The organism is Rhizobium sp. WSM1328 (genome assembly GCF_057653715.1).
The window spans coordinates 2,018,716-2,244,109 of sequence record NZ_CM172788.1 but is presented as its reverse complement, the minus strand read 5'-3'; the positions used below and the strand labels follow the sequence as shown (position 1 = coordinate 2,244,109).

Below are 225,394 nucleotides of genomic sequence, written 5' to 3'. Positions count from 1 at the left end.
CCCCTCCCGTTGGCACCTACAGCGAGCTTGAGAGCGCACTTCGCGAGAAATATGATTTGCCGGAGGCGATCGTCGTTGAGTGTACGGAAGATCGGGACGGAGCCATCATGGCCCGTATCGGAGAGGCAGCGGCTCATCTCTTGGAGGTAACGCTAGCGCCAGGGGAGATCATCGGCGTTTCGAGTTGGAGCCAGACCATCTCCAAGATGGTCGAGAACATTCATCCCCTGAAGAGCGCTCAGGCGAAATACGTCGTCCAAACCCTTGGAGGCATGGGCGATCCTTCAGTGCAGACGCATGCGACGCAGCTTACCACGCGGCTTGCTCGGCTGACCGGCGCTGAGCCAAAACTGCTCGCTGTGCAGGGTGTTACGACGTCCAGAGAGGCAAAATTTCTTATGCAGGCCGATCCATACGTTCGGGAGACGATGGACTTGTTCGGCAGCATAACGCTTGCGATCGTCGGAATCGGGGCAGTCGAGCCGTCCGAACTTCTCGCACGGTCCGGCAACATCTTTTCGTCTCGCGAACTCTCTGATCTCGCGGAAGCGGGAGCCGTCGGCGATATCTCGCTTCGCTTCTTCAATAAAAACGGCAAGCCGGTCAAGACACCCCTGGACGACCGGGTCATAGGACTTCCCCTCGAGGATCTCGAACGGGTGGACCGGGTCATTGCTCTTGCCGGCGGGTCCAAAAAGACTGACGCTATTGCAGGCGCGCTCCGCGTGGGGGTCATCGACATGCTTGTTACGGACAAGTTTACCGCGCAGCGATTGATCAACTGATGAGGCAGGCAGTTGCCATCCTCAATGCGCCGTCCCATCCACGATCACGTGGTGGTACTCCATAGAGCATTTCTCCACCCGGGCCTCGACCCTGTAGATTTCCCGTAGCATCTCAGCGGTGACGACATCCCTTGGGGTGCCGCAGGCGTGCATGCGGCCGTTGGCGATGACGAGGACCTTGTCGGCGAAGCGCAGCGCCTGATTAAGGTCGTGGATGGCGATCAACACGATCATGCCCTTGATGCGGGCCTGGCGGCGCATGAAATCGAGAACCTCGACCTGACGGTGGAGGTCGAGCGCGCTTGTTGGTTCGTCCATCAGCATGATCTCGGGTTCGCGGACCAGCGCCTGGGCGATCGAGACGAGCTGGCGCTGGCCGCCGGAGAGCGCGCCGAGATCGCGGAAGGCAATGGCTGATATATCGAGCGCCTTCATGATCTCGTCGATGAAGCGCAGGTCGCTGTCGCTGACGGCCCAGGACTGGCCCTGCTTGCGGGCAAGCAGGATGGATTCGTAGACCGTCAGCACCGCGTTGGCCGAGGTATCCTGCGGCATGTAGCCGATGGCGTTTGTCGCCTTTGAGCCTTCGACGACAACCTGGCCCGGCCCTTTGAGGAGGCCGGTGATGCGCTTGAAGAGGGTCGACTTGCCGGCAGCGTTCGGGCCGATCACTGCCACGACCTCGCCTGATGTCATCACTGGCGTCGTCACGTCTTCGACGAAGAGCTTGCGGCCGTGATAGGCGCCGACCGATTGCAACTGAAGCGCTACCACGACCGGCTCCTGTTTGAGAGGATAAGCGAGAAGAAGAAGGGCACCCCGACCAGCGCGGTGATGATACCGATCGGGAAGACGACACCCGGGATGATGGACTTCGAGACGATCGAGGTCAGCGACAAGAGCAGCGCGCCCGACAGGATCGAGCCCGGCAGGAAGAAGCGCTGATCCTCGCCGAGGATCATGCGTGATATATGCGGCCCGACGAGGCCGACGAAACCGATCGTGCCGACGAAGCTGACGGGTATTGCGGCAAGCAACGAGACCACAAGCATAGTTTCCAGCCGGATGCGGCGGACATTGACGCCAAAGCTTGCGGCCTTGTCTTCGCCGAGGCGGATGGCAGTCAGCGCCCAGGCATTGCGGGCAAAGAGCGGTAGGGCGATCAGCAGAACGGCAAGCGTTACCCAGATCTTCGGCCAGGTCGCCTTGGTGAGGCTGCCCATCGTCCAGAAGACGACAGCCGACAGCGCCTGTTCTGAGGCGAGATATTGCAGGAAGGCGAGCAACGCATTGAAGGTGAAGACCAGCCCGATGCCGAGCAACACCACCGTCTGCACCGAGACGCCGCGGGCCTGCGAGACGAAATGGATGAAGAGCGTGGCGATCAACGCCATGATGAAGGCATTGACCGGCACCAGCAGGCCGGCTGCTACAGGCAGAAGCGGAACGCTGGTGACGATCGCCAGGGCGGCGCCGAAGCTTGCCGCCGCTGAAATGCCGAGCGTGAAGGGGCTGGCGAGCGGATTGGCGAGGATCGTCTGCATTTGCGCGCCGGCGACGGAAAGCGACGCGCCGACGACGATCGCCATCACGGCAACCGGCATGCGGATGTCCCAGACGACGGCCCGCACTTGATCCGAAACGGAGGAGGGGTCGAGAAGGGCGGCGACGACCTCACTGAGGTTGTAGCGGGCCGGGCCCCAGGCGAGATCGACCGCAAAGGACAGGCAAAGCGCAGCCGTCATGGCGGCAAGGATCAGCAGCTTGCGCCGGGCGAGGGCGCGGTAGCGCTCCCTCCCGGCTTCGGCTTCGATCGATATGGCGGCGATCTCGGCCATGTCGGATTACTGACCCGCCTTGGCGTCGACCCAGTAACCCGGCTGGTAGGCGACCGGCAGGAATTTTTCGTGGAATTCCTTGAAGGTGGCATCGGGATCGAGATCGGCAAAGAGGTTCGGATGGAACCACTTGGCCAGCTGCTGCACGGCGACGAACTGGTAGGGGCTGGTATAGAACTGGTGCCAGATCGCGTGGACATTGCCGCCGGCAACCGCCCGGGAGCCGGTGAAGGCAGGGTTTTCCATCAGCGTGTTCAGCGCCTTGCGGCCGTCGTCGAAGGTGGCTGCTGCATTCGGGCCGACATTCACAAAGTCCTTGGCATTCTTGGTCTGGCTCCAGTTGGAGCCGGTGACGACGATGACGTCAGGATTGGAGGCGACAACCTGTTCGGCATTAATCGAGCCGGTATAGCCAGGCAGGAAATCGGAGCCGAGATTGTGGCCGCCGGCCCAATCGACCATCAGGCCGAAATTGTCAGGACCGAAGGTGCCGCAGCACTCCACCAAGCCGGCGGCGCGGTACATGAAGACATTCGGCTTCGGCGGATTGGCGGCCTTGAGCTTGTCGGTCACGCGGGCCAGCTGCTCTTTCCAGAAGCTGGCGACGGCTTCGGCGCGATCTTCATGGCCGAAGATCTGGCCGAGGATCTTCAGGCTCGGCTCGGTGTTGGCGAGGATATGCTCGCGGAAATCGATATAGACGATCTTTACGCCGATGCCGTTCAGCATGTCCTCGAGCTTCACCTCGTCGGCAGCCGCCTTGTTGCCGATCGGCAGCAGCAGCACATCGGGATGAAGATTGACGACCGTTTCGGTCTGCAGCGTGCCGTCTGTGAGGTTGCCGAGGAAGGGCAGGTCCTTGCCCTTCGGAAATTTCTCGACATAGGCGTTGAAGCCATCCTTGTCGGTGGTCCAGAGATCGTTGCGCCAGCCGACGATCTTGGCGAAGGGATCTTCCTTCTCGATCGGCGCGACCGCGTAGAGCATGCGGCCTTCCCCAAGGATCACACGCTCGACCGGCTTGTCGAAGGTCACTTCGCGGCCAGCGACATCCTTGACGGTGAAGGATTGCGCCCACGCTGAAAGCGGCATCAGGCCGGCAATCGCAGCCGCGGAGACTGCGAGCATTTTCACGAAATTCATCTGGAAATTCCCCCGAGGTCTGAATAATGTCCGCAGGCATAAGAAATATGACTTTATGAATCAAGTTATATGTTTTAGAGCCTTTCCAAACTGATCCGATGCCGGGGTGCCTCAGATGAATTCCATGAACACGAACTACTCGATCCGCGACGAAATCCGCGACTTCTGGTCGGAACGGGCGGCGACCTTCGACCAGAGCGTCGGCCATGAAATCTTTTCGGAAGCGGAGCGGAAAGGCTGGCAGCGGCTGATCAGAAAACATCTGGGCGAAGGGCAGGGGCGCGCGGCACTTGATCTCGCCTGCGGCACCGCCGTTATCTCGCATCTGATGCATGGTGCCGGCTTTGCGGTCACCGGCCTCGACTGGTCGGATGCGATGCTGGCGCAGGCACGCGCCAAGGCGAAGAAGCGCGGCACCGATATCCGCTTCGTCTCCGGCGACGCCGAAAACACCATGGAGCCACGGGAAAGCTACGACGTCATTACCAACCGGCATCTCGTCTGGACGCTGGTGGATCCGGCTTCTGCCTTCAAGGAATGGTTCGCGGTGCTGAAGCCGGGCGGCAAAGTGCTGATCCTCGACGGCAATATGGGCAAGGAAACCTGGGTCAAAGGCCTGCAGAAGCTCTGGACAAAAGTGACCGGCAAGCCGGCGGCAAGCCACATGACGCCGGAGATGATGGCGCGGCACCAGAAGATCCGCTCACGCGTGCATTTCTCCAGCCAGATGCCTGCTGAAGCAGTTGTCGATCTTCTGCGCCAAGCCGGCTTTACGGATATTGTCGTCGACCGCAAACTCGCCGATATCCATTGGGCGCAGGCGCGCAAGATGCCGTTTCTGCGCGGGCTCGAGCGCATGGTGCAGGACCGGTTTGCGATTTGTGCGCGTAAGCCTGAGTGATGGGTTGGCGCTTGGGGACGGTCGGCCCTGCAGCAGGCAACGTTCCATCTACCTACGGCAGAAAATCTAGCGCGAGGATCAACCCAGCCTCCCTCATTCCTGTGACGTGCACAGGAATGAGGGTGGTGCGGGTAGGCGTACGGCCCTATTTTTCACCCACCAGTAACACTCATATGCCGCGCTACCGCTGGACGGTTATGCGTGCGGTCGATGATGAAGTCGTGGCCTTTGGGTTTGCGGGTGATGGCCTCGTCGATGGCGGCGTGGAGGAGGGCGTCGTCTTCGGTGGCGCGGAGTGCGGCGCGTAGATCGGCGGCGTCGTTCTGGCCGAGGCACATGTAGAGCGTGCCGGTGCAGGTGAGGCGGACGCGGTTGCAGCTCTCGCAGAAATTATGCGTCATCGGCGTGATGAAGCCGAGGCGGCCGCCGGTTTCTTCGACCCTGACGTAACGCGCCGGGCCGCCGGTCTGGTAATCGATGTCAGCAAGGGTGAACTGGTCTTCGAGATCGGCGCGCAGTTTCGAAAGCGGCAGGTACTGATCGGTGCGGTCTTCTTCGATCTCGCCCATCGGCATGGTTTCGATGACGGTCAAATCCATGCCGCGGCCGTGGGCGAAGCGCAGCAGCTCCGGCATCTCGGCATCGTTGAAATCCTTCAGCGCCACGGCGTTGAGCTTGATCTTCAACCCTGCCTTTTGAGCAGCGTCGATGCCTTCCATGACCTTGGCGATATCGCCCCAGCGGGTGATCTTGCGGAACTTGTCGGGGTCGAGCGTATCCAGCGAAACGTTGATCCGGCGCACGCCGCAATCATAAAGCTCCTCGGCGTGGCGAGAAAGCTGTGAGCCGTTGGTGGTCAGCGTCAATTCGTCGAGGCCGGCGCCGATCTTCTGGCCGAGTTGGCGAACCAGATACATGATGTTCTTGCGCACCAAAGGCTCGCCGCCGGTCAGCCTGATCTTGCTGACACCCCTGGCGATGAAGGCGGAACAGAGCCGGTCGAGCTCTTCCAGCGTCAGCAGATCCTTCTTCGGCAGAAAGGTCATATTCTCCGCCATGCAATAGGTGCAGCGGAAATCGCAGCGGTCGGTGACGGAGACGCGGAGATAGGTGACCGCCCGCCCGAAGGGGTCGATCATCGGGTCCGCACCTGCCACCAGCGGCGATGCATTGCCTATCGTTCCAACTCTAGTGTTCACCTGTATCTCCGTACTCTCGTCAATGTGGGCATATGCTATTGTCGCGTCAAGGGAAACCGCCCGCGCGAGCATGCCAATTTCAGCTTGCGCCGAAAAAGATCAACGCCTACTTCTCGCATGAGAAGAGGACAAAATGATGAGCGATATCTGGCCGAGCGAACTTCGCGTCTCCAAAGACAGGCAGCGGCTGGTGGTGACCTTCAACGACGGCCAGAGCTTCGACCTGTCGGCCGAGCTCTTGCGCGTGCTGTCGCCCTCGGCCGAGGTGCAGGGCCATGGGCCGGGGCAGAAGGTGACGGTGCCCGGTAAGCGCAACGTCGCGATCATCTCGATGATGCCGACCGGCAATTACGCGGTCCGCATCGGTTTCGACGACATGCACGATACCGGCATCTACACCTGGACCTATCTGCGCGAGCTCGGCGAACAGGGACCTGAGCTGTTTTCGGCCTACGAAGCCGAGCTGAGCGAAAAGGGCATGAACCGCGACACGGCGGAGAAGCCGCGCTGACACTCACCTGAGCCGCTATCACTTTCAATCCATGCATAATCCAGCCATCGGGGGGCCATATGGCGAAAACGAACGGAAAGAACTGGCTGCGCGCCAAGGGCAGCGCCAGCAGCAACAAGGTGACCTTCCTCGAACTGTTCTTCGACCTGGTCTTCGTCTTTTCGATCTCGCAGCTCTCGCATGCGCTCGCCGCCCACTACACGCCGCTCGGTGCAGCCGAAGCAGCGCTGATGACCTTCGCCGTCTGGTGGGTGTGGATCTTCACCGCCTGGGTGACGAACTGGCTCGATCCGGACAAGATGCCGGTGCGCGGGATGCTGGTGGCGCTGATGATGCTCGGGCTGCTGCTGTCTGCCTCCATCCCCGAGGCTTTCGGCGACAAGGGCCTGCTGTTTGCCGGCGCCTATGTGGCGATGCAGGTCGGGCGCTCGCTGTTTACGACCTATGCGATGACGCGCGTCGACCGCGCCAATACGCTGAATTTCGTCCGCATCACCGCCTGGCTCGTGGCAGCAGGCGTCTTCTGGATCGCCGGCGGGCTGCTCGAGCATGAAGCCCGGCTGATCGCCTGGGTGATAGCGCTTGCGATCGAATATGCCGGGCCCGCCGCGGGCTTTGCCGTGCCGGGGCTCGGCCGCTCGACGGCGCGGGACTGGGATGTTTCTGGCGCGCACATGGCGGAGCGCTGCGCACTCTTCGTGATCATCTGCCTCGGCGAAGCGATCCTTGTTTCCGGCCGCACCTTTGCGGAGCTGCCGTTTTCAGGACTGACCAGCGTCGTCTTCGTCACCGCCTTCATCGGCACGGTCGCCATGTGGTGGCTCTACTTTCGCTTCGGCCACGGGCGCGCTGCCCACCGCATCGAGCATGAAGAGACGCCGGGAAGCTTGGCGCGGCAGGCCTTCACCTATGGACATATCCCAATTCTTGCCGGCATCATCGTCCATGCGGTCGCGGTCGAGTTCATGTTCTCGCATCCGCACGAAACCGGTGATCTCGGCATCGCCGCAGCCGTGCTCGGCGGCTCCGGCCTATTCCTGATCGGCAATCTCTGGTTCAAGGGCGCGACCAGCGGGCGGATGCCGCTCTCGCATCTTGCCGGCCTGGTGTTTTTGATCCTGCTTGCCTTTGTCGCGCCCTTCATCGAAGTCTATCTGATGGGTATTCTGGCGACGCTGGTGCTGATCGTCGTCGCCGCCTGGGAATATCGCTCCCTGACGGGTACGGAGGCAGCACCGACGCTGCATTGAACATCAGTCTTCGTCGCGCAGGTCTTTCAGCAGCACAGTGATGATCCGCTCCATCGAATCGGCGGTCGCCATGCATTGCTCTATCGGCTCATCCGACAGCACGCGGTCGATGAGGCCGGTCTGGATGGCCATGGCTTCCTCACTCAGTTTCCGACCCTCTGGCGTCAAATAGAGGCGTAGCACTCGCTTGTCGCGCTCGTCATCGCGGCGAAGAAGCAGACCGCGCTTCTCCATCTGCGGCAAGAGCATGCTCATGTTGGAGCGGCCGACCAGCAGCTTGCGCGCCAGCTCCTGCTGCGAGATGCCCTCGAAACGATAGAGATTGACCAGGATATCGAGGTGCGGCGGCTTGATGTCGAGATCGGCAAGCGAGCGGGCCAGGGATTGTTGCATCAGCTGGCAGGCACGAGCCACCGCGATCCAGCTGCGAAAACGCGGATGATCCCAGGGAAGGGATTGATTTTTGTTCATCGTTGTACTTTATTGTTCAGTGTTGAACAGTCTTTTGGAATCTCACTATGGCAAACTTTGCGCTTGACGTCACCCGCCTCGGGTTTTCGCTGCTGCAGGCGGTTTCGCCTGATCTAGCAGGCAGAGCGGCGTTCCGGCTGTTCTGCCGGACGCCATCGGCAAAGCCGAAGGGAGCAAAGGCGAGGGCGGCACATGCAGCGGGCGCGGCCCGGCTTGCCGGCGCCGAACGCTTCACCCTCCGGCTTGCTGGCGGGCGCCAAGCGCATGCCTATCGGCTGAACGGCGGGGCGAGGGGCAAACGCAAGCGCTGTCTGGTGACCCATGGCTGGGGATCGAGCGCGGCATATATGGCCGAACTTGTCTCGATGCTTGCGGCAACGGGCGCAGAGGTCGTGGCGCTCGATTTTCCTGGCCACGGCCGTTCCGGCGGGCGCTTCCTGCATATGGGGCTTGCGGTCGAGACGATCGCGGCGGCCGAGGCGCGCTTCGGCGCATTCGATGCGGCGATCGGCCATTCCTTTGGCGGCGCGGCGCTGATGGTCTCGGCGGCGGGCCTGCTGCCCGGCGTGGCGCCTGTTGGCGGCGACCGCCTAGTACTGATCGGCGCGCCGAGCGAGATGGGCTGGCTGTTTACCGATTTCGGCCGGATGGTCGGTCTTCGCCCTGCGGCGCAAGCGGCACTGGAGAATGAGGTACATCGCATCACCGGCCGGAGACTTGAGGATTTCGACGCCGGCGCGGCGGCGGGCGTCATCGGCCGGCCGGTGCTCGTCATCCATGCCGAAGATGACAAGGAGGTGTCATCTCTCCATGCCAGGCGCTATGGCGCGGCGGGAAAGGGCGTTCGACTTCTCTGGGCGAACGGCTTCGGCCACCGACGGATCATCGGCGCCGCACCGGTTCTTGCCGCGATCGCGACGTTTCTCGACGGCGATCGGGGCCCGGGTGAAGTGCCCGATGAAAGCATCAAAAAAGATGCGGAGATCATTCCGTTTTTTGAGCTTCCGGCCAGGCGCGCGGCATTGTAGCGTCCGTCGCGAAGATCAAGCCGCGGCGGGACGCCTCATGAAAATCATCAGCAGCATCGAAGAGCTCAATACGATCTATGGCGCCGGCCTGTCGCCCGCCTCCGTCACCAAGGTGACGAAGCAATTGACCCCCCTCTATCGTGAGATGATCGAGATCTCACCGTTTGCAGCGCTTGCGACCGTCGGGCCGGAAGGGCTCGATTGTTCACCGCGAGGCGATCTCGGCGGTGTGGTGCGCGTTGCCAACGACGAGACGCTGCATCTGCCGGATTGGCGCGGCAACAACCGGGTCGATTCGCTGTCCAACATCGTGCGCGATCCGCGCCTGGCGCTGATGTTCCTGATCCCCGGCTCGAACACGACGATGCGCATCAACGGCCGCGGCGTCGTCTCAGACGATGAGGCGCTGCTTTCGAGCTTCGAGATGGACGGCAAACATCCGCGCACCGTCGTCGTCATTTCGATCGACGAGGTCTATTTCCAATGCGCGCGCGCCGTGATGCGGGCCGAGCTCTGGAATGAAGAACACTTTTCCGATCCGGCGAAGCTGCCGACGCCAGGGCAGATGTTGAAGGCCGCAACCGGCGATTTCGACCAGGAAACCTACGATCGAGAATGGCCGGGGCGGGCGGCGAAGACGATGTGGTAGGGTGTGGTGCCGAGAAGCGGACACCCACCTCTCTTCCCTCATTCCTGTGCTTGTCACAGGAATCCAGTGCGCCCAAGTCCTTGGGCGCGGAAGGCATTTTCGCGGTCGCAAAGAGTTATTCACCGCGCAGACGCGCGGTGGCTGGATTCCTGTGACAGGCACAGGAATGAGGGAGCCATCGGCGCGAACCGGACAACAGTCTAAGCCGTCACCTGTCGGTGACAGCGTGCGTGTGGCGTGGGAGGCCGTCAGGCCTTGTAGATCAGCCAGCTCTTGGTGAAATCCTTCTGCATGCCGTCCTGATAGAGGATGGTGCAGTTGCGGCCGGCATTCTTGGCGCCGTAGAGCGCGATGTCGGTCTTGCTGTAGAGTTCGCCGGCATCCTCGGCATTGGAGGCCATGCAGATGCCGATCGAGACCGTGACCGGACCGTAATTTACCCGCGTGCGGGAATTCTTGAAGGGCGTCGTCTCCAGCGTGCGGCGGATGCGCTCGGCGATGCCGGTGACTTCCTCGGGCGTGTTGCCATCGATGATGAGGGCGAACTCTTCGCCGCCGGTGCGGGCGACGAAGATGTCGCGGCGGACATTGCTGCGGATGACGGAGGCGACGGTGGCGAGCACCTTGTCGCCGACCGGATGGCCGTAGGTGTCGTTGATCTTCTTGAAATTGTCGATGTCGCAGAGCAGCAGAGCCGTCACCGGCCGCATGCTCGAATTGTCGAAGATGGCGGCGAGGCGGTCGTCGAAGGCGCGGCGGTTGGAAAGGCGGGTCAGCGAGTCGGTGTTGGCGATGCGCTTGTATTCGTCGAGTTCCTTGCGGACCTGATCCATCTCCTGCGAGCGCTGGACGACGTCCTCGACGGTGCGTTCGCCATGCGCCATTGTGTCTCCGGTTGCCTGGCTCAGCAGATCGATGGCGTTTTCGATCAGTTCGACGCTGGCATTGCTCTTGGAAGTAATGCGCTTGTGGGTTTCGCCGAGCAGCCTGGTATAACTTTCGAGCGAGCTCTGCTCCTGCTTGAGAATGCGCAGCAGGCCATCGAGTTCGCCCGATATGCGCGTATGGGCATCGTCGAAGACACGGGCCGGGCTGTGGGTGAAGTGCTGCGCGCCGAGCGCATCGAGTTCGGCCTGGGTCACCTGGCCGCCGAGGGCCGCGAGCTCACGGGTCAGGGCTGGATTGGAGCCGATATAGGCCTCGTAGAAGAGTTCGTAATTGCGCGGTATCGGCGCAACGCCCATGGAGCGCATGGCATAGGTGATCTGACCCGCAACGTCGGGAACCTGCACCTTGGGCGCGACAGCCGTATTCATCCGGCGAACTCCTCATATATTCAAAGGCAATATTCCATTTGTTAGCTTAAATTTCTTGGGAAAAGATTAAAGCGATATATACCAAAGATTACATACGACAAATGCCCCATCGGTCAATACTTCGATCAGGCCTATGATTCTCCACGGAAAAACGTATCTTTACCGGGACAGTGCGTACTCGCTGAGCGGGAGCGTTGTCTGAAAAACTTACAGTTCTTCTCTGCCGGAGACCGTATTCATCTTGTCGACAGCTGGTTTTGGCCGTTTCGTATTGCAGTGCAAGTATTTCGGGTTGATATTTCTTGGTGGCAGACCCGGTCGTAGCCGGCAAGCAGGGCGTGAGATCGTGGAAACCTCCCGTCATATTTCTTTCGCCATCCTCGCCTTCACGGCCCTCGCCGCCGGCGCCTTGCTGCTGGAGCACACCGGCTTCTTCGCCGGCGCGTTCCGCACGGAAATCCTGGCAAGGGTCGATGCCTGGGATGTGGTGAGTGCGAGCGAGGCGGTGACGGCGCGGAACATCGGCGCGTCGGATAAGGCGTCGGCACGGTAGAGCAGGCGCAGCCTGCCCGTCACCCCAAATTCAGCTCCTGGAAGAAATCATTGCCCTTGTCGTCGATGACGATGAAGGCGGGGAAGTCTTCGACTTCGATCTTCCAGACCGCTTCCATGCCGAGTTCGGGATATTCGAAGACTTCGACCTTGCGAATGCAGTCCTGGGCAAGACGGGCGGCGGGGCCGCCGATCGAGCCTAGATAGAAACCGCCGTGCTTCTTGCAGGCTTCGCGCACGGCGCGCGAGCGGTTGCCCTTGGCGAGCATCACCATCGAGCCACCGAAGGACTGGAACTGGTCGACATAGCTGTCCATGCGGCCGGCCGTCGTCGGTCCGAAGGAGCCGGAGGCGTAGCCGACCGGTGTCTTGGCGGGGCCGGCATAATAGACCGGGTGGTTCTTCAGGTAGTCGGGCATGCCTTCGCCCTTTTCCAGCCGCTCGCGGATCTTGGCGTGCGCCAGATCGCGGGCGACAATGATGGTGCCCGACAGCGACAGGCGCGTCTTGACCGGATGCCTGGAGAGTTCGGCAAGCACGTCTGCCATCGGCCGGTTGAGATCAATGCGCACCGTCGATTCCGACAGTTTCGCCTCGTCGATCTCGGGCAGGTATTTCGACGGATCGGTTTCGAGCTGTTCGACGAAGATGCCGTCGCGGGTGATGCGGCCCTTGGCCTGACGGTCTGCGGAACAGGAGACGCCGAGGCCGATCGGCAGCGAGGCGCCGTGGCGGGGCAGACGGATGACACGCACGTCATGACAGAAATACTTGCCGCCGAACTGGGCGCCGACGCCCATCTGCTGGGTCAGCTTGTGGATTTCCGTCTCCATCTCGATGTCGCGGAAGGCGTGGCCGCTCTCGGACCCTTCGGTCGGCAGCTCGTCGAGATAGCGGGTGGAGGCGAGCTTGACGGTTTTTAGGTTCATCTCCGCCGAGGTGCCGCCGATGACGATCGCCAGATGGTAGGGGGGACAGGCTGCCGTCCCTAACGTCAGGATTTTCTCCTTAAGGAAGTCGATCATCCGATCATGGGTCAAGAGCGAGGGCGTGCCTTGGTAGAGGAAGGTCTTGTTGGCCGAGCCGCCGCCCTTGGCGACGAAGAGGAATTCGTAGGCATCGGTGCCTTCCTCGTAGATGTCGATCTGGGCCGGCAGATTGTTTCTGGTGTTCTTTTCCTCGAACATTTTGACCGGCGCGAGCTGCGAATAGCGCAGGTTCTTCTTCTCATAGGCATCCATGACGCCACGGGCCAGCGCCGCCGTATCCTCTCCCTCGGTCCAGACCCTGCGGCCTTTCTTGCCCATGATGATCGCCGTGCCGGTATCCTGGCACATGGGCAGCACGCCGCCGGCGGCGATATTGGCGTTCTTCAGCAGGTCATAAGCGACGAAACGGTCATTGTCGGTCGCTTCGGGATCGTCGAGGATCGAGGCGAGCTGCTTCAGATGGCCGGGACGCAGCAGGTGGTTGATGTCGGCAAAGGCGGTTTCGGCCAGCAGGCGGATCCCCTCCGGCTCGACGGTCAGGATCTCCTGGCCCTTGAACGTGTCGACCGAGACATGGTCGCCGCTGAGCTTGCGATAGGGGGTGGCATCCTTGCCGAGGGGAAAGAGATCGTCAGCCATCGAAGTGACCTTTCTGGTAGGGCGTCGCTAGATTGGAAGCGGTCTAAATCCGCCACGGGGCAAATGCAATCGGGATGCGGCGGACTCTGGAGTGGGGGGCATGTCGTGCCGCGTTTTGCAGTCGGCAGGTCACACGCGGTAAGCGAGTGAAAGAACAGGCGAAATCGACATTTGTCGCGAAACAGACGACTTCAAGTTGCCTTCGGTCCGCGGCCAGTTCATATTCCCGGCAGCGTTAACCTGCCGGGGCTTCCAATGACAAATGCAAAGCCAACTGCTGTCGACGACCTTCTCGTTTTTTTCGAAGACAATTGGATCCGCGGGAATCTGCTGCGCCTCTCCAGCGATCCCGAGGGAGCGGACATGTATGTTCGCTTCGTCAATGGCGTGCGTATCGACGCCAAACATGGACCTGACCACGAAACGATCATAAGGGGCGAATACGGAACCTTCAGACTTAAACCTGACGGTCACTTCGAGTACGAGCTGGACTACACGCTCGACGTCGTGAAAAATTTAACGAAATACGATCAGCTCATCGAGAAGCTGAGCTTCAAGATGTCCGATGGCTCAGGAGGCACGGACCTCGGCGTGTTGACGCTCGCGATCGACGGCGTCAACGAAGGCGATAAATACCACGAAATCCTCGATTTCGACGATTTGGGTGTCACGTCGAGGGCCGATAATTTCTCTCTGCCTGATTATCGCAACTTTGCGCTCTCGGTGAATGGAAGCCACGAGGTGACGCTTCTGAACGGGTATGTCTACGATACCATCCCGGGTGTCGACGCCATCACCGAGGACGGTTTCAGCGATACCGTTCTATCGCCGGGTTCTGCGCCCGTAAGCTTGAAAATGCTCGATGGTGGGGAATTCACCTTTCAGAGCGTTTCGATTGCCGAATTGTCGGCAGCGCCCTTTCACCTGACGCTCACCGCGCTGAACGACGGCCAGATCGTCTATCAGCAGGAGCTCGAGGTCACCGGCCCCACTCTCGAGGTCAATCTCGAAGACATCGAAGAAATCCGTTTCGACTTCATGGGTAATTCCGTCGTGATGGACAATTTTTCGCTGTTTGCCTTGCTATAGGCTGGAGGGTGTCGAGGCGTTGCGGCATATCTCCTTCTCCCCGCGAGCGGGGGTCCGAAGGACGGGTCGAGACCTGTGGCTCGACCCCGGTTGGTGGCGGCAGCCGGATGAGCGGTTGTGGCCTATGCGACCTTGCTACTTCGGCCCGATCATCGATTCCGGGCGCACGATCTCGTCGTACTCTTCCGATGTCACCAGGCCGCTGGCGAGGGCCTCTTCCTTCAGCGTCGTGCCGTTCTTGTGCGCCGTCTTGGCGATCTTCGCGGCTGCGTCGTAGCCGATCTTCGGGGCGAGGGCGGTCACCAGCATCAGCGAGCGTTCGAGGCCTGCCTTGATATTGTCCTCGCGCGCCTCGATGCCGACGACGCAGTTGTCGGTGAAGGAGACGGCGGCGTCGGCGAGCAGTTGCACCGACTGCAGGAAATTATAGGCCATCATCGGATTGTAGACGTTGAGTTCGAAATGGCCCTGGCTGTCGGCGAAGGTCAAAGCCGCGTTGTTGCCGAAGATATGGATGCAGACCTGGGTCAGCGCCTCGCACTGAGTCGGGTTGACCTTGCCGGGCATGATCGAGGAGCCGGGCTCGTTTTCCGGCAGCGCCAGCTCGCCGAGGCCGGCGCGCGGACCGGAACCGAGCAAGCGGATATCGTTGGCGATCTTGAAGAGGGCGGCGGCTGCCGCATTGATGGCGCCATGGGAAAAGACCATGCTGTCATGCGAGGCGAGCGCCTCGAACTTGTTCGGCGCGGTGACGAAAGGCATGTCTGTGATGGCGGCGATCTCCTCGGCGACCTTTTCGGCAAAGCCCACCGGCGCGTTGAGGCCGGTGCCGACGGCAGTACCGCCCTGGGCGAGCTCGCAAAGGCCGGGCAGGGTCATTTCGATGCGCTTGATGGCGGAGCCGACCTGGGCGGCATAACCCGAAAATTCCTGGCCGAGCGTCAGCGGCGTCGCATCCTGGGTGTGGGTGCGGCCGATCTTGATGATGTGACTGAATTCGGTGACCTTCATGTCGAGGGCGGCATGCAGGTGCTTCAGGGCCGGCAGCAAGTGATGGGCGATCTGCTCGGCGCAGGCGATGTGCATGGCCGTCGGATAGGTGTCATTCGACGACTGGCTCATATTGACGTGATCGTTCGGATGCACCGGTTTTTTGGAACCCATGACGCCGCCGAGCATTTCTATCGCACGATTGGAGATCACTTCGTTGGCATTCATATTGGACTGCGTGCCTGAGCCGGTCTGCCAGACGACCAGCGGAAAATGGTCGTTCAGCTTGCCCTCGATCACCTCCTGGGCGGCGTCGACGATCGCTTTGCCGAGGCCAGGATCGAGCTGGTCGAGCGACATGTTGGCGCGGGCGGCCGCCTGCTTGACGATGCCGAGTGCGCGTACGATCGACAGCGGCTGCTTTTCCCAGCCGATCTTGAAATTGCCGAGCGAACGTTCGGCCTGGGCGCCCCAATATCGGTCGGCGGCGACGTCGATCGGGCCAAAAGTATCGGTTTCGGTGCGGGTTGCGGTCATCAGCCTTGCCTTCCCTTTACATGCTGTTTTCGGGCATCTTCGAAAGATGACGTCTTATAGGTTGGAAAGTCCGACAAGAAAACTGGATGCCGTGCGAAATATTGAAACCGGAAGTCATGTTTGCGCAGGCTTTTCGGCGTGCCTTTTAAGCCACTTTGGAAATTTTATGCATCCTGGCGTTTTCGCCGCACTGGTCTGGCGGCGAAAATTCGGTAAAAAATTAACCAATAATTTCATAATTTTGTGTGAACTGCTGGGCGGCGCCGTGCAGGATCTCCGTCACACAAAATTGAGTCCGCCGGCGCTGGCGGCGCAGGCCGGTTTCTGATCAATGGGGCCCTACGCTGCTTGAGTTTCGCGGGATTTGAGCTTGAGCCTTGCGCTCGTGACAAGAACAGCATGACACCGGGACTGGAAGATATATGACGTTCGTTTTGAAAAGCGCGGCATCCGCATTGGCAATTTCCTGCGGCGTGGCAATGATGAGTGCCGCACCCGCGCATGCTTATACATTGATGGACATGTTGCGCGGCGACAGGCAGCGGACCCAGAGCACTATCTTCATGGACCAGATGCCGCCCGGCCGTGTAGGCCCGCGCGGCGGCGTCGGCGGATCGCTCGGCGGGCTCGATCCGGAAGCGCCGCTGCCGAAGGTGAGCGGTCCGCGTTATTATACTTATAAAACCGAGACGCTGCAGTTCGTCGACACCGGCAGGTTCGCCGATCCCGTCGTCACCGGCGCGGTCGCCGATGTTTCGGGCAGCGGCGATGCCAGCGCCGAGCCGGCCGTGCAGCGCCGTTTCCTGGCGCAGGCTAAGGTGCGCGCCAATGCCGACGTCGCAAAGGCGCTCGAAGCCTATTACGGCGACAGCCGCAATCCGCTCGTCTGGGTCGAGGGCAATCAGGTCAACGACCGCGCCAAGTCGGCGATGCTGGTACTTGCCGATGCGGCCTCCGTCGGCCTCGACCCGGCGGACTACGCCGTCCAGACGCCTGATATCGACCCGGCCAATCCCGATCCCGCCTTCCGCGACCGGGCTTTGACACAGTTCGAGCTCGATCTCTCCGCCAAGGTGCTCGCCTTCGTCCAGGACACGGTGCGTGGCCGCATCGATCCGAACAAGATCTCCGGCTATCACGACTTCCAGCGCAAGGTGGTTAACCTGGCCCCGGTGCTGAAGCTTGCCCGCCTGAGCCCCGATGTCGGCGCCTATATCGCCAGCCGCTCGCCTGATAGTTCGCAATTCCAGGCGCTGAAGGCGGAGCTTGCCAAGCTTCGCGCCGCCGACGGCGGCAATGAGGAGCGAATCGTCGTTTCGCTCGACAGGCTGCTGAGGCCTGGCGACAGCTCGCCGGAGATCGCCAATATTGTCAAGGCGATCGGCAAGCACGGTTCCGAAACGCTGAGGACAGATCATGCGGCAACGCTTGCTGCTTACGCCGGCAGCATCGACTATTCGCCTGACATCGTTTCGCTGGTCGAGGAATTCCAGAAGGAGCGTGGGCTGAAGGCCGATGGCGTCATCGGCCAGGCGACCGTGCGCGCCATGACCGGCGGCGACACCAATGCCTCGAAGATCGACAAGCTCATCGTCGCCATGGAGCAGGCGCGCTGGCTGCCGGAAGATCTCGGTTCCCGTTATGTCATGATCAACCAGCCGGCCTACATGGTCTACTACCACAATGACGGCAAGGAACAGCTGTCGATGCGCGTGGTCGTCGGCGGCAAGAACAACCAGACCTATTTCTTCGACGACGAAATCGAGACGGTCGAGTTCAACCCTTTCTGGGGCGTGCCGCAGTCGATCATCATCAACGAGATGCTGCCGAAGCTGCGCTCGGATCCGAACTATCTCGACCAGCTCGGTTATGAGGTCGAGGTGAACGGCCACGCTGTCGCCTCCTCGAGCGTCGACTGGTACGGCTCGACCAACAATGTTTCGGTGCGCCAGCCGCCAAGCAGCGACAATGCGCTCGGCGAACTGAAGATCCTGTTCCCGAACAGCCACGCGATCTACATGCATGACACGCCGTCGAAGAGCTTCTTCAAGCGCGACATGCGGGCGCTGAGCCACGGTTGCGTACGCCTTGCCGATCCGCGCGCAATGGCGGCCGCCGTGCTCGGCACGACGGTCGACGACGTCGCCAAGCAGATCGCCAGCGGCCAGAACCATGCGGTGCGCGTGCCGCAGAAGATCCCGGTCTATGTGTCCTACTTCACCGCCTGGCCGAATAAGGACGGCGTGGTGGAATATTTTGACGACGTCTATGGTCGCGACGCCTATGTCGACAAGGCCTTCGACGCGACGACTAAGGCGCGTGGGGCGCAGATCTGATAATTGGATTTGATTAGTGATGCCGGCGGGCAGTCTTTGGGCTGCCCGTTTTGTTTTTTCCAGCGCGCACGGAATGGGAATAAAGTGGAGAGGACTTGCCGCGTGGTACCCCCCTCTGCCCTGCCGGCCATCTCCCCCACAGGTGGGGAGATCACAAGTGGCTAAACCTTACCGCCCGTCTAGCGTTTCGTCGTGCTGTGACGCCTGTTGTCGGGCGAGCAAGCGCGGCCAGCCAATCTACCCACCTGTGGGGGAGATGGCCGGCAGGTGTCCGACCCGGATAGATAGGTAACAGAACGGACCGTTTACATAGGTGACAGTTCTCTAGCAGCCGGGAGGGCCCGGCGATGGTTTGGAGAGAGACTGGCATCATGGACGAGCGGCTGCGCTTTGTTGGGGAATGTCTTGCGGGCGAGGAGACGATGACGGCGCTGTGTGCGGCCTACGGGATATCGCGCAAGACGGGCTACAAATGGTTGGAGCGGTATCGGGCGCTCGGCCCTGCGGGGCTTATCGACCTGCCGCGGGCGCCGCTTGAGCACGGGCGGGCAACGGCGGCGGAGCTGGTGGCGCGGATCGTGGCGGAGAAGGAGGCGAATCCGCAGTGGGGGCCGAAGAAGGTGCTGGCGCGGCTGAAGCGGTCGGCGCCGCAGCTTTGCTGGCCGGCGGCCTCGACGATAGGCGAGATCCTGAAGCGACACGGGCTGGTCGGGCGCCGGCGGCATCGCTGGCGGGCGGCTGGTTGCGGCCCGTTCGCGCCGGCCAACGGGCCCAATGCGGTGTGGAGCGCCGATTACAAGGGCTGGTTCAGGACCCGCGATGGGCGGCGCTGCGAGCCACTGACGGTGATGGATACGGCGAGCCGCTTTCTGCTGGCGCTGGAAGCCTGCGCGACGCCGGCCGAGGTAGAGGCCTGGCCGGTGTTCGAGCGGCTGTTTGCCGAGCACGGACTGCCGGAGCGCTTTCGCAGCGACAACGGTTCGCCCTTCGTGGCGATCGGCGTCACCGGGCTGACGACGCTTGCTGTACGGTTCATCAAGCTCGGCATCGGCCTGGAGCGCATCCAGCCGGGCAAACCGCAGCAGAACGGCCGCCACGAACGCTTCCATCTGACGATGCTGCCGCTGGCCATGGCGCCGGAGGTCGACCATGCCGCGCAGCAGGCGGTCTTTGACGCATTTCGCCAGAATTACAACGCCGAGCGTCCACACGAGGCGCTCGCTATGGACGTGCCTGCTGATCATTACCGACCATCACTGCGGCGCCTGCCCGACCGCCTGCCTGAACCGGACTATCCGGCCGAGGCGGCGGTGCGCCGGGTGCGCTCCAGTGGCGAGATCAAATGGAACGGTGACCTCGTCTATGTCGCAGCAGCGCTGGCCGGCGAGGTCGTGGCGATCGAGGAGAGTGAAGCGGGCATCTGGACGCTACGCTTCCATGCCCATCCGCTCGGCATCATCGACAAGAAGACCAAGCGGCTTGTCCGCCCCAGCGCCCTGCAACCCCCACCAGCCGGCGCAGGGGCGGACACTGGTTTACAAGGGGGAGAACTGTAACCCATCTATCCGGTTCAATCTGTTACCCATCTATCGGCTGGACACAGGGCAGAGGGGGGTGCCCACGGTACGCCAGCAGAAAGTAAGGAACGGCTCCGCCTCAGACGGCAACCTTCTCCGCATATTCCCGCAACAGCGTTTCCACCAGATCCGGCGTCAACTCATCGAAATGGGTGATGATAAGATCCGGATCGAGGCTCGAAACCGGCACGTCGGAATAACCGAAAGGCACGGCGATCGACGGTATGCCGGCGTTTCTTGCTACGGCAATATCGTTGACGCTGTCACCGATCATCACGGTGCGGGCGATGTCGCCGCCGGCGCGTTCGATGGTGCCGGTGAGGTGGCGGGCGTCGGGCTTGCGGTATTCGAAGCTGTCGCCGCCGGTGATGGTGTCGAAATATCTGACGAGGTCGAGCTTGTCGAGCAGGCGGACTGCCAGGCTTTCCATCTTGTTGGTGCAGACGGCGAGGCGGTAACCCTGAGATTTCAGCCGGTCCATGGCGGCGACCAGGCCGGGATAGGGTTCGGTCCGGCCGGGCATGTTGCCGGCATAATGAGCGACGAAGCGCTCGACCAGCGGCGGCAGGGCGTCGCTTTCGAGCGGATGGCCGCGCAGCCGGCAGGCGCGCTCGATCATGACGCGCGCGCCCTGGCCGACGAGATGGGTGAGGTCGTCGTAGCTGACCGGCTCGAGGTCAAGGGCCGCGATCGTGTGGTTCAGGCTCTCGACCAGGTCCACATGCGTATCGAGAAGGGTGCCGTCGAGATCGAAGACGACGAGCGCCGGGCGAGTGGGGGCAGGGGTCAAGGGCATGTCTCTTTGAGCGATGGTCGTTTTGAGGAGCGATGTATCGTTCTGAGGAACGGTGGATCGTCCCTGAGGTAGGCGATCGTGCGGCGGAAAGCAACGTCCGGCGATGGCCGGGAAGGCCGCAGGCCTCTGTTTCGGCTTTTCATTTTCCGTGATGATTTTGACTTTCGTTTGCCAGGCGAGCCGTGTAAACAGCACATCCAACGCAATATCAGGAGCTGGCGGCGCATGGATGCCCGCGAAATGAAGATCAAGGCCGCCGAGGCCGCACTCGCGCATGTCGAAAGCGGGATGCGTCTCGGGATCGGCACCGGCAGCACGGCGGAAGAATTCGTTCGCCTGCTGGCGGAGAAGGTTGCTGGCGGCTTCAGGGTCGAAGGCGTCCCGACGTCCGAACGAACCGCGCGGCTCTGCGTCGAACTCGGTGTGCCGCTGAAGTCGCTCGACGAACTGCCGGCACTCGATCTGACGATCGATGGCGCCGACGAGGTCGATCAGGCGCTCAGGCTGATCAAGGGTGGCGGCGGTGCGCTGCTGCGCGAAAAGATCGTCGCGGCCGCGTCAGAGCGAATGATCGTCATTGCCGACGAGAGCAAGCTGGTCGATACGCTCGGTGCCTTCGCGCTGCCGATCGAGGTCAATCCGTTCGGGCTCGTCTCGACGCGGATCGCGATCGAAAAGGTCGCGGCCCGGCTCGGCCTCTCGGGTGAACTCGCTCTGCGCCAGTCGGGTGACGGAGAGTTTACCACGGATGGCGGCCATCACATCATCGATGCATCTTTTGGCCGCATTCCTGATGCAGAGGCGCTTTCGAGCGAGCTGAATTCCATACCCGGCGTCGTTGAACACGGGCTCTTTATCAATATGGCGGCACTTGCGATCATTGCCGGTCCTGCGGGTGCGCGCACGCTGCAGGCAAACAGATAACAGGAGCATATACTCATGATGAACATTGCAGGTCTTGGCCGTCTCGCCGCTGCCACCGTCGTTCTTTCCGGGCTTGCCTTCGGCTCCGCCGTCAAGGCGCAGGAAGTCTCCGAGGATCAGCTGAAGGCGTCTCGCGCGGCGATCGACGCCATTGGCGCCACCGCCCAGTTCGACAACATCCTGCCTGGTCTCGCCGAGCGCCTGAAGGCCGGACTGATCCAGGATTCGCCGAACTACCAGGACATCATTTCGTCCACGGTCGACGCGCAGGCGCTGGCGCTGGCGCCGCGCCGCGGCGATCTGGAGAAGGAGGCGGCACTCACCTATGCCAAGACCTTCACCGTCGACGAGCTGAAGGCGATCGCCGACTTCTATAATTCCGACGTCGGCAAGAAGCTGCTGCGCGACGGCCCGGTCGCCTCGCGCGAGACGGCGAAGGCTGCCGACATCTGGGCGCAGGGCATTTCCCGCGACCTGGAAAAGCAGAGCAACGTCGAGCTTTCCAAGGTCATCAAGGCACCGCCGCCGGCAACCGACAGCCCGACCGCTCCGGCTCCGGCACCGGCTGCCCAGCAGTAAGGCTGCCCCATCTAATTTGCGAAAGCCCGGCATCGTCCGGGCTTTTTTGCTATGATACGGCAAATGCCGCCGGCGAGGCTTCAGGTGACCGCAGACATGTTTGATCATGACAAGGCCGTCCGAGTGCGGATATCCGGCAAGGTCCAGGGTGTCGGTTTTCGCTATTGGACGCGCGATGAGGCCGTACGGCTCGGTTTGACGGGTTGGGTTCGCAATGAAGAGGACGGGGCCGTGGTCGCTGTGATCGCAGGACCCGACAGCGCCATCTCGACGATGATCGAGCGTTTCAGGCGCGGGCCTTTGGGGGCGTCGGTTTCGGGCGTCGAGACGGAAGCAGCCCAGCTTGAGAAGAACCCGACGGATTTCCGCATTACCCGCTGACAGCGCTAATCGCTAAGCAGATGCAATTGGCATCGCATATGCGCCGCACCTCAGCCCCTATGGGTTCGGGTTCTTTGCAAGTTGCCACACACCCTCTTCATCCGGCTCCACGCGCTTGTTGCCGCGGTAGAAGATCGGCAGTCGCGTCTTCTTGTCGATCGAGAAACGGCTCGGCGTGTATTTTTCGTCCTCGTGGCCCTGAATGGCGAGGCCGAGCGCTTCCTTGAACTTGCCAGCCTTGCACAGGTTGCTGAAGAGAGTTTGATCCATCTTTTGCTCCGCCATTCTTTTCCATCCCATGGATTGCCTGCCAGCCTCGGCCGACCGGGTCAACCGTAAACGGTGACTGGTCAACCGAAGTCGGTGTCTGGGCCAACCTAGACGGTGACCGGGTCAACCGTAGACGGTGACTGGGTCAACCGTAGACGGTGACTGGGGTCAGCCCTTTACAATGAAGATTCGGCGATGGGAACCGGATGATGCAGGAGCGGGCTTTTGTTTTCATGATGATCGCCCCTATATCAGGAACATCCTTCCTGCGATTCCCTTCCGGAGCTCCTCATGTCTTCCTACGACTACGACCTCTTCGTCATCGGTGGCGGTTCAGGAGGTGTGCGCGGCGCCCGTGTCGCCGCCTCGCTCGGCAAGAAAGTGGCGATCGCCGAGGAGTATCGCTACGGCGGCACCTGCGTCATCCGCGGCTGCGTGCCAAAAAAGCTCTTCGTCTACGCCTCGCAGTTCCATGAGCATTTCGAGGATGCGGCGGGCTTCGGCTGGACGGTCGGCGAAACCAGCTTCGACTGGAAGAAGCTGGTGGCGGCCAAGGATGTTGAAATCGCCCGGCTCGAAGGCCTCTACAAGAAAGGTCTCGCCGGCGCCAATGCCGAGATCCTGGAAACGCGCGCGGAACTCGTCGATGCTCATACGGTCCGGCTGCTGAAAACCGGACAGACGGTGACGGCAAAGACGATCGTGATCGCCACCGGCGGACGGCCGAACCCGCATGCGGCCCTTCCCGGTCACGAACTCTGCATCTCCTCCAACGAGGCCTTTCATCTTGAAGAACTGCCGAAATCGATCGTCATCGCCGGCGGCGGCTATATTGCCGTCGAATTCGCCAATATCTTCCATGGCCTCGGCGTCGAGACGACGCTGATCTATCGCGGTGCCGAGATCCTGTCGCGCTTCGACGAAGATTTGAGGCGCGGGCTGCACGAGGCGATGGTCGCCAAGGGTATCCGCATCCTCTGCCACGATACGCTGCAGAAGGTTTCGAAGGGTGCGGACGGGCTCGTTCTGGAGACGCTGAACAACGGCACGCTGCAAGCCGGCGTCGTCATGCTGGCGCTCGGGCGCGATCCGAACACCGAAGGCCTCGGTCTTGAGGCGGCCGGCGTCGCCGTCGACGAGCGTGGCGCCGTTATCGTCGATGAATATTCCCGTACCAATGTCGAAAACATCTATGCGCTCGGCGATGTCACCAACCGGGTACAGCTGACGCCGGTGGCGATCCACGAGGCGATGTGTTTCATCGAGACCGAGTACAAGAACAATCCGACCCGGCCGGATTACGAGCTGATCCCGACCGCCGTGTTCTCGCAGCCGGAGATCGGCACCGTCGGCCTTTCGGAAGAGGAGGCGGGCAGGCGTTATCCCGAACTCGAGGTCTACCGCGCCCAGTTCCGGCCGTTGAAGGCCACGCTTTCCGGGCGGGCCGAGCGGATGATCATGAAGCTGATCGTCGATGCGGCGAGCCGCAAGGTGGTGGGTGCCCATATCCTCGGCCACGATGCCGGCGAGATGGCGCAGCTGCTCGGCGTCACGCTGAAGGCCGGCTGCACCAAGGACGATTTCGACCGAACGATGGCGCTGCATCCGACGGCGGCCGAAGAGCTCGTCACCATGTATGCGCCGAGCTATCGGATCCGCGACGGTAAGCGCATTTGAGCCGCAACGTGCTTTTGCCTTGCATGTCGTTGACCCGGAACCGCTGCGCACTTCCGGGCGACATGCATTAGAGCGCCCTGCGTCCTTTCGGACGCACAAAGGACGCTCTAACTCTTTGAGCCTACGCATCGTGCTTTCCGAAAACCGATTTCGATTTTCCGGCCGATGCGCTAGCTGGTGATGCGCGGTGCCCGGATGACCTTGAGGAAAAGCGCCTTCATCGCATCGGCGATGCCTTCGGTCGGCGTCACTTCGAAATAGAGGCCGGGCGAGGCGCATGCCTGCATCTTCGTCGGGATCTCGCCCTGGAAAGGCTTGATCCACGTATTGTACCAGCTGTTTTTCGGCAGCGGCAGATAGGTGGTGTAGAGCACCGCGATCCTGATACTCTTGTCCTTCAGTGGCTGACAGAAGGACGTGTCGATCGGCTCCTGGCAACGGTTGCCGGTGAGTTTCTTGGTGCAGCCTTTCGGTTTTTCGCTGTCGCCGACGCCGTCCGAGACGAAGAAAAGAATCTTCTGCGGTGTCGTGGCGGTGCTGCCGTCGCCGGGGGTGGTGATAATGGTTTTCATCTGCGTCAGCGCGCTGTCGAAGCTCGTCTGCTGGTCGTTGTTATAGCCCTGAAACGGAATGGTCATGAGATCGACGGCGTCGGTATAGCTGCGCACCTTGTCGAGATCGTCCGTCGGGTCGGATATGGTGGTCAGCTTTGCATCCTCGGCCTTGGTGCCGAACGTATAGACGCCCATGCGGAACTGATTGCTGGAAACACGCGTGGACTTGGCGGTCACCGTCAGTTCCTTGGTCGCCTGGCGCACGACGTCGATGCGCATGCTGACGCCGAGCTTCTTGGCGAGATTGTAATAATTGTTGTTGTTCTGCGTTTCATGGCACGCGAAAGCGCAGGTATCGCTGGTGTTTTTTTCCATCGTCGAGACGTCTGTCGCGGTGGCGCCAACGCCCATCGAAGGGGTGTTGTCGAGGAGAATGTAGAAATCCATAAAAGACGCGGTCTGGTATTCGGCCGTCGCTGTACCAGAGATCGTGATCGAATCCCGGCCAAGAACGCGCATGAAGGTGGTAGGCACAGTCGCACTGAAGGAAACCTGCGAATTCAGCTTGTTGGCGGTCTTGGTGACATCGATTCCGAGATCGACCTGAACGTCGGTCAGCTCCCCGGATATTTGAGACATGAAGATGCTGCGGGCGTCGTCCTTGCCGAGCGAGATCGTGCCGTTGCCGCTCATGGTCATGGCGGCTGCGACGGCGCCGGATTTTTCGGCGATCGAACCGACGGCGGCAGCATCGGCAGCGGCGTAGAGCTGCGTCCTCAGGCTGAGCGCGTGGGCGAAATCCACCGCCATGCCGGCCGCACCGAAGAGCGGCACCACCAGCAGTGCCGTCATGATGCCGAAATTGCCCGAGCGGTCTGATATGAAACCGGGCGGAAGGATCGCCATGCCATGTCCCCGAAGTTGAAACTCTCTCCGGTTCTACATTGAAAGTCTAAAGTATGGGAAAATCGACATGGTATACGCTGGTTTAACTAGAGCAGGGCGGGCGGCGGCGATGAGGCGACAACTGTCGGCGAATGGTCTTTGCAAGCCTGACCTAAAGGTCTATAAGCCGCCGCATATTGAGGGCATCCTGAGGTATGGATGTGAGAACAGGTGAGTGAGATGGCAGACAATTGGACCCCGAGCAGCTGGCGGCAAAAACCGATCCTGCAGGTTCCCGAATATCCCGACGCAGCCGCTTTGGCGGCAACGGAAGCCACGCTCGCCAGCTATCCGCCGCTTGTCTTTGCAGGTGAGGCGCGCCGCCTGAAGAAACATCTCGCCAATGTCGCCGAAGGCAACGGCTTCCTGCTGCAGGGCGGCGACTGCGCCGAGAGCTTCGCCGAACACGGTGCCGACAATATCCGCGACTTCTTCCGCGCCTTCCTGCAGATGGCCGTGGTGCTGACCTTCGGGGCTCAGCTGCCGGTCGTCAAGGTCGGCCGCATCGCCGGCCAGTTCGCCAAGCCGCGGTCGTCGAATGTCGAGAAGCAGGGCGATGTGACGCTGCCGGCCTATCGCGGCGACATCATCAACGGTATCGAGTTCACCGAGGAATCGCGCATTCCGAACCCGGAACGCCAGGCCATGGCCTATCGCCAGTCGGCTGCGACGCTGAACCTATTGCGTGCCTTTGCGATGGGCGGTTATGCCAATCTCGAAAACGTGCATCAGTGGATGCTCGGCTTCGTCAAGGACAGCCCGCAGGGCGAGCGCTACCGCAAGCTTGCCGACCGCATCAGCGAAACCATGGATTTCATGAAGGCGATCGGTATCACCTCGGAAAACCAGCCGGCGCTGCGCGAGACCGATTTCTTCACCAGTCACGAGGCGCTGCTGCTCGGCTACGAGGAAGCGCTGACCCGCGTCGATTCCACCTCGGGCGACTGGTATGCAACCTCTGGCCACATGATCTGGATCGGCGACCGCACGCGCCAGGCCGACCATGCGCATGTCGAATATTGCCGCGGCATCAAGAACCCGATCGGCCTGAAATGCGGCCCTTCGCTGCAGGCCGACGACCTGCTGCAACTGATTGACATCCTGAATCCTGCCAACGAGGCCGGGCGCCTGACGCTGATCTGCCGCTTCGGCCATGAGAAGGTCGCCGACAGCCTGCCGAAACTCATTCGCGCCGTTGAGCGCGAGGGCCGCAAGGTCGTCTGGTCCTGCGATCCGATGCACGGCAACACGATCACGCTCAATAACTACAAGACCCGTCCCTTCGAGCGGATCTTGTCGGAAGTCGAAAGCTTCTTCCAGATCCACCGCGCCGAAGGCTCGCATCCGGGTGGCATCCATATCGAGATGACTGGCAAGGACGTGACCGAGTGCACCGGCGGCGCCCGCGCGGTCTCCGCCGAAGACCTGCAGGACCGCTATCACACCCATTGCGATCCGCGCCTCAACGCCGACCAGGCGCTCGAGCTGGCCTTCCTGCTTGCCGAGCGCATGAAGGGTGGTCGCGACGAAAAGCGCATGGTCGCCAACGGCTGATCGCAGCCCCAAATGGATGAAGAAAAGCCCGGCGATGCCGGGCTTTTTTATGCTGCGAAGGTGGAACAGGCAGTCAGATGCTGGCCTGGACGCTGTGCAGATTGGCGTAGACGCCCTCTTGCGCCATGAGCTCATCATGGGTGCCTTGTTCGACGATGCCATCAGCTGTCAGGACCAGGATGCGGTCGGCATGGCGGACGGTCGACAGGCGGTGGGCGATCACCAGGGTGGTTCGGCCGTTTGCCAGGCTCAGCAGCGCCTGCTGCACCGCCCGTTCGCTCTCGTTGTCGAGCGCGCTGGTTGCTTCGTCGAAGATCAGGATTTCCGGATTCTTGAGGAAGGCGCGAGCGATGGTGATGCGCTGGCGCTGGCCGCCCGAGAGCTTGACGCCCCGTTGGCCGATATCGGTGTCATAGCCATGCGGCAGGGCGATGATGAAGTCGTGTGCATTGGCCGCGCGCGCGGCCGCTTCCAGCTCGGCATCGCTGGCGTCGGGCCGGCCGTAGCGCAGGTTTTCCGCCACCGTACCGGCAAACAGGTAGACATCCTGCTGCACCACCCCGACATGGCGCCGGAGCGAGGCCAGCGTCACATCGCGGATATCGATGCCATCGATCCGGATTGCCCCAGCCGCGACATCGTAGAAACGCGGTATCAGCGCGCAAAGCGTGCTCTTGCCGACCCCAGACGGGCCGACCAGGGCGACGAACTCACCGGGCGCGATGGTGAGCGACAGCTGCTCGAGCACCCGCGGGCCATCGGCCTCGTAACCGAAGGCGACGTTGGAAAAACAGATCTCGCCCCTTGGTGCCAGCATCGGACGCGCGGCCGGTCGATCGGTGATATCGGGGGCTATCTCCAGGATCTCCATGGCCCTGCTGAAGCCGGTGTAGCCCTCCTGCCAAAGGCGCACGAAATTGGCGAGCCGCTGCACCGGATCGACCAGCACGGCGACGCAGAGCAGGAAGGTCAGCATGTCGGGCACAGTCAGTTCCGCCGCCAGGATGCGCAGGCCGCCGATGATGATCACCAATATGGTGACGAGTTGGGCGAAAGTTTCGGTGCCGACCGAAAACCAGGCTTCGCTGCGGTAGCCCTCGGCACGGCTTTGCAGGAAACGCCGGTTCTGCTCGGCGAAGCGTTCCTTTTCCAGCGCTTCATTGGCGAAGGACTGGACCACGCGGATGCCCGCAAGAGCATCCTCCACCCGCTCGTTGACGGCGGCGATCTGCCGTTTGCTGGCTTCGAGCGCGCGGTTCATGCGCCGGTTGAAATAGAGCGCATAAGCCACCGCTACCGGGGTGAGCAGCAGGATGAGCCCGGCCAATGGCGGATCGATGAAGAACAATACCAACATGGCGCCGCCATATTTCAGCACGGCGATGGAAAGATCCTCGGGGCCGTGATGGAAGAGCTCGCCCAGCCACAGGCTGTCATTGGTGATGCGGCTCATCAGCTGGCCGGTGCGCTGGCGGTCGTGGAAGCTGAACGAGAGCTTCTGGCAATGCTCGAAGAGTTCCTGCCGCACCGTCGCTTCGATGCGCGCGCCCATCACGTGGCCGCGATAATCGACGAAGAAGATGGCGACGATCTGGACCGCCAGAACGACCAGCATGACGCCGCCCATCGTCAGGATTTGTGCGAAGGCCTGCGGTATGTCGGGCAGAGCCAGAAGGCGGCTCGTGACGATGTTGGCGCAGAGCGGGAGGGCGACCGCCGTGCCGGCGACCAGGATGGCGCAAAGCAGATCCGCCAGCAGCAAAGGCAGATGCGGACGGTAGTAGGAGAGGAATTTGCGCATACGCGACCAGCGCCGCTCGCGGTCGGCGGCATTCGCATCGTCGCGGAAGAATCTCGGGAAGACGTTATGGCGTCGCGAGCTTTTCCTCGCGCGGGAGAACCGAATGTTCATGAAGCTGAATGTCCTTGTGGGGGATGTTTCCTTTCTGTTCGGACAGGGTCGCTCTCATGTCAGTCTCCCGAGGGTCGAGTGAATTGGACCTTAAGTATCACCGACAACAGCCGGCGATTCAATGCCGGGATGAGATGAGGTTGGCAGCTGTTGTCGTCGAGCAACACGTGCTCGCGCCGACCAAGCATGGATAAGGCTGGCGATTTTCAAGATTTCTGATGATTTCGTTGAGCGGAATGGATTTGACGCCAAGGGCGATCGGCGGCAACGTTTCGTCGTAAACGGGAGAGCAATCATGACCGAACGGCATACAGGCGGCTGCCTTTGCGGCGCCGTACGATTTTCAACGACGGCGAAGCCAGGACCTGTCGTCGGCTGCCATTGCTCGCAGTGCCGCCGGCAGACCGGGTTTTATTACGCCGCGGTCAACGTGGCCCGCGCGGCTCTTTCGGTTGATGGCACTGAGGCGGTCCGCTGGTACCGGTCAAGCGAAGAGGCGCAGCGCGGCTTCTGCTCGAATTGTGGCTCCGCGCTGTTCTGGCAGGCGGATGGATCGGCGGAGATTTCGGTGATGGCCGGCGCCTTCGACGCGCCGAGCGGCCTGACCTTCGGCCATCATATCTACTGTGCCGACAAGGGCGATTTCTACGAGATATCGGACGGCCTGCCGCAATACGCCGTGAATCCCCCATCGTCATCCTCGCCGGCCCGTGATTGACAAAGGTTGATCGCCGAGGCTAGGTTTACCGTGCTGCGTAGGGCGCTTCGTCGAATGTCGAAAGGGCAATGCCCGCCTACAATGTATCAACAGTTGCGCCCATGCCGAATCTCGAAAACCTCAAAAAGCAGGCCAAGCAGTATTTGCGATGGCACAGCGAAAGATACTATCCTGTTGCAGCCGAGATCAGAGCTGCGTTGCCGCGCTTCCGTCATCTCGATGACAGCCAGGTGCTGGAGGCGCGCTTCAAGCTTAGCGACGCGCAGGACCTGATCGCACGTCAAATGGGTTTCGAGGGATGGCAGGCGCTCAAGACAGGAGCCGCAGCCATGACAGATCCGAAAAAACAGCCAGCACCACAAGCCATCCTGAGTTCGCTATCCGCGCAGTTGTTCGTCACCGATATCAAAGCGTCGTGCGAATTCTTCACCGGCAAACTCGGCTTCAGGGTCGACTTCGTCTATGGCGACCCGCCGTTTTACGGACAGGTCATCCGCGACAATGCTCAACTCGCTCTGAGGCTGGTATGCGAGCCCGTGTTCGTCGGCGATATCAGGCAACGGGAGCATCTGCTTTCAGCCTCGATCACCGTCGGTACATCAGACGAGATCAAGCGCCTGTTCCTGGATTTCCAGACCGCAGGCGTATCCTTCCATCAGCCCCTCAGGAAGGAGCCGTGGGGCGCCAGAAACTTCATCGTGCTGGATCCGGACGGAAATCTCATCCTGTTTGCTGGTCCGGGCGGCTGATAATTGCGCAATAAGCGCTGCCTCAGCTTCTGGCGGAAAGTTCGGCGCTGAGGCGGGCCACATCCTCGCGCAGCGCCGTCAGTTCGGTCAGCACGCTCATATCGATCTTCTGGTGCAGGGAGAGCACTTCGAGCTCGGCCTTGAGATTGACCTCATAATCCTTGGCGGCCTCGAAGCGGTCGCGCTCGGCCTGCCGGTTCTGGGACATCATGATGATCGGCGCCTGGATGGCGGCGATCATCGACAGGATCAGATTCAGAAAAATGAAGGGGTATGGGTCGAAGGGATTCGCCACCAGACCGATGGTGTTCATCAGTGTCCAGACGGCGAGAAAGGCGAGGAAGGCGAGTATGAAGGACCAGGAGCCGCCGACGCGGGCGATGCCATCGGCGATACGCTCGCCGAAGGATGACTCGGCGGATAAGGCGGCATTGACGTCGGTCGAGATGATCTTGCGCGCGTGCGTTTTCGCCAGCACGCGCTTCTCGATGTCGCCGAGTTCATCGGCCGGCTTGTCGAAATGATGGTGCACGAAATTCGAAAGATTAGACATTGTCTGTTTCCGATACCGGTTATCGATGCGGTCGCTTTCGGCGCCAGTATTCCGCTCCAGAGGCAAATTGCAATGCGTATCAGTGCCGCGCGGGAGTACGCGCGATCCGTTCACAAAAATTTCGTCGTTGCGAGGTGCCGCTTTCGGCCCGAACGTGTTGCGGTCGTGAAAGGTGCAGTCTAAATAAATGACATGACACAGGAAAACGCTCTTTCTGATATCTTCCGCATCGCCATCGGCCAGCTCAACCCGACGGTCGGCGATGTCGCCGGCAATCTTGCCAAGGCGCGCGAGGCGCGCACGGATGCTGCCCGGGAGGGCGCGCATCTGCTCGTGCTGACCGAGCTTTTCATTTCCGGTTATCCGCCTGAAGATCTGGTGCTGAAGCCCGCCTTCATCCGCGCCTGCTGGAAGGCGGTCGAAAACCTGGCCGCCGATACCGCCGATGGCGGGCCGGGCGTGATCATCGGCTTTCCCCGGCAGGACGAGACCGGGCGCTACAATTCGGTCGCGGTGCTCGACGCAGGCAAGGTGATCGCGGTGCGCGACAAGATCGACCTGCCGAATTACGGCGAGTTCGACGAGAAGCGCGTCTTCGACCAGGGCGCCATGCCGGGGCCGGTGAATTTTCGTGGCGTGCGCATCGGCATTCCGATCTGCGAGGATATCTGGGGCGATCTCGGCGTCTGCGAGACGCTGGCCGAAAGCGGGGCCGAGATCCTGCTGTCGCCGAACGGTTCGCCCTATTATCGCGGCAAGGTCGATATCCGCCATCAGGTGGTGCTGAAGCAGGTGATCGAGACCGGTCTGCCGCTGATCTATGCCGCCCAGCTCGGCGGCCAGGACGAACTGGTTTTCGACGGTGCGAGTTTCGCCTTCAATGCCGACAAGTCGCTCGCCTTCCAGATGAGCCAGTTCGAAACGGCGCTGGCGGTGACCACGTGGAAGCGCGGCGAAGATGGTTGGCATTGCGCCGAAGGGCCGATGGCGCATATTCCTGAAAGCGAGGAGGCCGATTACCGCGCCTGCCTGCTCGGCTTCCGCGACTACGTCAATAAGAACGGCTTCAAGACCGTGGTGCTCGGCCTTTCCGGCGGCATCGATTCTGCGATCTGCGCAGCAATCGCTGTCGATGCGCTCGGCGAAGAGCGGGTGCGCACCGTCATGCTGCCCTATCGATACACCTCTGAGGATTCGCTGAAGGATGCGGCCGATTGCGCGAGGGCGCTCGGCTGCCGCTACGATATCGTGCCGATCGAACAGCCGGTGACGGGTTTCAGCAGCGCGCTCGCCAGCCTTTTCGAAGGCACGGACAGCGGCATCACCGAGGAGAACCTGCAGAGCCGGGCGCGCGGCGTTATCCTGATGGCGATCTCCAACAAGTTTGGCTCGATGGTGGTGACGACGGGCAACAAGTCGGAAATGTCGGTCGGCTACGCCACGCTCTACGGCGACATGAACGGCGGCTTCAATCCGATCAAGGACCTCTACAAGATGCAGGTCTATGCGATTTCGCGCTGGCGCAACGAAAACGTGCCGCCGGGTGCGCTGGGACCGTCGGGCGAGGTGATCCCGCAGAATATCATCGACAAGGCGCCTTCGGCCGAGCTTCGTCCCGACCAGAAGGACCAGGATTCGCTGCCGCCCTATCCCGTTCTCGACGATATCCTTGAATGCCTGGTGGAAAAGGAAATGGCGGTCGAGGAGATCGTCGCGCGCGGCCATGATGTTGCGACCGTCCACCGGGTCGAGCACCTGCTCTATCTCGCCGAATACAAGCGCCGGCAATCGGCGCCCGGCGTGAAGATCACCAAGAAGAATTTCGGACGCGACCGGCGCTATCCGATCACCAACCGTTTCCGGGATCGCTGACGCAATCGAGATTGCTGACGGCATCAAGCTTTGGGAGGAATCATGCGCAGCTCGGTTGAGATCTACAATGTCCGAACGGGCAGGGCCCGCGAGGTCTGGCAGACGGACAAGCTGGTGGAGGCGCCGAATTTCTCGCCGGATGGTTCCTACCTGCTCTTGAACGGCGATGGGCTGCTTTACCGGTTGCCGCTCGATGGCGGCGAGGTGGTCAAGGTTGATACCGGCTTTGCCGTCAACTGCAATAATGATCACGGCATTTCGCCCAATGGCAGTGAGATCGTCATTTCCGACAAGACCGAATTCGGCAAGTCGGCGATCTATATTCTGCCGATCGAAGGCGGCACGCCGAGGCTGATCACCGAGAACCTGCCATCCTACTGGCATGGCTGGTCGCCGGACGGGCGCCAACTCGCCTATTGCGGCATCCGCGACGACCTCTTCGATATCTACACCATCTCCGTCGACGGCGGCGCCGAGACGCGGCTGACGCATGGCGAGGGGCGCAATGACGGACCGGATTATTCCGCCGACGGCCAATGGATCTATTTCAATTCCAGCCGCACCGGGCTGATGCAGATCTGGCGCGTCCATCCCGACGGCACGGGTCTCCAGCAGGTGACATCAGACGATTACGGCAACTGGTTCGCCCATCCGTCGCCCAACAACGACATGGTGCTGCTCTTGTCCTACGACCCGTCGGTATTCGACCATCCGCGCGACCTCGACGTACGGCTGCGGCTGATGGATATGGATGGCGGCAATCTGAAGACGCTGTTCGAGCTCTTCGGGGGGCAGGGCACGATCAACGTGCCCTGCTGGTCTCCTGACGGCGAAGAGTTCGCCTATGTCCGCTATTTCCCGGCGGCTTAAGCGCGGGTCTGGCGGCGCTCGCGGGCGGATTTTGCCAGGTCTTCCAGCACCGCGACCGACATCGCCCAGTCGATGCAGCCGTCGGTGATAGACTGGCCATAGACCAGCGGCTTGCCGGGAACGAGATCCTGGCGGCCGGCGACGAGGTTGCTTTCGATCATCATGCCCTTGATGTCGTTGTTCCCGGCGGCAATCTGTGCGGCCACCGATTTGACGACGAGCGGCTGGTTCATCGGATCCTTGCCGCTGTTGGCGTGGCTGGCATCGATGAGGATGCGCCGGGCGACGCCGAGCTTGAGGGCTTCGCCGGTGACCGCTTCGACGTCGGCCGCTTCATAGTTCGGCCGCTTGCCGCCGCGTAGGATGATGTGGCAGTCCTCATTACCCGTCGTCGAGGCGATGGCCGCCTGTCCGTCCTTGGTCACGGCGGGGAAGTGATGCGGCTGCGAGGCGGCGAGGATGGCGTCCAGCGCCACACGCACGCCGCCGTCGGTGCCGTTCTTGAAGCCGATCGGGCAGGAAAGGCCGGAGGCAAGCTGACGATGGACCTGGCTTTCGGTGGTGCGTGCGCCGATCGCTCCCCAACTGACGAGATCGGCAATGTATTGCGGCGTGATCGTGTCTAGGAATTCGACGCCGGCCGGAAGACCCATCGCATTGATATCGAGCAGCAGGCGTCTGGCAATCCTCAGCCCCTCCTCGATGCGGTAGCTGCCGTCGAGATGCGGGTCGTTCATCAGACCCTTCCAGCCGACGGTGGTGCGGGGCTTTTCGAAATAGACGCGCATGACGATCTCAAGATCGCCGGCGAAGCGCTGCCGCTGTTCCGTGAGCCGAGCGGCATAGTCCCTGGCGGCAACGGGATCATGGATCGAGCAGGGGCCGATGACGACGATCAGCCGATCGTCTTCGCCCTGGAGAATTTTACGGATCGCCTCACGATTGATGGTCACGGTCTTGCTGACATCCGCATTGCGGGAAATTTCCGCGATGATATCGGCAGGCTTGGTCAGGGGGGTAATTTCGACGATACGCAGATCGTCAATGGTATCAGACACGGTATGGCTCCTGTTTGGTCATACCCGCGCGGAACAAAAAAGCCGCCAGGTAGACTAGCGGCTGTTCGGGTTGTCGTCGCGTCGAATTCAGTTACGCATGGACCCGCATCCGCTGTGAGCAGCGGTACCAATAAAATCGCGAGGCGTTGATTGATGTGATCGACATGGCGCGTATGTAGCGTCACGCCCAGGCGTTGTCACGCAGAATTTGCTGTTTTGAAGCTGGTGCTCTTGCGGGAGGGAGGCGCAAAGGAGATGAGATCGAGAACGCTCTACAGAGGGCGCGGCGAGCTTCTCGTTTAGGTGAGGAGCGGCGGTCGAACAAGCTACGATCTGTTGCGCTTTACGGATGTGCTCGGCGGGACGCTCCGCCGCAGGCTCCGTCTTGCTCACCAGAGCCCGTTTGAAGAAATGACGGGAAGTTGGATTGGGTGTCGATGAACAGGAGAGAGACCACACGGCAGCCATTCACATTGTTCCCTGCCAGCCGAATACCAAGATTGGTGGAAAATATGGGGTCGGGGCTCCAGTGCTCATAGCGTCCAGTATCAAGGAGTTTATCGCGTTCGGCAAGGAAAGCCGCTCTCAGGAGACTCTCCTCGTCAGCAGAGATTGGCTTCGCCTGTGGAGCAAGTTCCAGATTGCAGGAACGTCTTGTTTTGCCGCCATGCGGTGGATACTCCGTTTCGACCACGACAAAACGATCCCCTGGAATTCCCCAACGCTGTTCGGCCATGTCGTAGCCTGGCATGATGGCCTTGGTAGATCCGGCCATCATCGGCGGCGCTGCGATCCTTAGGCTTTGTCCCAAGTCGCGTAATCCCATTGCATCGAAGTCTTTGCCTGTCTCCACGGCAACTCGGCACCGTGTAAATAAGTCACGCCAAACGCCGGAAATGTCTTCGCCAGCGTTGGCACAGGCTATCAGAGCCAAATTCAGAAGCACTGACAAGGTGATACGGCGCAAGCAGAGTTTCCTTTACACTGGCATCGCTGCGGTAGCCGATGATATTGGTCCCGGGGGGAGGGGAGGCACGAAGCACGTCGCACTCGATCTCACTCATGCGACGTGCGTGCCAAGTCGTAGTCCATGCATATTGTCCGCGCTTGCTTCCGGCCAATATGCATTTGCACTGCTTTAATGAGATTACAGGGCGTCGACGTTCACGCCGACGGTAATGGCGCCGATCGGTGTTCCCGTGTCGTCGGAAATCGTCACACTTGCCTGCGACTGCAGCGTCTGGGTCGACTCATCCTTTTCGATCTCATCGACGAAGACGGCGTCCTTGCCGGCTCCGAAGGACTTCTGGAATTTGCCTTCGTCGCCCTGCCAGTAGTCGGATGTGGTGTCGCTTTGACCGACATTCAGGCCTTTTGCATCCATGACGAAGATTTCCGTGATCTTGCCGCCGGAAGCCTCCTTCTTTCCCTGAAGGAATTTCGACAGTGCATTGTTGAGCACGCCGTCGATCATCGAGTGGTCTGAGCCATCGACTTCGGCACGCCACTTCTTGTCGAGGGCGTCAACATCAGCCGCGCTGAGATTGGCGTTGGCAGTGTTCTGGGCCTTGACAGCCTCGATGATGGCTGGGTCGTTGAGCCAGGGCTTGACGTCGCTCGTCACGTAGTCGGAGATCGGGGCAAGCTTGGCATCTTGCGCCATGGATACGCCCATGGGCATGGCAAATGCGGTGCAGGCCAAAAGAAATGCGGGCACGATTTTCTTCATAAGCGTTTCCTTCCTGATTATAGGTTGCTGAGAACTAAGGCTTATCGGATGCAGACGACGTCAGAACTCCTCCCAGGCACCGGGAGCAGCGGCAACGGCGGCATTTCCTGTATGACGCTGCGCGAAGGCTCTGGGCTCAGGACGAGCTTGGCGGGCGGCTTGAACGGGTTTGGGCTGGCTGGCGGTAGACGCACTGACGACGAACCTGCCGGCCGAGTCCTGTAGAAGGCGTCCTTGCGACAGCAGTTCGTGGCAGGCCGCGTTGGTTTCCTCGACCATTGCCGCGTTCTGCTGTGTCGTCTGATCCATCTGGTTGATCGCGCTGTTGATTTCCTGCAAGCCCGTCGCCTGTTCGCGATAGGATTGGACGATGGAAGCGATGCTATCGCTGATGCGGTTGATCTGCTCCTCGATCTTCAGGAGTGCGTCACCGGTTTCGTTCACCAGCCCGACGCCCGCGGCAACTTCCTGGCCAGATACATTGATCAGGTTCTTGATTTCCTTTGCGGCATTTGCCGACCGCTGGGCGAGTTCACGCACTTCCTGCGCAACGACCGCAAAACCCTTGCCGGCCTCGCCGGCGCGCGCCGCCTCGACACCGGCGTTCAGCGCCAGCAGGTTCGTCTGGAAGGCGATTTCGTCGATGACGCCGATAATGCGGCCGATCTGGCTCGACGAGGTTTGAATCCGGTCCATCGCGCCGATCGCATCGCGTACCACCGTCGCCGAGACATGGGCGCTCCGCTTTGTCTCCTCGACCAACTGCCCGGCATTTTCAGCCCGTTGCGACGATGTTCTGACCGTGGTGGTCACCTCATCCAGTGCCGCAGCGGTCTGTTCCAACGCTGCTGCCTGTTGCTCGGTCCGCCTGGCGAGTTGATCCGCGGAGGTCGCCAGCTCGCTGGAGCCGGTTTCAACCGCCACGGAAGCGGTCTTGATCTCTGTTAGAGCGGCCGCGACCGCATCGACCATGTTATTGAAATCCTGACGCAATTTATCGAATTCTGGACCGACATCGGCCAGGTGTATCGAGAAGTCGCCAGCGGCGAGCCCTTCCAATGCATTTGCGAGAGCGTTCATGACCAGCCGTTGCGTGTTGCTGGCCTCTTCGGTCAACAATGCGTTGCGCGCCCGTTCGGCGTCGAGCGAGGCACTCTGCTCGGCAGCCGCCTGCTCTCTCTCGACCTTCGCAATCGCCTCGTGACGGAAAACTTCCAATGCACGCGCCAAAAAGCCGATCTCGTCGCCATTTTCCCTGTAGGTGACGGGAGAGACCAGATCGCCTTTCTGCAACGCGCTGATTCGTTCGCTGATCACCCTGATGGGCCGGCCGACCAGGCTGCGCATGGCGAGAAGGAAGGCAACGACGGCCATGGCGGTAATCGCGGACTGCGTGAGCAGCGAAATGAGAACTTTCTGCCTGACTTCGGAAGCGATTTTTTCGACGGACCAGTTCGTGACGACGTAACCGGTGGCCTTGCCCGACTTATCCAACGGGAGCGGCGCGATGATCGTCACGACGCCGGCAGATATTCTACCGTCATCGATGGTCGTCTTTTCCGGTTTCGCGGTGAGGCTCTTCGCCAGATCGGCTGGTGCGGGCAAACCACCGACGCCATCGCGCGCCCAGGTATCGACGGCGGCAGGTTCGGCGTTGAATGCCGCAAACTGCACGAGATCGAGCGTGGGGTCGTCGCGATAGAGCGAATAAGCCTCTCGAACGGCGTTGGCCTTCCCCCATTTCACGCCGCCCGCTGCCAGAGATGCAAATTGCTCGGCGTCCTTGGACCAGTTCGCCTTGGCGCCATCGATCAAGGCCCGGGTTTCGTACATCCAGGTATAGGTGGCGAAAGCGGAAATGCCGCAGAGGTTGACGGCAACGATAATCGCCGCCAGCTTGGCGGTTAGAGGCATCGTTTTCAAAAAATGAAACATTCCGCGGCGGCCTAGAATTGCGGCTCAGTCGGACATGTTCCCGACTGGCGTATCAATACGGGCATCGACGCTGACGGTCACATCACGAGCGCTCATGCCCATGTCCTGATAGCAACCCAAAACGCGCAAACGCAGTGTGTATTTGATGTGTGAATAAATTATAAAGTAGAAGGGGATGTTGGAGTACGCGCGGGCCATTCGCCCTTACTCCCGCCGCACGGAGCCTTGCGAACCGGCGGGTGAGGAGTGCTTCCATCGCGCCAGGGAGATCAGCTATTTTCCGCCACGGCCTCTTCGGGCTCGGCGTGGCGGCGCTTGCGGCCGCGCGCCGTCAGTTCCGCGCCGGCATCGTGCGGCAGGCGCAGGAAGGTGATGCAGGCCAGCGCCGAAATCGCCGAGACGCTGAAGAAGGCGATGTGGAAATCGGAGACTATCAGCCTGCCGTCGTGAAAGCTGCTGGAGATTTCGAGGATGCCGCCGGCGATCGCCACACCCATCGCCATGGAGATACGCTGGGCAACGGCATTGATTGCGGTTGCCTGGCTGCTGTCGGCGTCGTCGACATCGCCGAAGGCCATGGCGTTGACGCCCGAGAAAGCCATTGAGCGGAACAGTCCGCCGATCAGAAGGCAGGCCATGATCAGGAACAGCGGCGTTTCGGCGGTGAACAGACCGTTGATGCCGAGGAAGATCGCCGCCAGCAAGGTGGTAAGCGAGATCACCGTGCGGAAGCCGAAGGCATTGAAGGTGCGCGAGGCGGCGAATTTCGAGCCCATGGAGCCGAGCGCGCTGACGAAGGTGACCGAGCCCGATTGCAGCGGCGTCAGGCCGAAGCCAAGCTGCAGCATCAATGGCATCAGGAAGGGCAAGGCGCCGAGCCCCATGCGGAAATTCGAGGCGCCGAGGATCGCCGCCCGGAACATCGGATAACGGAACATCTTCGGATCGAGAAGCGGATAGGGCGCGCGGCGGGCATGGAGGAGGTAGATGAGGCCGGCAAGGATGCCGATCGCAACCGTGACATAACCGTAAATGACGGGCACGGCCGGCAGGCTGATCACCGACACGCCGAAGACGAAGCCAGAGAAGCCGATGCCGCAAAGGAAAAAGCCCGGGAAGTCCATCGGCCGCGGACTGCGTGGCTCGACGGCCGGCAGGAAACGCGTGACGAGGATGATGCCGAGCACGCCGATCGGGACGTTGATCCAGAAGATCCAGTGCCAGGTGAGGTAGGTGGTGAGGAAGCCGCCGATCGGCGGACCCATGATCGGGCCGATCAGAGCGGGAATGGTGAGCCAGGCCATGGCATCGACGAGTTCGTGGCGCGGTGTTCCCCGGACCAGCAGCAAGCGGCTGACCGGCGTCATCATCGAGCCGCCGGCGCCCTGAATCAGGCGCGAGATGACGAAGGCCGTGATCGAGTTTGAAAAGGCGCAGGCGATCGAGCCGATCATGAAGACGAAGATCGCCATGCGGAAGATGTTGCGCGCACCGAAACGATCGGACATCCAGCCGCTGATCGGGATGAAGATCGCCAGCGCCACGAGATAGCTGGTGACGGCGAGCTTCAGCGCGATCGGCGAGGTGCCGATATCGGCGGCGATTGCCGGCAGGCTGGTGGCGATCACGGTCGAATCCATCTGTTCCATGAACAGGGCGACGGCAAGGATCATGGGTGTGAGGCGGGGCACGGGCAACCGGGATGCTGCGATGGACTGTCTCAGTCCATACGCCTTCGGTGGCGATAAGGCCATAGGAACGATGGGGTGAAGAGGCTTGCCAAGCCGCTTCAAACCGACGCGGGGCGGCTGTCTGTTCGCTGCTGGATAGAGGGGGTGCGCGGTGACGTCTTGCTCCATTCTCACCTCCAGAGCATAGCACTGCCTCATCCTCAAACCACAGTCGAATTGGATGCCTCATCTTCGGCGCAGCGGCGAATCTTTCCTGAGCCGAAGACGAGGAAGCTGGCCGTGGCCAGCAGCCACGCACCGAGGCCACCGTAGAGCATCACCCAGCCGAATCCCTCGACGAGCGCGTCGCGGATGATGTTGGCGGGCAGATCGGGGAGGGAGGCGATGTTTCCGGCTGAGATGCGTTCAGCCATAGCCCGCAGTTGTTCCGGGCCGAGCGTCGCCGGCAGGACGTTTTCTAGATGTGAGAACACCCCGCTGACCAGGATGAAGCCCATCACCGCGATATTGATCGCGAGTGAGATCATCCGGGCGCTCATATCGATCCCCGATGCCATGCCGGCGCGGTCACGCGCAACTGCGCCTGTCGTCGTGTTGGTGACGGGGGTATTGGTCATTCCGAGGCCGAGGCCCGACAGCAATGCGCCGGGCAGCATGGTCAGCCAGCTTGCTGCGGCGGAGGCGGCTCCAAGCCGCATCAGCAGGAAACCGAGGCCGATCGTGAATAGGCCGATTGGAATGACGAGACCGGGGCGATAGCGCAGCGAGAGCCGCTCGGCCAGCGGCGGGACGATGAGCGTGGGAAGCGTATAGGCGAGCAGCGACAAACCGGCGGCGAGACTACCATAACCAAGGCCTGCCTGAAACCAGATCGGCAGATAGATCATGAAGGGCCAAAAGCTGATATTCATCGCGACCGAGCCGATTATGGCGCCGGAGAAGGCGCGGATGCGAAAGACCGAGACATCAAACATCGGCCGCGAATTGATCTTCTCTGCAACGATGAAGGCTATGAAACTTGCGGCAGAAAGGCCGATGGCTGCAAGGGCCGTAGTATTGTCAAAACCGAGGGCCGGCCCCTGGGTGATGTAGAAGGCAAGGCAGAAGACGGAAAGCGACAGGGTGGCGATGCCCGCGATATCGAGGCTTTTCGCCTCGGGGTCACGCGATTCACAGACACCGAAGACGGCGAGCGTGGCTGTCACGGCCGCCAGCACAACATGGACCAGGAACACCCATTCCCAGGTCGACAAGGCCGCGATCATAACGCCGACGAGCGGCCCGAATCCCAAGCCGATGCCGAAGATAATCCCCCACCAGCCGAAGGCCATGCTGCGCTGCCGCCCCTCTGGAAACTGGTGCGAGAGGACGGCCACTTGGCAGATCAGCATAGCGCCGCCACTCATGCCCTGGAGGAAGCGGGCGACGATCAGAACGGGTGCATTGTCCGCGAGCCCGCAGATCAGCGAGGTCAAGCCGAAGGCAATGATGCCGATCAGGAAGACGCGCTTGCGGCCATAACGGTCGGCCAGCGTGCCCGTTGCCATAAGCACCGTAGTCACCGCGATCGTATAGGCATTCATGATCCATTGAAGTTGCCGGAAATCGGCATGCAGCACCGCCTCCAGCGTCGGCAATATCGCGGGTACGCTTGAGATCTCCAGGCCGAACATAAGGGACGAAAGGCAGGCGGCTGCCAGGGCGACGATGCCCTGCAGCCTGGATGAGGCAATGGAAGCGGGTGGCATGGTTGGTCCTTTCAGCACGGGATGGGCGACGGTGAAATCCCGATGACAGGTGAAATCGGGGCGCTGCCGGTTCGAGCCACCATAGTCGGCGCTTGACCATAACTGAATTGGATGATTTTCTATTTCAGAAACAACAATTTTGGATGGTTGCTATAACAATGCTCGATGTGGATGCGGTGCGGGCGTTCGTGACCATTGCCGAGCTGCAGAGCTTCACCCGCGCCGCCGAGGCGTTAGGCAGCACTCAGGCGGCAATCAGCGTCAAGTTGAAGCGGCTGGAGGAGCGTCTCGGCCACAGGCTGATCGAGCGGACCCCGCGCTTGGTGCGCCTATCGGCGCAGGGCGCGGTCTTTCTTCAATCCGCGCGGGATTTCATCGGCGCCCATGATCGTGCGGTCGCAGCCCTTTCCTCGACAAGCCGGCACTTCACGCTCGGCATCGCCGCGCATGTGGCGGGGCCGGAGGTTCCGACGATTCTGGCGCGTCTCAGCGCTCACGATCCAGGGCTGACGATCGAGGTGCGGCTCGACAATTCTCGAGTGTTGCTCGATGCATTCGATCGCGGTGAGCTGGATGCGGCGATCATTCGCCGGGAAGAGGACCGGCGTGACGGTGAGGTGCTTGGGCCGGAGCATTTCGGGTGGTTCGCGGCACCGCAGTTCGAGTATCGCCGCGGTGAGCCGCTGCGTCTTGCTGCACTGTCGCCATCTTGTGGCGTCCACAACATCGCTACCCACGCGCTCGATGGTGCAGGAATCGCCTGGAACGAGGTTTTCCTGGGCGGGGGCTCGCTGGTGATGACGGCGGCGGTGTCGGCTGGGCTTGCGGTCGCGGCATTCTCCCACCGTCTCGCGCCGGTGGGCTCGATGGAAGTGAGTCAGCGCTTCAGCCTGCCGCCGCTGCCCTCGTCGGAGATCGTCCTGCATTCGACACTAACGGATGCAAGATCGCGCTCGGCGCTCAGAACCCTGGCTGCGGCGTTCAGGGAACATCGCGCCTCTGCCAACTGAACGCGGCTTCAACGCCACATCGGCTCGCGGCTTGCCGCCGCCGCGCTTTCCTGAAATAGATGCGCCGTCAGGTGCCCGTCGGTAAGGCGGGAGAATCGGGAATCCGGTGCAAGGCCGGAACGTGCCCAACGCTGTAAGGCCGACGCCTGCCGCTTCATCACGCCACTGGCTTTTGCCGGGAAGGTTGCGGCAGACGGATGACGCCGAGTCAGAAGACCGGCCTGGCTAGATAGACCGATCCGCGCGGACGGCGGGGCGGTTGCGTTGTTGGGGATTTGACGATGCGACCCTTTGATGAGGATGCCCTTTCGGCGGCGTCCGGTTTTTCCTTGGCCGAACGCGAGGCCGTCTATCACGCGATCAAGACGCGGCGCGACGTTCGCAGCCAGTTCCTGGCCGATCCTTTGCCTGATGATGTTGTGCAGCGGCTGCTGACGGCCGCCCATCACGCACCCTCCGTCGGCTTCATGCAGCCGTGGAATTTCATCCTGGTGAAAAGTGCCGCTGTGCGGGCGCGCGTCCGGGACGCCTTTGCGAGCGCCAACGACGAGGCGGCGCTGATGTTTGCCGGCGAGCGGCGGCAGGCCTACCGCGCCCTCAAGCTCGAAGGCATCGTGGAGGCGCCGCTCGGCATATGCGTGACCTGCGATCCCACGCGTAGCGGTAGCGTGGTGCTGGGACGCACGCACAATCCGAAGATGGATTCATACTCGACCGTCTGCGCCATCCAGAATCTCTGGCTTGCGGCGCGGGCGGAAGGGGTCGGAATCGGTTGGGTCAGCATTTTTCGCGAAGGCGATCTGAAGAGCATTCTCGGCATACCCGAGCATATCGAGGTGGTCGCCTGGCTCTGTGCCGGTTTCGTCGACCGGCTCTATGACGAGCCGGAACTCTCCGTCAAAGGCTGGCGGCAGCGGCTACCGCTCGAGGAACTCGTCTTTCATGATGGATGGGGACTGAACGCCTAGGGCAGTGCGGTGGAGCATCGCCTCAATCGCACAGTCACGCCATTGACAGTCAAGGTGAGCAAACCGGTATCGCCGACGCCGTGCGAGGCTGAGATGTCTTTATTCCTGACCGTCATATCGATACGCTGAAGGCGAAGTCCCGGAATTGGATATTCGGCTATCGGCGGCTCAATCGGAGGATAACGGCCCAATGAACATGATCGACTTGAAGGAACGCATCATCGTAATCACAGGCGGTGCGCGCGGCATCGGCTACGCGATCGCAGAGCGCGTCATCCAGTCTGGTGGCAAGGTGGCCATTTGGGACCTGAACGAAAACATGGCGAAGGACAGCGCTTCCGCTCTCGGATCCGGCACGGTTGCTTTCGGCGTCAATGTCGCAGATCCCGTATCAGTGAAAAACGCGGCGGGGAGGACCGAGGAGATTTTTGGCCGTATTGATGGCCTCGTCAATTCCGCCGGGATTACCGGTCCGGTAAAACCCACGATCGAATACGATGTCAGCGAGTGGAAAGATGTTGTCGATGTCTGCCTCACGGGAACCTTCAACTGCTGCCGGCACGTCGTTCCGGTTATGTTGAAGCGCGACTACGGGCGGATCGTGAACATCTCCTCGGTTGCGGGCAAGGAGGGAAATCCGAACATCGCCGCCTACAGCGCAGCGAAAGCCGGGGTGCTGGGCTTCACCAAGTCTCTTGGCAAGGAACTCGCAAAGACGGGAATCGCCGTGAACGCGGTAACGCCGACCACAGCAAAGACACCCATATTGGACGGGCTGACAGCCGAGTTTATCGAATATATGCGCGTCCGCATTCCGCGCGACCGTTTTGCCGAACTTCACGAGATCGCTTCGATGGTCGTCTGGCTGCTCTCTGAAGAGAACTCCTTCACGACCGCATCGACGTTCGACCTGAGCGGCGGTCGTACGACCTACTGACCATGCTCAAGCGACCCGCATTCACATCGCGCCGCACGTTCACGTGACATCGCTGTCATCTCATGCACCTTGGCACAACGCCGCTATAGCTCGGCCACCGCCGTTCCAGCTGTTCGATCACTGCTGCTGTTGCGGCTGCGGACCTGACGTTGCCGGGTTGGCGAGATCGATCGAGCCCTGATCGCCGGCCAGGAACTGCGGGCCGACCTGACGGACGCGGTTCTGCGCCGGATCGTAGGGGCGCTCGGGAACGGACGGCTGCGGTGCGATCTGCGCTGCCGCATCCTTCGCCGGGGGATTGGTGCGGATGGTGGTGATCGAGCCCTGCTGCGGCGGTTCGCTCAACGTCTGCTTGCCGCGCATCTCCTCGTAATAGGCGGTGAGATTGCAGGTGCAAGCGGACTTTTCCCCGGGCGTGCGGTTCTTGTAGGCAAAGGCATTTTTCATGGCGCTGTAGGGCGTGCCCGTTGCGACCGAGATCATGTTCGAGGCTTCGGTGCTCGTCACGTCACGATAGAACAGTTCGGTCTCGATGCCCGGGCACATCTTGGCGCAGGTCTGGGCGTCGCGGCCGAAATCGACCGAGGTGGCGTTCGAGCTGATCGGGAAGAAGCCACCGTCGCAGCTGCGCACACACATGGTGCTGACCGGCGAGAGCATCTCGGCCCGCGGCAGGTCGTAGCGCGGATCGACCTCTTCACCGCCGCCGAGCGGAATGAAGGTATCAGTGCGCATCGCCTGTTCCTCGACGCTCGGAGCCGGTTCGTTGGCGCTGCGATCGCTCGGAGCATAGAAATTTTCGCTGTTGCAGCCATTGCGGTCGAGAGCCGCGACCAGTTCGCGGCGCGCGCCGTCATCGGCACCGTTCTGGCCGGCCAGTTCGTTGCGGCGGTCCTGGAGATAGCGGATATTGTCGATCATGCGGGCTTCGGACTGCGAGAGTTCGGCGCAATAATCGGCATTCTCGCCGCCGATCACGACCATGCTGCCCGAGGTGCAGTCATTGCTGCGCAGCTCGTTGCGAACCTTGCGCAGCTCGAGGTTCTGTTCGGCCATGGCACTGGAATATTGGCGCGCCTCCGGGCCGTTGCCATTGCCGATCGATCGCGGCAAGTCGGCAAGGCGACCGCGCAGGTCCTCACAGACGGCGCTGCTTTGCGCGGCGGCCGGCGCCGCAAGGGCAAGGAGAAGGGCAAGAGACAGGTTTCGGCGTTTCACGGCGTCGTCCCGGAATGAGCAAAAGAATCGATCGGTCGATTGCGGCCTCGATCGCAGCGGGTTTCTCTTAGGGTATTTCTCTTAATAAGCTGGGATAAATTCCTAGCGTATTTTCGCGATTTTAGCCAGCGGACCGCCAGAGACCCAGTGTTCGATTATGAAGAGGCTGCCGGTGGTAATCAACGAGGCTAAGTGCTCCACTCCAATCTCCTCAGCGGCTTGGGGAACGTACTCATATCCGGACGTCGAAAATGACAGGTATTGTCAACGAACTCAGCTCCCCCGCAACGACAGTCGGGCTGCCGGAAACCCAAGACGGCTTCCACGTCTTCGTGGACGGTTGTTATGAACCGGGTTCTGGGCACGGAGGCTGGGCATTCGTCGTTTATCGCGATACCGCGGAAATCGCGTCCGGCTTCGGTGGCGCCGAAGATTCCGCCAATAATTCGATGGAATTGACCTCCGTGCTCAGGGCGGCAATCTGGATCAACAGCGAGGCAAGCGGCGAGCCTGTCACCATCTGGTCCGATTCCGTCTACGCCGTCAAAGGCTGCAACAGCTGGCGACATATCTGGAAGAACAACGGCTGGAAGAAGGGCAGCCCGAATGGGAATGCGCGAAGGCGAACGATCGCCAATGCGGAACTCTGGAAAGCGGTCGATCTTCAACTATCGCAGAATGGTCTGGTGACCATTGCCTGGTGCAAGGGCCATTCCGCCATTGCCGGCAACGAGCGCGCGGATGCGCTTGCGGATAAAGGGCGCCTGTCGTTACGGCGTGCCTGATATGTGTGACGTCAGGACATGTGTCGGGACGGCTCCAGGGTCTTTACGTTGGGTTGCCGGCTACCGGCTCAAGCCGGTTGCGATGCCTCGACGACGGCCAGCGCTGCCATATTGACGACGCCGCGGGAGGTGACCGAGGGGGCGAGGATGTGGGCGGGCAGGGCGGTGCCGAGCAGGATCGGGCCGACATGCAGGCCGTCGGTCATCGACTTGACCACACCGAGGGTGATGTTGGCGGCATCGAGGTTCGGGAAGACCAAAAGATTGGCTTCGTCGTGCAGGGTGGTGTCCGGCATGACGCGCTTGCGCAGTGCTTCGGTGATGGCGCTTTCGCCGTGCATCTCACCGTCGACCTCAAGGTCGGGCGCGGCTTCGCGCACGAGCTGCAGGGCGTTGCGCATCTTCGTGGCGCTTTCGGATTCACGCGAGCCGAAGTTGGAATGCGAAACCAGGGCGGCGCGCGGCGTGAGGCCGAAACGGCGGATTTCTTCGGCCGCCAGCACCGTCGCCTCGGCGACCTCCTCGGCGGTCGGATTGAAGGTGACGTAAGTGTCGGTGAAGAAGGTGGCGCCGCGCTGCGAGATCATCAGGCTGAGGGCTGAGAAATCGCGGACATTCTTGCGCTTGCCGATGATCTGGCGAACATCGCGCAGATGCTTCTCGTAGCGGCCTTCGAGGCCGCAGATCAGAGCATCGGCCTCGCCGCGCCTCAGCGCCAGCGCGCCGATGACGGTGGTGTTGGTGCGCACGATCGTGCGGGCGGCTTCCGGGATGACGCCGCGGCGGCCGACGAGGGAGAAATAGAGATCGACATATTCGCGGAAGCGCGGATCGTCTTCCGGATTGATGACTTCGAAATCCTGCAGCGGCCGAATGCGCAGGCCGTAGCGCTTCAGACGCGTCTCGATGACTTGCGGGCGTCCGATCAGGATGGGTTCGGCAAGGCCTTCTTCGAGCAGCACCTGGGCAGCGCGCAGCACGCGCTCGTCCTCGCCTTCGGAGAAGATGACGCGTTTGCGCTCGGCGGCCTTGGCGGCGGTGAAGATCGGCTTCATGACGAAGCCGGAGCGGAAGACAAAGCGGTTCAACTGGTCGAGATAGGCGTCGAAATCCTGGATTGGGCGGCGCGCCACGCCGCTCTGCTCGGCGGCCTTGGCGACCGCAGGTGCGATGCGCAGGATCAGGCGCGGATCGAAGGGCGAGGGGATGAGGTAGTCAGGGCCGAAGACCGGGGTCTCACCGGAATAGGCGCGGGCGGCGACGTCGGACGGCTCTTCGCGCGCAAGGGCTGCGATGGCGCGCACGGCCGCCATCTTCATTTCCTCATTGATCGTCTCGGCGCCGCAATCGAGCGCGCCGCGGAAGATATAGGGGAAGCAGAGGACGTTGTTGACCTGGTTGGCGAAATCCGAGCGGCCGGTGCAGATCATCGCGTCGGGACGGGCAGCGCGGGCGAGATCGGGCATGATCTCCGGCGTCGGATTGGCGAGCGCCATGATCAGCGGCTTGTCAGCCATCTGCGCCAGCAGCTCGGGCTTCAGCACGCCGGCGGCCGAAAGGCCAAGGAAGACGTCGGCGCCGCCGATATTTTCGGCGAGCGTGCGCGTATCGCTCTTCTGGGCATAGATGGATTTCCATTCGTCCATCAGCTCGACACGGCCCTCATAGACGAGGCCTTCAAGATCGTGGACCCAGATGTTTTCGCGTTTTGCCCCGAGAATGACCAGCAGGTTGAGGCAGGCAAGGGCGGCAGCACCGGCGCCGGAGGCGACGATCTTGATGTCGGCGATGTTCTTGCCGGCGAGTTCCAGCCCGTTCAGGATCGCGGCGGCGACGATGATCGCCGTGCCGTGCTGATCGTCGTGGAAGACGGGGATCTTCATCTTCTCGCGCAGGCGCCGCTCGACCTCGAAACATTCCGGCGCCTTGATGTCTTCGAGGTTGATACCACCGAAGGTCGGCTCCAGCGAGGCAATGGTCGAGACCATCTGGTCGACGCCTGGGGCATCGATCTCGATATCGAATACGTCGATGCCGGCGAATTTCTTGAAGAGCACGGCCTTGCCCTCCATGACCGGTTTGGAGGCAAGCGGGCCGATATTGCCGAGGCCAAGCACGGCGGTGCCGTTGGAGATAACGGCGACGAGATTGGCGCGCGAGGTATATTCTGCCGCCATTTCGGGATTGTCGCGGATGGCAAGGCAAGGGGCGGCAACGCCGGGCGAATAAGCGAGCGCCAGGTCGCGCTGGTTGCCGAGCGGCTTTGTCGCCTGGATCTCAAGCTTGCCGGGGCGGGGATAGCGGTGGAAGAAAAGCGCCTGTTCGTCGAGATCGCCGCTCGTCAGGTTCTTTTCTGTCTTCGATTTTTCCGGGTGATCCATCGCCGCCTCCGTGCACGTCTTTTGAGCTCCCTCCATACATCAATCGGATACGCACGACAGTATGGAAATGGCGGAGTTGGCGAGTTTTTGTCTGGGCAATAAAAACATCCCGCCCTCACGGACGGGATGTCGCTCCTGCCGATCGATGAGAGACCTCAGGCGGCGATGTTCATCCAGGCCGGGGCGATGGCGGTTCCGCGGCCGAGCCCGTAGCCGAGGCGGATATTGAGCATGCCCAGCGGTTCCAGGAGCTTGGCAGCGTCGAGGCCTCCAGTCTTTTCGACGGCAAATCCTGCGTCGACGACTAGTCTGGAAACCTTTTCCACCGCGTCTGCGTCATTTCCGGCGACAAATACCGGCACCTTGGCCGTGGCATCGTGGGACGCGTTGAAGAACTCGGCGAAGATGGTGTTGAAAGCTTTGACCACCCTGGCGCCGGTCGCGGCATTCTGGATTTTGTCGGCGGCGGAGGTTTCGTGACCGAAGAGCAGACCGGAGAAATCGGGCTTCAGGGGATTGCTGATGTCGACGACAATCTTGCCCGAGAGCGACGGCGAGGCGGCGATCTCAAGAGCGCTGGCATAGGGAACGGCGAGGATGACGATCCCCGCGGCGGCGATCGCCTCCGCAATAGTAGCGCTTTCAACGCCGAGGCTTTCGGCAAGGCTGCGCGCGGCCTGATCGTTGCGTGCCGCGACGATCAGGTCAGTCTTCCCGGCAAGGCGTGAGGCCAGGCCCTTGCCCATGTTTCCGATGCCGATAATTGCAGTCTTCATCGTTCTGTCTCCTGTTTCCGATGTGATGGCCACAGGGATACATCCGAAGTATTCCGTCGTTAATTGCATTGATCCCGATAACAGAGATGCATAAAAGTATCGAATGCCCGATCTTCTGAACTTGCAGACCCTCATTGCCGCCGCGACATCGGGGAGTTTCGCCGCCGCCGCGAAGCGGCTCGGCATTTCGCCTGCCATGGTCGGCAGGCGCATCCAGGCGCTGGAGCAGGAGTATGGGGTCAAGCTGATCGAACGCACGACGCGTACGCAGCGGCTGACCGAGGTCGGGTCCCGCTTCCTCGTCAAGGCAAACAGAATCATCGACGAGTTGGAGGAACTCAACGACATCTCCCGGCCTGACGCCGAGGCCATGTCGGGACGCCTGCGTCTAAGCGCTCCGACGACACTGGGGATCAAGCGGCTTGCGCCTGTCATGGCCGAACTCGCGGAGCGGCATCCGGCACTTTCGGTCGAGCTCAATCTCAGCGACCGCAATGTCGACTTGGTGGCCGAAGGGTATGATCTAGCGATCCGGATCGGCGAATTGAAGCCTTCGTCGCTTATCGCGCGGCGTGTCGGCAGCTATCATTTCGTCTGCCGCGCCTCTTCGGTATATCTCGATAGATTTGCCGTGCCGGAGAGGCCCGAGGATATTCGCCTCGGCCGCTGCATTCTCAACCTCAATCTCGTGCCCCGCGACGAATGGCCGTTCGAGACAAAGGGCGGTGAAGGTTTCACGGTTGGGGTTCGCGGCAACATCGAGATCGACAACGGAGAGGCGCTGCGAATGGCAGCGCTCGCCGGGGCAGGCATCATCTACGTCCCGGTGGATCTCGTGGCGGAAGACATAGCGGATGGCAGGCTCGTGGAAGTTCTCGCCGGCTGGCGGAAACTGGTGCTGCCGATCCACGCCATTCATCCGTCACGCCGGTTCGTGCCCGGCAGGGTTGGCGCGATCATTGATGCCATTGCTCGGGGGCTGCGGGATTAGGGATTGTTCCGCCGCGTGCGGGATTGCCGCCGCAGTCATCGATTTCCGATGAAAATTCAATAGGAAGTCGCTTCCTTTCTTTGCTGCCGCCGAGGGCTAATCCTTTTCGAAACTTGTTTGAGGATCGTAGCAAGCGCAAAATGCCGGCCGCGACGGTGCGGGGCGCCGGTCGCATGGAGGAAACCATGGACAATTTGAACCTCACGACCCTGCAAAGGGGGCAGACGATGGTCAATGACGTGGCCATCGATGCCTTTGCCGCCGGATTTCGCGGCAGTCTCCTGACCAGTAAGGACTTGGATTACAATGAAGCGCGGACGATCTGGAATGCGATGATCGACCGCCGGCCCGGGATTATCGCGCGTTGCGCCGGTGCTGCCGATGTTGTGCGGGCGGTAAGGTTTGCACGCGACAATAATTTGCTCCTTTCGGTGCGTGGCGGCGGCCACGGCATTGCCGGCAATGCGGTCTGCGAGGGCGGTATCGTCATCGACCTGTCGGCGATGAAATCGGTGCGGGTCGATCCGCAAACGCGGCGCGCCAGGATCGAGCCGGGTGCAACGCTTGCCGATGTCGACCAGGAAACGCTGGCCTTCGGGCTGGTGCTACCGACTGGTATCAATTCCACCACCGGCATCGCCGGCCTGACGCTCGGCGGTGGTTTCGGCTGGCTGACCCGTAAATTCGGGCTCACGATTGACAATCTGCTGTCGGTGGACGTGGTGACGGCCGATGGCGAGCTGGTCAAGGCGAGCGAAACGGAAAAGCCTGATCTCTTCTGGGCGTTGCGCGGCGGAGGCGGCAATTTCGGCGTCGTGACCTCCTTCGAATTCAAACTCAACCCTCTCAACACGGAGGTTCTTGCTGGGCTCGTCGTGCATCCCTTCGCTGACGCGGAAAGCGTGCTCAAGGAGTACCGGCAGGCGCTGGAGACGGCACCTGACGAACTGACCTGCTGGGTGGTGATGCGCCAGGCGCCGCCGTTGCCGTGCCTTCCCGCGGAATGGCACGGCAAGGAAATCGTCGTGCTCGCCATGTGCTATTGCGGAGACATCGCGGCGGGCGAAAAGGCAACGGCCAGATTGCGGGCGATCGGAAAACCGATTGCCGACGTCGTCGGTCCGGTGCCGTTCACCGGCTGGCAGCAGGCATTCGACCCGTTGCTCACCCCCGGTGCGCGCAATTACTGGAAGAGCCAGGATTTCGCCTCCCTTCCGGATGCGGCGATCGACGTGCTGCTCAACGCCGTGCGCAAGCTGCCCGGCCCGGAATGCGAGATCTTCATCGCCCATATCGGCGGCGCGGCCGGCCGTGTGCCGACCGAGGCCACCGCATTTCCGCAGCGCAGCTCGCATTTCGTCATGAATGTGCATGCGCGCTGGCGGGAAGCCGGGATGGATGGAAGCTGCATCGGTTGGGCGCGGGAGCTTTTCGAGGCAACCAAGCCGCATGCGGTCGGCACCGCCTACATCAACTTCATGCCCGAAGACGAAGGCGACCGCGTCGAGACTGCCTACGGCGCCAACTACGCTCGCCTTGCCGAGATCAAGCGGCGCTACGATCCGAACAATCTGTTCCGGATGAATCAGAACGTCAAACCGATGGCGGCCGTGCGCGCTGCCTAGCCCGACCATCCCGCGCTCGGGTGATATACTCGGGCGCGGGATGAGGCGCCAATCGCTTGTCACCCTTCGGTGAGTTCGATCAATTCGTGCAACAGCGCCGCGTCGTCCGAACCGGCATGGTCGTCAGGCCTCAGAACATGGGCAAGCCATGCTCCGTCCGCCGCCAGGCGAACGATCTCGAGCCGCATTCCCATGTCGGTTTCGGCGTGCCTGACCAGCCGGTCATTCATCCATCTGTGCCAGAGGCTTTTGGAGTAGGGGTCGGCGAGCACGGTCATCGTTTGCGCCGACCATGGGCTATTGTTGAGGGCGCGGTCGGCAAACAGGGTGCGGACATAGGCGCGGGTGAATGTGCCGTGGCCGCCCTTATCCTTTTCCAGTTCCTCATCGATCTCCCGGTCGAGGTTTTCCATCATGCCGTCGAACACAGCCTCTATAAGCGCCTGCTTATTGGGGAAGTGGTGAAACAACCCTCCCTTGGTCACGCCGGCAGCACTTGCGACCGCCTGCAGGCTGACTGCGGCGAGACCATGCTCAAGCGCCAGCTTGGTGGCGCAATCGAGGAGAGCCTGTCGCACGACATCCGGCTGTTTCTTTCTGTTGCGGGGGCTATCTACCAATGCATGACCTGTGTTCGAGATAAGCTTCGCGCCGAGACGGCTCGAGAAGATCAGTATCACTCCCGGGATCGCCGGGCCATGGGAGTTCCGGCCATGATAGTGCTATCATACCAACCGGTAGGTATCTTGCAAAGTAAAAAAAGATCGACTATCTGTCGGCTGAGGAGGCCCGCCGAACGTCATTTCGGCGGGCTGTGCTTTTTTGGACCCCAGCGGGACCAACAGGAAGGCTAGTGAACATGCTTTTTCGAACGAAATCATTGGGTTGTACGCTTGTCCTGGCGCTGATATTCGGCGCCGACCTGCCGGCTTACGCACAGGAAGGCGGCGCGATGCCGCCAACAGCCGTCAGCGTCCTGACGCTCAACGCGCGTCCGGTTCCCGTTATCAGCGAATTGCCCGGCCGCATTGCCGCGACGCGCGTTTCCGAAGTGCGGGCCAGGGTTTCCGGCATCCTGCAGGAACGGATCTTCGAGCAGGGCAGCCTCGTTCATCAGGGCGATGTGCTCTACCGGATCGATCCAGCGCTTTTCCGGGTCCGTGTGGCCAGTGCGGAAGCAAGCCTCGATCGCGCCAGGGCGACGCAGCTGAATGCCCGCCAGCAGCTGGACCGGCAGAAGTCGCTGCGCGACCGTGATGTTGCAAGCGGTATCGAATATGATGCGGCCGCCGTCGCCCTTGCCCAGGCCGATGCCGATGTCGCGCTGGCGCAGGCCGCACTCGACGAAGCGAAGATCAATCTCGGCTATACCGAAGTCCGCGCACCGATATCAGGCATCATCGGCGGCGCGCTGGTGACGGAAGGCGCGCTGGTGACGGCCGATGGAGGCGATGCGCTGGCGATGATCCAGCAGATTGACCCCGTTTATGCCGACTTTATGCAATCCTCCGGAGACCTGCTGGCGTTGAAGCGGGCGGTCGAGAACGGCAGCCTCACATCGACCGAACCAGGCAAGGCCGACATCAAGCTCGTCTTCGACGACGGCACCGTCTATGGCGAAGCCGGGAAGCTGCTCTTCAGCAGCGCCAGCGTCGATGCGACGACGGGCCAAGTCACCCTCCGCGGTGAATTCCCCAATCCGAAGGGCGACCTGCTGCCCGGTCTTTACATCAGGGTGCGCATCGAACAGGCCGTCCGAGAGAAGGCAATCCTTATCCCGCAACGCGCCGTCATCCGCACGGCCGACGGCAAGGCGCAGGTCTACGTCGTCCAGGAGGGAGACGTGGCACAGCCGCGGGACGTGGAGCTCGGTCAATCCTTCGGCAATGAATGGGTGGTCGAAAGCGGTCTGTCATCAGGTGAGCGTCTCGTTGTCGACGGCAGCCAAAAGCTGCAGCCGGGCGCAAAGGTCGCGCCGGAAGAGTGGCGGGATGGCCAGCTCGCGTCCGGTGACGCCAAGAAGCCGGAGTAAGGTCGATGGCACGTTTCTTTATCGATCGCCCGATCCTAGCCTGGGTCTTTGCGATCTTCATCTCCATCGCTGGCCTGATCGCGCTGCCGTTCCTGCCGGTCGCCCAATATCCCAAGGTCGCGCCGCCGCAGCTCAGCATCACCACCAGCTATCCCGGCGCTTCGCCCCAGGATATCTATCAGGGCGTCACCCGCCAAATCGAGGAAGAGCTGAACGGGGTCGAGCACCTTTCTTATTTCGAGTCGACGTCGGATACATCGGGCGCGATGACGATCACCGCGACCTTTGCGGCCGGCACCGATATCGACCAGGCCTCCGTCGACGTTCAGAATGCCATTCGCCGCGTCGAACCGCGGCTGCCGCAATCCGTCAAGGATCAGGGCATCACGGTCGAGGAGGCGTCGTCGGGCTTCCTGATGTTCATCTCGCTGACATCGACGGACGGGAAGACCGACGAGGTGGCGCTCGGCGACTATCTCAACCGAAACGTCATCGGCGAGCTGCGCCGTCTCGAGGGCGTCGGCCGCGCCCAGCTATTTGCGTCGCAGAGGGCGATGCGCATCTGGATCGATCCCGACAAGATGGTCGGCCTGAACCTCACAGCATCCGACATCAGCGCGGCGATCTCGGCGCAGAACGCCCAGGTCGCGGCGGGCCAGATCGGCGCAGCACCCAATCCGATCTCGCAAGACCTGACGGCGACAGTGCTGGTCAAGGGGCAACTGACCGACATCAAGGAGTTCGGAGACATCGTGCTGCGCGCCAATGCCGACGGATCGAATGTCCGGCTGCGCGATGTCGCGCGCATCGAAGAGGGCAGCGAGAGTTATAGCTTCTCCACCCGCTTGAACGGGCAGCCGAGCGCCGCCATTGCCATCCAGCTGTCGTCGACGGGCAATGCCGTCAACACTTCCAATCTGGTCAAGGCGAAGATGGAGGAGCTGTCGCGCTTCTTCCCTGCTGGCGTCGAATATTCCGTTCCCTATGATACCAGCCCGTTCGTTTCGGCATCGATCGAGAAGGTGGCGCATACGCTCGCTGAAGCCGTGGCGCTCGTCTTTGTTGTCATGCTCATCTTCCTGCAGAGCTTCCGTTACACCATCATTCCGACGCTCGTCGTGCCGGTCGCGCTGCTCGGGACGCTTGCTGTCATGTTTGCTGCCGGCTTCTCGATCAACGTGCTGACGATGTTCGCGATGGTGCTTGCCATCGGCATTCTCGTCGACGACGCCATCGTGGTGGTGGAAAACGTCGAGCGGCTGATGGCGGTGGAAGGGCTGTCACCGAAGGAAGCGACCAAGAAGGCGATGCGGCAGATCACCGGCGCGATTCTCGGGATTACGCTGGTTCTCTCCTGCGTCTTCGTGCCGATGGCGTTCTTCCCAGGCTCGACAGGCATCATCTACCGTCAGTTCAGCCTGACCATGGTCGTATCCATCCTGTTTTCCGCCTTCCTGGCGCTGTCGCTGACGCCGGCGCTCTGCGCCACTTTCCTGAAACCGATCAAGGGCCATCACGAGAAGAAGGGCGTCGCCGGCTGGTTCAACCGCAACTTCGACCGGCTGACCGGCCGTTATGCCCGCACCGTCGAGGGACTGGCCAAGCGCTCCTGGCGGGTCATGGCCGTCTATGTCGCGCTGCTCATCGGCCTTGGCTATCTTTTCGTCAACCTGCCGAGCAGCTTCGTGCCGGACGAGGATCAGGGCTTCCTGATCGTCGACGTGCAGGGACCGCCGGAGGCGAGCCGCAACCGCACGGTGGCCTCGCTCGAAAGCATCGAGGCAATCTTCAAGAAAGAGCCGGCCGTTGCCAACGTCGTCGCGATCCAGGGCTTCAGCTTCTCCGGGCAGGGACCGAACGCCGCCCTGGTGTTTGTCACGCTCAAGGACTGGGCCGAACGCGGCGCCGGCAATTCGGTGCAGGAGATCTCCAACCGCGCCAATATGCAGCTGTTTGGGCTGAAGGACGCGACGTCCTTCGCGCTGTCGCCGCCGCCGATCGAAGGGTTCGGCACGACCAACGGCTTCACCTTCCGCCTTCAGGATCGCGGGGCGAAAGGCCAGGCGGCACTGACCGAGGCGGCGGGAATGCTGATCGGCAAGGCATCGCAGAACCCCATCATCGCAGGTATCCGCCCGGAAGGCATGCCTGACTCGGCCCAGCTCGTGCTCGTCATCGATCGCGAGAAGGCAAATACCTTCGGTGTCGCCTTCGCCGACATCAACAGCACGATCACCGCCAATCTGGGTTCGAGCTATGTCAACGACTTCCCGAATTCGGGCCGCATGCAGCGCGTCATCGTGCAGGCGCAGGACAAGAGCAGGCTTCAGGCGGAAGACCTGATGAAGCTCAATGTCCGCAATGCGAGCGGCGGCATGGTGCCGCTATCGTCCTTCGCCGTCGCCGAATGGCAGAAGGGACCGGCGCAGATCGTCGGCTATAACGGCTACCCTTCCGTGCGTATCTCTGGCGCTCCGGCGCCGGGATATTCATCGGGGGCGGCGATTACCGAAATGGAGCGGCTGGCCTCGGAACTTCCCGACGGCTTCGGCTTCGAATGGACCGGCCAGTCGCTGGAGGAGCTGAGATCGGGATCGCAGGCGCCGTTCCTGTTCGGCCTCAGCATCCTCTTCGTCTTCCTGCTGCTGTCGGGGCTTTACGAGAGTTGGTCCATCCCGTTGTCGGTGATGCTGGTCGTGCCGCTTGGCGTCATCGGCTGCGTGCTCGCGGTGATGAGCCGCGACATGTCCAACGACATCTACTTCAAGGTCGGTCTGATCGCGATCATCGGATTGTCGGCAAAGAACGCCATCCTGATCGTCGAATTCGCCAAGGACGGTTTTGCCGAGGGCAAATCGCTGATGGATGCCGCGATCGAAGGCGCTCGTCTGCGCTTCCGACCGATCATCATGACCTCACTCGCCTTCACATTGGGCGTGGTGCCTCTGGCGATCGCCACCGGGCCAAGTGCGGCGAGCCAAAATGCCATCGGCACGGGCGTGCTCGGCGGCATGATCTCGGCGACGGTGCTGGCGATCTTCTTCGTTCCCGTCTTCTTCGTCTTCGTGCTGCGTCTCTTGAGGACGAAGCGGCCCGAGACTGTGAACGAGGAGGCGGCGGCCGGGCAGGAGCCGGCAACCGTGACGTCGCCGACCTGAGGTGAAGAATTGGCGGGTTGCCTTACGCAACCCGCCACAGACCTTTGCGGCGGTCCGATTTCGGAATTATGCAGTCGGCTTCGGCGTGATCGTCACGTCGGCGCCATGGGCATCGCGCAGTTCGCCTTCCTGTCCCGGCTGCCGGTCGGCGGCCTGATGCAACAAGATCGACTCGTATCCTTGCGAGCGCGTCCCCTCGATCAGGGTGATATCGGCGTTTCCAGGATTGTCGGAGCGCTCGAACCACTCGACGGGGCGGTGCAGGAAATTCATTTCGACCGCCCGGTTGGTGACGCCATGGCCGACGATCACGACGTTGTGGTCGCTATTTTCTGCATCGTGCATGACGGTTTGCAGGAACAGGCGCACCCGCTGGGCCACATCCGCCCGGCTTTCGCCATCCGGCGGCCGTGCGTAGAACTTGCCGCTGTTGCTGCGCAGCCTCGCCCATTTTTCGAACTCCTCGGGAAACTTCTGCTTCTGTTCCGCGTGATCGTAGATTTCGGTGAAGAGACCGAAATCCTGCTCGCGCAGCAGATAATCCTCCCTGATATCGCCGACGAAACTTTCCGGCAGGGCTTCGAGCAGCGCATCCTTGCTCTGCCGGGTCCTCAGAAAGGGCGAGTACCAGATATGCAGCTTGCCGAAACCAGCGCTCGGCAATGCTTGCAGGTAGGAGGCGATCACGCCGCCTGCTTCGAGAGCCTGCCGATGGCCCCATCGCGTCAGCGGCACATTGTGATCGCCGAATTGACGGTAGGCCTGTTCGTTGATGTTGCCGAGGGATTCGCCGTGGCGAACGAGAAAGAGACGCATCAGCCATCCCGCATTGTCGAATATGAATCGCCGTCATCATGAACGCCCTGAATGCACAGGGCAACCTTGTCGGCGGGCCTGGCGGCGACGGGCATACAGCCCGCGTGGCGACGGCCATGCGGCCCGCGTGGCGAACGGCCATGCGGCCGCGTGGGATGAACAGGTTTGCAGGGCTTTTCCCCAGCTTGTCATCTTTCTGAAACACGAGTCTGGTTTTGGAAGGTTAGATGAAAGATGGGACATGAGCGGCAGCTCGTGAAAGACATGATGGAACCCAGACATTTCCGCACGCTCTTCATTTCCGATGTCCATCTCGGCTCGAAGGCCGCGAAGGCCGACTTCCTGCTGGATTTCCTGCGCCACCACGAGGCCGATACGATCGTGCTCGTCGGCGACATCGTCGACGGCTGGCGCCTGAAGCGCAGCTGGTACTGGCCACAGGTCTGCAACGACGTCGTCCAGAAACTGTTGCGCAAGGCGCGCAAGGGCACGCGCGTCGTTTATATTCCCGGCAATCACGACGAATTCCTGCGCGCCTTCCCGGGCATGCATTTCGGCGGCATCGAGGTCGTCGAGCGTATGATGCATGACGGCGCCGACGGCAGAAAATATCTGATCCTGCATGGCGACGAGTTCGACGTCGTCGTCCGCAACGCCCGACTGCTCGCCTATCTCGGCGACTGGGCCTATGACACGGCAATCCGCATCAACATCATCCTGGCGGCGGTGCGCCGCCGACTCGGCATGCCCTACTGGTCGTTCTCGGCCTGGGCGAAGCTGCAGGTCAAGCATGCTGTCAACTTTATCGGCGAATTTGAGCGCGTCGTGGCCGAGGAAGCCCGCAAAAACGGCGCCGATGGGGTGATCTGCGGACATATCCATCATGCCATCATTCAGGACATGGACGGTATCCGCTACATCAACACCGGCGATTGGGTGGAAAGCTGCACGGCTGTCGCCGAGCACGAGGATGGCACGTTCGAACTGATCACCTGGCGGGCGCTCGCCAGCAGCGTGCCGGCGCTTGCCGCTATCGAAATGCATGACGAGGGCGAACTGGCCCCGCAAGCCGCCTGATTTTGGCGCCGGCGCATCCGCGCCTGCGCTCCCACGAATTTAGCCGTTACCGTCAGGCGACAGGCCCTATTTATTTTCTAAAACGTTTCAGAACGGCTATTTCTCGCAATAGTCGCCTCCAGGGTGGTGTGTTAGGACAACGTCCAGTTTCCTTCAGGTCCACCCATGATTCCCGCTCAAAATTCCCCGACGGGTGAGGGAGCGCCGCCGCGCTTCCGGCTTCTCAGTGCGCTTTCCTATTGTGCGCCGCTGCTCGTCAACGGCATCGTCCTGCCGTTCTTTCCCGTCTGGCTCGCAACCCATAGCTTTAGCGATCATGAGATCGGCATCATCCTTGCCATACCCATGGTGGTTCGCGTGCTGGTGGCGCCTGTCGTCGCCATGATCGCCGATCGATTGAAGGAGCGCGCCGACGTGCTGCTCTGGTCGGGCGGCCTTTCGCTGCTGACGGCGGTCGCGCTGTTCTGGACGACGACTTTCTGGCCGGTGACGATCGTCTATGCGCTGCAGGGCGCCACCTTCGCACCCTATGTGCCCGTCGTCGAATCGATCGTCATCTCGGGCGTGCGCCGCTGGGGGCTCGATTACGGGTCGATGCGCGTGTGGGGCTCCATCGCCTTTATCGTCTCGACGCTGGTCGGTGGCCAGATGATCAGCCGGTGGGGCGGCGGAATGGTGCTCGATGTCATGGTGTTCGGCTTTGTCATGACCGTTGTCATGGCGATCTTCTGTCCGCGCATCGGGCCAACGCGACGGCGGGGCCAGCCGATCAACATCCCAGCCGCTACCGGCAGTGGCCTGCGCGAGCCGCACCTGCTGCTGCTTTTGATCGGCGTTGCCATCCAGCAGTCGAGCCATGCGGTGCTGAACGCTTTTTCCTCGATCTACTGGCATCAGCTCGGCTTCTCCGGCACTGAGGTCGGCCTGCTCTGGAGCGCCGGCGTCGCCTCGGAAGTGACGGTGTTCTTCCTGTCGAAGCGTCTCAACCGTCGCTTCGATGCCTGGACGCTGATCCGCTTCGGCTGCGCCATCAGCGTCTGCCGCTGGATCCTGTTTCCGATGAATACCGGTTTTGCCGGTTTCTTCCTGCTGCAATGTTTCCACGGCTTCACCTATGCCTTCGTGCATACCGGCGTGCAGCGACGGATCATGGCGACGGTGCAGGAGACGCAGGAATCTTCGGCACAGGGCGCCTATTTCTTCTATGTCGGCATGGCGATGGCGCTGATGACCCTGGCGTCGGGTTATCTCTACGCCTGGCTCGGCGTCGTCAGCTATTACGTCATGGCGCTGGTCGCGTTTTCCGGCCTCGGCCTCGTCATCTTCGCCTATTACCTTCAGCCCCAAAGGGTGCTTTCCGGCGGAAAGACCAGCGAAGCGGCGTAGCGCAGGCCGGGATCGCGGTCGCGGGCAAGCAGCAGCGGACCGTCGAGATCGACGAAATCGGCATTCTGGGCGAGGAGAACGGCGGGCGCCATGGAAAGCGAGGTGCCGACCATGCAGCCGATCATGATACTGAATCCGAGCCGTTCGGCCTCGGCCTTCATCGACAGCGCCTCCGTCAGGCCGCCGGTCTTGTCGAGCTTGATGTTGATCGCGTCGTAGCGGTCGGCAAGGCTTGCGAGATCGCCGGTGTGGTGGACACTCTCATCGGCGCAGACGAGGAGCGGGCGGCGGATTTCGGCAAGCAGGCCATCGCGGCCGGCCGGCAGTGGCTGCTCGACGAGGGCGATGCCTGCTTCGGCGGCGATATGGAGATGACGCTCCAACACCGCTTCCGGCCAGCCCTCATTGGCGTCGAGAATGATGGCGGCATCGGGGGCGGCGGCGCGGACGGCGCGGATGCGGCTTTCATCGTCGCCGGTGCCGACCTTGACCTTCAGCAGGGCGCGGCCGGCATGCTCGCGCGCTTGGGCGGCCATCACCTCCGGTTCACCGAGCGAGATGGTGTAAGCGGTGGTGAGCGGCTGCGGAGCGGCAATGCCGAGGCGGGCGGCGACGCTGTCTCCTGTCTGTTTTGCCTGAAGGTCCCAGTGGGCACAATCGACGGCGTTGCGGGCCGCGCCCGGCGGCATGGCCGACAGCAGGTCATGGCGTGAAATGCCGGCCTCGATCAGCGGTCGCGCCGCCTCGATCTGGGCGAAAACGCTCTCCATGGTCTCGCCGTAGCGGCGGTAAGGCACGCATTCGCCGCGCCCCTGCGCACCCTCTTCGACAAGCGTGCAGGTGATGACCTCGGCTTCGGTCTTTGCCCCGCGGGAGATGGTGAAGGTCCCGGCAATCGGAAAGGAATTCATCTGGATATCGAGGGTACGCGGCATTATTGCTCTCCTGCAAGCATGGAAATTGCACGGTGCTTCTGTATATTGACGCGCCGGGCGAACGATCTGCTTCGCGATTCGGCAATGTCGCTGCAAGCCTTGAAAGACATAAGTATCTTGAACGCCGAAAATCGCAACGCCGCCTCCCTTGATGTGGACGACCAGGCTGATGGCTCGGGACAGCGTGTGCGTCTTCAGGGCAATTGGCGCAGCGCCTACATCCATCTGGTGCTACGCGATTTCGAAAAGCTCCTGCAGAAGAAGACTGGCGACCTGACGGTAGACCTCTCGGATATTTCGGAGATCGACACCGCCGGCATCTGGCTACTGTGCCGGTTGAAGAAGCAAGAAGAGGCGGGCGGGCGGACGGTTCGCTTCGAAGGCACCAACTCGCATATCGACGAAATGCTGGAGATGGTTTCCGAGGAGCCGGCCAAGGTCGAGCCGGAGCAGACGGAGAAAGTCTCGCTTGCCGCGCGCATCTTCGCGCCGATCGGCAAAATGACCTACGAGGTCTGGGACAATTTCGCCGCCGCCATGTATATCCTCGGCTCGGCGGTGCGCGGCGCGCAGATGAAGTTCGGCCGCGGCAGTGGCGTTTCACCGGCCTCGATCGTCAACCAGATCGACCATATGGGCGTTCGCGCCGTTCCGATCATCTTGCTGATGTCTTTCCTGATCGGGGCGATCATCGCCCAGCAGGGCGCCTTCCAGCTGCGTTACTTCGGCGCTGAGGTTTTCGTCGTCGATCTCGTCGGCATCCTGCAATTGCGCGAAATCGGCGTGCTTCTGACTTCGATCATGATCGCCGGCCGCTCGGGCAGCGCCATCACCGCCGAAATCGGTTCGATGAAGATGCGCGAAGAGATCGACGCGCTGAAGGTGATGGGGCTGAACCCGATCGGCGTGCTGATCTTTCCGCGGCTGGTGGCGCTGACCATTGCGCTGCCGCTTTTGACGGTGCTGGCGAATTTCGCTTCTCTGGGCGGTGCTGCCGCTGTCGCCTGGGGCTATTCCGGCATCACCTTCGCCAATTTCCTGTCGCGCCTCCACGAGGCGGTCACATTGTCGACGGTGCTGTCAGGCATGATCAAGGCGCCGTTCATGGCGCTGGTCATCGGCATCGTCGCCGCCGTCGAGGGGCTGAAGGTTGGCGGCAGCGCGGAATCGCTCGGCCAGCACGTGACGGCCGCGGTGGTGAAGGCGATTTTCGTCGTCATCCTGATGGACGGGCTTTTTGCGATGTTCTATGCAGCGATCGATTTCTAGGATGGCGGACCGCGTGGACGAGAAACCGATCGATATGGAAGACAAGGACGAAAGGGACATCGTGCTGTCGGCGCGCGACGTCACCGTCGGCTTCGGCTCCAAGGTCGTGCTCGACAATCTGAACCTCAATATCTACCGCGGCGAGATCCTCGGATTCGTCGGCGCGTCGGGCACGGGTAAATCGGTGCTGATGCGTACGGTGCTCCGGCTGCTGCCGCGCCGCTCAGGCACGATCAAGATCCTCGGCCAGGATTTCGACGAGCTCGACGAACCACAACGCAACGCGCTCGACATGCGGCTCGGCGTACTGTTCCAGCAGGGGGCGCTGTTCTCGTCGCTGACGGTCAAGGAGAACATCCAGGTGCCGATGCGCGAGTATCTCGACCTGCCGACCTCGCTGATGGATGAGCTGGCGCATCTGAAGATCCGTATGGTCGGTCTTGCAGCCGATGCCGCCGACAAATATCCATCCGAACTGTCCGGCGGCATGATCAAGCGCGCAGCCCTTGCCCGCGCACTTTCACTCGATCCGGAACTCGTTTTCCTGGACGAACCGACCTCCGGCCTCGACCCGATCGGTGCGGCCGAATTCGACGAACTGATCGCCAACCTGCGCGATAGTCTGGGATTGACCGTGTATATGGTCACGCACGACCTCGACAGCCTATTTTCGGTCTGCGACCGTATTGCCGTGCTCGGAAAGAAGCGAGTAATGGTGGAAGGCACGATCGACGACATGCTGGCCTATGACGATCCGTGGGTGCAGGCCTATTTCAAGGGCAAACGCGCGCGGTCGATTGTGCCGCAGAACGATGCTGCCGCGCGGCACGACAGCAGCGGAAAGTGACCGGATAAGATGGAAACCAAAGCCAATTACACGATTGTCGGTTTTTTCACGGTGCTGGTGATCGCGGCTGCCTTCGGCTTCGTCTACTGGATGGCCGAATATGGCCGCGGCGGCCCGATGACGGAACTGATCGTGCGTATTCCGGGCTCGGCCAACGGCCTCAGCGTCGGCTCGCCGGTGCGCTTCAACGGCATCCAGATCGGCTCGGTGCAAACGCTGTCGATCGATGCCGACGATCCGCAATATTCGCTGGCCTTCACCCAGGTGCGCACCGATGCGCCGATCTACCCCTCGACCAAGGCCGCCCTTGAAATCCAGGGTTTGACCGGGGCTGCCTATATCGAACTCTCGGGCGGCCGCAAGGGCGAGGAAAGCATCCTCCAGCATGCGATCGATAACGGCAAACGCGCCGTCATCGTTGCCGACCAGTCGAGCGTCACCAATCTTCTGGCGACCGCCGACAAGATCCTCGATCGCGCCAACGACGCGGTCGGCGAGCTTCAGGGATTCATCGAAGATTCGCGCGGGCCGTTGACCGAGACTTTCAAGAATGCCGAGACGTTTTCGGATGCGCTTGCCAAGAATTCCGGCAATATTGACGCCTTCCTGCAGAGCGTGGGTGAGCTCTCCAATACGGTGAAGGCGGTCTCCAGCCGTGTCGATTCGACGCTTCAAGCCGTCGAGTCGCTGGTCAAGGCAGTCGATGCGCAGAAGATCGATAACATCGTCTCCAATGCCGAGAAGATTACCGCCAATGTCGCCGATGCCTCAGGCGACCTCAAGGGCGCGATCCAGAAGTTCGACCAGACGGCCACCACCTTCAATGATTTCGGCAAGCAGGCGCAGGCGACACTCGACCGCGTCGATACGCTCGTTGCCCAGATCGACCCGGCGAAGGTGAAGGGCTCTGTCGACGATATCTCGCAGGCGACCAAGGATGCGCGCGCCGCCGTCGCCTCGATCCGCGAGGTCGCCAACACGGTTTCGGCGCGTCAGAAAGATATCGACCAGACGATCCAGGACGTGTCGCAGCTTTCCAACAAGCTGAATTCGGCCTCGACCCGCATCGACGGCATTCTCATCAAGGTCGATGCGCTGCTCGGCACCGACAATACGCAATCGCTGTTCACTGAAGCGCGCGACACGCTGGAATCCTTCAAGAAGGTCGCCGACAATCTCAATTCGCGGATCGGGCCGATCGCCGACAATCTGCAGAAATTCTCGAGCGGCGGCTTGCGCGACGTGCAGACTCTCGTCAACGACATGCGCGGGACCGTGAGCAATCTGAACGATACGATCACCAACTTCGACCGCAATCCGCAACGCCTGATCTTCGGCGGGGACACGGTGAAGCAATATGACGGCCGGACGCGGCGTTAACTGGGAAGTCAGGGGTAGCCTAATATGGTCGCATCGCATCTGTTGTCGCGCCGTTCTTGGATCAGGGGAACGGTGATCGCGCTGCCGCTGACGGCGCTGATCCTTTCGGGGTGCGGCACCGCGGCCAAGAACGACACCTATGACCTGCCCGCCGCCGTCGATGGCAGCGGACCCGCGGCCAAATCCCGCCAGATCCTGATCGCCAGCCCGACGGCGCTAAGGTCGCTCGACAGCGAGCAGATCGTCATCCGTGTTTCGCCTTCGGAAATCCAGTATCTCTCAAAGGCGCAGTGGGGCGACAAGCTGCCGCGCATAGTGCAGTCGAAGCTGGTGGAAGCTTTCGAGAACTCGGGCAAGCTCGGCGGCGTCGGCATGCCGGGGCAGGGGCTGGCGATCGACTACCAGATCGTCACCGATATCCGCTCCTTCGAGATCGATGCTTCGCGCGGCAACCAGGCGGTGGTCGAGATCTCCGCCAAGATCCTCAACGATCGCAACGGCTCGGTGCGCGCTCAGAAGGTGTTCCGCGCCATGGCGCCGGCCGGCGGCGACAATGACGGCTTCGTCAAAGGCCTCGACCGCGCCTTCTCCACGGTTGCCTCCGAAATCGTCACCTGGACGCTGCGCTCAATCTGAACTGGAATTCCCAGACCGCCCCTTGAATATCAGGGGTTGTCGATTCTGAAAAATATTTAACCCCATGGTATGCGGGCCGTCATCGTATTCAATTTCTTCATGAATTTATGGAACGCATCATGCAGTCCCTTTCAGGAGGAATGTTGCATGGTGGTTGCACGGGTCTTCGGGAAATCGTCATTGGAGGCGATCCAACGCGAAAATGATCGCCTGGCTGTGTTGCAGCAGCTCGATATCCTCGACACTCCGAGGGACGAGGGCTTCGAGCGGATCGTACGCCTGATAAAGGAGATCTTTTCCATCGACATCGGCATCGTGTCGCTGATCGATGCGCATCGGCAATGGTATAAGGCTTGCTCCGGCCTCGCGGGCGACGAGGTGTCGCGCGAAGACACGTTCTGCCGCTATGTCGTGGACTGTGAAAAGCCTATTGTCGTGCAAGACGCCACCAAGGATTCGCGGTTTTCACAACATCCTGCGGTGACGGGCGAGAACCATATCCGTTTTTATGCCGGCGTGCCGTTGAGAACAAAAGCCGGGCACATGATCGGAACGGTATGCGCGATCGACCGCAGGCCAAGATCGTTCGGCAACAGAGATCTCAGCATTCTCGAGGAGCTGGCGGGGGCTGCTATGGACCGCATCGAGCTCATGCAGTCGGCCGCGATCGACAGCCTCACCGAGGCGATGACGCGGCGCGCCTTCAAGCAGGAGGCAGATCAGCTCATTTCGCTCGCTTTGCGGCACAAGCACGACCTATCGTGTATCGTCTTCGATATCGACCATTTCAAGAAGGTGAACGATACGCATGGGCATGCGGCCGGAGATGAGGTCCTCAAGGCGGTCGCATCGACCTGCAAGACGACCCTTCGAGCCGGCGATCTGTTCGGCCGTCTTGGCGGGGAGGAATTTGCCGTCATCCTGCCGCATGTCGATCGGGAGGGTGCTGCCGCGGTCGCCGAGAAACTCAGAGCCGCCGTCGCTTCTCACATCATACGCGGCGATCATGGCGCCCTGACCGTCACAGCCAGCTTCGGAACTTCTGCACTCTCGATTGTCAGCAAGGAGATCGAGACCCTGCTGGCTCAAGCGGATGGGGCGATGTATCAGGCCAAGCATGGCGGACGGAATCGTTGCGTGTCGTGGAGTTCGATCCACGCCGATCACGCCATTGGGGCTCGACGGCGGGTGCTGAAGGCGGGTTCGATCCTGTTTAACGATCGACGCTCGACCATCGACTGCACCGTCAAATCCATTGGATCGGAGAGCGCCGGCATTTCAGTCTCCAATACATCAGGCATTCCTTCGGAATTCGTCCTGGCCATCAAAGGCGAAGGATTCGAAACGAATTGCAAGGTGATCGCGCAAGACCGGCAGCATCTGGAAGTGGCCTTCAGATAACCCGTCAGAGCGCCGTGCGTCTTTTCGGACGTATAAAGGACGCTCTCACTCTTTGAATCTACGCATCGGGCCGACGCGCTAGCGACCTTTCGGCAGGTCTCCGCTGGTCGATCTACTTCGTCGGCTGCGAATCCGTCATCGTCGCGCCTGGCTGGCTGACCGGTGTCGTGGAAGCTGTGGCGGTCGATGACGACTGCAGAGTACTGTCCAGCAGGCTTGCCATCTTGTCGTCGCGTATGCTCGCGGTCTTTTCGCCCATGACGACGCCGACCACGCGGCGGCCATCCTTCAATGCCGATGTCACGACATTGTAGCCCGATGCATCGGTGTAGCCGGTCTTGATGCCGTCGACGCCGTCATAGCGATACATGAGGTTGTTGTGGCCGCGCAGCTTCATGCCGCGGAACTGGAAGCCGCGCATAGAGAAGAGCTTGAACTCCTCGGGGAAGTCCCGCATCAGCGAAACGCCGAGCGTCGCCATATCACGCGCCGTGGTGACCTGCTCCGGATCGGGAAGCCCCGACGGATTCTTGAAGACCGTATCCTTCATGCCGAGCTGGTGTGCCTTGTCGGTCATTGCCTTGGCGAAAACCTGTTCAGAGCCGCCAAGCTGTTCTGCGATCGCCACAGCCGCATCATTGGCGGAGAGCACGACAATTCCTTCGACCGCTTCGCGCAGCGTCACCTTGCGGCCGGCACCGACAGCAAGCTTGAAGGGCTCCTTGCTCTCGGCATTTTCCGACATGGTGAGCTTCTGGTCCCAGTTGAGACGTCCGTCATGCAGGGCCTCGAAGGCGAGATAGAGCGTCATCATCTTGGTCAGCGACGCCGGATAGTTCAGATCGTCCTGATTGGAGCCTTCGAGGACCTGACCGGACTGCACATCAACGACGAAGCTTGCCTGACCTGCCTGGGCCAGAGTGAAGGCGCCCATCAGGAAAACGGAGGAGAGCGCGGTGGCAAGGAGCCGGGATGTCGTCTTGGTCATCAATGTTGCTGTCTCGATCGTTTGGATGGTGGAGTGAGCTATTCGCTTTAATGTGAGCGGATCAGAAAAGTTTGTGACGGAATGAAGGACAGGGGGCAATAAAAAAGGGTCATCCACAGCTGATTCCTTTTGTCTCACCCTCTTCGGTTTTGACAATGATGCGCACGGCTCGTAGAAAACTCGCCATGAGCATGAAGCGCGCGTCTTTCTCTCGTCATATCAGCACCTGCCTGCAGGTCGCGATCGTGCGCGCTCTTGGCGGGCGAGGTCTTCGCGTCCTGCTGTGACGTCAGGGCGCTCCGCGTCCGGCGCGCTGCTGGACGTAAAGCCCCTCACCACGTCAATCAAGGTTGCCAGGGAGACAGGCACCGTGCTCAATATTTATCATGTCAATTCGCTCGTCCATTGGGAGGAGCGCGAGATCCAGCTGCGCGATCATATGATCGGCTTCTTCTCGCAAGAGGTCCGCAGCTTCCTCAGATCCGTCAATCCAGCCTGGGATGTCAGGAGGGTCGAGGCGCCGGCGTTGATGCCGCGGTCGCTGGTTTCAAGCGCCTATTCGAACGCCGATATCTGGGTCCAGGAACAGCTCTCCACCAGCGAGACCGCGCTGGTGCTGAGACCGGAGACCACGCCGTCGACCTACATCTACATGCAGCATATTCTCGGCAATCATTCGAAGACATGGTTGCCGCTCTGCGTCTGGCAGGCCGGCAGATCCTATCGTCGCGAGCAGGAGCAGCCGACCAAACACATGCGGCTGAAGGAATTCTGGCAGCTCGAATTCCAATGCGCCTTCACGGCCGACAGCGGCAACGACTATCACGCCGCCTGCCTCGAGCCGGTCCGCCGGATGATCGCATCGCTGATCCATCTGCCGACCCGGATCGTGCCCTCCGACCGGCTGCCGGCCTATTCGGAGGTGACTGTCGATATCGAGGTCGACAATGGCGACAAATGGATGGAGGTCTGCTCGATCTCCCGACGCACGGATTTTCCGCAGCGCTACCGGTCGCAGCCGAGGAAGGGAGCGGCCGTCGACCACGACGTGCTGGTGCTTGAGATCGCCATCGGCCTCGATCGGTGCGTCTACAACTGGAATATAGCGGCCGATCGGTGAGATATCGGAACCCGGGGCCGCCAAACGGTCCCGGGTTCCCATGTGGTCCGAAAATTTAGGAAAAGTCGATCTCGGCAGCGGGGCGGATTTCTACCGTCGCCTTGCCCGCATCGAAACCATCGAGTGTTTCATTGTGATGGGCAATGATCTCGGAGAAGGCTAAGGTCGCCGTGTCGCTGGTCGTGTGACCATCGGCAATCAACGTCACATCATATCCGAGCGACACGGCTCGCCTGACTGTCGTGTCGACGCAGAATTGGGACATGCATCCACCCACGACGAGGTGAGTGACCGATCGTTCGCCCAGGCGTTCTCCAAGATCGGTCTCGAAGAAGGAGTCGGCGCTTTTCTTGCGCACAACGACCTCGGCCTGCCTCGGCGCGATCTCGTCGCGTAGCGCCCAACCTGGCGTGCCGACAGCCAATCGATGGCCGCTGTCGCCGTCATGCTGAACGAGTACGATCGGCGCGCCCGCCTGCCGAGCTTTTTCCTGTAGCGCGGCCAGCCGTGCGACGGTCTGGTCGAGTGCGGCATCGACTTGGGGCTGCCGCTCTGGCGAGGCTTTGCCGGAGAGGATGGCATTCTGGACGTCGATGATCACGAGGGCTTTGGTCATTTCGGGCGAAGTTTCCGTGGCTGGATGGCGAAAGCCGCCTGACACATGTTCAAGCGGCTTTCCCGGGTAATTCCAGTTCAGATCAGCGAGTTCAGCCGAGCCTGCCTGCGGCATGAGCGAGCATGGTGTAGACCTTGCCCGTGTCCGAGGTGAGGTAGGACTGCGTCACCGTCCGGTTCGGGTCGGTGCGGGCGACGTCGGCGAGCAGCTTTTCGAAATCACCGATGTAGCGGTCGACGGCGGTGCGGAACTCCGGTTCGCGGTCGTATTTGCGCTTGATCTCGTCGAAGGTCTGCTGGCCCTTCAGCGTGTAGAGGCGGCGGGTGAAGACGTCGCGCTCGCCGCGCTGGTAACGGCGCCAGAGATCGACCGAGGCGTCGTGATCGATGGCGCGGGCGATATCGACCGAGAGCGAGTTCAGCGATTCGACGACGTGGCGCGGATTGCGGCTGTCGTTGCTGCGCGCGGCCGGCGCGGCAGTTTCCGCCGGGCGGGCAGGAACACGGGCGGCCGCGGCCTCGTCGGCGGCGTCCTCACGCGATGCGCCACGCAGGAGATCGCTGATCCAGCCGCCGCTTTCCGGACGAGCCGGCTCTTGGCGACCTGTTTCCGGGCGGCCTGTTTCCTGGCGAGCGGGGGCAGGCTGCGGCGCGGCGCGCTGGGGGGCGGCAGCCGGCGCAGACGGTGCGATCGCTCCGCGCAGACCTGTCGCTTCGATCGGCGGCGGTGCTGCCGGCTGCGGCGGCTGGGCTGCGACCGGCTGGGCAGGACGCGGGGCCGGCTGCACCTGAGCGAGTGTGCGGGCGACGGGCTCGGAGATCTCGAGCTGCTGGCTGGAGCGGCCGACCAGCTGGGAGATATCCTGCAGCGCCTTGATCTGCTCGGCGACGGCCCGGCGCATGGCCGAGGCGCTTTCCTTGGCTTCCTCGGGAAGATCGAAGGCGCCGCGCTTCAGTTCGGCGCGGGTGGCGTCAAGCTCGTTGCGGATGTCGGCCGCAGAGCGACGGATATCCTCGGTGGCGCCGGAGAAGCGGCCGACGGCATCATCGATCGCCTCGCGCAGCGCTTCCCGCATGTGCTGGGCGGCGCCGTCTGAGGCGCGGCCAGCTTCGCCGAGCATGCGATCGACTTCCGACAGCGAGGCGGTGAGACCGCCGCGAATGCGATTGGAGAGATCGCCGGAGCGGCGCTCGACATTGGCGAAGGTGCCGTCGATCGTCGTATTGGCCTCGTCGCCGGCGCGGGTGATCGCCTCGCGCATCGTCTCTGCCGCTTCCTGGGCACGCTTCTCGGTTTCGGTGAGAATGCGGCCGATATCGGCGAAGGAGGACTGCACGCCCTGGCGCAAATTGCCGGTAACCTGGTTGGAGCGTTGCTCTGCCCGCTCGAACACGGTCTCGATCATGCTGCCGAGGCCTTGCATGGTCTTTTCGATCTCGGCCGAGCGCGAGACGAGGCCGACCGAGAGCGTCTGCAGCGCGCTCTCGCGTTCCTCGAGCGTCGAGGCGAGGTTGGACTGGGCGGCGCCGAGAAGCTGCGAAGCCTGGGTCAGAACCTTGGAGTGTTCGTCGAAGCGGCCGATGATGCCGCCGACCTGTGCCAGCGTCTGGCCCGAAATGTCGGAGAGGCGGTCGACCTTGCCTTCGAGAAGCCTGGTCGAGGCGGAGACCATTTCAGCGGCCTTGGTGGCGGAGTCGGCAAAGCGCGTGGTGGTATCGCCGAGACGACCGTCGACGCTGGTCAGTTGCTCGGCGGCGCGGTTCATCATCATCGCCATCGCCGCGCTGCTTTCCGACATGCGCTCGACGAGGCCGTTGACGTTGCCGACCAGGCTGTTCTCGATGGCGCTGACGGCATTGGCGACATTCTCGGTGCGGGCGGCAACGGCGCTGGCGAGCGCTTCGTTTTCGGCGCGCAGGCGGTCGGCGCTGAGGTTCGCCGCGGCGGTGATGCGGGCGGCGGCCTGCTCGCCGGCATCGGTGTAGCGGTCGATGATCGGGCGGGCCGTTTCGTCGAGGATGCGCGTCAATTCGACCGAACGGCCTGATAGCATCGAGTTGAGGTCGCGGGTGCGCTCCTCGAGCGTCGAGCGGATCGAGTTGCCGCGCGCTTCGAGCGCCCGGTCGATTTCGGAGAACGTCGTATCGATCTCGCGGGCACGCTCTTCAAGGTTGGTGCGAATGGCGCTGCTGCGTGCTTCCAGCGAGCGATCGACATCCGCCATGGTGGCGGAAATCTCGGTGCCGGCGCCCGACAGGGTCGAGCGGATGGCATTGCCGCGTGTCTCCAGAGACTGGCCGGCATCCGACAGCACCTTGGAGATGGCATTGACCTGCGTGCCGACGATGGTCTCGGCCTCGGCGACCTTGTTGACGATGGCGTTACCGGCTTCCGAGAAGGTCTGGGCAACGGCAGCGGCCTGGCTTGCCAGCCGATTCTGAGCTTCGGCGACGCGGGTGACGATCTGTGACGAGCGCTCATCCATGGTGCGGGTGAATTCGTCGCTTTTCACATTGAGATCCTCGGCGAATTGCTGGCCGGTCTTGCCAAGCAGTTCGGTGGTTCTCGTCGCTTCGCCTTCCATTCCCTGGGCCGCGTCGGCAACTGCGCTGCGCAGCGTCGAGGCGAGACCGGCGGCCTTGCCTTCGATGGTGCGATTGACGGCATCGAGGCCGACAGTCAACGCACGGTCCATGGTGGAGAGGCGTTCCTCGATGCGTTCATTGCCGCGGTCGAGCGTTTCGGCGAGGCTCGCGGTGCGGCCATCGATGGCGCCGGTCAGGCTGGTGGTGCGGCTGTCCAGCGTCTCGGCCAGATTGGCGGTGCGGCTGTCGATCGCCTGAGTGAGGTTTGCGGCACTGCCTTCGAGCGTCGCCGAGATGCGCTGTGTGGCGTCGTTGCTGAGCGCGCCGATACGGGAGACGCCGTCGGCAAGCACGCCGGACAGTTGGCCGCTGGCCGCTTCGACCTTTTCGGCAACGCCGCCGACGCCGTCGCGGATGCGGGTCTCGATCGCCGCAAGGCCGGCTTCCACACGCGATCCGGTTTCTTCAAAACGGCCCGTCAGGCTTTCGACCGACCGATCGAGATGGGTGGACAAATCCTGGGTGGAGCTCGAAATCGCACGTGCCGCCTCCTGGAAGCGACCGGCGATCTGGCCGGCGCCGGCATGCATGCGATCTTCCAATGTCTGGGCGCCGGCATCGATCGCCTGGCGGATCGCCGCTTCACGGTGCTCCAGTGACAATTCGAGCATGCCGACGCTTGTCGCCACCGAGGTGCCGATGCTGGTCGCCTGTTCGGCCAGCGTATCGCTGATCAGCGCATGGGCCTGGTTCAGCGATAGGTCGATGGCGTTGGCGCGGTCTTCGAGCGTCGTGCGGATGCGCTCATGGGCAGAGGCGAGCCCGCCCTCGATGCGCGCTGCGGCCTCGTCGGCGAGGCCTCCGAGCCGTGTATGTGCATCGGTCAGACGGCCTTCGATGCGGCCGGTCAAGCCGCCGACGAGATCCTCGAAGCGGGCGCCGCCGGTATCGAGAACGCCTGAGAGGGCGGCGCTATGTTCGGAAAGCGCATTTTCGAGCCGCTGCTGATTGTCAGTATAGGCGGTGCGGATTGCATCGGTCTTGTCGGAGAAGGCGCCGGCGACTCGGGCTTCGGCACCGGAGACGGCCTCCATGATGGCGTTGCTGCGGGCTTCGAGCACACTGTCGAAGCGGCTCTGGTTATCGTCGAGCGAAATGGCGAGCGCCATGGTCTTTTCATCGAGCGTATCGGTGAGCCGATCGTGGGTTGCCGTTACGGCGCCGATGATCGCGGCGGTGCGGTGGCCCAAGGCCTCCTCGAGGCGAGCCTGGCCTTCGGTTAGCGAGGCGGCGAGGGCGGCGGCCTTCTGGTCGAGCACTCCGTTCAGGCCGACATGCGTGCCGGAAACCGCATTGGTGATCGCCTCGGCGCCTGTTGTCAGCGTCTCCTCAAGACGGCTCTGGCTCTCGTTCAGCGAAATGGCAAGCGCCATCGCCCGATCGTCGAGTGTCTCGGACAGGCGGTCGTGAGTGGCGGAGACCGCATTGAGTAAGGATTCCGAGCGGCTCTCCAGGGTGTCCTGCAGGCGGCTCTGGCCCTCGTTCAGGGAGGCGGCGATCGCCGTCGCCTTTTCGTCGAGCGTTTCCGAGAGTCGGTCGTGCGTGCCGGACACGGCCTTGAGGAAGGCTTCAGAGCGTGCTTCCAGCGTGTCTTCGATCCGCGACTGGCTCTCATTGAGCGAGATGGCGAGCGTCATCGCCTTCTCGTCCAGCGTCTCGGACAGGCGGTCATGGGTGCCGGAGACCGCATTCAGCAGGGCTGCCGAGCGGGTTTCCAGCGTGTCTTCGATACGCGTCTGGGTTTCGTTGAGCGAGATGGCGAGGGCCATCGCCTTTTCGTCCAGCGTCTCGGAGAGGCGATCATGGGTGCTGGAGACGGCGTTCAGCAGCGCTGCGGAGCGGGTTTCGAGCGTATTCTCGATCCGGGCATGGCCTTCGCTGAGCGAGGTGGCAAAAGCTGCCGCCTTGCCGTCCAGAGTCTCCGAGAGACGATCATGGGTGCCGGAGACGGCGTTCAGCAGCGCCGCGGAGCGGGTTTCCAGCGTATCCTCGATACGGGCCTGGCCCTCGTTCAAGGAAATGGCGAGCGCCATCGCCTTTTCGTCGAGCGTTTCGGCAAGACGGTCGCGCGTGCCGGATACAGTGTTCAGCAGTGCCTCGGCGCGCGTTCCAAGCGCATCCTCGATGCGGGCATGGCGCTCGTCGAGCGAGGTCGTAAGGGCCGCCGCCTTGCTGTCCAGCGTTTCCGACAGGCGATCATGCGTGCCGGACACGGCGTTGAGGAAGGCCTCGGAGCGGGTCTCGAGCGTGTCCTCGATGCGAGCCTGGCTCTCGTTCAAGGAAATGGCGAGCGCCATCGCCTTTTCGTCGAGCGTCTCGGCAAGACGGTCATGGGTGCCGGAGACGGCATTGATGATGGCGTCGGAGCGGGTCGTCAGCGCTTCCTCGAAGCGGCCGTGATGGGTGGTGAGCGCCTCGAGCAATGCGCCGCCGCGCTCTGCCATGACGCTGTCGATACGGCCGTGGGCCGTGCCGAGCGCCTCGCTGATTTCGGCCGCACGGGCGGTAAGCACGCCGCTCAGCTCCTCGGCGCGACCGCCGAAGGCAGAGGTGACCTGTTCGGTGCCAGCGGCAACGGCAGTCGTCAGATCGGTGGTGGTGGTGCGCAGCGCGTCGCGGAATTCGGCCGAGCGTGTCTGAAGGTTGTTCTGCAGCTCGGAGGTGCCCGATGCGAGCGTCAGCGCGATGTCAGACGTAGCGCTCTGCAGCGCCGAGGTCAGTTCGCCGGTGCGGCTGGTGAGGGCTGTGGTGATTTCGTCCGCGCGGCTGCCGAGCGTGCTTTCCAGGACTTCGTGGCCGGTGGCGAGGGCGGTGGCGAGCGCCAGCGACTGGTCTGATATCGACGAACCAAGGCGGTCGATACCGGAATTCAGGATGCCGTCGATCGAATCCGAGCCGCCGGTCAGCGTCTCGTTGATACGAGCGAGGCTCTCCATCAGCTTGGTGTCGAGCGAGCCGGTGCGCTTGTCGAAGGCGCTGGTGAATTCGGAGACGCGTTCGTCGAAGGCGGTCGACAGCTGGGCGACGGTCGTCTGCAGCCGCTCCTCGAAGAAGCCGGAGCGCACGTCGAGATCCATGACGGCATCGTCGGCGGTGGTCTGCAGGCTCTGGCGGAAGCTTGCGCCCTTTTCATCGAGCGCGCTGTTCAGCTTCGACAACACGTCGTCAAGCGTGCCGCCGATGGTGCGTTCGCCTGACGTCAGGCTCTCATTGATCTCGCGGGTGCGGGCGATCAGGATCTCGTTGAGCTGGTGCGTGCGCTCATTCAGCGCCGCATTCAGCTTTTCGGTGCTGCTGTCCATGGTCGAGGCGCGCGTCTCGAACTGGCTGAGCAGCCTTTCGCCATGGTCGTTGAGATTGACGGAGAGGGCTTCGAGGCGGTTGTCGAATTCGGTGGCCAGCGCAAAACCCGATGCGTTCAGGGTCTGCAGCAGGGTATCGGTCTTGGCAGCGAGCAGGCTGCCCATCGACTGCAGGGCGCTGTCCGACTTTTCCAGGATCGTGGCGGCGCGTGTATCGATCAGCGAGGCGAAGGCTTCGCCAGATGTGGCAAGCCGCACCGCGATCTCTTCGGTCGCAAGCGACAGCTCTTCCTTCAACTGGTCGTGCACGCTGCCGATCGAGGTGCGGATACGGTCGGCATGGTTGACGATCGCCTCGCGCTCGGAGCCGAGTTCGTGGACGAGACCGCGAACGCGCAACTCGTTGTCGGCGTAAGAACGTTCAAGCGCATTGACTTCGGAATGGACGAGCGTTTCCAGCTCGGAGGCACGCGCGATGGTGCGCTCGATGCCTTCATTCATGGCCGAGACCTCACGGCGCACGGCCTGGCCGACGGTCATGATGCGCTCGGAGGCGATGGTTTCCGGCTCTGCCAGGCGCAATGCCACCTCTGCCATGGAACGGGCGGCGTTGCGCATGTCCTGGGCGCGGGAGATCATGATGGCAAAGGCATAGAACATCATCACGGGAATGATGATGCCGACGAGGCCGGCGATGACGCCGGGCAGGGCGACGAGATCGGCGAGCGAACGAATCTGCCAGATCTGCGGAGCATAAAGCAGCGACATCAGGCCGAGGCCGGCCATGACCCAAAGCACGGAAAACAGCGTGGCGGTGCGCACCGCCGAGCGGCTGGAGGCGCCGTCAAAGGATTTCAGGATCGAGGCGGGCGTATTGCGGCTGGCATCGTTGGCGGGGGCGAAGGCCGGAGCCCTGGAAGTCTGCTCGCCGGCGGCACCGCGGCGGCTGCGGCGCTGCGCTTCTTCCTGGGCCTGCTGGTTACGCGCATTTACTGGATCAGACACATTAGCCTCCGGGGCCTGGGGCGCGTCGCCGCGGCGAGACGGTACGTTATCCTTGCTAAAGTCGATCTGGAGCGCCTCGTCCAATGCCTTGAACGCCTTGTCCTCAATTGACTCGTTATATTTGTTGTTCGCCATTCGGTTATGCCTCGTTACTGTCAGCCAGTCCGACAGCGCTTCCTGGGCTTCCGCCTCACCCGGGAACAACTTTGCCGTTCCAGCCTTCCATCCCAACGAAGGACGGATAAGCATGTCATTTCAGAGTAGATAGCCGCTTTTTCAAACGGAAGGTATCAAAACACTACCATTATCCACTCGCTCGGCAAAGGCGCGTACCACAAACCCGCTCCACCAGTATCGTAGTGACACATCTGGGCTCTTCACACAATTAATGAAGGCTTGAGATTCATGGCGCGTTAACCCTTTGTTAACACCTTTGAATCCCAGGCGCGGCTCAAAAGCCAATAGTTTAGGGATATTTAACGGATGTTAACCATATGGCGAGATTTCCGCCCTGACTGTGCCGGAATTTAACGTGATGGCCACCCTCCTGTCGCAGAACTGTTGCAACTGCGGACGACAGAGACGGGAGAATTGGCAATGGCAGCCCAGATGGCAGGATTGAACATCGTATTCGAGGCGCCTGATAATGCAAAGGGACCGTGTCCCTCGAAGGTCCGGCCGATCGATCTGGTCCATCTCGCAAAGCAGACGATGGGCGACAAGACACTGGAACTCGAAGTCCTTCAGATGTTTGCGCGCCAGGCTCGCGCATGCCTGCAGGATATTGCCAGCGGCGAAACCATCCGTATCGGCGCAGCCGCGCATCGGCTGAAGGGCGCGGCAAGCTCGGTCGGCGCGTTCCGCGTGTCGCAGACGGCGGAAGCCGTCGAGGAAAACGGCGGCGATGCCGGCGCGACGGCAGCGCTCGGTGCCGCCGTCATCGACGCCGAGAATTTCATTCTGAAGCTCTGCCGCGGCTGACTCCAAGTTTTTATCTGACGCATGTTGTTGTGCCAAAACCGCTGCGCACTTTTGGGCGACGTGCATAAGATACCGTTCGAACGAGGCCCGTTGTTCCATTGCGGAACCGCGGGTCTTTTTGCGACGTTCTTTATGACGCTTTGAAGACGGCGGGCGAAGGGCCGATCTGCGAGGCTGTCGCGGATTTCCCAATGTTGACTGATGCGTCGAATTGTCGGAAGAAAATCCGCCCACCCACTGAAGACCGGAAATAGTCCTGATGCCAAAACTTACCATCGTCGCCTTCGACGGCACGCGCTTCGACCTCGACGTCGACCAAGGCTCCACCGTGATGGAGAATGCCGTGCGCAATTCGGTGCCCGGCATCGAGGCCGAATGCGGCGGCGCCTGCGCCTGCGCGACCTGTCATGTCTATGTCGACGAGGAGTGGACGGAGAAGGTCGGCCAGCCGGAAGCGATGGAAGAGGACATGCTCGACTTCGCCTTCGATGTGCGCCCGACCTCGCGGCTGTCCTGTCAGATCCGGATGAAGGCTGTCTATGACGGGCTCGTGGTGCACGTGCCGGAACGCCAGGCCTGAAGCGCGCTGCGCTTCAAACGTCGTCGAAAAATTCGATACCAAAAAAAAGACGCCTCGCGCGCTAGAGCGAGCGAGGCGAGGCGGGCGCATTACCTACGGATGAGGGAGGAACATCCGCGGCTTCGGAACGCGCCAGGAGAACCCAGCGATGAAAGTGCAGATGCCGTACCTGAACTTTCGAATGTGTTCATATTAACGCGTTCCGGTTGAGTCTGCCAGGATGAAAAATGACCAGTGAATCGCTGGGGAGGGTGCAAGTTTCGCACAAGTTTCGTTATTCAGCTAAGGGTTTCCGCTCGCAACCAGACTGAAAAAGCCTTATTTTGCGCCGGCTCGACCGTTGATTCGATTGTTCAGCAACCTCAGCATCCGCTTCTGGAAATTGACCGCCTCGACCCGGTCGAATCGCGCCTGCTGCTGGTCGTGCTCCTCTATACCGCGAGCTGATTCGCCGGAGACGAGTTCCTGCATGGCTTCGCAGCTGCGCTGCTGCGGCAGCGCCCGGATGGCGCGCTCCATGGCGCGGGCCTGGTCGCGGGCGATCTCGGCATGGCGCTCCTCGTGGCGCTTGATATCGCTCGACAGCGCGTCCCAGATCATCGACAGCTCCTTGCTGGCGCCCTTGCGACTGCTCCAGCGCGGCAGGATGATCTGGGTGTGGACCGTGACCTTGACGTTACCGACGCGGCAGCGCCCGTTATTCTGAATATAGGTTGCCTCGCCGCCGAAGCGGATCTTCGTAGCGCCGGGGTGGCGTGCCGAGGAACCGCTCGCCGTCGGGCCGCGCCGGCTGAGTTCGCGGTCGAGCTCATCCGCGCTTTTGCCGCGAATGTCGAAATAGGAATAGCTTTTCGATGCGATCACTTCGGCTGCCGACGGGCTGCAAAGGGAAAGAGCAATGGAAAAGGCGATAGGAACGACCATATAACGCACTGCAAGCGGCATTCTGAACGCAACCCGTGTTGAAATCGACAGGAGCTTGGGGCATAGCCACCCCAAGCGCAATATCAGATGGCGCTTTTTTCGTCATCAATGGGATAAGTCTGGTGACAGGGCTCGAAGGCATCATATGGCGTGTCGGCCATGGCCGGGAGATCGAACTCGGGCGTCGTTCGGTGATCATGGCGATCATCAACGTGACGCCGGACTCCTTCTCCGACGGCGGACGCTTTGAAACCGTCGATGCGGCGGTCGAACAGGCGTTGCGGGCGGTAAGCGAGGGTGCCGGGATTGTCGATATCGGCGGCGAATCGACCCGGCCGAACGCTGCAACCGTCAGCCCTTCCGAGGAGCAGGCGCGCGTGCTGCCCGTCATCGAGGCGCTGCGCGGGCGCACCCAGGCGCTAATCTCGATCGACACCTATCGCGCCGAGACGGCGCGGCTTGCAATCAGTGCCGGCGCCCATATCGTCAACGACGTCTTCGGGCTGCAAAGGGAGGCCGATATCGCCGATATTGCTGCGGTGACCGGAGCCGGGCTCTGCATCATGCATACCGGCCGCGACAGGGTAAAACTCGTCGATGTGATTGCCGATCAGGTGCATTTCCTCGAACGGTCGCTTGCGATCGCCGCTGCATCAGGCGTCAACCGCGACCGCATCGTGCTCGATCCGGGCTTCGGCTTCGCCAAGGAGACGGCGGAGGAGAACCTGGAGCTGATGGCGCGGTTTTCCGAACTTTCCCGTTTCGGCCTGCCGCTGCTCGCCGGCACGTCGCGCAAGCGCTTCCTCGGCACGGTGACGGGGCGTGAGGCGCAGGGGCGGGATGCAGCGACGGCTGCGACCAGCGCGCTGCTCAGACTTCAAGGGGCTGCGGTTTTCCGCGTGCACAATGTCGCAATCAACAGGGATGCGCTCGATATCGCCGATGCTATGCTTAATGCGCGCCAGGAATTCGAGAGGAAGCGGCCGACATGACCACCTACACGATCACGCTGCAGAACTGCGCCTTCTTCGCGCGCCACGGCGTGCATGACGAGGAGGAATTCCTCGGCCAGCGTTTCTTCGTCGATGCCGAGCTCGATGTTGTCGCCGGCGAGGCGCTGGAAAGCGATTCGATCAACGATACCGTCAATTACGGCATCGCCTTTACGGTGATCGAGCAGATCGTCACCGGCAAGCGGCGCTACCTGATCGAGTCCCTGGCGCTCGATATCGCCAAGGGGCTCTGCGAGACATTCCCGCAGATCCGGCGGGCGAAGATCACGGTGCGCAAGCCGAACGCGCCGGTGCCCGGCGTGCTCGATTTCGTGCAGGTGAGCGTTGAGCACTTTGCCTGAGGCCGCATTGCAATCCGCCACACTCGGTCTCGGCGGCAATATCGGCGACCCTGTGAAGGCGATGGCCGCGGCACTGCAGAGGCTCAACGGACGGGACGACTGCCGGGTTACGGCGGTCTCGCGGCTCTATCGCACGCCGCCCTGGGGCAAGACCGACCAATCGTTCTTCTTCAATGCCTGCGCTGCCGTCGAGACCAGGCTGAAGCCGGAGGCTTTGCTCGATGTCTGCCTGTCGATCGAACGCGAGATGAAACGCGAGCGCATCGAGCGCTGGGGTCCGCGCACGCTCGATATCGACGTGCTGACCTATGGCGACGTGATCCAGGACGCGCCGCGGCTGGAACTGCCGCATCCGCGCATGACCGATCGCGGTTTCGTGCTGATGCCGCTTGCCGACATCGCGCCGGGTCTCCTGGTCAGGGGCAGGGCGGTGAGTGACTGGCTGTCGGATGCCGAGGTGGCCGGCATCGAGATTGCCGACGATAGTCGCGACTGGTGGCTGAGCGCCTGAAGCAGGGAAACTGAAACGGAAAACGGCGGGAACCCCGCCGCTTCAGGAAAATCCGCTGTGCGATTTGTCTACTGGATGGAACCCACGGCCATCTCGTCGACCTGGCGGGTCAGCGTCAGGCCGATCACCGGGATCATCTGGCTTTCGACCTTGACCGAAACGGTGACGTTCATCGTCTTGTCATCGCGCACGCGGGCAATCATCGCACCATTCAGCTTGGCGCGGTTGATGCCGACGACGACGGTATCCTCGCTGACGGCGCCGGAGACGACGTCAAGGCCCTTGCCGGCGGCGCCGTCGAGGAATTTGCCCTTGTAGCTCGAGCCCGACTGAGAGATGACGGCGGTCATCGGCTGCTTGAAGACGCCGACGCGGCAGGTGCCGTCGAGCTTGATGCCGGCGCTGCTGTCGCCGGTGGGCTCACCGATCAGGTTGCAGGTGAATTTCGTGCCCTTGTACTTGCCGGCGACGATTTCACCAGGCCCCTTCCAGGAGCCGGCGACGGAATCGAAGAAGGCCTTGTCACGGGTTGCAGCGGTGGCTGCCGGTGCGACATCTGCGACGGGAGACAATGCCGCGGCGGCCAGGCCGCATACGATGAGAAACTTGCGCGAATACATGGATTTTCCTTGGCAAACACCACTCACGAACTGGCTGCAAGTTTTGCCGAAGAATGGTTAATCCTTCCTTTCGATTGTGCCGAAATGCAAGGTAGTACAGGGTTTTCGCGCGGTGATGGTTTTAAAATCCCGTCACTAGAGCCTTGAATCTGCTGAAATTTCTCCGGCATTACGCTACGGCAAGCGAAAACTGCGGAATCGCTGCTTCGTTCAAGGATTGTTGCCGCGCGGCGACATGGATGGGGTGAGATCGCCGATGAAATCACCGATTCCCGGCCGCTTCAGGGCGCGGAAGGCGAGCGGGCGGCAGAGATCCATCGCCGCGATTCCAATGCGGGCGGTCATCAGGCCGTTGATGACGCCTTCGCCCAGTCGTGCCGAGAGCTTCGAGGCCAGCCCGTGGCCGAGCACCTGCTGGACGAGGCTGTCGCCAACGGCGATCGAGCCCGTGACGGCCAGATGCGCCAACACGTCACGCAACAGACGGAACATGCCGAGCGTGCCGGGCCGGCCGCCGTAAAGCTCGGCCATGGCACGGATGAGGCGCACGGCCTCGTAGAGCACGTAGAGCAGGTCGACCACGGCGCGCGGGCTGACGGCGGTGACGATCGAGACGCGCTTCGAGGCGTTGACGATCAGGGCGCGGGCCTTGCGGTCGAGCGGAGCGAGCAGTTCGCGTTCGGCAAGCGCAATCAGATGCGGGGGATCTATGACCTCGCCTTCGGTCGCCTTCAGCGTCGCGCGGCCCTTCGATGTCTCAGGATTGGCGGAAAGGAGCGTGGTAAGGCGTGCGACGACGGCACGCGCCTTCACTGGTCGGGTTTCGAGCATCGCCGCGTCTGCCTCGGCCTTGATCGTCTGGACGGCGGCAAGGCGCATCATGCCTGATGTTTCGCGGATGACGAGGGCCAGCACGGCGAGGATGCCTACCGCGAGCACGGCAAGGGCCGCATAGCCTAACCAGTCGGCGCGGGTGAAGAGATCGCGGATCAGGCTATCGGTCCAGAGGCCGATGGCGAGCGACAGCAGGATGCCGAAGGCGCCGGCGGCGATCTTGCCGAAGGAGGTCCGCCGCTTGCGCGGCGCTGCAACGGGGACCGCGCTCAGATCCTTGTCGGGATTGAGGAAGGGATCGTCCTCATCCGGCGTCACGACGACATTCTCGGAGAAGCTTTCCGGCTTGCGCCGCTCACCTCCTTGCCGGCCGTTGTCACGCCGCTCGGTGGCTTCGTCCTCATAGATGAAGGCGGCGGGTGCGCGGCGCGGCGGATCGGACGGGGGCTTGCTCATGCGAGACGGTCTCCGAACAGGAACTGCATGGCGCGGTCGAGGCGGATATGCGGCACCGACAGCTTGATGCCGCCGCCGGTTTCTTCGAGATGCGGCGGGCGGAACCTGACGACGTTAACATCGGGCAGCTGCAGGCCGGTCTCGCCCGAGGCGATGCGGTCGAACAGGCTTTCCGGATCCTCCGGCAGGTCACCGGGGAAGATCGCGGTCTTTCTCTGGCCGTCGAAGCGTTCGCCGGCGATGGTTTCGCCCTCTATCGGCGTGCCGACGATGACCGGAAGTTCATGGCCGTCACGTTTGACGGTCGCCTCGCGGGTGGCGCGCACGGAAGCAAGTGCCATGACGTCGATGCCGGCGCCAGCCATGCCGATGCGGTCGATGGCGCGATCCACCAGGCGGCGGGTCAGCGCATCGAGCCGGTCGTGGCTTTCATGATGGAGATGATCGGCTTTGGTGGCGGCGACCAGCACGCGGTCGATGCGGCGCCCGAGCAGGGAGGAGAGCAGCGAATTGGTGCCGGGGCGGAAACAGGCGAGCACATCGGTCAACGCGCGTTCCAGATCCTGCACTGCTTCGGGGCCGCGGTTCATCGCCTGCAGCGCATCGACGAGGACAATCTGGCGATCAAGCCGGGCGAAATGCTCACGGAAGAAAGGTTTGACGACGACCGATTTGTAAGCCTCGTAGCGCCGCTCCATCATCGTCCAGAGCGAGCCGCGGCCGGGACGCCCGTCCGGCGGCAGAGCCAGCGGCGCAAAGGTCAACGCCGGCGACCCGTCGAGATCGCCGGGCAGGAGCAGGCGGCCAGGCGGCAGGGTGGAAAGCGAGCGTTCGTCGGCCTTGCAGGCTTTGAGATAATCGGCAAAAGCGGTGGCGAGGTCGCGGGCGATCATCTCGTCGGCGCCGGCATGGATGTCAGTGGCGCGCGTCAGCGCCAGCCATGGGCGCGACAGTTCGGAGCGGACGCCCGTTTCGGCAAGTGCCAACGTTTCCTCGCTGAACGTGCGATAATCCTTGCCGAGCAGCGGCAGGTCGAGCAGCCATTCGCCGGGATAATCGACGATATCGATCGACAAGCGGCCGGGCGAAAACAACCGGTTCCAGCCGCTGGCGCTCTGATAATCCAGCGTGATGCGCAATTCTGATATGGCGCGGGTCGAATCCGGCCAGATACGGTCCTTCACCAGTGCGCGGATATGGTCCTCGTACTGGAAGCGCGGCACGGCATCGTCCGGTTGTGGTTCCAGCCGCACCGCCGAGACGCGGCCGGATTGGACCGGCTCGAACAGCGGCAGTCGGCCGCCATGTAGGAGATTGTGGACCAGCGAGGAGATGAAGACCGTCTTGCCGGAGCGGGAGAGGCCGGTAACGCCGAGCCGCACGGTCGGATTGACGATCCCGCTCGCCCGATCGGCGAGATTGTCGAAGGCGATGCGGGCGTCATCGGCAAAAGATGTCAGGCGTGGCGGCAAGGCGCAATTCCGGTTGGTGACTGCCCGCAATATAGGGAGGGCGCCCCGCCTGCAAAAGAAGCGGCGCGAAAGTCTTCAGACGACCACGAAATCGATAAGGCGCCAGACGGCGCCCGAAGCGTCGTAATCGACAACGGCAAGGCCTGCCGTCGGGAAGCCGCCGGGAAGGGCGCTTGCCATCGCCTCATGGCCGATCAGCGCCTCCAGCGTCTGCTCCATGGTCGGATTGTGGCCGACCAGCATAACGGCAGATTCGTCCTGCGCATCGATGATCTCGAGATAGGTGTCGACCGTGGCGTTGTAGAGCGCGTCGACATAACGAACCTCAAGCGTGAGGCCTATCGCCCGGTAGACCGCATCGGCGGTATCGCGGCAGCGCAGCGCCGTCGAACTGATCAGAAGATCGGGACGGTAGCCTTTGTCGGCGGCCTTATCGGCGATGATCTCAGCATCGCCGAAGCCCTTTTCATTGAGCGGCCGGTCGAAATCGCGCTGTCCGGATTCGGCCCAGCCGGCCTCGGCATGACGCAGGAGATAGATGCGGTTGGGCGGAGGCACGGGTACGGTCATGGGCAAATCCAGGATCGGGCGGGTCTTTTCAGTAGCGGTTGTAATTGGCCGCCGTCAATCGCCAGTCAGGCCGCAACTCCCTAAAACCTGGCTGACAACACGGCGTTTTGAAGGCGAAGCAAAAAACGGCGGCCGGAATAACCATGACAAAATAGATCGTTAGCCGAAAATTGTAACAGATTTAAAAATCTGTTTACCTGTCGTATTTGGCTTGAATCGCGACTAGCGCTTGGGATATACACCCGGCCAGATGAGATGTTCTTCAGGAGAATCGCGTTGAGTGAGAAGATCGATCTTAGCAATTACGTTCCCTCGGAAGAGGAAGAGTTCATGAACGTAAACCAGCGCGCCTATTTCAGGGCCAAGCTGGTTGCATGGAGAAATGATATCCTTAGAGAAGCGCGTGAGACACTCGACCATCTGGCCGAGGAAAGCGCAAACCATCCCGACCTCGCCGACCGGGCGTCGTCGGAAACAGATCGGGCGATCGAACTTCGCGCCCGTGATCGGCAGAGAAAGCTGATTTCGAAGATCGACGCGGCAATGCAGCGCATCGACGACGGCACCTACGGCTATTGCGAGGAAACCGGCGAACCGATCGGCCTCAAGCGTCTCGATGCCCGCCCGATCGCGACACTGTCGATCGAGGCGCAGGAGCGTCACGAACGCCGCGAAAAGGTCTATCGCGACGAATGAGAGTTTTCATGCGGGCATGAAAGCAGAATAGGCGCCGCGATCTGATCGTGGCGCTTTTTCGTTTATCCTTATCCCGGTGTGTTGGATAACAAGCCACAAAGGCCCAGGATCGAGCCGTTGTGGCCGCGGATTTCCGCGATTACAGCGGATCTCCTGATGCCAGAGGTTTCCACGATTGCTCTCGATCGGCCTGCATGGCGAGGTCGATCACGATAAGGGTGCCATTCTTGATTCGCCGCCGCATCACGTCTGCTGGGTGAGGATTTGTCAGAACCATGCCTTGATTATGAAGAGCCTGCAGCCGCGAGCGCGAAACTTTCAACTCGGAGGCCAGCAGACGGTCAAGCCGTGTGCTGGTTGGAAACGGGACCATCAGTTCGATTGCCAATCTCGTCCAATCTGCAGTTTTCTGGTGAATCTCCTTTGCGATTTCAAATTCAGCAAACTCGTCCACACGCTGCGACTTGTGCCGGAGAGCCTCGAGGTTGAAGGTTTCTGCCCGGATCCAGTCGGGATCGTTGGATTGTAACGCGTCAAGGACGGCAGGATCGATGTCGCGAACATTGCGGCGCTCGATGATTGGCCGGTTCCATGTCCTTTCGCAGGTCAGGCATTTGTAGATAAGCCAAGCGTCGAGCTTGCGACCGTTGGCGTTGAGCCGGATCTTGCCGCTGGATTGGAAGGCTCTCAGGCCTCCGCATCCGCCGCATGCAATCCAAGGCTGGGGAGCTGTCTTGGGAATAATGGTCCATCGGACCCGAAGCGTATTGCACATACCGTCTTGGTCTTCCGTTCGGAAGTCCACCAAGATGGTGCATGAGAAAACCCCTTGCGGGCGCGGTGTGGCGATGTTGTGGGCGGCTGAAGAGCTGAGACAGCGGAGCTGCACATGGCACATTGTAACAATGCCAAACCGGTCTCTCGCCACCACCCGATGAACATGTTCGCATGCCGCCAGCGTATCGCTCTGCGGCAGTACGGGTGAAACTGGAGTGAGACCGGTATTTACTTAGGCAAAGTGCAACCTCGAATGCGCCGACGCTCTTCAACCCTAGGGATAACAAATGATCGGCATGAAAGGGAGCCCCCAAGCCCGTTCGGGGTGCTGAAAGCCAGGGCAATGCGGCTTTTATGCAACTTAGTGATGAAGGAGGGGCGCTCTAGCAATCCGACATCACTTGTCGCGATTGACACTCATTTCGCCGAAGATGCGGGCGACTTCCTTCTGCAGCTCGGTATCGGCGCCGGTGATCGGGGCAAGCTCGGGATCACGGCGTGGCAGGTTGGCCGGCTGCGACACCGCTTGGCGAGGCGCCTGGTTTGCCGGCGCCGGCACGATGCGTTCGGCCGTCAGATTGTTCGACATTTCCTCTTCCAGCACCCGCTGGAAATCATGACGGATCGCCGCTGCCGACTGCGCAGCCGCCTCGTCTTCGGCGCTACCTGGTGCGGCGCGCGCGGCCGCCGGCATGTCCCGGACAGGCGGGGCGGAGACCTCGGGTTCGATGCGCTGCTGCGGCAGCACGCGCTGGCGGGCGGCATCGAGGATCTCGGCGGCACTTGAGGCATCGTGAAACGGTGCGGGCTGCGCGGCTGGGGGAGCGGCGGGACGCTCCTGCGGGCGCGGCTGGGGCGGGACGGCGCGCAGAGGATTGTCGCGTTCGGCCGACAGCGGAGCTGTCACGGGCTCTGCCGGAAGAGGGCTCGTGACCACCGGCGGTGCCACGGCAGGCTGAGACGGCGGTTGGGCCGGTGGTTCTGGGCGCGGGCGCGGCTCTGGCGAAACCGGCGCAGAGAAAGTGGGCTCGGCGGCCGGCTCGACACGGGCTGCGACCGGCGGGCGTGGTGGAGAGACCGGCGGTGTTTCCGGCCGCGCGACCGATATCGGACGCTGCTCGGCGGGCTGCTGCGTGCCGCTGACGCTTTCCGGCTGTTCGGCCGCTGCGGGCAGGATACGGCTTTCGATGACGATATCGCTCGGGCCGCCGATCATGATCAGGTGTTCGACGTCGTCGCGGCGCACCAGCACCAGCCGGCGACGGGCATCGACGGCTGCGGCATCCAGCACCTGCAGCCGGGGCTGCCGGTTGCGGCCGCCGCGCACGAAGGGCGAGGGCGCCCGGCTGCGGATCACCCAGAGCACGATGATGAGCAGGAGAAGCGCCAGACCGACGCCACCGGCGGCAAGCAGGAAACGGCTGCCATAAGCTCCGACAACATCATCCAACATAGTCACTCACTCCATTTCGCATTCGGCACATATTGACGACTTTTCCGTTCCTTAGGCAAGGGCCGCCGATACTGTCCAGTCACGGGAGAACGCGATTTCGTGTTCCGCTGCCAGGCACTCGGCGACCTCACACACAGGCGGCAGCTTTGGGTTTCTGGGGCAGATGGCGCTGTTGCCTGTGAATTCAAGCAGTCTTGCCGGCCAGCGGTGTTTTTGCCGACGCGGCAAATTGCTAAGAAGGAAAGAGTGCCTGATTCCTGCTTCGTGTTCGTGCTACGAAGCGGTAGGGTTTATGTGAGGAATATATGACGAAACCGCGTCAGGCCGACGACTATAACGCACCGCTTGTGGATCGTGGGGGGCGTTCTGGCACGGTCTTGCGCATTCTTCTGCTGGCGCTCGTGCTGATTGCGGCTGCCGGCGCCTTCGTCTTCTTCAAAAAATCGCTCGACAACGAGGTCGTGCTTGGCGGCCTCGGCGTGCTCGCCATGGTCGGCATCTTCTTCCTGGTGTCCTCGGTCATCGGCTTCATCGAGGTGATGCCGCAGCGCCAGTCCGACAGCCTGGCGCGCGCCTTCCTCAACAGCCATCCCGACGGTACGCTGATCACCGACGAAAAAGGCCGGATCATCTATGCCAATGCCGCCTATGGCGCGCTGACCGGCGCGCGCAAGGCGACCGAGGTGCAGACGCTGGAAACGCTGCTGTCGCGCCACCGCGAATCCAACGAGGCGCTCTACCGGCTGGTCAACGGCCTGCGCGAGGGCAAGGAAGGCCGGGAGGAATTTCGCCTGCTGCGCGCCGTCGGGCCTGGCAGCAACAGCTCCGGCGCGCATTGGTACCGGCTGAAGGCGCGGCTGCTGCAGCCGGAGGAAAACGGCGGCCAGCCGCTGCAGATCTGGCAGATCACCGACATCACCACGGAGCGCGACGACCAGGAGCGCTTCTTCAAGGAATTGCAGAACGCGATCGATTATCTCGACCACGCGCCGGCCGGCTTCTTTTCCGCCGGCAGGAAGGGCGAGATCTTCTACCTGAATGCGACGCTTGCCGAATGGCTGGGCCTCGACCTCACCAAGTTCGTGCCGGGCTCGATGACGATCGGCGACGTCGTGGCGGGCGAGGGACTGGCGCTGATCCAGTCGGTGCAGGCCGAACCGGGCCTGAAGAAGACCGTGACGCTCGATCTCGACCTGCGCAAGAGCAACGGCCAGAGCCTGCCGGTACAGATCGTCCACAGCGTCACCTCGATGCGCGACGGCGCACCCGGCGAAAGCCGGACGATCGTGCTGGCGCGTGAAAAGGGCGATGCCGGCGGCCAGTCCGCTTCGGCCGCCGCCATGCGCTTCACCCGCTTCTTCAACAATACGCCGATGGCGATCGCCTCGGTCGACGGCAACGGGCGCATCTTGCGAACCAATGCGCCGTTCCTGAAGATGTTCTCCGGCGTCGTCTCTCGCGACGATCTCGAAAAGGCGCCGCATCTTGAAACCATCGTGCAGGAAAGCGACCGGCCACAGCTGGCCGCGGCGCTGGCGGCGGCCAAGGATCGGCAGGGCGACATCGCGCCGCTCGACACCCGCACACCGACCGACGAGGCGCGCTATTTCCGCTTCTATGTCAATGCCGTCATCGACCAGAGCGACGAGGCGCCCGAGGAAGCGGCGATCGTCTATGCCGTCGAGGTGACCGAGCAGAAGGCGCTGGAAGCGCAGATGGCGCAGACGCAGAAGATGAATGCGGTCGGAACGCTCGCCGGTGGCATCGCGCATGATTTCAACAACGTGCTGACGGCTATCCTGCTTTCCTCCGACCATCTGCTGCTGCAGGCGCGGCCGGCCGATGCCAGCTTCGCCGATCTGATAGAGATCAAGCGCAACGCCAACCGCGCCGCAGTGCTGGTGCGCCAGCTGCTCGCCTTCTCACGCAAGCAGACGATGCGGCCCTCGGTGCTGAACCTCACCGATGTCGTCGGCGACCTGCGTATGCTGGTCGATCGGCTGCTATCAGGCACCAATGTCAAGCTCGACGTGCAATATGGCCGCGACCTCTGGCCTGTCAAAACAGACCTTTCGCAGTTCGAGCAGGTGCTGATCAATCTCTGCGTCAATGCGCGCGACGCGATGCCAGAGGGTGGCACGCTGACATTGCGCACCCGAAACCTGACCGCTGCCGAGGTCTCGGCCTTCAATTACTCCTACATGCCGGCCGAGGACATGGTGCTGGTCGAGGTTGCGGATAACGGCACAGGCATCGCACCTGAAATCATGGACAAGATCTTCGAGCCGTTCTTCACCACCAAGGATGTCGGCAAGGGCACCGGTCTTGGCCTCGCCATGGTCTATGGCATCGTCAAACAGTCGGGCGGCTACATCCAGCCGGAATCCGAAGTCGGCAAGGGCACGACCTTCCGCGTCTTCCTGCCGCGCCACATCCCGGAGCCGGCGGTTGCGGCCGAAGCGGGTTCGATCGACGGCGCCATCGCCGGAGCCGAAGTGGTGCCGCTGCCGGTATCGCCGCAGCAGCCCGAGGACCTGACGGGATCGGCCGTCATCCTTCTCGTCGAAGACGAGGAGGCGGTGCGCCGCGGCGGCAAGCGCATGCTGGAAACGCGCGGCTACACCGTCCACGAGGCGGGCTCGGGCGTCGAGGCGCTGGCTATCTTGGAAGAACTCGACGGCAAGGTCGACATCGTCGTCTCCGACGTCGTCATGCCCGAAATGGACGGCCCGACGCTGCTGCGCGAGCTGCGCAAGACCTATCCCGACATGAAGTTCATATTCGTCTCGGGTTATGCCGAAGATGCCTTTGCCCGCAACCTGCCGCCGGAAGCGAAATTTGGCTTCCTGCCGAAGCCGTTTTCGCTGAAACAGCTTGCTGTCGTCGTCAAGGAGACGCTGGACGGGTGAGGGAAGGGATGGTTGTCGGGGAAGCTGTGCCGTGCAAGCCCCTTCTGCCCTGCCGGGCATCTCCCCCACGGGTGGGGAGATCGGCTGGGCGCACCGGCTTCCCTAGCCAAGTATCCATTGCAGCTCGGCGAAACGTTGATGTGATGCGAAGGTCTCGCCGCTTGTCATCTCCCCATCTGTGGGGGAGATGCCCGGCAGGTGTCCGACCCGGATAGATAGGTAACAGAACGGACCGTTTACATAGGTGACAGTTCTCTAGCAGCCGGGAGGGCCCGGCGATGGTTTGGAGAGAGACTGGCATCATGGACGAGCGGCTGCGCTTTGTTGGGGAATGTCTTGCGGGCGAGGAGACGATGACGGCGCTGTGTGCGGCCTACGGGATATCGCGCAAGACGGGCTACAAATGGTTGGAGCGGTATCGGGCGCTCGGCCCTGCGGGGCTTATCGACCTGCCGCGGGCGCCGCTTGAGCACGGGCGGGCAACGGCGGCGGAGCTGGTGGCGCGGATCGTGGCGGAGAAGGAGGCGAATCCGCAGTGGGGGCCGAAGAAGGTGCTGGCGCGGCTGAAGCGGTCGGCGCCGCAGCTTTGCTGGCCGGCGGCCTCGACGATAGGCGAGATCCTGAAGCGACACGGGCTGGTCGGGCGCCGGCGGCATCGCTGGCGGGCGGCTGGTTGCGGCCCGTTCGCGCCGGCCAACGGGCCCAATGCGGTGTGGAGCGCCGATTACAAGGGCTGGTTCAGGACCCGCGATGGGCGGCGCTGCGAGCCACTGACGGTGATGGATACGGCGAGCCGCTTTCTGCTGGCGCTGGAAGCCTGCGCGACGCCGGCCGAGGTAGAGGCCTGGCCGGTGTTCGAGCGGCTGTTTGCCGAGCACGGACTGCCGGAGCGCTTTCGCAGCGACAACGGTTCGCCCTTCGCGGCGATCGGCGTCACCGGGCTGACGACGCTTGCTGTACGGTTCATCAAGCTCGGCATCGGCCTGGAGCGCATCCAGCCGGGCAAACCGCAGCAGAACGGCCGCCACGAACGCTTCCATCTGACGATGCTGCCGCTGGCCATGGCGCCGGAGGTCGACCATGCCGCGCAGCAGGCGGTCTTTGACGCATTTCGCCAGAATTACAACGCCGAGCGTCCACACGAGGCGCTCGCTATGGACGTGCCTGCTGATCATTACCGACCGTCACTGCGGCGCCTGCCCGACCGCCTGCCTGAACCGGACTATCCGGCCGAGGCGGCGGTGCGCCGGGTGCGCTCCAATGGCGAGATCAAATGGAACGGTGACCTCGTCTATGTCGCAGCAGCGCTGGCCGGCGAGGTCGTGGCGATCGAGGAGAGTGAAGCGGGCATCTGGACGCTACGCTTCCATGCCCATCCGCTCGGCATCATCGACAAGAAGACCAAGCGGCTTGTCCGCCCCAGCGCCCTGCAACCCCGACCAGCCGGCGCAGGGGCGGACACTGGTCTACAAGGGGGAGAACTGTAACCCATCTATCCGGTTCAATCTGTTACCCATCTATCGGCTGGACACAGGGCAGAGGGGGGCTTACACGGCGCGACCGTTTTGAAGGCCATGCTGGCCCAGCCCCGTCACCCCTCATTCACCCAGCGCCACCGCAATCTCAGCGGCAAGCCGCGCATTGTTTTCAACGAGCGCGATATTGGTCTTGAGGCTTTGGCCATCCGTCAGGTCGAAGATGGTCGACAGAAGATAGGGTGTGACCGCCTTGCCGGTGACTTCGTCGCGCTCGGCGCTGTCGAGCGCCCGCTCGATATAGATTTCCATTTCCTCGCGCGCGATTTCGTCGGCCTCAGGCACGGGGTTGGCGACGAGCATGCCGCCGTCGACGCCGAGTTGTTCGCGCACCGTCTGGAAGTTGGCGATGGCGGCCGGGCTGTTCAGCGACAGCGGGCTGCGGATGCCCGAGGAGCGCGACCAGAAGGCGGGGAATTCCTCGCTCTCATAAGTGACGACAGGCACGCCGCGGGTTTCCAGCACTTCCAGCGTCTTCGGAATGTCGAGGATCGCCTTGGCGCCGGCGCAGACGACGATGACGCCGGTGCGCGCGAGTTCCTCGAGATCGGCTGATATATCGAAGCTTTCCTCGGCGCCGCGATGCACACCGCCGATGCCGCCTGTGGCAAAGACGCGGATGCCGGCGCGCGCCGCCGCGATCATCGTCGCCGCAACCGTGGTGGCGCCGGTGCGGCGCTCGGCGATGGCGAAGGCGAGATCGGCGCGCGACACCTTCATGACTTCAGTGGCCTTGGCCAACTGTTCCAGCTCCGCGGCTTCAAGGCCGATATGCAGCGTGCCGTGAATGACGGCGATCGTTGCCGGCACCGCACCCTGTTCGCGGATGATCGCCTCGACGCTGCGGGCCATCTCGATATTGCCGGGATAAGGCATGCCGTGGGTGATGATCGTGGATTCCAGCGCCACCAGCGGCGCGCCGCGCTGCTTGGCGCTGGCGACTTCCTTCGAATAGGCGATCGGCAGAAGAGGGGAGATGGGCTTGGTCATGGTCTTGTCCTGTGATCGACAGAGCATGATGCCGAAAAGGGTGAGCGGTTTTCGGTCGACATCATGCTCAACTATTTAATTCGCCGCTTCAATGCAGAATTCTGACCTTGGGGACAAGGGCAAGCGCCTCATTCAGGAGATCGGGCGTCAGATTTTCGTTGACGGCGTGCCGCGACTGCACGGTCAGTATGGCGGCCGCAGTGCCGTGGCGGACGGCTTCTTCGAGCGGCAGGCCTGATATCAATGCGGCGAGCGTGCCGGCTGCAAGGGAATCGCCGGCACCCGTGACATCGGCGACGATGTCGGCAATCGGCGGCTGTAGCGTCACGGCGCGGCCGTCGCAAAGCGCGACGAGCTCGCGCCGGCCGCGGGTGACGACGGCGTTCCTGATGCCGATCTCGTTCAGCAACGGCGGCCAGCCTGCAGCCCCTTCCGGCCGCTCACCGGCAAGGGCGGCAGCTTCTGCCTCATTCAGGAACAGGTAGTCGATATCCCCGATGCAGGGTTTCAGCCTGACGACCTTGGCCGGCGAGATGGCGATTGCCGCGATGGGCTTGCCTAGCGAGTGCGCCTTCGCGACGATCGCCGCGATCGTCTCTTCCGGCAGGTTGGCGTCAAAAAGGATGAAGTCATGGGCGGCGAAGGCCTCCCGCACCCAGCGGATGGAGAGACGCCGTGGCACGAAGAAGCGGTAAAGATCCATGTCGGCAAGGGCGATCACCAGATTGCCGTCCTTCTCGATGATTGCCGTATAGCTCGGCGTCTTGCGGTCGAGGAAGACGAAGGGCCGGTCGTCGATGCCGGCAAAATCGGCAGCTTCTCCGACCGTCTCGCCCATCGGATCGCCGCCGCGCGGCGAGATCATCGTCACCTGAAAACCGAGCCTTGCCAGGTTGCGCGCCGCATTGAAGCCACCGCCGCCCGGCTCCTCGAACCAGGTGCCGGGATTGCTGGCGCCAGGCGCCGTCTCGCCGGAGATGCGGCCACGCCGATCGATATGGGCGCCGCCGAGAACAAGAATCTTTTTCTTCATCCGAGCCGCTCTCCCGATGCCCGAAAGGCGAATCGATGCGATGCGCCTTGCGCCGCTCGTGCCAGCACTTCAAACCTAAGTCGTTGCTTTCCATCGATAAAACAAATACAGAACACGGGTCGTTTTACCTTTTTCTTTCAATTATTTGATCGCCTATTGCGAAAATGGAACAAATAGGGTACAAACTCGACATTGCTAGAGCGGCTTCAATAACCTAAAGGTGGATCGGATGTCTCAGAATTCATTGCGGCTGGTAGAGGACAAATCGGTGGACAAAAGCAAGGCGCTTGAAGCGGCACTCTCACAGATAGAGCGGTCGTTCGGCAAGGGCTCGATCATGAAACTCGGCTCCAACGAGAATGTTGTCGAGATCGAGACGATCTCGACCGGCTCGCTTGGCCTCGATATTGCACTCGGCGTTGGTGGCCTGCCGAGGGGCCGCATCGTCGAAATCTACGGGCCGGAGAGCTCCGGCAAGACGACGCTTGCATTGCAGACGATTGCCGAAGCGCAGAAGAAGGGTGGCATCTGCGCCTTCGTCGATGCCGAACATGCGCTCGATCCCGTCTATGCCCGCAAGCTTGGCGTCGACCTGCAGAACCTTTTGATCTCGCAGCCCGATACCGGCGAGCAGGCGCTCGAAATCACCGATACGCTGGTGCGCTCCGGCGCCGTCGACGTTCTGGTCGTTGACTCGGTCGCTGCCCTGACGCCGCGTGCCGAAATCGAAGGCGAGATGGGCGACAGCCTTCCCGGCCTGCAGGCACGACTGATGAGCCAGGCGCTGCGCAAGCTCACCGCTTCGATCTCGAAGTCGAACACCATGGTGATCTTCATCAACCAGATCCGCATGAAGATCGGCGTCATGTTCGGCTCGCCGGAAACGACGACGGGCGGCAATGCGCTGAAATTCTACGCCTCCGTGCGCCTCGACATCCGCCGCATCGGCGCGGTCAAGGAGCGCGAAGAGGTGATCGGCAACCAGACCCGCGTCAAGGTCGTCAAGAACAAGATGGCGCCGCCCTTCAAGCAGGTCGAGTTCGACATCATGTATGGTGAGGGTGTTTCCAAGACCGGCGAACTGGTCGATCTCGGCGTCAAGGCCGGTATCGTCGAAAAGTCGGGCGCCTGGTTCTCCTATAACAGCCAGCGCCTCGGCCAGGGCCGCGAAAACGCCAAGACCTTCCTGCGCGATAATCCGGACCTCGCCCGCGAGATCGAACTGTCGCTGCGCCAGAATGCCGGCCTGATCGCCGACCGCTTCCTGCAGAATGGCGGACCGGAGCCCGATGACGGCGATGGCGATGCCTCCGCGGAAATGTAATTTTCGCGCTTAAACTCATCGGACAGTTCCAACCGGCCGCATTCCTGATGAGAATGCGGTCGGTTTTGTTTGTCTGCTGGACAGTGGCGGGGGCGAACGTTAAAAGCCGATGGATTTGTATTTACCTGCCTCCGGCAGCATTGAAGGGCATAGCATGAGCGGCGTGAACGATATCCGGTCGACCTTCCTCGACTATTTCAAGAAGAACGGCCATGAGATCGTTCCGTCGAGCCCGCTCGTGCCGCGCAACGACCCGACGCTGATGTTCACCAATGCCGGCATGGTGCAGTTCAAGAACGTCTTCACCGGCCTCGAAAAGCGTCCCTATTCGACGGCGACGACTTCGCAGAAATGCGTGCGAGCCGGCGGCAAGCACAACGATCTCGACAATGTCGGCTATACTGCACGCCACCTGACCTTCTTCGAGATGCTCGGCAACTTCTCCTTCGGCGACTATTTCAAGGAGAATGCGATCGAGCTTGCCTGGAAGCTCGTCACCGAGGGCTTCGACCTTCCGAAGAACCGCCTGCTGGTGACCGTCTATTCCGAGGACGAAGAAGCTGCGACGCTGTGGAAGAAGATCGCTGGCTTTTCCGACGATAAGATCATCCGCATTCCAACCTCCGACAATTTCTGGCAGATGGGCGATACCGGCCCCTGCGGCCCGTGCTCGGAAATCTTCATCGATCAGGGTGAGAATGTTTGGGGCGGTCCTCCGGGCTCCCCGGAGGAAGATGGCGACCGGTTCCTGGAATTCTGGAACCTGGTCTTCATGCAGTTCGAGCAGACCGCACCCGGCGAGCGTTCGCCGCTCCCGCGCCCATCGATCGATACCGGCATGGGCCTGGAGCGCATGGCCGCCGTTCTGCAGGGCGTTCAGAGCGTATTTGACACCGATCTCTTCCGCACGCTGATCGGCACCATCGAGGACACGATGGGCGTCAAGGCGGAAGGCAGCGCCAGCCACCGCGTCATTGCCGACCATCTGCGCTCCTCAGCCTTCCTGATCGCCGACGGCGTGCTTCCGTCGAATGAGGGCCGCGGTTATGTGCTGCGCCGCATCATGCGCCGCGCCATGCGCCATGCACAACTGCTCGGCGCCAAGGAACCGCTGGTCTACAAGCTGCTGCCGACGCTGGTGCAGCAGATGGGCCGCGCCTATCCGGAACTGGTGCGCGCCGAGGCGCTGATCTCGGAAACGCTGAAGCTGGAGGAAAACCGTTTCCGCAAGACGCTGGAACGCGGCCTGTCGCTTCTGTCAGACGCGACGACGAATCTTTCCAAGGGCGATATGCTGGATGGTGAGACCGCCTTCAAGCTCTACGACACCTACGGCTTCCCGCTCGATCTGACGCAGGATGCACTGCGTGCCCGTGAGATCGGCGTCGACATCTCCGGTTTCACCGATGCGATGCAGCGCCAGAAGGCCGAAGCCCGCTCGCACTGGGCCGGTTCCGGCGAGAAGGCGACGGAAACCATCTGGTTCGAGCTCAAGGAAAAACACGGTGCGACCGAATTCCTCGGCTACGACACCGAAACGGCTGAAGGCGTCGTGCAGGCGATCGTCAAAGAGGGCGCGGTTTCGACCGCGGCCAAGGCCGGCGACAAGGTGCAGATCGTCGTCAGCCAGACGCCATTCTACGGCGAATCCGGTGGCCAGATGGGCGATACCGGCGTAATCTCGTCCGACCACGGCAAGATCGAGATTTCAGATACGCAGAAGAGGGGCGAAGGCCTGTTCGTGCATCAGGGTACTGTCATCGACGGCGTGTTCAAGGATGGCGATGCAGTCGTGCTGACGGTCGATCATGCTCGCCGTTCGCGGCTGCGCGCCAATCACTCAGCGACCCACCTGCTACACGAGGCTTTGCGCGAAGTGCTCGGCACCCATGTGGCGCAGAAGGGTTCGCTGGTTGCGCCCGAGCGCCTGCGTTTCGACGTTTCGCATCCGAAGCCGATGTCGGCCGAGGAGCTGAAGATCGTCGAGGACATGGCAAACGAGATCGTGCTGCAGAATTCGCCGGTTACAACTAGGCTGATGAGCGTCGACGATGCGATCGCCGAAGGCGCGATGGCGCTGTTCGGCGAAAAATACGGCGATGAAGTCCGGGTCGTGGCGATGGGTGAGGGTGTGCGCGGCGCCAAGGCCGGCAAGGCCTATTCGATCGAACTCTGCGGCGGCACGCATGTCGGGGCCACAGGCCAGATCGGCCTGATCCGTGTTCTCGGTGAAAGTGCCGTCGGCGCCGGCGTTCGCCGCATCGAGGCCGTCACCGGCGAATCGGCGCGCGAATATCTGGCCGAACAGGACGAACGCGTGAAGACACTGGCCGCCTCGCTGAAGGTGCAGCCGGGCGAAGTGCTGTCACGTGTTGAAGCGCTGATGGACGAGCGCCGCAAGCTCGAAAAGGAATTGGGTGACGCCAAGCGCAAACTCGCCATGGGCGGCGGGCAGGGCGGCTCGGTCGATGCCGTGCGCGAAGTTGCTGGCGTCAAGTTCCTCGGCAAGGCGATTTCGGGTGTCGATCCCAAGGATTTGAAGGGACTGGCCGATGACGGCAAGACCAGCATCGGCTCGGGCGTCGTTGCCCTCGTCGGCGTTTCCGACGACGGCAAGGCAAGTGCTGTTGTGGCGGTGACACCGGATCTGGTGCAACGCTACAGCGCCGTCGATCTCGTCCGCATCGCCTCTGCCGCCCTCGGCGGCAAGGGCGGCGGCGGCCGCCCCGACATGGCCCAGGCCGGCGGTCCCGATGGGTCGAAGGCCGACGAGGCGATCGAGGCCGTTGCCGTAGCACTCGCCGGCTGATTAGCCGGCTAATCAATGCGTTTCGAAAAGGCGGAGGCTTGGCTTCCGCCTTTCTCATTTCATCGGCTCACTGCCGAGGGCAAGTCAGCAGGATTTGTCAAATCGGGATATGGTTCTCTCAAGCCGATCGATTGCACGAGGTTCCGAGATGAATGGCGAAACGGCATGGGCACTTTATGAAAACCGTCTGAGACGGGTTTCGGCCTATATTCACGACCACCTCGACGAGGAGCTGGATATGGAACGCCTTGCCGAAATCGCCTGCATGTCGAGCTATCACTGGCACAGGATCTACCGGGCGATTTACGGCGAGACGCTGGCGGCCACCGTCAAGCGGCTCAGGCTGCATCACGCGGCTGGCGAGATCGTCCGCACGGAACTTGCCGTCAGTGAAATTGCGAAGCGATCAGGCTACCCCAATCTCCAATCCTTCAATCGTATCTTCAAGTCGGTCTACGGCATGCCGCCGGCGCGCTACCGGAAAGAGGGAAGCCATACAGCCTTTGAACCCTCACCCAACGGAAAGACCAAAGCAATGTTAGACGTTACCATACGCGAGATCGGACCGATCGAGCTGATCGGCGTTGCCCATACCGGCTCCTACATGCATATCGACAGGGCCTTCGAGACGCTGTTCGGCACGCTTTATGCTCGCGGCCTCGCCAGGCCCGACATGCGGATGATCGGCGTCTATCTCGACGATCCCGACATCGTGCCTGAAGAAAAGCTGCGCTCGATCGCCTGCGTCACCGGCGCTTCCGACGTGCCGGTCGAGGCGCCGTTCGAGCGGCGCACCATCGACGGCGGCGATTATGCGGTGCTGCGCCACAAGGGTCCCTATGCTAATATGCCGAAGTCCTATCGGTGGCTCTTTGCCGAATGGCTGCCGAAATCCGGCCGGCAGTTGAAGGACAGGGTGATGTTCGAGGAATACCTCAACAACCCGCGCGAGGTGTCGCCGACCGAGCTTCTGACGGATATTCATATGCCGCTCGTCTGAGGTCGCTATTTGGGGGGGCGGCGGATCTGCCGCGTCCCCGAGCTCTCAAGCGGCCTGCATGGTCTTGATGGCTTCGTCATCGAGGGCGTTCGCCCGCTTGTAGGCCTCGCGCTCGTTGATGCGGCCGAAATAGTCGATGAAGGCTTGGCGCTTCTCGATGGAGCCGAAGCCGAGGCCCCAGGCGATATGGGAGCCGACATAGACGTCGGCGGCGGTGAAGCGCTCGCCGGTGACGTAGGTCGAACCGGAGACGGCTTTCTCGAGTGTGTTCATCACGTCGCCGAAGCCGCCGCAGCCGGCCATGCGCAGGCGTTCCTGCGGAATTTCGAAGCCGAGAGCCTTCATGGTCACCGCCGATTCGAGCGGACCGGCGGCAAAGAACATCCAGCGGTAGTAATCCGCGCGCTCTTCCGGCCTCGGCGCCAGCGCCTTGTCGGGAAAGGTTTCGGCGAGATAGGCGCAGATCGCCGCGCATTCGGTAACGACGGTATCGCCGTGGCGGATCGCCGGCACTTTGCCCATCGGATTGACGGAGAGATATTCCGGCGCCTTCATCGTCTCGCCGAAGGTCAGGTATTCGGTGCGGTAGGGCTGGCCGATCTCTTCCAGCATCCAGCGCGCGATGCGGCCGCGCGACATCGGGTTGGTATAGAATACCAGTTCTTCGGTCATGAGATCCTCCTGTTGTTCCTATGTTTGCGGAACCACCCCTTCGAGAATCAACACTTATCAACCCTTGATGTCAAATTTCGCCAGCAGTCAGAGCGCCTTGCGATACTGGATGAAGCCGGAGCGCTCGGCGATGCTGTCATAGAGCCGGCGCGCCGTCGCGTTGGCCTCGTGCGTCATCCAATAGAGCCTGCCTGCGCCGTTTCCGCGCGCGAGATCTGCGACGGCGTCGATGAGTGCAGCACCGGTGCCGAGCCCGCGCTGGCTGCTCTCGACATAAAGATCCTGCAGATAGCAGGTCCATTGCGGCAGCCAGCAGGAACGGTGAAAGATGGCATGGACGATGCCGACGAGGCGGCCGTCTTCGTCGAAGGCGCCGAGCGCATGCATCGGTTCGTCAGGGTCGTGGAAGCGAGCCCAGGTGAGATCGGTGGTTTCAGGCGGGATGACCACTTCATAGAAGTGCTGATAGGCAGCCCATAAAGGTTCCCAGGCGGCACGGTCAGAGGCTTCGAGCGGGCGCACGGTTGCCGTCATCGGTTCATCCTCGCAAATGAAAACGGCGGGGAAAGCCCCGCCGTTTCAATGCTATACCGAAAAGACCGGCTTACGCCATGGCCTTCTGCAGGTTCTCGTCGATCTTGTCGAGGAAGGCGGTGGTCGACAGCCACGGCTGGTCGGGGCCGATCAGCAGCGCCAGGTCCTTGGTCATGAAGCCGGATTCGACGGTGTCGACGCAGACCTTTTCCAGCGTCGAGGAGAAGCGGGCGAGCTCGGCATTGTCGTCGAGCTTGGCGCGGTGCGCCAGGCCACGGGTCCAGGCGAAGATCGAGGCGATCGAGTTCGTCGAAGTTTCCTGGCCCTTCTGGTGCTGGCGATAGTGACGCGTCACCGTGCCGTGGGCGGCTTCGGCTTCGACCGTCTTGCCGTCGGGCGTCAAGAGAACCGAGGTCATCAGGCCGAGCGAGCCGAAGCCCTGGGCTACGGTGTCGGACTGGACGTCGCCGTCATAATTCTTGCAGGCCCAGACATAGCCGCCCGACCACTTCAGCGCCGAGGCGACCATGTCGTCGATCAGGCGGTGTTCGTAAGTGATGCCGGCTTCCTTGAACTGATCCTTGAATTCGGTCTGGTACACCTCTTCGAAGATGTCCTTGAAGCGACCGTCATAGGCCTTGAGGATGGTGTTCTTGGTCGACAGATAAACCGGCCACTTACGCATCAGGCCGTACATCATTGAGGCGCGGGCGAATTCGCGGATCGACTCGTCGAGATTGTACATGGCCATGGCAACGCCGGAGCCGGGGGCGTCGAAGACGTCCTTCTCGATAACCGTGCCGTCTTCACCGACGAACTTGATCGTCAGCTTGCCCTTGCCGGGGAAGCGGAAGTCGGTGGCACGGTACTGGTCGCCGAAGGCATGACGACCGACAACGATCGGCTTGGTCCAGCCGGGAACGAGGCGCGGCACGTTCTGGCAAATGATCGGCTCGCGGAAGATGACGCCGCCGAGAATGTTGCGGATCGTGCCGTTCGGGCTCTTCCACATCTGCTTGAGATTGAATTCCTTGACGCGGTCTTCATCCGGCGTGATCGTCGCGCACTTGATGCCGACGCCGTATTTCTTGATGGCGTTGGCGGCGTCGACGGTGACCTGGTCGTTGGTGGCGTCGCGGTTTTCGACCGAGAGGTCGAAATAGTCGATGTCGAGGTCAAGATACGGATGGATCAGCTTATCCTTGATGAGCTGCCAGATGATGCGCGTCATTTCATCGCCGTCGAGATCGGCGACGGGATTTGCGACCTTGATCTTGTTCATGTATCTGCCTCGTTCGAGCTTGAATGGGGACGGGGGTCCCGGGTGGGTGATGTGATGAGGAGCGCTATAGCATTGTGAACCGGGAACGCAAAGCTGCAACGGGTTTCAGAATGCGTTTTTGCCGCCATTGCCAAGTGCTGGAATTTGGTTAGTGTCCGCCACGATCTGCCGCCCCGGACATTCGACCATGAAGACAATCGCCGTTGTTATCGCATGCCTTATCGCCTTTTCCGGCACCGGCCATGCCGCCGATATCATCGCTCCCGTGAAGGAGATCATGGAGGCGACCAGGAGCAATTGGGCCGACAATAACAGCGACTGGACCGACATCTTCGATGCGAGCCGGCTCGACCATCTCTACAGCCGCGATTTCGTCGCGAAATACCAGGCGGCGGCTCAGTTTCCCGCCATCGACGATGACGGCATTTCGCCCTTCGACTACGACGTCATCGTCAACGGCCAGGATGCCTGCCCGCTGGAGGATCTGACGATGGCGGCAGCGCCTGTGGTCGACGGCGTGGCCGAGGTGACCGTGCGCTTCAAGAAATCCGCCTGCTCGGACGCTGCTGACGCCAAGGATTATACGACTGTTCATTTCCAAGTGGTCGAAGAGGGCGGCAAAACCGTCATCGACGATATCGTCACCGAAAATATCGAAACGCAGGCGCGCGATTCCCTGAAGGCAACGATGGCGCTGATTGCCAAGGGCCAATAGGCGCGCGACATTCGAGAGCATCTGGATTCGATCTCGGGTGGTTTGATTTCCGCTCTTGCGGCGGTATCTGTCGATCCCTGGGCAGCATGAGGGGCTCTTGCACTTGTTTTCCGGTTTTCAGTTCCGCGACTGGCTGCTTGCCAACGATCCGGCGCTATCGCGCCTGCGGATGGCCTCGCGGGTGACGCTGACGATCGCTTTCTCCTTTTTAGTCCTCCTCGCCATCCAGATGTTCATCCTGCCTTTGCCGACGGCGGCTTTCGGCCTTGGCATCGTGCTGTCGATCGAGGGCGGGGTGGCGGTTCGCGACAAGGGCAATGCGCGACAACTGGTGACGCGGCTCTTCGGTTGTGCCGCAAGCCTTGGCGTTGTCGCCATCGCGGCGGGCCTCGAAGATCACCGCTTTCTCTCCGATCTCGTCTTCCTGGTGGTGATCGCGCTCGCATCGGCGGGCCGCGTGTTCGGGCCGCGCGGTTTTGCGATCGGCATGTTCGCCTTCACCTCCTATTTCATGGGGTCTTATTTCCGGCCTTCTCTTGCCGAGCTGCCTGATGTGGCGATCGGCCCCGTCGTTTCGGTGCTCTTCGGGCATCTGGTGAGAGCCGTGCTCCTGCCGGACGATTGGCGGCGCGACCTGCTGCGGTCGCTCGAAAGCGTGCGCGGCCGGATCAATCAGATCCTCTTCAAGCTCGCCGCCCTTGCCGGTGGCGCCGAGATCGGCGAAGCCGACAGGCAGGAGCTGCGTCAGTTGGAAGACCGGCTGAAGGAAGTGGTACTGATGGCCGAAACCTTCATTCCACGCCCGGCCGGCGGGGTTTTCGATGCCACCGCCGATCCCGCCGCAGAGCTGGCAATCCGGCTCTTCGACGCGCATCTTGCTGCTGAGAGCGCGATCGTGCTGAGCTTCCAGAGCCCGCCGCCCTTCGCACTCGTCCATGCGGTGATCGAGGCGGATGCAGCCGAACTTGCACCCTATAGCGCCATGGCGGAAGCCATCAAGGACGAGCCGCAGGGCGAAACTGTGCGGGCGCTTCTCTGGCTCGGCGAGGCGCGGCAGCAGCTAACGCAGGCGATTGGCGAGGGGCAGGTCTCCGGCTTTGCCGGCATCGATGCCGTCAGGGACACTGCGCAGCCTGAAAAGATCGACTTTTCCTTTGCCAATCCGCTGCTGCGTTCGGCGCTGCAGATCACGCTCGCTTCGGCGATCGCCATGGGCTTCGGCCTGCTTCTGTCGCGCGAGCGCTGGTTCTGGGCGGTGCTGGCCGCCTTCCTCGTCTTCACCAATACCAATTCGCGCGGCGACACGGCGATGAAGGCGCTGTCGCGTTCGCTCGGCACGGTGTTCGGGATCGCCATCGGGCTCCTGTTGGCGACGCTGATTTCGGGGCAGCTGGCAATCGCCATTCCGGTTGCGGTCATCTGCATCTTCCTCGCCTTCTATTTCCTGCAGGTCTCCTATGCGACGATGACCTTCTTCATCTCGATCGTGCTCTGCCTGGTCTACGGCATGACCGGGGTGCTAACGCTCGACCTGCTGCAGCTGCGCATCGGCGAGACCGTGATCGGCGCGGTGGCCGGAACGGCGGTCGCCTTCCTCGTCTTTCCGGCGCGCACGCGGGGTGCGCTCGATGCTGCACTTGCCCGCTGGTTCCAGGCGCTGGAGGACCTGCTGAACGCGATCGGTGAGGGCAGTAGCGGCTTCGAGCTGATCGCCCTGTCGCAGAAGATCGATGCCTGCTACCGCGACGTGACGGTGGCCGCGAAGCCGCTCGGCTCGTCCTGGTCGGTGGTGACGCGGCCGGGCCAGATCCGCCAGACGCTGGCGATCTTCCTTTCCTGCACCTACTGGGCGCGCATCCTGGCGAAGAGTTCCACAGCGCCGGCCGAGGCCGACGACCTGAAGAGGCTGATCGCGTCGGATCTGGCGCTGATGAAGGATGCGGCCCCGCGCGGCTCGACCTGTTTCTTCATTGAGCGCAAGGCGTCGCGGACGACAGGGCGGCACCTGCCGCTGTCGCGCGAGGGCGCGAGACTGGGGCTCGAAATGATCGGTTCTGCGCTGGAAAGGCTTTATCCGCAGGCTGACGTCTTGCCGTTTGCAGCGGGCGAGGTTATTGCGCGCTCGAAACAGGGATAGAACGATGGCAGGCACGAACAGCGAGCGTCAACTTCTGGCCGAAGGGCCGGCCATCATTCTGGTCGAGCCGCAGATGGGCGAGAATATCGGCATGGTGGCGCGCGCCATGGCGAATTTCGGCCTTGCTGAACTGCGCCTCGTCAATCCGCGCGACGGCTGGCCGAACGAGAAAGCCCTGGCGACCGCCTCCAAGGCCGATCACGTCATCGAGGCGACCAAGGTCTACGATACGCTGGAACAGGCGGTCGCCGACCTCAATTTCGTCTATGCGACGACGGCGCGCGAGCGCGACGGCTACAAACCGGTGCGTTCGCCGGTCATTGCCGCCGAGACGCTCCGGGCGAGGTTTCGTGCCGGCGAGGGAACCGGAATCCTCTTTGGGCGCGAGCGCTGGGGGCTGACCAACGAGGAGGTGGCGCTTGCAGACGAGATCGTCACTTTCCCCGTCAATCCGGCCTTTGCTTCGCTGAACATCGCCCAGGCAGTGCTGCTGATGTCCTATGAGTGGATGAAATCAGGCATGGAGGATCTCGGCGCGGTGCCCTTCCAGGCAATGGGGCAGACGCCCTCGACCAAGGACCAGCTGTTCGGCCTGTTCGACCAGCTGGAGGAGGCGCTCGATGCGCGTGGTTATTTCCACCCTGCCGGGAAAAAGCCAAAAATGGTCGACAATCTCCGTGCCGTACTCTCCCGCCGGGCCTTCACGGAGCAGGAAATCAGCGTGCTGCGCGGCGTCATCTCCTCCCTCGACCGCTTCTCGCGCAAGAGCCCGCGCGGCGGCCGGTTCCCGACAGCGGCCAAGGAAACACCGCCCGATGACAGCGCCGACGCATGAGCTGAAACCCGTCCTCGTCTTCGATTCCGGCATCGGCGGGCTGACCGTGCTGCGCGAGGTGCGCGTGCTGATGCCGGAACGCGGCTTCATCTATGTGGCCGACGATGCCGGCTTTCCCTATGGCGGCTGGGAGGAACAGGCGCTGAAGGAGCGGGTGATCGGGCTTTTCGGCCGGCTGCTCGAGGAGCACGATCCCGAAGTCTGCATCATCGCCTGCAACACCGCCTTCACGCTTGTTGGTGCCGATCTCCGCGCCGCCTTTCCTCAGATGACCTTCGTCGGCACCGTGCCGGCGATCAAACCGGCGGCGGAGCGCACGCGCTCCGGCCTGGTCTCGGTGCTCGCGACGCCGGGCACGGTCAAGCGCGCCTATACGCGCGATCTCATCCAGTCCTTTGCGCAGCAATGTCATGTGCGGCTCGTCGGCTCGGAAAACTTGGCGCGCATGGCGGAGGCCTATATCCGGGGCGACGCGGTTTCCGATGAGGCGGTGCTGACCGAGATCGACCAATGTTTCGTCGAGAAGGAAGGCCGCAAGACCGATATCGTCGTGCTCGCCTGCACGCATTATCCCTTCATGGCCAATCTATTCCGCAGACTGGCGCCTTGGCCGGTGGACTGGCTGGATCCGGCAGAAGCCATTGCCCGGCGGGCGCGCACACTCGTTCCGCAGATCGCCGATGCCGTTCACCCCGATAATTTCGACTTTGCCGTTTTTACATCCGGCAATCCCGACTTTGCGACGCGCCGGCTGATGCAGGGTTTCGGTCTCAGCATGCGATAAGGCACTGCGCGCTTTATTTCACCGATGTCATCGCGCAACATCTCTGTGGGGAATCGCGGGCGGGTGTTTGCCGCTCGATACATAAAGGGATGCGCCGTGCCGCTGCAAAGACTTGTCATGCTGATCTTCTTTCTGCAGCCGATAGCCTTTGGCGCCTGGTTGCCGCGCATTCCTGATATCCAGGCGAAGCTTGAACTCGGCACCGCCGATCTCGCCGTCGCACTTCTGGGGTTGCCGATCGGCACGCTGATCACCCTGCCGTTTGCCGGCCGCCTCGTCTCGCGCATCGGCGGGCGCATGGCGATCATCTATGGTTTCATCTTCTTTCTTGCCGTGGTTTCGCTTCCAGCCTTCGCCCCCAGCGTCATGCTTCTATTCTTCGCCTTGATTGTCGTTGGGGTTGCGCTTTCGACGGTGGAACTCGGCATGAATGTCGAGGCCGATGTGACGGAGAAGGCGACGGGGCTGATCATCATGAGCCGCTGCCACGGCTTCTGGAGTTTCGGTATCATGGCCGGCAGCCTGATCGGCGTTGGTGCCATAGCCCTCGGGCTTTCGCCGCACTGGTCGATCCTGATCACGGCGATCGTTATCCTGCCGGCTGCGCTGATTGCCAGCCTGCGCCTGCCGAAATTGCCGGAAAGTCACCATGCGGAGAATTCGCAGGCAATGACCGGCTTCAAGCTGCCCAGTCTTGCTCTGCTCGGGATTTGCGCCTTCGTCTTCGGCGTGACGATGACCGAAGGTGCGATCGCCGATTGGTCGGCGGTCTACCTCCGCGATGTCATGAATGCAGAAGGCGCACAAACCGGCCTCGGTTATTCGGTTTTCGCTTTCATGGTTGCGGCGGGGCGCTTCAGCGGTGATTACATGAAAGGCCGTTTCGGCGCGGTTGCCATTGCCCGTGGCTGCGGCATCGCCTCGCTTGCCGGTATGCTCGTCGTTCTCCTTGCACCGGCGACGCCGCTTGCGCTACTCGGCTTTGCCGCAGTCGGTGTCGGCGTCTCGGTCGGGTTTCCGCTTGCGGTGACGGCCGTCGCTTCGCTGACTGATCGCCCGCCCGCTTCAAGCGTTGCGACGCTTTCCTTCGCAGCCCTGACCGGTTTTCTCATCGGGCCGCCGATCATCGGCTTTCTCGGCGAACTCCTGGGCTTGCGCGCGGGGCTTGCGGTCTTGCTGGCGCCGCTTTTCGTCAGCCTGCTCTGCACACGTTTGCTGATTCCGACGCAGAAGGACATGGCGGGCGACCTCGTCGAGCGCGAGGCGGTGTGAAGCCTTATTTCCCAGGGCTGGCTTTCCTGTGGGTTCTTAAAGGTTTGACGACAACGGTGCCTGCGAATCTGCTAGAGCATGATGCCGAAAAGTGTACGCGGTTTTCGGACGACATCATGCTCTATTTCTTTGATGTAGATCAGGAAACAGGTTTTAGGCCGATCGGGCCTAAAATCATCCTGATCTAGAGACGGGCCGGGAATTTGTAAGGGGAATTGGACGTGCAGGTTGGCATCGATATGGGATTGGCGTCCGGCGCTCCGGCGACGCTCGATATCGAGGAGCTGCTGGCGACACGTCTGCTCGTGCAGGGCAATTCCGGCTCCGGAAAATCGCATCTTCTGCGCCGTCTGCTCGAGCAATCGGCGCAATGGGTGCAGCAGGTCATCATCGATCCCGAGGGTGATTTCGTCACGCTCAGCGACAGGTTCGGCCACGTCGTCGTCGACGGTGAGCGCACAGAGGCGGAGTTGGCGGGCATTGCCAACCGCATCCGTCAGCATCGCGTTTCCTGCGTGCTGACGCTCGAAGGCCTCGATCTCGAAGACCAGATGCGCGCCGCCGCCGCCTTCCTCAACGGCATGTTCGATGCCGATCGCGAATACTGGTATCCGGTTCTCGTCGTGGTCGACGAGGCGCAGATGTTTGCGCCGTCGGTCGGTGGCGATGTCTCGGAAGATGCGCGCAAGATGTCGCTCGGCGCGATGACCAATCTGATGTGCCGCGGCCGCAAGCGCGGCCTTGCCGGCGTGATCGCGACGCAGCGGCTTGCCAAGCTCGCCAAGAACGTTGCGGCTGAGGCCTCGAACTTCCTGATGGGCCGCACCTTCCTCGATATCGACATGGCGCGCGCCGCCGACCTGCTCGGTATGGACCGGCGCCAGGCCGAGATGTTCCGCGACCTGAAGCGCGGCAATTTCGTCGCTCTCGGACCCGCGCTGTCGCGCCGGCCGCTGCCGATCCAGATCGGCGCGGTGGAGACCTCGGCGCGCTCCTCCAGCCCGAAACTGATGCCGCTGCCGGATGCGCCGCAGGATGTCGAAGACCTGATCTTCACGCCCGATCCGGAGGAATTCCAACGCCCGCTGGTGCGCCGCGCCCCGCCGGCGCCACGGCCGACGACCGATATTCTGGCCGAACTCTCGCGCTCAACGCCGGCTGCATCGGCCGTACCTGCGGAGGCGAGGGCGAGCCAGGTGGAAGTCTCCGCCGAGGAGCGGGAGGAGCGCCTTGCAGGTGTGCTGGCCGAGATACTGGACGATCCGGCATCCGCCTTCCGCACCGATTCGGTGCTCTACCAGGACTTTCTGGTAAGGCTGCGCATGCGTCGCGTGCCGGGACCGCCGATCGCGCTGCCGGATTTCCGCCGGCGCGTGGCGATCTCGCGCTCTGGCGTCGATGCGGCAACGGCCGCAACCGATGCCTGGGCGACGGCGCTGTCGCTGTCTTCAGGTGTCACCGACGACCTGCAGGGCGTCTTCCTGATGCTCGCCAAGGCCGCCGTCTGCGGCGAGCCGTGCCCGTCGGACGCCCGCATCGCCCGTGCCTATGGCACCCATTCCGCCCGCCGTGCGCGGCGCCTGCTCGGCTATTTCGAGGAGCAGGGCATCATCGTCGTGCACGCCGATTTTTCCGGCAAGCGTATCGTCGCTTTCCCTGATATGGACTGCCAGACGGCGCCGGGCGACGCCAACGCACCTGATGCTGGCGGGGACCCACGGCTGGCGGCGGAATAGTGGTGCTTTCGAGCTTTGCCGCTGTTGACAATTTCATGACGGCCCTCTAAAGACCGCCGCAAGCACCGGGCAGCAATGCCCGGTGTTTCATTTGACATGTCCCGTGGATCGTTCCTGTTCGCTAACCGGAACATCCTGTCAGGTCTCGGAAAAGACCAGAGGAGGGCGTGTTTCCTTCGTGCGGTTTGGCAACAAGCCGTCATAAACCTTTGAAAGGAAATACGATGAGCAAGCGCGAATCGTCCAAGTACAAAATTGACCGCCGTATGGGCGAAAACATCTGGGGCCGTCCGAAGTCCCCGGTAAACCGCCGCGAATACGGCCCGGGCCAGCACGGCCAGCGCCGCAAGGGCAAGCTTTCGGACTTCGGTGTGCAGCTGCGCGCCAAGCAGAAGCTCAAGGGCTACTACGGTGACCTGCGCGAAAAGCAGTTCCGCGCGATCTTCGCCGAAGCCGACCGCCGCAAGGGCGACACTTCTGAAAATCTGATCGGCCTGCTGGAATCGCGCCTCGACGCAATCGTCTATCGCGCCAAGTTCGTTCCGACGGTCTTTGCTGCCCGCCAGTTCGTCAACCATGGCCACGTCTCGGTCAACGGTGTGCGCGTCAACATCGGTTCCTACCGTTGCAAGGCCGGCGATGTCATCGAAGTTCGCGAAAAGTCGAAGCAGCTGGTGATCGTTCTGGAAGCCGTCAGCCTCGCAGAGCGCGACGTTCCTGATTACATCGAAGTCGATCACAGCAAGATGGTCGCAACCTTCGGCCGCGTTCCGACGCTCAGCGACGTTCCGTTCCCGGTCGTCATGGAACCGCATCTGGTCGTCGAATTCTACTCGCGTTAATGCATTCGTCTCGCAGTCGAAACCGATTGCGAGACAACAGCATGCGTCGATATACGGAAAGCCGCTCTTTCGAGCGGCTTTTTTGCGATCTGGAGAGAAGCAATGGCAGATTTGCAGGCGACCCTCGATAGCATCTACGCCGATATCCAGCCGCGGATCGGCGAGGGCAAGGTGGCGGACTATATTCCGGAGCTCGCCAAGGTCGACCCGAAGCAGTTCGGCATGGCGATCGTCACCGTCGACGGCAAAGTCTATCGCGTCGGCAATGCCGATACCGCCTTCTCGATTCAGAGCATATCGAAGGTCTTCATGCTGACGCTGGCGCTCGGCAAGGTCGGCGAGGGGCTGTGGAAGCGGGTCGGGCGCGAACCCTCGGGATCGGCTTTCAACTCGATCGTCCAGTTGGAGCATGAGAGCGGCATCCCCCGCAACCCCTTCATCAATGCCGGCGCGATCGCCGTCAGCGACGTCGTCATGGCCGGCCATGCGCCGCGCGAGGCAATCGGCGAGCTGCTGCGCTTCGTGCGTTATCTCGCCGATGACGAGTCGATCACCATCGACGACAAGGTGGCGCGCTCGGAAACGCAGACGGGATACCGCAATTTCGCGCTTGCCAACTTCATGCGCGCCTACCGCAATCTCGACCATCCGGTCGACCACGTGCTCGGCGTCTATTTCCATCAATGCGCGCTGTCGATGAGCTGCGAGCAGCTCGCCCGCGCCGGGCTGTTCCTGGCGGCGCGCGGCAGCAATCCGACGACCGGCCATTCGGTGGTCTCGCCGAAGCGGGCGCGTCGCATCAATGCGCTGATGCTGACCTGCGGCCATTACGATGGCTCGGGTGACTTCGCCTATCATGTCGGCCTGCCCGGTAAGAGCGGCGTCGGCGGCGGCATTTTTGCGGTGGCGCCGGGCATTGCCTCGATCGCGGTGTGGTCGCCGGGGCTGAACAAGGTCGGCAATTCGCAGCTCGGCGCCGCGGCGCTGGAAATGCTCGCAGCCCGCACCGGCTGGTCGGTTTTCGGCGATTGATGCTGTGTTGCCAGGCAGCTTTCTGCTAGAGCAAATGTGGAATTTCTGTAGGACGAAGCAATGAATATCGCAGCCAACATCGCCGATGATTTGGAAACCGGCGAAGCCGACACCAGCGGCCATGCGCTGTTTGCCGATGCACCGCGCTCGGTCTCCTTCAACAAGCTGCGCAAGCGGCTGCTGCGGCAGGTGCGCCAGGCCTTCGACGATTTCGACATGCTGAAGGGCCAGAAGCGCTGGCTGGTCGGCCTTTCCGGTGGCAAGGACTCTTATGGGCTGTTGGCGCTGCTGCTCGATCTCAAATGGCGCGGCTTGCTGCCGGTCGAGCTCATCGCCTGCAATCTTGACCAGGGCCAGCCGAACTTTCCGAAACACGTTCTGCCGGATTATCTTAACAAGATCGGCGTCCGCCACCGGATCGAGTATCGCGACACCTATTCGATCGTGAAGGAGAAGGTGCCTGAAGGCGCCACCTATTGTTCGCTCTGTTCGCGGCTGCGGCGCGGCAATCTCTACCGTGTCGCGCGGGAAGAGGGTTGCGATGCGCTGGTGCTCGGCCATCACCGCGAGGACATTCTCGAAACCTTCTTCATGAATTTCTTCCATGGCGGCCGGCTCGCCTCGATGCCGGCGAAGCTTCTGAACGACGAGGGCGATCTGATGGTGCTCCGTCCGCTCGCCTATGCCGCTGAGGACGACCTCGCGAAGTTTGCCGTCGCTATGCAGTTTCCGATCATCCCCTGCGATCTCTGCGGCTCGCAGGACGGGCTGCAGCGCAATGCGATGAAGGATATGCTTGCCGATATCGAGCGGCGGATGCCGGGCCGCAAGGATACGATGCTGCGGGCGCTTTCGCATGTGAACCCGTCGCATCTGCTCGATCCGAAACTCTTCGACTTTTCCACCCTTGGTGTCACCGATCCTTCATGAAAGGCCAGCTATGCAGGCAGGCTATTGAATGAGGCAGGATTTCGCATGACTATTTCAGATCAGGATATTCTCTTTCTCGGCGATTGCGTCAGAGAGGCGGCGCAAGCCGAGATCATGCCGCGTTTCCGCAATCTCGGCGCTGCCGATGTTTCGGAGAAGACTTCGGCAATCGATCTGGTGACGCAAGCGGATCTGCTTGCCGAACACCGGATCACCGCGGCGCTGAGAGAGCGCTTTCCCGCAGCACTCGTCGTCGGCGAGGAGGCTTATGACGCCGACCGGTCTGTCGTGCCGGCACTTGCCGATGCCGAGCTCGCCTTCGTCATCGACCCTGTCGACGGGACGTTCAATTTCGCCGCCGGGCTTCCTGTCTTCGGGACCATGTTGGCGGTGACCGTCCGGGGCGAGACGGTCGCCGGCATCATTCACGATCCTGTTCTCGGTGACACGGTGACCGCGATCAGGGGGGCAGGCGCCTTTCTGACGCGTCGGGACGGGCAGTCGACAAAGCTGAAAGTCGCTGAGCCTGCTAGCCTGAACCAGATGGTCGGTGGCCTGTCATGGAGCCACATGGACGAACCGGATCGCGCGCGTATCTGCGCCAACATGGCGAAGATCCGGATGACCTTCGCCTTCAACTGCTCGGCCTACGAATATTGGATGGTCGCCTCCGGCAAGCTGCATTTCATCGGCCATGCGAAGCTGATGCCTTGGGATCACCTGGCCGGGGTGCTCGCGCATCAGGAGGCCGGCGGCCATACGGCGAAATTCGACGGCACGCCCTATCGCCCCGGCGAGACCGTGGGCGGTATCATCTCCGCGCCCGACAAGGAGAGCTGGCAGCTCATCCGGCGCGAGATCGTCGGCATCTGATTCAAGGTTCTTCTGAGAGACCCAAGCGTGAGGATTTGACATGACTTCGATTGTCGACGCGACCCTTCTTGCCGATTTGCTGCGCCGCGCGGCAAAGGCGGAGATCCTGCCGCGCTTTCGCCGGCTCAGCCAGGCCGACGTACGCGCCAAGAGCGAGGCGACCGATCTCGTCACCGAAGCCGATGAGCAGGCCGAGCGCATGATCAAGGCGGAATCTGCGCAACTCTGGCCGGGTGCGCTGTTCCTCGGCGAAGAATCGGTCGCGGCCGATCATGATTTGCTCGGCAGGCTCGAGCATGCCGATCTCGCGATCGTCGTCGATCCGGTCGACGGCACGTTCAATTTCGCCTCCGGCATCCCGGCCTTCGGCGTCATGGCATCCGTCATCTCCGGCGGCGAGACAGTTGCCGGCATTATCTACGATCCGATGGGCGACGACTGGGTGATGGCCGAAAAAGGCGGCGGCGCCTGGCTGCGGCGGCCGGATGGCGGCGCCGAGCGGCTGTCGGTCGCAGCTCCCGTGGGACTGGAGCATATGGTCGGCATGGCCTCGACAGGCTACCTGCCGCAGGAGAAGCGGGCCGAAGTGCTCGCCAATCTCGCCAAGGTGCGCTTCCTCACCAATTACCGCTGCGCCGCCCACGAATACCGCACCTTTGCCGGCGGCCATGTGCATTACCTCATGTACAACAAGCTGATGCCCTGGGATCACCTTGCCGGTACGCTGATCTCGCAGGAGGCGGGCGCCTATGCGGCGCGCTTCGACGGCTCGCCCTACCTGCCGCATCATCTCGATGGCGGGCTGCTGATTGCGCCCGACAAGGCCTCGTGGGAGGTGTTGCGGCGTGAGGTTTTTACGGTCTGAACCCGCCGTTCCGGTGAGCTTCAGACTGCTGAGACGGTTGTCTAACTCCTCTTTCGTCATGCTCGGGCTTGTCCCGAGCATCTGCAATTTGTTGATATGCAGCAGATCCTCGGCACAAGGCCGAGGATGACGTCGAGTGAAGAACGTTTGTCAACAAACTAAACCCGCCGGGTCCAGCATTGATCCCATTTCAGAAATGCGCCGCACCCGGATCGAGCTGCGGGCTGTCGCCTGGATGGGTGAAGAGCTTGCCGTTTTCGGCCCAAAGGGTGGCTGCGATCGTCACCGCGCCGAAGAGCGCGAAGCCGCCGAAGAGCGGCTGCACCGTGCCGTTGAACATCTGGCCGACCAGGCCGCCGAGGATGGCGCCGGCCGTCGTCGAAACGAAGCCGGTGATGGCGGTCGCCGTGCCGGCGAGATTACCCATTGGCTCGAGGCAGATGGCGGTGAAATTGGTGGCGATCAGGGCAAACATCATCAGCACGATGGTGAAGATGCCGTAGGCAATGGCGAAATCGGGCTTGCCGGCCAGCGAATAAAAAAAGCCGACAGCCGATAGCGCCGTGAAAATCAGCAGGGCGGCGTGCGAGATGCGGCGCATGCCGAATTTGCGGACGAAGAAGCCGTTGGCGAAATTGGCGACGGCGATGCCGCCAGCGGTGGCCGCAAAAGCGATCGGCAGCCAGTCGCCAAGGCCGTAGACCTCGCCGAAGACCTGCTGCACCGAGATCACATAGGCGCTGATGACGCCGGTGAACATGGTGAGGCCGATCATGTAGCCGCAGGTGATGCGGTTGGTGAGCACGGTCTTGAAGCCATCCACGACAGAGGCGACCGACAGCGGCAGCCGCTCTTCCGGCGGCAGCGATTCCTTCAGCCGCAGGAGAGCCCAGACGAACAGAATGGTGGCGATGATGCCGAGCAGGATGAAGATCCAGTGCCAGTTGGCATAGAGGATAATGAGTTGGCCGACGGATGGGGCAACGATCGGCACGATCATGAAGACGATCATCACATAGGACATGACTCGGGCCATTTCGCGGCCACCGAAGCAGTCGCGCACCATGGCCATGGTGGTGATACGCACGGCCGCACCGCCAATACCCTGGACAAAACGCATGACGAGCAGCATTTCGAAGCTGCCGGTCGCTGCGGCGGCAAACATTCCGACAATATAGCAGGCCAAGCCGCCGAGCAGGATGTTGCGGCGGCCGAACGTATCCGAAAGGCTGCCGAAGAAGATCTGCGAGACGCCGAAGCCTAAGAAGAACACGCCGATGATCAGCTGCGCGTCGTTGGTATTGGTGACGCCGAGGGAATGGCCGATATTGGGCAATGCCGGTAGCATGCTGTCGATCGCCATAGCGACGCTGGCGGTCATGATGGCGATGGTGACGACGAATTCGCCAAAGCCCATGCCGATGCGGCGGGAGCCCTGGTTTTCCTGGTGCGGTTTATGCGGCGGCGTCATGTGGTGAAATCCCGGATGCGAATGAGGCCCGCCGTTCAGACGGCTGGGTTCTGCGATTGGAAGAGGCGGCCCTTTTCGGCGATCAGCACGAAGACGAGCCCGATGATCGACACGGTGAAATAACCGGCGACCATCGGCAGCGCAGTGCCGTCGAAGGCCTGGCCGATGCCGGCGCCGATAATGGCGCCGCCGACCGTGCTCATGAAGCCGAGGACCGAGGAGGCGGTGCCGGCGACGTGGCCGAGCGGCTCCATGGCGAGCGAATTGAAGTTCGAGCCGATCCAACCGAACTGGAACATGGAAAGGCCGAAGAAGGAGATGAACAGAGCGAAGGGCATCGGCTCGGTGCTGGCCAGCTGGACAATCAGCCAGATGGTGTTGATGGCGATGAAGCCGATGAGCGAGCCGTGCGACAGGCGGCGCATGCCGAGCTTGCCGACGAAGCGCGAATTGAAGAAGGACGACAGCGACATGAAGATCGCCACGCCGGCGAAGGCGAAGGGGAAATAGACGCCAAGATCGTAGATGCCGACATAGACCTGCTGGGCCGAATTGATGAAGCCGAACAGCGCGCCGAAGATGAAGGTGCTGGCGATGGTGTAGCAGAGCGCGACGCGATTGGTCAGGACCAGCTTGAAGGCGCCGAAGATCGAGCGGGCGGTGAAGGGCCTGACATTGGCGGGATGCAGGGTTTCCGGCAGGCGCAGATAGGCCCAGACGGCGATAGCGGTCGCCATGGTGGCGATGAACAGGAAGATCAGGTGCCAGTTGCCGAAGAACATGACGATCTGGCCGGTGCCGGGCGCAATCACCGGCACGATCATGAAGACCATCATGATCAGCGACATGACCTCGGCCATCTGCCGTCCACCATAGATATCGCGGACGATGGAGATGGTAATGACGCGGGTGGCCGCCGAGCCGATGCCCTGGACGAAACGCAGCACCAACAGACCGGCGAAGGAGGGAACGAAGACGATGCCGATGGCCGAAACGATATAGACGACGAGGCCGAACAACAGCGGCGTGCGGCGGCCGAAGCGGTCGGAAAGCGGTCCGTAGAAAAGCTGGGCGCAGCCGAAGCCGAGCAGATAGGAGGAGACGACGAATTGCCGGTGGTTCTCGCTCTCGACGCCGAGGCTCGCGCCGATCTGCTGCAAGGCCGGGAGCATGATGTCGATCGCCAGCGAATTGATGGCCATCAGGAAGGCGGCGAGCGCGATGAATTCTCGCTTGCCCATGGGCAGGCGGCCCGCGGACACGGCTTGTGAAGAATCTGTCACAATGAAATTCCCATAAACAGGTCAAGGCGCTGCTAGCCGCAGCGCCTCGAACTCAAGAAACAGATTTGGAAACCGGGCGGACGTCCGGTGACCGGTCAGGAGGCGGCGCGCACGGCGATGCCATTTTCCTGGAGATGCTGCTGCAGTTCACCAGCCTGGAACATTTCCCGGACGATGTCACAGCCGCCGACGAACTCGCCCTTTACGTAGAGCTGTGGGATCGTCGGCCAGTTGGAATATTCCTTGATGCCCTGGCGGATTTCCGAATCGGCGAGCACGTTGACGCTCTTGTAATCGACGCCGATGTAATCGAGAATCTGCACGACCTGGCCGGAGAAACCGCACTGCGGAAACTGCGGCGTGCCCTTCATGAAGAGGACGACGTCGTTGCTCTTGATTTCGTTGCCGATGAATTCGTGAATGCCGCTCATGGGACCTAATCCTTTCAACAGGCGGGTTAAAGGCCCACCGTTTCAATCGTTGCCTTTAGATAGCATGCGACAGCAGGAATTCCAGCCGCCCGAACCAAAAAAAGACCAGTTCGGGCAGGCCGCTGCCGGGTTGTTGCCGTCGCGTTACGGTCGACGGGCGAGATAGATCTGAATCTGTTCGATTTCCACATCGGTGAAATGGCTGAAGTCCCATTGGGAAACCTCCGTCATCACGCCGAGATCGCGGCCGCCGACACCCTTGCCGGTGCGCAGCAGCGTCTTGAAATCGGCAGCCGAATAGGATTGCGCCAGCGGCTTAAGCGCCGGCGCCAGGAAGGCTTCCGACTGTTTTGCCGTATCGAGATTGTGGCAATGGCCGCAACCCGTCTTGAAGGTATATTCGCCGATATCGGCCGGGCGAGTGGCGGCAGGGGTGATGACAGCCGGTACCAGATCGGCTTCGAAAGGGATCTTGTCGAGCGCCAGGCCGATGCGTCCGAGCGGCCCCCACTGTGTCGTTCCCTCGACGGCGTCGGGCAGTTGCTTCAGACTGCGCAGCCAGGTGATGATTGCCGCCATGTCGTCGTCGCTGATATTGGCGAAGTTGCTCGCCGGCATGATGACGGCACCGGTGCCGTCCTTCTTGACGCCATGGCGGATGAGGCGAACGAGTTCGGCGTCGCTGTACATCGGCACGAAGCGGGTCATGTTCGGCGCGACGATCCGGCCGACGCCCGGCTCATCGAGCAGCACATAACCGGCGTCGTGATGGCAGCCGCCGCACATCAGCGTGCGGGCGCGGCGTTCGGATTCTTCCGCAGACAGCGTCGTCTTGACGGTGAAATCGGTCGCTGCGACATCATAGGTCCTGGAGAGACGCATCTCCGACAGGGCATAGACGCCGGCAACGGCGATGAGACAGATCGCGACGACTGCCGCGAGAATGATTTTCACAATGCGCATCATCGGTTCAGGCCCTCAATAGCGCCGCAGAATTCGTCCGAAACCGCTCACTTTTGATCGTGCCTTAGCTGCGTCGCTGGCGGCTGCGGCCGGCGGCGGTGCGGCGCTTGCTGACCTGTTTGCGAGCGGGCTTGGACTTGGCCGAGGTCGTCTTGCGCGCAACCTTCGTTGTCGCGGCGGGGCGTGTCTTATGTCTTTTGCGCTTCGTCGTGACGCGGCCGGTGGTCTTCTTCAGGATCTCCTTCAGCACGCTGTCGACGACGCCTGATATCAATTCTTTGACTAGGTCGGCCACAAAACCCCTCCGTTCGTGATGGAAACGACATGGCTGCTATTGAATTCCGGAAGAGTTCGGTTAGCAAGACGGCTTCGAGACCATAGCTGCTTTTTTGCTGATATCAGTGGCGCAGCAATATGCCGGCTATTCGCCCGGCCGGAAGAGTGGAATGAAACTGATCGAGAAGCGGGTCGTCCTGCATTTCACGGGCTTCGAGCCGCTCGACGGCGTTGCCCACAGGGCACGCTACGAGCGCTCGGCCAGGCAGAGTGCCGCCGTCTGGGGCTATTCGGTCGAGACGGGGGCAGCAGACGAGGGGAGCGATCCGGTCAGTTTCGAGGTGATGACGGCTGGGGCGTTGGCGGAGCCCGAATCAGAGACCGGTTTCCCCGGCTGGCAGACGAAGAGCCGGATTCACATGGTCGATCACGACACACTGGTGCGCAAGCTGCGTGCCGGCAACACGCTGAGCCAGATCATTGCAGGCTTCCGAAGCTGCGCCGAGATCATGCTTGAAGGCGGGATGCGGGGATATTTCCACCACGCCTGGCGCTTCGGCCTGTTCTTCCTCTTCCCGTTCCTGCTGACGGCGCTGGCGATCGCGCTGACGGCGCAGATCGCCATCTTGCCCTATGCTCTTAGCTTTTCGCCATGGCACATGCTCTGGAGCGGGCCGCTGGCGCTCTGTTTCTTCATCTTCGCCTTCCTGCCGTTTTCCGAACGCTTCCATACGCTGCATCTCTTTGCCGATTGGAAAATGGCCGTGGCGCTCGGCCGCATGGACCAAGCCGATTTCAACGGCTGGCTGGAAGACCAGGCCATTGCGGTGCGCAAGGCGCTTGAGGAAGAGGCGGACGAATATGTGATCTCCTCGCACAGTATGGGATCGAGCGTCGCCGCCCATGTCATCGGCATATTGCTGGAAAGAGAGCCGGAGATATTCAAAGGCAAGCGCGTGGTGTTTGCCACACTCGGTAGCGCCATCCTGCAATGTGCGCTCATGTCATCGGCCACGCTGCTTCGCGCCCGCGTCGGGCTGATCGCCCGCTGTCCCGAGATTTCCTGGCTCGACGTGCAGTGCCTGACGGATTCGATCAATTTCTACAAGGTGCCGGTCGTTGCCGTCTCCGGCCATCCGGATGCACCTCACGCGAAAATGATCCTGATCCGCGTCAAGCAGATGCTGACGCGCGAACACTACCGCAAGATCCGCAAGGACCAGCTGCGTGTCCACCGGCAATATGTGCTTGGGCCGGACCTCAAGGCATCGTTTGATTTCACGCTGATGACCGCGGGACCGATGCCGGCCTCGGTCTTTGCCGATCCCGACGAAAAGAGAATGCCCGGCTGAGGGCCGGGCATCGTCATCCGGATTGCGTCTGGCTCTATTCCGGCGCGGAGGTCTGGAGGGCCAGAGCGTGCAGTACGCCGCCCATATTGCCCTTCAGCGCCTCGTAGACCATTTGGTGCTGCTGCACACGGCTCTTGCCGCGAAAGGCTTCGGCGACGACTTCGGCGGCGTAGTGATCGCCGTCGCCCGCCAGATCGCGGATAGTCACTTTGGCACCGGGAATCCCAGCCTTGATCATGTCTTCGATATCGCCGGGTTTCATGGCCATGATCGTTACTCCTTGCGCATCATTCCGCAGCGGCAAGTTCGCCGCGGCCTTCCATGAAATCAGGGAACCATGATTCATGGGCATCGCGCAATTGCTGAATCGGCAGCAAGATGAGATCGCCAACGACGAGCGCCGTTCCTCCGACCGTGCCGAGACGGCGGAAGGGAACGCCGCCACCTTCTGCATTGACGCAGACGAAATCGGCGACATCGGCAGGCAAGGTCAGGACGTAGCGCGCCTGATCCTCGCCGAAGAGCAGCGCATGCGGTTCACCCTTGCCTTCGCTCAGATCGATCGTCAGGCCTTTGCCTGAGGCCATCGCCATTTCGGCGAGCGCCACGGCAAGGCCACCGGAGGAAATGTCGTGGCAGGCGGTTGCCTGGCCGTTGCGGATGACGGAGCGAACGAAATCGCCGTTGCGGCGCTCGGCAAACAGATCCACCTCCGGTGCCGGACCTTCGCGGCTGGAAAGCACGTCGCGGAGATAGACGGACTGGCCGAGATGGCTGCCGTCGACGCCGATCATGATGACCTTATCGCCATCGTTGGCGCTGCCGATGCGGGCCATCTTGCGCCAATCCGGCAGCAGGCCGACGCCTGCGATCGTCGGGGTCGGCAGTATGGCGACACCGTTGGTCTCGTTGTAGAGCGAAACGTTGCCGGAGACGATCGGGAAATCGAGCGCGCGGCAGGCCTCGCCGATACCCTTCACCGCCTGAACGAACTGGCCCATGATCTCGGGCTTTTCGGGATTGCCAAAGTTCAAATTGTCGGTGGCGGCGAGCGGCTCGGCGCCTGTCGCGGTGATGTTGCGCCAGCATTCGGCGACCGCCTGCTTGCCGCCTTCGAAGGGGTCTGCCTCGACATAACGCGGAGTAACGTCGGAAGAGAAGGCGAGCGCCTTGGAGGGATGGCCGTCGACACGCACGACGCCGGCATCGCCGCCCGGCAGCTGCAGCGAATTGCCCTGGATCAGCGTGTCGTATTGCTCATAGACCCAGCGGCGGCTCGACTGGTTGGCGGAGCCGACGAGTTGCAGCAGCGCCTGGCCGTAATCCTCGGGTGCGGCGACGAGATTGGCGGGCAGGGGGCCATGCTTGCCGGATTCGCGCCAGGGGCGGTCATATTCCGGCGCCTGGTCGCCGAGATCCTTGATCGGCAGGTTGGCGACTTCCTCGCCCTGATGCATGACGCGGAAGCGCAGGTCGTCGGTCGTCTTACCGACGATAGCGAAATCGAGGCCCCACTTGACGAAGATCGCCTTGGCTTCCTGTTCCTTCTGCGGCTGCAGCACCATGAGCATGCGCTCCTGGCTTTCAGACAGCATCATCTCGTAGGCCGTCATTCTCTCTTCGCGCACCGGCACCTTGTCGAGCTCGAGCAGGATGCCGAGATCACCCTTGGCGCCCATTTCGACGGCGGAGCAGGTAAGGCCGGCTGCACCCATGTCCTGGATGGCGATGACCGCCCCGGTCTGCATCAGCTCGAGGCAGGCTTCCAGCAGGCATTTCTCGGTGAAGGGGTCGCCGACCTGTACGGTCGGGCGCTTCTCTTCAATCGATTCGTCGAATTCGGCCGATGCCATCGTCGCGCCGCCGACGCCGTCGCGGCCGGTCTTGGCGCCGAGATAGACGACCGGAAGACCGACGCCCTTGGCTTCGGACAGGAAGATGGCGTTGGATTTGGCGATGCCGGCGGCAAAGGCATTGACCAGGATATTGCCGTTGTAGCGGGCGTCGAACTCGACCTCACCGCCGACCGTCGGTACGCCGAAAGAATTGCCGTAGCCGCCGACGCCGGAAACGACGCCGGAAACGAGATGGCGGGTCTTCGGATGATCCGGCTCGCCGAAGCGCAGCGCGTTCATCGCGGCGATCGGGCGCGCACCCATGGTGAAGACGTCACGCAGGATGCCGCCGACGCCGGTCGCAGCGCCCTGATAAGGTTCGATATAGGAGGGGTGGTTGTGGCTCTCCATCTTGAAGACGACGCAATCGCCGTCATCGATGTCGACCACGCCGGCATTTTCACCCGGGCCCTGGATGACACGCGGCCCCTTGGTCGGCAGCGTGCGCAACCATTTCTTCGAGGATTTGTAGGAGCAGTGCTCGTTCCACATGGCCGAGAAGATGCCGAGCTCGGTGAAGCTCGGTTCGCGGCCGATCAGATCCAGAATACGCTGGTACTCGTCAGGCTTCAGGCCATGGCGTGCGATGAGTTCCGGCGTGATCGGGATGGTGTTTGAAATGGTCATGAGCGGAAAGTCCCTGGCGCGTTTTGCGCTGTCTTTAGCTTATGTAGCGACGGCGCGCGACAGGAAAATGCCCGCCGTCAACAGAGGGCGGGCGACTTCTTTGTCTTGGGTAAAGGCGGCTGCTTCTCAAAGTCTGTTTGACAACTTGCTTTCGGTTGTCGACCGATAGCAATGGGGCAAGGCTCCGGCCTCAGCTTTTGTGTGCCGCTGATGTTTCCTATAGGAAACTTTTCTTCTTGGTTGATGGTATCGAGATACAATGCCGGACATACAACAACAGGCAGACGAAAAGGTGTTTGCCGGGCGCGCGCTTGTCGCTGGCTTCGCTACGGGGTCGATCGTATTCAGCGACACGGCGCTCAGCTTCTGGGGCGGCGTCGACTCCCAGACGGGAGAAGTCATCGACCGTCACCATCCCCTGTCGACACAGGTCCTGACAGGAAAGATTCTCGCCATCCCCGGCGGACGCGGTTCGTGTACGGGCAGCAGCGTGCTTATGGAGCTGATCATGAACGGGCACGCTCCCGCCGGCATCGTGGTCTCGCGCCAGGAGGAAATACTGTCGCTCGGAGTGATCGTCGCTGACGAAGTGTTCGGCCGATCGATCCCCGTTGTCCAGCTCTCCGAAGACGACTTCGCCGAGCTGCACTCTATCCCTGAAGTCACCCTCATCGGCGACAAGGTCATCGCGAGCTGGATCGAAACCGCCCCCGGTTTCGATGCCGCCGATCGCACCTATGGAAATTCGATAGCGCTGACATCGAGGGATCGGTCGGCTTTGAACGGGGAGATGGGCAAGGCTGTGCAGGTGGCAATGAGGGCCACGACGCGCATGGCTGAAATTCAGGGAGCGACGGAACTTATCGACATCTCCCAGGTCCACATCGATGGCTGCATCTACACCGGGCCGACCAGCCTGGAATTCGCGAAACGCATGCGGGACTGGGAGGGTAGGGTTGTCGTTCCAACGACCCTGAACTCGATATCGGTGGACCAGATGCGTTGGCGGGAGCAGGGCGTGTCTCCCGGCGTCGCCGGACCCGCATCCGAATTGGGTGAGGCTTACGCCTCCATGGGAGCACGAAAGACGTTCACCTGCGCGCCCTATCAGCTGTCGTCCGCACCCAGGCAGGGTGAGCAGGTGGCCTGGGCGGAGTCGAACGCCGTCGTATTCGCGAACAGTGTTTTGGGTGCTCGCACTGCCAAGTATCCTGACTACCTGGATCTGTGCATCGCTCTCACCGGGCGCGCGCCGCTGACCGGGCCGCATATCGCCGACAACAGGCGCGCCAGCCTCGTGGTCAATGTGTCGGGCTTCGTGTCTTGGGATGACATGGTCTACCCCATTCTCGGCTACCACATCGGCAAGCTTGTCGGAGATGAAATTCCGGTCGTGATCGGCCTCGAGACTTGGAAGCCGAATCTGGACGACCTAAAGGCGTTCGGGGCGGGTTTTGCGACGACATCAGGCTCTCCGATGTTCCATATCGTCGGTGTCACGCCGGAGGCCGACAGCCTTGAGAGCATTGTCGGAAGCAACATCAAGGCGAGCTACGAAATCTGTCCCAAGGACGTCGTTGCGGAGTGGAGGAAACTCAACGGCGGGTCTGTGGATGCCATCGAGTTCGTTGCGCTGGGCAATCCCCATTTCTCTTTCGACGAATGCGAGCGGCTGGCCGCGCTCTGCGAAGGCTTGGCGAAACATCCCGACGTCAAGGTTCTGGTTACCTGCAACCGTGCGACGTTCGAAAGGGCTTCCGCTGCGAATCTCGTCGGCAAATTGTCGGACTTCGGCGTAGAATTCGTAACCGATGCGTGCTGGTGCACACTTGCGGAGCCTGTCATCCCAAAATCGGTCGATACAATTATCACCAATTCCGCGAAGTTCGCTCACTACGGTCCCGGATTGACGGGTAAGGCGCTTCGGTTTGGCAGCCTGGCGGACTGCGTCGCTGCTGCTTGTCAGGGCGAGTTGAAGCCTGTTCGTCCCACATGGGACTGAACGGTTCCCGCCTGCCGATGGCCGATCAGACGGCCGTAATGAGCAGTTCAATCATCCGTCGGCCAACCCGCTGAAATTGTCGAACGGACTCTCAGAATTTGTAGCCGACCTGCAAGCCGGCGCGCGTCATGCCGTCGTTTGGCCCGTCGCAGAGATTGGCGTGCGAGGAATGGGCGACCTGGGCCATCACATTCCAGTGGGCGTTGAAACGATAGCCGGCGCCCAGATATTCGTGGAAAAGGACGCGACAGCCGAGTTCCGGACCGTCATCATCGCCGTCGAGCTCGCCGGTATGAATGACGCCGCCGAAGCCGGCTTCGGCAAAAAGCTTCTCGTTGAAATCGACCGTCCAGGTGAATCCGGTGAAGAACTGGGTGGCTTCGCCTGACGTGCCGATCGAGGTGCCGAGATGCACACGAGGATGCAGCAGCTGTTGCTGCCAGCCGACCGCCGTATCGTAGCCGAAGGGATCGAAGAGAGCGGTAATCTCCGGAAAGACGCCGTCTTCTCTGGAATGGCCCGATTGTACCGAGGCCGAGACGCCGAAGCGTAATTCATCAAATATCTGCTCGCCGGCAGTTGCCGAGCCCGCAACCGAGATGGCGGCTGCCGCTGCTAATGATGCCATACCCAAAAAACGCAACGCGATCTTTCCGAAGTCGACCCTCATTTGCTGTCCTTTGATTCGCGTCAGACGGGAACAACAAAGAGGTAACATGGAGGTTGAGTCGGTAAAGCGCTCCGAATAGGCGTCAGCGTTTTTTCCGATTTATGGCGTGTATTTGCAACACGTCATATTTCGCCATCATAGGCGGAGCCGCCGTTTTCCAGCAGACGGCGCAGGATCATCAGGCCCGAGATCAGTTCCTGCCCGGTCTTCGGCGAGGAAAAACCGATGCGAACGCGATGATAGGGCCTCTCTCCGCGCGCCGACTTGAACTCGTCCTCGTCGTCGACGAGCACGCCGTCGCGGAAGGCGGCATTCTTGAAGGTGCCGGACATCCAGGGTTCCGGCAGTTTCAGCCAGAGGAAGGGCGCGTGTACGTGCGATTCGAAATCGAAGCCCTGCAGCTGCTCGCGGGCGAGCCGGACCCGCCGGGAAAGTTCCTCGACACTTGCCTTGCGGATCTCGTGCGCCATGCCGCTTTCGACGAGGCGCGCACAGGTCTCCGCCAGAATGAACGGCAGACCGCCGGTGATCATCCTGTGCGTCACCTTGATGCGCTGGGCAAAATGCGGCGGGCAGGCGACCCAGCCACCGCGCACGCCGGCGGCGACCGATTTCGACAGGCCGTTGACGAGGAAGGTGCGATCGGGCGCAATCGAGGCGAGCAGCGGCGTATCGTCGTCGGCCATGCCGCCGTAGAGGTCGTCCTCGATCAGCCAGACACTATGTTTCCTGGCGATTGCGGCGATGGCCGCGCGCCGCTCATAGGGCATGATCGCCAGCGTCGGATTGTGGACGGTCGGCATCAGGAAGGCGATCTTCGGATGCTGCTGCTGACAGAGCCGCTCGAAATCCTCCGGGATCACGCCGAGTTCATCGGAATCGACCGTCAGCGTGCGGCGGCCGAGCAGGCGGGCGCTGCGGCTGACCTGGGTATAGGTGAGATCCTCGAAGACGATCTTGTCGCCCGGCGCCGAGACAGCGGCGATGACTGATATCGCCGCTGCATGAGCGCCGAGCGTCGGCACGATGTTTTCGACCTCCGGCGTCCAGCCGCTGCGGGCAAGCCACAGGCGGCCGGCCTCGAACCAGTTGCGCGGGAAGCTCCGGGAATAGGAGGAAATTTCGGCAAGATGCTGCTCGCCGATCTCGGCGAGGATGCCTGCTATGATCTTGCCCTGGCCGAGATCGGGAGCGGCTGTCGTGTCGAAGCGGATCTTGTTCGCCGGCGCATCCTGGACGCGGGTGCCGCCGAGCGAGACGGTTAGCGGATCGATCTGTTCGCCGGGCGGCGTTTCGGAGCGGTTCAGCACATAGGTGCCGCGCCCCACTTCGCCGGCGACCAGGCCGCGCTCATGCACCAGCGCATAGGCGCGGCCGATCGTGCCGATCGTCACGCCAATATCATAGGCGAGGTTGCGTTGCGGCGGCAGCTTGCTGCCGGCGGGCAGGGCGCCGCTTGATATGGCGGATTCGATGCTGTCGGCAAGCCGGAGATAGACCGGCCCGGAACCGCGGGAAATATCGGGAAGCCAATTTGTCATGGTGACAATTGTATATATTGGCACATTGTATCGGTCAAGCGTATGAGTCAATTCCAATGGCAAGCCGAGAGGATCCCTGGAATGTCTGCCTTACCTGAGATCAAAATGCCGATTGTACCGATTGTCTCTTACGAGGACAGGAGGCAGATCATCCTCCCCGCCGCGCCCGCCGAGGTGACGACGCGCCGGGGCCGGATCTGGGCTGCCATTCTTCTCTGGCATCAGAAGCGGGAAGGCCGGCGCGCGCTGAGGGAACTGACGGCGACCGCGCTCAAGGATATCGGCGTGTCGCAGTCCGATGCCGCGCGCGAAGTCGGCAAGTCATTTTTCTGGGACTGATCATTTTCGGGCTGCCGTATCATTCCTTAAATCGGAAGCGATTTCAGGAACATATGCGGCATTCAGGGTGTTGCAGCGCCCTTTGTGCGTCTTGGAAGACGCGCGGCGCCGTCAGCGGGACGATCAGCTGCAGGCCTTGTTGCCGCCGGACCAGCGATTGACGTCGGTGGTGATGCGGCCGGCGACCGGTTCCTGCATCATCGGACCGAAGGCCTGAAGGCGCGACGGGCTTCCCTCGGCCTGGACGACGAGCAGCGGCCGGCTTTCCGGGCTGCCCTTATGGACGAGCAGGATGCGCGGACGGCCGGAGAAGGAATTGAGCTCCGGCGCGAGCTTATAGGCTGCAAAGGCCGGATCGCCCGATTTGAACCAGCAGGCATTGGCGCCGAGCGCCACGCGTTCCATCGTCGGTAGAGCGGCGCGGTTCGGGCCTGTCGGTGCCGGCGTCTGGCAAGCTGCCACCGTGGTTGCGATGGCGGTCAACAGGGCGGCGTGTGCGACGGAGAGGCGAGGGCGCATCGATCTTGCTCCAGATCCGGATGAGAGGATTTTGAGTGCCGAGGTTTAGGCGGCGATGACGTCGAGCGCCGAGGCGAAGAGGCCGCGGCCGTCCGAGCCGCCATGGGCAGCCTCGATCAGGTTCTCGGGATGCGGCATCATGCCGAGCACGTTGCCCTTTTCGTTCATGACGGCGGCGATATCGTTGATCGAGCCGTTCGGGTTGGTGCCCTCGGCATAACGGAAGACTACCTGGCCATTGCCTTCGATCGCAGCCAACGTCGCATCGTCGGCGAAATAATTGCCGTCATGATGGGCGACCGGGCAGCGGATGACCTGGCCCTGCGCGTAGGCGCGGGTGAAGTCCGTCTCGGCATTGACGACTTCGAGCTTGATCTCGCGGCAGACGAATTTCAGCGAGGAATTGCGCATCAGCGCGCCGGGCAGCAGGCCAGCCTCGACGAGGATCTGGAAGCCGTTGCAGACGCCGAGCACCTTCACGCCCTTTGCAGCCTTGTCGATGATTGCCTGCATGACCGGCATGCGGGCGGCGATCGCGCCGCAGCGCAGATAATCGCCATAGGAAAAGCCGCCGGGGATGACGATCAGGTCGACATCGGGGAACTCGGTTTCCGTCTGCCAGATCGTTACCGGTGCCTGGCCGGAGATCTTGGTCAGGGCCGCGATCATGTCGCGGTCGCGGTTGAGGCCCGGAAGTTGAACGACGGCTGATTTCATAGGGTCCCTGCGTTTCGCGAAAGATATTGAACTGGAACGCTTTCAGCGAGCCATACTCCATTGTCGGAGACAAAGAAAGAATGACCTTCTGAAAACATGCGGGCCGCGTCCACACGTAGGATGATATGTTCACCCTTGCGGCGCGTTGCGACGATTTTCGCCGTTTCGACATCCGCCGACAGATGAATGTGGTGCCGCTGCATCTTCTTCAAGCCTTCGCGCTCGATCGACTGCCAGTTCGTCAGAGACGTGCCGTGAAAAAGAGCGGCGGGCGGTTCAACCTGGTTCAATGCGAGATCGACGTCGACGCTATGACCTTGGTTTGCGCGAATTCTGTTATCGGTAAGCGTAAAGCGCTTCTTCGGATTGTTCTCGACAATCTCGATGATATCGGCGCGGGAAACGTCGTATTTCGACGCCAACGCTTTTTCGAGTTCGTCAAACGACACCCAACCCTCGCTATCAAGCGTCAAGCCCGCAGCATCAGGCGCATGACGCAAAACATAGCTCATATATTTCGAGACTTCCGTCTCCAGCTTTGCTTTCATCATGACGCCAAATCCTCAAAGTCCGCCAGACGACGGGTCTGTGATCATCAGTCGATCGCGATTGCGTAGTTCTCGATCACCGTGTTGGCGAGCAGTTTTTCGCACATGGCCTTGAGGTCAGCCTCGGCCTTGCCCTTGTCGGCGCCTTCCAATTCCAGGTCGAAGACTTTGCCTTGTCTTACATGGCCGACGCCCGAGAAGCCGAGGGCGCCAAGCGCACCCTCGATAGCCTTGCCCTGCGGATCGAGAACGCCGTTTTTCAGCGTGACGGTGACACGAGCCTTGATCACTTTGTCTTTCCTGCCTTACTTGACGAGAACCGGGCCGGTGCCGCGCACAGGCTCGTTTTCATTGATGATGCCGAGACGGCGCGCGACTTCGGAATAGGCTTCGAGCAACCCGCCGAGGTCACGGCGGAAGCGGTCCTTGTCCATCTTCTCGTGGGTTTCGATATCCCAGAGCCGGCAGCTGTCCGGCGAGATCTCGTCGGCGAGGATGATGCGCATCATATCGCCTTCGAAGAGGCGGCCGCATTCGATCTTGAAATCGACGAGCTGGATGCCGACGCCGAGGAAGAGGCCGGTCATGAAGTCGTTGACGCGAATGGCAAGCGCCATGATGTCATCGAGTTCGGCGGGGTTTGCCCAGCCGAAGGCGGTGATGTGCTCTTCGGAGACCATCGGATCGTCGAGCGCGTCGGACTTGTAATAGAATTCGATGATCGAGCGCGGCAGCACGACGCCTTCGTCGATGCCGAGCCGCTTGGCGAGAGAACCGGCCGCGACATTGCGCACGACGATCTCCAGCGGGATCATCTCCACTTCCTTGATCAACTGCTCGCGCATGTTGAGCCGGCGGATGAAATGAGTAGGGATGCCGATCTTGTTCAGATGGCTGAAGATATATTCGCAGATGCGGTTGTTGAGGACGCCCTTGCCATCGATGACTTCGTGTTTCTTCTTGTTGAAGGCAGTGGCATCGTCCTTGAAGAACTGGATCAAAGTACCCGGTTCCGGGCCCTCATACAGAATCTTTGCCTTGCCCTCGTAGATACGGCGGCGACGGTTCATCGTGGTCATTCTCTGTTGTTGGCGCTCTTGGGATAGCGCGAGTGGATCTATCTCGTGGCGTCCCCTTAAAGGAAAAGAGATGGTTTCACAATCCGCCTGTCGCTCCTTCCCTGGTTTCCGGATTTCGCGGCCCGGTTTCCGATTTTACGGAATACTGCCAAGAGAATCGAATGAATTCGCAAGACCAGTTTAGCGCCTTTTCCTCTACGGTGGAATGAAGGCGAAATGGCGGGCCGCTTATGCAGGTTTTTATTTGGCGGCTCTGCCTGGCAGGGCGCGGCGAAGCTGCGCCTGCAAGGCGCGAGCGGCGATTTGCCCGTGGCGCCAGCTTCCGGCGCGGATGAAGGAGGGGATCTGCATGGCCGGCATCGGCCGGGCGAGCGCGTAGCCCTGCAGCGTGTCACAGTCGAGTTCTTCGAGAATGCGGATATGCTCCGCCGTCTCGACGCCCTCGGCGATGACGAGGATGTTCAGCGAGCGACCGATATCGATGATCGAGCCGACCAGTTTGCGCTGCTCTGCCGATTGCGGCAGCATGCGGATCAGCTCGCGGTCGATCTTCAGCGTCTTCGGGCTCAGGCGCAGCAGGCTGACGATCGAGGCATGGCCGGTGCCGAAATCGTCGATCTGGATGTCGATGCCGAGCTTGCGCAGCTTTTTCAGGTTGGCGACCACCGCCTCGTCGCAATCGTCGAGCGAGATCGATTCCAGCAGCTCGAAGGAGAAGGTGCCGGGCTCAATCTTCAAGGCGCGGAGCTTTTTGCCCAGATCGGGATCGGCGAGCCGCCTGGCGGAGACGTTGACCGATATCTTCGGGATCGGCAGCCCGTCCTTCAGCCACACCTTCCGGTCGGCAATGGCACGCTCCAGGATGAGGGCGTCGATAGTCGAGACGACGTCGAGATCCTCTGCAATGTCGAGGAAGCGGTCGGGCGTCAGCAGCCCGTGCACAGGGTGCTGCCAGCGGGCAAGTGTTTCGACGCCTGCGACATCGAGCGTGCGGGCATCGAACTGCAGCTGATAGAAAGGCACGAATTCATTGCGCTCAAGACCGATCAAGATCTCGTCGGCAAGGTGCTTGGCGGAGATGATGTCGCGGCGGGCAGCGGCCGAGAAGAATTCGAAGCGGTTGCGGCCTAGGCCCTTGGCACGGTAGAGGGCGATATCGGCGTCGAGCAGCATCTGCTTGGCGTCGAGCGTCGGTCCGCTATCGATGGCGATGCCGATGCTGGCGCCGAAACGGCAATCGTGTCCCTCATATCTGACGGGTTTGCGCAATTCGCGGATGACACGTTCGGCAAGACTGGCGATCTTCTTCGATGCGGGATCGACGATGCAGAGGATGACGAATTCGTCGCCGCCGATGCGGGCCACGAAGTCGACGGCGCGGACGGACGTTCTCAGCACGCTTGCGGCATGCTGCAGCATGGCATCGCCGGCCCGGTGGCCGAGCGTGTCGTTGATCTGCTTGAAGCGGTCGAGATCGATATGCAGGATCGCCATCGCCATGCCCTTGGCCCGGCATTCGGCCGCACGCTCGTCCAGCATCTTGTCGAGATAGCGGCGGTTCGGCAGGCCGGTGAGGTAATCGTGCAACGCCAGATGCTCGATGCTCTCCTTGGCGGCTTCGAGCTCGCGGTTGCGCGCCTCGGCCAGATCCTTGGCACGGCGCAGCTCGTTGCGCAGTGCGACTTCCTCGGTGACGTCCCAGTTGGCGCCGATCAGCTTGCGGTGGCCGTTGCCGTCGATGAAGAAGGCCGAGCGGGCGCGGATGACGCGTTCGGCGCCGTCGCCGCGGATGATGCGGTATTCCTGCTGGAAATCACTGCCGCTTTCGACGCTACGGTCCGACAAGCCAAGCACACGCTCGCGGTCGTCGGGATGCAGGCTTTTCGCCCAGGCGTCGCTGGCGATCTGGCGTGAGGCGCCCTGCAGCCCGTAAATGGCAATGAGGCGGTCGTCCCATTCGACGGTATCATGCTCGATATCCGCCTCGAAGACGCCGATGCGGGAAATCTCCAGCGCCAGATCGAGCCGGCGCGACAAACGCGACAGCGTCTCCTCGGCCTGCTTGCGGGCGGTGATATCGGTATCCGTGCCGACGATGCGCGTCGGCACGCCATTCTCGTCCCATTCCACGCAGGCGCCGCGACACTCGATCCAGACCCAGTGGCCATCCTTGTGACGCTCGCGATATTCGAAGATCTGGTAATGCGGATCGCCGGCATTCTGCCGGTCGATCGCATGGACGACGAAATCGCGATCATCGGGATGGACCAACTGCAGCCAGGTATCGTATTCGCCGGCGGCTTCTTCGTCGGGTGCCATGCCGCGGATGGTTTTCCACGTCTGCGAGTAATATTTCCGGTCGAGACGGTAGTTGTGATCCCATACGCCAAGGCCCGAGCCGACGAGCGCATGGTTCCAGCGGGTTTCCCGCTCTGCCAGGTCGGAATCGTCGGTCGGCCCATTGCCGATACCTGCCTCAGCCGCATCGCCATGCGGATCACCGGCCTCTGGATGGGCTTTCTTCACGGGCATTCTCGCTTATCTCACCTCGGCGCAGTCTGCTGTCATTCCATTAAGAAAGACTTAGAAAGCACTTGCTCAACAAGCGGGATAGCGCCTTTTCCTCGATCAGGGGGAGAGCCGGCCGAGGAACTGGGCAAAGACCATGGTGCCTTCTGGCCACGGGCCGTGACCGGAATCGGCATTGATATGACCGGACTCGCCGGCATCGACGAGGAAGGAGCCCCAGCTGCTGGCGACATCGTCGGCATGCTCGTAGCTGCCGAACGGATCGTTGCGGCTGGCCACCGTGATCGACGGGAAGGGCAGCGGATCGCGCGGATAGGGGCCGAAAGTCATCAGGTGCTTCGGGCGAATGTCGGGATTGGCAACATCGGGCGGGGCGACCAGGAAAGCGCCCGCCACGCGGTTGCGGAAATGCGGGATGGCGTGGATCACCGAAGGCACGCCCAGCGAATGGGCGACGAGGACGACCGGGCGGGTCGAGGCGTTCACCTCCTCGGCGATGCGGGCGATCCAGTCCTCGCGGACCGGCTTCGTCCATTCGGCCTGTTCGACGCGCCGCGCCGTGCTGAGCTTTGCCTCCCAGCGGCTTTGCCAGTGGCTCGGGCCGGAATTGGTGTAACCGGGGATGATGAGGATATCTGCGTCTGAGGCTTTCATAGTGCCGCCGATGTGAGAAAGCTGGTCCAAGATGTCAAGAGGGAGTGTCAAGGGAGAGAGCGACACAGGCGTTGAAAGTTGCTATATTGCTCCAGTGCCGGTTGCGGAATTCGTATCGGCTTGCCCGCCGATGCTGTCCGCCGCCGATCAGGTCTCGGCTGAGGAGGAGAAAACCATGGCGGCATTTCATGTCATGACGGGTGCCAGCGAAAGCTTGGCGCGGCCCGTTGTCAATCGCATCGGTATCGCTGACGTCTTCGACGCGCTAAAGCGCGGATACGAAGATTTCATGGAGAAACCGTCCCATTATGTGTTCCTGTGCCTGATGTACCCGATCGCCGGCGTCTTCCTGACGCTGTGGACCTCGGGCGCCAACCTTTTGCCGATGGTCTTCCCGCTGATGGCGGGTTTCGTGCTGATCGGCCCGATCGCAGCGATTGGCCTCTATGAGATCAGCCGCCGGCGCGAGGCCGGCCTCGACGCGTCCTGGACGCATGCGCTGGACGTACGCCATTCACCGGCGCTGCCGTCGATTGTCGCGGTCGGGCTGATGCTCTGCGGCCTCTTCGTCGTCTGGCTGGTGACGGCGCAGACGCTCTATAGCAATCTGCTCGGCGAGGTCTTTCCGCGCAGCATGGGGGATTTCTTCCGCCAGGTCTTCGGCACGTCAGAGGGCATGCAGTTGATCATCTGGGGCAATCTCACCGGCTTCGTCTTTGCGCTCGTCGTGCTGGCGATGACCGTGATCACCTTTCCGCTGCTGCTCGACCGCGATGTCGGGGCAGTCGCTGCCGTCACGGCGTCGATCCGCGCGACGATTCTCAATCCGGTGCCGGTGCTGCTCTGGGGCCTGATTGTCGCCGCGCTACTCCTCATCGGCACGATCCCGGTCTTTGCCGGGCTTGCGCTCGTCATCCCGATCCTCGGCCATGCGACCTGGCATCTCTATCGCAAGCTGATTGCGCGGGAAGCCACAGCGTAACCACGGCGCTTTCTGCGGGGAATCCCGGACCGGGAGGAATCTCGATTCCGGGGGGAACCTCGAACCTGCCTCGGAGTTTGTTTAGCCGAGAGCATGATGTCGTCGGCATCGTGCTCTGGAGACTTCGAGGGAGGATCTTTGAGGTGACGATGAAGCATCTGTTTGCCCACTTCGCAACCAAGGTATCGGAATGGGCGGGCAAGCCTGTCATCTTCATCCTGGCACTGATTGCCGTCGTCATCTGGGCGGCACTCGGCCCCTTCTTCGACTATTCGGAAACCTGGCAGCTGGTCATCAATACCGGCACGACGATCGTCACTTTCCTGATGGTCTTCGTGCTGCAGAACGCCCAAACGCGCGACACCAGGGCGATCCAGGCAAAGCTCAACGAAATCATCCTGACCAGCCATGCCGAGAACCGTTTCATCGGCATCGAGAATCTCGACGAGGAAGAACTGAAACGTCTCGACGAGCTGGTCGCGAAGGCCGCAAAGGGCAGGGGTGAGAGGGAGGCTTGCTGGACATCGGACTCAACCGAAGCAGCGAATGCGGCGCCGTCGAAAAAGGCGGAGGTGCGCAAACGACGGGTTTCAGCCAAGCCGGTGAAGCAGAGGTAGAGATCGGTCGGCTATTTTTACCAGGCTTATCTTTCCTGCATCGCTTCCGATCCGATCTCCGCTAACGCAAGAGATATTCAAGGATGCGCCGGCTGCCAGTCTTGACTTCAACGGTGACGGACATGCCCGGCGAAAGCGCCAGGCCCAATGCTTCGGCAGTGAAGTCGCCGGGGTATAAGCATGCAGGCCTGACAAAGCTCCCTAAACCCTGTCAGTCAACGACAGTTACACGGGCAGTGATCTCCCAAACGCCAGCCTCAGACTCGCTCGACTCTCGCAACTTGATTTTATCGGATCCAGTGAACTTGGCGCCTGGCGTATAGTAGACCACAGCTCCCTCGACCTGGCGGCCATTGCATTTGAAGCGGGGATTGCTTCGCTTGAAAATCGGAAACACCTTTTCATGGACGATTTGAATCTCTCCATGTTTGCCGCCGTCCAGAATCTTTAGACGCGGCACAGCGGCCAAGCTGCAGTCGGGATTCACAAATGACGATTGATAAATGATGGTTCGACTGCCGGAGATGACTGTAGCGGAAGTATTTACCTTTTTGATCTCCTGCGCTTGGGCATGTCCCCCGGCAATGAGAAGAAGGGCCGAACCCAAAAGTCCGTATCGGATGTTCATGGAATTCTCACCAGTATTGAAATTGGGTTCTGGGGCAGGCGGCATCATAAGATTACGATACCGGCCGCCAACGCAGCATGACTATTCGACAACCGTAATATTCAGCACCCCTTCGGTGACAATGCCGTTTTTATCGGACGTGCGAATTACAATTCTGTCCTTGCCGACAAAGCCCTTGTCAGATGTATAGTACCCTACCGTGGTAGGTACCTTTGTGCCATTGCACTTCTTATATTCACCCTTGCCATGGGGGAACGCGAGTTCGCGCAGGCTCTCCACGTTGCCATGTTTTGGGGCCTCGCGGATGCGGACCTCGGGTACAACTTTCGCGCTACAGTCAGGGTTGAGGCTGAAGGCAACGCCAATCTTGGTGCGCTCGCCGCTCGCCACGCTGATATTCCTTTGGTAATGCGACAATCCATCCGGACCGGTCGTCGTGCAACTCGCCAATGCTGCACTGGCGCACATCGTGGCAACCGACAGAATGAATGCTTTCTTCATGAGAACCTCTGTTGTCATTGTTGATATTGTGTTTTGGGCGGCACGCATCACCGCGTCAGCGGCTGAAATCCGGTCATAGCGAATTGTGAAGCAGGGGGCGACTTTCACCTCTCATCAAATCCAAAAACGCGAAATGCGTCGGCCGGGCGTGGGGATATCATCATCACTGAGATCCAAAGCGCTACTTCCGAAGCAGGCGTCGAGCTTATCGCTCGCTTCCATCGATAAACACCGATCTCAAGCCCGCTTACGCTCCTCCAAACACGCGCCGGAAGATCGTGTCGACGTGTTTCGTGTGGTAGCCGAGGTCGAATTTTTCGCGGATGTCTTCCTCCGAGAGGGCAGCGCGGACTTCGGCATCGGCGAGCAGCTCTTCCAGGAAATCCTTGCCCTGTTCCCAGACCTTCATGGCGTTGCGCTGGACGAGGCGATAGGCATCCTCGCGGGAAGTGCCGGCCTGGGTCAGTGCCAGCAGGACGCGCTGCGAATGGACGAGGCCGCGGAACTTGTTGAGGTTCTTCTCCATGTTCTCGGGATAGACCAGCAGCTTTTCGATGACGCCGGCAAGCCGCGACAGGGCGAAATCGAGCGTCACGGTGGCATCGGGGCCGATCATGCGCTCGACAGAGGAATGCGAGATATCGCGCTCGTGCCAGAGGGCGACGTTTTCCATCGCCGGCATGGCGTAGGAACGGACCATGCGGGCAAGGCCGGTCAGGTTTTCGGTCAGAACCGGGTTGCGCTTGTGCGGCATGGCCGAAGAGCCCTTCTGGCCGGGGGAGAAATATTCCTCGGCTTCCAGCACCTCGGTGCGCTGCAGGTGGCGGATTTCGGTCGCCAGCCGCTCGATCGAGGAGGCGACGACGCCGAGCGTGGCGAAATACATGGCGTGACGGTCGCGCGGGATGACCTGCGTCGAGACCGGCTCGGCCTTCAGGCCGAGGGCTTCTGCGACATGTTCCTCGACGCGCGGATCGATATTGGCGAAGGTACCGACGGCGCCTGAGATGGCGCAGGTCGCGACTTCCTCGCGGGCGGCGACGAGACGCTGGCGGCAGCGCTCGAATTCGGCATAGGCAAGCGCCAGCTTGACGCCGAAGGTGGTGGGCTCGGCATGGATGCCGTGCGAACGGCCGATGGTGACGGTTTCCTTATGTTCGAAGGCGCGGCTTTTCAGCGCTTCGAGCAGCCGGTCGATATCGGCAAGCAGGATGTCGGTGGCGCGTACCAGCTGGACGTTGAAGCAGGTGTCGAGCACGTCGGACGAGGTCATGCCCTGGTGGACGAAGCGCGCATCCGGGCCGACGATCTCGGCGAGATGGGTGAGGAAGGCGATGACGTCGTGTTTGGTGACGGCCTCGATCTCGTCGATGCGGTCGACGTCGAAGGTGGCGGCGCCGCCTTTCTCCCAGATTGTCTTTGCAGCCGATTTCGGGATGACGCCGAGTTCGGCCAGCGCGTCGCAGGCATGCGCCTCGATCTCGAACCAGATGCGGAACTTGGTTTCGGGAGACCAGATGGCGACCATTTCGGGCCGGGAATAACGCGAGATCATGGGCGGCTGCCTTTCAAGAGGTTTGTTAGCGCCCCTGTAGCAAAGACAGGCGGCAATCTCAACGCATGCGTTTGGCAAGATGATAGCTGCTTGCGACAAGGCAGACGAGGCCGAGCGGCAGGAAGAGGCGCAGGCCGATCACCAGGAACTGATAGACTGCGCTGATACTGGTGAAGACGAACTGGAAAGCCCAGACGATACTGCCGAAGGGCGCATGCCAGCGCGAATAGAAGATCCGGTATTCCATGGCGAAGAGGAAGGCGGTCATCAGGATCGTGGCCGCTGTCAGCGTCACGAAAAAAGCGGCAAAACGCGTTTCCAGCGGCCTGTCAAAGGCAAGGAAGCGGGCAACCGGCAGGGCGAACGGCCAGGCGAACAGGCCGCCGGCGAAATAGAGTGCGGCGATCTCGGCAAGGCGGCTCGTCTGCAGGCCGTTGCGCAGGTAAAGGCCGAGCATTGCGGCGGCAAGCATCTGCATGCCCCAAAGCAACGCACCGGCAATCAGATCGGGATAGGGCGGCCGTGCAGCTCTTAGACGATCCATCCTGGGGCGATCCGTCCTCGGGCGATCCATGCTCAGGGATGAACCGGAACGGCAATCCAGCGTCCGTTCCTGTCGGCATCGAAGGCCAGGACGAGGGCGATGTGAACCTGGTTTCCGGCCTCCGGCTGATAGACCACGGCGCCGCCGATCCGGTATTCGACGGAACATACGCGCTCGGCCGGAACTGCGGTGGCCTGGCGCGCCGCCTGCCGGTTCGGAGCGCCTTCCTTCTCGATCATCTGCAGGCTGAAGCTGATGACCCGCTTGTCGACTGCAGCGCAATCCTTCGGCGTCGGCACCGGCATCTCGCCGAGCGAGAGCGTGTAAGGCGCTTTCGGCGGGCCGTCGGTCGCAAGCGTCGTGTAGCGGATCGTCTTCGAAGGGGAGCCGAGTTCGGTCGGCGGATTGAAGGCGGCGATCAGGCCGGGATTGGTCAGGAGATCGTATTTGTCCATCTGGCTGCGCGCCGCCGTCAGGTTCTGCCGCCGCGCCTTGGAGAGATTGGCGTCCTTATCGGTCAGTTCGGTATGGAAGGGCGTGCCCTCGAGATAGTGGCCGTCTTCGGTATCGATGAAATAGGTGTTGGAGTAGGGAAGGTTGCCGCTCTCCTCGATGCCGAACTCCTGAAATCCAAAGACCTTGCCGTCCGCGGAAAAGCCGATCGGCTGGATATTGGCGATGTCGCCGGCAAGTGACAGGCCGGGCAGGCCGGCAAATGCGGCAGCAAGCATGCCACCGATGATCAGACGTTTGTTCATGCTCGTGCCCCTTCGGCTGCCTGACGCAGATCGGCGACAGTCCGGCGATAATCCTCGACCGTATCGCCCTTGAAAATTGCCGAGCCGGCGACCAGAACGTTGCCGCCCGCCCGCGCGATCGCAGGCGCCGTTTCCACCGTGACGCCGCCGTCGACCTGGAGTTCGATCGGCCGGTCACCGATCAGTGATTTCGCCGCCGCGATCTTCTTCGCCATCGCCGGAATGAATTTCTGCCCGCCGAAACCTGGATTGACCGACATGATCAGGATGAGATCGACATCGTCGAGCACGTTTTCGATAGCGCTGAGCGGCGTCGCCGGATTGATCGTCACGCCAACCTTCTTGCCGAGATTGCGGATGGTCTGCAGCGAGCGGTGCAGATGCGGTCCGGCTTCGGCATGGACGGTGATACGGTCGCAGCCGGCCTTGGCGAAGGCTTCGAGATAGTCGTCGACCGGCGAGATCATCAGGTGGCAGTCGAAGGTGGCCGATGTATAGGAGCGCAGCGACTTGATGACATCGGGGCCGAAGGAGATGTTCGGCACGAAATGCCCATCCATCACGTCGAGATGGATCCAGTCGGCGCCGGCGGCCGTCACGTCGCGCACCTCCTCGCCGAGCCTGGCGAAATCCGCCGCGAGGATCGAGGGGGCAATGCGAATGGGCAGCGTCATCAAATCTTACTCCGTATGGGCCGCCATTTGAGCGCCGGGCCCGAATTCAAGGCTGGCGCGCCGCTCATTGCGTCGGCGCGGCCGGTGGAAAAAAGCCGTTGCCCCGCCATTCGAGCAGGCGGTAGGGATTTTGCGAAAGTTCATGCGCACCGGTGAAGGCAATGGTGCCGACCGGTGTCTGGAATGTCGTGCCGAGAAGCGTCTCCTGGAGGGGCTTGCCCGCCGCAGCGGCGGCTTGCCCGGCCTGGCCGGCAATGAGGGCCGCGGCCAGCGACGGCAGGACATAACCTTCCGGCTCGATGCCTTTGGCGCGTAGCGCGTCGGCCGCAGCCGTGCCTTCCGGCAGGATGGCGTATTCGGGCAGGGCGACAGCACGCACGCCGGCATCCAGCGGCAGCGGCTGGTCGGCAGCGCGCATGGCATCGCCGCCGAGGATGGATAGCTGGATGTTCTCGACCTTGGCGTCGCGGGCGATGACGGCGACATCGTTGCGGTCGCCGCCGATGAAGACCCTGGTGGCGCCGGCTCTTTTCAGGCGGCGGACGAGGGCGATCTGCTGTTCCTGTCCCGGCCGGTAGGTGTCGGTAAAGACCGGCTTCAGGCCGTTCTGCTCCAGCGCATTGCGCACCGCTTCCGTCAGTTCGCGACCATGGATGGTGCCGTCCTCGATCAAGGCGATCGGATCGGCGGCCCAGTCCTTCAAGATCACCTCGATGATCTTTGCCGCTTCGGCACCGTCGGCGGGCGCTGCCCGAAAGAGCGGCCAACCGTTCTTCAGCGCATCCTCCATCAGGATGCGGGAGCGCACGGAGACGGTGATCGCGGGAATATTGGCGTCCTTCAGCTTCGGCAGCGCGCCTTCGAGCGTTTCGCTGCAGAGAAAGCCGACCGCGACCTGCACCTTGGCATTGACAAGCGCATCGGCGATCGCGGCACCGCTATTGTCCTCGCAGGTCTCGTTGATGGCGACGAGGGTATTTCCGGATTGCTGGATCTCGAAACCGGCGCCGGCGGCAATCTGGGCGCCGAGGAGGGCGAGCGGTCCGTTCTGAGGGGCGACGACACCGATCGTCAAGCCGGCCGCATGGCTTTCAGCCGCCGCTCCCAGCAGCGCCAGAAAAGCTGCTATGCCACGCAGGTTGATCATGAAAGGCGGAGATCCCTAGCCATCGTCCATGCCCTTTTATCCGCAAGGCCGCGATCGTCAAAGAAAAACAAGCGCAACACAGCGCTTTTCACCGGTCCTATTGTAGAAAAGGTAACCGATGCTCGCCATATTGGCGCGATAGCAAGTGGATCCAGACAGAGTAAGCGCGTACGGGAGAAGCAGGTGTTGAACAGGCAGCATATCGACCCCGGCCTTTATCGCGATGCCATGAGCCGTTATGCCGGCCACGTGCAGCTCGTGACGACGGCGATGGGCGAGCTGCGCCGCGGCGTCACCATCACCGCCGCCTGCTCGGTCTCGGACAATCCGGCCTCGGTGCTGATCTGCCTCAACAACACCAATCCGAAGAACGAGATCTTCTTTCGCAGCGGCATTTTCGCGCTGAACACGCTCGGCGCCCACCATCAGGGTGTTGCCGATGCCTTTTCCGGGCGCACGTCGCTTGCCAATGACGACCGTTTCGCCAGCGCCCGTTTCGAGATGCTTGCCACCGGTGCGCCCGTGCTAGCCGACGCACTTGCCGCCTTCGATTGCCGGGTGATCGATATCAAGGAAATGCCGACGCACAATGTCATCTTCGGCGAGGTCGCGGCTGTCCGCTTCAGCGAAAAGCACCCGGCGCTCATCTATATGAACCGGGATTATCACGCGCTGTGATAAGAGCGCCGTGCATCCTTTCGGAAGCATTTCGAGGGTAGTAGAGAATGGACAATGCCGGGATCGAGGAAATGTTTCAGGGGCTCGGCCCCGTCACGGTCAAGCGCATGTTTGGCGGCAAAGGCATCTATCATCTCGGGCGGATCATCGCGCTTGAAGTGCGCGACGAGATGCTGCTGAAGGCCGATGAGACGAGCGCCCCGGAATTTGCCGCTGCCGGCGCCACGCAATGGACTTATGAGGGCAAGAAGGGCAAGCCGGTAAAAATGCCCTATTGGTCGATCCCCGACGAGGCCTACGACGATCCCGATCTGATGGCGAAATGGGTGAGGCTTGCCTATGAGGCGTCGCTTCGCGCCGAATAGTTAGCCGCGTTCAGCGGGCGACAAGGCTGCGATCGCCGCCTTGGTGAAGGCCGACAGTGGCTCGGGTAAATCCGTCAGGGGAAACCAGCCGAAATCCGAAAGCTTGTCCGGTTCGGTCAGCTGCGGCTCGCCCTCGACGTCGCGGGCGAGATAGAGAATCGACATCCAGTGTTGGCGGTCGGCATCGATGATCTGTTCGGTCATGCCGATTCGTTCGATGCGGCCGATCGTCAGACCGGTTTCTTCTTCGGCCTCGCGGCGCGCGGCAGTCTCAGCCGGCTCCATGTGATCCACCTTGCCGCCAACGATATTCCAATAGCCGGCTTCAGGTGGTCGCATGCGTTTGTAAAGAAGGATCCTGGCGTCGCGCAGAATCACCAGGCCAACGCCGAGACCCGGAAAATCAATGCCGGGCCTACCCATGATAATGCTTAGACCTTGGCGCTGCCGGCGATCAGCATGAAGGCGGGGATATCGTCGCCGAAGCCGACCGGGGTCGGGCCATCGTCGTGGTCGCGATGACGGCGGCGGTCGCGGCTGTCGTCGTTTGCCGGGTAAGGCCGACTGTTGCGCGCGTTGTTCTGCGGCTTCTGCTCTGCTTTGCGCTCGTTCTTCACGATGTCGGCCTTTACTGGTGCTGCTTCAATCACGTCGACGCCATTATCCTGTATGTCGTTATCAGATTTATGACTCGCGGCGGCGCGATTGCCTCGTCCGCGTCCACGATCCTTGTCGCCATTCTCTCTCGGCGCGCGATCTCGGCCTGCACCATCTCTGGCGCCACGCTCGCGGCCGTTGCGGCGCGGGCGTTCGCTGTCCCGGCTGTCTTCTGCCGGCGGCGGCAGCGACGTCAGGTCACCGCTCAGCCATTCGACCTTTTCGCCGATCAGCTTCTCGATGGCATCGACGAACTTAGTGTCGCGCTTGGTGACGAGCGTGAAGGCGGCACCCGAGCGGCCGGCACGGCCGGTGCGGCCGATGCGGTGGACGTAATCCTCGGAATGAATAGGCACGTCGAAATTGAAGACGTGGCTGACATCAGGGATATCGAGGCCGCGGGCGGCGACGTCGGAAGCGACCAGAAGCTGGAGATTGCCGTCACGGAAGCTTTGCAGCGTCATCGTGCGGGAACGCTGGTCCATGTCGCCATGCAGGGCGCCGACCGAGAAGCCATGACGCTCGAGCGACCGGAAGAGATCGGCGACATCCTTCTTGCGGTTGCAGAAGACGATGGCGTTCTTGAGCTCGGTCTGGGCGCGGACGAGTTCTCGCAGAACCGCTCGCTTCTCGTAATCCTTGCCGTGGGAGGCGACGAAACGCTGTGTCACGGTCTCGGCCGCGGAAGCCGGCTTTGCGACCTCGATACGTTCGGGATTCTGCAGGAAACGGTCGGCGAGCTTCTGGATTTCCGACGGCATGGTTGCCGAGAAGAACAGCGTCTGGCGGGTGAACGGGATCATCTTGGCGATGCGCTCGATATCGGGGATGAAACCCATATCGAGCATGCGGTCGGCCTCGTCGATGACGAGGATCTCGACGCCGCTCATCAGCAGCTTGCCGCGCTCGAAATGGTCAAGAAGGCGGCCGGGGGTGCAGATCAGTACATCGGCGCCGCGTTCGAGCTTGCGGTCCTGGTCCTCGAAGGAAACGCCGCCGATCAGAAGGGCGACGTTAAGGCGATGGTTCTTGCCGTATTTCTCGAAATTCTCGGCGACCTGGGCAGCGAGTTCGCGCGTCGGTTCGAGAATCAGCGTGCGGGGCATGCGCGCACGCGCACGGCCCTTCTCCAGAAGCGACAGCATCGGCAGCACGAAGGATGCCGTCTTGCCAGTGCCGGTCTGCGCGATACCGCAAATATCGCGGCGCTCAAGCGCAAACGGGATGGCTCCCGCCTGAATAGGCGTGGGGATCGTGTAGCCCGCGTCCGTAACAGCGGATAGCACTTTTTGGCTTAAGCCAAGGTCAGCAAATGTCGTCAAAGGGAAAACTGTTTCCATTCCGTTCGGCCGAGCTCTGAACGAGTCGGCGGGATTGCATGCCGCAATGCAGCGCGACATAGCCCCGAATGGCCGGCAAGTCAAGAAATAGAGACGCCGCACCCATTGCAGAGTGAAGCGTTGGTTACCGGGCAGGAGTTACTTGATATAGGTGGCGAGTTTAAGGCCGGCATTCATGAAATATACTGGATCGACGGCATGGCCGTCCTGGCGCACTTCATAGTGCAGGTGCGTGCCCGTCGAGCGGCCGGTGCTGCCGGCGAGGCCGATGACATCGTTACGGCCGACCGTGTCGCCGACCTTGACCAGAACCTCCGACATATGCCCGTAGCGCGTCGAGATGCCGTTGCCGTGATCGACCTCGACCATGTTGCCGTAGCCGCCGGTCCAGCCGGCCGAAACTACCTTTCCAGGTGCCGCCGGGCGAATTCGTTCGCCGGGCGAAAAGCGGAAATCGATGCCGGAATGGAGCGCGAGGCGGCCGAGGAAGGGATCGCGGCGATTGCCGAAGGGGCTGGTCACGTCCTTGCCGATAGCGGGATTGCGGAAGGGCAGGGATTCGGCGGTGCTGCGGACCTCCTCAAGACGAGTCAGCGCGCCGTCGAGCGCCACCAGAGAATTGTTGAAGTCGTCGTTGCTTTCGGGCTCGACATAGGGGCCGCCGACGGCATCGTCATCGTCTTTCTTGGCAGCGGTCTCTTCCGGTACCGGAATCTTGAAGCGGGTCAGCACGGTCTCGATGGCATTGGCGGCATTGCCGGCATCGCTCGTCAGCTGTTCGACACGGCTGCGCTGATCCTGTTCGACATCTTTAAGCGACAGCGTCACCTTGGAGAAGATGCGGTCGGCACGATCGCCGACGGTGTCGGTGGCCGGCACATAAGCAAGCGTCGAATTGTCGGGCGTCGCATCGGCGGGGGCGCCGTTCGCCAGCTGTTTCTCGATCGCCTCGATGCCGCTACCGGAGAGCGAAGCACGCTTGTCCTTGACATCGGGCGCATAGGACTGAACGGGCGAAGACGGCGCAGGCAGGGCGCCGTCCTTTTCCGTCAGGCCGGAGCTTTCGGCCCGGTCGAGCAGATTGTCGAGCTTGCCATGGCGCGAGGTCAACGCCATCTGCTGCTCCATCAGCTTGTCGACCTTGTCTTCGACCACCTGCTGGTCGAGAAGCTGGCGGGAGGTGATGCGGTCGACCTGGGCGCGGAGGGCGGCGATGCGGTCTTCATAGTCGTGCTGCATGCGGGCCTGGCGGGCCATGGTGGCGCCGATCAGGTCGTCGCGCAGCACGAGATAGGATGTGGCCAGGAGGTAGCCGATCGAGAAGACGCCGACGAAGCAGAAGGCAAGCGCGGCCATCCACGGCCGGACCGTCATATGGCGGACTTTGTCGCCGCTTGCGAGGATGAGGATATGTTCCTGCGCCCGCCTGCCGAATACCCGGTGCTGATGTCCGCTGTTCACGCAGGCTCTCCCGATTGATGCTCTACGCCTCTTTCGGAAATTAGACACCGTTATGGTTAATGAATGCTTTCATTGTTGCCGTCGCGTCATAAATTTCAGTGACTTCAAGCGTAGCTGATCGATGCGAGCGAGCGGTAGAAGGACGGCGTCAGCCCGGCCTCGGCGCGGGCAAGATCGTTGAAGGGCGGCTTCAGCGGTCCGCGGAAGTTGGCGCGCACCAGCTCCTGGAAGGCCTTTGCTGGATCGCGCTTCTCGCGGGCGCAGAGGAAGCGGAACCATTTGGCGCCGACGGCGACATGGCCTTTCTCGTCATTGTAGATGACGTCGAGCACCGCAGCACTTTCGAGATCGCCTGTCTGGCGCATTTTCGCCTGCAGCGACGGCGTGACGTCGAGGCCGCGAGCTTCCAGAATCAGCGGCACGACGGCGAGCCTTGCCGTCAGATTGTTGCGCGTCGAATGGGCTGCCTGCCAGAGCCCGTCATGGGCGGGAAGATCGCCGTAATCGGCGCCGAGATCGTTGAGCCTGGCGCGCACCATGCGGAAATGCTTCGCCTCCTCGAAGGCGACCAGCATCCAGCCGTCGAAAAAGGAATTCGGCACCTGCTCGGTCGCGAATCGCGCGACGATATCGAGCGCCAGATCGACGGCGTTGAGCTCGATATGGGCGATGGCATGGAGCAGGGCGATCCGGCCTTTGAGCGTATGCAGCGAGCGCTTCTCCACCTGGGTCGGCGGCGTCAGCACCGGTTTCTCAGGACGGCCGGGCCTGTCGGGCAGGGCCGCATCGAGCGGCGAGCGCAGCGACACCCGGCGCGCAAACCAGCGGGTGGCGCTTTCCTGTGCAAGTGCCGTCTTGCGGTCGAGATCGGCGGACGAGATTGCATCGATGGCGCCGCCGCGCAGCGAGGTTATCGTCAGATCCCCTATCACGCTGCCAGGTTCCTCACGGCCTCGAGCACGGTTTCGGCATGGCCCTGCACCTTCACCTTCTGCCAGATGGTGGCGATCGTGCCGTCCTGGCGGATCAGGAAAGTGGTACGCTCGACGCCCATGAAGTTGCGGCCGTACATGCTCTTTTCCTTCCAGACGCCATAGGCCTGCAGCGTCGTCTTTTCCTCGTCCGAGGCGAGCGCCACCGAAAGACGGTGCTTCTTGATGAACTTGTCATGGCAAGCGGCCGAATCGGGTGACATGCCGATGACGGCAGCACCCGCCGCTTCGAACTCGGCTGCTAACGCGGTGAAAGCCAGCGATTCGGCGGTGCAGCCCGTCGTGTCGTCCTTGGGATAGAAGAACAACACCAGCGGCTTGCCGTGGAATTCGGCCAGCGAAACGCGGCCGCCGCCGTCGCGGGGAAGGTTGAAATCAGGGGCCGAAACGCCGATGCCGGGAACCGCCATTAGGAAAACCTTTCTTTTGCCGGGTTTGTGGATGACACTTTCTCTCCCCGAATTATATAGTGGACGGATACCCGTCCAGCATGGCCGGGTTCAATTCTTCACTTAAAGGGAGAGCCCGAGGGCGCATGTCAGCCATCCGCGGCGAAAAGGTCACGTTTCGCAAGAAGGATATCGTTGCGCTGGACCGCTTGCCGTCCGCCCAGGCCGAGGATCCGATCATCGTTCATTGCCCGCCGCCGCGTTCGCCGATGCGCCGCACGGCGAAGCTGACCTGCGGATTTCTGGGGCTGATCCTCGTTATTCTCGCTGGCATCGTTTTCACCGTCGAGAGCGGCATGTTCGACAAGCCGCTGTCGCAGCAGGCGCAGGCGGCGCTGAACGGGGTAGCCGGACCGCGCTATCGCGCCGAGGTCGGTTCCACCGTCATCCGCTTCACCTCGGATTTCCGGCTGGCGCTGGAAGCGCGCAACGTCAACATGATCGACCAGGAGAGCGGCCAGCACCTGTCGACGACGGGTTCGGTGCGCCTGGGGCTCGATCCGCTGCAGCTTTTCCGCGGCCGCATCGCCGTCGCGGACATCGAAGCGGAGGATATTGCGCTCGATACCGCGCTTCTGCCCTCCGGCAATGCCGTCAAGCTCGACGATCTGCGCATCGACGCCATGCCGGCGGCGATGGAAAAGATCTTCTCGCAGTTCGACATGTTCGACAGCATCGTGACGCGCGGCTCGACCAATTCGGTGCGCATCTCCGGCCTCGACATCAAGCTTGCCGATACCGCCAACGGTCCGCTGTCGCTCGTCATCGACAATCTCGTCTTTGCCCATGCCGGCCCGTCCTCGCTGCAATTGACCGGCGAAGTCGCGCTCAACGGCGAAGTGGCGGAGCTCGACGTGCGGGCCGAGAAAGACGACGGCCACGTGTCCAAAGTCGTGGCGACGCTCAGACATGCCGACCTCACCCCCTTCGCGCTGAAACGCAACGATCAGGGCATGATCCGGCAAGGACTGAGCGCCTTTGCCGATCTGACAGTGTCGGCCACCCGGGCGCGCGATGGCGCGCAGCCGGCGCTGACGGCGACGGTCGACATCGATCCCGGCCAAATCTATGCGGACGGCGATCCGCAGCAGCTCTCGGGCGGGCAAATCAATCTCGTCTACGATTTCGCCAAGCAGAAGCTCGAGATTGCCCGATCGAACGCCCGGTTCGGCGCGACTACGCTTCCCATCAATGGCGCGCTGATTGATCTCGACAAGCTCGACCCGCAGGCGGGCAAAGGCTTCGGCATCGACCTGCTCGTCAGTGGCGGCACGGCTGCCCCCGGCGGCTCCGGCGAGGAGCCACTCTCCTTCGACATCCAGGCGACCGGGCGCTACATGGTCGCCGGCCGTGAGTTCCAGTTTCCCAACATAACCGTTTCCAGCCCGCTCGGCGCGCTCTACGGATCACTGCACGTCAAACTCGGCGACAAATCGCCGGAGATCAGCTTCGCCGGCCAGTCGGCGCAGTTGCAGACGATTGCGATCAAGCAGCTCTGGCCGTTCTGGATGGCGCCCAAGGTGCGCACCTGGGTGCACGGCAATCTCTTCGGAGGCACCGTCACCGACGCTTCCATTTCCGTCTTCATTCCCTTCGGCAGGCTGGACGAGGCAGCCGGCGGAAAAGGATTGAAGCTCGACGCCAACCAGATCCGCATCGGCTTCGACATCACGGGCGCGCGGATGAACGTCGCCGGCGACATTCCGCCGATCCGCGACACGTCAGCGCATTTCGACCTGACAGGCCCGGTTGCGACGATCGCGATCAAGAGCGGCACCTCCTATTTCCCCTCCGGTCGGTCGGTCGGTCTCGGGCAGGGGACGTTCATCCTGCCCGCCACCTACGATAAACCGCTGATGGCCGATATCGATCTCGCGGTCTCCGGAGCCGCGGACGCCGTCGGCGAGCTTCTGACCTACCGGCCGATCCGGGTGCTGCAGCGCGCCGGCTTTACGCCCGACGATCTCAAGGGCCGGATCGAGGCGAATGTGAAGGCCCATTTCGGTCTGCTTTCCTCGCAAAACCCGCCGCCGGCCGAATGGTCGGCGGCAATGAAGCTCACCAATATCGATCTTGCCAAGCCGTTTTCCGGCAGGATGATCAGCAATCTCGACGGAACGCTGAACGGCAATCCTAAAAGAATCACGCTTGACGCCAAAGCCCAGATCGACGGCGTCCCGGCCGATATCGATCTTACCGAACCGGTCGAGGCATCCGACGCGGCGGCCAAACAACGGGTGATCACCGCGACCCTTTCCGAGGACCAGCGCAACAAGCTGATACCCGGCCTTTCCGGAATCGTCGGCGGCAGCGTGAAGATGGTGCTGACGCGGATCGACGACGACCGGCAGGACGTCCAGCTCGACCTCACCAAGTCGCTGCTCGAACTGCCCTGGATCGGCTGGGCGAAGGGCAGCGGCATTGCCGCCACGGCCGAATTCGAAACATCCGGGCCGGCCGACAATACCCAGATCAAGAACTTCCGACTGAAGGGCGACGGTTTTGGCGCCAATGGATCGTTGAACATCGGCAAGGGTGGGCTGATCTCGGCCGATTTCGACAGCGTCAAGCTCTCCTCGCTCGACGATTTCGCCCTGTCGGTGAAGCGCAGCAAAGGCAATTTCGACGTCTCGGTCTCCGGTGACAGCGCCGATGCGCGACCGGTCATCCAGCGGTTGAAATCGGGCTCGGACGGCGATGGTGACGGGGATGGCGGCGACACCGGCGTCTCGGTGCGCGCCAGGCTGAAAAACGTCATCGGTTTCAACGACGAGAAGGTCGGCAATTTCCAGGCGCAAATATCACTGCGCGGCGACAAGCTGCAGGCGCTCAATTTTTCCGCCGTTACCGACAGTGGCGAGGCCGTGGTCAGCCAGATGAAGGACGGCGGCGTCATCAACATCACCAGCGGCGATGCCGGCGCGGTATCGCGTTTCGCCGATCTCTACCAGCACATGCAGGGCGGCCTGCTCAACCTGGCGATCCGGCTAGGGGCGGAGGGCGGCTGGGACGGCTCGCTCGACGTGCGCCGCTTCGCGATCGTCAACGAACAACGGCTGCGCTCGATCGTCTCGACACCGGTCGGAAATGAGCAGCGCAGCCTCAACGAAGCCGTCAAGCGGGACATCGATACCTCGTCGCAGCGCTTCCAGCGCGGCTTTGCCCGTGTCGTATCGCGCAATGGCATGGTCGGCATCGAGAACGGCGTGCTGCGCGGCGATCAGATCGGCGCGACCTTCCAGGGCATCGTGCGCGACCGCAAGGGCAACATGGACATGACCGGCACCTTCATGCCCGCCTACGGCCTCAACCGCCTCTTCGCCGAACTGCCGCTGATCGGGGTCATCCTCGGCAATGGCAGCGACCGCGGCCTGATCGGTATCACCTTCAAGCTGACAGGCAAGTTCGACCAGCCGAACCTGCAGATCAATCCGCTGTCGATCATCGCGCCGGGCGTCTTCCGGCAGATTTTTGAATTCCAGTGAGGCGGGAAGCGGTTACGGCAGAGGTCGTGGCGAGACCTACCTAAATCTCCGTCCGCCTGAGGAGATAATCGAGACCGCCGACGCGATACCAGCGATAGCCGTAGGCATCGAGCATGACGGTATGAAATCCTTTTTCGTCCGCTTTGCTGCTCGCGCCATCGGCGATATCGATTAATTGCCGCCCGTCTTCGCCTATCTCGGGATCGAAGGTCACTTCCGCCGGCTGCGCATGCAGATTGTGCAGGATCAACACGGAATTGCCGCGCCAGTCATAACGAAGCGCCAGCACGCCGTCATCCCCGGTGTCGATTACAGAAAAGTCGCCCCAGCCGATCTCAGGGGCTTCCTTGCGCATCCGGATCATCCGCTCGGTCCAGTTCAGCAAAGAATTGGGATCGCGCCGCTGTTCGGCAACATTGACATGCTGGAAACCGTAGGGACCGTCCTTGATAACGGGCGAGATCGGCTTTTCACTTTTGGTGAACCCGCCTTCCGGTTCGGTCGACCACTGCATCGGCGTGCGTGCGCAATTGCGCTCGGGCAGGCCTAGATCGTCGCCCATGCCGATTTCGTCGCCGTATCGGATGACGGGCGTTCCAGGCAGTGAAAACAGCAGGCTGTAGGCCATTTCGATCCTGCGGTGGTCGCCGCCGAGCATGGGCGCGAGGCGACGGCGAATGCCCCTGTCGTAAAGCTGCATGTCCTTTTCAGGCCCGAAGGCGGCAAATACCGCGGCGCGTTGTTTTTCCGTCAGCCGGCCGAGATCCAGTTCATCATGGTTGCGGAGAAAGAGGCCCCATTGCGCGGTCGCAGGGCGCGGTTTGGTGGCCTCCATGGCCTTCTTGAGCGGCCGGGTATCGGCGCTGGCGAAAGCATAAAATAGCGCTTGATTGACCTGGAAATTGAACATCATCTGCATGCGGTCGCCGTCATCGCCGAAATATTCGAAATTGTCCTTCGGCAGGATGTTGGCCTCTGCCAGGATGATGGAATCGCCCAGCCGCCACTGCAGGAATTCGCGAAATTTCCTCAGCATATCGAACTGTTCGACAGGCTTGGTAACGTCGGCGCCTTTCGTTGCGATGATGAAGGGGGCGGCATCCATTCGGAAGCCGGAGACGCCGAGCTGGATCCAGAAGCCCATGATCTTCAGGATTTCTGCCTGCACCTCGGGGTTCGATGTATTGAGATCGGGCTGGTGATCGTAGAAGCGGTGAAAGTAATAGGCCTTGGCTCTATCGTCATAGGTCCAAGTGGTCTTCTGGACGCCGGGGAAGACCATGCCCTGATCGGCATTATCAGGTTTTCTCTCCGACCAGACGTACCAGTCGCGATAGCGCGAACGCGGATCGCTCCTGGCGTCCTGGAACCAGGGATGGTCTTTGGATGTATGATTGATCACCAGATCGATCAGTACCCGGATACCGCGCTGCTTGGCGCCGTGGGTGAATTCGACGAAATCGCCGAGCGAACCATAACGCGGATCGACATTGTAATAATCGGAGACGTCATAACCGTCGTCGCGACCGGGCGATGCCTGGAACGGCATGAGCCAGATCGCCGTCACGCCGAGGCCGGAGAGATAATCGAGGCGCCGCATCAGACCCTGAAAATCACCGACGCCGTCACCGTTCGCATCCATGAAGGTCTCGACGGACAGGCAGTAAATGACAGCGTTCTTATACCAGAGGTCGTTGATCATGCCGGCACTCCAATCCAATCTGGTCGCAAATCCCGGCGGGCGGAAAAGGTTCCGATAAAGCATTCGCCATGTGGGTCGTGTTGCTTTCCAGTGGAAAATGCGGGGGCTCCTCCTCGGCAAGGCCGAATCCAAGCCAGGCTGACAAATCCGGCAGTGATGCTTTGCCTATTTTAGGAAAATCTGATGTACTATACTGCCCCGGTCAGAACGCAACGGCCGGTGCAATGTCGGAGGATGCCATGCAGTGCGCCCGGACAGTTTCTTTTGCATCGGCCGCCATGATGGCCGTCACGATTGCCGACGTGTCGCTTTCTGCGGAAAAGAGCGTGCGGCTGAAATCGCAAGAGGCGGTCATCCGTTCCGACCACGTCCTGGTGGTTCCTCTGGACGCGGAAATGACGCCGCCGATCTTCTCGATCAGCTGGTGGTCGCGGGTGAAGCCCGCTTCAAGCGTCGATCCGCCCGGTTATCTTCTCAAGAGACCAGACGAGATGACGCGGAATACCGGCGGGGAGCTGAATGATCTTGCTCGCCGACCCGAATAGTGAGGCAAAGAAAAGCCGGCGCGGACGCCGGCTTCGATATCCGTTCAAAATTTGACGCCGCTTACGCCGCGCGGCGGATCAGGATGTGTTTCTTCTTGCCGAGCGAGAGCTTGATGACGCCGTCGGCGGTGATTTCGCCGCTGCCGATCATCTTGCGTTCGTCGTTGACCGCCTCGTCGTTGATGCGGACCGCGCCGCCCTGGACGTGACGGCGGGCTTCGCCATTCGAGGCGGCAAGGCCGGCACGAACGATCAGCGAGAGGAGGCCGATGCCGCCGTCGAGTTCGGTGGCGGGGATATCGACCGAAGGCAGGTTCTCCGAGAGGCTGCCTTCCTCGAAGGTCTTGCGCGCGGTTTCGGCGGCCTGCTCGGCGGCCGGGCGGCCATGCAGGATTGCCGTTACCTCGGTCGCAAGGATCTTCTTGACCTCGTTGATCTCCGAACCGCCGAGAGCGGAGAGACGGGCAACCTCATCCATCGGCAGCGTCGTGTAGAGCTTCAGGAAGCGCGAGACGTCGGCATCCTCGGTGTTGCGCCAGTACTGCCAGAAATCATAGGCCGAGAGCATGTCGGCGTTCAGCCAGATAGCGCCGGTCGCCGACTTGCCCATCTTGGCGCCCGACGACGTCGTCAGCAGCGGCGATGTCAGCGCATAGAGCTGCTGTGTCCCCATGCGATGACCGAGATCGATACCGTTGACGATATTGCCCCACTGGTCCGAACCGCCCATCTGCAGGCGGCAATCGTAGCGCTTGGCAAGCTCGACGAAATCGTAGGCCTGCAGGATCATGTAGTTGAATTCCAAGAAGGAGAGGGACTGTTCTCGGTCGAGGCGCGTCTTGACGCTATCGAAGGACAGCATGCGGTTGACCGAGAAATGCTTGCCGACATCGCGCAGGAATTCGAGGTAGTTCAGCGAGCGCAACCATTCGGCATTGTTGATCATCAGCGCGTCCTTGGGACCGTCGCCGTAGTTCAGGTAATTGGAGAAGACACGCTTGATCGAGGCGATGTTGCCTTCGATCGTATCGACGGTCATGAGCTGGCGCGCCTCTTCCTTGAAGGAGGGGTCGCCGACCATGCCGGTGCCACCGCCCATCAGAGAGATGGCGCGATGACCGGTCTTCTGCATCCAGTGCAGCATCATGATCTGAATCAGCGAGCCGGCATGAAGGCTGGGTGCCGTGGGATCGAAGCCGATATAGGCCGTCACGGTTTCCTTGGCGAACAGGTCGTCGAGGCCGCTTTCGTCGGAGACCTGATGAATGAAGCCGCGCTCTTTCAGCGTGCGGAGGAAATCGGACTTGAACTCGGACATAGGTTTCGTCTCTTGGTGTCTGCTCCGCACCCCATGGGGGCTAGGCGCAAGTTCGTTGTTGTTGATCTGTCGCGGCGCGTTTAGCACTGTTTTTATAAATGTGCATCCGGGAATCGCATGGGAGGCAAGCCTCATGGATGTCATCAGGACCTCGATCGGGCTGATGAGCGGCACGTCGATGGACGGAATCGACGTCGCATTGATCAGGACCGACGGCCGCGGCTTTATTGAGCGCGGCCCGTTCATGGGCGTGCCCTATGACGCGGATTTTCGCGGGCAGCTCAAACGGGCGCTGGAACTGTCGCGTCCACTCAGTGAGAGAAGCCAGCGACCGGCTGAGCTTCGCGATATCGAGCTTGAACTGACGTTGCGGCATGCAATTGCCGTTACGGTATTCCTGGAGCGTTTCGGGCTTTCTGCCGATGCCGTCGATATTCTCGGCTTCCATGGCCAGACGGTGCTTCATCGCCCTGATGAGGGATTGACGATCCAGATCGGCGACGGCCAGGAACTTGCGAAGAGAACCGGCATATCGGTGGTCTACGACATGCGCGCCAACGACATGGTCCATGGCGGGCAGGGAGCGCCGCTGGTGCCAGCCTATCACGCAGCACTTGCAGGAAAATTCCAGCAGGCGGGACAGGCGGTGTGCTTCGTCAATATCGGCGGCATCTCCAATCTCACCTTTATCGGCACGGACGGCCGGATATCGGCCTTCGACAGCGGTCCGGGCAATACGCTGATCGACCAGTGGGTGGAGATGCAGACCGGCAAAACCTATGATCCCGGCGGCGCGATCGGCGGACGCGGCAGGGTGGTGGCCAGCCTGGCGGAACGTTATCTGCAAAGCCCGTTCTTCCGCGGCAATGTTCGCCGTTCGCTGGACCGCGGCGATTTCGCGCCGCTTCGGCCGGAGGACGCGAGCCTCGAAGACGGCGCACGCACGCTGGCCCATGTCGCCGCCGCGTCGATCATCAAATCTGCCAACTTCCTGCCCGAGACCCCAGCGATCTATATCGTCTGCGGCGGCGGGCGGCTGAACGCCACCGTGATGGCGGAGTTCTCGGCCATGGCCGAATGGCTGGGATCGAAGGTGTTGACGGCCGAGGAGGCAGGTTTCGACGGCGATGCGATGGAAGCCGAGGCCTGGGCCTATCTCGCCGTCCGATCGCTGGATGGGCTGTCATTGACATTTCCCGGCACAACGGGGGTCGACGCCCCCGTCAGCGGCGGGGTGCTTGCAACGCCATGAGAGAGCCGAGCGTTATATTGAACACGCCGCGGCTCAGCTTCGTCATGTGGGACGAAGGCGATGCGGCCCTGGTGCAGTTGCTGCATTCGACGATGGCAACGACCCGATATCTGTCCGGCAATGCGCCGTGGAGCCTCGAGAAGGCTGAGCAGCGGCTGCAGGGCTGGTTCGAGGAGCAGGCGCGCGACGGCACGACCAAATTCAAGCTCCTCGCCGAGGACGGCAGCTTCATCGGCCGCGCGGGGATTTCGAGGTTCAGGAACGAGCAATTCGAACTCGGTTATTCCCTGCGCGAGGAGGCCTGGGGCAAGGGCCTGGCAACGGAAGCGGCGAGCGTGCTGGCTGACTGGTTCTTCGAAAGGCAGTTTGCGCCAGGCTTCATTGCCTTCACACATCCCGACAACATCGCTTCGCAGCGTGTGCTGAGGAAGATCGGCATGCGCGAACGCGCGCCGATCCTGATCGATGGAGTGCTGGGCACGGCTTTCGAACTCACCGTCGATAAACGGCCGGCAAAGCTCTAACTCTTTACGGCGACCGGCCGGACATGGGATTCGCGCCCAGCCTGATTGCCATCCTCGACGCCCCTGACCTGGGCGATGAACGAGAATTTCTTGCGAAGGCCGAGGATCGGCTTCTCGATGAAATGCCAGGACAGCACCGCAACGGCGAGAGCCGATGGCAGGCCGACGAGATAGAGCGCCAGCGCACCATATTTCGGATAGAGGAAAACCGACGGGAACGAGCTGATCCAGATCTGTAAAAACGGGTCGTGATAGAGATAGACGCCGTAGGAATAGTCGCCTTTCCTGAAAAAGGCCGGAATGGGCACCTCGGACAGGCCGACGAAGACGGTGATGTAAACGAGAGAGGTGATGACCAGGGGCCGGTTCATCACCGATTCCGTCGCACTGCTGTCGAGGGTGAGGATAGCGACGATGCAAACCAGGCAGGCGGCGGCAAACAACCAGCGAGAATGCGGAATGACCGCTTTAAACTGAAAGACGACGATGCCCATCATGAAGGCCGTTATCAGCTGGGAGCCGCGGCTCATGAACAGGAAGCGAGCGATCGGCTTGATCGAGCCTGGCAGCAGATAGGGCATCTTCTGCACGATAAGGCCGATGACGATGTAGGCGATCGTCACCGCGAGCAGCTTGTAGCGCGTCTTGACGATGGCGGTGATCATCAGGAACGACATGATGATGTAGCAGAAGATTTCCCAGGGAACCGTCCACAGAGCGCCGTTGACACGCTGGCTCGGATTATCCTGGAAGACGCCCGGAAGTTCGTAATGAATCCAGCCGACGATATTCAGGAAGTATTTGAAAAACCGCTGATCGGTAAAATATTCGGAGTGGTAAACGACCGTAATGATCGGCCCGATGATCAGCGAGCAAACGACGATATCGACGGCAAGGGCCGGGACGATGCGCAAGCCTCGGTTGATCAGAAAATTCCGAAGGCTCAAGCGCTGGGCGCTACCGGCAATCAGAAATCCGCTCAAAGCGAAGAACATCGGAACAAGAGCGTATTCAGTAAACCAGAATACTGACCCCCTGATGAAGTCATTGTTGTCGGTTAACAAAAAGGAATGGGTCAATACGATGGAAAAGGCGAGCCCTATTCGAAGAAAATCGAACCCCGGACCAATTCCCCTATACTTATCCAGGACTTCCCCGAACGACTTGGTCATTACGGACCTCGCTTTTGTTAGGATCGCGAGGACCCTACCGCACTGCAACATGGATTGCAACACGGTAGGTGATCTGTTCCGGGACAGCCGGCCCGGTTGTGTTGCGGACCGTCATGGCCTCGATGAGGCCGAGATTTGGGTGTCAGCGAATCCGCTTGGCGGCGGGTTCCGGCACCAGTTCGCCGTTGAGACGACGGTCGAGGTAATCCTCGCATTCGCCCATCAGCGTTTCCACCTGGCCATTGAAAAAGTGGTTGGCGTTGGTAACGGTGCGGTGGGTGATGAGGATGCCCTTCTGGGTCTTCAGCTTCTCGACCAGGCCGTTGACATCCTTTTCCGGCGCCACCTTGTCGGCCTCACCATTAATGATCAGGCCGGAAGAGGGGCAGGGCGCCAGGAAGGAGAAATCATAGGTGTTCGGCTGCGGCGCGATCGACATGAAGCCCTCGATCTCCGGCCGGCGCATCAGGAGCTGCATGCCGATCCAGGAGCCGAAGGAATAACCGGCGACCCAACAGGTCTTGGAATCAGGATGCAGGCTCTGCACCCAGTCGAGCGCCGAGGCGGCGTCCGAGAGTTCGCCGGCGCCGTGGTCGAATTCACCCTGGCTGCGGCCGATGCCACGGAAATTGAAGCGCAGCGTCGTGAACCCACGCTTCTGGAACATATAGAAGAGCTGGTAGACGATCTGATTGTTCATCGTGCCGCCGAACTGAGGATGCGGATGCAGAATGAGCGCGATGGGCGCGCTTTTTTCCTTGGAGGGCTGGTAGCGGCCTTCAAGACGGCCGGCTGGGCCGTTGAAAATAACTTCGGGCATTGGTACTCCGGGTTTTATTTCGCGTTCGCGCTGCGTTGGATGACAACATGACTTGACTAGTGTTGTCAGCTTTTCTAAAACGCAGTTTAGAACAATTCGAAACTTGCATGGCGATCCACGCATCGTGGAATGTGTCATAAGGCAAGCCCGGCGGAAATTTCAAGAAAAATGAGCCGCGGGTGCCGAAGCAAGCTCGTCAAGCGCAGGACTGAAGATCATGGCGCCGCCACGCCTTTATCTCGACTGGAATGCCACAGCGCCGCTGCACCCCGCGGCACGCGCGGCGATCATGCGCGCCATCGACATTTTCGGCAATCCAAATTCCGTTCACGGCGAAGGGCGTGCCGCCCGCGCTGCGATCGAAGGCGCACGACGCAAAGTGGCGGCACTGGTCGGCACCGACGCCGGCAATGTGGTCTTTACCAGCGGCGCGACTGAGGCCGCCAATCTGGTGCTGACGCCGGATTTCCGCATGGGCCGCACGCCGCTTCGGCTCGGCCAGCTTTATTTTTCGGCGATCGAGCATCCGGCGGTGCGCGAAGGCGGCCGCTTCGCCAGAGAGACGATGACGGAGATCCCGGTGACGGAAGCCGGCATCGTCGATCTCGATGCGCTCGGCCGCTTGCTCGAAGCGCATGACAAGGCTGCCGGCCTGCCGATGGTCGCTATCATGCTCGTCAACAATGAGACGGGCATCGTGCAGCCTGTCGAGGCAGCGGCAAAGATCGTCCATGCCCATGGTGGCCTCTTCGTCGTCGACGCCGTGCAGGCGGCCGGCCGCATCGCGCTCGATATAGAGAAGATCGGCGCCGACTTCATGATCGTTTCCTCGCACAAGATCGGCGGGCCGAAGGGGGCCGGCGCGCTCATTGCGCGCGGCGAGGCGCTGATGCCCAGGCCGCTGATCCAGGGCGGCGGACAGGAGCGGGGTCACCGCTCGGGGACACAGAATTCGCTGGCGCTGATCGGCTTCGGCGCGGCAGCAGAAGCGGCGGTCGACGAACTCGAGGCGCGCAATGCGGCAATCGGCGCGTTGCGCGAGCGGCTCGAAGCCGGCATGCGTCAGACGGCAGCCGACGTGATGATCCACGGCGAGGGTGGCGAGCGTGTCGCCAATACGATCTTCTTCACCCTGCCGGGGCTGAAGGCCGAGACCGGACAGATCGCCTTCGATCTCGAAGGCGTTGCACTTTCCGCAGGTTCGGCCTGCTCATCGGGCCGGCTTGGCGAAAGCCATGTGCTGACGGCGATGGGACGTGACGCCAAGCTCGGAGCGCTGCGCATTTCGCTCGGCTTTTCGACGACGGAAGAGGATATCGACAGGGCGATTGCGGCTTTCGCAAAGATCGCCAACCGACGCAGGTCGGCTGGCGAGGCGGCTTGCCCTGTGTCAAAACTTGCGGAAACGCAAATTTCTGCTTGCCAATCGGGCTGAAAAGTCCCTTTTGGCCCCTTACATAAAGGGCAAGACAATTGCCCAAACACTACAAGCTGCCGGACCTTGTATCCGGCGAGATTGGAGAATGAGATGGCTGCCGTGCAGGAAACAATCGACCAGGTCCGCCTGATCGATGTGGACCAGTACAAATACGGTTTCGAGACCGTCATCGAGATGGACAAGGCGCCGAAAGGCCTGTCCGAGGACATCATTCGTTTCATTTCGGCGAAGAAGCAGGAGCCTGAGTGGATGCTGGAATGGCGTCTCGAGGCCTATCGTCGCTGGCTGACGCTGGAAGAGCCGACCTGGGCGCGCGTCGACTATCCCAAGATCGATTTCAACGACATCTATTATTACGCCGCGCCGAAAAGCACGCCGGGTCCGAAGTCGCTTGACGAGGTCGATCCGGAGCTGTTGAAGGTATATGAGAAGCTCGGCATTCCGCTGCGTGAGCAGGAGATCCTTGCTGGTGTCGAGAGGCCGAAGATCGCCGTCGACGCCGTTTTCGACAGCGTCTCGGTCGTCACCACCTTCAAGGCAGAGCTGAAGAAGGCCGGCGTGATCTTCATGTCGATCTCGGAAGCCATCCGCGAATATCCGGAACTGGTGCAGAAGTACCTCGGCTCGGTCGTACCGACCACGGACAATTATTACGCGACGCTGAATTCGGCGGTCTTTACCGACGGTTCCTTCGTCTTCGTGCCGAAGGGCGTTCGCTGCCCGATGGAGCTGTCGACCTATTTCCGCATCAACGAGAAGGGCACCGGCCAGTTCGAGCGCACGCTGATCATTGCGGAAGAGGGCGCCTACGTCTCCTATCTCGAAGGCTGCACGGCGCCGCAGCGCGACGAAAACCAGCTGCATGCCGCCGTGGTCGAGCTGGTTGCGCTCGACGATGCCGAGATCAAATATTCGACGGTGCAGAACTGGTATCCCGGCGACAAGAACGGCAAGGGCGGCATCTACAACTTCGTCACCAAGCGCGGCGATTGCCGTGGCGACCGCTCGAAGATTTCCTGGACGCAGGTCGAGACCGGCTCGGCGATCACCTGGAAGTATCCGTCCTGCATCCTGCGCGGCGACGATAGCCGCGGCGAGTTCTACTCGATCGCCGTGTCCAACGGCCATCAGCAGATCGACAGTGGCACCAAGATGATCCATCTCGGCAAGAACACGTCGAGCCGCATCGTCTCCAAGGGCATCGCGGCCGGCGTTTCCAACAACACCTATCGCGGCCAGGTCTCGGCTCACCGCAAGGCATCGAATGCGCGCAACTTCACCCAGTGCGATTCGCTGCTGATCGGCGACAAGTGCGGCGCCCATACCGTGCCCTACATCGAGGCGAAGAATTCGACGGCGCAGTTCGAGCATGAGGCGACAACCTCGAAGATCTCCGAGGACCAGCTGTTCTACTGCCTGCAGCGCGGCATCCCGACCGAAGCGGCGATCGCACTGATCGTCAACGGCTTCGTCAAGGAAGTCCTGCAGGAACTGCCGATGGAATTTGCCATCGAGGCGCAGAAGCTGATCAGCATTTCGCTGGAAGGCTCTGTAGGCTGACATGAGCGAAGCGGACAAGAAGCGCATTCTTGAACGTCTGACGAATATGCGCGGGGAGATATTGGCGAAAATTCGCCCCCGCGAGCTAAGAAACGAGACCGAAACGCCGCCGGAGCAGCCTTATGTGTTTCTCCGGCAGCGCATGGAAAAACCGGGAATGATCTTTCAGGGGATCTCGGATTTTCTCGAATGGGTTGGGCTCGTAACGGTCGCGGTTTTCCGCGTCGTCCGCTTTTTTGCTCGATAGCGCCGAGCGCAACATGTCGATGTCCCTTAGATATTACGCGAGGCTCCTAGTGAGCTGCGCAGAGAAAAACGCAGGAACCAAAGATGCTTGAAATTAAGAACCTTCATGCCCGCATCGCCGAAGACGGCACCGAGATCATCCGTGGCCTGAACCTGACGGTGAAGGCCGGCGAAGTTGCCGCGATCATGGGGCCGAACGGCTCCGGCAAGTCGACGCTCTCCTATGTGCTGTCCGGCCGCAGCGACTACGAAGTCACCGAGGGTGATATTCTCTACAATGGCGAGAGCATTCTCGAGCTCGATCCGGCCGAACGCGCTGCCAAGGGCATCTTCCTCGCCTTCCAGTACCCGGTCGAAATTCCGGGCGTTGCCACCATGCAGTTCCTGAAGGTGGCGATGAACGAGCAGCGCAAAGCGCGTGGCGAGGACGAGCTGACGACGCCGGACTTCATGCGCCGGGTCAAGGATGCCGCCGGCAAGCTGCAGATCAATACCGAAATGCTGAAGCGGCCGCTGAATGTCGGCTTCTCCGGCGGCGAGAAGAAGCGGGCCGAAATCCTGCAGATGGCGCTGCTCGAGCCGAATCTCTGCGTGCTTGACGAAACCGATTCCGGCCTCGACATCGATGCGCTGAAGATCGTCGCCGACGGCGTCAACGCGTTGCGTTCGCCGGACCGCGCGGTCGTGGTCATCACCCACTACCAGCGCCTGCTCGACTATATCGTGCCGGATACCGTCCACGTGCTCTACAAGGGCCAGGTGATCAAGTCGGGCGACAAGACGCTGGCGCATGAGCTGGAAGCCAACGGCTATGCCGACATCATCGGCACGGCGGCCTGAGTTTCGGGTGGAAAGGATGATGTCCATGAACATGCAGACGACGAGCCGCCTGACTGCGGCCGAGACGGCGCTGATCGAGGCCTTCAATCAGCAGATCGGCGAACTGCCGGGCAATGGCACGGTGACGGCCCTGCGCGACCGGCTTCTCGACGACCTGAAGAAGGCCGGCCTGCCGACGCGCCGGATCGAAGCCTGGCATTATACCGACCTCAAGAATCTGCTGCGCACCGTTCCGCAGCAGGCGGGCGATGCCGGCTCGGAGGCTTTGGAGCCGCTCGTTGCTGATGCCACGGTGCTGGCGGTGATCCAAGGCCATTCCAACCAGAAGGCTACGGCCGACGGTCTTGGCGTTTCGGCCTATTCCGAACATCTGCTCGACGGCTCCGCCGCGGATGGCCTGGATGCGCTCGGCAGCGACGACGCGGTCGGCCGCATCAATGGCAGCTTCGTGCGCGATGGCTATGTCATCGACGTGCCTGCCGAGACCGAGCTTGAAAACCCGCTCGAAATCCAGTTCATCCATGCGGGCGGGCAGACGCATACTCGCTTGCCTGTGTCCTTCGGCGCCGGTGTCAAGGCGACGGTCATCGAGCGTCACCGCACGGTGACCGGCGATGCTGCGCTGGTGTCCCACGTCACCGACATCACGGTCGGCGAAGGCACGGAACTGACCTGGATCATCCTGCAGCAGCAGGGAGCCGACGATACGCATCTCGGCCAGATCCGCATCGATCTCGGCGCAGACGCCAAGCTCCGGCTTTTTGTCATCAATGCCGGCGGCAAGCTGGTGCGCCAGGAGCTGCATATCAAGGTGACAGGCGAGGGCGCCGACCTGACGCTGCGCGGCATCAATCTGCTCGGCGGCGACACGCATACCGACGTGACGATGGTACTCGGCCACGACGTGCCGAATACCGGGTCGACCGAAGTCATCCGCAACGTCGTCTTCGACCGTGCCAAGGGTGTCTTCCAGGGCATGATCCGGGTGGCGCCCGATGCGCAGAAGACCGATGCCAAGATGGCCTGCAACACGCTGCTGATGTCCGACGATGCCGAATTCTCGGTCAAGCCCGAGCTCGAAATCTTCGCCGACGACGTGCAGTGCGGCCACGGCGCCACGGTGACCGATATCGACGCCAACCATCTCTATTACATGATGGCGCGCGGCATTCCGGAGAACAAGGCGCGGGCGATGCTCGTCAACGCTTTCGTTGCCGAAATCGTCGAGGAACTGGAAGACGAAGCCCTGGTCGAGGCGCTGGAAGGCGTGATTTCGGCCTGGCTCGAAAAGCACGCCTGATCGGATATATCAATGGACAAGATAGTGCCGGCCAAGCCATACGACGTCGAAGCCATCCGCCGGGATTTTCCGATCCTAGCGGAGAAGGTGCATGGCAAGCCGCTGGTCTATCTCGACAACGGCGCGTCGGCGCAGAAGCCGCAGGTGGTGATCGACGCCATCTCGCATGCCTATAGCCATGAATATGCCAATGTGCATCGTGGCCTGCACTATCTCTCGAATGCGGCCACGGACGCCTATGAGGCAGCGCGCGAGAAGGTCCGCCGCTTCCTCAATGCGCCTTCGGTGAACGACATCGTCTTCACCAAGAATTCGACGGAAGCGATCAACACCGTCGCCTATGGCTGGGGCATGCCGAAGATTGGCGAAGGCGACGAGATCGTGCTTACGATCATGGAGCACCATTCCAACATCGTGCCCTGGCACTTCATCCGCGAGCGGCAGGGCGCCAAACTTGTCTGGGTGCCTGTCGACGACGAGGGCGCCTTCCATATTGAGGATTTCGAGAAGAGCCTGACGGAGCGCACCAAGCTCGTTGCCATCACCCATATGTCGAATGCGCTCGGCACAATCGTTCCCGTCAAGGAAGTCTGCCGGATCGCGCATGAGCGCGGCATTCCGGTGCTGATCGACGGCAGCCAGGGCGCCGTGCATCTGCCTGTTGACGTGCAGGATATCGATTGCGACTGGTACGTCATGACCGGCCACAAGCTCTACGGCCCGTCAGGCATCGGCGTGCTTTACGGCAAGAAGGAGCGGCTTTTCGAGATGCGCCCGTTCCAGGGCGGTGGAGAGATGATCTTCGAGGTCGCCGAGGATATGGTCACTTATAACGACCCGCCGCATCGCTTCGAGGCCGGCACGCCGCCGATCGTGCAGGCGATCGGGCTCGGTTATGCGCTCGACTACATGGAGAAGATCGGCCGCGAGGCGATCGCCCGGCATGAGGCCGATCTTGCCGCCTATGCGGTCGAGCGGCTGAAATCCGTCAATTCGCTGCGAGTCTTCGGGACGGCGCCCGACAAGGGCAGCATCTTTTCCTTCGAACTTGCCGGCATTCATGCCCACGACGTCTCGATGGTGATCGACCGGCAGGGTGTTGCAGTCAGGGCCGGCACGCATTGCGCCATGCCGCTCTTGAAACGCTTCGGCGTCACCTCCACATGCCGTGCATCCTTCGGCATGTACAATACCCGCGCCGAGGTCGATGCCCTGGCCGATGCGCTTGATTATGCGCGCAAGTTCTTTGCTTGAGGAGTGTCCGTGATGAGCCTGGACGAAAGCGAACAGAAGATCGACGTGCGCGAAGGCATCGTGCATTCCAGCATTCCGGCCGATGAGCTGGCGCGACTCAGCGACGACGTCATCAGCGCGCTGAAGACGGTCTACGATCCGGAAATTCCCGCCGACATCTTCGAGCTCGGTCTGATCTACAAGATCGACATCGAGGACGACCGGATGGTGAAAATCATGATGACGCTGACCGCCCCCGGCTGCCCGGTGGCCGGCGAGATGCCCGGGTGGGTCGAAAACGCCGTCGGCGCCGTCGAAGGCGTATCGGGCGTCGAGGTGGCAATGACCTTCGATCCGCCGTGGACGCCGGATCGCATGTCGGAGGAGGCGCAAGTCGCCGTCGGCTGGTACTGACATCCCGCGGTATTGATCCGTTTACTTCAGGGTACTACATTTGAGTCACGATGCGCCGGATCTTGACCCCGGTTGCGGAAGGAGAATGAGCCGATGGGCTTTGCAATCATGAGCATGACGGACGGGGCTGCGGCCCGCGTCAAGGCGATCGTCGAGAATTCGGGTGCTGATGCCAAGGGTGTCCGCGTCGGCATCAAAAAGGGCGGCTGCGCCGGGATGGAATATACCATCGACCTAGTGACCGAGCCCAATGCCAAGGACGACCTGATCGAGCGCGACGGTGCAAGAGTCTGGGTCGAGCCGTCGGCAGCCCTCTATCTGCTCGGCACCGAAATGGGCTTCGAGACGACGACGCTCCGCTCCGGCTTCACCTTCACCAATCCGAACCAGACATCGGCCTGCGGCTGCGGCGAATCCGTCGAGTTGAAGCCCGCCGATCTCGCAGCCCTTGCCGCCCAGCGCCAGGGCGAGCCGGCGCATTCCTGATAGCCGCGCCCTTCAGGCTGGCGGGAAATTCTCAGCCAGCCAATTCTCGATGAAATCCGGGTGTGCTCAGTCGCGCTTGATGCTCATCAGCATTTCCCACATGTCGGCGCCGGTCTCGAAGACCACGGCATTTGCCTTGTAGCTCTGCTCGGCTTCGATCAGGTCGGTGAGCTCCGTGGCCTGATCGACCTCTGACGTCGTCGGGCTGACGACGGCCTGTACGCCGCCTGACACAACGGATGTGAGGCTGGTGTTCAGCCTAGCATAGTCTGGCGTGCTGGTGTTTGCAATGTTGTTGGCAATCGCGCTAACCCGCGTCGCCTGTGCCCGCATTCCCGAAAGAGCAGTACTCGCAATATCCGATAGGCTCATCAGCCGTTTCCCCAGAACTGGATGGTAAGCTTGTAGCTGCGAGGCTTTAGGAAATGCTGAAGGCTTTGCGTTAGCAAAAGCCTTAGGTCAGGGCCTCGTGCCGTCGCCTCTGTTCGGGATCGGCACGGCACTTTATCCAGGATAAGCGGCAGTGGAGCCTGCGGCGGCGATAAGAGACGCCGCCACCAGGGCCGACATGGGCGATGCGGCGGCTGCAAATGCAAGCGCCGCAGCCAGGATGAGCAACTGGCCGATGATCAGCCGGCGTCGATTGACATGGTTCCCGAACGACCGCAACGGAGGCCATTCGCGTCCGTGACATAGCGCTTCATAACAAGTGTCGACGAAAGCTGATCCGTTGGCGGCCGCCTTCGCCAGACGACCAAATCTTCCGAGTTGAGGATCCTCAAGTGTCCGGATAGTGGTCATGACATTACCGCTTTCCAGCGGACGGTCAGCCGGTTATGCGGCGTTCCGGGTTGTTTCGAACAGGAACCAGGCGCGGCGTTCCGTCTCGTCGATCCAGACTTCGAGCAGGCTTGATGTGGCGACGTCGTTATGCTCGGCGCAGACCTCGTGCGCCTGCCTCATGAACGAGATGAGCTGCTGGTTGTCGTCTTTCAGTTCTGCGAGCATGTCGCGCGGCGTGACGAAATCGGCGTCATTGTCGAGAAGGCGCTGCAGCCGGCCGATATGACCGATCGAGCGAATCGTCATGCCGCCGATCTTGCGGGCGCGCTCGGCGATCGCATCGGTCATCGCGAAAATCTGGTCGCCCTGTTCGTCGAGCAGGAGGTGATAATCGCGAAAATGCGGGCCGCTCATATGCCAATGGAAGTTCTTGGTCTTGAGATAGAGGGCAAAGGTATCGGCAAGCAGCGCTGCCAGCGGGCCCGAGATGTCGGCGGTCGCGTTGGAGGCAAGGTCGGACGGAGTGGCAAGCGACGCCTTGCGACGGTTTTCGAGTTCGATACGGTCCATGGCTGTTCTCCCTGGCTGGGGATTTCGGGAATGAGCGATCTGGCTGCGCGGCCGTCAATTTGGCGTTCCTGCTTCGCTGGCCTTGAAAGAACCGTAGAGCAGGTTTGGAAAGCAGGACATTCAATGCTGGTGTAGCCGGACCTATCCTTCTGTTTAGGTCTCAGCGGGCACCACGAGCTTGGGCAATATGGTATCAACAAGATCCCCCATACCTATGTATAGTTTCGTGGTCTGCTGCCGGGACGTAAGGTCTGGCTGTCTCTCGGAAGTGACTTCCATGTGGAGACCGGCATCGCGAATGTGCCGATAGACATCGGCATGTCCCCTCCCGCGCCGAGTCTCGTGGATCCCATGATCCGCCAGGACCGCTCCGCCCCCTCGGAGCGGTCCGATCTTTTAAAAGGATGTCCGCGCCATCTATCGCATGGCATCCCTTTGCATTGATAATAGGCGCTGGCCCTCGGACGGATTTGTGGAGCAGGTGATGACCAAGAAGCGGCCGAAAGGCATCGAGAAATACACGGCCCCTGCCGGCGGTTGGGGTGCACTCAAAGCCGTCGCCGAAACCCTTGCGCGCCAGCAGGTCATTGCGCAGGGGGCTGCGACGCTGCTGAAAGCCAATCAGCCCGAGGGGTTCGATTGTCCGGGCTGCGCCTGGCCCGATCCCAAACATACGAGTTCATTCGAGTTCTGTGAAAACGGCGCCAAGGCGATCACCTGGGAATCCACGGCGAAACGGGCCGGGCCTGACTTTTTCGCAGGGCATACGGTCGCCGAACTGTGGCAATGGAACGACCATCAGCTGGAAGACCAGGGCCGCCTGACGCACCCGCTGGTCTATGATCACGCCAGCGACCGCTACCTGCCGATCGGCTGGGAGGAAGCCTTCACGCTGATCGGCGCCGAACTGCGCAAACTGCCCGATCCTGACATGGCCGAATTCTACACATCGGGACGCGCCTCGAACGAGGCGGCATTCCTGTTCCAGCTTTTTGTCAGGGCCTACGGCACCAACAATTTTCCCGACTGCTCGAACATGTGCCATGAGGCGACCAGCGTCGGTCTGCCCGACTCGATCGGGGTCGGGAAGGGCACGGTGACCTTGGAAGATTTCGATCATGCCGATGCGATCTTCAGCTTCGGCCACAATCCCGGCACCAACCACCCGCGGATGATGACCACTCTGCATGATGCCGCGAGGCGCGGCGTCCCGATCGTGGTCTTCAATCCCCTGAAAGAACGCGCGCTCGAGAAATTTGCGGCACCGCAGAACCCGGTGGAAATGGCGACGATGTCTTCGACGCCGATCGCATCTGCTTATCATCAGCTGCGCACCGGAGGGGATCTCGCTGCCCTCAAGGGCCTGATGAAGCGGATATTCGAGCGCGACGATGCCGATATCGCGGCAGGCGGCAAAGGCTTTCTCGACCGGGAATTCATCGAAGCCCACACGATCGGACTGGAGGCTCTTAAGGCCGATATTGCAAAGACGGAGTGGGCGTCGATCCTGAAGAGATCGGGATTGACGCTCGAGGCGCTCGACAGCGCCGTTGATGTCTATCTCAACGCCCGCAACGTCATCCTCTGCTATGGCATGGGCATCACCCAGCACAGCCACGGCACTGCCAATGTCCAGCAGCTTGCCAATTTCCTGATGTTGCGGGGAAATATCGGCCGCCAGGGCGCCGGTATCTGCCCGCTGCGGGGGCATTCGAACGTTCAGGGCGACCGGACCGTCGGAATCACCGAGATCCCCAACATGGCGCTTCTCGACGGCATGGAGAAGGCCTTTGGCTTTCGCCCGCCGGAGGAGAAGGGCCATAACGCCGTCGAGGCCATCGAGGCGATCATCGAAGGCCGGTCGAAGGCGCTGGTCTGCCTCGGCGGCAATCTCGCCGTCGCCATATCCGATCCGGAGGCGACATTCGCCGGCATGCGCAAGCTCGACCTTGCCGTCCATCTGGCGACAAAGCACAACCGCTCGCACCTGCTGATCGCCCGAACCTCCATCATCCTTCCCGTTCTCGGCCGCACCGACCAGGATATTCAGACGACGGGACCACAATCGGTGACCGTCGAGGATTCCATGTCGATGGTGCACGCCTCGCGCGGCTTCCTGAAACCACCAGGCGAAGAGCTGAGATCCGAACCGGCGATCATCGCCGGCATCGCCAAGGCAACGCTCGGCGTCAAATACGGTATCGATTGGGACGGGATGATCAGCGATTACAATCGCATTCGGGAAAAGATCGAAGTGGTCTTTCCCGATTTCCATGATTTCAACACACGGGTCAGGAAACCCGGCGGCTTCCGGCTTACAGTGGCGGCCTCCGACCGGCAATGGCGCACGCCCTCAGGAAAAGCACAGTTCCTCATCGCGCCTGGGCTGGAGGAAGATCCGCGCCTTGCAGACGCAGACACACTGGTTCTGACAACGCTGCGCAGTCACGACCAGTACAACACGACAATCTATAGCCTTGACGACCGCTATCGTGGCGTCTTCGGCCGCCGTGACGTGATCTTCATGAACAGCGGGGATCTCTTCGCACGCGGCCTCGCCGATGGCGATAAGGTTGATATCGAGTCGGTCGCTGAAACCAGCAGCAGGGCGGTCAGAGGCTTCACCGCAGTGGCCTACGACATCCCTGTTGGCTCCATCGCCGGATATTATCCCGAGATGAACAGGGTCATCGCGCTTGGCGATTACGACCGGAAATCGGGAACGCCTGCCTACAAAGGCGTGCCGGTGAAGGTGCAGAAGTCCGCGTGAGGACGGGGCGCGGAGCCATTGCAAGCTTCGGCTATCGCGACGCCACCCAGTCGTGCCAATCGCTTTCATTGCCGTTGAACACGTTGAGGTCGATCTTGCCGTCAACGCCATCGGAAAGGCCGGAGCCGGAATATTGCCAGAACAGCCACTTGCGACCCGGATAGACCTTGGAGGGGTGAGCGGCCACAGAGCGCAACCAGAAGGGGTAGTCGAGCAGTTGGCCCTTCAAATTGTCGCGGTAGAAGTCCGGCGCCGTGTAGATGATCGGGCGCTGGCCGTAATAGCGCTCCAGCTTGTCCATGAAGACCTGCATCTTTTCCCGGACACGTGCAGGCGAGATGCGCCTCTTGCAGCTCGATTCGCCGTTCCATTCGACGTCGATGACGGGCGGAAGAGCGTTGGCTTCCCTTGGCACGTTGCGGATGAACCAGTCGGCCTGCTCGCCTGCCGTCCGGCACCAATAGAAGAAGTGATAGGCGCCGTGTTTCAGGCCGGCTTCCTTGGCGCGGCGCCAGTTTTTCTTGAACATCGGATCAAGGTGATCGCCGCCGTCCGTGGCTTTGATGTAGACGAAATTGGCGCCTTGCCTCCGCAACGTTTCCCAGTCGATCTCGCCCTGCCAACGCGAGACATCGACGCCATGCACGGCAAGCTTTCTCGGCGAGGTGGAGCCGAAGTTGATCGGCTTGGCATCGCGGAAGCGGTGGCCGTAAATTTGGCCGCGTGTCGGCGATCTCGTGCCGACATCGGGCATTGCATTGCCGGCGGGATTGGCCGGCATCAGCAGCGCGACCGGTTTATCTGTCGGCAGCGGCATGCCAACCGGCCTGTCGGCGGGCACGAGCGCCTGCGGCTCCGGAACCTCTCCCGCCCAGCGCAACGCTTGCTGCGGCGGGCTTGCCTGCGGCGCAGGATCGCCCACGGCAGCGGCAGGAATCGGGCCGCTTGGCTGGGCGATGGCATTGGTCGTTTCCGACGACGGCACGTTGCCCAGCACATCTTCGGCGCCAGAACTGGCGGCGCATCCCGACAGGATCAGGGCGGCGAGGAGGATTGCTGGCACTGCCGATGTACGCATAAGAACCTGCACGCAGAACAAGGGATCGACGGAGATCCATGTTGATGGAAGCCGCCTTTCTGAATTGCTAACAGAGACTTGCTAAGAAAGGTTAAATTTGATCCTTGCGCACCAAAAGCATGCAGACCCTCCCAACCTGGGGAAGGAGCTTTGCCTAACGCTGCTACTCAGCCGCCTCTGCGTAGCTTTCCACCGGCGGGCAGGTGCAGATCAGGTTGCGATCGCCATAGACGTTGTCGACGCGGTTGACCGGCGACCAGTATTTGTCGACACGGAAGGCGCCGGGTGGAAAGCAGGCCTGTTCGCGGCTCCCAATCGCCGACAAGTTCTTCCACCTTGCGCGCGGAAACCCTCCATGTCGATGTCCCCAACCGTCATCTGAGACAGCCGTGCCGCAATGGTACGACAGCCTCAGCGACTGGCTCTCATACCCGCAATCAGAATATCGATGAGTTGCCTTGCCGCATCCCGCCAGGCGGGGCCACTGCTGATGCTCGCGCCGCCGGCCAGGGCGCGCAGGATATCGAGCGGGTCCATCGCCAGACGGATTTCACCAGTGGCGACTGCGCGATCCACCAGCAGATTGACGGCACCTATGATCAAATCGGCAGAATCGGCATAGAGCTCGGAGGTGCCGCCGACCAAAGAATCCAGCACTTCGGACATGCCGTGTTTCGTCACGACATAGTCGACGAACTGCACCAGCCACAGGCGAAGCGCTTCGACAGGCGGATGTGTCTCGGCAAGGCTTTTGGCGGCAGCGGCAAGCTGCGCCGTCTCGTTGCGGTAGATGGCGGAAACCAGTGCGTCGCGGGTCGGGAAATGGCGATAGAGCGTGCCGATGCCGACGCCGGCGATGCGGGCGATTTCCTCCAGGCTGGCGCTGGAACCCTTGTCGGCAAAGACGGTCTTTGCCGTCTCCATCAGCAGAAGACGATTGCGTTCGGCATCCGCACGCGGCTTTCGGGCGGTGGGCTCGTCGCTTTTTTCGGCCATTTCCGAGAGGCCCCTTGATAAGCGGAGGTACCCTCCATATTTATCTGGAGGCATCCTCCTTTTATTTCATTTGAGGCCGGCGGGCAATGGTCCACCAGCCTGGAGCGGTGCGTCCATGATCAAGGAGATAATCATGAGTGGACTTTTTGGCGCGACATCGACCACCGATGAGGTGCTCGCCGGCGTCGATCTCAAGGGCAAGCGTGTTCTGGTGACGGGTGTTTCGGCCGGCCTCGGCGTGGAAACCGCGCGTGTGTTGGCAGCCCATGGAGCGCAGGTGACGGGTACGGCACGTGACCTTGCAAAGGCGAGGGCGGCAACGGAAGTCGTGCGTGCCGGTGCGGCCAATGGCGGCAGCCTTGATATCGTCGAGCTTGATCTTGCCTCTCTGGCAAGCGTGCGCGCCTGTGCCGATGCGCTCATTTCGGATGGCCGGCCCTTCGATGTCGTCATTGCCAATGCCGGCGTGATGGCCGCTCCCTTCGGCCGCACCGCCGATGGCTTCGAAACGCAGTTCGGCACCAACCATCTCGGTCATTTCGTGCTGGTCAACAGCATCGCACCGCTCGTCAAATCGGGCGGCCGAGTGGTGATCGTCGCATCCTCGGGCCATCGCATGGCACCTTTCAGCCTCGATGACCTCAATTTCGAGAGCAAGACCTATGAGCCCTGGGCGGCCTATGCCCAGTCGAAAACCGCAAATATCCTGTTCGCGGTGGAACTCGACCGGCGCCTCAAGGAGCGCGGCATCCGTGCAACGGCACTGCATCCCGGCGGCATCCAGACCGAGCTCGACCGTCATCTCGACCCTGACATGATTGAAGGCATGATAACGCAGATCAACGCAGCACTCTCCGCCGAGGGCAAGCCGCCTTTCCAGTGGAAGACGATTCCTCAGGGTGCGGCTACCTCCGTCTGGGCAGGTTTCGTCGCCCCTGCAGACGCGGTCGGTGGCAGATATTGCGAGAATTGCCACGTCTCCGAAGTGACGGATGCGGAGATCAGCCCGATTTCCGAAGGCGTGCGTACCTACGCGCTCGATCCCGAGACGGCCAGGGGATTGTGGACGAAAAGCGAGCATATGGTCGGCGAGCGCTTCTAGAGCATGATGCCGAAAAGTGTAAGCGGTTTTCGGACGACATCATGCTCTAACTATATAATGTAGAACAGGATTCAGATTTTAGGCCGACCCGGCCTAAAATCATCCTGTTCTAGCCCGCAAACCGGCACGCTTCGACGCTGATAGAGAGCAGGGGAACTGGGAAACTGGTGCCCCTGCCGAGGAATTGAACCTGGATCGGCTAACAAGACAGGTTAGCCGCACATTTCTATCAGAATTAGGAAAGCCCCTCCCTTGATGGAAGGGGCTCAGATTGCTGGGCCCGTCGCTACAGCGTCAGGCTTGACCGCTATTCGGCGGCCTCTGCGTAGCTTTCCACCGGCGGGCAGGTGCAGATCAGGTTGCGGTCGCCATAGACATTGTCGACGCGGTTGACCGGCGACCAGTATTTGTCGACGCGGAAGGCACCGGGCGGGAAGCAGGCTTGTTCGCGTGAGTAGGGGCGGTCCCATTCGCCGACGAGGTCTTCCACCGTGTGCGGAGCGTTCTTCAGCGGGTTGTTCACCTTGTCCATGCGGCCATCCTCGATGGCGCGGGCTTCCTCGCGGATCGCCAGCATCGCCTCGCAGAAACGGTCGAGTTCGGCCTTGGTCTCGCTTTCCGTCGGCTCGATCATCAGCGTGCCGGCGACCGGCCAGCTCATGGTCGGCGCATGGAAGCCGCAGTCGATCAGCCGCTTGGCGACGTCGTCGACGGTCACACCCGAGCTGTCGACCAGCGGACGGGTGTCGATGATGCATTCATGCGCGACGCGGCCGGCAGACGACTTGTAGAGCACGTCATAGGCGCCCTTCAGCCGGGTGGCGATATAGTTGGCGCTGAGGATCGCCACCTTGGTCGCCTGCGTCAGGCCTTCGCCGCCCATCATCAGGCAATAGCTCCAGGAGATCGGCAGGATCGAGGCGGAGCCGAAGGCGGCGGCCGAGACCGCACCCGGACGGCCGTCGGTTTCGGGATGGCCGGGCAGGTAGGGGGCCAGATGCGCCTTGACGCCGATCGGGCCCATGCCGGGTCCGCCGCCGCCATGCGGAATGCAGAAGGTCTTGTGCAGATTGAGATGCGAAACGTCGGAGCCGATGTCACCGGGGCGGGATAGGCCGACCATGGCGTTCATGTTGGCGCCGTCGAGATAGACCTGGCCGCCATGCTCGTGCACGAGGTCGCAGATTTCCTTGACGGTCTCCTCGAAGACGCCGTGCGTCGAAGGGTAGGTGATCATGCAGCAGGAGAGGTTTGCCGCATGCTGCTCAGCCTTGGCGCGGAAATCGTCGAGATCGATATCGCCATTTTCGCGCACCTTGACGACGACGACCTTCATGCCGACCATCTGAGCCGAGGCCGGGTTGGTGCCATGCGCAGAGGTCGGGATCAGGCAGACGTCGCGATGGCCGTCGCCATTGGCGATATGATAGTTGCGGATCGTCAGCAGGCCGGCATATTCGCCCTGCGCGCCGGAATTCGGCTGCATGGAGAAGGCGTCGTAGCCGGTGACGGCGCAGAGCTTTTCGATCAGGTCGTCGATCATCTCGCGGTAGCCGAGCGCCTGGTCGGCCGGCACGAAGGGATGGATGTCGGAAAATTCCGGCCAGGTGATCGGCAGCATTTCCGCCGTCGCATTGAGCTTCATCGTGCAGGAACCGAGCGGGATCATCGAGCGGTCGAGCGCCAGATCCCGGTCGGAGAGCCGGCGGATGTAACGCGTCATCTCGCTTTCGGCGCGGTTCATGTGAAAGATCGGATGGGTGAGGTAATCACTGGTGCGGAGCAAGCCCTTCGGCAGGCGGTAGGAAGGCTCGAAATCGGCAATGGTAAAATTGCCGCCGAAGGCGCGCCAGACGGCTTCGAGCGTCGCCGGCCGGGTGCGTTCGTCGAGGCTCATGCCGATTTTGGTTTCGCCGACCTTGCGCAGATTGACGCCTTCGGCGACGGCGGCACGCAGGATGAGACCCTGCATATGGCCGACATCGACGGTGATCGTGTCGAAGAAGGTCTCGGGTTCGACCTTATAACCGAGCTTTTCCAGGCCCTTGGCCATCAGCACGGCCTTCTGGTGCACCTGCTGGGCGATCGCCTTGATACCCTTCGGGCCGTGGAAGACGGCGTACATCGAGGCCATCACGGCAAGCAGTACCTGGGCGGTGCAGATGTTCGACGTCGCCTTTTCGCGGCGGATATGCTGTTCGCGGGTCTGCAGCGACAGGCGATAGGCGCGGTTGCCGCGGGCATCGACGGAAACGCCGACGAGGCGGCCGGGCATGGAACGCTTGATGGCATCCTTGACCGACATATAGGCCGCATGCGGGCCGCCGTAGCCGACCGGCACACCGAAGCGCTGCGAGGATCCGACGGCGATATCGGCACCCATTTCGCCGGGCGATTTCAGCAGCGTCAGCGCCAGGATATCGGCGGCGACGATCGCTATGGCGCCGGTCTGGTGCAGGCGCGAGATCAGGCCGGTAAAATCATGCACGTGACCGTGCGTGCCGGGATATTGGAAGATCGCGCCGAAGACGTCGACGGGATCGAGATCGGTGAAGGGATTGCCGACGATGACGCTCCAGCCGAGCGGCTCGGCGCGGGTGCGGATCAGGGCAATGGTCTGCGGATGGCAGTCGGCATCGACGAAGAAGGCCTTCGCCTTCGACTTGGCGACGCGCTCGGCAATCGCCATGCCTTCGGCGGCGGCGGTCGCCTCGTCAAGCAACGAGGCGTTGGCGACGTCGAGGCCGGTGAGGTCGCAGACCATCGTCTGGTAGTTCAGCAGCGCTTCCAGGCGGCCCTGGCTGATCTCCGGCTGGTAAGGCGTATAGGCGGTGTACCAGGCCGGGTTTTCCAGGATGTTGCGCTGGATGACCGGCGGCGTGATCGTGCCGTAATAACCCTGGCCGATCAGCGAGACCAGCACCTTGTTCTTGTTGGCGGTCTCGCGCAGCTTGTCGAGCGCCTCGCGCTCGGTCATCGGCGCGCCCCAGACGAGCGGCGCCTTCTGGCGGATCGAGGGCGGCAGCGTCGCGTCGATCAGGCCGTCGAGGCTGTTATAACCGATCACCTTCAGCATGTCGGTCATCTCGGCCGGCGAGGGGCCGATATGGCGGCGATTGGCGAAATCGTAGGGCTGATAGTCGGTGAACTGGAATTCTGTCGGCGTCGTCATTACGCAGTGAGCTCCTTGTAGGCCGCCTCGTCGAGCAGGCCATCGGCGTCGGCAGCATTTGCAAGCTTCAGCTTGAAGAACCAGCCGGCGCCATGAGGATCGGAATTGACCAGCGATGGATCTGCAACGATGGCCGGATTGACCTCGGTGATCTCGCCATCCAGCGGACAATAGACGTCGGAAGCAGCCTTGACCGATTCAACGGTCGCGGCATTGCCGTTCTTGGAGAAGGTCGCGCCGACTTCCGGCAGTTCGACGAAAACCAAGTCGCCGAGCTGATCGACGGCATAAGTGGTGATGCCGACCGTCGCAACGCCGCCTTCGATCTTCAGCCATTCGTGTTCTTCGGTAAATTTCAGCATGGTTGGTCCTCTCTGGAAAAGGTTTAGCGTTTGTAGGTCGGTGTGACGAAGGGCAGGGCGCTGACGGTGGTCGGCAGATATTTGCCGCGCACCTCGGCGTAGACGAGCGTGCCTGCCGCAGCATGGGAGAGCTGCACGTAGCCCATGGCGACGGGGCCTTCGACGCTGGGGCCAAAGCCGCCCGAGGTGACCTCGCCGATTTCGATCTTGCCCTCGGCATCGGTATAGAGCTTGGCATGGCCGCGCACTGGCGCCTTGCCTTCTGGCTTCAGGCCGACGCGGCGGCGTGCGGCGCCGTTTTCGAGTTCGGAGAGGATGCGGCCAGAGCCCGGGAAGCCGCCGGCGCGCGCACCGCTGCCGCGCCTTGCTTTCTGCATAGCCCATTCGAGTGCGGCCTCGACCGGCGAGGTGGTCGTGTCGATATCGTTGCCGTAGAGGCAGAGGCCGGCTTCGAGGCGCAGCGAATCGCGAGCGCCAAGGCCGATCGCCTGGACGTCCGGATGTTCGAGCAGCCGCTTGGTGACATCCACGGCCTTGTCTGATGGAATCGAGATCTCGAAGCCGTCCTCGCCGCTATAGCCGGAGCGCGAGACCAGACAGGAAACGTCGTGCAGACGGCAGTGGCGCACGTCCATGAATTTCATCGCTGCGACATCGGCCCAGAGTTCGGCAAGAACCGCAACGGCGCGCGGTCCCTGCAGCGCGATCAAGGCGCGATCGAGGACGGTGATGTCGCATTGGTCGCTAATGTGTGCCTGCAAATGGGCGACGTCGGCCTCCTTGCAGGCGGCGTTGACCACGACGAAGAGGTGGTCGTCGACATGGGCGATCATCAGGTCGTCGAGAATGCAGCCGGTATCGTCGGTGAAGAAGCCATAGCGCTGGCGGCCTTCGCCAAGGCCCAATATGTCGACGGGGACCAGGCTTTCGAGCGCGAGAGCCGCATCCTCATAGCTGCCCGACTTCGCCTTCACGATGACCTGGCCCATGTGGGAGACATCGAAGAGGCCGGCTTCGGCGCGGGTATGAAGATGCTCCTTCATCACGCCGGCCGGATATTGCACCGGCATGTCGTAACCGGCGAACGGCACCATGCGGGCGCCGAGCTGGAGATGCAGGGCATGCAACGGGGTTCTTTTCAGGGCAGCAGTATCGTCCAAAAGACGCCTCCGGGGTTTGCGCCTTCTTCACGAAGGCGCGGGCTCAAATCTGAAGGCGCGGTTGCGCGCTTCTCTCCTGAGCCCCCTCTGTCCTTGTGCCTGAGATTGTTATCCCTTCGGCGAGCGTTTCGAGAACGCTTCTCTCCAGAGTTCCGTCTGCCCCTTGCTGGTCCTTTTGCCTGAGAGTTTCCGGGGCGGTTGCTCCTTCGGCACCGGTGGCGAAAGCACCGGCTTCTCCCAACAAGGTTGGCGCAATTATCCGGCGGGTGCAGCACTTGGCAAGACCAAATGTCGTGACCGGGCAAATTTTTGTCGTCTTATTCCCAGCAAGCGTTGATCTCAGGCAAATCTGCTTTTGCATTCCGTGCTAAAACCGGCTATCGCGGCCTTCTGTTGAAGGGGATCTCATGCGGCAGACCGGACTGAAAGCGACGCTCTTCCTGCGCATGCTTTGCGCATTGAGCCTGCTTTTGCTCGGCCTCGCCCATCAGGTGCCACAGGCTGTCGCCGCCGAAGGCTATGATGCCGCGGCCTATGTGCTGCCCGACGGCACCTTCGCCTCGCTCTGCGTCACCGTGAAGGATGCCGACGGCAAGACCGTCGCCTTCAAGCCGAATTGCGAAGCCTGCCGGCTGTCGGCCTCCACCATCCTGCCGACGCCGGATGCGGGCTCGTGGCTCGAGCGCAAACTCGCTTCGCTGATGAATTCGCCGATCGAAACATCAGCCGTTTCAGGCGCAAGCGCTGTCTGCCGGCCGAATTCCCGCGCGCCTCCCATCCTCGCCTGATCTGCCTTCGCAATCCATGATGCAGCATGCCGGTCCGCCCGAGAGAGGTCCGTGGCCGGCGAGGAGACATCCGATGAAAACTATCAAGACATTTGGCAAGACATTCGGGCTTGCCGCCGTTCTTTCCGCGACCGCCTTTGCCAGCGCCGAGGCGCATGTGACCTTCCTCGACAGAGAGGCGACGCAGGACAGCACCATTCTCGCCACGCTGCAGGTGCCGCATGGCTGCGACGGCAAGGCGACCACGGAAGTGCGAGTCAAGCTGCCTGAGGGATTCGTCTTCGCCAAGCCGCAGCCGAAGGCCGGCTGGGAGCTCGAGGTGATCAAGGGCGACTACCAGAAGACCTACGACAATCACGGCGACAAGGTGAAGACGGGCGCGATCGAAGTGCGCTGGAGGAACGGCAATCTCTCCGACGATTTCTACGATACCTTCGTCATCCAGGGTAAGGTATCGGGTGTCGAGGCCGGCTCCTCGCTCGTCTTTCCGGTGACGCAGATGTGCGGCGAGACGGTCACGGCCTGGGATCAGGTGGCGGCGGAAGGCGGCGACGCGCACGGACTGAAAAGCCCGGCGCCGCTGTTGAAGGTCGTCGCCGGCGAAGGTGGCCATGACCATGACGACATGGCCGGCATGGATATGTCCGGTATGAACATGAGCGGGACGGCGGGCATGGGCGCTGCGGCGCCGGCCGGCGAAACGGTCAAGGCCGGCGATCTCGAAGTCTCCGGTGGCTTCGCCAAGGCAATGCTGCCCGGCCAGCCGGTCGGCGGCGGCTTCTTCACGGTGAAGAATAACGGCCAGACGGACGATCGCCTGGTGTCCGTCAGTTCGCCCGCAGCTGGTGAGGTTCAGATCCACGAGATGGTGACGAAGGACAACGTCATGCGGATGCGCCAGCTGAAGGACGGCATCGCCATCGCCGCCGGCGAGACGGTCAAGCTCAAGCCCGGCAACCTGCATCTGATGTTCCAGAAGGTGAAGACGCCGTTCAAGCAGGGCGATACGGTGCCGGTGACGCTGATCTTCGAAAAGGCCGGCAAGGTCGATCTGGTCCTGCAGGTGCTCTCCGCCCAGGGCAAATGAAAGTAGACTCGTTAAACAGAAAAGCCCGCGACTGTGACGGCAGTCGCGAGCTTTCGTTTGGAAGGCGATGGCCTCAGAAGTCTTCGTAGGATCGCAGCGCCTGTTTCAGGCCGGCCTGCGGCTGGCGATTGCCCTTGGCCATCAGGTCGAGGGCCACTTCGGTCGACTGGATGATGCTGGAGGGCTCGTCTATTTCCTCGGTGCCTTCGGCCTTCAACTGCCGGTCGGCAACGCGGCGCGCATCGCGGGCGGCGGTGCTCGTCGCGACACGCTGCGGGATTCGGAGCGACTCGAACGCAATAGCGGCGGTGTTGGCCGATATGGACAGGAGCTGGGTCATGCCGTCACGGTATCGGCACGATCTTGGCGCCATTATAAGAAAATCATCGGCATTTTACCGGATGGTAAGAATTCATACCTTCTCGATTGGAATCGCTGCGGAGTTGCGATAAATCCGGCTGATGATCCAGGCTCTTCTCGTCGCCGTTGGCGGCGCCATCGGTTCTCTTCTCAGATATTATGTCGGCCAGTGGGCGCTGAGACTCATGGGGCCGGCATTTCCGTGGGGCACGCTCGCCGTCAATGTTGTCGGCTGCTTCGTCATCGGCGTCTTCGCCGAGCTGATCGCGCGGAAGTTCAACGCCTCGGTGGAGCTGCGCCTGCTGCTGATCACTGGCTTCCTCGGCGGCTTCACAACCTTCTCGGCCTTCTCGCTGGATGCGATCTCGCTGTTCGAGCGCGGCGAGGCCGTCGCCGGCGGTATCTACATCGCTGCGAGCGTCGGACTTTCGATGGCGGCCGTCATCGCCGGGCTCGCCGTCATGCGCGCTTTGGCCTGATTTCTTTTCCGGTTTCCGTTTTGCTTGAAAATGCTCTAAAGGCTGCGGCAAGAACGCCGGCTCGGCCTGCGCTGCAATTTCCGAAAGATCGTTTATGGCTGGCATAGAACATATCAAGGTTGAACCCGACGAAGCCGGCATGCGGCTCGATCGCTGGTTCAAGGTGCATTTTCCCGGGCTCGGCTTCGGTCCGCTGCAAAAGCTCTTGCGCTCCGGCCAGGTGCGCGTCGACGGTGGGCGTGTCAAATCGGATGCACGCGTGCAGCCCGGCCAGACGGTGCGCGTGCCGCCGATGGATGTCGATGCGAAGCTGAAATCCGGACCGATCGCCGGCAAGGATCTCAAACATTCGTCGGATTTCCAACTCTTGTCGCGCATGGTGCTGCACGAGGACGACAAGGTGATCGTGCTCAACAAGCCACCCGGTCTTGCGGTGCAGGGCGGCTCGGGTGTGGCCCGGCATATCGACCAGATGCTCGAAGCCTGGACCAGCCCGAAGGGTGAGAAGCCGCGGCTCGTCCACCGCCTCGACCGCGACACATCGGGTGTTCTCGTCATCGCCCGCACCCGCGGCGCGGCGCAGAAGCTGACGGCTGCCTTCCGCGAGCGCGACACCAAGAAGACCTACTGGGCGCTGGTCAAGGGCGTGCCGCGCAAGCACGAGGACAAGATCTCGACCTGGCTGGTGAAGGAGCCGACCGCCGACGGCGACCGCATGCGCATCGCCAAGCACGGCGAGGACGGCGCCGACCATGCGATTTCCTTCTACCGCGTGCTGGAGACGGCGGCACAGAACCTCGCCTGGCTGGAGATGGAGCCCTATACCGGCCGTACGCATCAGTTGCGCGTCCATGCCCTGCATATCGGCCATCCGATCATCGGCGATCCGAAATATTTCGACGACGATCCGAATTGGGATTTTCCAGGCGGCGTCCAGAAGAAGCTGCATCTGCACGCGCGTCACATCGACATCCCGCATCCCTCCGGCGGCCGCCTGCGCATCAGTGCGCCGCTGCCAGCGCATATGGTGCAGACCTGGAACCTTCTCGGTCTCGACCTTGCCGGTGCCGAAAGGGACGCCGAATGAAACTGGCGCTTTTCGATTGCGACGGCACGCTGGTCGACAGTGCTGCGTTGATCCACGAAACCATGCGCAGGACCTTCGACAAGTTCGGCAAGCCGGAACCGCGCTTTGAAGACACCAAGGCCATTATCGGCCTGTCCCTCGATATTGCGATCGCCCGCATGCAGGGCAGGCCGCATGTGGAGCAGCAAGATATCGACATGACCGCGCATTACAAATCGCTGTTCTCGATCGTGCGTCAGGATCTTGACTATAAGGAGCCGCTGTTTCCCGGCATTCGCGCGATGATCGACGCGATCAGCGGACGCGATGACCTGCTGATCGGCGCGGTGACGGGCAAATCCCGCCGCGGGCTCAAGGTCGTGATGGAGACGCATGGCTTCGACAAGCATTTCATTGTCGCACGCACCGCCGACGATTGCCCCTCCAAACCGCATCCGGCCATGGTGACGGAATGCTGCGATGAAACAGGCATGAATGCTGCCGACACCATTGTCATCGGCGATGCGGTTTACGATATGCAGATGGCAAAGGCTGCCGGCGCCAAGGCGATCGGCGTTGCCTGGGGCTATGCCAGCGTGGATGAGCTGATCGCCAACGGCGCTGATGCGATCGCCTCCCATCCGAACGAGATATTGCGTCATTTTTCCTGAGGTGAGCCCATGCGCGATCTGCTGAACGACCTTTCCGAAGGCCTGAGCCATCCCGATCCCATCCGCCGCGCGCAGATTCAGATGAAGAAGCCGCTGCCGAAGCGCTTCTATACCGACGTCTCCGTTGCCGAGCACGAGGGTGGTTTTGCGATCACCCTCGACGGCAAGTTGGTGCGTACGCCGGCGCGCCAAGTTCTCGCCGTGCCGACCGAGGCGCTCGCGCGGCTTGTCGCCGCCGAATGGCAGGCGCAGGGCGAAGAGATCAATCCCGTAAGCATGCCGGTGACCCGGCTCGTCAACACCGCACTCGACGGCGTTGCCGCCAACGCGCAGGCGATCTTCGAGGATATATTGCGCTTTTCCGCGAGCGACCTCATCTGCTATCGCGCCGAGGAGCCGGAACTGCTGGTCGAACGCCAGGCCGAGCACTGGGATCCGGTGATCGATTGGGCAGCGAATGATCTCGGCGCCCGCTTCATCCTCGTCGAAGGGGTGATGCCGCAGGAGCAGCCGCGCGAGGCGACGGCCGCCTTCGCCGTCACGCTCGCAAGATATGATAGCCCGATGGCGCTGGCCGCCCTCCACACAGTCACCACTCTGACCGGCTCAGCGATCCTGGCGCTTGCCTTCGCCGAGGGCCGGGTGACGGTGGAGGAGGCTTGGTCGCTTGCCCATCTCGACGAAGATTGGACGATCGAGCATTGGGGCAGCGACGAGGAAGCCGAGCAGCGGCGGGCCAAGCGCTTTGCCGAGTTCAAGGCCGCAGCGGATGTTTTTTTTGCCCTAAGCGCCTGAAACATATTGCCTTCCAATGCATTATGACGAAGTCTGCGACTCCAACGGGGTGGTGCGGGATTTTTGCAATGAATTGGCTGAGGTCGTGTTTTTGCCGGGCGACACTCGTCTGTGTCGCGCTCACGGCCTGCGGCAGTCTCTCGGTCACCAAGCCGGCGGCGCCGGTCTATGATGTGCGCAGTGCCGTCGTTCTCTCCGGTCCGAACATGCCGGCCGAGCTGCTTTCCGGTATCAACGACCGCGTCAACGCAGCGATCAATGCCACCGTGCGCGACACCGTGCTGCCGCGGGTGGTGCTGACGATCCGCGTGGTTTCCATCCAGAAAGGCCTCGGCTTCCAGAAGGACCGCAACGTCGTCAAGATCAGCATCGATGCGGCCTCGGTGGAGGATGGCTCGGTCATCGCCGTCAGCGCCTTCGACGTCACCAGCATCGCTGCCGATCCCAAGCTTGCCGACGAGATCCTGGCTGAGGACGCCGCTGCTAGGATACGCTCGGTTTTCTCACTCAGCGGGCGCGCTCATTAGCGCGACGTTTTAGCCGCCGGATTGCCGCCCGCAGCGGCGAGGGAGATCGCATGAAGGAAATTCTCGAAGAACTGGAACGGCGCCGCGACATTGCCCGCCTCGGCGGCGGCGAGGCGCGTATCGACGCCCAGCACAAGCGCGGCAAGCTGACGGCGCGCGAGCGCATCGACCTCTTCCTCGACGAAGGTTCCTTCGAGGAGTTCGACATGTTCGTCGAACACCGCTCCACCGATTTCGGCATGGACAAGAGCCGTATCGCCGGCGACGGCGTCGTCACCGGTTGGGGCACGGTCAATGGCCGCACCGTGTTCGTCTTCGCCAAGGACTTCACCGTCTTCGGCGGCTCGCTGTCTGAGGCGCATGCCGAGAAGATCATGAAAGTGCAGGACATGGCGCTGAAGAACCGCGCGCCAATCGTCGGTATCTACGATGCGGGCGGCGCCCGCATCCAGGAGGGCGTGGCGGCCCTCGGCGGTTATGCCGAGGTGTTCCAGCGCAATGTGCTGGCCTCCGGTGTCATTCCGCAGATCTCGGTGATCATGGGTCCTTGCGCCGGCGGCGACGTCTATTCGCCTGCGATGACCGATTTCATCTTCATGGTGCGTGATACCTCCTACATGTTCGTCACCGGTCCCGATGTGGTGAAAACCGTGACCAACGAGACGGTGACATCCGAAGAACTCGGCGGCGCTATCGTGCATACTGTGCGCTCGTCGATTGCCGACGGCGCCTATGACAACGATGTCGAAACGCTGCTGCAGGTGCGACGGCTGATCGATTTCCTTCCGCTTTCGAACACCGCGCCATTGCCGGAGATCGAATGTTACCAGTCGGTGACAGAGATCGACATGTCGCTCGATACGCTGGTGCCGGCGAGCTCCAACAAGCCTTACGACATCAAGGAACTGATCCGGAAGGTGGCGGACGAGGGGGATTTCTTCGAGATCCAGACGAGCTTTGCCAAAAACATCGTCTGCGGCTTCGGCCGCGTCGAAGGCTCCACCGTCGGTTTCGTCGCCAACCAGCCGATGGTGCTGGCCGGTGTTCTCGACAGCGACGCCTCACGCAAGGCCGCCCGTTTCGTGCGCTTCTGCGACTGCTTCAATATTCCGATCGTCACCTTCGTCGACGTGCCGGGCTTCCTGCCGGGTACGGCGCAGGAATATGGCGGCCTCATCAAGCACGGCGCCAAACTGCTCTTTGCCTATGCCGAGGCGACGGTGCCGAAGCTCACCGTCATCACCCGCAAGGCCTTCGGCGGCGCCTATGACGTGATGGCGTCGAAGCATCTGCGCGGCGACCTCAACTATGCCTGGCCGACGGCGCAGATCGCCGTGATGGGCGCCAGGGGCGCCGTCGAGATCATCTTCCGCAAGGATATTGCCGATCCGGAGAAAATCGCCGCGCATACGAAAATGTATGAGGACAGGTTCCTCTCGCCCTTCGTCGCCGCCGAGCGCGGTTATGTCGATGAGGTGATCATGCCGCACTCGACCCGCAGGCGGCTTGCGCGCGGTCTAAAGATGTTGCGCAACAAGGATCTCGCCAATCCCTGGAAGAAACACGACAACATCCCGCTTTGACGGCTGCCGGCGAATAAAACTGTCCGGTCAGGTGTTTAGCCACTGTCGAAAAAGTGAACGGCCGTCAGCGATCCGTGTGTTCTATCCTTACGGGGGACAGGCTAACGCTCGGCTCTTATTATTTTAAAGGAGAGGTTTAATGTCATCTTTCGAGCGTCTTTCTGCCTATCGCCCCTATGGGCTGGCCGCTCTCAGAATTATCACCGCGCTGCTGTTCATCGAACACGGCACGATGAAGCTTTTCGCTTTCCCGGCTGCGCAGATGGCTGGCCCGTTGCCGCCGCTGATGCTTTTCGCCGCCCTTCTTGAGCTTATCGGCGGTATCCTCATTCTCGTCGGCCTGTTGACGCGCCCTGTCGCCTTCCTGCTGGCCGGCGAAATGGCGGTCGCCTATTTCATGGCGCATGCCCCGAGCAGCTTCTTCCCGGCCGTCAACCAGGGCGACGCCGCGATCCTGTTCTGCTTCGTCTTCCTCTACCTGTTCTTCTCCGGTCCCGGCGCTTTTGCCGTCGATAACCGCAAAGCAGCCTGAACGATAGACTGAGGGGCGTCGCGACGCCCCTCAACCTTCACATCAGGCGGTAAGCTTCAGACCAGCGATGCCGGCGACGATCAGCGTGATGCAGGCAAGACGGGAGACACTTGCCTCATCGCCAAGCAGCCAGATGCCGAGAAATACGGTACCGACCGTGCCGATGCCGGTCCAGACCGCATAGGCGGTGCCGATCGGCAGGTGCTTCACCGCCAGGCCGAGCAGCACGATGCTCACCACCATGGATATGACGGTCAGCGCCGTCGGCAGCGGCCGTGTGAAACCCTCGGTATATTTAAGGCCGATTGCCCAGCCACATTCGAAAAGACCGGCGAGAAAAAGCAGAAACCAGGCCATGCGACTCTCCTTGTTCAAGAGCGAGGCCGTCCCCGCGACAGTTGCATCCCAGAGGATGCCGCAGTCGTCTGCGATAGCGCTTATATGCGTGAGGAAACGGCCGACTTCAAGATAGGAATCGGCATGGCTGCCATGCCACCCGTTTCTTGCGGTCTACAGCGCCGCGCGGCTTTCAGACGTGCTAAGGACGCTGTAGCAGCTTTAGTTGCTGCATCACGGCTGCCCGCCAGCCTCCGAGGCAAGGCTCTTGGCGCGGCGGCAGAGGCGATCAAAGGTTTCGAGGAAGCGTGAGCGGTCCTTCGGGCTGAAGGCGGCGTTGTAGCCCTTGCTCTCGCCGGTTTCGCGCAAGTGCGCGCCGAGATCGCGCATGGCGCTCGCCATGCCGATATTGGTCTCGTCGAAGACGCGCCCTGTGGGGCCGCTGACGAAGGCGCCGGTCGCGACACAGCGCACGGCAAGCGGCACATCGGCGGTGACGACGACATCGCCCGTGCCGGCACGTTCGGCGATCCAGTTGTCGGCGGCGTCGAAGGCGTTGGAGACGATGACGTTGTGGATCATCGGATCGCGCGAGGGGCGCAGGCCGGAATTGGCAACGAAGGTGACCTCGAGGCCGTGACGTTCCGCGACCTTCAGGACTTCCGGCTTCACCGGGCAGGCATCGGCGTCGACATAGATCATGGCAATATCCTCATGCCGGTTGCGTGGCCTGCTGGCGGACCATATCGATGTGGGGAATGCCGTCTTCCAGATATTCCTGTGACACCGCTATGAAACCGAAAGATTCGTAGAACCGCCGCAAATGGGCCTGTGCTGACAAGGCAATAGGATTTTCCGGATAAAGCCGCTCGCAAGCGGCAATCGCCTCGCTCATCAGTGCATCGCCCAGCCGCTTGCCGCGATGGTCAGGCGAGACGACAACGCGGCCGATCTTCGACGGATCCTGTGGCTCATACGGTTTCAGGATTCGCGCCGCGCCGAGGAGTTCGGCACCTTCCAGCAGCCGCAGATGCAAGGCATCGATATCCTTGCCGTCAAGTTCCGGGTAGGGGCAGTTCTGCTCGACGACGAAGACATCGACGCGCATTCTCAAGAGGTCGTAGAGTTTCCCGCGTGGTAAGTTCATCAAGACTCCTGAGGTCTGCCCTATAGGTGGCCGCAGCCCCCGTCGCCTTGACCTCCACCGGCACTTCGCCGGCCCGCGGCCCCTCCAGCTGCACGGCCATCACTTCCAGCGGTTTTCCTGCCTGAAGGGCAACGGCGGCGCGAACGTCCATCTTGATATCTCCCTGCTGATTTTGTCGGTACCCAGCTGCTTGTCGGGCTGAGCTTGGCATGGTCGGCAAGCCGGGCCGATGTGAAGCCGGCCGCCTGGCTTGTCTCTCAGGCGAATTCCATGATGACGGCATCGACGGCCAGGCTTTCGCCGGCCGCGGCATTGATCTTCGAGACGACGAGATCGCGGTCGGCGCGCAGCACGTTTTCCATCTTCATCGCTTCAACGATCGCAAGCGTCTCACCGGCCTTGACCTCCTGGCCCTCGGCCACCGCGATGGCGACGACGAGGCCGGGCATCGGGCAGAGCAGGAGCTTGGAAGTATCGGGCGGCAGCTTCACCGGCATCAGCCTGTCGAGCTCGGCATGACGCGGCGAAAAGACCTTGGTCGTCACTGAAAGTCCCTGCCAGTCGATGCGCAAGCCGTTCAGAACGGGGCGGATCTGCGCGGTGATGTCGCGACCGCCGACCTTGCCCCTCCAGACAGGGTCGCCCGGTCTCCAATCGGTGACAACATTCTGGCTCCCGCCCTCTATCGCCCCATCGATCGCGATATCCATATCGAAGGGGATGGTGACGAGGCCGTCGAGCAATCTTGCCGCGACGTGGTTGTCGCCGATCTTGACCACCCAATCCTCGCGCAGCGCGCCCGCTGCGGCGCGCAGGCGATCGGCGAAACGTTCGCGGCGGTTGGTCTCGATCAGGCAGGCGGAGAGCGCGATGCCGGCAAGCACGGCTTCTTGCGCCGGGTCCGGTTTCATCGGCGCAAAGCCATCGGGGTATTCCTCGGCGATGAAGCCTGTGGAAAGCCGGCCCTCGCGCCAGCGCGGATGTTTCATCAGCGCCGACAGGAAAGGAACATTGTGCTCGATGCCATCGACGACGAAACCGTCGAGCGCCTGACCCATGGCCTCGATCGCTTCCAGCCGCGTCGGCGCCCAGGTGCAGAGCTTGGCGATCATCGGGTCGTAATACATCGAGATCTCGGCGCCTTCGAAGACGCCGGTATCGTTGCGGACGACGACATTGCCGGTCCTGCCTTCCGCCGGCGGCCGGTAGCGCGTCAGGCGGCCGATCGAGGGCAGGAAGTTGCGATAGGGATCCTCGGCATAGAGCCGGCTCTCGACCGCCCAGCCGTCAAGCCTGATATCCTCCTGGGCAAAGGGAAGGGGCTCTCTTGCTGCGACACGGATCATCTGCTCGACGAGGTCGATGCCGGTAATGAGTTCGGTCACGGGATGCTCGACCTGCAGGCGGGTGTTCATTTCGAGGAAATAGAAATTGCGGTCCCGGTCGACGATGAATTCGACGGTGCCGGCGCTCTGGTAATCGACGGCTCTCGCCAGCGCCACCGATTGTTCGCCCATCGCCTTGCGGGTCGCTTCATCGAGGAAGGGCGAGGGCGCCTCTTCCGCCACCTTCTGGTTCCGCCGCTGGATCGAGCATTCGCGCTCGCCGAGATAGACGACGTTGCCATGCGCATCGGCCAGGACCTGGATCTCGATATGTCGCGGCTCGACGACGAACTTTTCGATGAAGACGCGGTCGTCGCCGAAAGAGCTTTTCGCCTCCGAGCGGGCGCGCTCGAAGCCGTCGCGCACTTCCGCCTCGTTCCAGGCAATGCGCATGCCTTTGCCGCCGCCGCCGGCCGATGCCTTGATCATGACGGGATAACCGATCCCGCCCGATATCACTTCCGCATGGGCGCCATCCTCGATGATGCCGAGATGGCCGGGCACGGTGGATACACCGGCGGCATTGGCGAATTTCTTCGATTCGATCTTGTCGCCCATCGCCATGATGGCTTTCGGCTTCGGGCCGATGAAGATGATGCCCTGTTTTTCCAATTCAGCGCAGAAGGAGGCGCGTTCGGACAGGAAGCCATAGCCGGGATGCACCGCCTCGGCGCCGATTGCCTTGCAGGCGGCAATGATCTTTTCCGCAACCAGATAACTCTCCGACGCCGCGGCCGGGCCGATATGAACGGCCTCGTCGGCCATCTCGACATGCAGCGCGTCCCGATCCGCATCCGAATAGACCGCGACGGTCAAAATACCCATGCGGCGCGCAGTCTTGATCACGCGGCAGGCGATTTCGCCGCGATTCGCGATCAGGATTTTCTTGAACATCGAGACTCCACCCAGAAATGCATCCCGGAGTTTTACGCACAAAACACCGGAACGCACAATCAGGCTTGCGGAGCGTCAGGCGACGGCGGCTTCTGCGACGGGTTCCTCGTCGACGATGCGCAGCCAGCGGCTGCGCCGCGGCTCGGCATAGTCGCGCAGCTCGACGGCAGCCATGATCCCCGCCCAGTGCGGATGATTGGCGCCGCGCAGCGTTGCCTGCTCGATCTGCTGGAGAACGCCGTATTCGACCGACGAGACCGGGATGACGCCGCCTTCGGCGACGCTTCTGAAGATGCGCATCGCATAGTCGATGTCCTGGCGGGTGATGCCCCGGCGATCGATGGCGCGCGACAGCTTGTAGCCACCGATATTGTCGGTGATCGCCAGGCGAAGCTGATCGAGGGCGAGCGCTCTCAACTCGACTGGGACATCGGCCGAAATCTCCATGACGTGGAGAATGAGTTCGAGCTCGAGCGCCGAGTTGACGACACCATCGGTCGTGAACATGCGCATGATCCAGGCGACGTTGATTTCATCCAGTGAGCCCTGCGGATAGGTGTAATGGACGATGAAACCGGCGAGCTGCTCGACGAAGAAAGCGTTCCAGTCGGCACATTTTTCAGGGCAGGAATTGTTGAGCGCCAACATCGCCACGACATCGTCGGATGTCCGGATACCCTCCGGAAAACTATGTTTGCGCAGCAGTACTATATCTTCGGCCGTCAGCCGATGCTTGCCGGCCACGACACAGGCCGGAAAAGCGAGACGAAATTCGCTCATGTTTTAACTCCAGGCTTCATCATGAAGCCGGAGACGGTTTTACCGCCTGCGAATTGACGATCCCTCAAGAAGAGGAGTTAACCCGATATTCCCCGGGTCAGGAAGATTTTAACGATTGCGCCTGCAGCCGCTCGCGCCAGATGATGAAGAGGCCTGACGCAACGATGATGAAGATGCCGATCCATTTGGAAAAGCTCGGGAAATCGTTGAAAAGCGCATAGCCGAGAACGGTCGCCGAGATGATCTCGAAGTACTGGAACGGCGCAAGCAGCGACAGCGGCGCGAGCCGGAAAGCCCGGACGATGAGCATATGCGCATATCCCGAGATCGAGCCGAGGGCGAGAAGCAGAACAAGACCGAGGCCGGAGGAGGGTAAAGAGACGGCAAAATCGGCATTGCCTGAACTGTTGCCGAGGAAAAGGGCGGCCGCCATGAAGACCGTTCCGCCGATGCCGGCCATCGTCTGCATGGTCAGCGGAGAATCGGCCTCGCCGATGGCGCGGTTGAGGAAGAGATAGAGCGAGAACAGAAAGGCGCAGGCGACCGGCAGCAGCGCCTTCAAGCCGAAAATCTCGTAGCTCGGCTGAATGACGATCATCGCGCCGCCGAAACCGACGACAATCGCCGTCCAGCGCCGCCAGCCGACCTTCTCTCCGAGAAACAGCGCCGACAGGGCGGTCAGCATGAAGGGCTCGACGAAATAGATGGCGAAGACATCGGCAAGCGGCATGTATTTGACGGCGACGAAGAAAAGCAGGCTCGCACCACCATGCAGCGCACCGCGCAACAGGTTCATCCACGGCCGTTGCGCCGAAAGCGCCTTCAGGCCGAAAAGGGCGAAAAGAATCGGCAGGGTGCAGGCGATCTGGAAAAAGAATCGGTAGAAGGTCACCTGACCCGGTGACATCGCTTCGAAGGTCGCCATGTATTTGGCGATCGCATCCATGATCGGCAGGATGAGCATGGCGCCGGACATGATGGCCATGCCCTGCAGGGGATTTTGATGGGGCTCTGACATGGCTGCTGATTCTTGCGAGGATGACGCCATCAACCATGAGATGGCCGGGTAATCAAGCCGATCAACCGCAAATAGCTTCGAGGTGAAATCGAAATCGTCGCTTAGAAAGCGTTTCCCTGAAGGGAAATGGTGCGGTCGAGAAGACTCGAACTTCCACGGGTTGCCCCACAGCGACCTCAACGCTGCGCGTCTACCAATTCCGCCACGACCGCATCGTGGTAGGTGCCGATTTGCGTCGGCGGGGCAGCATGTAGCAAAAGCATCTGGGGTGCACAAGGGCGATATGACAGTTTTTTTGAAAACCGCTCACAGCATTTGAATTGGCCCCGAAACGGGTCCATATAGCTGTCCTGCCGCCCCTATTTCACAGGCATTTTGAGGAGAGCGGCAAGGAATGGCCATGCTTCGCACCGATCTCGAATTTTCCATGCTTCCCCAACTCGGCACCCGGCCGGTCCGCTGGCGCATTGCCGACGGCCTCGTCCCCTATGAGGAGGCGGTGGAAACGATGGAGCGCGAGGTGGCTGTGATCGCTGATGGCGGTGATGAGCTCGTCTGGCTCGTCGAACATCCGCCGCTCTATACTGCCGGCACCAGCGCCAATGCGAGGGACCTTGTCCAGCCGAACCGGTTTCCGGTCTTTGCGACAGGGCGCGGCGGTGAATACACCTATCACGGACCCGGCCAGCGCGTCGCCTATGTCATGCTCGACCTGAAAAGGCGGCGGCAGGACGTGCGGGCCTTCGTCGCTGCCCTTGAAGATGTCGTCATCCGCACGCTCGACATGATGAATGTGCGCGGCGAGCGACGTGAAGATCGCGTCGGCGTGTGGGTGCGCCGGCCGGAAAAGCCACTGCTGACCGATGGGGCGATGGCCGAGGATAAGATCGCCGCCCTCGGCATAAGGCTGCGGAAATGGGTGACCTTCCACGGTTTGTCGCTCAACGTCGATCCCGATCTCGATCATTTCGGCGGCATCGTGCCCTGCGGGATATCGGCCTACGGCGTGACCAGCCTCGTCGATCTTGGCTTGCCGGTGATGATGGCTGATGTCGATATCCGGCTTCGCACCGCCTTCGAAGCGGTTTTCGGCGAAACGACCGGCGAAATCTGACTGATCACGGCGGCGACCGGGGCAATTTGCATTGCCTGGCGCATCCCGCAGTCAGGCTCGGCAATCGCTTCACCGTCAGATGCGAGCCAACATTTTAACCTATAATTAGCAATGGCAAATATATACGACACTACAGCTCTGTGAATATGGAAGTCTGAGGACAATGAAAAAAAATGCAGCGGCAAGCTGGTCATTCCTCGATGTGTATTTCGTTCTCGATCTTATCGAGAAGGTCCTCATCGGCTATTTTTTCGTCGGGATCGTCATGCGTGTCCTGCCGCAGATGCAGGACAATCGGGCGATCATCGATTGCCTGCTGATCGTTTCGGAGGGAGCCGCCGCCTTCCTCATCCTCACGCGCCGGCCGACGAAAAACGCGTCTCTGCGCCTGTTCGACTGGACGGTCACCGCCATCGGCACGATCTTCCCACTGCTCGCCGCGCCCTCAGCGACACAGCCGCTAGCACCGCTGGCATTCTGCGGGACGGTGATGGCACTTGGTTTCGTCCTGCAGATATCGGCAAAGCTGACATTGCGGCGGAGCTTCGGCCTGGTGCCGGCCAATCGCGGCGTCAAGATCGGCGGACCCTACAAGTTTATTCGCCATCCGATGTATGCGGGTTATCTAATGACGCATATCGGCTTTTTCCTGACCCATCCGAGCCTTTGGAATTTTGCCATCTATGCGGCGGCCCTTTCCGCACAGTGTTTCCGTCTCTTGGCGGAGGAGCGTCTGTTGAAGCAGGATCCTGCTTACGAGGCCTTCATGAACACGACCCGTTACCGGCTCGTTCCGTTCGTGTTCTGAGACGACAAGCACGTCGATTGAAAAAGAGAAGGGCCGTTTCCGGCCCTTTCTTTTATCGGATCTCGGTCCTTTATAGGATCCCGGTCTTTTATCGGATCAATGCGTCGCGCGGCATGCTTCGGTGCGGGAGGCGCCGCTGTCGGCACCCTTGGTATGGGAGCCCTTCGGGCCGATCATGCTATGGCACGGAGGCAGGGAATTGATGCTGGCCGTTGCGGTCTTGTCGACGACAGGAGACGCCATGGCGCTCGGGGCGAAGCCGTCGCTGTCATTGGTGTAGTCGCTGGAATATGCCGGCGCCTTGCGACTGCTGTAGTGGACCGGAGCAGGCTTCGACATGGGGCTTGGGGCGAAGCCGTCGCTGTCGTTGTTGTAGTCGTCGGAATAGGTCGGCTGGGCGAAGGCAGCGCCTGCAAGGCTGACGGCGAACAGGGACGCGGCAAGGGCGAATTTGATGCGCATGGGTCTATCTCCTCAATCTGCTGTTGAATTCCACAAACGTAAACTAACCCTCGGCACACACGAGTTCGCGCTCCAATTCAGGCAATTTGGTGATAATATGGCGACGCAGCCGCGACCATTTGTCCAAATGAAATCACAGTGTTGTCAACGAAACTAACGTTCTTGTGACAGAAGTCGCCTAACAAAAATCGGCGATTGGTCTCAGAAATAAGACAGTTGTTGCTACAATCGTAAATTGTTAACTTTTGGTAATGTTGATAAAGATCGGCAACAGGCGACGGTAGCCCGCCGCCCGTTGATGATCTGCGCTTTGGCGTGAAGTTCAATCCTCGTTCGGGATATGCGCATCGACACCGGTCAGCTGCAGTTTGTTGCGGACATGATGGACGCCGTCGACCGAAAGCGCGCCGAGTTCGACCTTGCGGGCGATGCCGATCGTCTCCACCGAGCCTTCCAGCGTGACGACGTGACCGTCTGCATGAACCTCGATACTGTCGATATCGACCTCGGGAATGTTTTCGAGATTGTCGTTTACCCGCGCTTCGAGTTCGTCGCTTTCATCGCGGTCGATCGTATCGGCCCGCAGCGAATCTCTCAGGCGGTTTTCATTGCCGTCCTCATCCGTGCCGTCGACCCGGAAGCCCTTGTTGGGATCGCTGTCGAAATTGGCCGCTGTCTCGCCGTAGGGGCGATTATCAGGGCCGCCGGTGCCGGCGCCGCTGCCATCGGCATAGGGCCAGCCGTCGTCGAGATTGCGCTCTTCGAGATCGCGATAATCTTCTTCCCGGGAAAGCTCAGGCTTCTCCCGGGAAAACTGGGTTTTGTCACCGATCCTTGCCATTGCATTTGCTCCTTGTTTCTCTGCTGGAAACGCCGGCAGCGGCGAATGGTTCGGTGTGGACGGCGATTTGTCAGCCGTGATTGTCAGTCCTGGGTCTTCTCCCATTTTTTCACGAGACGGTCGCGCTTCAGCCGCGAGAGGCGCTGCAGCCAGAATATGCCGTCGAGCTGGTCGACTTCGTGCTGGACGCAGATGGCGAGGAAATCTTCGGCACCGTCCTCGTGCACGGCGCCCTCGGCATCCTGATAGCGGAAGCGGATCGCCCGAGGGCGCGTGACCTCGTCGGTCGCGCCGGGCATCGAGACGCTGCCTTCGACATGGCTCATCGTCTCCTGCGAAAACCAGGTGATATGAGGGTTGACGTAGAGGCGCACGCCGTCGGCCTTGTCGAGCTCCAACACCGTGACACGGCTGACGACGCCGATATGGGCGGCGGTGATGCCGACGCCGGGGGCTGCGCGCATCGTCGCCAGCAGGTCGCCGGCAAGGGCTGTAAGCGAGGAATCGAAGGCTGTCACCGGCGCGCAGACAGTCTTCAGGCCCGGATGCGGATAGCGCAGAATCGGACGGATGGGCATGGGGAAGGTTTCCTCTGCTTGGACGGGGGAGGAAACTATCGCCGGCCGCGGGCATTGTCATCACGAAGCACGTTTGGCGCTTTACGACACGGATGCTTTGGGCTAGCAGGAGCCAAGAATTCCGGCTGCGGGAGCCTCGCGCCGGATTCGCTTATCCGCTTGTTGATAATGTGTTTTCGGCCGACATTTGCGAATGCGGCGCGGCAGTCGTTGAAATTCGAACCAGATGCGAGGGCGGCAGATGACGACGACCGATGGGGAAGACCGCATTCGCAGGCGTCCCGATGACGAGGAAGCCGATATCTACGACGAGGACGGCAATGTCCGCGGCGATTTCCTGGCGCTCGTGGGTGCTGCGATCGCCGACCGCGACACACTGTTCCTGCGCCAGAACGTTGCCCGCCTGCATGAATCCGAAATAGGCGACCTGCTGGAATCGATCCAGCCGGATCAGCGCCTGGCGCTGGTGCGCCTGCTCGGCGACGATTTCGACATGACGGCGCTGACCGAGGTCGACGAGGCGATCCGCCGCGAAATCGTCGACCAGATGCCGAACGCGCAGATCGCCGCGGCGATCGGCGAGCTCGATTCGGACGATGCCGTCTACATTCTCGAAGACCTCGACAAGGAGGACCGGGAAGAGATCCTCGCCCAGCTGCCGTTCACCGAGCGGGTGCGGCTGCGCCGGGCGCTGGACTATCCCGAAAGTTCGGCCGGGCGCCGCATGCAGACGGAATTCGTCGCCGTGCCGCCGTTCTGGACGGTCGGCCAGACGATCGACTACATGCGCGACGAAGAGGATCTGCCCTATTCCTTCTCGCAGATCTTCGTCATCGATCCGACCTTCAAGCTGCTCGGCGCAGTCGATCTCGACCAGATCCTGCGCACCAAGCGGCAGACGAAGATCGAGCAGATCATGCGTGAGACCAACCATCCGGTTCCGGCCGAGATGGACCAGGAGGAGGCGGCCCAGCTCTTCGAGCAGTACGACCTTCTCTCGGCCGCCGTCGTCGACGAGAACGGCCGGCTGGTCGGCGTGCTGACCATCGACGACGTCGTCGACGTCATCCATGAGGAGGCGGACGAGGACATCAAGCGCCTCGGCGGCGTCGGCGACGAAGAGCTGTCGGACAATGTGCTTTCGACGGTGCGTTCGCGCTTCCTGTGGCTTTTGATCAATCTCGGCACGGCGATGCTGTCGGCAAGCGTCATCGGGCTGTTCGACGGCTCGATCGAGAAGATGATCGCGCTCGCCGTGCTGATGCCGATCGTCGCCTCGATGGGCGGCAATGCCGGCACGCAGACGATGACGGTGACGGTGCGCGCGCTCGCCACCCGCGATCTCGACATCTACAATGCCGGCCGCATCATCCGCAGGGAGGCGGGCGTCGGCATCCTCAACGGCATCGTCTTCGCGACGATCATGGGCGCGATCGCCGGGACCTGGTTCCACGACTACCAGCTCGGCGGGGTGATTGCGGCGGCGATGGTCATCAACCTGATGGCAGCCGCTCTTGCCGGCATCCTTCTGCCGCTGTTGCTCGACAAGATGGGCGCCGACCCGGCGATCGCTTCGTCGGTCTTCGTCACGACGGTGACGGACTGTACCGGCTTCTTCGCCTTTCTTGGTATCGCCACTTGGTGGTTCGGCATCTGAACCGCCCAAAAATTGACTATTACGTAAAAGTCAATATTATCGTCTGTCCGACGACGGGGAACACATGCCGGTGAACAAATATTATAGCATAACGGAACTGACGCGCGAATTCGGGGTCTCGACGCGCACGCTCCGCTTCTACGAAGACGAGGGACTGATCCATCCGGAGCGGCGCGGGCGTACCCGTCTGTTCCGGCAAGCCGACCGTCGCCTCATCGGGGAAATCCTGCGCGGCCGGCGCATCGGTTTCACCATCGCAGAGATCCGCGAGATCATCCAGGTCTACAAGGAGCCGCCGGGCGAACTCGGCCAGTTGAAGCTCCTGATGAAGCGCGTCGACGAGAAGCGCGACGACCTGCGCCAGAAGCGCAAGGATATCGACGACACGCTGGCGGAACTCGACGCTATCGAAGAGACCTGCCTCGGCCGCCTCGCCGAAATCGGCGTCACCACCTGATCACGCGCCGTATTGTCGGCGAACTCATTCAGCCTCGGCGCTGCATTCGGCAGCGATCGTCTGGACCCGCTCGTCGTTCTGTATATCGATCGCGCCCTCCTGCAGCGGTGTGAACAGGGCTTGCGCCTGCAATTTCCCCAGCGTGCACTGGCAGAAGCTGTGGCAGAGTGCTTCGCCTTGCTGCATGACGCAAGAGGCGTTGCATTGCCTCAGGTAAGTCGCGACCGGATCCGGCGCCTGCGGCGGGAAGACGAGGGAAATCCCGTAGGCGATGGCGATCAACACCGGCTGGTGGATGAGATAAAAAGCAAGGCTGTGGCGGCCAAGCTTTGCCGGCCACCAGGAGCCGGTGCCGACGGCGGCAAGCCGGTGCAGCAGCCTGGTTCTGATGGCGATCGAGGCGATACTCAATCCAGCGAAGAAGGGCGTTGCCCAAGGAAACAGCGGCACATAGTCGTTGGAGCGCTCCGGCGTCACCGCAAGGCCGATCCAGGCGAGATATCGGGGATCGAAGAAGGATGAGCGAAGCAGGCCGGGTGGTCCGAAATTATCGGTTATCCAGGCGGCAAGGAGCGCGAGCGTGGCGATGAGCGTGAAGGCGAGCGGCAATCTCAAAAAAACGACGCCGATGAGCGTGAGCACCGCGATGCAGTGCAGGATGCCGAAATAGATCCACTCGTTTGGCATGGCGATGCGCGTGGCGATCGAGATCACCGCGGCTGCCGCGGCAATCATGCCGAAGCGCTTCCAGAAGGATGGCCAGCGAATCTCAGGCTTGCTCGACAGCACCAGGCTGACGCCGACGATGAAGAGAAAGGTGGTGGCGATCGCCCGGGCATAGATCTTCAGCCAGCCTGTCTCGGCCGTGCCCGGCGCGAGATAGCCCATGAACTCCATGTCCCAGCTGAAATGGTAGCTCGCCATGGCGATCAACGCGACGCCGCGCGCCGTATCCAATAGGCCGATGCGCGGCGGTTTTGCCGCTGCATCGGTTTCCCTTGCCGGCAATGTCATCAAAGTTCCTCCGGCAAATCACTTCCGTCGCTCGACGGCCTATCGCGGCGAATAGCAGAAAGGTGGAGATTTGATGGCGGGCCGGTATCCATGATCGCCAGTCGCGCTTGCGAGAAAAATTGCCGGCGTGTCAGCACGAAGATGACGATCGCCGTCGTCATCATGAAGACATAAGGGTTGATGAACCAGCCGAGATAGCCGATCGACAGGAAGATCGCTCTGAGGCCCTCGTTGAAATTGCTGCCGGCAATGACATTCATGCGGATGACGCGTTCGGCGGCCCGCTCGGCGGCGATGATGTCGCGCTCGCTGTCGCGCATCATCGGGATCGAGCCGAAGAGAATGGTGCAGTAGTTGAACAGCCGATAAGACCAGCCGAATTTGAAGAAGGCGTAGCCGAAAAGCACTGCCAGTCCGCCGACTTTCATCTCGAAGACGGCATGGCCGCCATGGAGGACGAAGGGCAGATCGGCGAAGACCGCGTCGACCTTTTCCGTCGCGCCGAGCAAAGCGAAGCAACTGCCGAGCGCGAAGATCGAAGTCGAGGCGAAGAAGGCGGTGCCGTTCTGCAGGCCGGCCATGATCTGTGTGTCGATCATCTTCAGGTCGCGGCGCAGCGAATTGTAGATCCACTCCCGGCGCCGTTCGGTCATCGCGTGAGTCAGGCTGGTGCGTCCGAAGAAGGTGCGGCCGTGCAGCAGCCAGGAATAGCCCACCCAGACACAGGCAAAGAAGGCCAGAGCGATATAGTCCGCCGTCGTCATCAGTGTTCAGTCTCCGCATGAACGCGGCCATCGTGCCGCAACCCGGATTATGCCGCATGGCCGAGTTCGGCGGCTCGGCGCAGGCTTTTTGGCCATGCGGCAGTTCGGCATAATCGAGGCGTCGGGAAACGACAAGGCTTGGTGGATCGCCGACCGCATCTTCTGGAGCTAACTGCAGCGGTCATTCGTCGCTTGGGGGTTCGGGACGGCGCCCAAAGAAGAAGAAAAGGACGGCGCTAGCCCTCCAGCGCCTCAATCATCCCCACCCGCGTCGCATGACGGCCGCCCTCGAACTGGGCGGTCAGGAACGCATCCACGATATCGAGTGCCAGCCCTTCGCCCACCACGCGCACGCCAATCGAAAGCATGTTGGCATCGTTGTGCTGGCGGATCATGCGGGCTGAGAATGTGTCGACGCAGACGCCGCAACGGATGCCCTTTACCTTGTTCGCCGCCATCATGATGCCCTGGCCGGTACCGCATAAAATGATGCCAAAGCGGCAATCGCCGGAGGCGACGAGACGCGCCGCCGCTTCGCCGTGCTTGGGATAGTGTGTGCTCTCCGGCGTCGTCGGTCCGATATCGACCGCTACCCACCCCTGCGCCGCGATATGACCGGCAATAGCCTGTCGGAGCTGAATGGCGGCGTGGTCGCTGGAGAGGGCGATGCGGTTGGTAGCTGTCATGGAGAAGTGGTCCCGTTTTCCAAAGCAATTTGCCGTCTTGAGGATGCACGCTAGCGCATCGGCCCGAAAATCGGAATCGATTTTCGGAGAGCACGATGCGTCGCTCTAGCGCCACACCAGTCTAGAGGCGCACGAGCAGGGCGCCGCGTTAACCGCTTGTAAAGTCGTGATGGCCAATTGTTCAGGACTGAACCTCAACTCCGAATTCAAAAGTGACCCATGAGTCGGCCGGATTACATCCCGAGTCTTGATGGCCTGCGCGGTGTCGCTGCGCTTCTGGTCGTTGGAGCCCATATTGGCCTTATCTTTCCGATCACAGCGCCGCATCTCGTGACGATGGGCGACGAAGCCGTCGGTTTGTTTTTTGCTCTCAGCGGCTTCCTGATGGCTCATCTCTACGGCTCACGGCCGGTCACGAGAGACAACGTCCTGGATTTTCTTGTCAGCCGCTTTGCCCGCATCTATCCGGTTTACCTAGCGGCTGTCGTTCTCGTAGCGATGCTGTCGATCATGCAAAATCTGGATTTTGTTCAGCCGATCGTTAGCGGCACGGATTTTGTCCGTCATATCGTCCTTCTCGGCTCGAGTGGTGTTTTCTGGTCGATACCACCCGAGATCCAGTTCTATCTGCTCTTTCCCGTCCTGTGGCTTTGCTTGGCCCAGCCGCGCCGCTATAGCGGCATGATTGTGGGCCTCACCGTGGTCGTCGTCGTGGATGGCCTGGTTGAATTGCCAGGCCCGGGAATCCTGCTCGTCTCGAAGCTCCCCTACTTTCTTTTCGGCGCACTGGCCGGAATGATGCATTCCCACTGGAACAGCTGGATTCCATCCGCCCTCACAGGCATTTCAACGCTTTTTCTCCTGGCGGTGTTTTTCGTTTACCGGCATATCTTGCCCGGTTTTTCCCCTGAATTTTGGGGCCTGCAAAGTGCGGTGGCCGCAGCCGTGATTGTCGCGCTCGTCGCTCGACAGCCTCCCATCGCAGCCCGTGTCCTGGCAACTGCACCAATGCGGTTTTTCGGAAAGATCAGTTTTTCACTTTACCTTTTCCATGTCCCCATCATGTTCCTGGCGCGTCTGACTTTTGATGCCATGCTGCCCGAACCGGCGCTCATCGTGGTGACGCTTTGCATTGCGGTCGTTGGGGCATGGTTCATCCATGAGACGATAGAGGTTCCAGGCCGGCGGCTGCTGGTCCTGATATGGCAGGATAATCGCTGGCGTCTGGTTTCGCGGGAAACTCCGGCTGACCAAATGGACCGCGCGATCCTCGACCTGCAAGAAATCGAAAAGCGCCTGCTGAGCGGCGCAACGTCAACCACCGCCGATCAACGACAAATCTCGACGACGCCCGAACCCCGGGATGGAGCCGACGGCACGGTCATTCAAGATGATCGCGACGAGAAGCTTCGCGCATAGCTCAGCCAAGTTCTTGGGCGAGTCCGATGAGAAGCCCTCCAGGCCCGCGGATGTAGCAGAGCCGATAGGTGTCTTGATAGTCCACGACTTCGCCGACGAGCTGCGCGCCGCGCTTGCGGAGCCTCTCAAGCGTCTCATCGATGTCATCAAGGGTGAACATGACGCGGAGGTAGCCTAGAGCGTTCACCGGGGCATTGCGGTGATCTGCGACGGCAGGCGGCCTGAGGAAGCGGGAGAGCTCGAGCCGGCTGTGGCCATCAGGCGTGCGCATCATGGCAATCTCGACGTGCTGATCGCCCAGTCCAGTGACACGCCCCGCCCATTCTCCTTCGATCGCAGCCCCGCCCTTCGAGCTCGAGGCCGAGCTCGCGAAAGAAATCAATCGTCTCGTCGAGGTCATCGACGACGATTCCTACGTTGTCCATCCGTTTGAGCGGCATGTGTCCAATCTCCCAATCTACAAGGTGTCATCTAGCATCGACGTCAGCAGGACATTGGGAGCCGGAGCAGACTGTCAAGATAAGGCAACCAGTTCTTCCTCCGCATAGCCTTCATTGAATGCAGCAATGATTGGTAAGACGGGCCGTTTGGTTTAGCGCATGATCCCGAAAATCGGATTCGATTTTCGGACGGGATTATGCGCAAGCTCAAAGTGCTGGAGCGTCCTATTGGACGGGTGGCGCTCCAGCGTGCAGTGCGAATGTCGCACCGGCTCCATGCGATGTCGGTGCGCCGCACGGATTCGAAACCGGCCTCGCTTAAGCTTGCATCCTCATCTTCAGAAGGCGCACCCATGTTTCTCTCGGTATTCGATGTCTTCAAGATTGGTGTCGGGCCGTCGAGCTCACACACGATGGGTCCGATGTCGGCGGCCAAACGGTTTCTCGAGCTGATCCTCTCGAACGAATGGCCGCGCCCGTCATCGGGCGCGCAGGTCACAGCCATCAAGGTCAGCCTGCACGGCTCGCTCGCCCATACCGGTATCGGCCACGGCACGGGCAGGGCTGTCATTCTCGGGCTGATGGGCGAAGCGCCCGACAGCGTCGATCCCGACAAGATGGACGGCATTGTCGACACGGTGGAGCGCACGGGCCGCATCACGCCGGAGGGCCATCCCGGCTATCAGTTCCAGCCGAAAACCGACTTGATCTTCGACAAGAAACAGCCGCTGCCCGGCCATGCCAACGGCATGGTCTTTTCCGCTTATGACAAAGACGGCCGGCTGCTCGTCAAGCGCATCTATTATTCGGTCGGCGGCGGCTTCGTCGTCACCGACACCGAGCTGGAGCAGATGCGGGCGAAGAAGAACGCGCCCGGCGGCACGCGTGTGCCCTATCCCTTCTCCACCGCCAAGCAGATGCTCGAGATGGCGGAGCGCTCCGGGCTGTCGATCGCCCAGATGAAGCGGGCGAACGAGGAGAGCCAGCGCAGCCAAGAGGAGCTCGACCAGGGGCTCGACCGTATCTGGGAGGCAATGCGCTCCTGCATCGAGCGTGGTCTCAAGGTCGAGGGCATCATGCCCGGCGGCCTCAACGTCAAGCGCCGCGCCCGCAGGATTCACGACAAGCTGGAGGAGGAGTGGCGCAGCAACCGCGTCAACCCGCTGCTCGCCAATGACTGGCTGAGCGTCTATGCGATGGCGGTCAACGAGGAGAATGCAGCCGGTGGGCGCGTCGTTACGGCACCGACCAATGGTGCTGCCGGTGTCATCCCGGCGACGATCCGCTACTACGAGCATTTCCACGAGGACTGGGACCAGAACGGCATCCGCGACTACCTGCTGACGGCCGCCGCCATCGGTGGCATCATCAAGCATAATGCCTCGATCTCGGGCGCCGAGGTCGGCTGTCAGGGCGAGGTCGGCTCGGCGGCGGCGATGGCGGCCGCGGGCCTTGCCGCCGTCATGGGCGGTACGCCGGAGCAGATCGAGAACGCCGCCGAAATCGCGCTCGAACATCATCTCGGCATGACCTGCGATCCGATCGCCGGATTGGTGCAGGTTCCCTGCATCGAGCGCAATGCGCTCGGCGCTGTCAAGGCGGTCACTGCGGCTTCGCTCGCCATCAAGGGCGACGGCCAGCATTTCGTGCCGCTCGACGCCTGTATCGAGACGATGCGCCAGACCGGCCACGACATGAGCGAGAAATACAAGGAGACCTCGACCGGAGGTCTTGCGGTCAACGTCGTTGAATGCTGAGTTTGTGGACGCTTGAAGCTTGGTGCTTGACGCTCGCTGCCAAAAGGATTTCAACGGCAGCATGGCATTGCATCTCATCAAACTCTGCGTCGGCGCCGACTCGATAGACGATCTGCGCGAATGGGTGGCGGAACGCTCGCTGCGCGCCATCGCCGCTGGCCTTGAGCCGCATTCGGTGCACACGACGCGCATGGCGCCGAAACGTATGGCAGAGCTGCTTGACGGCGGTTCGCTCTACTGGGTGATCAAGGGGCAGGTGCAGGCGAGGCAGAAGCTGCTCGACATCGAGACCTTCACGGACGGCGAGGGCATCTCGCGCTGCCGCCTGATGCTTGGCCCTGAGGTCATCGAGACGGCTGTGCAGCCGAAGCGTCCCTTCCAGGGCTGGCGTTATTACACTGAGGACGATGTGCCGCGCGACCTGACAAGCCTTGGTGCCGGCATTGCCGAAATGCCGGCGGATCTTCGCCGCGAGCTTACGGACCTTGGTCTGCTCTAATCCCCGAAAATCGGAGCCGATTTCCGGAAAGGTTTATGCGTGAATTGAAGGTGACAGCGTGCCCCCTTCGGGCACGCGGTACTCTGCAGTTCAGCGCAGGCGCAACTGCACCGGCGCACTGCCGTCCGGCGAGGTCACATGCAGATGGATACGGGCTTCGGGCTGGGAATAGCGCCAAGCGCGGGCGCCATGGCACAGCAGCAGATTGATGAGATCGCGGGTCTTCGGAGACTTCGCCTTCGGCCGCTGCAGGCCGATCTCGGCGAGGCGCATAGCCGCCTCGTGCAGCGGATGCAGAGATGAGCGCCCCTTGGCCGCCATGCGGCGGTCTGAAGGCATTCCCGGAACATTCTCATTGATCGCCATTGTTTTCCCCGTACGCAATACTGATCGAGTTCAAGAACGGTGGCCGGAAACGCAAACACCGATTCCGGCCGTCACCGATGCCGCCAACCATCTTGCAGGCAGCATCGAATAGCTCATTGGGCAGCCGCCCAGCACTTGATGCCGGCCTTCTTCAAGGCCTTGCAGGCGTTGACGGCGTCGCGCTGATCGTCGAAGCCGCCGAAGCGGGCGCGGTAAAGCTGGTCACCACCAGCGGCATAGGCAACCGCGAAGGGCTTCGCCGAGGCCAGCGCCTTGCCGCCCTTGCTCTTGGCGCTTTCCAGAAGATCCATGGCCATCTGCCGGTTCGGCGAGACGCCGACCTGCACCACCCAGCCGGTCGGACCGTTGCTGGTTGAAGCGGCACGAGTCGGGGAGGGAGTGGTCGAGGCGGTGGTGACGTTATCGACCGACGTATCGCCCTGTTCCGGCGGCATATAGGCGGGTGCCGGCGTCGGCACGGCGACCGATGCCTGCTGCTTGAAGGCCATGGTCTTAACTTTGGTCGGCGCCGGCAGCGGCTGGGCTACCAGCGGATTGTCGGATTTCGGCGCAGCGGTCTCGGCATAGGCGACCTCGGTCTCGGCGACCTGATAACGCGCATCCGGCAGCGGGCCTTTGTGCGGCAGGCTGAGATCGGCAGCGGCGGCCGAAACCGGCGGCTGCGCTGCGGTGATGGTCTTTGCGACCTGCTGCTGGGCCTTCTTCGGCTGAACCGGAGCGGGTGTCTCGATCATCGCCGGGGCAGGGGTTGCCTGGGCGATCAGCGCCGACGATCCGCCGCGGCTCGATGCCTTCGGCAGGTAACTGGCGATCAGATTGCGCATCTGGGCATCTCGAGCAGGCGTCGAGGCGCCGCCGAGCACGACACCGACGATCGACTTGCCGTCGACCTGCACCGAGCTCACCAGATTGAAGCCGGCGGCGCGCGTGTAGCCGGTCTTGATGCCGTCGACGCCGCGCACCGAACCGACCAAGCGGTTGTGGCTGCGGATCGTGCGGCTGCCGAACTTGAAGGCGCGCGTGGAGAAATAGCCGTAATATTGCGGGAAATGCTGGCGAAGGGCGATGCCGAGGCGGGCCTGATCGCGCGCCGTCGTCATCTGCGCCGTATTCGGCAGGCCGTTGGCATTGCGATAGGTGGTGCGCGTCATGCCGAGTGCATGCGCCTTGGCGGTCATCAGCTGGGCGAACCGATCCTCGCTGCCGCCGCCCAGCATTTCGCCGAGCGCGGTTGCCGCATCATTGGCCGACAGGGTGACGAGACCGAGAATGCCCTGCTCGACGGTAATCGTGCCGCCGGCGCGCACACCGAGCTTGGTCGGCGCCTGGGCTGCCGCATGGGCGGAGAAGGGGACCGGCGTGTCGAGACGGATGCGACCCTGCTCCAATGCCTCGAAGGTCATATAGAGGGTCATCATCTTGGTCAGGGAGGCGGGGTATTGCAGCCGATCGGCATTCTCGCTGTAGAGAACGTTGCCGGTCTTGGCGTCGACGACGATGCCTGCATATTTTGAATTTGCCGCTTCCGCGTCGGTATTCACCGAGTCGACCATGACGATCGTGACGGCCACCGAAAGGATCGCCAGCAGCCTTGCGAAAAAGCTGCCGGATCGGGACGATGATACGGAGGAGACTGACCTTGACACTATTCCACTCTTCGCTTGCATTTCAGATATTTGGCATTTCAGAATTTGGCAGGAACGGCACACCTCCCGCCGCGCAGCTCATCTGCTAAAACTACCGGTTGGGCGTTACCAATCCGTTTATGATGAATCGTTTATTTCGCTGTCCCTGGAGCATTTTAGGGACCTGTCGCAGAACGGTTCACAAGACGCGCGTCTACAAAGGTGCGGATAGCGGCATCAATATGTTCCCAGTCGTCGAGATGGCTGCTCGAAAAACGATAGAGAACACTGAGATCCCTGCCGACTTTGATATCGCGCTGACAATCTCCGCCCCCCGCCTTATCCGGGGCTGACGGCAATATGCAGCGCACGACGTAATCCGGCCCGCCCTTGACGGGCGCCGTCAGCAGCACCTCATCGCCGTAGCCCGCATCGGCGCGAAGACGATGCAGCGTCAGCCCGTCGCGGAAGGGCTCGGCCGGGCCTTCGAGCAGATGCGAATAGATCGGCTCCAGCCGCCCGGACATGTCGCGCGACATGGTGCTCTGGGTGATCTGCAGGAAGATCAGCCCGGAGGACTGGGCGATATCGTCGAATCGAAGGTGATTTTCCTTGCCGTAACCCTGCATCTCCGGCCAGGCGAGGTAGAGATCGACGCGCTCGGCGGCGCCTTCATGCCTTTGGCTCGGGAAGCGGATGGTGTTCTCGGGGAATTTCACGGTGTCGCGGCCAATGGCCAGCTGAATTTCAACCGTGCTGTCGGTGTTGCCGGCAAGCGAGATATGCCGGCCGAACCAACGGCCGCCGATGCTGATAGCAACAGTCAGGACCGCCAGGACGGCGATCACCGCCATCGTGCGGAGGAGAAACCCCATGGAAAGAAGCGGCTGCTCGTCGGGTGCGCTGTGCGCGGCATGGCTCATGGCAGTTCTTCGCGTTTCGGTCCGCCGCAGGAAGAACATGAGCCGCCGGTCCGATGATGATTCTCATCGCGATGATCGGACCGACAGGGTTAACAATTCACTAAGATACTAAAGCCTGCCGCGCAAAAATATGCAGCGGTTTGCGATAACGGCATGCGTAAAAACAAAGACTTAAAGCGCAGGAGCGCAGCTTAAGATCGCGAAGCGCTTTCGTAAGGGAAGTCTAGGAAAGGGGCGAGCCGTTCCCGGGACAGCGGGAACGGCTCTTGGGCACCGGTCGGGGACGGGATGCGGGGACTGACCGGGCCGCAGGTTGCAGCCGGCATTGGCCGGCAGGCTGTTCTTACTTGACGCTACCGACCGCGACAGCGCGGCCGTCCTGAAGCTTCGACCAGCGGGCCGGATCGTCGGCGGACTGGCGCTTCAGATAGGTGTATTCGGTATCCGACCACAGCAGTACCTTGTTGCGCATGTTGTCGAGAATGAAGTCGCCGTGATCGGTACGGACCGTCAGCACGGCATGGCCTTCGCCATTCGGCTGCAGCACGACGGTGATCAACGTGTCGGACGGTGAAAAACCGTCGTCGATCAGCATCTTGCGCTTCAGCAGGGCGTAATCCTCGCAGTCGCCGACGGTGCGCGGATAGGCCCAGCGCTCCTCGACACCGTAGATCTGCTCATCCGTCATCGGCTGGATCGTCGAATTGACGGTGTAGTTGACCTTGAGAATTTCCTTCCAGCGATCCTCGGTGAGGATGGCCGGTCCGGCATCGCCGCCGACTTCGACACATTCCGTCGGATTCGCCTTGCAGAATTCGTAGTGTCCGATCGGCGGGCTGGCATTGCCTGCCAGGGCCATGCTGGCGGGCATCGCCTGTCCCGAACCCGCCATTGCCATCATGATCGCACCGGCCAGAAGGCCGCCTTTCAGGATATTCGCAGTTGTCATTGCCGTCTCCCCGTAAGTTGAGGTGACAATGGCACAGACGTTTTTATCTCACGCAAAATTACGTAATAGAATTAAAGGCTTAGTTGATTCAAATACCGATAAAGCTTGGCTAAAAACAGATTCGAATACGCATAAAATTCGATGCGGATTTGTCTTGAATTCGATTAAAATTGTAATCCACGCAACAAGGCTTTCGCCCGTGGAAAGGTTGCGTTGCCGTCCTCATGTTAAGGATTTTCGTTGAGCCGGGTAAATTCCGCCGGCCGATAAGCGATCTGCGGCGGCGTGCCGCCGGTCGACGATGCCGCCGGAAACGACCGATTCGGCCGGTTCGAAAGCAGAATATCGCTCAGATCGCCGATGTAGGCGGGAAAATTATTTTGGAGGAAAATCGCGAAATCGATCGGTGGCAGTCACAATCGCCGCGCTCATATCCGGATTTGCGATGGAATGGGCAGCATGCGGAAGGATGCTGAGCTCGCTTTGCGGCCAGGCGCGGGCGAGTTCCCAGGCCGTGACGAGCGGCGCCTCGATGTCGAGCCTTCCCTGCAGCAGGATACCGGGAATGCCGATGAGCCGCGCGGTGTTCTTCAAAAGCTGGGCGTCCTCCAGCCATGCGCCGTTGGTGAAGTAGTGGGTGATGATGCGGGCGCGCGTCAGCAAATAGGCCGGATCGGCCCAGCGGCGCGGCCGGCCTTGGGGATCGGCGAGCAGGATCGAGGCCGCCTCCCAATCATGCCAGTCGCGCGCCGCTTGGAGGCGCGTTTCCGGGTCCGCATCGTTGAGGAGACGATGATAGGCTGCAACCATGTCCTCGTCCCGTCCCTGGCTGCCAGGAGGAACAGCCTGGCGGAAACGTTGCCATTCTTCCGGAAAGAGCGGCGCCATGCCACGATAGAGCCAGTCGATTTCCGAGCGCCGGGTGGTGGTCACGCCTGACAGGACGATCGCGGCGACACACTCCGGATGGGTTTCAGCATAGGCCAGCGCCAGCGTCGAACCCCAGGAATTGCCGAAAAGGAGCCAGGTATCGATGCCGAGACAGGCCCGCAGCCGCTCGATATCGGCAACGATATGCCAGGTGGTGTTGAGGGAGAGATCGGTTTCGGGATCGGCAGCGCTCGGCAGGCTGCGGCCGCAATTGCGCTGATCGAACAGAATGATTCGGTGGGCGTCGGGATCGAAATAGCGGCGCGCCGCGGTCGTACAGCCGGAACCAGGGCCGCCATGAAGCACCAGCGCCGGGCGGCCCGCCGGATTGCCGCAGGCCTCCCAATAGATCAGATTGCCGTCGCCCGTATCGAGCAGGCCATGATCATAGGGTTCGATTTCGGGATAGAGAGCTGACATCGGTCCGCCTGCGGTCGAAGCGGATCTTATCCGTCATATCGCTGACAAAGGGAAGGCGGGCGAGGGCGGGGCACTCCGGGACGCAACAGCACTGCACAATTTGGGGCGACCTCATTAGGGTGCCGATTGGTGTCGCAGCTTGTTCCACTCATAATTCTAACTACCGACTGGCTGGAACGACTTGCGACAGGATTCGCGCTTGCTTTCCAAAGCCAGATTTGTTGCCGCTTGCAAAGCTCTTGCCGTGAAGTGCCGGCTTTTCAACACGACCTGACCGGGTGCGCACCGGACTTGGCAATCGCGTTCGATGGAAGTCCGTCGAGAATTTGCACCCGCCACGGAATCCCCGGCAGGCAACGCCATTTTCAGCAGCTGTTAAAGGAATTCGCGCAGCGTCTCGCGGGACTGGATCGACAGGAATTCGATTGCCACGCCTTCGACGAAGTGGCGCACGACGCGCCCACGCATGTTGCCGAGGCGCACAGCCGTTCCGATCGAAGGGCGCATTTCGACGTCGACGGCGGCGCCCGACAGCGAAAGGTCCATGATGCGGCAGGAATAAAGCGTGCCGTCCTCCAGCGTCAGATCGGTCTTCGTGTCGCGTGGCGTCAGACGGTCGTGGCGGCGATCCTCGGGCAGGCCGAGTTCGTGTTTGTTGGCAAGCCAGGTGAGCTGGGCCGCGAGTTTCTCGCGCTTCCGGTCGGTGGCATTGATCGACATGGTGAAGCCGCGGCCATCGATCGTCTGGACATAGCCTTCGACGCGGCCGAGATGGTCAATATAAGCGACGACGCGTTCGTTGGCGCGCGGCCGGCCGAGGCAGGTGACGTACATATCGCCAGGCGACATGTCGATCACCATGCATTCGAATTCTTCGTAGTTCGCAAGCATCAGCCGGCCCTGCATATTGATGGGCACGCGCTGGAATACGCCCTGTTCAGGGCGCGGCGCAGGTCGTTGCGTCTGAGCTGGCTGGAACGAGTGCATCAAGGGGCTTCTTCATGAAAATCACAGAGACCGATCTTTACCCACAATCCATTAACAGAAGGTTGTTCTGCCCCACCCCGACATAGCGGAAAACGAGTATGCAAGATGTGCCGAAACGGGACCGTCAACGAGCCTCCACGCTCAGCAGCTGCGACACCATGCGGCGCATGACCTGCCCGAAATGGATGCTTTTGCCGGCGACGATCCTGTTGATGGGGCGCCGCAGTTCGGCCGGTGCTGCCTTGTCGAATTTTCCGGGCAGCAGACGGCTGCGGTCGAGCGCCAGGAATTCGAGCGGTACGATCTCCAGCCAGCTCGCGGCCGCTGCCGGCGCGATCGCGCCGAGCAGCCGGTCGCAGGCGCCGTCCGGCGAACGCAGCGGCATCATGATAATCTCGAAGGAGGCCTGATGACCGACAGTGCTGTAGCCGGTGGCGTTGAACAGGGCCGGCATGGCATGGTCCATGACACCCATCGCCGTGCGTTCGATGTCCGCGAGCTGACCATTTGCCCAGAGAGACGAAAAACGTTCGCCGCGGAGGTCACGCCCGAAGAGATCACAGATACGGGTGCCGGCGAGCCGAAAGCCGATATCTCCACCCTTGCGCGTCTCCAGAATAAAGAGACTTTGGAGAAGATGGGGGACGGCGGAGGGTTCGACCTGTGATTTCAGCGGCGCATCGGCAGCGCCGCGGATACGGTTCCAGTAGTCAAAAATTTCGATGGTCGTTTGTAGCCGCATTTCACACCAACCTGTTCCATTCCGGAGCATTTTTGGGCAGTCATTGCCCGTACAAGCTCTACCTTGCGGATTTCATGCCAAATCACGGCGGTTAAGGTTAAGAGATGGTTTCGGTTGAGATGCGATGCCCGTCGTGAGACTGTCCTGCCATCGCTTCGACTTTCGAAGTTCAGCACAACCTGCCCGGGCCGAGGTCTTTTCCTGGAGCTCCCGGTATGCCGTCCGACCCTTCGGACGGCTTTTTTTTTGACAATCGCTCCTGTATGGCTGTGGCCTCAACGAGGCGAAACACAGATGAATGAGCAGACGGCCGAGCCGCACAAGGCGCCCGAACCTCCCGAGGTCCAGCCGCCGGCACGGCCACCGCGCGAACCGGTCTTCAACCTCCCACCGGCACTGTTCTTCAGTCTTTGCCTGCTTGGTGTCATTTATGCAGTGCAGGAACTCCTGCTCTCCGACGATGCGCTGAACTGGCTGTTCTTCACCTTCGGCTTCGTTCCCGCCCGCTATGTGATTCCGCTGTCGCAGCAGGGGCCGGAGCTGTTCTGGACACCCGTCACCTATTCGCTGCTGCACGGCAGCGTCCAGCATATCCTCTTTAACGCCTTCTGGCTGATGGCCTTCGGCGCGCCGGTCGTGCGCCGCATCGGGACGCTGCGTTTCGCGCTCTTCTGGCTTTTTTCCGCCGTCGCGTCCGCCGCCCTGCACGCGGTCCTGAACTGGGGGGACGTGTCATTGCTGATCGGCGCGTCGGGCGTGATCTCCGGGCTGATGGGCGCCGCCTGCCGATTCGCCTTTCCGGCCGAACGGCGACCGATGGCGCCTGCGCATCTCAATCCCCGGCTTTCCATCGTCGAGGCGCTGAAGAGCCGCACCGTAATCATCTTCATGCTGCTCTGGCTGGTCGGCAACGCGCTGATCGCTGTCGGCATCCCGCTCGTCGGCGACAGCGACCAGGCGATTGCCTGGGATGCGCATATCGGCGGATTTGTCTTCGGCTTCTTGCTGTTTTCGTTGTTCGACCGGGCGCCGCGCCCGCCGGTGATGGAACCTGACGGAACCGAGAAGGATATGTTGCAATCCTGAGCCGAGCAGTGCACGATCGACCTATATCCGTGCCGGGGGGAGAAACCGCCGCGGATGCCTGTGACAAGTGTTTCACGGACATAGGAGGTTCGAATGACCAGTTCAGTCAAAGCAATCCTCGACCTGAAGGGCAGGGACGTCGTCACCGCCGGGCCGAACACCACCGTCGCCGAGGCGGCGGCCATCCTCAGTAAGAAGAAGATCGGCGCCATCGTCGTCGTCGGCATGGAGAACCGAATTTCGGGGATGTTCACCGAGCGCGATCTCGTGCATGCGATCGCCAAACACGGTAAGGAAGGCCTCGACCACTCGCTGGCCCAGGTCATGACCGCGAAGGTCTATCGCTGCCATGAGGAAACGACCGTCAACGAGTTGATGGAGCTGATGACCAGCCGTCGTTTCCGTCACGTGCCGGTGGAAAGCAACGGCAAGCTTGCCGGCATCATCTCGATCGGCGACGTGGTGAAATCGCGTATCGCCGAAGTCGAGCGTGAGGCCGAGGAAATCAAGGCCTATATCGCCGGCTGAGGTTTTCGCCGACCGTGCTTGAGCGATGTCGTTGCCGCAAAAGCGCTGCAGGCTTTTGGACGACGTGCATCAGGGGTTGCTTGCATAGACTTCCTGCATGCGCTTGATCTCGGGGAGCCGGGCTCTGGCTTCCTCGTAGCCGCGTTCGATCGCCTCGCCAGCCCGGTGGAATTCGGAAAGGCCGATATAGCTGAGCCGCGGCTGCAGCGAAATATCCGGTGGGTCGCCGGCAAGGCGGGCGCGGGCGATCCTGTCCTGGATAATGTTGAAGGCCTGCACCATGACGCCGGTCATGCCGAGGCGCGCATAGGGCGCCTCTTCCTGCTTCTGCACTTCCTGCGGCGACAGGCTGGCATTGTGCCGGACGACGGCCGAGCGGCCGTAGAGATCGTAATTGAGATTGACGGCGACGACGAGCGGCTGCTCGTAGGCGCGGCAGACGGAGACGGGGACGGGATTGACCAGCGCCCCGTCGACCAGCGTGCGGTGATTGCTGCGCACCGGCTCGAAAATGCCGGGCAGGGCATAGGAGGCGCGCAGCGCCGTAATCAGCGAACCATTGGCAATCCAGACTTCATGACCGGTATTGACCTCGGCCGCGACCGCCACGAACGGCCGGTCGAGATCCTCGACGTTCAGGCCCTCGAGATGTTCCTGCATGCGCTTGGTCAGCCGCATGCCGCCGAACAGGCCGCTGCCGCCGATCGTCAGGTCGAGCAGACTTGCGATGCGGCGCATCGTCAGCGAGCGCGCGAAACTTTCGAGTTCATCGAGTTTGCCGGCGAGATAGCAGCCGCCGACCAGAGCGCCGATCGAGGTGCCGGCAATCATGCCGATCTCGACCTTTGCCTCGTCGAGGGCGCGCAGCACGCCGATATGAGCCCAGCCGCGGGCAGCGCCGCCGCCGAGAGCCAGAGCGATCTTGATTTTCTTGAGGGGCGAGGGAGGCGGGATCGTCTCGAGCGTAGTCGACATGCCGGAACCGGCACCTTCGCCTTCAGAGCTTTGACGATGCAAACTCCAGCTCAGCATGGCCTTCTCCCCTCCCAACACTTGGTTCCGATAGTCTGCCCGATCAGTTTCCAAATGGTATATAGAGACGGTTTCTGGCGCAATAAGGGGCAAATGCCCGGGAGGTACAGCCTATTTTCCGTAAACGTCCGCGGGATCGAATTGGCGCTCGTCGTCAACGATATCGAGCATCGGCTTTCCATCTCGGAGCGTGATCGTCCGGTAGAAGCAGGAGCGGCGGCCGGTGTGACAGGTGGCGTCGTGGCCGGCGACCTCGACCTTCAGCCAGATGGCGTCCTGATCGCAATCGGTGCGGATTTCCTTCACCGTCTGGAGATTGCCCGAGGTCTCGCCCTTCTTCCAGAGCTTGCCGCGCGAACGGCTGAAATAATGCGCCGTGCCGGTCTGGATGGTCAGCGCCAGCGCTTGGGCATTCATGTGCGCCACCATCAGCAACTCGCCGTCGCCGGCGTCGGTCACGATGGCGGTGATCAGGCCGCGGTCGTCGAAACGCGGCGTGAAATCGCCGGCGTCTTCCAACGCCGACTTGTCCTCGGATGGTTGATTGAAGATCAGTTGACTCATCGCGGCCCTCCTGAGGGAGCCGGTATCAGCGGCTCCGCACCATGGTCATGAAACGGGCCTGATCGGCCGGCTCGGTCTTGAACGTTCCCGTAAAGGTGGTCGTCAACGTGGTCGAGCCCTGCTTCTGAACGCCGCGCATCGCCATGCACATGTGTTCGGCCTCGATCAACACGGCGACACCGCGCGGATTCAGCGTATCGTCGATTGCCCGGGCGATCTGGGCGGTCATCGTTTCCTGCGTCTGCAGGCGACGGCCATAGATCTCGACGACACGGGCAATCTTCGACAGGCCGAGCACACGCCCGTCCGGCATGTAGGCAACGTGGGCCTTGCCGATGATCGGCACCATGTGGTGTTCGCAATGCGAGTAAAACGGAATGTCCTTGACGAGGACCATGTCGTCGTAACCGGCAACCTCCTCGAAGGTGCGGCCGAGCACGTCTTCCGCCGCCATGTCGTAACCGGAAAAAAGCTCGCGGTACGATTTGACGACGCGGGCCGGCGTTTCGAGCAGACCTTCACGCGCCGGGTTGTCACCGGCCCAGCGCAGCAGGACGCGAACGGCTTCCTCCGCCTCCTGCTGGGAGGGGCGATCCGAGTCGCGGTTCGTCTGCGGAAAATTCTTTACGATGGCGTCCATGAACAATGGTCTCCTGGTCCGCACCGCGGACCCATCTGTCGGAATCGCCACTGGTCAATCCCATGCGGGAATTCATGCACCTTTGGCAGGCTCCGGGGCTTTCAGGGCAGTTCAGCCCGTCCGGCACGGTTTCCCAATCAAACTTACACGAGGCCATTGCATTTTAACGGCCTTCGAACGACATACATATAGGAAGACGGCCATCGTATGTAAGTATCCTCACACGACACGGTGTGTTTTTTGTTTTGATGACAATAACGCCCCCACAGAGGCCGATCCGCAGTGATTTTGGAGCGGAAATCCAGCATGGACGATATCTACAACAGCAAAATCCTCGAATTCGCCGGCAATATTCCGTTGACCGGCGCGCTTGATGATGCCGATGCCAGCGCCCAGGCCTATTCCAAGCTCTGCGGCTCGAAGGTGCGGATCTGGCTGAAGATGGATGGCGACACCGTGACCGGCTTTGCCCATGACGTGAAGGCCTGCGCGCTCGGCCAGGCCTCGTCTTCGATCATGGCCCGCCATGTCGTCGGTGCCACATCGGACGAATTGCGCCAGGCCCGCCAGGACATGCTCGCCATGTTGAAGGCGGACGGGGCGGGGCCCCATGGACGATTCGAAGAGATGCGCTATCTGCTGCCGGTGCGGGACTACAAGGCCCGCCATGCCTCGACGATGCTGACCTTCGATGCGGTTGTCGATGCGATCGGGCAGATCGAGGCAAAACGGGCGGAAATTGTCGAGGCGTAACTGACATGTGCGAGTTCTGCGCTCGGCAGGCTGACGATGAGGACGACGGCGGTGCCGCCGGTTCAGCAAAGCCGCGTGAAAAGGCGGCACTCACTTCCCGCAATTATACCGGCCCGTTCCGCAAGTCTCCCGACCGCCTGCTCGGCATGGGGCTGATCCGCCTCTACCAGCTGACGCTTTCCGGCTTTATCGGCAATTCCTGCCGGCATATCCCGACTTGCTCCGAATATGGCTACGAGTCGATCGCCCGCCACGGCCTCTGGGCCGGCGGCTGGATGACACTGTTTCGCGTCGGCCGCTGCGGCCCCGGCGGCACCAGCGGCCTCGACCAGGTGCCGGAGATGCTCGGCGACAGCTTCCGCTGGTGGAGCCCTTGGCGCTATCTCGCCCTCGGACGCAAGAGAGGGTGACCGCCATGAGCACCTTCATAGCCCTTCTGCACAGCATTGTCCTGACGCCCGACCGCCGCGTCATCATGCAGGATTTGCGCGCCCTTGCCGAAGAGCTCGGTTATCGCGAGCCGCGCACGCTGGTTTCCACAGGCAATCTCGTCTTCGAGGCCGACGAAATGCGGCCGCACGAACTCGAGGTCACGTTGGAAGAGGCCTTTGAAGAAAAATTCGGCAAACATGTCGACATTATCGTGCGCAGCGACTGCACTTGGATGGCGCTTTGCAGCACCAATCCCTTCAAGGACGGCAAGGGCGACCAGGTGATCGTCCGGGTGATGCGCCTGCCGGTCGACCCGAAGAAGGTGGAGGCGCTGAAACCGCTGATGACGGAGGGACAGCGCATCGCCGTCGTCGGCGGCGATCTCTGGATCGATTTCGGAGGCAAGCCGAGCCAATCCAAGCTGCTTTCGGCCCTGACGACGAAGCGGATCGGCGTCGGTACGATGCGCAACTGGAACACCGTGTGCGGCCTGACTGAAATGCTATTCTAGATGCAAGGAGAACACGCCTTCAAAGGTTTTCATTTACCGAAGGAAAAATGTACTTGCAGTTGAATAAGTGGCGGATATCACTGTATTTCCAGTCTTAGTTTTCGAAATGTCGTCACTAATGAAGCTCTTCTATCTCGCGACCGCCTCACTTTTTCTCGTCATCTCCATTGCCAATTCTCCCGCAATTGCTGCAAGCGCAGATGACCCCACATCAGAAGCCAAGTGCCGCCATCTGGCGCGTGATGGCCTAGATATCGACAATCTCGCTTATTGGCGGAATGCGCTTACCGCTTGCGAAGTCTATTTGCAGGCAGAACCAGGCTCCATCGACGCCCGCTATTTTTCGCTCGCCAGCAAATTCAAACTTCAGCAATTCGAGCCGGCACTTGCCGGATTCGAGGAGTTGGCGGCCCAGGGACACGCACCCTCCATGGATTACCTGGCGGAGGCAGCTGCTTACGGCCTCGGGCGTGAGCGCGATCTCAATGCCGCGCTGTCCTGGCTGAGAAAGGCAAGAGCAACAAACGATCCGCGCTCCGCCGAATATCTCGGAGAGATGTACATGTTGGGCTGGGGCGTTGCGCAGGACTTTGTCATGGCGCGCTCCTATTTCGAACTTGCAGATCGGCTAGGCTATATTCCTGCCAAGAGATCACTTGCTTGGATGTACCTGGACGGGATTGGTGTTCCCGTTAACGCAGAGCGGGGTTTTGCACTGCTTTCAGCCGCAGCAGAACAGGGCCATGAGAGAGCGACAACGGACATCGCATTCCTTTACACGAAAGGCATTGGAACGGAGAAGAACGCCAGCCGCGCCGTTGCCATGCTGGACGACCTGGTGCGGAAAGGTTCCGCCGATGGGATGAGGACGCTTGCTCGATACTATCTGAGAGATGGGGACAAGACGCAGAGAAAGACGGCGCTCGATCTCCTTGAGAAAGCAGTGGCACTTGGCGACGGCAATGCGATGAGGACGCTGGCAGACGTCTACGTGGCGGGCAGGGAGACGAAGCGTGACTTCGCAAAGGCCGAGAGCCTGCTGGATCAGGCAATTGCGCAAGACATACTCGCTGCCTATCGTAGCAAGGCTTTGCTTTTATTGAAGATGCCCGATCCGCGCTATGACCAGGCCATGTACTGGATGAAGGAAGCTGCCTCTCGTGGGAATGCCCGTGCCATGGCAGATGTGGGCGCCATGTATGAGCAAGGCAAAGGTGTGCCGGTAGACGAGAGCGAAGCCCGCATCTGGTATGGAAAATCTGCCGAACTCGGAGATTCCAGCGGCGCCCGACGTTTCGGTCAATCGCTCTATAGGGGAACGGGTGGTCCTCGCGACGTCGAAAACGGCGTGAAATGGCTGGAGAAATCTGCGGCCGCCGGCGATACAGACGCCATGCGGGTGCTTGCCTATGGTTATGAAAATGGCGGCGGCCTTCCCAAGGATGTGGTCAAAGCTTTCGAATGGTTCCAGAAGGCGGCGGAGGCAGGAGATACCGACGCATTTCTCGAAGTTGCGGACCGCACCTATGACGGTTCGGGTACGACTGCCGACGCCCAAAAATCCTTTGTCTGGTATCTCAAGGCCGCCGAAAATGGTTCGGCCAAGGCCCAGTATTGTGTTGGGCTTTTGTATGAAAGAGGGGAGGGTACGACTCAGGATTCGAGAGAAGCCGTACACTGGTTCAAGGCCGCCGCAGAGAACGGATACATCGACGCCTTCGCCGAGCTTGGCCAAATGTACGCCAATGATGCCAATCTGCCGCGGGACGACGGCAAGTCGATCGACTATCTGGAAAAGGGCGCCGCCGCCGGTAACGTCACGGCGATGGTGCTGCTCGGCATCAAATATGAAGATGGCGATGGTGTCGCCCGCGACTATGCGAAAGCGATCGAGTGGTACGAAGCGGCGGCGAACAAGAAATCTGCTGACGCGATGTACAGGCTCGGGACGCTCTATCGAGGAGCGGATGGAAGCCAGAAAGATTTCGGCAAAGCTCTGGAATGGCTGACGAAGGCCGGGGCCCATGGCAATGCGAAAGCGCAATACGCCCTGGGCGATATCTACGAATACGGGCAGGGCGTGCCCATTGATCGCTCCAAGGCGCTCAGCTGGTTCATGATGGCGGCCCTCAAGCAATATCCTGAAGCGATGAACGCCGTCGGCTACTACTACCAGAATGGCATCGGCACCAAAGAGGACCAGACCATCGCCCGCAACTGGTTTCAGAAGGCGGCCGATGCGGGATCTGCGGCCGGCGCTCTTAATCTTGCGTGGTATTACGAGAACGGCAAAGATCAAGATCAGGCTATCGCATTCCAATATTATAAGAAATCCGCCGAGCTGAATTCGGCCGGCGGCATGTTCGCGCTCGGGCGTTTCTACGACGATGGCCTCGGAATTGCTGTCAACCGGCAAGAAGCCATCAAGTGGTATCTGCGGGCGATGGACACTGGCTACAATAGAGCCGCCTATCGGCTGGCCTATGCCTATGATGCGACCTTCAGTTCGGATAATGCAGCCGAAAACATCCTTCTGGCAATGCGGCAGGGAGACCGGCAGATTGCCGATGAGCTGAAGGCGTTTTCGCCTTTCACCCGCACGGCACTGAAAAGAAGCCTCTTGCGACGCGGCCTTTACGATGGGCCGCTGGACGATGAGATCGACCAGCCCTTGAAGTCGGCACTCAAGAATTACACAATGACCTATGGGGGATAGACGCACGACCTCGCTTCGGTGCCGGATTGTCCCGCTTCATCTTTACTCAGACAGGAAATCTGGCTATCAGGCGGCTGCGCATTCAGCTCCGCGGAGGCGCGTTTCAGTCAACCACCCGCATTCGTTGGCGGGACTGGACAAGGAGAATTTCGATGTCCCAAGCTATTTCCCTGACATTTCCCGATGGTTCCGTGCGCGGCTATGATGCCGGCGCAACCGGCCGGGATGTCGCTGAATCCATTTCCAAGTCGCTGGCCAAGAAGGCGGTCGCCGTTGCGATCGACGGCACCGTGCGCGACCTTTCCGATCCCGTGACGACGGGCAGGATCGAGATCATCACCCGCAATGACGACCGCGCGCTCGAACTCATCCGCCATGACGCGGCGCATGTCATGGCCGAAGCGGTGCAGGAGATCTGGCCCGGCACCCAGGTGACGATCGGCCCGGTCATCGAAAACGGCTTCTATTACGACTTTGCCAAGAACGAGCCCTTCACACTCGACGATCTGCCGAAGATCGAAAAGAAGATGAAGGAGATCATCGCCCGCAACGCCGCCTTCACCAAGCAGGTCTGGTCGCGCGAGAAGGCGAAACAGGTCTTCGCCGACAAGGGCGAGCAGTACAAGGTCGAACTCGTCGATGCGATCCCGGAAGGGCAAGATCTCAAGATCTATTACCAGGGCGACTGGTTCGACCTCTGCCGCGGCCCGCACATGGCCTCGACCGGCCAGATCGGCAGCGCCTTCAAGCTCTTGAAGGTGGCTGGCGCCTATTGGCGCGGCGACAGCAACAATCCGATGCTGAGCCGCATCTACGGCACGGCCTTCGCCGAGCAGTCGGAACTCGACAACTACCTGCATATGCTTGCCGAAGCCGAAAAGCGCGATCATCGCCGGCTCGGCCGCGAGATGGATCTCTTCCATTTCCAGGAAGAGGGTCCCGGCGTCGTCTTCTGGCACGGCAAGGGCTGGCGCGTCTTTCAGACGCTGGTTGCCTATATGCGCCGCCGGCTGGCCGGCGACTATCAGGAAGTCAATGCGCCACAGGTGCTCGACAAGTCGCTGTGGGAGACCTCCGGCCACTGGGGCTGGTATCGCGACAACATGTTCAAGGTAACGGTTGCCGGCGACGACACCGACGATGATCGCGTCTTCGCGCTGAAGCCGATGAACTGCCCCGGCCATATCCAGATCTTCAAGCACGGGCTGAAATCCTACCGCGAACTGCCGATCCGGCTGGCCGAATTCGGCAATGTCCACCGTTACGAGCCGTCGGGCGCGCTGCACGGGCTGATGCGCGTGCGCGGCTTCACGCAGGACGATGCGCATATCTTCTGCACGGACGAGCAGATGGCCGCCGAATGCCTGAAGATCAACGACCTGATTCTTTCGGTCTATAAGGATTTCGGCTTCGACGAAGTCACCATCAAGCTCTCGACAAGGCCGGACAAGCGCGTCGGCTCGGACGATCTCTGGGACCGCGCCGAAAGCGTGATGATGGGCGTGCTGGAGACGATCCAGCAGCAGTCGAACAACATCAAGACCGGCATCCTGCCGGGCGAGGGCGCCTTCTACGGTCCGAAGTTCGAATATACGCTGAAGGATGCGATCGGCCGAGAATGGCAGTGCGGCACGACGCAGGTCGACTTCAACCTGCCGGAACGCTTCGGCGCCTTCTACATCGACAGCAACTCCGAAAAGACGCAGCCGGTGATGATCCACCGCGCCATCTGCGGCTCGATGGAGCGCTTCCTCGGCATCCTGATCGAGAACTTTGCCGGCCATATGCCACTCTGGGTATCGCCGCTGCAGGTGGTGGTCGCAACGATCACCTCGGAAGCCGACGCCTACGGGCTTGAAGTGGCCGAGGCGCTGCGCGAGGCCGGTCTCAACGTTGAAACCGATTTCCGCAACGAGAAGATCAACTACAAGGTCCGCGAGCATTCGGTCACGAAGGTTCCTGTCATCATCGTCTGCGGCAGGAAGGAAGCCGAGGAGCGCACGGTCAACATCCGCCGCCTCGGCAGCCAGGACCAGGTTTCGATGGGGCTCGACGCCGCCGTCGAGAGCCTTGCCCTCGAAGCGACACCGCCTGACATCCGTCGGAAGGCCGAAGCAAAAAAAGCCAAGGCGGCCTGAAAACGGCCGGGAACCGACAGCGCCTGGCTTCGGCGCTGTCGGAAGCTGATCTCTGGCCATAATGTTTATCGGAACGTGTCACCCCAAGACCGGGTGCGTTTCAGAAAAATACTCTATGCCAATGATGGAATCCGCGCCTGAGCACTGCTGAGCTGCACGGCCGGGGGGCTTCTGGCCGCGATCCGTCTTCTCAGTGGCGCCGACGTCGGCTCGAGCCGAAACCGCTCACGGAAAAATCAATCGAGGCTGGTGTCGTCGCCGCCCTGCGGCACGAGCTGTTCGTAGGAGGGCAGCGGTGCCACCGGAGCTGGCTGGACACCCGGCGGCGGCGGTGTGCCGACCGGCACCTGCTGTACCGTGCGGGCCGCGTCGCTCACGGGCGGCTGCGGCTGCTGGTCCTTCATCAGAACCTCGACATCGGTGTTCCTGCCGGCGACGACGGTGAAATCGCGCTGGTAGATCTTGTCCTTGTTGCGGGCGACGGCGGAATATCCGCCTTCGGCGAGAACCATGGTGGGGAAGGCGCTGACACTTTCGCCGACGCTGTCGCCGGCCGCCGTCAGGATCGACCATGCGGTATCGGCGATCGCCTCGCCGCCGGCATCGGAGACCAGCTTGAAGGTGATCTGCGCGGCGCGATGCTGGATCGTCGCCTCGGTCAGCTTGCCGGCCTCGACCTGGATGTCGGCGCGGATCACGGCGTTGACGCTGCCATATTCGGAAACGATGTGATAGGTGCCGGCATTGAGACGGACGACGGTATTCGGCGAGATATCGGCCATAACGAGGCCACGCTCGCCATCGTCGCGCACTTCCGAGGAATAGATCGAGAAGCTCAACTGGTCGGGGCGGATGCGGGCATCGGCGCCGGAGACGGCATTGAGCAGCAGACCGCCGGCATCGAGCACCATCACCTGCTTGTCGATCTCGCCGTCAGCGGGCACGGTCAGTTTCTTGGTGACGCCGGCGCGGCCGAAGGAGACGTTGACGAAATAATCGCCGGGGGCGAGCTGAAAGGCGGCGGGGCCGCCCTTGGCGCTGGCGATCAGCGGCAGCTTGCCGTCGGCTCCGGCGATCGGGCTGAAGACGTACCAGGAAAGGCCCTCCTCAACCGGCGTGCCGTCCGCCGTCAGCTTGGCCTCCATCGGGACGTCGCGCAGCTTGACCCCATCGGGCACAGTGCCAGGCGCGATGAAGGCATCGAGCTTCGGCATCTTCGGTGTCGATTCAAGCTGTTTGAATTCCTTGAAGGCATCCTGAGCGCCGGCGCCGAGGGGCATCAATACCATCAGGGCAATGGCAAGGCCGATGCGTGCAAAAGGCAAAATGCCAAACATCTGTTTCGTGAACCGATTGACTTCTGAAATCGCAAAGGTCACTTCAAGACCAACGCGATGGCAAATTCAAGACCCACCCTTTGCAGCAGCATAAAAATGAGAGCTTCTCCCGTATGAAATCCGATATCAAGCTGATCGACTACCTCGCCGTGCGCCGCTCCATTCCCGCTTTCCAGATGTGCGAGCCAGGCCCCGAGAAGGCCGAGATCGAGGAAATCCTGCGTCTTGCCTCGCGTGTTCCCGATCACGGCAAGATCGCGCCCTGGCGCTTCATCGTCTATCGCGGAGAGCAGCGCGTGCGTCTCGGCGAGGAGCTGCTGGCGCTGGCACTTCAGACAAAGCCAGACCTTTCCGAAGAGATGATTCAGGTCGAGCGCAGCCGTTTCACCCGTGCGCCGGTGGTCGTCGCCATCGTCAGCAAGGCGGGGCCGCATATCAAGATCCCGGAATGGGAGCAACTGATGTCGGCCGGCGCGCTTTGCTTCAACGTCATCCTCGCTGCCAATGCCAATGGTTATGTCGCCAACTGGCTGACGGAGTGGTTTGCCTATGACGGGCGTGCTTATCCACTGCTCGGCGTCGGGCCTGATGAAAAGGTGGCGGGCTTCATTCATATCGGCTCGACGACATTTCCGGCGATCGAGCGGCCGCGGCCGGAACTTGCCGATACCGTAACCTGGGTCGGCGGAGAAGACTGATGTTTTACACCACCGACAGCAACCGGCACGGGCTCGCGCATGATCCGTTCAAGGCGATCGTGTCGCCGCGCCCGATCGGCTGGATCGGCAGCAAGGGCAGGGATGGTTCGATCAATCTCGCGCCCTATTCCTTCTTCAACGCCGTTGCAGACCGGCCGAAGCTGGTGATGTTTTCTTCCGCCGGACGCAAGCACAGCCAGCGCAACGCGGCCGAGACCGGCGTCTTCACCTGCAATTTCGTCAGCCGCGATCTCGCCGAGAAGATGAACCTCTCCTCGGCGGCGCTACCCTACGGCGACAGCGAATTCGACTTCGCCGGCCTGACGCCGAAGCAGGCCGAACTGATCGACGCGCCCTATGTCGACGAGGCTTTCGCGGTGCTCGAATGCAAGGTCACCGAGATCATCGAGCCGAAGACGCTGTCGGGAGAACCGTCCGAGAACGTCCTCGTCTTCGGGGAAGTGGTCGGCATCCGTATCGATGAAGCGATCGTCAGGGACGGCCGCCTCGACATGTCAATCGCCCGACCTTTGGCCCGGATGGGCTACATGGATTACAGCGAAGGCAGCGATGTTTTCGAGATGATCCGGCCGAAGCCCCAGCAAGGCTGAGCCCAACCGCCAGGCGTCCAAAGGCTTAAGAAACATGGTGAACCAATCTTAAACCTTTTGCCGCTACGGTCGCAACATTGAATGGAGCGCGAGGGAATCGCGTTCAAGTGCTGGGGCGTCGCGTGATCGTAGAAGCTTTCCTTCGTTGGATCGAAACGGCCAAGACCGGTGACCGGGCCCGGGCCGCAAACGCCCTCGGGCGTGCCTATCTGCAGTCCGAAATGTCCGCAGACGAGCGGGCGGCGGCCGAAATGGCGATGACCTTTCTTCTCGACGATCCGTCGCCGCGCGTGCGGCTTGCGCTTGCCGAGGCGATCGCCTGGTCGCCCGATGCGCCGCGTAACCTGATTCTTTCGCTTGCCGAAGACCAGCCCGAGGTCGCCTGCCACGCGGTGACCTGCTCGCCGCTTTTGAGCGATGCCGATCTCGTCGACCTCGCCGCGCGCGGCAACGGCGCCACCCGCATGCTGATCGCCGCCAGAGCGCATGTGACGCGACCGGTTTCCGCCGCCCTTGCGGAGGTCGGCGACGAGGAAGAACTGCTCTGCCTGCTGGAGAATGACGGCGCGGTGATCTCCAGCCTGTCGTTGAAACGCATTGCCGAACGGCTCGGCGACTGCTGCGACGTCCGCAACCTGCTTCTCGACCGCAGCGATCTTCCCGCCGATGCCCGCCAGCTGCTCACCCAGCATGTCAGCAATGCGCTGATCGGGCTGCCGCTGGCGCAGGCGGCAATCGGCCTGCAGCGGCTTCAGCGCATCAGCCGCGAGGCGACCGAGGCAGCCATCGTTTCGATCGCCGGCGACATCGCCCCGCGCGAAATACCCGATCTCGTGACGCATCTGCGCCTCAACGGCCGGCTGACGCCGTCCTTCCTGATGCATGCGCTCTGCGCCGGAAAGGTGGATTTCTTCGCCGGCGCGATTGTCGATCTGACCGCGTGCAGCGAGCGCCGCGTGCGCTCGATCCTGGCCACCGGGCGCATGCATGCCGTGCGCGCGCTCTACGAGTCCGCCGGCCTGCCGAGGGATATCAGCGTGATCTTCGTCGAGGCGACGATGCTGTGGCGCGATGCCGCCAGAAAAGCGCCGGGCAGCGTGCTCGGCAATGTCTGCGGCCGTCTTCTCGAAAGATTCCGCCATCACGATGCGCATGGCGCGATCGGCGAACTGCTCGACATGGTAGAAAAGCTGCACGTTAACGAGCAGCGACAATCGGCCCGCGTCTATGCGGCGCTTGCGGCGGCCTAATCAGCTAGCCGCGTCACCACCCAGGAATAACTGGCGGAGACGAAATGCACCGGCTTGGTGAGTGTGTCCTTGACGCTTCTGCCCGAGGGCAGGTGGGCGCGGACCTGTCCGGCGATGCCTTCAGCAAAACCGGCAATCCTTCCTGCTGGTTGGGGCGCTGCGACGGCGACCTCGGGCGCGGCGGCAGGCGCGGGCGCTGGTTTCGGCGGCTCGGCGGCGGCGATGGCTTTCGGCGCCTCGCACACCGCGATCACCGAGGGATAGTTGACATTCACATAGGTCTTCAGCCGTCGTTCGGCTTCGGCATCACAGGCGGAAACAGTTTCCCAGCGTTTATCGACCGTCGCGACATAATTGCACTGGCTGATGGAATCGTCGCAGCCGAGAATGGTCATCGCGATCAGCACCGCTTGCATATTTTGCTTCCTTGATTATTGAGCACCTCATCGTCTTAGAGGGCGCAATTCCAACCGAATGAAGGCAAGGGTATTAACTCTCCGTCATATCGGGGAAAATTTTGTTACGCGCCGGCAGAGGGAGCCAACATGTCCGTCACCATCGCCCATGAGCCGCCGCGCCAGGAGGGCGTCATCCGCCTTCTCGATCTTTCCGATGCCTATGCGCAATCGCTCTATCCGGCGGAAAGCAACCATCTGGTCGACC

Annotated in this window: 212 protein-coding genes, 1 tRNA gene, 2 pseudogenes and 2 riboswitches (2 of these 217 running past the window's edge); of the genes and pseudogenes, 106 read left to right on the top strand and 109 right to left on the bottom strand. The window is 61.6% G+C overall.

Features of this window, described 5'->3' with window-relative positions:
- On the top strand, positions 1-785 hold the 3' portion of the coding sequence (locus AC2444_RS11400) for a sugar-binding transcriptional regulator (protein WP_012757731.1). It extends 166 nt beyond the left edge of the window; only the last 785 of its 951 coding nucleotides appear in the window; its start codon lies off the left edge, out of view; its stop codon occupies positions 783-785.
- 21 nt (positions 786-806) lie between these two features.
- On the opposite strand, the gene AC2444_RS11395 is transcribed toward AC2444_RS11400, so the two are convergent.
- The 3 genes from AC2444_RS11395 to AC2444_RS11385 are packed head-to-tail and all read right to left on the bottom strand — an operon-like array spanning position 807 to position 3,766.
- Entirely contained in the window at positions 807-1,559 is a 753-nt protein-coding gene (locus tag AC2444_RS11395; RefSeq protein WP_012757730.1) for an ABC transporter ATP-binding protein, read from the bottom strand.
- Positions 1,553-2,623 carry a FecCD family ABC transporter permease gene (locus tag AC2444_RS11390; protein ID WP_012757729.1) on the bottom strand — a complete coding sequence of 357 codons (1,071 nt, stop codon included), beginning with the start codon at positions 2,621-2,623 and terminating at the stop codon, positions 1,553-1,555. The genes AC2444_RS11395 and AC2444_RS11390 overlap by 7 nt, the downstream gene beginning before the upstream one ends.
- A 6-nt stretch (positions 2,624-2,629) precedes the next feature.
- Positions 2,630-3,766, bottom strand: a complete 1,137-nt coding sequence (locus AC2444_RS11385; RefSeq protein WP_012757728.1) for an ABC transporter substrate-binding protein — start codon at positions 3,764-3,766, stop codon at positions 2,630-2,632.
- Between the two features lie 115 nt (positions 3,767-3,881).
- Between AC2444_RS11385 and AC2444_RS11380 the strand changes: the two genes are divergently transcribed.
- A complete protein-coding gene (locus AC2444_RS11380; protein WP_012757727.1) occupies positions 3,882-4,667 on the top strand; it encodes a class I SAM-dependent methyltransferase in 786 nt (261 codons plus the stop codon).
- Positions 4,668-4,819: 152 nt separating this feature from the next.
- Here the strand turns inward: AC2444_RS11380 and moaA are convergent, their stop codons facing one another.
- On the bottom strand, positions 4,820-5,866 hold the full coding sequence (gene moaA / locus AC2444_RS11375) for a GTP 3',8-cyclase MoaA (protein WP_012757726.1): 1,047 nt from the start codon (positions 5,864-5,866) through the stop codon (positions 4,820-4,822).
- A gap of 136 nt (positions 5,867-6,002) precedes the next feature.
- Here moaA and AC2444_RS11370 point away from each other — a divergent pair, with 136 nt between their 5' ends.
- Together AC2444_RS11370 and AC2444_RS11365 are read left to right on the top strand one after the other, a co-directional pair.
- Positions 6,003-6,377 carry a gamma-butyrobetaine hydroxylase family protein gene (locus tag AC2444_RS11370; protein ID WP_032996649.1) on the top strand — a complete coding sequence of 125 codons (375 nt, stop codon included), beginning with the start codon at positions 6,003-6,005 and terminating at the stop codon, positions 6,375-6,377.
- Between the two features lie 59 nt (positions 6,378-6,436).
- Entirely contained in the window at positions 6,437-7,627 is a 1,191-nt protein-coding gene (locus AC2444_RS11365) for a low temperature requirement protein A (RefSeq protein ID WP_012757724.1), read from the top strand.
- A gap of 3 nt (positions 7,628-7,630) precedes the next feature.
- Here the strand turns inward: AC2444_RS11365 and AC2444_RS11360 are convergent, their stop codons facing one another.
- Positions 7,631-8,098 carry a MarR family winged helix-turn-helix transcriptional regulator gene (locus AC2444_RS11360; protein WP_003540261.1) on the bottom strand — a complete coding sequence of 156 codons (468 nt, stop codon included), beginning with the start codon at positions 8,096-8,098 and terminating at the stop codon, positions 7,631-7,633.
- Positions 8,099-8,145: 47 nt separating this feature from the next.
- Here AC2444_RS11360 and AC2444_RS11355 point away from each other — a divergent pair, with 47 nt between their 5' ends.
- Both AC2444_RS11355 and AC2444_RS11350 read left to right on the top strand, forming a co-directional pair.
- Positions 8,146-9,126 (top strand): alpha/beta hydrolase, encoded by a 981-nt coding sequence (locus AC2444_RS11355; RefSeq protein WP_012757723.1) that lies wholly within the window; start codon positions 8,146-8,148, stop codon positions 9,124-9,126.
- Between the two features lie 37 nt (positions 9,127-9,163).
- Positions 9,164-9,775, top strand: coding sequence for a pyridoxamine 5'-phosphate oxidase family protein (locus AC2444_RS11350; RefSeq protein ID WP_012757722.1), 612 nt, complete (start codon positions 9,164-9,166; stop codon positions 9,773-9,775).
- Positions 9,776-10,023: 248 nt separating this feature from the next.
- Here the strand turns inward: AC2444_RS11350 and AC2444_RS11345 are convergent, their stop codons facing one another.
- Positions 10,024-11,091 (bottom strand): GGDEF domain-containing protein, encoded by a 1,068-nt coding sequence (locus AC2444_RS11345; RefSeq protein WP_128449143.1) that lies wholly within the window; start codon positions 11,089-11,091, stop codon positions 10,024-10,026.
- 346 nt (positions 11,092-11,437) lie between these two features.
- Between AC2444_RS11345 and AC2444_RS11340 the strand changes: the two genes are divergently transcribed.
- Complete coding sequence (locus tag AC2444_RS11340; protein WP_128449141.1) at positions 11,438-11,644, top strand: hypothetical protein; 207 nt, start codon at positions 11,438-11,440, stop codon at positions 11,642-11,644.
- Positions 11,645-11,663: 19 nt separating this feature from the next.
- On the opposite strand, the gene AC2444_RS11335 is transcribed toward AC2444_RS11340, so the two are convergent.
- Entirely contained in the window at positions 11,664-13,271 is a 1,608-nt protein-coding gene (locus AC2444_RS11335; RefSeq protein WP_012757719.1) for a fumarate hydratase, read from the bottom strand.
- 255 nt (positions 13,272-13,526) lie between these two features.
- Here AC2444_RS11335 and AC2444_RS11330 point away from each other — a divergent pair, with 255 nt between their 5' ends.
- Positions 13,527-14,360 (top strand): VCBS domain-containing protein, encoded by an 834-nt coding sequence (locus AC2444_RS11330; protein ID WP_012757718.1) that lies wholly within the window; start codon positions 13,527-13,529, stop codon positions 14,358-14,360.
- A gap of 135 nt (positions 14,361-14,495) precedes the next feature.
- On the opposite strand, the gene fumC is transcribed toward AC2444_RS11330, so the two are convergent.
- On the bottom strand, positions 14,496-15,887 hold the full coding sequence (fumC, locus tag AC2444_RS11325; protein ID WP_012757717.1) for a class II fumarate hydratase: 1,392 nt from the start codon (positions 15,885-15,887) through the stop codon (positions 14,496-14,498).
- Positions 15,888-15,978: 91 nt separating this feature from the next.
- Here fumC and AC2444_RS11320 point away from each other — a divergent pair, with 91 nt between their 5' ends.
- From AC2444_RS11320 to AC2444_RS11310, 3 genes are all read left to right on the top strand, one after another.
- On the top strand, positions 15,979-16,215 hold the full coding sequence (locus AC2444_RS11320; protein ID WP_128449138.1) for a hypothetical protein: 237 nt from the start codon (positions 15,979-15,981) through the stop codon (positions 16,213-16,215).
- Between the two features lie 94 nt (positions 16,216-16,309).
- Positions 16,310-18,223, top strand: a complete 1,914-nt coding sequence (locus AC2444_RS11315) for a L,D-transpeptidase family protein (protein WP_012757716.1) — start codon at positions 16,310-16,312, stop codon at positions 18,221-18,223.
- A 347-nt stretch (positions 18,224-18,570) separates the two neighbouring features.
- Complete coding sequence (locus tag AC2444_RS11310; RefSeq protein ID WP_487762905.1) at positions 18,571-19,779, top strand: helix-turn-helix domain-containing protein; 1,209 nt, start codon at positions 18,571-18,573, stop codon at positions 19,777-19,779.
- Positions 19,780-19,879: 100 nt separating this feature from the next.
- On the opposite strand, the gene AC2444_RS11305 is transcribed toward AC2444_RS11310, so the two are convergent.
- Complete coding sequence (locus tag AC2444_RS11305) at positions 19,880-20,596, bottom strand: HAD family hydrolase (protein WP_012757714.1); 717 nt, start codon at positions 20,594-20,596, stop codon at positions 19,880-19,882.
- 225 nt (positions 20,597-20,821) lie between these two features.
- Here AC2444_RS11305 and rpiA point away from each other — a divergent pair, with 225 nt between their 5' ends.
- The 3 genes from rpiA to AC2444_RS11290 all read left to right on the top strand — a co-directional run bounded on the left by rpiA (position 20,822) and on the right by AC2444_RS11290 (position 22,480).
- Positions 20,822-21,520 carry a ribose-5-phosphate isomerase RpiA gene (gene rpiA, locus AC2444_RS11300; protein ID WP_012757713.1) on the top strand — a complete coding sequence of 233 codons (699 nt, stop codon included), beginning with the start codon at positions 20,822-20,824 and terminating at the stop codon, positions 21,518-21,520.
- Positions 21,521-21,535: 15 nt separating this feature from the next.
- The gene (locus AC2444_RS11295; RefSeq protein ID WP_012757712.1) at positions 21,536-22,099 is read left to right on the top strand and encodes a DUF2059 domain-containing protein; all 564 of its coding nucleotides are present in this window, start codon (positions 21,536-21,538) and stop codon (positions 22,097-22,099) included.
- A 96-nt stretch (positions 22,100-22,195) separates the two neighbouring features.
- Positions 22,196-22,480: an acylphosphatase gene (locus AC2444_RS11290; RefSeq protein ID WP_041935664.1), complete on the top strand. Its 285-nt coding sequence runs from the start codon at positions 22,196-22,198 to the stop codon at positions 22,478-22,480.
- Positions 22,481-22,537: 57 nt separating this feature from the next.
- Here the strand turns inward: AC2444_RS11290 and AC2444_RS11285 are convergent, their stop codons facing one another.
- Positions 22,538-22,750, bottom strand: coding sequence for a hypothetical protein (locus tag AC2444_RS11285; RefSeq protein WP_003540246.1), 213 nt, complete (start codon positions 22,748-22,750; stop codon positions 22,538-22,540).
- A gap of 291 nt (positions 22,751-23,041) precedes the next feature.
- On the opposite strand from AC2444_RS11285, the gene gor reads away from it, so the two are divergent.
- A complete protein-coding gene (gene gor, locus AC2444_RS11280; protein ID WP_012757710.1) occupies positions 23,042-24,427 on the top strand; it encodes a glutathione-disulfide reductase in 1,386 nt (461 codons plus the stop codon).
- A gap of 170 nt (positions 24,428-24,597) precedes the next feature.
- On the opposite strand, the gene AC2444_RS11275 is transcribed toward gor, so the two are convergent.
- The gene (locus tag AC2444_RS11275) at positions 24,598-25,887 is read right to left on the bottom strand and encodes a TadE/TadG family type IV pilus assembly protein (RefSeq protein ID WP_012757709.1); all 1,290 of its coding nucleotides are present in this window, start codon (positions 25,885-25,887) and stop codon (positions 24,598-24,600) included.
- A 219-nt stretch (positions 25,888-26,106) separates the two neighbouring features.
- On the opposite strand from AC2444_RS11275, the gene AC2444_RS11270 reads away from it, so the two are divergent.
- A complete protein-coding gene (locus AC2444_RS11270; RefSeq protein WP_003540243.1) occupies positions 26,107-27,480 on the top strand; it encodes a class II 3-deoxy-7-phosphoheptulonate synthase in 1,374 nt (457 codons plus the stop codon).
- A 73-nt stretch (positions 27,481-27,553) separates the two neighbouring features.
- Here the strand turns inward: AC2444_RS11270 and AC2444_RS11265 are convergent, their stop codons facing one another.
- Positions 27,554-29,392, bottom strand: a complete 1,839-nt coding sequence (locus AC2444_RS11265) for an ABC transporter ATP-binding protein (protein ID WP_012757708.1) — start codon at positions 29,390-29,392, stop codon at positions 27,554-27,556.
- 295 nt (positions 29,393-29,687) lie between these two features.
- On the opposite strand from AC2444_RS11265, the gene AC2444_RS11260 reads away from it, so the two are divergent.
- Together AC2444_RS11260 and AC2444_RS11255 are read left to right on the top strand one after the other, a co-directional pair.
- The gene (locus AC2444_RS11260; protein WP_012757707.1) at positions 29,688-30,110 is read left to right on the top strand and encodes a GFA family protein; all 423 of its coding nucleotides are present in this window, start codon (positions 29,688-29,690) and stop codon (positions 30,108-30,110) included.
- 101 nt (positions 30,111-30,211) lie between these two features.
- Positions 30,212-30,859: a VOC family protein gene (locus AC2444_RS11255; RefSeq protein WP_012757706.1), complete on the top strand. Its 648-nt coding sequence runs from the start codon at positions 30,212-30,214 to the stop codon at positions 30,857-30,859.
- Positions 30,860-30,881: 22 nt separating this feature from the next.
- Here the strand turns inward: AC2444_RS11255 and AC2444_RS11250 are convergent, their stop codons facing one another.
- On the bottom strand, positions 30,882-31,412 hold the full coding sequence (locus AC2444_RS11250; protein ID WP_003540234.1) for a DUF1003 domain-containing protein: 531 nt from the start codon (positions 31,410-31,412) through the stop codon (positions 30,882-30,884).
- 192 nt (positions 31,413-31,604) lie between these two features.
- Here AC2444_RS11250 and AC2444_RS11245 point away from each other — a divergent pair, with 192 nt between their 5' ends.
- Together AC2444_RS11245 and AC2444_RS11240 are read left to right on the top strand one after the other, a co-directional pair.
- A complete protein-coding gene (locus AC2444_RS11245) occupies positions 31,605-33,284 on the top strand; it encodes an NAD+ synthase (protein ID WP_012757705.1) in 1,680 nt (559 codons plus the stop codon).
- A gap of 42 nt (positions 33,285-33,326) precedes the next feature.
- Positions 33,327-34,154 (top strand): TolB family protein, encoded by an 828-nt coding sequence (locus tag AC2444_RS11240; protein ID WP_012757704.1) that lies wholly within the window; start codon positions 33,327-33,329, stop codon positions 34,152-34,154.
- Here AC2444_RS11240 and AC2444_RS11235 read toward each other — a convergent pair.
- The 6 genes from AC2444_RS11235 to AC2444_RS11210 all read right to left on the bottom strand — a co-directional run bounded on the left by AC2444_RS11235 (position 34,151) and on the right by AC2444_RS11210 (position 42,315).
- Positions 34,151-35,212: a 3-deoxy-7-phosphoheptulonate synthase gene (locus AC2444_RS11235; protein ID WP_012757703.1), complete on the bottom strand. Its 1,062-nt coding sequence runs from the start codon at positions 35,210-35,212 to the stop codon at positions 34,151-34,153. The two genes, AC2444_RS11240 and AC2444_RS11235, sit on opposite strands and share 4 nt — an antisense overlap.
- Before the next feature lie 343 nt (positions 35,213-35,555).
- Entirely contained in the window at positions 35,556-36,179 is a 624-nt protein-coding gene (locus AC2444_RS11230; protein ID WP_012757702.1) for a hypothetical protein, read from the bottom strand.
- 180 nt (positions 36,180-36,359) lie between these two features.
- Positions 36,360-36,941 carry a hypothetical protein gene (locus tag AC2444_RS11225; protein ID WP_012757701.1) on the bottom strand — a complete coding sequence of 194 codons (582 nt, stop codon included), beginning with the start codon at positions 36,939-36,941 and terminating at the stop codon, positions 36,360-36,362.
- A gap of 60 nt (positions 36,942-37,001) precedes the next feature.
- Entirely contained in the window at positions 37,002-38,876 is a 1,875-nt protein-coding gene (locus AC2444_RS11220; protein WP_012757700.1) for a methyl-accepting chemotaxis protein, read from the bottom strand.
- A gap of 269 nt (positions 38,877-39,145) precedes the next feature.
- Entirely contained in the window at positions 39,146-40,549 is a 1,404-nt protein-coding gene (locus tag AC2444_RS11215; RefSeq protein WP_041935534.1) for an MFS transporter, read from the bottom strand.
- Between the two features lie 218 nt (positions 40,550-40,767).
- Complete coding sequence (locus AC2444_RS11210) at positions 40,768-42,315, bottom strand: MFS transporter (RefSeq protein ID WP_012757697.1); 1,548 nt, start codon at positions 42,313-42,315, stop codon at positions 40,768-40,770.
- Between the two features lie 152 nt (positions 42,316-42,467).
- On the opposite strand from AC2444_RS11210, the gene AC2444_RS11205 reads away from it, so the two are divergent.
- From AC2444_RS11205 to AC2444_RS11195, 3 genes are all read left to right on the top strand, one after another.
- The gene (locus tag AC2444_RS11205) at positions 42,468-43,325 is read left to right on the top strand and encodes a LysR family transcriptional regulator (protein ID WP_041935663.1); all 858 of its coding nucleotides are present in this window, start codon (positions 42,468-42,470) and stop codon (positions 43,323-43,325) included.
- 52 nt (positions 43,326-43,377) lie between these two features.
- A riboswitch (cobalamin riboswitch) is annotated at positions 43,378-43,564 on the top strand.
- A 42-nt stretch (positions 43,565-43,606) separates the two neighbouring features.
- On the top strand, positions 43,607-44,293 hold the full coding sequence (bluB, locus tag AC2444_RS11200; RefSeq protein WP_012757695.1) for a 5,6-dimethylbenzimidazole synthase: 687 nt from the start codon (positions 43,607-43,609) through the stop codon (positions 44,291-44,293).
- Positions 44,294-44,483: 190 nt separating this feature from the next.
- The gene (locus AC2444_RS11195) at positions 44,484-45,230 is read left to right on the top strand and encodes an SDR family NAD(P)-dependent oxidoreductase (protein WP_012757694.1); all 747 of its coding nucleotides are present in this window, start codon (positions 44,484-44,486) and stop codon (positions 45,228-45,230) included.
- A 117-nt stretch (positions 45,231-45,347) separates the two neighbouring features.
- Here AC2444_RS11195 and AC2444_RS11190 read toward each other — a convergent pair whose 3' ends face one another.
- Positions 45,348-46,448: a DUF2865 domain-containing protein gene (locus tag AC2444_RS11190; protein WP_012757693.1), complete on the bottom strand. Its 1,101-nt coding sequence runs from the start codon at positions 46,446-46,448 to the stop codon at positions 45,348-45,350.
- 251 nt (positions 46,449-46,699) lie between these two features.
- On the opposite strand from AC2444_RS11190, the gene AC2444_RS11185 reads away from it, so the two are divergent.
- On the top strand, positions 46,700-47,233 hold the full coding sequence (locus AC2444_RS11185; protein WP_012757691.1) for a ribonuclease H family protein: 534 nt from the start codon (positions 46,700-46,702) through the stop codon (positions 47,231-47,233).
- A 68-nt stretch (positions 47,234-47,301) separates the two neighbouring features.
- On the opposite strand, the gene AC2444_RS11180 is transcribed toward AC2444_RS11185, so the two are convergent.
- Entirely contained in the window at positions 47,302-49,614 is a 2,313-nt protein-coding gene (locus tag AC2444_RS11180; RefSeq protein ID WP_017994246.1) for an NADP-dependent malic enzyme, read from the bottom strand.
- Positions 49,615-49,769: 155 nt separating this feature from the next.
- A complete protein-coding gene (locus AC2444_RS11175; protein ID WP_012757689.1) occupies positions 49,770-50,390 on the bottom strand; it encodes an NADPH-dependent F420 reductase in 621 nt (206 codons plus the stop codon).
- Positions 50,391-50,493: 103 nt separating this feature from the next.
- On the opposite strand from AC2444_RS11175, the gene AC2444_RS11170 reads away from it, so the two are divergent.
- Positions 50,494-51,381, top strand: a complete 888-nt coding sequence (locus AC2444_RS11170; RefSeq protein WP_012757688.1) for a LysR family transcriptional regulator — start codon at positions 50,494-50,496, stop codon at positions 51,379-51,381.
- A gap of 185 nt (positions 51,382-51,566) precedes the next feature.
- On the top strand, positions 51,567-53,006 hold the full coding sequence (locus AC2444_RS11165) for an FAD-binding oxidoreductase (protein ID WP_128450364.1): 1,440 nt from the start codon (positions 51,567-51,569) through the stop codon (positions 53,004-53,006).
- A gap of 59 nt (positions 53,007-53,065) precedes the next feature.
- Here the strand turns inward: AC2444_RS11165 and AC2444_RS11160 are convergent, their stop codons facing one another.
- On the bottom strand, positions 53,066-53,626 hold the full coding sequence (locus tag AC2444_RS11160; protein WP_012757686.1) for a TetR/AcrR family transcriptional regulator: 561 nt from the start codon (positions 53,624-53,626) through the stop codon (positions 53,066-53,068).
- Between the two features lie 239 nt (positions 53,627-53,865).
- Here AC2444_RS11160 and AC2444_RS11155 point away from each other — a divergent pair, with 239 nt between their 5' ends.
- Complete coding sequence (locus AC2444_RS11155; RefSeq protein WP_012757685.1) at positions 53,866-55,038, top strand: efflux RND transporter periplasmic adaptor subunit; 1,173 nt, start codon at positions 53,866-53,868, stop codon at positions 55,036-55,038.
- A gap of 5 nt (positions 55,039-55,043) precedes the next feature.
- A complete protein-coding gene (locus AC2444_RS11150) occupies positions 55,044-58,196 on the top strand; it encodes an efflux RND transporter permease subunit (RefSeq protein ID WP_012757684.1) in 3,153 nt (1,050 codons plus the stop codon).
- Positions 58,197-58,262: 66 nt separating this feature from the next.
- Here AC2444_RS11150 and AC2444_RS11145 read toward each other — a convergent pair whose 3' ends face one another.
- Positions 58,263-59,012 carry a histidine phosphatase family protein gene (locus tag AC2444_RS11145; protein WP_012757683.1) on the bottom strand — a complete coding sequence of 250 codons (750 nt, stop codon included), beginning with the start codon at positions 59,010-59,012 and terminating at the stop codon, positions 58,263-58,265.
- A 234-nt stretch (positions 59,013-59,246) separates the two neighbouring features.
- Here AC2444_RS11145 and AC2444_RS11140 point away from each other — a divergent pair, with 234 nt between their 5' ends.
- The gene (locus AC2444_RS11140; protein WP_017994239.1) at positions 59,247-60,089 is read left to right on the top strand and encodes a UDP-2,3-diacylglucosamine diphosphatase; all 843 of its coding nucleotides are present in this window, start codon (positions 59,247-59,249) and stop codon (positions 60,087-60,089) included.
- A gap of 165 nt (positions 60,090-60,254) precedes the next feature.
- Positions 60,255-61,475: an MFS transporter gene (locus AC2444_RS11135; RefSeq protein ID WP_012757681.1), complete on the top strand. Its 1,221-nt coding sequence runs from the start codon at positions 60,255-60,257 to the stop codon at positions 61,473-61,475.
- Here the strand turns inward: AC2444_RS11135 and dgcA are convergent.
- Positions 61,427-62,410: an N-acetyl-D-Glu racemase DgcA gene (dgcA, locus tag AC2444_RS11130; RefSeq protein WP_012757680.1), complete on the bottom strand. Its 984-nt coding sequence runs from the start codon at positions 62,408-62,410 to the stop codon at positions 61,427-61,429. The genes AC2444_RS11135 and dgcA overlap by 49 nt on opposite strands.
- Before the next feature lie 99 nt (positions 62,411-62,509).
- On the opposite strand from dgcA, the gene AC2444_RS11125 reads away from it, so the two are divergent.
- The 5 genes from AC2444_RS11125 (at position 62,510) to AC2444_RS11105 (ending at position 67,943) form a co-directional block, all read left to right on the top strand.
- Complete coding sequence (locus AC2444_RS11125) at positions 62,510-63,679, top strand: ABC transporter permease (protein WP_171815718.1); 1,170 nt, start codon at positions 62,510-62,512, stop codon at positions 63,677-63,679.
- 1 nt (position 63,680) lies between these two features.
- A complete protein-coding gene (locus tag AC2444_RS11120; RefSeq protein WP_011652197.1) occupies positions 63,681-64,526 on the top strand; it encodes an ABC transporter ATP-binding protein in 846 nt (281 codons plus the stop codon).
- Positions 64,527-64,535: 9 nt separating this feature from the next.
- Positions 64,536-65,906 carry an MlaD family protein gene (locus AC2444_RS11115; RefSeq protein ID WP_012757678.1) on the top strand — a complete coding sequence of 457 codons (1,371 nt, stop codon included), beginning with the start codon at positions 64,536-64,538 and terminating at the stop codon, positions 65,904-65,906.
- 24 nt (positions 65,907-65,930) lie between these two features.
- Complete coding sequence (locus AC2444_RS11110) at positions 65,931-66,542, top strand: ABC-type transport auxiliary lipoprotein family protein (protein ID WP_012757677.1); 612 nt, start codon at positions 65,931-65,933, stop codon at positions 66,540-66,542.
- Positions 66,543-66,689: 147 nt separating this feature from the next.
- On the top strand, positions 66,690-67,943 hold the full coding sequence (locus AC2444_RS11105) for a sensor domain-containing diguanylate cyclase (protein ID WP_012757676.1): 1,254 nt from the start codon (positions 66,690-66,692) through the stop codon (positions 67,941-67,943).
- Positions 67,944-68,055: 112 nt separating this feature from the next.
- Here the strand turns inward: AC2444_RS11105 and AC2444_RS11100 are convergent, their stop codons facing one another.
- Positions 68,056-68,931: a D-alanyl-D-alanine carboxypeptidase family protein gene (locus tag AC2444_RS11100; RefSeq protein ID WP_017994235.1), complete on the bottom strand. Its 876-nt coding sequence runs from the start codon at positions 68,929-68,931 to the stop codon at positions 68,056-68,058.
- 370 nt (positions 68,932-69,301) lie between these two features.
- Between AC2444_RS11100 and AC2444_RS11095 the strand changes: the two genes are divergently transcribed.
- Positions 69,302-70,051, top strand: a complete 750-nt coding sequence (locus tag AC2444_RS11095; RefSeq protein WP_017994234.1) for an aminoacyl--tRNA ligase-related protein — start codon at positions 69,302-69,304, stop codon at positions 70,049-70,051.
- 55 nt (positions 70,052-70,106) lie between these two features.
- On the opposite strand, the gene AC2444_RS11090 is transcribed toward AC2444_RS11095, so the two are convergent.
- Complete coding sequence (locus tag AC2444_RS11090) at positions 70,107-70,667, bottom strand: cysteine hydrolase family protein (protein WP_012757673.1); 561 nt, start codon at positions 70,665-70,667, stop codon at positions 70,107-70,109.
- A gap of 91 nt (positions 70,668-70,758) precedes the next feature.
- On the bottom strand, positions 70,759-77,754 hold the full coding sequence (locus tag AC2444_RS11085) for an apolipoprotein A-IV repeat region-like domain-containing protein (RefSeq protein ID WP_012757672.1): 6,996 nt from the start codon (positions 77,752-77,754) through the stop codon (positions 70,759-70,761).
- 462 nt (positions 77,755-78,216) lie between these two features.
- Between AC2444_RS11085 and AC2444_RS11080 the strand changes: the two genes are divergently transcribed.
- Together AC2444_RS11080 and AC2444_RS11075 are read left to right on the top strand one after the other, a co-directional pair.
- Positions 78,217-78,600 carry an Hpt domain-containing protein gene (locus AC2444_RS11080; protein ID WP_012757671.1) on the top strand — a complete coding sequence of 128 codons (384 nt, stop codon included), beginning with the start codon at positions 78,217-78,219 and terminating at the stop codon, positions 78,598-78,600.
- 259 nt (positions 78,601-78,859) lie between these two features.
- Positions 78,860-79,180: a 2Fe-2S iron-sulfur cluster-binding protein gene (locus AC2444_RS11075; RefSeq protein ID WP_003540151.1), complete on the top strand. Its 321-nt coding sequence runs from the start codon at positions 78,860-78,862 to the stop codon at positions 79,178-79,180.
- 318 nt (positions 79,181-79,498) lie between these two features.
- Here AC2444_RS11075 and AC2444_RS11070 read toward each other — a convergent pair whose 3' ends face one another.
- Positions 79,499-80,125, bottom strand: a complete 627-nt coding sequence (locus AC2444_RS11070) for a DUF922 domain-containing Zn-dependent protease (RefSeq protein WP_012757670.1) — start codon at positions 80,123-80,125, stop codon at positions 79,499-79,501.
- A gap of 101 nt (positions 80,126-80,226) precedes the next feature.
- Between AC2444_RS11070 and folP the strand changes: the two genes are divergently transcribed.
- From folP to folK, 3 genes are read left to right on the top strand one after another with little or no spacing between them, the layout of a single operon-like run.
- The gene (folP, locus tag AC2444_RS11065) at positions 80,227-81,096 is read left to right on the top strand and encodes a dihydropteroate synthase (RefSeq protein ID WP_012757669.1); all 870 of its coding nucleotides are present in this window, start codon (positions 80,227-80,229) and stop codon (positions 81,094-81,096) included.
- Positions 81,093-81,458 carry a dihydroneopterin aldolase gene (folB, locus tag AC2444_RS11060; protein WP_003540148.1) on the top strand — a complete coding sequence of 122 codons (366 nt, stop codon included), beginning with the start codon at positions 81,093-81,095 and terminating at the stop codon, positions 81,456-81,458. The genes folP and folB overlap by 4 nt, the downstream gene beginning before the upstream one ends.
- Complete coding sequence (gene folK / locus AC2444_RS11055) at positions 81,451-81,969, top strand: 2-amino-4-hydroxy-6-hydroxymethyldihydropteridine diphosphokinase (RefSeq protein WP_171815717.1); 519 nt, start codon at positions 81,451-81,453, stop codon at positions 81,967-81,969. The genes folB and folK overlap by 8 nt, the downstream gene beginning before the upstream one ends.
- A gap of 68 nt (positions 81,970-82,037) precedes the next feature.
- Here the strand turns inward: folK and AC2444_RS11050 are convergent, their stop codons facing one another.
- The 4 genes from AC2444_RS11050 to AC2444_RS11035 all read right to left on the bottom strand — a co-directional run bounded on the left by AC2444_RS11050 (position 82,038) and on the right by AC2444_RS11035 (position 85,921).
- On the bottom strand, positions 82,038-82,589 hold the full coding sequence (locus tag AC2444_RS11050; protein ID WP_003540146.1) for a hypothetical protein: 552 nt from the start codon (positions 82,587-82,589) through the stop codon (positions 82,038-82,040).
- Between the two features lie 210 nt (positions 82,590-82,799).
- A complete protein-coding gene (locus AC2444_RS11045) occupies positions 82,800-83,879 on the bottom strand; it encodes a YcjF family protein (protein WP_017994228.1) in 1,080 nt (359 codons plus the stop codon).
- Positions 83,876-85,351 (bottom strand): YcjX family GTP-binding protein, encoded by a 1,476-nt coding sequence (locus tag AC2444_RS11040; RefSeq protein WP_012757666.1) that lies wholly within the window; start codon positions 85,349-85,351, stop codon positions 83,876-83,878. Before AC2444_RS11040 ends, AC2444_RS11045 begins: the two co-directional genes overlap by 4 nt.
- 75 nt (positions 85,352-85,426) lie before the next feature.
- A complete protein-coding gene (locus tag AC2444_RS11035; protein WP_012757665.1) occupies positions 85,427-85,921 on the bottom strand; it encodes a SixA phosphatase family protein in 495 nt (164 codons plus the stop codon).
- Between the two features lie 276 nt (positions 85,922-86,197).
- On the opposite strand from AC2444_RS11035, the gene dksA reads away from it, so the two are divergent.
- The gene (gene dksA / locus AC2444_RS11030; RefSeq protein WP_003559816.1) at positions 86,198-86,617 is read left to right on the top strand and encodes an RNA polymerase-binding protein DksA; all 420 of its coding nucleotides are present in this window, start codon (positions 86,198-86,200) and stop codon (positions 86,615-86,617) included.
- 139 nt (positions 86,618-86,756) lie between these two features.
- On the opposite strand, the gene AC2444_RS11025 is transcribed toward dksA, so the two are convergent.
- Positions 86,757-87,392: a DUF1062 domain-containing protein gene (locus AC2444_RS11025; RefSeq protein ID WP_012757664.1), complete on the bottom strand. Its 636-nt coding sequence runs from the start codon at positions 87,390-87,392 to the stop codon at positions 86,757-86,759.
- Between the two features lie 399 nt (positions 87,393-87,791).
- Positions 87,792-88,853 (bottom strand): flagellar biosynthetic protein FliO, encoded by a 1,062-nt coding sequence (locus tag AC2444_RS11020; protein ID WP_128440216.1) that lies wholly within the window; start codon positions 88,851-88,853, stop codon positions 87,792-87,794.
- A 299-nt stretch (positions 88,854-89,152) separates the two neighbouring features.
- Here AC2444_RS11020 and cckA point away from each other — a divergent pair, with 299 nt between their 5' ends.
- A complete protein-coding gene (cckA, locus tag AC2444_RS11015) occupies positions 89,153-91,756 on the top strand; it encodes a cell cycle histidine kinase CckA (RefSeq protein WP_012757662.1) in 2,604 nt (867 codons plus the stop codon).
- A 278-nt stretch (positions 91,757-92,034) separates the two neighbouring features.
- Positions 92,035-93,243 carry a helix-turn-helix domain-containing protein gene (locus tag AC2444_RS11010; RefSeq protein ID WP_012757661.1) on the top strand — a complete coding sequence of 403 codons (1,209 nt, stop codon included), beginning with the start codon at positions 92,035-92,037 and terminating at the stop codon, positions 93,241-93,243.
- Between the two features lie 111 nt (positions 93,244-93,354).
- On the opposite strand, the gene AC2444_RS11005 is transcribed toward AC2444_RS11010, so the two are convergent.
- Both AC2444_RS11005 and AC2444_RS11000 read right to left on the bottom strand, forming a co-directional pair.
- The gene (locus AC2444_RS11005; RefSeq protein ID WP_012757660.1) at positions 93,355-94,281 is read right to left on the bottom strand and encodes a pseudouridine-5'-phosphate glycosidase; all 927 of its coding nucleotides are present in this window, start codon (positions 94,279-94,281) and stop codon (positions 93,355-93,357) included.
- Positions 94,282-94,369: 88 nt separating this feature from the next.
- Positions 94,370-95,314 (bottom strand): carbohydrate kinase family protein, encoded by a 945-nt coding sequence (locus tag AC2444_RS11000; RefSeq protein ID WP_012757659.1) that lies wholly within the window; start codon positions 95,312-95,314, stop codon positions 94,370-94,372.
- A 229-nt stretch (positions 95,315-95,543) separates the two neighbouring features.
- On the opposite strand from AC2444_RS11000, the gene recA reads away from it, so the two are divergent.
- The 3 genes from recA (at position 95,544) to AC2444_RS10985 (ending at position 100,447) form a co-directional block, all read left to right on the top strand.
- Entirely contained in the window at positions 95,544-96,638 is a 1,095-nt protein-coding gene (gene recA / locus AC2444_RS10995) for a recombinase RecA (RefSeq protein ID WP_012757658.1), read from the top strand.
- 154 nt (positions 96,639-96,792) lie between these two features.
- Positions 96,793-99,447 carry an alanine--tRNA ligase gene (gene alaS, locus AC2444_RS10990; protein ID WP_012757657.1) on the top strand — a complete coding sequence of 885 codons (2,655 nt, stop codon included), beginning with the start codon at positions 96,793-96,795 and terminating at the stop codon, positions 99,445-99,447.
- Positions 99,448-99,595: 148 nt separating this feature from the next.
- Positions 99,596-100,447, top strand: coding sequence for an AraC family transcriptional regulator (locus AC2444_RS10985; protein WP_128449860.1), 852 nt, complete (start codon positions 99,596-99,598; stop codon positions 100,445-100,447).
- Positions 100,448-100,492: 45 nt separating this feature from the next.
- Here AC2444_RS10985 and AC2444_RS10980 read toward each other — a convergent pair whose 3' ends face one another.
- The 3 genes from AC2444_RS10980 to AC2444_RS10970 all read right to left on the bottom strand — a co-directional run bounded on the left by AC2444_RS10980 (position 100,493) and on the right by AC2444_RS10970 (position 102,935).
- Entirely contained in the window at positions 100,493-101,119 is a 627-nt protein-coding gene (locus AC2444_RS10980; RefSeq protein WP_012757655.1) for a glutathione S-transferase family protein, read from the bottom strand.
- A gap of 87 nt (positions 101,120-101,206) precedes the next feature.
- Entirely contained in the window at positions 101,207-101,653 is a 447-nt protein-coding gene (locus tag AC2444_RS10975) for a GNAT family N-acetyltransferase (RefSeq protein ID WP_012757654.1), read from the bottom strand.
- Positions 101,654-101,723: 70 nt separating this feature from the next.
- Complete coding sequence (locus tag AC2444_RS10970) at positions 101,724-102,935, bottom strand: NADP-dependent isocitrate dehydrogenase (protein ID WP_012757653.1); 1,212 nt, start codon at positions 102,933-102,935, stop codon at positions 101,724-101,726.
- 187 nt (positions 102,936-103,122) lie between these two features.
- Between AC2444_RS10970 and AC2444_RS10965 the strand changes: the two genes are divergently transcribed.
- From AC2444_RS10965 to AC2444_RS10915, 11 genes are all read left to right on the top strand, one after another.
- Entirely contained in the window at positions 103,123-103,650 is a 528-nt protein-coding gene (locus AC2444_RS10965; protein ID WP_012757652.1) for a hypothetical protein, read from the top strand.
- A gap of 97 nt (positions 103,651-103,747) precedes the next feature.
- Entirely contained in the window at positions 103,748-105,787 is a 2,040-nt protein-coding gene (locus tag AC2444_RS10960; RefSeq protein ID WP_012757651.1) for an FUSC family protein, read from the top strand.
- Between the two features lie 4 nt (positions 105,788-105,791).
- Positions 105,792-106,622: an RNA methyltransferase gene (locus AC2444_RS10955; protein WP_012757650.1), complete on the top strand. Its 831-nt coding sequence runs from the start codon at positions 105,792-105,794 to the stop codon at positions 106,620-106,622.
- Positions 106,603-107,406: a glutamate racemase gene (gene murI, locus AC2444_RS10950; RefSeq protein ID WP_012757649.1), complete on the top strand. Its 804-nt coding sequence runs from the start codon at positions 106,603-106,605 to the stop codon at positions 107,404-107,406. The genes AC2444_RS10955 and murI overlap by 20 nt, the downstream gene beginning before the upstream one ends.
- 24 nt (positions 107,407-107,430) lie before the next feature.
- Positions 107,431-108,678, top strand: a complete 1,248-nt coding sequence (locus tag AC2444_RS10945; protein WP_171815686.1) for an MFS transporter — start codon at positions 107,431-107,433, stop codon at positions 108,676-108,678.
- 221 nt (positions 108,679-108,899) lie between these two features.
- Positions 108,900-110,414: a helicase HerA domain-containing protein gene (locus AC2444_RS10940; RefSeq protein ID WP_012757646.1), complete on the top strand. Its 1,515-nt coding sequence runs from the start codon at positions 108,900-108,902 to the stop codon at positions 110,412-110,414.
- A gap of 224 nt (positions 110,415-110,638) precedes the next feature.
- Positions 110,639-111,256, top strand: a complete 618-nt coding sequence (rpsD, locus tag AC2444_RS10935) for a 30S ribosomal protein S4 (protein ID WP_012757645.1) — start codon at positions 110,639-110,641, stop codon at positions 111,254-111,256.
- Between the two features lie 102 nt (positions 111,257-111,358).
- Positions 111,359-112,288 (top strand): glutaminase, encoded by a 930-nt coding sequence (locus tag AC2444_RS10930; RefSeq protein ID WP_012757644.1) that lies wholly within the window; start codon positions 111,359-111,361, stop codon positions 112,286-112,288.
- Positions 112,289-112,348: 60 nt separating this feature from the next.
- On the top strand, positions 112,349-113,218 hold the full coding sequence (ttcA, locus tag AC2444_RS10925) for a tRNA 2-thiocytidine(32) synthetase TtcA (RefSeq protein ID WP_012757643.1): 870 nt from the start codon (positions 112,349-112,351) through the stop codon (positions 113,216-113,218).
- A gap of 45 nt (positions 113,219-113,263) precedes the next feature.
- On the top strand, positions 113,264-114,091 hold the full coding sequence (locus tag AC2444_RS10920; protein WP_012757642.1) for an inositol monophosphatase family protein: 828 nt from the start codon (positions 113,264-113,266) through the stop codon (positions 114,089-114,091).
- Positions 114,092-114,131: 40 nt separating this feature from the next.
- A complete protein-coding gene (locus AC2444_RS10915; RefSeq protein ID WP_012757641.1) occupies positions 114,132-114,956 on the top strand; it encodes an inositol monophosphatase family protein in 825 nt (274 codons plus the stop codon).
- A gap of 190 nt (positions 114,957-115,146) precedes the next feature.
- Here the strand turns inward: AC2444_RS10915 and AC2444_RS10910 are convergent, their stop codons facing one another.
- The 5 genes from AC2444_RS10910 to AC2444_RS10890 form a co-directional block, all read right to left on the bottom strand.
- Complete coding sequence (locus AC2444_RS10910; protein WP_012757640.1) at positions 115,147-116,427, bottom strand: multidrug effflux MFS transporter; 1,281 nt, start codon at positions 116,425-116,427, stop codon at positions 115,147-115,149.
- A 35-nt stretch (positions 116,428-116,462) separates the two neighbouring features.
- Positions 116,463-117,668 (bottom strand): multidrug effflux MFS transporter, encoded by a 1,206-nt coding sequence (locus AC2444_RS10905; RefSeq protein WP_012757639.1) that lies wholly within the window; start codon positions 117,666-117,668, stop codon positions 116,463-116,465.
- Between the two features lie 137 nt (positions 117,669-117,805).
- Positions 117,806-118,141 carry a Grx4 family monothiol glutaredoxin gene (gene grxD / locus AC2444_RS10900; RefSeq protein ID WP_012757638.1) on the bottom strand — a complete coding sequence of 112 codons (336 nt, stop codon included), beginning with the start codon at positions 118,139-118,141 and terminating at the stop codon, positions 117,806-117,808.
- 144 nt (positions 118,142-118,285) lie between these two features.
- Positions 118,286-119,107, bottom strand: coding sequence for a c-type cytochrome (locus AC2444_RS10895; protein ID WP_012757637.1), 822 nt, complete (start codon positions 119,105-119,107; stop codon positions 118,286-118,288).
- 61 nt (positions 119,108-119,168) lie between these two features.
- Positions 119,169-119,399: a hypothetical protein gene (locus AC2444_RS10890; protein ID WP_012757636.1), complete on the bottom strand. Its 231-nt coding sequence runs from the start codon at positions 119,397-119,399 to the stop codon at positions 119,169-119,171.
- A 151-nt stretch (positions 119,400-119,550) separates the two neighbouring features.
- Between AC2444_RS10890 and AC2444_RS10885 the strand changes: the two genes are divergently transcribed.
- Positions 119,551-120,732, top strand: coding sequence for a hypothetical protein (locus AC2444_RS10885; protein WP_012757635.1), 1,182 nt, complete (start codon positions 119,551-119,553; stop codon positions 120,730-120,732).
- A gap of 34 nt (positions 120,733-120,766) precedes the next feature.
- Here AC2444_RS10885 and AC2444_RS10880 read toward each other — a convergent pair whose 3' ends face one another.
- Positions 120,767-121,000 (bottom strand): BolA/IbaG family iron-sulfur metabolism protein, encoded by a 234-nt coding sequence (locus AC2444_RS10880; RefSeq protein ID WP_003540079.1) that lies wholly within the window; start codon positions 120,998-121,000, stop codon positions 120,767-120,769.
- A 19-nt stretch (positions 121,001-121,019) separates the two neighbouring features.
- The gene (gene purL / locus AC2444_RS10875; RefSeq protein ID WP_012757634.1) at positions 121,020-123,254 is read right to left on the bottom strand and encodes a phosphoribosylformylglycinamidine synthase subunit PurL; all 2,235 of its coding nucleotides are present in this window, start codon (positions 123,252-123,254) and stop codon (positions 121,020-121,022) included.
- Between the two features lie 259 nt (positions 123,255-123,513).
- Between purL and lhpI the strand changes: the two genes are divergently transcribed.
- On the top strand, positions 123,514-125,256 hold the full coding sequence (gene lhpI / locus AC2444_RS10870; protein WP_012757633.1) for a cis-3-hydroxy-L-proline dehydratase: 1,743 nt from the start codon (positions 123,514-123,516) through the stop codon (positions 125,254-125,256).
- A 91-nt stretch (positions 125,257-125,347) separates the two neighbouring features.
- Here lhpI and AC2444_RS10865 read toward each other — a convergent pair whose 3' ends face one another.
- Positions 125,348-125,926 carry an acyloxyacyl hydrolase gene (locus AC2444_RS10865; RefSeq protein ID WP_012757632.1) on the bottom strand — a complete coding sequence of 193 codons (579 nt, stop codon included), beginning with the start codon at positions 125,924-125,926 and terminating at the stop codon, positions 125,348-125,350.
- 122 nt (positions 125,927-126,048) lie between these two features.
- A complete protein-coding gene (locus AC2444_RS10860; protein WP_012757631.1) occupies positions 126,049-127,467 on the bottom strand; it encodes an aminotransferase-like domain-containing protein in 1,419 nt (472 codons plus the stop codon).
- A gap of 81 nt (positions 127,468-127,548) precedes the next feature.
- On the opposite strand from AC2444_RS10860, the gene AC2444_RS10855 reads away from it, so the two are divergent.
- Positions 127,549-127,806: a DUF1127 domain-containing protein gene (locus AC2444_RS10855; protein WP_012757630.1), complete on the top strand. Its 258-nt coding sequence runs from the start codon at positions 127,549-127,551 to the stop codon at positions 127,804-127,806.
- 123 nt (positions 127,807-127,929) lie between these two features.
- Here AC2444_RS10855 and AC2444_RS10850 read toward each other — a convergent pair whose 3' ends face one another.
- From AC2444_RS10850 to AC2444_RS10820, 7 genes are all read right to left on the bottom strand, one after another.
- A complete protein-coding gene (locus tag AC2444_RS10850) occupies positions 127,930-128,325 on the bottom strand; it encodes a hypothetical protein (protein WP_012757629.1) in 396 nt (131 codons plus the stop codon).
- Between the two features lie 45 nt (positions 128,326-128,370).
- Positions 128,371-129,042, bottom strand: a complete 672-nt coding sequence (gene purQ / locus AC2444_RS10845) for a phosphoribosylformylglycinamidine synthase subunit PurQ (protein ID WP_012757628.1) — start codon at positions 129,040-129,042, stop codon at positions 128,371-128,373.
- Positions 129,039-129,593: an RNA 2'-phosphotransferase gene (locus AC2444_RS10840; protein WP_012757627.1), complete on the bottom strand. Its 555-nt coding sequence runs from the start codon at positions 129,591-129,593 to the stop codon at positions 129,039-129,041. The genes purQ and AC2444_RS10840 overlap by 4 nt, the downstream gene beginning before the upstream one ends.
- Before the next feature lie 44 nt (positions 129,594-129,637).
- The gene (gene purS / locus AC2444_RS10835; protein ID WP_012757626.1) at positions 129,638-129,880 is read right to left on the bottom strand and encodes a phosphoribosylformylglycinamidine synthase subunit PurS; all 243 of its coding nucleotides are present in this window, start codon (positions 129,878-129,880) and stop codon (positions 129,638-129,640) included.
- 15 nt (positions 129,881-129,895) lie between these two features.
- Positions 129,896-130,660 (bottom strand): phosphoribosylaminoimidazolesuccinocarboxamide synthase, encoded by a 765-nt coding sequence (purC, locus tag AC2444_RS10830; protein WP_003540062.1) that lies wholly within the window; start codon positions 130,658-130,660, stop codon positions 129,896-129,898.
- Between the two features lie 249 nt (positions 130,661-130,909).
- Complete coding sequence (locus AC2444_RS10825; RefSeq protein WP_012757625.1) at positions 130,910-133,201, bottom strand: putative bifunctional diguanylate cyclase/phosphodiesterase; 2,292 nt, start codon at positions 133,199-133,201, stop codon at positions 130,910-130,912.
- A 96-nt stretch (positions 133,202-133,297) separates the two neighbouring features.
- Entirely contained in the window at positions 133,298-133,852 is a 555-nt protein-coding gene (locus AC2444_RS10820) for an alpha/beta hydrolase (protein WP_012757624.1), read from the bottom strand.
- Positions 133,853-134,027: 175 nt separating this feature from the next.
- Here AC2444_RS10820 and AC2444_RS10815 point away from each other — a divergent pair, with 175 nt between their 5' ends.
- Both AC2444_RS10815 and AC2444_RS10810 read left to right on the top strand, forming a co-directional pair.
- A complete protein-coding gene (locus tag AC2444_RS10815; RefSeq protein ID WP_012757623.1) occupies positions 134,028-134,834 on the top strand; it encodes a DUF2189 domain-containing protein in 807 nt (268 codons plus the stop codon).
- A 149-nt stretch (positions 134,835-134,983) separates the two neighbouring features.
- Positions 134,984-135,451, top strand: a complete 468-nt coding sequence (locus AC2444_RS10810) for a low affinity iron permease family protein (RefSeq protein WP_012757622.1) — start codon at positions 134,984-134,986, stop codon at positions 135,449-135,451.
- 211 nt (positions 135,452-135,662) lie between these two features.
- Here AC2444_RS10810 and AC2444_RS10805 read toward each other — a convergent pair whose 3' ends face one another.
- The 7 genes from AC2444_RS10805 to AC2444_RS10775 all read right to left on the bottom strand — a co-directional run bounded on the left by AC2444_RS10805 (position 135,663) and on the right by AC2444_RS10775 (position 141,258).
- Positions 135,663-136,079, bottom strand: a complete 417-nt coding sequence (locus AC2444_RS10805) for a hypothetical protein (RefSeq protein WP_012757621.1) — start codon at positions 136,077-136,079, stop codon at positions 135,663-135,665.
- 81 nt (positions 136,080-136,160) lie between these two features.
- Positions 136,161-136,580: a hypothetical protein gene (locus tag AC2444_RS10800; RefSeq protein WP_012757620.1), complete on the bottom strand. Its 420-nt coding sequence runs from the start codon at positions 136,578-136,580 to the stop codon at positions 136,161-136,163.
- A 247-nt stretch (positions 136,581-136,827) separates the two neighbouring features.
- Positions 136,828-138,135, bottom strand: a complete 1,308-nt coding sequence (gene purB, locus AC2444_RS10795; protein ID WP_012757619.1) for an adenylosuccinate lyase — start codon at positions 138,133-138,135, stop codon at positions 136,828-136,830.
- Positions 138,136-138,193: 58 nt separating this feature from the next.
- Complete coding sequence (locus AC2444_RS10790) at positions 138,194-138,679, bottom strand: hypothetical protein (protein ID WP_012757618.1); 486 nt, start codon at positions 138,677-138,679, stop codon at positions 138,194-138,196.
- A 32-nt stretch (positions 138,680-138,711) separates the two neighbouring features.
- On the bottom strand, positions 138,712-139,437 hold the full coding sequence (locus AC2444_RS10785) for a DUF2259 domain-containing protein (protein ID WP_012757617.1): 726 nt from the start codon (positions 139,435-139,437) through the stop codon (positions 138,712-138,714).
- Positions 139,434-140,111 carry a ribulose-phosphate 3-epimerase gene (gene rpe, locus AC2444_RS10780; protein WP_012757616.1) on the bottom strand — a complete coding sequence of 226 codons (678 nt, stop codon included), beginning with the start codon at positions 140,109-140,111 and terminating at the stop codon, positions 139,434-139,436. Before rpe ends, AC2444_RS10785 begins: the two co-directional genes overlap by 4 nt.
- Before the next feature lie 64 nt (positions 140,112-140,175).
- Positions 140,176-141,258: an ABC transporter substrate-binding protein gene (locus AC2444_RS10775; RefSeq protein ID WP_012757615.1), complete on the bottom strand. Its 1,083-nt coding sequence runs from the start codon at positions 141,256-141,258 to the stop codon at positions 140,176-140,178.
- A gap of 183 nt (positions 141,259-141,441) precedes the next feature.
- Here AC2444_RS10775 and AC2444_RS10770 point away from each other — a divergent pair, with 183 nt between their 5' ends.
- Both AC2444_RS10770 and AC2444_RS10765 read left to right on the top strand, forming a co-directional pair.
- Positions 141,442-141,936 (top strand): flavin reductase, encoded by a 495-nt coding sequence (locus AC2444_RS10770; RefSeq protein WP_003559728.1) that lies wholly within the window; start codon positions 141,442-141,444, stop codon positions 141,934-141,936.
- 47 nt (positions 141,937-141,983) lie between these two features.
- Positions 141,984-142,301 (top strand): TfoX/Sxy family protein, encoded by a 318-nt coding sequence (locus AC2444_RS10765; RefSeq protein ID WP_003540033.1) that lies wholly within the window; start codon positions 141,984-141,986, stop codon positions 142,299-142,301.
- Here the strand turns inward: AC2444_RS10765 and AC2444_RS10760 are convergent, their stop codons facing one another.
- From AC2444_RS10760 to AC2444_RS10740, 5 genes are all read right to left on the bottom strand, one after another.
- A complete protein-coding gene (locus AC2444_RS10760; RefSeq protein ID WP_012757614.1) occupies positions 142,302-142,724 on the bottom strand; it encodes an NUDIX domain-containing protein in 423 nt (140 codons plus the stop codon).
- Between the two features lie 8 nt (positions 142,725-142,732).
- Positions 142,733-144,298, bottom strand: a complete 1,566-nt coding sequence (locus tag AC2444_RS10755; protein WP_012757613.1) for a DEAD/DEAH box helicase — start codon at positions 144,296-144,298, stop codon at positions 142,733-142,735.
- A 138-nt stretch (positions 144,299-144,436) separates the two neighbouring features.
- Positions 144,437-145,759, bottom strand: coding sequence for a peptidoglycan DD-metalloendopeptidase family protein (locus tag AC2444_RS10750; RefSeq protein WP_012757612.1), 1,323 nt, complete (start codon positions 145,757-145,759; stop codon positions 144,437-144,439).
- 104 nt (positions 145,760-145,863) lie between these two features.
- A complete protein-coding gene (locus AC2444_RS10745) occupies positions 145,864-146,691 on the bottom strand; it encodes a ferritin-like domain-containing protein (protein WP_012757611.1) in 828 nt (275 codons plus the stop codon).
- The gene (locus tag AC2444_RS10740) at positions 146,688-147,161 is read right to left on the bottom strand and encodes a peroxiredoxin (protein WP_012757610.1); all 474 of its coding nucleotides are present in this window, start codon (positions 147,159-147,161) and stop codon (positions 146,688-146,690) included. Before AC2444_RS10740 ends, AC2444_RS10745 begins: the two co-directional genes overlap by 4 nt.
- A 125-nt stretch (positions 147,162-147,286) precedes the next feature.
- Between AC2444_RS10740 and AC2444_RS10735 the strand changes: the two genes are divergently transcribed.
- Positions 147,287-150,685 carry a YhdP family protein gene (locus tag AC2444_RS10735; protein ID WP_012757609.1) on the top strand — a complete coding sequence of 1,133 codons (3,399 nt, stop codon included), beginning with the start codon at positions 147,287-147,289 and terminating at the stop codon, positions 150,683-150,685.
- Positions 150,686-150,725: 40 nt separating this feature from the next.
- Here AC2444_RS10735 and AC2444_RS10730 read toward each other — a convergent pair whose 3' ends face one another.
- A complete protein-coding gene (locus AC2444_RS10730; RefSeq protein WP_012757608.1) occupies positions 150,726-152,387 on the bottom strand; it encodes an alpha-amylase family protein in 1,662 nt (553 codons plus the stop codon).
- Positions 152,388-152,611: 224 nt separating this feature from the next.
- Here AC2444_RS10730 and AC2444_RS10725 point away from each other — a divergent pair, with 224 nt between their 5' ends.
- Positions 152,612-152,932 (top strand): hypothetical protein, encoded by a 321-nt coding sequence (locus AC2444_RS10725; RefSeq protein WP_041935531.1) that lies wholly within the window; start codon positions 152,612-152,614, stop codon positions 152,930-152,932.
- 61 nt (positions 152,933-152,993) lie between these two features.
- On the opposite strand, the gene tyrS is transcribed toward AC2444_RS10725, so the two are convergent.
- On the bottom strand, positions 152,994-154,250 hold the full coding sequence (tyrS, locus tag AC2444_RS10720) for a tyrosine--tRNA ligase (protein WP_012757606.1): 1,257 nt from the start codon (positions 154,248-154,250) through the stop codon (positions 152,994-152,996).
- A 133-nt stretch (positions 154,251-154,383) separates the two neighbouring features.
- Between tyrS and AC2444_RS10715 the strand changes: the two genes are divergently transcribed.
- Together AC2444_RS10715 and AC2444_RS10710 are read left to right on the top strand one after the other, a co-directional pair.
- Positions 154,384-155,502 carry an anhydro-N-acetylmuramic acid kinase gene (locus tag AC2444_RS10715; protein WP_012757605.1) on the top strand — a complete coding sequence of 373 codons (1,119 nt, stop codon included), beginning with the start codon at positions 154,384-154,386 and terminating at the stop codon, positions 155,500-155,502.
- Positions 155,499-156,026, top strand: a complete 528-nt coding sequence (locus tag AC2444_RS10710) for a GNAT family N-acetyltransferase (protein WP_012757604.1) — start codon at positions 155,499-155,501, stop codon at positions 156,024-156,026. Before AC2444_RS10715 ends, AC2444_RS10710 begins: the two co-directional genes overlap by 4 nt.
- Here AC2444_RS10710 and AC2444_RS10705 read toward each other — a convergent pair.
- Positions 156,023-157,198, bottom strand: a complete 1,176-nt coding sequence (locus tag AC2444_RS10705; protein ID WP_012757603.1) for an acyltransferase family protein — start codon at positions 157,196-157,198, stop codon at positions 156,023-156,025. The two genes, AC2444_RS10710 and AC2444_RS10705, sit on opposite strands and share 4 nt — an antisense overlap.
- 142 nt (positions 157,199-157,340) lie before the next feature.
- Positions 157,341-158,018: an alpha/beta hydrolase gene (locus AC2444_RS10700; RefSeq protein WP_012757602.1), complete on the bottom strand. Its 678-nt coding sequence runs from the start codon at positions 158,016-158,018 to the stop codon at positions 157,341-157,343.
- 217 nt (positions 158,019-158,235) lie between these two features.
- On the opposite strand from AC2444_RS10700, the gene AC2444_RS10695 reads away from it, so the two are divergent.
- The 8 genes from AC2444_RS10695 (at position 158,236) to sufA (ending at position 165,535) form a co-directional block, all read left to right on the top strand.
- Entirely contained in the window at positions 158,236-159,453 is a 1,218-nt protein-coding gene (locus AC2444_RS10695; RefSeq protein WP_128449862.1) for a cysteine desulfurase family protein, read from the top strand.
- A 93-nt stretch (positions 159,454-159,546) separates the two neighbouring features.
- Entirely contained in the window at positions 159,547-161,016 is a 1,470-nt protein-coding gene (gene sufB / locus AC2444_RS10690) for a Fe-S cluster assembly protein SufB (protein WP_012757600.1), read from the top strand.
- Between the two features lies 1 nt (position 161,017).
- A complete protein-coding gene (locus AC2444_RS10685) occupies positions 161,018-161,263 on the top strand; it encodes a hypothetical protein (protein WP_012757599.1) in 246 nt (81 codons plus the stop codon).
- 83 nt (positions 161,264-161,346) lie between these two features.
- Positions 161,347-162,102 carry a Fe-S cluster assembly ATPase SufC gene (gene sufC / locus AC2444_RS10680; protein ID WP_012757598.1) on the top strand — a complete coding sequence of 252 codons (756 nt, stop codon included), beginning with the start codon at positions 161,347-161,349 and terminating at the stop codon, positions 162,100-162,102.
- Between the two features lie 25 nt (positions 162,103-162,127).
- Positions 162,128-163,402 (top strand): Fe-S cluster assembly protein SufD, encoded by a 1,275-nt coding sequence (sufD, locus tag AC2444_RS10675; RefSeq protein ID WP_012757597.1) that lies wholly within the window; start codon positions 162,128-162,130, stop codon positions 163,400-163,402.
- A gap of 12 nt (positions 163,403-163,414) precedes the next feature.
- Positions 163,415-164,656: a cysteine desulfurase gene (locus tag AC2444_RS10670; protein WP_012757596.1), complete on the top strand. Its 1,242-nt coding sequence runs from the start codon at positions 163,415-163,417 to the stop codon at positions 164,654-164,656.
- A 12-nt stretch (positions 164,657-164,668) separates the two neighbouring features.
- Positions 164,669-165,049 (top strand): SUF system Fe-S cluster assembly protein, encoded by a 381-nt coding sequence (locus AC2444_RS10665; protein ID WP_003559708.1) that lies wholly within the window; start codon positions 164,669-164,671, stop codon positions 165,047-165,049.
- A gap of 93 nt (positions 165,050-165,142) precedes the next feature.
- Positions 165,143-165,535, top strand: a complete 393-nt coding sequence (sufA, locus tag AC2444_RS10660; protein ID WP_012757595.1) for a Fe-S cluster assembly scaffold SufA — start codon at positions 165,143-165,145, stop codon at positions 165,533-165,535.
- A 66-nt stretch (positions 165,536-165,601) separates the two neighbouring features.
- Here sufA and AC2444_RS10655 read toward each other — a convergent pair whose 3' ends face one another.
- From AC2444_RS10655 to AC2444_RS10645, 3 genes are all read right to left on the bottom strand, one after another.
- Positions 165,602-165,907, bottom strand: coding sequence for a flagellar basal body rod protein FlgC (locus tag AC2444_RS10655; RefSeq protein ID WP_012757594.1), 306 nt, complete (start codon positions 165,905-165,907; stop codon positions 165,602-165,604).
- A gap of 132 nt (positions 165,908-166,039) precedes the next feature.
- Entirely contained in the window at positions 166,040-166,336 is a 297-nt protein-coding gene (locus AC2444_RS10650; RefSeq protein WP_128439320.1) for a hypothetical protein, read from the bottom strand.
- Positions 166,337-166,369: 33 nt separating this feature from the next.
- Positions 166,370-166,888, bottom strand: coding sequence for a Dps family protein (locus tag AC2444_RS10645; protein ID WP_012757593.1), 519 nt, complete (start codon positions 166,886-166,888; stop codon positions 166,370-166,372).
- 484 nt (positions 166,889-167,372) lie between these two features.
- On the opposite strand from AC2444_RS10645, the gene AC2444_RS10640 reads away from it, so the two are divergent.
- The gene (locus tag AC2444_RS10640; RefSeq protein ID WP_128449863.1) at positions 167,373-169,658 is read left to right on the top strand and encodes an FdhF/YdeP family oxidoreductase; all 2,286 of its coding nucleotides are present in this window, start codon (positions 167,373-167,375) and stop codon (positions 169,656-169,658) included.
- Positions 169,659-169,689: 31 nt separating this feature from the next.
- Here AC2444_RS10640 and AC2444_RS10635 read toward each other — a convergent pair whose 3' ends face one another.
- The 3 genes from AC2444_RS10635 to AC2444_RS10625 all read right to left on the bottom strand — a co-directional run bounded on the left by AC2444_RS10635 (position 169,690) and on the right by AC2444_RS10625 (position 171,732).
- A complete protein-coding gene (locus AC2444_RS10635; protein WP_012757591.1) occupies positions 169,690-170,736 on the bottom strand; it encodes a glycoside hydrolase family 25 protein in 1,047 nt (348 codons plus the stop codon).
- Between the two features lie 163 nt (positions 170,737-170,899).
- Entirely contained in the window at positions 170,900-171,061 is a 162-nt protein-coding gene (locus tag AC2444_RS10630; RefSeq protein ID WP_162770400.1) for a hypothetical protein, read from the bottom strand.
- An 86-nt stretch (positions 171,062-171,147) separates the two neighbouring features.
- A complete protein-coding gene (locus AC2444_RS10625) occupies positions 171,148-171,732 on the bottom strand; it encodes a TetR/AcrR family transcriptional regulator (protein WP_012757590.1) in 585 nt (194 codons plus the stop codon).
- A gap of 133 nt (positions 171,733-171,865) precedes the next feature.
- Here AC2444_RS10625 and AC2444_RS10620 point away from each other — a divergent pair, with 133 nt between their 5' ends.
- A complete protein-coding gene (locus AC2444_RS10620; protein ID WP_012757589.1) occupies positions 171,866-172,834 on the top strand; it encodes an SDR family NAD(P)-dependent oxidoreductase in 969 nt (322 codons plus the stop codon).
- Between the two features lie 307 nt (positions 172,835-173,141).
- Here the strand turns inward: AC2444_RS10620 and gcvP are convergent, their stop codons facing one another.
- From gcvP to gcvT, 3 genes are read right to left on the bottom strand one after another with little or no spacing between them, the layout of a single operon-like run.
- Entirely contained in the window at positions 173,142-176,006 is a 2,865-nt protein-coding gene (gene gcvP / locus AC2444_RS10615) for an aminomethyl-transferring glycine dehydrogenase (RefSeq protein ID WP_012757588.1), read from the bottom strand.
- Positions 176,006-176,368 carry a glycine cleavage system protein GcvH gene (gcvH, locus tag AC2444_RS10610; protein ID WP_012757587.1) on the bottom strand — a complete coding sequence of 121 codons (363 nt, stop codon included), beginning with the start codon at positions 176,366-176,368 and terminating at the stop codon, positions 176,006-176,008. The genes gcvP and gcvH overlap by 1 nt, the downstream gene beginning before the upstream one ends.
- Positions 176,369-176,391: 23 nt before the next feature.
- Entirely contained in the window at positions 176,392-177,528 is a 1,137-nt protein-coding gene (gene gcvT / locus AC2444_RS10605; RefSeq protein ID WP_012757586.1) for a glycine cleavage system aminomethyltransferase GcvT, read from the bottom strand.
- Between the two features lie 157 nt (positions 177,529-177,685).
- Positions 177,686-177,778: riboswitch (glycine riboswitch) on the bottom strand.
- Positions 177,779-177,935: 157 nt separating this feature from the next.
- Here gcvT and AC2444_RS10600 point away from each other — a divergent pair.
- Positions 177,936-178,316 (top strand): hypothetical protein, encoded by a 381-nt coding sequence (locus tag AC2444_RS10600; protein WP_012757585.1) that lies wholly within the window; start codon positions 177,936-177,938, stop codon positions 178,314-178,316.
- Between the two features lie 73 nt (positions 178,317-178,389).
- On the top strand, positions 178,390-179,403 hold the full coding sequence (locus AC2444_RS10595; RefSeq protein ID WP_012757584.1) for a DUF1775 domain-containing protein: 1,014 nt from the start codon (positions 178,390-178,392) through the stop codon (positions 179,401-179,403).
- A gap of 73 nt (positions 179,404-179,476) precedes the next feature.
- Here the strand turns inward: AC2444_RS10595 and AC2444_RS10590 are convergent, their stop codons facing one another.
- Complete coding sequence (locus AC2444_RS10590) at positions 179,477-179,743, bottom strand: hypothetical protein (protein ID WP_012757583.1); 267 nt, start codon at positions 179,741-179,743, stop codon at positions 179,477-179,479.
- A gap of 121 nt (positions 179,744-179,864) precedes the next feature.
- On the opposite strand from AC2444_RS10590, the gene crcB reads away from it, so the two are divergent.
- The 7 genes from crcB to AC2444_RS10555 all read left to right on the top strand — a co-directional run bounded on the left by crcB (position 179,865) and on the right by AC2444_RS10555 (position 185,416).
- Positions 179,865-180,242: a fluoride efflux transporter CrcB gene (gene crcB, locus AC2444_RS10585; RefSeq protein ID WP_003539962.1), complete on the top strand. Its 378-nt coding sequence runs from the start codon at positions 179,865-179,867 to the stop codon at positions 180,240-180,242.
- 94 nt (positions 180,243-180,336) lie between these two features.
- Complete coding sequence (locus AC2444_RS10580) at positions 180,337-181,329, top strand: RluA family pseudouridine synthase (RefSeq protein ID WP_012757582.1); 993 nt, start codon at positions 180,337-180,339, stop codon at positions 181,327-181,329.
- On the top strand, positions 181,326-181,979 hold the full coding sequence (locus AC2444_RS10575) for an HAD-IA family hydrolase (protein ID WP_012757581.1): 654 nt from the start codon (positions 181,326-181,328) through the stop codon (positions 181,977-181,979). Before AC2444_RS10580 ends, AC2444_RS10575 begins: the two co-directional genes overlap by 4 nt.
- A 9-nt stretch (positions 181,980-181,988) precedes the next feature.
- On the top strand, positions 181,989-182,774 hold the full coding sequence (locus AC2444_RS10570; protein ID WP_012757580.1) for an ATP12 family chaperone protein: 786 nt from the start codon (positions 181,989-181,991) through the stop codon (positions 182,772-182,774).
- A gap of 68 nt (positions 182,775-182,842) precedes the next feature.
- The gene (locus tag AC2444_RS10565) at positions 182,843-183,301 is read left to right on the top strand and encodes a calponin homology domain-containing protein (protein ID WP_012757579.1); all 459 of its coding nucleotides are present in this window, start codon (positions 182,843-182,845) and stop codon (positions 183,299-183,301) included.
- A 50-nt stretch (positions 183,302-183,351) separates the two neighbouring features.
- On the top strand, positions 183,352-184,884 hold the full coding sequence (locus tag AC2444_RS10560) for an acyl-CoA carboxylase subunit beta (protein ID WP_012757578.1): 1,533 nt from the start codon (positions 183,352-183,354) through the stop codon (positions 184,882-184,884).
- A 139-nt stretch (positions 184,885-185,023) separates the two neighbouring features.
- Positions 185,024-185,416, top strand: a complete 393-nt coding sequence (locus tag AC2444_RS10555) for a DoxX family protein (protein WP_012757577.1) — start codon at positions 185,024-185,026, stop codon at positions 185,414-185,416.
- Between the two features lie 42 nt (positions 185,417-185,458).
- Here AC2444_RS10555 and sugE read toward each other — a convergent pair whose 3' ends face one another.
- The 8 genes and pseudogenes from sugE to AC2444_RS10515 form a co-directional block, all read right to left on the bottom strand.
- Complete coding sequence (gene sugE, locus AC2444_RS10550) at positions 185,459-185,773, bottom strand: quaternary ammonium compound efflux SMR transporter SugE (RefSeq protein ID WP_003559670.1); 315 nt, start codon at positions 185,771-185,773, stop codon at positions 185,459-185,461.
- A gap of 213 nt (positions 185,774-185,986) precedes the next feature.
- Positions 185,987-186,454, bottom strand: coding sequence for a YaiI/YqxD family protein (locus tag AC2444_RS10545; protein ID WP_012757576.1), 468 nt, complete (start codon positions 186,452-186,454; stop codon positions 185,987-185,989).
- A 10-nt stretch (positions 186,455-186,464) separates the two neighbouring features.
- Positions 186,465-186,899 carry a GNAT family N-acetyltransferase gene (locus tag AC2444_RS10540; RefSeq protein ID WP_164902788.1) on the bottom strand — a complete coding sequence of 145 codons (435 nt, stop codon included), beginning with the start codon at positions 186,897-186,899 and terminating at the stop codon, positions 186,465-186,467.
- Between the two features lie 25 nt (positions 186,900-186,924).
- Positions 186,925-187,050 (bottom strand): annotated as a pseudogene (locus AC2444_RS10535) (GNAT family N-acetyltransferase); the annotation flags it as partial.
- 106 nt (positions 187,051-187,156) lie between these two features.
- Positions 187,157-189,178 (bottom strand): acetyl-CoA carboxylase biotin carboxylase subunit, encoded by a 2,022-nt coding sequence (locus tag AC2444_RS10530; protein ID WP_012757574.1) that lies wholly within the window; start codon positions 189,176-189,178, stop codon positions 187,157-187,159.
- A gap of 75 nt (positions 189,179-189,253) precedes the next feature.
- Entirely contained in the window at positions 189,254-189,958 is a 705-nt protein-coding gene (locus tag AC2444_RS10525; RefSeq protein WP_011652111.1) for a hypothetical protein, read from the bottom strand.
- Positions 189,959-190,055: 97 nt separating this feature from the next.
- The gene (locus AC2444_RS10520) at positions 190,056-191,006 is read right to left on the bottom strand and encodes a DMT family transporter (protein WP_171815685.1); all 951 of its coding nucleotides are present in this window, start codon (positions 191,004-191,006) and stop codon (positions 190,056-190,058) included.
- A gap of 97 nt (positions 191,007-191,103) precedes the next feature.
- Positions 191,104-191,188 (bottom strand) — tRNA-Leu (locus AC2444_RS10515).
- Between the two features lie 182 nt (positions 191,189-191,370).
- On the opposite strand from AC2444_RS10515, the gene lipB reads away from it, so the two are divergent.
- Complete coding sequence (lipB, locus tag AC2444_RS10510) at positions 191,371-192,090, top strand: lipoyl(octanoyl) transferase LipB (protein ID WP_017994155.1); 720 nt, start codon at positions 191,371-191,373, stop codon at positions 192,088-192,090.
- Positions 192,091-192,253: 163 nt separating this feature from the next.
- Complete coding sequence (locus AC2444_RS10505; protein ID WP_012757571.1) at positions 192,254-192,898, top strand: methyltransferase family protein; 645 nt, start codon at positions 192,254-192,256, stop codon at positions 192,896-192,898.
- A gap of 96 nt (positions 192,899-192,994) precedes the next feature.
- Here AC2444_RS10505 and AC2444_RS10500 read toward each other — a convergent pair whose 3' ends face one another.
- The 3 genes from AC2444_RS10500 to AC2444_RS10490 form a co-directional block, all read right to left on the bottom strand.
- Positions 192,995-193,360 (bottom strand): hypothetical protein, encoded by a 366-nt coding sequence (locus AC2444_RS10500; RefSeq protein WP_012757570.1) that lies wholly within the window; start codon positions 193,358-193,360, stop codon positions 192,995-192,997.
- 322 nt (positions 193,361-193,682) lie between these two features.
- Positions 193,683-194,201, bottom strand: a complete 519-nt coding sequence (locus AC2444_RS10495) for a BON domain-containing protein (protein WP_012757569.1) — start codon at positions 194,199-194,201, stop codon at positions 193,683-193,685.
- A gap of 83 nt (positions 194,202-194,284) precedes the next feature.
- Positions 194,285-194,779, bottom strand: a complete 495-nt coding sequence (locus AC2444_RS10490) for a peptide deformylase (RefSeq protein WP_012757568.1) — start codon at positions 194,777-194,779, stop codon at positions 194,285-194,287.
- Between the two features lie 241 nt (positions 194,780-195,020).
- On the opposite strand from AC2444_RS10490, the gene mgtE reads away from it, so the two are divergent.
- Both mgtE and AC2444_RS10480 read left to right on the top strand, forming a co-directional pair.
- Complete coding sequence (gene mgtE, locus AC2444_RS10485) at positions 195,021-196,436, top strand: magnesium transporter (RefSeq protein WP_012757567.1); 1,416 nt, start codon at positions 195,021-195,023, stop codon at positions 196,434-196,436.
- Positions 196,437-196,500: 64 nt separating this feature from the next.
- Positions 196,501-196,893, top strand: a complete 393-nt coding sequence (locus tag AC2444_RS10480; protein ID WP_011652104.1) for a MerR family transcriptional regulator — start codon at positions 196,501-196,503, stop codon at positions 196,891-196,893.
- A gap of 24 nt (positions 196,894-196,917) precedes the next feature.
- Here AC2444_RS10480 and AC2444_RS10475 read toward each other — a convergent pair whose 3' ends face one another.
- The 3 genes from AC2444_RS10475 to rpiB all read right to left on the bottom strand — a co-directional run bounded on the left by AC2444_RS10475 (position 196,918) and on the right by rpiB (position 199,357).
- Positions 196,918-197,907, bottom strand: a complete 990-nt coding sequence (locus AC2444_RS10475; protein ID WP_012757566.1) for a heparan-alpha-glucosaminide N-acetyltransferase — start codon at positions 197,905-197,907, stop codon at positions 196,918-196,920.
- Complete coding sequence (locus AC2444_RS10470) at positions 197,907-198,671, bottom strand: DUF599 domain-containing protein (RefSeq protein ID WP_012757565.1); 765 nt, start codon at positions 198,669-198,671, stop codon at positions 197,907-197,909. The genes AC2444_RS10475 and AC2444_RS10470 overlap by 1 nt, the downstream gene beginning before the upstream one ends.
- A 236-nt stretch (positions 198,672-198,907) precedes the next feature.
- On the bottom strand, positions 198,908-199,357 hold the full coding sequence (rpiB, locus tag AC2444_RS10465) for a ribose 5-phosphate isomerase B (protein WP_012757564.1): 450 nt from the start codon (positions 199,355-199,357) through the stop codon (positions 198,908-198,910).
- A 219-nt stretch (positions 199,358-199,576) separates the two neighbouring features.
- Here rpiB and AC2444_RS10460 point away from each other — a divergent pair, with 219 nt between their 5' ends.
- Positions 199,577-200,776, top strand: coding sequence for an acyltransferase family protein (locus AC2444_RS10460; RefSeq protein ID WP_012757563.1), 1,200 nt, complete (start codon positions 199,577-199,579; stop codon positions 200,774-200,776).
- A 1-nt stretch (position 200,777) separates the two neighbouring features.
- Here AC2444_RS10460 and AC2444_RS10455 read toward each other — a convergent pair.
- Positions 200,778-201,216: pseudogene (locus AC2444_RS10455) on the bottom strand (VOC family protein).
- 353 nt (positions 201,217-201,569) lie between these two features.
- Here AC2444_RS10455 and AC2444_RS10450 point away from each other — a divergent pair.
- The gene (locus tag AC2444_RS10450; RefSeq protein ID WP_012757561.1) at positions 201,570-202,973 is read left to right on the top strand and encodes an L-serine ammonia-lyase; all 1,404 of its coding nucleotides are present in this window, start codon (positions 201,570-201,572) and stop codon (positions 202,971-202,973) included.
- A gap of 61 nt (positions 202,974-203,034) precedes the next feature.
- Positions 203,035-203,472: a DUF1489 family protein gene (locus AC2444_RS10445; RefSeq protein ID WP_012757560.1), complete on the top strand. Its 438-nt coding sequence runs from the start codon at positions 203,035-203,037 to the stop codon at positions 203,470-203,472.
- 90 nt (positions 203,473-203,562) lie between these two features.
- Here AC2444_RS10445 and AC2444_RS10440 read toward each other — a convergent pair whose 3' ends face one another.
- The 7 genes from AC2444_RS10440 to AC2444_RS10410 form a co-directional block, all read right to left on the bottom strand.
- Positions 203,563-203,838: a hypothetical protein gene (locus tag AC2444_RS10440; RefSeq protein WP_003586322.1), complete on the bottom strand. Its 276-nt coding sequence runs from the start codon at positions 203,836-203,838 to the stop codon at positions 203,563-203,565.
- 113 nt (positions 203,839-203,951) lie between these two features.
- Positions 203,952-205,526 (bottom strand): D-alanyl-D-alanine carboxypeptidase, encoded by a 1,575-nt coding sequence (locus AC2444_RS10435; RefSeq protein ID WP_041935530.1) that lies wholly within the window; start codon positions 205,524-205,526, stop codon positions 203,952-203,954.
- 134 nt (positions 205,527-205,660) lie between these two features.
- Positions 205,661-206,446 carry a hypothetical protein gene (locus AC2444_RS10430; protein ID WP_012757558.1) on the bottom strand — a complete coding sequence of 262 codons (786 nt, stop codon included), beginning with the start codon at positions 206,444-206,446 and terminating at the stop codon, positions 205,661-205,663.
- A gap of 304 nt (positions 206,447-206,750) precedes the next feature.
- On the bottom strand, positions 206,751-207,356 hold the full coding sequence (locus tag AC2444_RS10425; RefSeq protein ID WP_011652094.1) for a transglutaminase-like cysteine peptidase: 606 nt from the start codon (positions 207,354-207,356) through the stop codon (positions 206,751-206,753).
- A 375-nt stretch (positions 207,357-207,731) separates the two neighbouring features.
- Positions 207,732-208,706, bottom strand: coding sequence for a prolyl aminopeptidase (pip, locus tag AC2444_RS10420; RefSeq protein ID WP_128449864.1), 975 nt, complete (start codon positions 208,704-208,706; stop codon positions 207,732-207,734).
- 375 nt (positions 208,707-209,081) lie between these two features.
- The gene (locus tag AC2444_RS10415) at positions 209,082-209,693 is read right to left on the bottom strand and encodes a PilZ domain-containing protein (RefSeq protein WP_012757556.1); all 612 of its coding nucleotides are present in this window, start codon (positions 209,691-209,693) and stop codon (positions 209,082-209,084) included.
- A gap of 124 nt (positions 209,694-209,817) precedes the next feature.
- Complete coding sequence (locus tag AC2444_RS10410) at positions 209,818-210,465, bottom strand: PAS domain-containing protein (RefSeq protein WP_017994142.1); 648 nt, start codon at positions 210,463-210,465, stop codon at positions 209,818-209,820.
- A 264-nt stretch (positions 210,466-210,729) separates the two neighbouring features.
- On the opposite strand from AC2444_RS10410, the gene AC2444_RS10405 reads away from it, so the two are divergent.
- Together AC2444_RS10405 and AC2444_RS10400 are read left to right on the top strand one after the other, a co-directional pair.
- On the top strand, positions 210,730-211,521 hold the full coding sequence (locus tag AC2444_RS10405; RefSeq protein WP_012757554.1) for a rhomboid family intramembrane serine protease: 792 nt from the start codon (positions 210,730-210,732) through the stop codon (positions 211,519-211,521).
- 93 nt (positions 211,522-211,614) lie between these two features.
- On the top strand, positions 211,615-212,049 hold the full coding sequence (locus tag AC2444_RS10400) for a CBS domain-containing protein (protein ID WP_011652090.1): 435 nt from the start codon (positions 211,615-211,617) through the stop codon (positions 212,047-212,049).
- A gap of 69 nt (positions 212,050-212,118) precedes the next feature.
- Here the strand turns inward: AC2444_RS10400 and AC2444_RS10395 are convergent, their stop codons facing one another.
- The 3 genes from AC2444_RS10395 to folE form a co-directional block, all read right to left on the bottom strand.
- The gene (locus AC2444_RS10395) at positions 212,119-213,081 is read right to left on the bottom strand and encodes a patatin-like phospholipase family protein (RefSeq protein WP_012757553.1); all 963 of its coding nucleotides are present in this window, start codon (positions 213,079-213,081) and stop codon (positions 212,119-212,121) included.
- A 111-nt stretch (positions 213,082-213,192) separates the two neighbouring features.
- Positions 213,193-213,645, bottom strand: a complete 453-nt coding sequence (hisI, locus tag AC2444_RS10390; RefSeq protein ID WP_012757552.1) for a phosphoribosyl-AMP cyclohydrolase — start codon at positions 213,643-213,645, stop codon at positions 213,193-213,195.
- Between the two features lie 25 nt (positions 213,646-213,670).
- On the bottom strand, positions 213,671-214,285 hold the full coding sequence (folE, locus tag AC2444_RS10385) for a GTP cyclohydrolase I FolE (RefSeq protein ID WP_012757551.1): 615 nt from the start codon (positions 214,283-214,285) through the stop codon (positions 213,671-213,673).
- 306 nt (positions 214,286-214,591) lie between these two features.
- Here folE and AC2444_RS10380 point away from each other — a divergent pair, with 306 nt between their 5' ends.
- The 5 genes from AC2444_RS10380 (at position 214,592) to thrS (ending at position 220,835) form a co-directional block, all read left to right on the top strand.
- Positions 214,592-215,038 carry an iron-sulfur cluster assembly scaffold protein gene (locus AC2444_RS10380; protein WP_012757550.1) on the top strand — a complete coding sequence of 149 codons (447 nt, stop codon included), beginning with the start codon at positions 214,592-214,594 and terminating at the stop codon, positions 215,036-215,038.
- Between the two features lie 5 nt (positions 215,039-215,043).
- The gene (yidD, locus tag AC2444_RS10375) at positions 215,044-215,448 is read left to right on the top strand and encodes a membrane protein insertion efficiency factor YidD (protein ID WP_012757549.1); all 405 of its coding nucleotides are present in this window, start codon (positions 215,044-215,046) and stop codon (positions 215,446-215,448) included.
- A gap of 5 nt (positions 215,449-215,453) precedes the next feature.
- A complete protein-coding gene (locus tag AC2444_RS10370) occupies positions 215,454-215,981 on the top strand; it encodes a DUF1697 domain-containing protein (RefSeq protein WP_012757548.1) in 528 nt (175 codons plus the stop codon).
- Positions 215,982-216,099: 118 nt separating this feature from the next.
- Positions 216,100-218,697 carry a tetratricopeptide repeat protein gene (locus AC2444_RS10365; protein ID WP_012757547.1) on the top strand — a complete coding sequence of 866 codons (2,598 nt, stop codon included), beginning with the start codon at positions 216,100-216,102 and terminating at the stop codon, positions 218,695-218,697.
- Positions 218,698-218,849: 152 nt separating this feature from the next.
- Complete coding sequence (gene thrS / locus AC2444_RS10360; protein WP_012757546.1) at positions 218,850-220,835, top strand: threonine--tRNA ligase; 1,986 nt, start codon at positions 218,850-218,852, stop codon at positions 220,833-220,835.
- Positions 220,836-221,071: 236 nt separating this feature from the next.
- On the opposite strand, the gene AC2444_RS10355 is transcribed toward thrS, so the two are convergent.
- Entirely contained in the window at positions 221,072-222,172 is a 1,101-nt protein-coding gene (locus tag AC2444_RS10355; RefSeq protein ID WP_012757545.1) for a hypothetical protein, read from the bottom strand.
- A 113-nt stretch (positions 222,173-222,285) separates the two neighbouring features.
- Here AC2444_RS10355 and AC2444_RS10350 point away from each other — a divergent pair, with 113 nt between their 5' ends.
- The 3 genes from AC2444_RS10350 (at position 222,286) to AC2444_RS10340 (ending at position 224,731) form a co-directional block, all read left to right on the top strand.
- On the top strand, positions 222,286-222,870 hold the full coding sequence (locus AC2444_RS10350; protein WP_012757544.1) for a nitroreductase family protein: 585 nt from the start codon (positions 222,286-222,288) through the stop codon (positions 222,868-222,870).
- Positions 222,870-223,481 (top strand): flavin reductase family protein, encoded by a 612-nt coding sequence (locus AC2444_RS10345; RefSeq protein ID WP_012757543.1) that lies wholly within the window; start codon positions 222,870-222,872, stop codon positions 223,479-223,481. Before AC2444_RS10350 ends, AC2444_RS10345 begins: the two co-directional genes overlap by 1 nt.
- Positions 223,482-223,588: 107 nt before the next feature.
- Positions 223,589-224,731, top strand: coding sequence for a DUF2336 domain-containing protein (locus AC2444_RS10340; RefSeq protein WP_012757542.1), 1,143 nt, complete (start codon positions 223,589-223,591; stop codon positions 224,729-224,731).
- On the opposite strand, the gene AC2444_RS10335 is transcribed toward AC2444_RS10340, so the two are convergent.
- Positions 224,728-225,147: a hypothetical protein gene (locus AC2444_RS10335; RefSeq protein ID WP_012757541.1), complete on the bottom strand. Its 420-nt coding sequence runs from the start codon at positions 225,145-225,147 to the stop codon at positions 224,728-224,730. The two genes, AC2444_RS10340 and AC2444_RS10335, sit on opposite strands and share 4 nt — an antisense overlap.
- A 129-nt stretch (positions 225,148-225,276) precedes the next feature.
- On the opposite strand from AC2444_RS10335, the gene AC2444_RS10330 reads away from it, so the two are divergent.
- Positions 225,277-225,394, top strand: the beginning of a protein-coding gene (locus AC2444_RS10330) for a GNAT family N-acetyltransferase (RefSeq protein WP_012757540.1). 341 nt of this gene lie beyond the right edge of the window; only the first 118 of its 459 coding nucleotides appear in the window; its start codon is at positions 225,277-225,279; the stop codon falls past the right edge of the window.

What these genes read in the sequence shown, in the direction of transcription:
- AC2444_RS11390 (WP_012757729.1), bottom strand. Translation starts at nt 2,623, where the DNA reads ATGGCCGAGATCGCCGCCATATCGATCGAAGCCGAAGCCGGGAGGGAG.
- AC2444_RS11385 (WP_012757728.1), bottom strand. Translation starts at nt 3,766, where the DNA reads ATGAATTTCGTGAAAATGCTCGCAGTCTCCGCGGCTGCGATTGCCGGC.
- AC2444_RS11380 (WP_012757727.1), top strand. Translation starts at nt 3,882, where the DNA reads ATGAATTCCATGAACACGAACTACTCGATCCGCGACGAAATCCGCGAC.
- AC2444_RS11370 (WP_032996649.1), top strand. Translation starts at nt 6,003, where the DNA reads ATGAGCGATATCTGGCCGAGCGAACTTCGCGTCTCCAAAGACAGGCAG.
- AC2444_RS11365 (WP_012757724.1), top strand. Translation starts at nt 6,437, where the DNA reads ATGGCGAAAACGAACGGAAAGAACTGGCTGCGCGCCAAGGGCAGCGCC.
- AC2444_RS11360 (WP_003540261.1), bottom strand. Translation starts at nt 8,098, where the DNA reads ATGAACAAAAATCAATCCCTTCCCTGGGATCATCCGCGTTTTCGCAGC.
- AC2444_RS11355 (WP_012757723.1), top strand. Translation starts at nt 8,146, where the DNA reads ATGGCAAACTTTGCGCTTGACGTCACCCGCCTCGGGTTTTCGCTGCTG.
- AC2444_RS11350 (WP_012757722.1), top strand. Translation starts at nt 9,164, where the DNA reads ATGAAAATCATCAGCAGCATCGAAGAGCTCAATACGATCTATGGCGCC.
- AC2444_RS11345 (WP_128449143.1), bottom strand. Translation starts at nt 11,091, where the DNA reads ATGAATACGGCTGTCGCGCCCAAGGTGCAGGTTCCCGACGTTGCGGGT.
- AC2444_RS11335 (WP_012757719.1), bottom strand. Translation starts at nt 13,271, where the DNA reads ATGGCTGACGATCTCTTTCCCCTCGGCAAGGATGCCACCCCCTATCGC.
- AC2444_RS11330 (WP_012757718.1), top strand. Translation starts at nt 13,527, where the DNA reads ATGACAAATGCAAAGCCAACTGCTGTCGACGACCTTCTCGTTTTTTTC.
- fumC (WP_012757717.1), bottom strand. Translation starts at nt 15,887, where the DNA reads ATGACCGCAACCCGCACCGAAACCGATACTTTTGGCCCGATCGACGTC.
- AC2444_RS11315 (WP_012757716.1), top strand. Translation starts at nt 16,310, where the DNA reads ATGACGTTCGTTTTGAAAAGCGCGGCATCCGCATTGGCAATTTCCTGC.
- AC2444_RS11310 (WP_487762905.1), top strand. Translation starts at nt 18,571, where the DNA reads ATGGTTTGGAGAGAGACTGGCATCATGGACGAGCGGCTGCGCTTTGTT.
- AC2444_RS11305 (WP_012757714.1), bottom strand. Translation starts at nt 20,596, where the DNA reads ATGCCCTTGACCCCTGCCCCCACTCGCCCGGCGCTCGTCGTCTTCGAT.
- rpiA (WP_012757713.1), top strand. Translation starts at nt 20,822, where the DNA reads ATGGATGCCCGCGAAATGAAGATCAAGGCCGCCGAGGCCGCACTCGCG.
- AC2444_RS11295 (WP_012757712.1), top strand. Translation starts at nt 21,536, where the DNA reads ATGATGAACATTGCAGGTCTTGGCCGTCTCGCCGCTGCCACCGTCGTT.
- AC2444_RS11290 (WP_041935664.1), top strand. Translation starts at nt 22,196, where the DNA reads ATGTTTGATCATGACAAGGCCGTCCGAGTGCGGATATCCGGCAAGGTC.
- AC2444_RS11285 (WP_003540246.1), bottom strand. Translation starts at nt 22,750, where the DNA reads ATGGATCAAACTCTCTTCAGCAACCTGTGCAAGGCTGGCAAGTTCAAG.
- gor (WP_012757710.1), top strand. Translation starts at nt 23,042, where the DNA reads ATGTCTTCCTACGACTACGACCTCTTCGTCATCGGTGGCGGTTCAGGA.
- AC2444_RS11275 (WP_012757709.1), bottom strand. Translation starts at nt 25,887, where the DNA reads ATGGCGATCCTTCCGCCCGGTTTCATATCAGACCGCTCGGGCAATTTC.
- AC2444_RS11270 (WP_003540243.1), top strand. Translation starts at nt 26,107, where the DNA reads ATGGCAGACAATTGGACCCCGAGCAGCTGGCGGCAAAAACCGATCCTG.
- AC2444_RS11265 (WP_012757708.1), bottom strand. Translation starts at nt 29,392, where the DNA reads ATGAACATTCGGTTCTCCCGCGCGAGGAAAAGCTCGCGACGCCATAAC.
- AC2444_RS11260 (WP_012757707.1), top strand. Translation starts at nt 29,688, where the DNA reads ATGACCGAACGGCATACAGGCGGCTGCCTTTGCGGCGCCGTACGATTT.
- AC2444_RS11255 (WP_012757706.1), top strand. Translation starts at nt 30,212, where the DNA reads ATGCCGAATCTCGAAAACCTCAAAAAGCAGGCCAAGCAGTATTTGCGA.
- AC2444_RS11250 (WP_003540234.1), bottom strand. Translation starts at nt 31,412, where the DNA reads ATGTCTAATCTTTCGAATTTCGTGCACCATCATTTCGACAAGCCGGCC.
- AC2444_RS11245 (WP_012757705.1), top strand. Translation starts at nt 31,605, where the DNA reads ATGACACAGGAAAACGCTCTTTCTGATATCTTCCGCATCGCCATCGGC.
- AC2444_RS11240 (WP_012757704.1), top strand. Translation starts at nt 33,327, where the DNA reads ATGCGCAGCTCGGTTGAGATCTACAATGTCCGAACGGGCAGGGCCCGC.
- AC2444_RS11225 (WP_012757701.1), bottom strand. Translation starts at nt 36,941, where the DNA reads ATGAAGAAAATCGTGCCCGCATTTCTTTTGGCCTGCACCGCATTTGCC.
- AC2444_RS11220 (WP_012757700.1), bottom strand. Translation starts at nt 38,876, where the DNA reads ATGTTTCATTTTTTGAAAACGATGCCTCTAACCGCCAAGCTGGCGGCG.
- AC2444_RS11215 (WP_041935534.1), bottom strand. Translation starts at nt 40,549, where the DNA reads ATGATCCTTGCCGTCGCCCTGTTCATGGAACAGATGGATTCGACCGTG.
- AC2444_RS11210 (WP_012757697.1), bottom strand. Translation starts at nt 42,315, where the DNA reads ATGCCACCCGCTTCCATTGCCTCATCCAGGCTGCAGGGCATCGTCGCC.
- bluB (WP_012757695.1), top strand. Translation starts at nt 43,607, where the DNA reads ATGCGACCCTTTGATGAGGATGCCCTTTCGGCGGCGTCCGGTTTTTCC.
- AC2444_RS11195 (WP_012757694.1), top strand. Translation starts at nt 44,484, where the DNA reads ATGAACATGATCGACTTGAAGGAACGCATCATCGTAATCACAGGCGGT.
- AC2444_RS11185 (WP_012757691.1), top strand. Translation starts at nt 46,700, where the DNA reads ATGACAGGTATTGTCAACGAACTCAGCTCCCCCGCAACGACAGTCGGG.
- AC2444_RS11180 (WP_017994246.1), bottom strand. Translation starts at nt 49,614, where the DNA reads ATGGATCACCCGGAAAAATCGAAGACAGAAAAGAACCTGACGAGCGGC.
- AC2444_RS11175 (WP_012757689.1), bottom strand. Translation starts at nt 50,390, where the DNA reads ATGAAGACTGCAATTATCGGCATCGGAAACATGGGCAAGGGCCTGGCC.
- AC2444_RS11170 (WP_012757688.1), top strand. Translation starts at nt 50,494, where the DNA reads ATGCCCGATCTTCTGAACTTGCAGACCCTCATTGCCGCCGCGACATCG.
- AC2444_RS11165 (WP_128450364.1), top strand. Translation starts at nt 51,567, where the DNA reads ATGGACAATTTGAACCTCACGACCCTGCAAAGGGGGCAGACGATGGTC.
- AC2444_RS11155 (WP_012757685.1), top strand. Translation starts at nt 53,866, where the DNA reads ATGCTTTTTCGAACGAAATCATTGGGTTGTACGCTTGTCCTGGCGCTG.
- AC2444_RS11150 (WP_012757684.1), top strand. Translation starts at nt 55,044, where the DNA reads ATGGCACGTTTCTTTATCGATCGCCCGATCCTAGCCTGGGTCTTTGCG.
- AC2444_RS11145 (WP_012757683.1), bottom strand. Translation starts at nt 59,012, where the DNA reads ATGCGTCTCTTTCTCGTTCGCCACGGCGAATCCCTCGGCAACATCAAC.
- AC2444_RS11140 (WP_017994239.1), top strand. Translation starts at nt 59,247, where the DNA reads ATGGGACATGAGCGGCAGCTCGTGAAAGACATGATGGAACCCAGACAT.
- AC2444_RS11135 (WP_012757681.1), top strand. Translation starts at nt 60,255, where the DNA reads ATGATTCCCGCTCAAAATTCCCCGACGGGTGAGGGAGCGCCGCCGCGC.
- dgcA (WP_012757680.1), bottom strand. Translation starts at nt 62,410, where the DNA reads ATGCCGCGTACCCTCGATATCCAGATGAATTCCTTTCCGATTGCCGGG.
- AC2444_RS11120 (WP_011652197.1), top strand. Translation starts at nt 63,681, where the DNA reads ATGGCGGACCGCGTGGACGAGAAACCGATCGATATGGAAGACAAGGAC.
- AC2444_RS11115 (WP_012757678.1), top strand. Translation starts at nt 64,536, where the DNA reads ATGGAAACCAAAGCCAATTACACGATTGTCGGTTTTTTCACGGTGCTG.
- AC2444_RS11110 (WP_012757677.1), top strand. Translation starts at nt 65,931, where the DNA reads ATGGTCGCATCGCATCTGTTGTCGCGCCGTTCTTGGATCAGGGGAACG.
- AC2444_RS11105 (WP_012757676.1), top strand. Translation starts at nt 66,690, where the DNA reads ATGGTGGTTGCACGGGTCTTCGGGAAATCGTCATTGGAGGCGATCCAA.
- AC2444_RS11100 (WP_017994235.1), bottom strand. Translation starts at nt 68,931, where the DNA reads ATGACCAAGACGACATCCCGGCTCCTTGCCACCGCGCTCTCCTCCGTT.
- AC2444_RS11090 (WP_012757673.1), bottom strand. Translation starts at nt 70,667, where the DNA reads ATGACCAAAGCCCTCGTGATCATCGACGTCCAGAATGCCATCCTCTCC.
- AC2444_RS11085 (WP_012757672.1), bottom strand. Translation starts at nt 77,754, where the DNA reads ATGGCGAACAACAAATATAACGAGTCAATTGAGGACAAGGCGTTCAAG.
- AC2444_RS11080 (WP_012757671.1), top strand. Translation starts at nt 78,217, where the DNA reads ATGGCAGCCCAGATGGCAGGATTGAACATCGTATTCGAGGCGCCTGAT.
- AC2444_RS11075 (WP_003540151.1), top strand. Translation starts at nt 78,860, where the DNA reads ATGCCAAAACTTACCATCGTCGCCTTCGACGGCACGCGCTTCGACCTC.
- AC2444_RS11070 (WP_012757670.1), bottom strand. Translation starts at nt 80,125, where the DNA reads ATGCCGCTTGCAGTGCGTTATATGGTCGTTCCTATCGCCTTTTCCATT.
- folB (WP_003540148.1), top strand. Translation starts at nt 81,093, where the DNA reads ATGACCACCTACACGATCACGCTGCAGAACTGCGCCTTCTTCGCGCGC.
- AC2444_RS11050 (WP_003540146.1), bottom strand. Translation starts at nt 82,589, where the DNA reads ATGTATTCGCGCAAGTTTCTCATCGTATGCGGCCTGGCCGCCGCGGCA.
- AC2444_RS11045 (WP_017994228.1), bottom strand. Translation starts at nt 83,879, where the DNA reads ATGAGCAAGCCCCCGTCCGATCCGCCGCGCCGCGCACCCGCCGCCTTC.
- AC2444_RS11035 (WP_012757665.1), bottom strand. Translation starts at nt 85,921, where the DNA reads ATGACCGTACCCGTGCCTCCGCCCAACCGCATCTATCTCCTGCGTCAT.
- AC2444_RS11025 (WP_012757664.1), bottom strand. Translation starts at nt 87,392, where the DNA reads ATGTGCAATACGCTTCGGGTCCGATGGACCATTATTCCCAAGACAGCT.
- cckA (WP_012757662.1), top strand. Translation starts at nt 89,153, where the DNA reads ATGACGAAACCGCGTCAGGCCGACGACTATAACGCACCGCTTGTGGAT.
- AC2444_RS11010 (WP_012757661.1), top strand. Translation starts at nt 92,035, where the DNA reads ATGGTTTGGAGAGAGACTGGCATCATGGACGAGCGGCTGCGCTTTGTT.
- AC2444_RS11005 (WP_012757660.1), bottom strand. Translation starts at nt 94,281, where the DNA reads ATGACCAAGCCCATCTCCCCTCTTCTGCCGATCGCCTATTCGAAGGAA.
- AC2444_RS11000 (WP_012757659.1), bottom strand. Translation starts at nt 95,314, where the DNA reads ATGAAGAAAAAGATTCTTGTTCTCGGCGGCGCCCATATCGATCGGCGT.
- recA (WP_012757658.1), top strand. Translation starts at nt 95,544, where the DNA reads ATGTCTCAGAATTCATTGCGGCTGGTAGAGGACAAATCGGTGGACAAA.
- alaS (WP_012757657.1), top strand. Translation starts at nt 96,793, where the DNA reads ATGAGCGGCGTGAACGATATCCGGTCGACCTTCCTCGACTATTTCAAG.
- AC2444_RS10985 (WP_128449860.1), top strand. Translation starts at nt 99,596, where the DNA reads ATGAATGGCGAAACGGCATGGGCACTTTATGAAAACCGTCTGAGACGG.
- AC2444_RS10980 (WP_012757655.1), bottom strand. Translation starts at nt 101,119, where the DNA reads ATGACCGAAGAACTGGTATTCTATACCAACCCGATGTCGCGCGGCCGC.
- AC2444_RS10975 (WP_012757654.1), bottom strand. Translation starts at nt 101,653, where the DNA reads ATGACGGCAACCGTGCGCCCGCTCGAAGCCTCTGACCGTGCCGCCTGG.
- AC2444_RS10970 (WP_012757653.1), bottom strand. Translation starts at nt 102,935, where the DNA reads ATGAACAAGATCAAGGTCGCAAATCCCGTCGCCGATCTCGACGGCGAT.
- AC2444_RS10965 (WP_012757652.1), top strand. Translation starts at nt 103,123, where the DNA reads ATGAAGACAATCGCCGTTGTTATCGCATGCCTTATCGCCTTTTCCGGC.
- AC2444_RS10955 (WP_012757650.1), top strand. Translation starts at nt 105,792, where the DNA reads ATGGCAGGCACGAACAGCGAGCGTCAACTTCTGGCCGAAGGGCCGGCC.
- murI (WP_012757649.1), top strand. Translation starts at nt 106,603, where the DNA reads ATGACAGCGCCGACGCATGAGCTGAAACCCGTCCTCGTCTTCGATTCC.
- AC2444_RS10945 (WP_171815686.1), top strand. Translation starts at nt 107,431, where the DNA reads ATGTCATCGCGCAACATCTCTGTGGGGAATCGCGGGCGGGTGTTTGCC.
- rpsD (WP_012757645.1), top strand. Translation starts at nt 110,639, where the DNA reads ATGAGCAAGCGCGAATCGTCCAAGTACAAAATTGACCGCCGTATGGGC.
- AC2444_RS10930 (WP_012757644.1), top strand. Translation starts at nt 111,359, where the DNA reads ATGGCAGATTTGCAGGCGACCCTCGATAGCATCTACGCCGATATCCAG.
- ttcA (WP_012757643.1), top strand. Translation starts at nt 112,349, where the DNA reads ATGAATATCGCAGCCAACATCGCCGATGATTTGGAAACCGGCGAAGCC.
- AC2444_RS10920 (WP_012757642.1), top strand. Translation starts at nt 113,264, where the DNA reads ATGACTATTTCAGATCAGGATATTCTCTTTCTCGGCGATTGCGTCAGA.
- AC2444_RS10915 (WP_012757641.1), top strand. Translation starts at nt 114,132, where the DNA reads ATGACTTCGATTGTCGACGCGACCCTTCTTGCCGATTTGCTGCGCCGC.
- AC2444_RS10910 (WP_012757640.1), bottom strand. Translation starts at nt 116,427, where the DNA reads ATGACGCCGCCGCATAAACCGCACCAGGAAAACCAGGGCTCCCGCCGC.
- AC2444_RS10905 (WP_012757639.1), bottom strand. Translation starts at nt 117,668, where the DNA reads ATGGGCAAGCGAGAATTCATCGCGCTCGCCGCCTTCCTGATGGCCATC.
- grxD (WP_012757638.1), bottom strand. Translation starts at nt 118,141, where the DNA reads ATGAGCGGCATTCACGAATTCATCGGCAACGAAATCAAGAGCAACGAC.
- AC2444_RS10895 (WP_012757637.1), bottom strand. Translation starts at nt 119,107, where the DNA reads ATGATGCGCATTGTGAAAATCATTCTCGCGGCAGTCGTCGCGATCTGT.
- AC2444_RS10885 (WP_012757635.1), top strand. Translation starts at nt 119,551, where the DNA reads ATGAAACTGATCGAGAAGCGGGTCGTCCTGCATTTCACGGGCTTCGAG.
- AC2444_RS10880 (WP_003540079.1), bottom strand. Translation starts at nt 121,000, where the DNA reads ATGGCCATGAAACCCGGCGATATCGAAGACATGATCAAGGCTGGGATT.
- purL (WP_012757634.1), bottom strand. Translation starts at nt 123,254, where the DNA reads ATGACCATTTCAAACACCATCCCGATCACGCCGGAACTCATCGCACGC.
- lhpI (WP_012757633.1), top strand. Translation starts at nt 123,514, where the DNA reads ATGCCGGACATACAACAACAGGCAGACGAAAAGGTGTTTGCCGGGCGC.
- AC2444_RS10865 (WP_012757632.1), bottom strand. Translation starts at nt 125,926, where the DNA reads ATGAGGGTCGACTTCGGAAAGATCGCGTTGCGTTTTTTGGGTATGGCA.
- AC2444_RS10860 (WP_012757631.1), bottom strand. Translation starts at nt 127,467, where the DNA reads ATGACAAATTGGCTTCCCGATATTTCCCGCGGTTCCGGGCCGGTCTAT.
- AC2444_RS10855 (WP_012757630.1), top strand. Translation starts at nt 127,549, where the DNA reads ATGTCTGCCTTACCTGAGATCAAAATGCCGATTGTACCGATTGTCTCT.
- AC2444_RS10850 (WP_012757629.1), bottom strand. Translation starts at nt 128,325, where the DNA reads ATGCGCCCTCGCCTCTCCGTCGCACACGCCGCCCTGTTGACCGCCATC.
- purQ (WP_012757628.1), bottom strand. Translation starts at nt 129,042, where the DNA reads ATGAAATCAGCCGTCGTTCAACTTCCGGGCCTCAACCGCGACCGCGAC.
- AC2444_RS10840 (WP_012757627.1), bottom strand. Translation starts at nt 129,593, where the DNA reads ATGATGAAAGCAAAGCTGGAGACGGAAGTCTCGAAATATATGAGCTAT.
- purC (WP_003540062.1), bottom strand. Translation starts at nt 130,660, where the DNA reads ATGAACCGTCGCCGCCGTATCTACGAGGGCAAGGCAAAGATTCTGTAT.
- AC2444_RS10825 (WP_012757625.1), bottom strand. Translation starts at nt 133,201, where the DNA reads ATGCCCGTGAAGAAAGCCCATCCAGAGGCCGGTGATCCGCATGGCGAT.
- AC2444_RS10820 (WP_012757624.1), bottom strand. Translation starts at nt 133,852, where the DNA reads ATGAAAGCCTCAGACGCAGATATCCTCATCATCCCCGGTTACACCAAT.
- AC2444_RS10815 (WP_012757623.1), top strand. Translation starts at nt 134,028, where the DNA reads ATGGCGGCATTTCATGTCATGACGGGTGCCAGCGAAAGCTTGGCGCGG.
- AC2444_RS10810 (WP_012757622.1), top strand. Translation starts at nt 134,984, where the DNA reads ATGAAGCATCTGTTTGCCCACTTCGCAACCAAGGTATCGGAATGGGCG.
- AC2444_RS10805 (WP_012757621.1), bottom strand. Translation starts at nt 136,079, where the DNA reads ATGAACATCCGATACGGACTTTTGGGTTCGGCCCTTCTTCTCATTGCC.
- AC2444_RS10800 (WP_012757620.1), bottom strand. Translation starts at nt 136,580, where the DNA reads ATGAAGAAAGCATTCATTCTGTCGGTTGCCACGATGTGCGCCAGTGCA.
- purB (WP_012757619.1), bottom strand. Translation starts at nt 138,135, where the DNA reads ATGATCTCGCGTTATTCCCGGCCCGAAATGGTCGCCATCTGGTCTCCC.
- AC2444_RS10790 (WP_012757618.1), bottom strand. Translation starts at nt 138,679, where the DNA reads ATGGATCGTCTAAGAGCTGCACGGCCGCCCTATCCCGATCTGATTGCC.
- AC2444_RS10785 (WP_012757617.1), bottom strand. Translation starts at nt 139,437, where the DNA reads ATGAACAAACGTCTGATCATCGGTGGCATGCTTGCTGCCGCATTTGCC.
- rpe (WP_012757616.1), bottom strand. Translation starts at nt 140,111, where the DNA reads ATGACGCTGCCCATTCGCATTGCCCCCTCGATCCTCGCGGCGGATTTC.
- AC2444_RS10775 (WP_012757615.1), bottom strand. Translation starts at nt 141,258, where the DNA reads ATGATCAACCTGCGTGGCATAGCAGCTTTTCTGGCGCTGCTGGGAGCG.
- AC2444_RS10765 (WP_003540033.1), top strand. Translation starts at nt 141,984, where the DNA reads ATGGACAATGCCGGGATCGAGGAAATGTTTCAGGGGCTCGGCCCCGTC.
- AC2444_RS10760 (WP_012757614.1), bottom strand. Translation starts at nt 142,724, where the DNA reads ATGGGTAGGCCCGGCATTGATTTTCCGGGTCTCGGCGTTGGCCTGGTG.
- AC2444_RS10755 (WP_012757613.1), bottom strand. Translation starts at nt 144,298, where the DNA reads ATGGAAACAGTTTTCCCTTTGACGACATTTGCTGACCTTGGCTTAAGC.
- AC2444_RS10740 (WP_012757610.1), bottom strand. Translation starts at nt 147,161, where the DNA reads ATGGCGGTTCCCGGCATCGGCGTTTCGGCCCCTGATTTCAACCTTCCC.
- AC2444_RS10735 (WP_012757609.1), top strand. Translation starts at nt 147,287, where the DNA reads ATGTCAGCCATCCGCGGCGAAAAGGTCACGTTTCGCAAGAAGGATATC.
- AC2444_RS10730 (WP_012757608.1), bottom strand. Translation starts at nt 152,387, where the DNA reads ATGATCAACGACCTCTGGTATAAGAACGCTGTCATTTACTGCCTGTCC.
- AC2444_RS10725 (WP_041935531.1), top strand. Translation starts at nt 152,612, where the DNA reads ATGTCGGAGGATGCCATGCAGTGCGCCCGGACAGTTTCTTTTGCATCG.
- tyrS (WP_012757606.1), bottom strand. Translation starts at nt 154,250, where the DNA reads ATGTCCGAGTTCAAGTCCGATTTCCTCCGCACGCTGAAAGAGCGCGGC.
- AC2444_RS10715 (WP_012757605.1), top strand. Translation starts at nt 154,384, where the DNA reads ATGGATGTCATCAGGACCTCGATCGGGCTGATGAGCGGCACGTCGATG.
- AC2444_RS10710 (WP_012757604.1), top strand. Translation starts at nt 155,499, where the DNA reads ATGAGAGAGCCGAGCGTTATATTGAACACGCCGCGGCTCAGCTTCGTC.
- AC2444_RS10705 (WP_012757603.1), bottom strand. Translation starts at nt 157,198, where the DNA reads ATGACCAAGTCGTTCGGGGAAGTCCTGGATAAGTATAGGGGAATTGGT.
- AC2444_RS10700 (WP_012757602.1), bottom strand. Translation starts at nt 158,018, where the DNA reads ATGCCCGAAGTTATTTTCAACGGCCCAGCCGGCCGTCTTGAAGGCCGC.
- AC2444_RS10695 (WP_128449862.1), top strand. Translation starts at nt 158,236, where the DNA reads ATGGCGCCGCCACGCCTTTATCTCGACTGGAATGCCACAGCGCCGCTG.
- sufB (WP_012757600.1), top strand. Translation starts at nt 159,547, where the DNA reads ATGGCTGCCGTGCAGGAAACAATCGACCAGGTCCGCCTGATCGATGTG.
- AC2444_RS10685 (WP_012757599.1), top strand. Translation starts at nt 161,018, where the DNA reads ATGAGCGAAGCGGACAAGAAGCGCATTCTTGAACGTCTGACGAATATG.
- sufC (WP_012757598.1), top strand. Translation starts at nt 161,347, where the DNA reads ATGCTTGAAATTAAGAACCTTCATGCCCGCATCGCCGAAGACGGCACC.
- sufD (WP_012757597.1), top strand. Translation starts at nt 162,128, where the DNA reads ATGAACATGCAGACGACGAGCCGCCTGACTGCGGCCGAGACGGCGCTG.
- AC2444_RS10670 (WP_012757596.1), top strand. Translation starts at nt 163,415, where the DNA reads ATGGACAAGATAGTGCCGGCCAAGCCATACGACGTCGAAGCCATCCGC.
- AC2444_RS10665 (WP_003559708.1), top strand. Translation starts at nt 164,669, where the DNA reads ATGAGCCTGGACGAAAGCGAACAGAAGATCGACGTGCGCGAAGGCATC.
- sufA (WP_012757595.1), top strand. Translation starts at nt 165,143, where the DNA reads ATGGGCTTTGCAATCATGAGCATGACGGACGGGGCTGCGGCCCGCGTC.
- AC2444_RS10655 (WP_012757594.1), bottom strand. Translation starts at nt 165,907, where the DNA reads ATGAGCCTATCGGATATTGCGAGTACTGCTCTTTCGGGAATGCGGGCA.
- AC2444_RS10650 (WP_128439320.1), bottom strand. Translation starts at nt 166,336, where the DNA reads ATGACCACTATCCGGACACTTGAGGATCCTCAACTCGGAAGATTTGGT.
- AC2444_RS10645 (WP_012757593.1), bottom strand. Translation starts at nt 166,888, where the DNA reads ATGGACCGTATCGAACTCGAAAACCGTCGCAAGGCGTCGCTTGCCACT.
- AC2444_RS10640 (WP_128449863.1), top strand. Translation starts at nt 167,373, where the DNA reads ATGACCAAGAAGCGGCCGAAAGGCATCGAGAAATACACGGCCCCTGCC.
- AC2444_RS10635 (WP_012757591.1), bottom strand. Translation starts at nt 170,736, where the DNA reads ATGCGTACATCGGCAGTGCCAGCAATCCTCCTCGCCGCCCTGATCCTG.
- AC2444_RS10625 (WP_012757590.1), bottom strand. Translation starts at nt 171,732, where the DNA reads ATGGCCGAAAAAAGCGACGAGCCCACCGCCCGAAAGCCGCGTGCGGAT.
- AC2444_RS10620 (WP_012757589.1), top strand. Translation starts at nt 171,866, where the DNA reads ATGAGTGGACTTTTTGGCGCGACATCGACCACCGATGAGGTGCTCGCC.
- gcvP (WP_012757588.1), bottom strand. Translation starts at nt 176,006, where the DNA reads ATGACGACGCCGACAGAATTCCAGTTCACCGACTATCAGCCCTACGAT.
- gcvH (WP_012757587.1), bottom strand. Translation starts at nt 176,368, where the DNA reads ATGCTGAAATTTACCGAAGAACACGAATGGCTGAAGATCGAAGGCGGC.
- AC2444_RS10600 (WP_012757585.1), top strand. Translation starts at nt 177,936, where the DNA reads ATGCGGCAGACCGGACTGAAAGCGACGCTCTTCCTGCGCATGCTTTGC.
- AC2444_RS10595 (WP_012757584.1), top strand. Translation starts at nt 178,390, where the DNA reads ATGAAAACTATCAAGACATTTGGCAAGACATTCGGGCTTGCCGCCGTT.
- AC2444_RS10590 (WP_012757583.1), bottom strand. Translation starts at nt 179,743, where the DNA reads ATGACCCAGCTCCTGTCCATATCGGCCAACACCGCCGCTATTGCGTTC.
- crcB (WP_003539962.1), top strand. Translation starts at nt 179,865, where the DNA reads ATGATCCAGGCTCTTCTCGTCGCCGTTGGCGGCGCCATCGGTTCTCTT.
- AC2444_RS10580 (WP_012757582.1), top strand. Translation starts at nt 180,337, where the DNA reads ATGGCTGGCATAGAACATATCAAGGTTGAACCCGACGAAGCCGGCATG.
- AC2444_RS10575 (WP_012757581.1), top strand. Translation starts at nt 181,326, where the DNA reads ATGAAACTGGCGCTTTTCGATTGCGACGGCACGCTGGTCGACAGTGCT.
- AC2444_RS10570 (WP_012757580.1), top strand. Translation starts at nt 181,989, where the DNA reads ATGCGCGATCTGCTGAACGACCTTTCCGAAGGCCTGAGCCATCCCGAT.
- AC2444_RS10565 (WP_012757579.1), top strand. Translation starts at nt 182,843, where the DNA reads ATGAATTGGCTGAGGTCGTGTTTTTGCCGGGCGACACTCGTCTGTGTC.
- AC2444_RS10560 (WP_012757578.1), top strand. Translation starts at nt 183,352, where the DNA reads ATGAAGGAAATTCTCGAAGAACTGGAACGGCGCCGCGACATTGCCCGC.
- AC2444_RS10555 (WP_012757577.1), top strand. Translation starts at nt 185,024, where the DNA reads ATGTCATCTTTCGAGCGTCTTTCTGCCTATCGCCCCTATGGGCTGGCC.
- sugE (WP_003559670.1), bottom strand. Translation starts at nt 185,773, where the DNA reads ATGGCCTGGTTTCTGCTTTTTCTCGCCGGTCTTTTCGAATGTGGCTGG.
- AC2444_RS10545 (WP_012757576.1), bottom strand. Translation starts at nt 186,454, where the DNA reads ATGATCTATGTCGACGCCGATGCCTGCCCGGTGAAGCCGGAAGTCCTG.
- AC2444_RS10540 (WP_164902788.1), bottom strand. Translation starts at nt 186,899, where the DNA reads ATGAACTTACCACGCGGGAAACTCTACGACCTCTTGAGAATGCGCGTC.
- AC2444_RS10530 (WP_012757574.1), bottom strand. Translation starts at nt 189,178, where the DNA reads ATGTTCAAGAAAATCCTGATCGCGAATCGCGGCGAAATCGCCTGCCGC.
- AC2444_RS10525 (WP_011652111.1), bottom strand. Translation starts at nt 189,958, where the DNA reads ATGAGCGAATTTCGTCTCGCTTTTCCGGCCTGTGTCGTGGCCGGCAAG.
- AC2444_RS10520 (WP_171815685.1), bottom strand. Translation starts at nt 191,006, where the DNA reads ATGGCGTCATCCTCGCAAGAATCAGCAGCCATGTCAGAGCCCCATCAA.
- lipB (WP_017994155.1), top strand. Translation starts at nt 191,371, where the DNA reads ATGGCCATGCTTCGCACCGATCTCGAATTTTCCATGCTTCCCCAACTC.
- AC2444_RS10505 (WP_012757571.1), top strand. Translation starts at nt 192,254, where the DNA reads ATGAAAAAAAATGCAGCGGCAAGCTGGTCATTCCTCGATGTGTATTTC.
- AC2444_RS10500 (WP_012757570.1), bottom strand. Translation starts at nt 193,360, where the DNA reads ATGCGCATCAAATTCGCCCTTGCCGCGTCCCTGTTCGCCGTCAGCCTT.
- AC2444_RS10495 (WP_012757569.1), bottom strand. Translation starts at nt 194,201, where the DNA reads ATGGCAAGGATCGGTGACAAAACCCAGTTTTCCCGGGAGAAGCCTGAG.
- AC2444_RS10490 (WP_012757568.1), bottom strand. Translation starts at nt 194,779, where the DNA reads ATGCCCATCCGTCCGATTCTGCGCTATCCGCATCCGGGCCTGAAGACT.
- mgtE (WP_012757567.1), top strand. Translation starts at nt 195,021, where the DNA reads ATGACGACGACCGATGGGGAAGACCGCATTCGCAGGCGTCCCGATGAC.
- AC2444_RS10480 (WP_011652104.1), top strand. Translation starts at nt 196,501, where the DNA reads ATGCCGGTGAACAAATATTATAGCATAACGGAACTGACGCGCGAATTC.
- AC2444_RS10475 (WP_012757566.1), bottom strand. Translation starts at nt 197,907, where the DNA reads ATGACATTGCCGGCAAGGGAAACCGATGCAGCGGCAAAACCGCCGCGC.
- AC2444_RS10470 (WP_012757565.1), bottom strand. Translation starts at nt 198,671, where the DNA reads ATGACGACGGCGGACTATATCGCTCTGGCCTTCTTTGCCTGTGTCTGG.
- rpiB (WP_012757564.1), bottom strand. Translation starts at nt 199,357, where the DNA reads ATGACAGCTACCAACCGCATCGCCCTCTCCAGCGACCACGCCGCCATT.
- AC2444_RS10460 (WP_012757563.1), top strand. Translation starts at nt 199,577, where the DNA reads ATGAGTCGGCCGGATTACATCCCGAGTCTTGATGGCCTGCGCGGTGTC.
- AC2444_RS10450 (WP_012757561.1), top strand. Translation starts at nt 201,570, where the DNA reads ATGTTTCTCTCGGTATTCGATGTCTTCAAGATTGGTGTCGGGCCGTCG.
- AC2444_RS10445 (WP_012757560.1), top strand. Translation starts at nt 203,035, where the DNA reads ATGGCATTGCATCTCATCAAACTCTGCGTCGGCGCCGACTCGATAGAC.
- AC2444_RS10440 (WP_003586322.1), bottom strand. Translation starts at nt 203,838, where the DNA reads ATGGCGATCAATGAGAATGTTCCGGGAATGCCTTCAGACCGCCGCATG.
- AC2444_RS10435 (WP_041935530.1), bottom strand. Translation starts at nt 205,526, where the DNA reads ATGCAAGCGAAGAGTGGAATAGTGTCAAGGTCAGTCTCCTCCGTATCA.
- AC2444_RS10430 (WP_012757558.1), bottom strand. Translation starts at nt 206,446, where the DNA reads ATGTTCTTCCTGCGGCGGACCGAAACGCGAAGAACTGCCATGAGCCAT.
- AC2444_RS10425 (WP_011652094.1), bottom strand. Translation starts at nt 207,356, where the DNA reads ATGACAACTGCGAATATCCTGAAAGGCGGCCTTCTGGCCGGTGCGATC.
- pip (WP_128449864.1), bottom strand. Translation starts at nt 208,706, where the DNA reads ATGTCAGCTCTCTATCCCGAAATCGAACCCTATGATCATGGCCTGCTC.
- AC2444_RS10415 (WP_012757556.1), bottom strand. Translation starts at nt 209,693, where the DNA reads ATGCACTCGTTCCAGCCAGCTCAGACGCAACGACCTGCGCCGCGCCCT.
- AC2444_RS10410 (WP_017994142.1), bottom strand. Translation starts at nt 210,465, where the DNA reads ATGCTCCGGAATGGAACAGGTTGGTGTGAAATGCGGCTACAAACGACC.
- AC2444_RS10405 (WP_012757554.1), top strand. Translation starts at nt 210,730, where the DNA reads ATGAATGAGCAGACGGCCGAGCCGCACAAGGCGCCCGAACCTCCCGAG.
- AC2444_RS10400 (WP_011652090.1), top strand. Translation starts at nt 211,615, where the DNA reads ATGACCAGTTCAGTCAAAGCAATCCTCGACCTGAAGGGCAGGGACGTC.
- AC2444_RS10395 (WP_012757553.1), bottom strand. Translation starts at nt 213,081, where the DNA reads ATGCTGAGCTGGAGTTTGCATCGTCAAAGCTCTGAAGGCGAAGGTGCC.
- hisI (WP_012757552.1), bottom strand. Translation starts at nt 213,645, where the DNA reads ATGAGTCAACTGATCTTCAATCAACCATCCGAGGACAAGTCGGCGTTG.
- folE (WP_012757551.1), bottom strand. Translation starts at nt 214,285, where the DNA reads ATGGACGCCATCGTAAAGAATTTTCCGCAGACGAACCGCGACTCGGAT.
- AC2444_RS10380 (WP_012757550.1), top strand. Translation starts at nt 214,592, where the DNA reads ATGGACGATATCTACAACAGCAAAATCCTCGAATTCGCCGGCAATATT.
- yidD (WP_012757549.1), top strand. Translation starts at nt 215,044, where the DNA reads ATGTGCGAGTTCTGCGCTCGGCAGGCTGACGATGAGGACGACGGCGGT.
- AC2444_RS10370 (WP_012757548.1), top strand. Translation starts at nt 215,454, where the DNA reads ATGAGCACCTTCATAGCCCTTCTGCACAGCATTGTCCTGACGCCCGAC.
- AC2444_RS10365 (WP_012757547.1), top strand. Translation starts at nt 216,100, where the DNA reads ATGAAGCTCTTCTATCTCGCGACCGCCTCACTTTTTCTCGTCATCTCC.
- thrS (WP_012757546.1), top strand. Translation starts at nt 218,850, where the DNA reads ATGTCCCAAGCTATTTCCCTGACATTTCCCGATGGTTCCGTGCGCGGC.
- AC2444_RS10355 (WP_012757545.1), bottom strand. Translation starts at nt 222,172, where the DNA reads ATGTTTGGCATTTTGCCTTTTGCACGCATCGGCCTTGCCATTGCCCTG.
- AC2444_RS10350 (WP_012757544.1), top strand. Translation starts at nt 222,286, where the DNA reads ATGAAATCCGATATCAAGCTGATCGACTACCTCGCCGTGCGCCGCTCC.
- AC2444_RS10345 (WP_012757543.1), top strand. Translation starts at nt 222,870, where the DNA reads ATGTTTTACACCACCGACAGCAACCGGCACGGGCTCGCGCATGATCCG.
- AC2444_RS10335 (WP_012757541.1), bottom strand. Translation starts at nt 225,147, where the DNA reads ATGCAAGCGGTGCTGATCGCGATGACCATTCTCGGCTGCGACGATTCC.